The sequence below is a fragment of the Novosphingobium sp. Chol11 genome (assembly GCF_900218065.1).
GTDB lineage: Bacteria > Pseudomonadota > Alphaproteobacteria > Sphingomonadales > Sphingomonadaceae > Sphingobium > Sphingobium agri.
On record NZ_OBMU01000001.1, the window covers coordinates 1615335 to 1837796 of the forward strand.

The 222462-nt window shown below is 62.9% G+C and carries 231 protein-coding genes, 4 tRNA genes and 1 other RNA gene; 113 read left to right on the forward strand and 123 right to left on the reverse strand.

Features of this window, described 5'->3' with window-relative positions:
- Window positions 1-252: 252 nt before the first annotated feature.
- Window positions 253-337: transfer RNA gene (locus NCHOL11_RS08035), tRNA-Leu, on the reverse strand.
- A 198-nt stretch (window positions 338-535) separates the two neighbouring features.
- Between NCHOL11_RS08035 and zwf the strand changes: the two genes are divergently transcribed.
- The 5 genes from zwf (at window position 536) to NCHOL11_RS08060 (ending at window position 6067) form a co-directional block, all read left to right on the forward strand.
- On the forward strand, window positions 536-1990 hold the full coding sequence (zwf, locus tag NCHOL11_RS08040) for a glucose-6-phosphate dehydrogenase (protein WP_097091854.1): 1455 nt from the start codon (window positions 536-538) through the stop codon (window positions 1988-1990).
- On the forward strand, window positions 1983-3809 hold the full coding sequence (edd, locus tag NCHOL11_RS08045) for a phosphogluconate dehydratase (protein ID WP_097091855.1): 1827 nt from the start codon (window positions 1983-1985) through the stop codon (window positions 3807-3809). The genes zwf and edd overlap by 8 nt, the downstream gene beginning before the upstream one ends.
- A 109-nt stretch (window positions 3810-3918) precedes the next feature.
- Window positions 3919-4884: a glucokinase gene (gene glk / locus NCHOL11_RS08050; RefSeq protein WP_097091856.1), complete on the forward strand. Its 966-nt coding sequence runs from the start codon at window positions 3919-3921 to the stop codon at window positions 4882-4884.
- Entirely contained in the window at window positions 4884-5501 is a 618-nt protein-coding gene (eda, locus tag NCHOL11_RS08055; protein ID WP_097091857.1) for a bifunctional 4-hydroxy-2-oxoglutarate aldolase/2-dehydro-3-deoxy-phosphogluconate aldolase, read from the forward strand. The genes glk and eda overlap by 1 nt, the downstream gene beginning before the upstream one ends.
- 53 nt (window positions 5502-5554) lie before the next feature.
- Window positions 5555-6067: a hypothetical protein gene (locus NCHOL11_RS08060; protein ID WP_097091858.1), complete on the forward strand. Its 513-nt coding sequence runs from the start codon at window positions 5555-5557 to the stop codon at window positions 6065-6067.
- A 22-nt stretch (window positions 6068-6089) separates the two neighbouring features.
- Here the strand turns inward: NCHOL11_RS08060 and NCHOL11_RS08065 are convergent, their stop codons facing one another.
- Together NCHOL11_RS08065 and hemB are read right to left on the reverse strand one after the other, a co-directional pair.
- Window positions 6090-6677, reverse strand: a complete 588-nt coding sequence (locus NCHOL11_RS08065) for a gamma carbonic anhydrase family protein (protein ID WP_097092820.1) — start codon at window positions 6675-6677, stop codon at window positions 6090-6092.
- 4 nt (window positions 6678-6681) lie between these two features.
- The gene (hemB, locus tag NCHOL11_RS08070) at window positions 6682-7677 is read right to left on the reverse strand and encodes a porphobilinogen synthase (protein WP_097091859.1); all 996 of its coding nucleotides are present in this window, start codon (window positions 7675-7677) and stop codon (window positions 6682-6684) included.
- A 73-nt stretch (window positions 7678-7750) separates the two neighbouring features.
- Between hemB and gloA2 the strand changes: the two genes are divergently transcribed.
- Window positions 7751-8134 carry an SMU1112c/YaeR family gloxylase I-like metalloprotein gene (gene gloA2 / locus NCHOL11_RS08075; protein WP_097091860.1) on the forward strand — a complete coding sequence of 128 codons (384 nt, stop codon included), beginning with the start codon at window positions 7751-7753 and terminating at the stop codon, window positions 8132-8134.
- Here gloA2 and NCHOL11_RS08080 read toward each other — a convergent pair.
- Window positions 8114-8605 (reverse strand): 2'-5' RNA ligase family protein, encoded by a 492-nt coding sequence (locus NCHOL11_RS08080; protein WP_097091861.1) that lies wholly within the window; start codon window positions 8603-8605, stop codon window positions 8114-8116. The two genes, gloA2 and NCHOL11_RS08080, sit on opposite strands and share 21 nt — an antisense overlap.
- A gap of 37 nt (window positions 8606-8642) precedes the next feature.
- On the reverse strand, window positions 8643-9182 hold the full coding sequence (locus NCHOL11_RS08085; protein WP_097091862.1) for a peroxiredoxin: 540 nt from the start codon (window positions 9180-9182) through the stop codon (window positions 8643-8645).
- 96 nt (window positions 9183-9278) lie between these two features.
- Here NCHOL11_RS08085 and NCHOL11_RS08090 point away from each other — a divergent pair, with 96 nt between their 5' ends.
- A complete protein-coding gene (locus tag NCHOL11_RS08090) occupies window positions 9279-9698 on the forward strand; it encodes a sugar transporter (RefSeq protein ID WP_097091863.1) in 420 nt (139 codons plus the stop codon).
- Window positions 9699-9869: 171 nt separating this feature from the next.
- On the opposite strand, the gene mltG is transcribed toward NCHOL11_RS08090, so the two are convergent.
- The 6 genes from mltG to fabD form a co-directional block, all read right to left on the reverse strand.
- Entirely contained in the window at window positions 9870-10841 is a 972-nt protein-coding gene (mltG, locus tag NCHOL11_RS08095) for an endolytic transglycosylase MltG (protein ID WP_097091864.1), read from the reverse strand.
- Between the two features lie 10 nt (window positions 10842-10851).
- The gene (fabF, locus tag NCHOL11_RS08100; RefSeq protein WP_097091865.1) at window positions 10852-12111 is read right to left on the reverse strand and encodes a beta-ketoacyl-ACP synthase II; all 1260 of its coding nucleotides are present in this window, start codon (window positions 12109-12111) and stop codon (window positions 10852-10854) included.
- A 175-nt stretch (window positions 12112-12286) separates the two neighbouring features.
- On the reverse strand, window positions 12287-12520 hold the full coding sequence (locus tag NCHOL11_RS08105) for an acyl carrier protein (protein ID WP_006950224.1): 234 nt from the start codon (window positions 12518-12520) through the stop codon (window positions 12287-12289).
- Between the two features lie 193 nt (window positions 12521-12713).
- Window positions 12714-13454: a 3-oxoacyl-[acyl-carrier-protein] reductase gene (gene fabG / locus NCHOL11_RS08110; RefSeq protein WP_097092821.1), complete on the reverse strand. Its 741-nt coding sequence runs from the start codon at window positions 13452-13454 to the stop codon at window positions 12714-12716.
- A 1-nt stretch (window position 13455) separates the two neighbouring features.
- Complete coding sequence (locus tag NCHOL11_RS08115) at window positions 13456-13881, reverse strand: GxxExxY protein (RefSeq protein ID WP_097092822.1); 426 nt, start codon at window positions 13879-13881, stop codon at window positions 13456-13458.
- Between the two features lie 32 nt (window positions 13882-13913).
- Window positions 13914-14849 carry an ACP S-malonyltransferase gene (gene fabD, locus NCHOL11_RS08120; RefSeq protein ID WP_097092823.1) on the reverse strand — a complete coding sequence of 312 codons (936 nt, stop codon included), beginning with the start codon at window positions 14847-14849 and terminating at the stop codon, window positions 13914-13916.
- 171 nt (window positions 14850-15020) lie between these two features.
- Between fabD and NCHOL11_RS08125 the strand changes: the two genes are divergently transcribed.
- The 9 genes from NCHOL11_RS08125 to rplI all read left to right on the forward strand — a co-directional run bounded on the left by NCHOL11_RS08125 (window position 15021) and on the right by rplI (window position 22418).
- Window positions 15021-16469: an efflux transporter outer membrane subunit gene (locus NCHOL11_RS08125; protein ID WP_097091866.1), complete on the forward strand. Its 1449-nt coding sequence runs from the start codon at window positions 15021-15023 to the stop codon at window positions 16467-16469.
- Window positions 16462-17892 carry an efflux RND transporter periplasmic adaptor subunit gene (locus NCHOL11_RS08130; RefSeq protein ID WP_097091867.1) on the forward strand — a complete coding sequence of 477 codons (1431 nt, stop codon included), beginning with the start codon at window positions 16462-16464 and terminating at the stop codon, window positions 17890-17892. Before NCHOL11_RS08125 ends, NCHOL11_RS08130 begins: the two co-directional genes overlap by 8 nt.
- Entirely contained in the window at window positions 17882-18595 is a 714-nt protein-coding gene (locus NCHOL11_RS08135; RefSeq protein ID WP_097091868.1) for an ABC transporter ATP-binding protein, read from the forward strand. Before NCHOL11_RS08130 ends, NCHOL11_RS08135 begins: the two co-directional genes overlap by 11 nt.
- A 181-nt stretch (window positions 18596-18776) precedes the next feature.
- Entirely contained in the window at window positions 18777-19982 is a 1206-nt protein-coding gene (locus tag NCHOL11_RS08140) for an ABC transporter permease (protein WP_097091869.1), read from the forward strand.
- Window positions 19983-20099: 117 nt separating this feature from the next.
- Complete coding sequence (locus NCHOL11_RS08145) at window positions 20100-20462, forward strand: RcnB family protein (RefSeq protein ID WP_097091870.1); 363 nt, start codon at window positions 20100-20102, stop codon at window positions 20460-20462.
- 139 nt (window positions 20463-20601) lie between these two features.
- Window positions 20602-21003 carry a BLUF domain-containing protein gene (locus NCHOL11_RS08150; RefSeq protein WP_236574969.1) on the forward strand — a complete coding sequence of 134 codons (402 nt, stop codon included), beginning with the start codon at window positions 20602-20604 and terminating at the stop codon, window positions 21001-21003.
- 162 nt (window positions 21004-21165) lie between these two features.
- Window positions 21166-21570, forward strand: a complete 405-nt coding sequence (gene rpsF, locus NCHOL11_RS08155) for a 30S ribosomal protein S6 (protein ID WP_097091872.1) — start codon at window positions 21166-21168, stop codon at window positions 21568-21570.
- A gap of 13 nt (window positions 21571-21583) precedes the next feature.
- The gene (rpsR, locus tag NCHOL11_RS08160) at window positions 21584-21808 is read left to right on the forward strand and encodes a 30S ribosomal protein S18 (protein ID WP_004212076.1); all 225 of its coding nucleotides are present in this window, start codon (window positions 21584-21586) and stop codon (window positions 21806-21808) included.
- A 13-nt stretch (window positions 21809-21821) separates the two neighbouring features.
- Window positions 21822-22418 (forward strand): 50S ribosomal protein L9, encoded by a 597-nt coding sequence (gene rplI, locus NCHOL11_RS08165; protein ID WP_097091873.1) that lies wholly within the window; start codon window positions 21822-21824, stop codon window positions 22416-22418.
- A 454-nt stretch (window positions 22419-22872) separates the two neighbouring features.
- Here the strand turns inward: rplI and NCHOL11_RS08170 are convergent, their stop codons facing one another.
- Complete coding sequence (locus tag NCHOL11_RS08170) at window positions 22873-23583, reverse strand: PilZ domain-containing protein (RefSeq protein WP_097092824.1); 711 nt, start codon at window positions 23581-23583, stop codon at window positions 22873-22875.
- A gap of 159 nt (window positions 23584-23742) precedes the next feature.
- Between NCHOL11_RS08170 and lgt the strand changes: the two genes are divergently transcribed.
- Both lgt and NCHOL11_RS08180 read left to right on the forward strand, forming a co-directional pair.
- A complete protein-coding gene (lgt, locus tag NCHOL11_RS08175; protein ID WP_176502200.1) occupies window positions 23743-24645 on the forward strand; it encodes a prolipoprotein diacylglyceryl transferase in 903 nt (300 codons plus the stop codon).
- A complete protein-coding gene (locus tag NCHOL11_RS08180; RefSeq protein ID WP_097091874.1) occupies window positions 24635-25705 on the forward strand; it encodes a class I SAM-dependent methyltransferase in 1071 nt (356 codons plus the stop codon). Before lgt ends, NCHOL11_RS08180 begins: the two co-directional genes overlap by 11 nt.
- 48 nt (window positions 25706-25753) lie before the next feature.
- On the opposite strand, the gene gmk is transcribed toward NCHOL11_RS08180, so the two are convergent.
- Entirely contained in the window at window positions 25754-26419 is a 666-nt protein-coding gene (gene gmk / locus NCHOL11_RS08185) for a guanylate kinase (protein WP_097091875.1), read from the reverse strand.
- A gap of 60 nt (window positions 26420-26479) precedes the next feature.
- Here gmk and NCHOL11_RS08190 point away from each other — a divergent pair, with 60 nt between their 5' ends.
- Window positions 26480-27049: a DUF2585 domain-containing protein gene (locus NCHOL11_RS08190; RefSeq protein WP_097091876.1), complete on the forward strand. Its 570-nt coding sequence runs from the start codon at window positions 26480-26482 to the stop codon at window positions 27047-27049.
- On the opposite strand, the gene NCHOL11_RS08195 is transcribed toward NCHOL11_RS08190, so the two are convergent.
- The 3 genes from NCHOL11_RS08195 to NCHOL11_RS08205 all read right to left on the reverse strand — a co-directional run bounded on the left by NCHOL11_RS08195 (window position 27046) and on the right by NCHOL11_RS08205 (window position 29358).
- On the reverse strand, window positions 27046-27393 hold the full coding sequence (locus NCHOL11_RS08195) for a hypothetical protein (protein ID WP_097091877.1): 348 nt from the start codon (window positions 27391-27393) through the stop codon (window positions 27046-27048). The two genes, NCHOL11_RS08190 and NCHOL11_RS08195, sit on opposite strands and share 4 nt — an antisense overlap.
- A 39-nt stretch (window positions 27394-27432) precedes the next feature.
- Entirely contained in the window at window positions 27433-28815 is a 1383-nt protein-coding gene (fumC, locus tag NCHOL11_RS08200) for a class II fumarate hydratase (RefSeq protein ID WP_097091878.1), read from the reverse strand.
- A gap of 66 nt (window positions 28816-28881) precedes the next feature.
- Window positions 28882-29358 (reverse strand): SspB family protein, encoded by a 477-nt coding sequence (locus tag NCHOL11_RS08205; RefSeq protein ID WP_097091879.1) that lies wholly within the window; start codon window positions 29356-29358, stop codon window positions 28882-28884.
- A gap of 98 nt (window positions 29359-29456) precedes the next feature.
- On the opposite strand from NCHOL11_RS08205, the gene hisB reads away from it, so the two are divergent.
- The 6 genes from hisB (at window position 29457) to NCHOL11_RS08235 (ending at window position 33195) form a co-directional block, all read left to right on the forward strand.
- Window positions 29457-30044: an imidazoleglycerol-phosphate dehydratase HisB gene (gene hisB / locus NCHOL11_RS08210; RefSeq protein WP_097091880.1), complete on the forward strand. Its 588-nt coding sequence runs from the start codon at window positions 29457-29459 to the stop codon at window positions 30042-30044.
- Entirely contained in the window at window positions 30041-30658 is a 618-nt protein-coding gene (gene hisH / locus NCHOL11_RS08215) for an imidazole glycerol phosphate synthase subunit HisH (RefSeq protein ID WP_097091881.1), read from the forward strand. Before hisB ends, hisH begins: the two co-directional genes overlap by 4 nt.
- A gap of 27 nt (window positions 30659-30685) precedes the next feature.
- On the forward strand, window positions 30686-31423 hold the full coding sequence (gene hisA / locus NCHOL11_RS08220) for a 1-(5-phosphoribosyl)-5-[(5-phosphoribosylamino)methylideneamino]imidazole-4-carboxamide isomerase (RefSeq protein ID WP_097091882.1): 738 nt from the start codon (window positions 30686-30688) through the stop codon (window positions 31421-31423).
- Window positions 31420-32184 (forward strand): imidazole glycerol phosphate synthase subunit HisF, encoded by a 765-nt coding sequence (gene hisF, locus NCHOL11_RS08225; RefSeq protein ID WP_097091883.1) that lies wholly within the window; start codon window positions 31420-31422, stop codon window positions 32182-32184. The genes hisA and hisF overlap by 4 nt, the downstream gene beginning before the upstream one ends.
- Before the next feature lie 46 nt (window positions 32185-32230).
- Complete coding sequence (locus NCHOL11_RS08230) at window positions 32231-32551, forward strand: phosphoribosyl-ATP diphosphatase (RefSeq protein ID WP_097092826.1); 321 nt, start codon at window positions 32231-32233, stop codon at window positions 32549-32551.
- A 71-nt stretch (window positions 32552-32622) separates the two neighbouring features.
- Window positions 32623-33195, forward strand: coding sequence for a hypothetical protein (locus NCHOL11_RS08235; protein WP_097091884.1), 573 nt, complete (start codon window positions 32623-32625; stop codon window positions 33193-33195).
- Here the strand turns inward: NCHOL11_RS08235 and NCHOL11_RS08240 are convergent.
- Entirely contained in the window at window positions 33179-34096 is a 918-nt protein-coding gene (locus NCHOL11_RS08240) for a histone deacetylase family protein (protein WP_097092827.1), read from the reverse strand. The genes NCHOL11_RS08235 and NCHOL11_RS08240 overlap by 17 nt on opposite strands.
- A gap of 59 nt (window positions 34097-34155) precedes the next feature.
- On the opposite strand from NCHOL11_RS08240, the gene NCHOL11_RS08245 reads away from it, so the two are divergent.
- The 3 genes from NCHOL11_RS08245 to NCHOL11_RS08255 all read left to right on the forward strand — a co-directional run bounded on the left by NCHOL11_RS08245 (window position 34156) and on the right by NCHOL11_RS08255 (window position 36675).
- Window positions 34156-35607, forward strand: a complete 1452-nt coding sequence (locus NCHOL11_RS08245) for a L,D-transpeptidase family protein (protein ID WP_097091885.1) — start codon at window positions 34156-34158, stop codon at window positions 35605-35607.
- Window positions 35608-35613: 6 nt separating this feature from the next.
- Window positions 35614-35904 (forward strand): hypothetical protein, encoded by a 291-nt coding sequence (locus NCHOL11_RS08250; protein ID WP_097091886.1) that lies wholly within the window; start codon window positions 35614-35616, stop codon window positions 35902-35904.
- 90 nt (window positions 35905-35994) lie between these two features.
- Window positions 35995-36675: a murein L,D-transpeptidase catalytic domain-containing protein gene (locus tag NCHOL11_RS08255; protein ID WP_097091887.1), complete on the forward strand. Its 681-nt coding sequence runs from the start codon at window positions 35995-35997 to the stop codon at window positions 36673-36675.
- A 127-nt stretch (window positions 36676-36802) separates the two neighbouring features.
- Here NCHOL11_RS08255 and NCHOL11_RS08260 read toward each other — a convergent pair whose 3' ends face one another.
- From NCHOL11_RS08260 to NCHOL11_RS08285, 6 genes are all read right to left on the reverse strand, one after another.
- Window positions 36803-37498, reverse strand: a complete 696-nt coding sequence (locus NCHOL11_RS08260) for an ATP12 family chaperone protein (protein ID WP_097091888.1) — start codon at window positions 37496-37498, stop codon at window positions 36803-36805.
- Window positions 37495-37749 (reverse strand): hypothetical protein, encoded by a 255-nt coding sequence (locus tag NCHOL11_RS08265; protein WP_097091889.1) that lies wholly within the window; start codon window positions 37747-37749, stop codon window positions 37495-37497. The genes NCHOL11_RS08260 and NCHOL11_RS08265 overlap by 4 nt, the downstream gene beginning before the upstream one ends.
- Window positions 37746-38405 (reverse strand): HAD-IA family hydrolase, encoded by a 660-nt coding sequence (locus NCHOL11_RS08270; protein WP_097091890.1) that lies wholly within the window; start codon window positions 38403-38405, stop codon window positions 37746-37748. Before NCHOL11_RS08270 ends, NCHOL11_RS08265 begins: the two co-directional genes overlap by 4 nt.
- Entirely contained in the window at window positions 38402-39721 is a 1320-nt protein-coding gene (locus tag NCHOL11_RS08275; protein ID WP_097091891.1) for an RluA family pseudouridine synthase, read from the reverse strand. Before NCHOL11_RS08275 ends, NCHOL11_RS08270 begins: the two co-directional genes overlap by 4 nt.
- Window positions 39718-40101 (reverse strand): fluoride efflux transporter CrcB, encoded by a 384-nt coding sequence (crcB, locus tag NCHOL11_RS08280; RefSeq protein WP_097091892.1) that lies wholly within the window; start codon window positions 40099-40101, stop codon window positions 39718-39720. The genes NCHOL11_RS08275 and crcB overlap by 4 nt, the downstream gene beginning before the upstream one ends.
- A gap of 61 nt (window positions 40102-40162) precedes the next feature.
- Window positions 40163-40885 carry a hypothetical protein gene (locus tag NCHOL11_RS08285; protein ID WP_097091893.1) on the reverse strand — a complete coding sequence of 241 codons (723 nt, stop codon included), beginning with the start codon at window positions 40883-40885 and terminating at the stop codon, window positions 40163-40165.
- Window positions 40886-41037: 152 nt separating this feature from the next.
- On the opposite strand from NCHOL11_RS08285, the gene NCHOL11_RS08290 reads away from it, so the two are divergent.
- A complete protein-coding gene (locus NCHOL11_RS08290; protein WP_097091894.1) occupies window positions 41038-41259 on the forward strand; it encodes a hypothetical protein in 222 nt (73 codons plus the stop codon).
- Window positions 41256-42158: an EamA family transporter RarD gene (rarD, locus tag NCHOL11_RS08295; protein ID WP_097092828.1), complete on the forward strand. Its 903-nt coding sequence runs from the start codon at window positions 41256-41258 to the stop codon at window positions 42156-42158. The genes NCHOL11_RS08290 and rarD overlap by 4 nt, the downstream gene beginning before the upstream one ends.
- Before the next feature lie 11 nt (window positions 42159-42169).
- Here the strand turns inward: rarD and NCHOL11_RS08300 are convergent, their stop codons facing one another.
- Window positions 42170-43501 carry a dihydroorotase gene (locus NCHOL11_RS08300; RefSeq protein WP_097091895.1) on the reverse strand — a complete coding sequence of 444 codons (1332 nt, stop codon included), beginning with the start codon at window positions 43499-43501 and terminating at the stop codon, window positions 42170-42172.
- A gap of 48 nt (window positions 43502-43549) precedes the next feature.
- Here NCHOL11_RS08300 and ygfZ point away from each other — a divergent pair, with 48 nt between their 5' ends.
- The gene (gene ygfZ / locus NCHOL11_RS08305; RefSeq protein ID WP_097091896.1) at window positions 43550-44287 is read left to right on the forward strand and encodes a CAF17-like 4Fe-4S cluster assembly/insertion protein YgfZ; all 738 of its coding nucleotides are present in this window, start codon (window positions 43550-43552) and stop codon (window positions 44285-44287) included.
- Window positions 44284-45054, forward strand: coding sequence for a glutaminyl-peptide cyclotransferase (locus NCHOL11_RS08310; RefSeq protein ID WP_097091897.1), 771 nt, complete (start codon window positions 44284-44286; stop codon window positions 45052-45054). The genes ygfZ and NCHOL11_RS08310 overlap by 4 nt, the downstream gene beginning before the upstream one ends.
- 11 nt (window positions 45055-45065) lie before the next feature.
- Here the strand turns inward: NCHOL11_RS08310 and NCHOL11_RS08315 are convergent, their stop codons facing one another.
- Entirely contained in the window at window positions 45066-45371 is a 306-nt protein-coding gene (locus tag NCHOL11_RS08315; RefSeq protein WP_097091898.1) for a plasmid stabilization protein, read from the reverse strand.
- Between the two features lie 113 nt (window positions 45372-45484).
- On the opposite strand from NCHOL11_RS08315, the gene NCHOL11_RS08320 reads away from it, so the two are divergent.
- The 5 genes from NCHOL11_RS08320 to NCHOL11_RS08340 all read left to right on the forward strand — a co-directional run bounded on the left by NCHOL11_RS08320 (window position 45485) and on the right by NCHOL11_RS08340 (window position 49022).
- Window positions 45485-45817 carry a hypothetical protein gene (locus NCHOL11_RS08320; RefSeq protein ID WP_097092829.1) on the forward strand — a complete coding sequence of 111 codons (333 nt, stop codon included), beginning with the start codon at window positions 45485-45487 and terminating at the stop codon, window positions 45815-45817.
- Entirely contained in the window at window positions 45814-46047 is a 234-nt protein-coding gene (locus tag NCHOL11_RS08325) for a hypothetical protein (protein ID WP_097091899.1), read from the forward strand. The genes NCHOL11_RS08320 and NCHOL11_RS08325 overlap by 4 nt, the downstream gene beginning before the upstream one ends.
- A gap of 120 nt (window positions 46048-46167) precedes the next feature.
- Complete coding sequence (locus NCHOL11_RS08330) at window positions 46168-47097, forward strand: DUF808 domain-containing protein (RefSeq protein WP_097091900.1); 930 nt, start codon at window positions 46168-46170, stop codon at window positions 47095-47097.
- 144 nt (window positions 47098-47241) lie between these two features.
- Window positions 47242-48618, forward strand: a complete 1377-nt coding sequence (locus NCHOL11_RS08335) for an MATE family efflux transporter (protein WP_097092830.1) — start codon at window positions 47242-47244, stop codon at window positions 48616-48618.
- Between the two features lie 83 nt (window positions 48619-48701).
- Window positions 48702-49022, forward strand: coding sequence for a hypothetical protein (locus tag NCHOL11_RS08340; protein WP_097092831.1), 321 nt, complete (start codon window positions 48702-48704; stop codon window positions 49020-49022).
- Window positions 49023-49056: 34 nt separating this feature from the next.
- On the opposite strand, the gene NCHOL11_RS08345 is transcribed toward NCHOL11_RS08340, so the two are convergent.
- The 3 genes from NCHOL11_RS08345 to NCHOL11_RS08355 form a co-directional block, all read right to left on the reverse strand.
- Window positions 49057-49827: an ABC transporter permease gene (locus NCHOL11_RS08345; protein WP_097091901.1), complete on the reverse strand. Its 771-nt coding sequence runs from the start codon at window positions 49825-49827 to the stop codon at window positions 49057-49059.
- Entirely contained in the window at window positions 49824-50756 is a 933-nt protein-coding gene (locus tag NCHOL11_RS08350) for an ABC transporter ATP-binding protein (protein WP_097091902.1), read from the reverse strand. The genes NCHOL11_RS08345 and NCHOL11_RS08350 overlap by 4 nt, the downstream gene beginning before the upstream one ends.
- 64 nt (window positions 50757-50820) lie before the next feature.
- A complete protein-coding gene (locus NCHOL11_RS08355) occupies window positions 50821-51450 on the reverse strand; it encodes a class I SAM-dependent methyltransferase (RefSeq protein WP_097091903.1) in 630 nt (209 codons plus the stop codon).
- Window positions 51451-51812: 362 nt separating this feature from the next.
- Here NCHOL11_RS08355 and NCHOL11_RS08360 point away from each other — a divergent pair, with 362 nt between their 5' ends.
- Window positions 51813-52115 carry a glycine zipper 2TM domain-containing protein gene (locus NCHOL11_RS08360; protein ID WP_097091904.1) on the forward strand — a complete coding sequence of 101 codons (303 nt, stop codon included), beginning with the start codon at window positions 51813-51815 and terminating at the stop codon, window positions 52113-52115.
- Between the two features lie 72 nt (window positions 52116-52187).
- On the opposite strand, the gene NCHOL11_RS08365 is transcribed toward NCHOL11_RS08360, so the two are convergent.
- Together NCHOL11_RS08365 and NCHOL11_RS08370 are read right to left on the reverse strand one after the other, a co-directional pair.
- The gene (locus NCHOL11_RS08365; protein ID WP_097091905.1) at window positions 52188-52466 is read right to left on the reverse strand and encodes a hypothetical protein; all 279 of its coding nucleotides are present in this window, start codon (window positions 52464-52466) and stop codon (window positions 52188-52190) included.
- A 142-nt stretch (window positions 52467-52608) separates the two neighbouring features.
- Window positions 52609-53016 carry an EVE domain-containing protein gene (locus NCHOL11_RS08370; RefSeq protein WP_097091906.1) on the reverse strand — a complete coding sequence of 136 codons (408 nt, stop codon included), beginning with the start codon at window positions 53014-53016 and terminating at the stop codon, window positions 52609-52611.
- A 109-nt stretch (window positions 53017-53125) separates the two neighbouring features.
- On the opposite strand from NCHOL11_RS08370, the gene NCHOL11_RS08375 reads away from it, so the two are divergent.
- Window positions 53126-54031 (forward strand): isopenicillin N synthase family dioxygenase, encoded by a 906-nt coding sequence (locus NCHOL11_RS08375; protein WP_441339496.1) that lies wholly within the window; start codon window positions 53126-53128, stop codon window positions 54029-54031.
- 12 nt (window positions 54032-54043) lie between these two features.
- Here the strand turns inward: NCHOL11_RS08375 and NCHOL11_RS08380 are convergent, their stop codons facing one another.
- Window positions 54044-54427 (reverse strand): dihydroneopterin aldolase, encoded by a 384-nt coding sequence (locus tag NCHOL11_RS08380; RefSeq protein WP_097091907.1) that lies wholly within the window; start codon window positions 54425-54427, stop codon window positions 54044-54046.
- Between the two features lie 93 nt (window positions 54428-54520).
- On the opposite strand from NCHOL11_RS08380, the gene NCHOL11_RS08385 reads away from it, so the two are divergent.
- Genes NCHOL11_RS08385 through NCHOL11_RS08400 form a run of 4 tightly spaced genes read left to right on the forward strand, consistent with a single transcriptional unit; the run spans window position 54521 to window position 57467 of the window.
- On the forward strand, window positions 54521-55057 hold the full coding sequence (locus NCHOL11_RS08385; protein ID WP_176502203.1) for a GNAT family N-acetyltransferase: 537 nt from the start codon (window positions 54521-54523) through the stop codon (window positions 55055-55057).
- Window positions 55058-55100: 43 nt separating this feature from the next.
- On the forward strand, window positions 55101-55667 hold the full coding sequence (locus NCHOL11_RS08390; protein WP_097091908.1) for a DUF1285 domain-containing protein: 567 nt from the start codon (window positions 55101-55103) through the stop codon (window positions 55665-55667).
- Entirely contained in the window at window positions 55664-56275 is a 612-nt protein-coding gene (locus NCHOL11_RS08395) for a CoA pyrophosphatase (RefSeq protein ID WP_097091909.1), read from the forward strand. Before NCHOL11_RS08390 ends, NCHOL11_RS08395 begins: the two co-directional genes overlap by 4 nt.
- Window positions 56256-57467 (forward strand): CCA tRNA nucleotidyltransferase, encoded by a 1212-nt coding sequence (locus NCHOL11_RS08400; protein WP_097091910.1) that lies wholly within the window; start codon window positions 56256-56258, stop codon window positions 57465-57467. Before NCHOL11_RS08395 ends, NCHOL11_RS08400 begins: the two co-directional genes overlap by 20 nt.
- Here the strand turns inward: NCHOL11_RS08400 and NCHOL11_RS08405 are convergent.
- Together NCHOL11_RS08405 and parC are read right to left on the reverse strand one after the other, a co-directional pair.
- Complete coding sequence (locus tag NCHOL11_RS08405; RefSeq protein WP_097091911.1) at window positions 57431-59182, reverse strand: putative bifunctional diguanylate cyclase/phosphodiesterase; 1752 nt, start codon at window positions 59180-59182, stop codon at window positions 57431-57433. The genes NCHOL11_RS08400 and NCHOL11_RS08405 overlap by 37 nt on opposite strands.
- Before the next feature lie 84 nt (window positions 59183-59266).
- Window positions 59267-61555 (reverse strand): DNA topoisomerase IV subunit A, encoded by a 2289-nt coding sequence (parC, locus tag NCHOL11_RS08410; RefSeq protein WP_097091912.1) that lies wholly within the window; start codon window positions 61553-61555, stop codon window positions 59267-59269.
- A gap of 195 nt (window positions 61556-61750) precedes the next feature.
- On the opposite strand from parC, the gene otsB reads away from it, so the two are divergent.
- From otsB to purC, 4 genes are all read left to right on the forward strand, one after another.
- Window positions 61751-62461 carry a trehalose-phosphatase gene (gene otsB, locus NCHOL11_RS08415; protein ID WP_441339497.1) on the forward strand — a complete coding sequence of 237 codons (711 nt, stop codon included), beginning with the start codon at window positions 61751-61753 and terminating at the stop codon, window positions 62459-62461.
- Between the two features lie 105 nt (window positions 62462-62566).
- Window positions 62567-64336 (forward strand): glycoside hydrolase family 15 protein, encoded by a 1770-nt coding sequence (locus NCHOL11_RS08420; RefSeq protein ID WP_255254798.1) that lies wholly within the window; start codon window positions 62567-62569, stop codon window positions 64334-64336.
- Entirely contained in the window at window positions 64333-65742 is a 1410-nt protein-coding gene (gene otsA / locus NCHOL11_RS08425; RefSeq protein WP_097091914.1) for an alpha,alpha-trehalose-phosphate synthase (UDP-forming), read from the forward strand. Before NCHOL11_RS08420 ends, otsA begins: the two co-directional genes overlap by 4 nt.
- A 134-nt stretch (window positions 65743-65876) precedes the next feature.
- Window positions 65877-66659 carry a phosphoribosylaminoimidazolesuccinocarboxamide synthase gene (gene purC / locus NCHOL11_RS08430; protein ID WP_097091915.1) on the forward strand — a complete coding sequence of 261 codons (783 nt, stop codon included), beginning with the start codon at window positions 65877-65879 and terminating at the stop codon, window positions 66657-66659.
- A gap of 30 nt (window positions 66660-66689) precedes the next feature.
- On the opposite strand, the gene NCHOL11_RS08435 is transcribed toward purC, so the two are convergent.
- On the reverse strand, window positions 66690-67442 hold the full coding sequence (locus NCHOL11_RS08435; protein WP_097091916.1) for a sulfite exporter TauE/SafE family protein: 753 nt from the start codon (window positions 67440-67442) through the stop codon (window positions 66690-66692).
- Between the two features lie 55 nt (window positions 67443-67497).
- Entirely contained in the window at window positions 67498-67647 is a 150-nt protein-coding gene (locus NCHOL11_RS18170) for a hypothetical protein (RefSeq protein ID WP_176502204.1), read from the reverse strand.
- Between the two features lie 125 nt (window positions 67648-67772).
- Between NCHOL11_RS18170 and purS the strand changes: the two genes are divergently transcribed.
- The 3 genes from purS (at window position 67773) to NCHOL11_RS18040 (ending at window position 69406) form a co-directional block, all read left to right on the forward strand.
- The gene (gene purS, locus NCHOL11_RS08440) at window positions 67773-68006 is read left to right on the forward strand and encodes a phosphoribosylformylglycinamidine synthase subunit PurS (RefSeq protein ID WP_097091917.1); all 234 of its coding nucleotides are present in this window, start codon (window positions 67773-67775) and stop codon (window positions 68004-68006) included.
- A gap of 3 nt (window positions 68007-68009) precedes the next feature.
- Window positions 68010-68684 carry a phosphoribosylformylglycinamidine synthase subunit PurQ gene (gene purQ, locus NCHOL11_RS08445; protein WP_097091918.1) on the forward strand — a complete coding sequence of 225 codons (675 nt, stop codon included), beginning with the start codon at window positions 68010-68012 and terminating at the stop codon, window positions 68682-68684.
- Between the two features lie 233 nt (window positions 68685-68917).
- On the forward strand, window positions 68918-69406 hold the full coding sequence (locus NCHOL11_RS18040) for a hypothetical protein (RefSeq protein ID WP_141397828.1): 489 nt from the start codon (window positions 68918-68920) through the stop codon (window positions 69404-69406).
- 137 nt (window positions 69407-69543) lie between these two features.
- Here the strand turns inward: NCHOL11_RS18040 and NCHOL11_RS08450 are convergent, their stop codons facing one another.
- The 18 genes from NCHOL11_RS08450 to uvrC all read right to left on the reverse strand — a co-directional run bounded on the left by NCHOL11_RS08450 (window position 69544) and on the right by uvrC (window position 87764).
- Window positions 69544-70068 (reverse strand): A24 family peptidase, encoded by a 525-nt coding sequence (locus tag NCHOL11_RS08450; RefSeq protein ID WP_097091919.1) that lies wholly within the window; start codon window positions 70066-70068, stop codon window positions 69544-69546.
- Window positions 70065-70895, reverse strand: coding sequence for a hypothetical protein (locus tag NCHOL11_RS08455; protein WP_097091920.1), 831 nt, complete (start codon window positions 70893-70895; stop codon window positions 70065-70067). Before NCHOL11_RS08455 ends, NCHOL11_RS08450 begins: the two co-directional genes overlap by 4 nt.
- The gene (locus NCHOL11_RS08460; protein WP_097091921.1) at window positions 70892-71695 is read right to left on the reverse strand and encodes a tetratricopeptide repeat protein; all 804 of its coding nucleotides are present in this window, start codon (window positions 71693-71695) and stop codon (window positions 70892-70894) included. The genes NCHOL11_RS08455 and NCHOL11_RS08460 overlap by 4 nt, the downstream gene beginning before the upstream one ends.
- Window positions 71696-71716: 21 nt before the next feature.
- On the reverse strand, window positions 71717-72688 hold the full coding sequence (locus NCHOL11_RS08465) for a type II secretion system F family protein (protein ID WP_097091922.1): 972 nt from the start codon (window positions 72686-72688) through the stop codon (window positions 71717-71719).
- A 4-nt stretch (window positions 72689-72692) separates the two neighbouring features.
- Window positions 72693-73697 (reverse strand): type II secretion system F family protein, encoded by a 1005-nt coding sequence (locus NCHOL11_RS08470; protein ID WP_255254747.1) that lies wholly within the window; start codon window positions 73695-73697, stop codon window positions 72693-72695.
- Window positions 73694-75052, reverse strand: coding sequence for a CpaF family protein (locus tag NCHOL11_RS08475; RefSeq protein WP_097091923.1), 1359 nt, complete (start codon window positions 75050-75052; stop codon window positions 73694-73696). The genes NCHOL11_RS08470 and NCHOL11_RS08475 overlap by 4 nt, the downstream gene beginning before the upstream one ends.
- The gene (locus NCHOL11_RS08480; protein ID WP_097091924.1) at window positions 75052-76284 is read right to left on the reverse strand and encodes an AAA family ATPase; all 1233 of its coding nucleotides are present in this window, start codon (window positions 76282-76284) and stop codon (window positions 75052-75054) included. The genes NCHOL11_RS08475 and NCHOL11_RS08480 overlap by 1 nt, the downstream gene beginning before the upstream one ends.
- Window positions 76281-76910 (reverse strand): TadE/TadG family type IV pilus assembly protein, encoded by a 630-nt coding sequence (locus NCHOL11_RS08485; protein WP_097091925.1) that lies wholly within the window; start codon window positions 76908-76910, stop codon window positions 76281-76283. The genes NCHOL11_RS08480 and NCHOL11_RS08485 overlap by 4 nt, the downstream gene beginning before the upstream one ends.
- Window positions 76907-77473 (reverse strand): TadE/TadG family type IV pilus assembly protein, encoded by a 567-nt coding sequence (locus NCHOL11_RS08490; protein WP_097091926.1) that lies wholly within the window; start codon window positions 77471-77473, stop codon window positions 76907-76909. Before NCHOL11_RS08490 ends, NCHOL11_RS08485 begins: the two co-directional genes overlap by 4 nt.
- Window positions 77470-79005, reverse strand: a complete 1536-nt coding sequence (locus NCHOL11_RS08495; RefSeq protein ID WP_097091927.1) for a pilus assembly protein TadG-related protein — start codon at window positions 79003-79005, stop codon at window positions 77470-77472. The genes NCHOL11_RS08490 and NCHOL11_RS08495 overlap by 4 nt, the downstream gene beginning before the upstream one ends.
- Before the next feature lie 19 nt (window positions 79006-79024).
- On the reverse strand, window positions 79025-79291 hold the full coding sequence (locus tag NCHOL11_RS08500) for a hypothetical protein (RefSeq protein WP_097091928.1): 267 nt from the start codon (window positions 79289-79291) through the stop codon (window positions 79025-79027).
- 14 nt (window positions 79292-79305) lie between these two features.
- Window positions 79306-80796, reverse strand: a complete 1491-nt coding sequence (locus NCHOL11_RS08505; protein WP_097091929.1) for a type II and III secretion system protein family protein — start codon at window positions 80794-80796, stop codon at window positions 79306-79308.
- Window positions 80783-81712, reverse strand: a complete 930-nt coding sequence (gene cpaB, locus NCHOL11_RS08510) for a Flp pilus assembly protein CpaB (RefSeq protein WP_097091930.1) — start codon at window positions 81710-81712, stop codon at window positions 80783-80785. Before cpaB ends, NCHOL11_RS08505 begins: the two co-directional genes overlap by 14 nt.
- 66 nt (window positions 81713-81778) lie before the next feature.
- The gene (locus tag NCHOL11_RS08515) at window positions 81779-81976 is read right to left on the reverse strand and encodes a Flp family type IVb pilin (protein ID WP_097091931.1); all 198 of its coding nucleotides are present in this window, start codon (window positions 81974-81976) and stop codon (window positions 81779-81781) included.
- 35 nt (window positions 81977-82011) lie between these two features.
- Window positions 82012-82209 carry a Flp family type IVb pilin gene (locus NCHOL11_RS08520; protein ID WP_097091932.1) on the reverse strand — a complete coding sequence of 66 codons (198 nt, stop codon included), beginning with the start codon at window positions 82207-82209 and terminating at the stop codon, window positions 82012-82014.
- Between the two features lie 652 nt (window positions 82210-82861).
- Window positions 82862-83644, reverse strand: a complete 783-nt coding sequence (locus NCHOL11_RS08525; protein ID WP_097091933.1) for a DUF2569 domain-containing protein — start codon at window positions 83642-83644, stop codon at window positions 82862-82864.
- Window positions 83645-83817: 173 nt separating this feature from the next.
- The gene (locus NCHOL11_RS08530) at window positions 83818-85476 is read right to left on the reverse strand and encodes a sensor histidine kinase (protein ID WP_097091934.1); all 1659 of its coding nucleotides are present in this window, start codon (window positions 85474-85476) and stop codon (window positions 83818-83820) included.
- Between the two features lie 371 nt (window positions 85477-85847).
- Complete coding sequence (gene uvrC, locus NCHOL11_RS08535; RefSeq protein ID WP_097091935.1) at window positions 85848-87764, reverse strand: excinuclease ABC subunit UvrC; 1917 nt, start codon at window positions 87762-87764, stop codon at window positions 85848-85850.
- Between the two features lie 167 nt (window positions 87765-87931).
- On the opposite strand from uvrC, the gene NCHOL11_RS08540 reads away from it, so the two are divergent.
- Entirely contained in the window at window positions 87932-88984 is a 1053-nt protein-coding gene (locus NCHOL11_RS08540; RefSeq protein WP_097092836.1) for an NAD(P)-dependent alcohol dehydrogenase, read from the forward strand.
- Between the two features lie 117 nt (window positions 88985-89101).
- On the opposite strand, the gene NCHOL11_RS08545 is transcribed toward NCHOL11_RS08540, so the two are convergent.
- From NCHOL11_RS08545 to NCHOL11_RS08580, 8 genes are all read right to left on the reverse strand, one after another.
- On the reverse strand, window positions 89102-89716 hold the full coding sequence (locus tag NCHOL11_RS08545; RefSeq protein WP_097091936.1) for a F0F1 ATP synthase subunit B family protein: 615 nt from the start codon (window positions 89714-89716) through the stop codon (window positions 89102-89104).
- A complete protein-coding gene (locus NCHOL11_RS08550) occupies window positions 89709-90203 on the reverse strand; it encodes a F0F1 ATP synthase subunit B family protein (RefSeq protein WP_097091937.1) in 495 nt (164 codons plus the stop codon). The genes NCHOL11_RS08545 and NCHOL11_RS08550 overlap by 8 nt, the downstream gene beginning before the upstream one ends.
- Window positions 90204-90289: 86 nt before the next feature.
- The gene (locus tag NCHOL11_RS08555; protein ID WP_021240110.1) at window positions 90290-90517 is read right to left on the reverse strand and encodes a F0F1 ATP synthase subunit C; all 228 of its coding nucleotides are present in this window, start codon (window positions 90515-90517) and stop codon (window positions 90290-90292) included.
- A gap of 54 nt (window positions 90518-90571) precedes the next feature.
- Window positions 90572-91357, reverse strand: a complete 786-nt coding sequence (locus tag NCHOL11_RS08560; protein ID WP_097091938.1) for a F0F1 ATP synthase subunit A — start codon at window positions 91355-91357, stop codon at window positions 90572-90574.
- 46 nt (window positions 91358-91403) lie between these two features.
- Window positions 91404-91727 carry an AtpZ/AtpI family protein gene (locus NCHOL11_RS08565; RefSeq protein ID WP_097092837.1) on the reverse strand — a complete coding sequence of 108 codons (324 nt, stop codon included), beginning with the start codon at window positions 91725-91727 and terminating at the stop codon, window positions 91404-91406.
- Window positions 91728-91902: 175 nt separating this feature from the next.
- Entirely contained in the window at window positions 91903-92304 is a 402-nt protein-coding gene (locus tag NCHOL11_RS08570; protein WP_097091939.1) for a DUF1318 domain-containing protein, read from the reverse strand.
- Entirely contained in the window at window positions 92301-92489 is a 189-nt protein-coding gene (locus tag NCHOL11_RS08575) for a YnbE family lipoprotein (protein ID WP_097091940.1), read from the reverse strand. Before NCHOL11_RS08575 ends, NCHOL11_RS08570 begins: the two co-directional genes overlap by 4 nt.
- Window positions 92486-95707: an intermembrane phospholipid transport protein YdbH family protein gene (locus tag NCHOL11_RS08580; protein ID WP_097092838.1), complete on the reverse strand. Its 3222-nt coding sequence runs from the start codon at window positions 95705-95707 to the stop codon at window positions 92486-92488. The genes NCHOL11_RS08575 and NCHOL11_RS08580 overlap by 4 nt, the downstream gene beginning before the upstream one ends.
- A 130-nt stretch (window positions 95708-95837) precedes the next feature.
- Here NCHOL11_RS08580 and radC point away from each other — a divergent pair, with 130 nt between their 5' ends.
- On the forward strand, window positions 95838-96533 hold the full coding sequence (gene radC, locus NCHOL11_RS08585; protein ID WP_097091941.1) for a RadC family protein: 696 nt from the start codon (window positions 95838-95840) through the stop codon (window positions 96531-96533).
- Between the two features lie 9 nt (window positions 96534-96542).
- On the opposite strand, the gene NCHOL11_RS08590 is transcribed toward radC, so the two are convergent.
- Both NCHOL11_RS08590 and NCHOL11_RS08595 read right to left on the reverse strand, forming a co-directional pair.
- Window positions 96543-97883, reverse strand: a complete 1341-nt coding sequence (locus NCHOL11_RS08590; RefSeq protein ID WP_097091942.1) for a DEAD/DEAH box helicase — start codon at window positions 97881-97883, stop codon at window positions 96543-96545.
- A gap of 122 nt (window positions 97884-98005) precedes the next feature.
- Window positions 98006-98440, reverse strand: a complete 435-nt coding sequence (locus tag NCHOL11_RS08595; protein ID WP_097092839.1) for a hypothetical protein — start codon at window positions 98438-98440, stop codon at window positions 98006-98008.
- Window positions 98441-98517: 77 nt separating this feature from the next.
- Between NCHOL11_RS08595 and NCHOL11_RS08600 the strand changes: the two genes are divergently transcribed.
- The 5 genes from NCHOL11_RS08600 (at window position 98518) to NCHOL11_RS18355 (ending at window position 102510) form a co-directional block, all read left to right on the forward strand.
- A complete protein-coding gene (locus NCHOL11_RS08600; RefSeq protein WP_097091943.1) occupies window positions 98518-99957 on the forward strand; it encodes an FAD-binding oxidoreductase in 1440 nt (479 codons plus the stop codon).
- Window positions 99958-100074: 117 nt separating this feature from the next.
- Window positions 100075-100863 (forward strand): SapC family protein, encoded by a 789-nt coding sequence (locus tag NCHOL11_RS08605; protein WP_097092840.1) that lies wholly within the window; start codon window positions 100075-100077, stop codon window positions 100861-100863.
- A gap of 306 nt (window positions 100864-101169) precedes the next feature.
- Window positions 101170-101244: transfer RNA gene (locus NCHOL11_RS08610), tRNA-Glu, on the forward strand.
- Between the two features lie 185 nt (window positions 101245-101429).
- Window positions 101430-101720, forward strand: a complete 291-nt coding sequence (locus NCHOL11_RS08615) for a hypothetical protein (protein ID WP_141397829.1) — start codon at window positions 101430-101432, stop codon at window positions 101718-101720.
- Window positions 101721-102114: 394 nt separating this feature from the next.
- Complete coding sequence (locus NCHOL11_RS18355) at window positions 102115-102510, forward strand: energy transducer TonB (RefSeq protein WP_141397830.1); 396 nt, start codon at window positions 102115-102117, stop codon at window positions 102508-102510.
- Between the two features lie 9 nt (window positions 102511-102519).
- Here the strand turns inward: NCHOL11_RS18355 and NCHOL11_RS08625 are convergent, their stop codons facing one another.
- From NCHOL11_RS08625 to NCHOL11_RS08685, 13 genes are all read right to left on the reverse strand, one after another.
- Window positions 102520-103269 carry a prepilin peptidase gene (locus NCHOL11_RS08625; protein ID WP_097091946.1) on the reverse strand — a complete coding sequence of 250 codons (750 nt, stop codon included), beginning with the start codon at window positions 103267-103269 and terminating at the stop codon, window positions 102520-102522.
- Entirely contained in the window at window positions 103266-103988 is a 723-nt protein-coding gene (gene gspN / locus NCHOL11_RS08630; protein WP_097091947.1) for a type II secretion system protein N, read from the reverse strand. The genes NCHOL11_RS08625 and gspN overlap by 4 nt, the downstream gene beginning before the upstream one ends.
- Window positions 103985-104473 carry a type II secretion system protein GspM gene (gene gspM / locus NCHOL11_RS08635; RefSeq protein ID WP_097091948.1) on the reverse strand — a complete coding sequence of 163 codons (489 nt, stop codon included), beginning with the start codon at window positions 104471-104473 and terminating at the stop codon, window positions 103985-103987. Before gspM ends, gspN begins: the two co-directional genes overlap by 4 nt.
- Window positions 104470-105579 (reverse strand): type II secretion system protein GspL, encoded by a 1110-nt coding sequence (gspL, locus tag NCHOL11_RS08640; RefSeq protein ID WP_097091949.1) that lies wholly within the window; start codon window positions 105577-105579, stop codon window positions 104470-104472. Before gspL ends, gspM begins: the two co-directional genes overlap by 4 nt.
- Window positions 105576-106565, reverse strand: coding sequence for a type II secretion system minor pseudopilin GspK (gene gspK / locus NCHOL11_RS08645; RefSeq protein WP_097091950.1), 990 nt, complete (start codon window positions 106563-106565; stop codon window positions 105576-105578). Before gspK ends, gspL begins: the two co-directional genes overlap by 4 nt.
- Window positions 106558-107238, reverse strand: coding sequence for a type II secretion system minor pseudopilin GspJ (gspJ, locus tag NCHOL11_RS08650; RefSeq protein WP_097091951.1), 681 nt, complete (start codon window positions 107236-107238; stop codon window positions 106558-106560). The genes gspK and gspJ overlap by 8 nt, the downstream gene beginning before the upstream one ends.
- A complete protein-coding gene (gspI, locus tag NCHOL11_RS08655; protein ID WP_097092841.1) occupies window positions 107238-107609 on the reverse strand; it encodes a type II secretion system minor pseudopilin GspI in 372 nt (123 codons plus the stop codon). The genes gspJ and gspI overlap by 1 nt, the downstream gene beginning before the upstream one ends.
- Before the next feature lie 127 nt (window positions 107610-107736).
- Window positions 107737-108222 carry a GspH/FimT family pseudopilin gene (locus NCHOL11_RS08660; protein ID WP_097091952.1) on the reverse strand — a complete coding sequence of 162 codons (486 nt, stop codon included), beginning with the start codon at window positions 108220-108222 and terminating at the stop codon, window positions 107737-107739.
- On the reverse strand, window positions 108194-108709 hold the full coding sequence (gspG, locus tag NCHOL11_RS08665; protein ID WP_441339499.1) for a type II secretion system major pseudopilin GspG: 516 nt from the start codon (window positions 108707-108709) through the stop codon (window positions 108194-108196). Before gspG ends, NCHOL11_RS08660 begins: the two co-directional genes overlap by 29 nt.
- Window positions 108710-108736: 27 nt before the next feature.
- Complete coding sequence (gene gspF / locus NCHOL11_RS08670; protein WP_097091954.1) at window positions 108737-109954, reverse strand: type II secretion system inner membrane protein GspF; 1218 nt, start codon at window positions 109952-109954, stop codon at window positions 108737-108739.
- Complete coding sequence (gene gspE / locus NCHOL11_RS08675) at window positions 109947-111488, reverse strand: type II secretion system ATPase GspE (RefSeq protein ID WP_303621672.1); 1542 nt, start codon at window positions 111486-111488, stop codon at window positions 109947-109949. Before gspE ends, gspF begins: the two co-directional genes overlap by 8 nt.
- Window positions 111485-113689, reverse strand: coding sequence for a type II secretion system secretin GspD (gene gspD, locus NCHOL11_RS08680; protein ID WP_097091955.1), 2205 nt, complete (start codon window positions 113687-113689; stop codon window positions 111485-111487). Before gspD ends, gspE begins: the two co-directional genes overlap by 4 nt.
- On the reverse strand, window positions 113686-114510 hold the full coding sequence (locus tag NCHOL11_RS08685) for a type II secretion system protein N (protein WP_097091956.1): 825 nt from the start codon (window positions 114508-114510) through the stop codon (window positions 113686-113688). The genes gspD and NCHOL11_RS08685 overlap by 4 nt, the downstream gene beginning before the upstream one ends.
- Window positions 114511-114679: 169 nt before the next feature.
- Here NCHOL11_RS08685 and NCHOL11_RS08690 point away from each other — a divergent pair, with 169 nt between their 5' ends.
- Window positions 114680-115333: a prolyl hydroxylase family protein gene (locus NCHOL11_RS08690; RefSeq protein WP_255254748.1), complete on the forward strand. Its 654-nt coding sequence runs from the start codon at window positions 114680-114682 to the stop codon at window positions 115331-115333.
- On the opposite strand, the gene NCHOL11_RS08695 is transcribed toward NCHOL11_RS08690, so the two are convergent.
- From NCHOL11_RS08695 to NCHOL11_RS08725, 7 genes are all read right to left on the reverse strand, one after another.
- Window positions 115330-116766 carry a CYTH and CHAD domain-containing protein gene (locus tag NCHOL11_RS08695; RefSeq protein ID WP_097091958.1) on the reverse strand — a complete coding sequence of 479 codons (1437 nt, stop codon included), beginning with the start codon at window positions 116764-116766 and terminating at the stop codon, window positions 115330-115332. The genes NCHOL11_RS08690 and NCHOL11_RS08695 overlap by 4 nt on opposite strands.
- 123 nt (window positions 116767-116889) lie before the next feature.
- Window positions 116890-119592, reverse strand: coding sequence for a TonB-dependent receptor domain-containing protein (locus tag NCHOL11_RS08700; protein ID WP_097091959.1), 2703 nt, complete (start codon window positions 119590-119592; stop codon window positions 116890-116892).
- A gap of 91 nt (window positions 119593-119683) precedes the next feature.
- Entirely contained in the window at window positions 119684-121270 is a 1587-nt protein-coding gene (locus NCHOL11_RS08705) for a hypothetical protein (RefSeq protein WP_097091960.1), read from the reverse strand.
- Window positions 121271-121528: 258 nt separating this feature from the next.
- Complete coding sequence (locus tag NCHOL11_RS08710) at window positions 121529-121903, reverse strand: tetratricopeptide repeat protein (RefSeq protein ID WP_441339474.1); 375 nt, start codon at window positions 121901-121903, stop codon at window positions 121529-121531.
- A gap of 313 nt (window positions 121904-122216) precedes the next feature.
- Window positions 122217-122560, reverse strand: a transfer-messenger RNA (tmRNA) gene (ssrA, locus tag NCHOL11_RS08715).
- Window positions 122561-122564: 4 nt separating this feature from the next.
- On the reverse strand, window positions 122565-123077 hold the full coding sequence (locus tag NCHOL11_RS08720; protein ID WP_097091962.1) for a hemerythrin domain-containing protein: 513 nt from the start codon (window positions 123075-123077) through the stop codon (window positions 122565-122567).
- 66 nt (window positions 123078-123143) lie between these two features.
- Entirely contained in the window at window positions 123144-123545 is a 402-nt protein-coding gene (locus NCHOL11_RS08725; RefSeq protein WP_097091963.1) for a DUF6766 family protein, read from the reverse strand.
- A gap of 118 nt (window positions 123546-123663) precedes the next feature.
- Between NCHOL11_RS08725 and NCHOL11_RS08730 the strand changes: the two genes are divergently transcribed.
- The 5 genes from NCHOL11_RS08730 to NCHOL11_RS08750 all read left to right on the forward strand — a co-directional run bounded on the left by NCHOL11_RS08730 (window position 123664) and on the right by NCHOL11_RS08750 (window position 127763).
- Complete coding sequence (locus NCHOL11_RS08730; RefSeq protein ID WP_097091964.1) at window positions 123664-124254, forward strand: anthranilate synthase component II; 591 nt, start codon at window positions 123664-123666, stop codon at window positions 124252-124254.
- A gap of 86 nt (window positions 124255-124340) precedes the next feature.
- Window positions 124341-125333 carry an anthranilate phosphoribosyltransferase gene (trpD, locus tag NCHOL11_RS08735; protein WP_097091965.1) on the forward strand — a complete coding sequence of 331 codons (993 nt, stop codon included), beginning with the start codon at window positions 124341-124343 and terminating at the stop codon, window positions 125331-125333.
- Window positions 125330-126121: an indole-3-glycerol phosphate synthase TrpC gene (gene trpC, locus NCHOL11_RS08740; RefSeq protein ID WP_097091966.1), complete on the forward strand. Its 792-nt coding sequence runs from the start codon at window positions 125330-125332 to the stop codon at window positions 126119-126121. Before trpD ends, trpC begins: the two co-directional genes overlap by 4 nt.
- Window positions 126118-126588: a cyclic pyranopterin monophosphate synthase MoaC gene (gene moaC, locus NCHOL11_RS08745; protein WP_097091967.1), complete on the forward strand. Its 471-nt coding sequence runs from the start codon at window positions 126118-126120 to the stop codon at window positions 126586-126588. Before trpC ends, moaC begins: the two co-directional genes overlap by 4 nt.
- A complete protein-coding gene (locus tag NCHOL11_RS08750; protein WP_097091968.1) occupies window positions 126585-127763 on the forward strand; it encodes a molybdopterin molybdotransferase MoeA in 1179 nt (392 codons plus the stop codon). The genes moaC and NCHOL11_RS08750 overlap by 4 nt, the downstream gene beginning before the upstream one ends.
- A gap of 55 nt (window positions 127764-127818) precedes the next feature.
- Here the strand turns inward: NCHOL11_RS08750 and NCHOL11_RS18180 are convergent, their stop codons facing one another.
- Window positions 127819-127974: a hypothetical protein gene (locus NCHOL11_RS18180; protein ID WP_176502205.1), complete on the reverse strand. Its 156-nt coding sequence runs from the start codon at window positions 127972-127974 to the stop codon at window positions 127819-127821.
- Between the two features lie 151 nt (window positions 127975-128125).
- Here NCHOL11_RS18180 and lexA point away from each other — a divergent pair, with 151 nt between their 5' ends.
- A complete protein-coding gene (gene lexA, locus NCHOL11_RS08755; protein ID WP_097091969.1) occupies window positions 128126-128797 on the forward strand; it encodes a transcriptional repressor LexA in 672 nt (223 codons plus the stop codon).
- Here lexA and NCHOL11_RS08760 read toward each other — a convergent pair.
- On the reverse strand, window positions 128758-130893 hold the full coding sequence (locus NCHOL11_RS08760; protein ID WP_255254749.1) for a ComEC/Rec2 family competence protein: 2136 nt from the start codon (window positions 130891-130893) through the stop codon (window positions 128758-128760). The genes lexA and NCHOL11_RS08760 overlap by 40 nt on opposite strands.
- A gap of 75 nt (window positions 130894-130968) precedes the next feature.
- Here NCHOL11_RS08760 and gltX point away from each other — a divergent pair, with 75 nt between their 5' ends.
- Together gltX and NCHOL11_RS08770 are read left to right on the forward strand one after the other, a co-directional pair.
- Window positions 130969-132432: a glutamate--tRNA ligase gene (gltX, locus tag NCHOL11_RS08765; RefSeq protein WP_176502206.1), complete on the forward strand. Its 1464-nt coding sequence runs from the start codon at window positions 130969-130971 to the stop codon at window positions 132430-132432.
- A 10-nt stretch (window positions 132433-132442) separates the two neighbouring features.
- Window positions 132443-133729: a citrate synthase gene (locus NCHOL11_RS08770; protein WP_097092843.1), complete on the forward strand. Its 1287-nt coding sequence runs from the start codon at window positions 132443-132445 to the stop codon at window positions 133727-133729.
- 61 nt (window positions 133730-133790) lie between these two features.
- Here the strand turns inward: NCHOL11_RS08770 and NCHOL11_RS08775 are convergent, their stop codons facing one another.
- The 4 genes from NCHOL11_RS08775 to NCHOL11_RS08790 all read right to left on the reverse strand — a co-directional run bounded on the left by NCHOL11_RS08775 (window position 133791) and on the right by NCHOL11_RS08790 (window position 137858).
- Window positions 133791-135173 (reverse strand): sensor histidine kinase, encoded by a 1383-nt coding sequence (locus NCHOL11_RS08775; protein ID WP_097091972.1) that lies wholly within the window; start codon window positions 135171-135173, stop codon window positions 133791-133793.
- Window positions 135173-136252, reverse strand: a complete 1080-nt coding sequence (locus NCHOL11_RS08780) for a DUF2336 domain-containing protein (RefSeq protein ID WP_097092844.1) — start codon at window positions 136250-136252, stop codon at window positions 135173-135175. The genes NCHOL11_RS08775 and NCHOL11_RS08780 overlap by 1 nt, the downstream gene beginning before the upstream one ends.
- A gap of 58 nt (window positions 136253-136310) precedes the next feature.
- Window positions 136311-137477 (reverse strand): hypothetical protein, encoded by a 1167-nt coding sequence (locus NCHOL11_RS08785; protein ID WP_097091973.1) that lies wholly within the window; start codon window positions 137475-137477, stop codon window positions 136311-136313.
- 78 nt (window positions 137478-137555) lie between these two features.
- Window positions 137556-137858, reverse strand: coding sequence for an Hpt domain-containing protein (locus tag NCHOL11_RS08790; protein WP_097091974.1), 303 nt, complete (start codon window positions 137856-137858; stop codon window positions 137556-137558).
- A 79-nt stretch (window positions 137859-137937) separates the two neighbouring features.
- Here NCHOL11_RS08790 and NCHOL11_RS08795 point away from each other — a divergent pair, with 79 nt between their 5' ends.
- Window positions 137938-140610, forward strand: coding sequence for a hypothetical protein (locus tag NCHOL11_RS08795; protein ID WP_097091975.1), 2673 nt, complete (start codon window positions 137938-137940; stop codon window positions 140608-140610).
- A gap of 141 nt (window positions 140611-140751) precedes the next feature.
- On the opposite strand, the gene NCHOL11_RS08800 is transcribed toward NCHOL11_RS08795, so the two are convergent.
- The 9 genes from NCHOL11_RS08800 to NCHOL11_RS08840 form a co-directional block, all read right to left on the reverse strand.
- The gene (locus NCHOL11_RS08800) at window positions 140752-142863 is read right to left on the reverse strand and encodes a polysaccharide biosynthesis tyrosine autokinase (protein ID WP_097091976.1); all 2112 of its coding nucleotides are present in this window, start codon (window positions 142861-142863) and stop codon (window positions 140752-140754) included.
- Window positions 142863-143573, reverse strand: a complete 711-nt coding sequence (locus NCHOL11_RS08805; protein WP_097091977.1) for a polysaccharide biosynthesis/export family protein — start codon at window positions 143571-143573, stop codon at window positions 142863-142865. The genes NCHOL11_RS08800 and NCHOL11_RS08805 overlap by 1 nt, the downstream gene beginning before the upstream one ends.
- Before the next feature lie 123 nt (window positions 143574-143696).
- Window positions 143697-144992: a UDP-N-acetyl-D-mannosamine dehydrogenase gene (wecC, locus tag NCHOL11_RS08810; RefSeq protein WP_097091978.1), complete on the reverse strand. Its 1296-nt coding sequence runs from the start codon at window positions 144990-144992 to the stop codon at window positions 143697-143699.
- Between the two features lie 90 nt (window positions 144993-145082).
- Window positions 145083-145856, reverse strand: a complete 774-nt coding sequence (xth, locus tag NCHOL11_RS08815) for an exodeoxyribonuclease III (protein WP_097091979.1) — start codon at window positions 145854-145856, stop codon at window positions 145083-145085.
- Between the two features lie 66 nt (window positions 145857-145922).
- Complete coding sequence (gene erpA / locus NCHOL11_RS08820; protein WP_097092845.1) at window positions 145923-146249, reverse strand: iron-sulfur cluster insertion protein ErpA; 327 nt, start codon at window positions 146247-146249, stop codon at window positions 145923-145925.
- 76 nt (window positions 146250-146325) lie between these two features.
- A complete protein-coding gene (locus tag NCHOL11_RS08825) occupies window positions 146326-147051 on the reverse strand; it encodes a M23 family metallopeptidase (RefSeq protein ID WP_176502208.1) in 726 nt (241 codons plus the stop codon).
- 109 nt (window positions 147052-147160) lie between these two features.
- Window positions 147161-147916 carry a ferritin-like domain-containing protein gene (locus NCHOL11_RS08830; RefSeq protein WP_255254750.1) on the reverse strand — a complete coding sequence of 252 codons (756 nt, stop codon included), beginning with the start codon at window positions 147914-147916 and terminating at the stop codon, window positions 147161-147163.
- Window positions 147917-147966: 50 nt separating this feature from the next.
- Window positions 147967-148428, reverse strand: a complete 462-nt coding sequence (gene bcp / locus NCHOL11_RS08835; protein WP_097091981.1) for a thioredoxin-dependent thiol peroxidase — start codon at window positions 148426-148428, stop codon at window positions 147967-147969.
- Window positions 148412-151084 carry a bifunctional [glutamine synthetase] adenylyltransferase/[glutamine synthetase]-adenylyl-L-tyrosine phosphorylase gene (locus tag NCHOL11_RS08840; RefSeq protein ID WP_097091982.1) on the reverse strand — a complete coding sequence of 891 codons (2673 nt, stop codon included), beginning with the start codon at window positions 151082-151084 and terminating at the stop codon, window positions 148412-148414. The genes bcp and NCHOL11_RS08840 overlap by 17 nt, the downstream gene beginning before the upstream one ends.
- Before the next feature lie 121 nt (window positions 151085-151205).
- On the opposite strand from NCHOL11_RS08840, the gene NCHOL11_RS08845 reads away from it, so the two are divergent.
- Window positions 151206-151391, forward strand: coding sequence for a hypothetical protein (locus NCHOL11_RS08845; RefSeq protein ID WP_369680235.1), 186 nt, complete (start codon window positions 151206-151208; stop codon window positions 151389-151391).
- Window positions 151392-151807: 416 nt separating this feature from the next.
- Here the strand turns inward: NCHOL11_RS08845 and ypfJ are convergent, their stop codons facing one another.
- Window positions 151808-152683, reverse strand: coding sequence for a KPN_02809 family neutral zinc metallopeptidase (gene ypfJ, locus NCHOL11_RS08855; protein WP_097091984.1), 876 nt, complete (start codon window positions 152681-152683; stop codon window positions 151808-151810).
- 144 nt (window positions 152684-152827) lie between these two features.
- Between ypfJ and NCHOL11_RS08860 the strand changes: the two genes are divergently transcribed.
- The 5 genes from NCHOL11_RS08860 (at window position 152828) to NCHOL11_RS08880 (ending at window position 157557) form a co-directional block, all read left to right on the forward strand.
- Window positions 152828-154006, forward strand: a complete 1179-nt coding sequence (locus tag NCHOL11_RS08860; RefSeq protein WP_097091985.1) for a DUF3734 domain-containing protein — start codon at window positions 152828-152830, stop codon at window positions 154004-154006.
- Window positions 154003-154794 (forward strand): 3-hydroxybutyrate dehydrogenase, encoded by a 792-nt coding sequence (locus NCHOL11_RS08865; protein WP_097091986.1) that lies wholly within the window; start codon window positions 154003-154005, stop codon window positions 154792-154794. The genes NCHOL11_RS08860 and NCHOL11_RS08865 overlap by 4 nt, the downstream gene beginning before the upstream one ends.
- Window positions 154795-154911: 117 nt before the next feature.
- Window positions 154912-155466 (forward strand): opacity protein, encoded by a 555-nt coding sequence (locus NCHOL11_RS08870; RefSeq protein WP_097091987.1) that lies wholly within the window; start codon window positions 154912-154914, stop codon window positions 155464-155466.
- A gap of 122 nt (window positions 155467-155588) precedes the next feature.
- Window positions 155589-156944: an amidohydrolase gene (locus tag NCHOL11_RS08875; RefSeq protein ID WP_097091988.1), complete on the forward strand. Its 1356-nt coding sequence runs from the start codon at window positions 155589-155591 to the stop codon at window positions 156942-156944.
- Window positions 156945-156969: 25 nt separating this feature from the next.
- On the forward strand, window positions 156970-157557 hold the full coding sequence (locus NCHOL11_RS08880) for an arsinothricin resistance N-acetyltransferase ArsN1 family B (RefSeq protein WP_097091989.1): 588 nt from the start codon (window positions 156970-156972) through the stop codon (window positions 157555-157557).
- Here NCHOL11_RS08880 and NCHOL11_RS08885 read toward each other — a convergent pair.
- Genes NCHOL11_RS08885 through NCHOL11_RS08900 form a run of 4 tightly spaced genes read right to left on the reverse strand, consistent with a single transcriptional unit; the run spans window position 157554 to window position 160146 of the window.
- Entirely contained in the window at window positions 157554-158585 is a 1032-nt protein-coding gene (locus NCHOL11_RS08885) for a nucleotidyltransferase domain-containing protein (protein WP_097091990.1), read from the reverse strand. The two genes, NCHOL11_RS08880 and NCHOL11_RS08885, sit on opposite strands and share 4 nt — an antisense overlap.
- Window positions 158582-159445, reverse strand: a complete 864-nt coding sequence (locus NCHOL11_RS08890) for an HprK-related kinase A (protein ID WP_097092848.1) — start codon at window positions 159443-159445, stop codon at window positions 158582-158584. Before NCHOL11_RS08890 ends, NCHOL11_RS08885 begins: the two co-directional genes overlap by 4 nt.
- Window positions 159442-159723 carry an HPr-rel-A system PqqD family peptide chaperone gene (locus NCHOL11_RS08895; RefSeq protein WP_097091991.1) on the reverse strand — a complete coding sequence of 94 codons (282 nt, stop codon included), beginning with the start codon at window positions 159721-159723 and terminating at the stop codon, window positions 159442-159444. Before NCHOL11_RS08895 ends, NCHOL11_RS08890 begins: the two co-directional genes overlap by 4 nt.
- Window positions 159724-159780: 57 nt before the next feature.
- A complete protein-coding gene (locus NCHOL11_RS08900) occupies window positions 159781-160146 on the reverse strand; it encodes a hypothetical protein (protein WP_255254800.1) in 366 nt (121 codons plus the stop codon).
- 173 nt (window positions 160147-160319) lie between these two features.
- On the opposite strand from NCHOL11_RS08900, the gene NCHOL11_RS08905 reads away from it, so the two are divergent.
- From NCHOL11_RS08905 to phoB, 7 genes are all read left to right on the forward strand, one after another.
- A complete protein-coding gene (locus tag NCHOL11_RS08905; RefSeq protein WP_097091992.1) occupies window positions 160320-161573 on the forward strand; it encodes an ATP-binding protein in 1254 nt (417 codons plus the stop codon).
- Window positions 161574-161718: 145 nt separating this feature from the next.
- On the forward strand, window positions 161719-162768 hold the full coding sequence (locus NCHOL11_RS08910) for a substrate-binding domain-containing protein (protein WP_097091993.1): 1050 nt from the start codon (window positions 161719-161721) through the stop codon (window positions 162766-162768).
- A gap of 9 nt (window positions 162769-162777) precedes the next feature.
- A complete protein-coding gene (gene pstC / locus NCHOL11_RS08915) occupies window positions 162778-164172 on the forward strand; it encodes a phosphate ABC transporter permease subunit PstC (protein ID WP_097091994.1) in 1395 nt (464 codons plus the stop codon).
- Window positions 164173-164278: 106 nt separating this feature from the next.
- Window positions 164279-165523, forward strand: a complete 1245-nt coding sequence (gene pstA, locus NCHOL11_RS08920) for a phosphate ABC transporter permease PstA (RefSeq protein ID WP_097091995.1) — start codon at window positions 164279-164281, stop codon at window positions 165521-165523.
- 5 nt (window positions 165524-165528) lie between these two features.
- On the forward strand, window positions 165529-166317 hold the full coding sequence (gene pstB, locus NCHOL11_RS08925) for a phosphate ABC transporter ATP-binding protein PstB (RefSeq protein WP_028055672.1): 789 nt from the start codon (window positions 165529-165531) through the stop codon (window positions 166315-166317).
- Window positions 166318-166334: 17 nt separating this feature from the next.
- Window positions 166335-167030 carry a phosphate signaling complex protein PhoU gene (gene phoU, locus NCHOL11_RS08930; protein ID WP_097091996.1) on the forward strand — a complete coding sequence of 232 codons (696 nt, stop codon included), beginning with the start codon at window positions 166335-166337 and terminating at the stop codon, window positions 167028-167030.
- Window positions 167031-167032: 2 nt separating this feature from the next.
- Entirely contained in the window at window positions 167033-167734 is a 702-nt protein-coding gene (gene phoB, locus NCHOL11_RS08935) for a phosphate regulon transcriptional regulator PhoB (protein WP_097091997.1), read from the forward strand.
- A gap of 246 nt (window positions 167735-167980) precedes the next feature.
- On the opposite strand, the gene def is transcribed toward phoB, so the two are convergent.
- The gene (gene def, locus NCHOL11_RS08940; protein WP_097091998.1) at window positions 167981-168511 is read right to left on the reverse strand and encodes a peptide deformylase; all 531 of its coding nucleotides are present in this window, start codon (window positions 168509-168511) and stop codon (window positions 167981-167983) included.
- Between the two features lie 48 nt (window positions 168512-168559).
- Window positions 168560-169156: a recombination mediator RecR gene (gene recR / locus NCHOL11_RS08945; RefSeq protein ID WP_097091999.1), complete on the reverse strand. Its 597-nt coding sequence runs from the start codon at window positions 169154-169156 to the stop codon at window positions 168560-168562.
- Window positions 169157-169209: 53 nt separating this feature from the next.
- On the opposite strand from recR, the gene fmt reads away from it, so the two are divergent.
- Both fmt and truA read left to right on the forward strand, forming a co-directional pair.
- Window positions 169210-170118, forward strand: a complete 909-nt coding sequence (gene fmt, locus NCHOL11_RS08950; RefSeq protein ID WP_097092000.1) for a methionyl-tRNA formyltransferase — start codon at window positions 169210-169212, stop codon at window positions 170116-170118.
- Window positions 170119-170247: 129 nt separating this feature from the next.
- Window positions 170248-170985, forward strand: coding sequence for a tRNA pseudouridine(38-40) synthase TruA (gene truA / locus NCHOL11_RS08955; protein ID WP_097092001.1), 738 nt, complete (start codon window positions 170248-170250; stop codon window positions 170983-170985).
- Between the two features lie 39 nt (window positions 170986-171024).
- Here the strand turns inward: truA and NCHOL11_RS08960 are convergent, their stop codons facing one another.
- Window positions 171025-171744, reverse strand: coding sequence for a queuosine precursor transporter (locus tag NCHOL11_RS08960; protein ID WP_097092002.1), 720 nt, complete (start codon window positions 171742-171744; stop codon window positions 171025-171027).
- A gap of 88 nt (window positions 171745-171832) precedes the next feature.
- Between NCHOL11_RS08960 and NCHOL11_RS08965 the strand changes: the two genes are divergently transcribed.
- Window positions 171833-171909: transfer RNA gene (locus tag NCHOL11_RS08965), tRNA-Arg, on the forward strand.
- Between the two features lie 94 nt (window positions 171910-172003).
- Here NCHOL11_RS08965 and NCHOL11_RS08970 read toward each other — a convergent pair.
- Both NCHOL11_RS08970 and fsa read right to left on the reverse strand, forming a co-directional pair.
- A complete protein-coding gene (locus NCHOL11_RS08970) occupies window positions 172004-172354 on the reverse strand; it encodes an antibiotic biosynthesis monooxygenase family protein (RefSeq protein ID WP_097092003.1) in 351 nt (116 codons plus the stop codon).
- A gap of 180 nt (window positions 172355-172534) precedes the next feature.
- A complete protein-coding gene (gene fsa, locus NCHOL11_RS08975; RefSeq protein ID WP_097092004.1) occupies window positions 172535-173188 on the reverse strand; it encodes a fructose-6-phosphate aldolase in 654 nt (217 codons plus the stop codon).
- A 140-nt stretch (window positions 173189-173328) separates the two neighbouring features.
- Between fsa and NCHOL11_RS08980 the strand changes: the two genes are divergently transcribed.
- The 4 genes from NCHOL11_RS08980 (at window position 173329) to NCHOL11_RS08995 (ending at window position 177306) form a co-directional block, all read left to right on the forward strand.
- Complete coding sequence (locus NCHOL11_RS08980) at window positions 173329-173994, forward strand: DUF2490 domain-containing protein (RefSeq protein ID WP_097092005.1); 666 nt, start codon at window positions 173329-173331, stop codon at window positions 173992-173994.
- Window positions 173995-174039: 45 nt separating this feature from the next.
- Complete coding sequence (locus NCHOL11_RS08985; protein WP_097092006.1) at window positions 174040-176211, forward strand: primosomal protein N'; 2172 nt, start codon at window positions 174040-174042, stop codon at window positions 176209-176211.
- Between the two features lie 14 nt (window positions 176212-176225).
- Window positions 176226-176396, forward strand: a complete 171-nt coding sequence (locus tag NCHOL11_RS08990; RefSeq protein ID WP_176502209.1) for a DUF1289 domain-containing protein — start codon at window positions 176226-176228, stop codon at window positions 176394-176396.
- A 118-nt stretch (window positions 176397-176514) separates the two neighbouring features.
- Entirely contained in the window at window positions 176515-177306 is a 792-nt protein-coding gene (locus NCHOL11_RS08995; protein WP_097092007.1) for a hypothetical protein, read from the forward strand.
- 17 nt (window positions 177307-177323) lie between these two features.
- On the opposite strand, the gene ada is transcribed toward NCHOL11_RS08995, so the two are convergent.
- Entirely contained in the window at window positions 177324-178388 is a 1065-nt protein-coding gene (gene ada, locus NCHOL11_RS09000; protein ID WP_097092008.1) for a bifunctional DNA-binding transcriptional regulator/O6-methylguanine-DNA methyltransferase Ada, read from the reverse strand.
- A gap of 105 nt (window positions 178389-178493) precedes the next feature.
- On the opposite strand from ada, the gene NCHOL11_RS09005 reads away from it, so the two are divergent.
- From NCHOL11_RS09005 to NCHOL11_RS09040, 8 genes are all read left to right on the forward strand, one after another.
- The gene (locus NCHOL11_RS09005) at window positions 178494-180041 is read left to right on the forward strand and encodes a S1C family serine protease (RefSeq protein ID WP_097092850.1); all 1548 of its coding nucleotides are present in this window, start codon (window positions 178494-178496) and stop codon (window positions 180039-180041) included.
- Between the two features lie 185 nt (window positions 180042-180226).
- The gene (locus NCHOL11_RS09010; RefSeq protein WP_097092851.1) at window positions 180227-180781 is read left to right on the forward strand and encodes a F0F1 ATP synthase subunit delta; all 555 of its coding nucleotides are present in this window, start codon (window positions 180227-180229) and stop codon (window positions 180779-180781) included.
- A 2-nt stretch (window positions 180782-180783) separates the two neighbouring features.
- The gene (atpA, locus tag NCHOL11_RS09015) at window positions 180784-182313 is read left to right on the forward strand and encodes a F0F1 ATP synthase subunit alpha (protein ID WP_097092009.1); all 1530 of its coding nucleotides are present in this window, start codon (window positions 180784-180786) and stop codon (window positions 182311-182313) included.
- A 106-nt stretch (window positions 182314-182419) separates the two neighbouring features.
- Complete coding sequence (locus tag NCHOL11_RS09020; protein WP_097092010.1) at window positions 182420-183304, forward strand: F0F1 ATP synthase subunit gamma; 885 nt, start codon at window positions 182420-182422, stop codon at window positions 183302-183304.
- A 24-nt stretch (window positions 183305-183328) separates the two neighbouring features.
- Window positions 183329-184774, forward strand: a complete 1446-nt coding sequence (gene atpD, locus NCHOL11_RS09025; RefSeq protein WP_097092011.1) for a F0F1 ATP synthase subunit beta — start codon at window positions 183329-183331, stop codon at window positions 184772-184774.
- A 154-nt stretch (window positions 184775-184928) separates the two neighbouring features.
- Window positions 184929-185183: an ATP synthase F1 subunit epsilon gene (locus NCHOL11_RS09030; protein ID WP_066524624.1), complete on the forward strand. Its 255-nt coding sequence runs from the start codon at window positions 184929-184931 to the stop codon at window positions 185181-185183.
- 202 nt (window positions 185184-185385) lie between these two features.
- Window positions 185386-186915, forward strand: coding sequence for a CpaF family protein (locus NCHOL11_RS09035; RefSeq protein WP_097092012.1), 1530 nt, complete (start codon window positions 185386-185388; stop codon window positions 186913-186915).
- A gap of 206 nt (window positions 186916-187121) precedes the next feature.
- The gene (locus tag NCHOL11_RS09040; RefSeq protein ID WP_097092852.1) at window positions 187122-187958 is read left to right on the forward strand and encodes a DMT family transporter; all 837 of its coding nucleotides are present in this window, start codon (window positions 187122-187124) and stop codon (window positions 187956-187958) included.
- On the opposite strand, the gene NCHOL11_RS09045 is transcribed toward NCHOL11_RS09040, so the two are convergent.
- Complete coding sequence (locus tag NCHOL11_RS09045; RefSeq protein WP_097092013.1) at window positions 187950-188381, reverse strand: OsmC family protein; 432 nt, start codon at window positions 188379-188381, stop codon at window positions 187950-187952. The two genes, NCHOL11_RS09040 and NCHOL11_RS09045, sit on opposite strands and share 9 nt — an antisense overlap.
- An 86-nt stretch (window positions 188382-188467) precedes the next feature.
- Between NCHOL11_RS09045 and NCHOL11_RS09050 the strand changes: the two genes are divergently transcribed.
- From NCHOL11_RS09050 to NCHOL11_RS09100, 11 genes are all read left to right on the forward strand, one after another.
- Window positions 188468-188833 carry a PRC-barrel domain-containing protein gene (locus tag NCHOL11_RS09050; protein WP_097092014.1) on the forward strand — a complete coding sequence of 122 codons (366 nt, stop codon included), beginning with the start codon at window positions 188468-188470 and terminating at the stop codon, window positions 188831-188833.
- 148 nt (window positions 188834-188981) lie between these two features.
- On the forward strand, window positions 188982-189650 hold the full coding sequence (locus tag NCHOL11_RS09055; RefSeq protein WP_097092015.1) for an RBBP9/YdeN family alpha/beta hydrolase: 669 nt from the start codon (window positions 188982-188984) through the stop codon (window positions 189648-189650).
- A 98-nt stretch (window positions 189651-189748) separates the two neighbouring features.
- Window positions 189749-189940: a YezD family protein gene (locus NCHOL11_RS09060; RefSeq protein ID WP_097092016.1), complete on the forward strand. Its 192-nt coding sequence runs from the start codon at window positions 189749-189751 to the stop codon at window positions 189938-189940.
- 174 nt (window positions 189941-190114) lie between these two features.
- Window positions 190115-192583: a TonB-dependent receptor gene (locus NCHOL11_RS09065; RefSeq protein WP_097092017.1), complete on the forward strand. Its 2469-nt coding sequence runs from the start codon at window positions 190115-190117 to the stop codon at window positions 192581-192583.
- 151 nt (window positions 192584-192734) lie between these two features.
- Window positions 192735-193607: a 3-methyl-2-oxobutanoate hydroxymethyltransferase gene (gene panB / locus NCHOL11_RS09070; RefSeq protein WP_097092018.1), complete on the forward strand. Its 873-nt coding sequence runs from the start codon at window positions 192735-192737 to the stop codon at window positions 193605-193607.
- A 74-nt stretch (window positions 193608-193681) separates the two neighbouring features.
- Window positions 193682-194380: a tetratricopeptide repeat protein gene (locus NCHOL11_RS09075; RefSeq protein ID WP_097092019.1), complete on the forward strand. Its 699-nt coding sequence runs from the start codon at window positions 193682-193684 to the stop codon at window positions 194378-194380.
- A gap of 10 nt (window positions 194381-194390) precedes the next feature.
- Window positions 194391-195740, forward strand: coding sequence for a PQQ-like beta-propeller repeat protein (locus tag NCHOL11_RS09080; protein WP_097092020.1), 1350 nt, complete (start codon window positions 194391-194393; stop codon window positions 195738-195740).
- 33 nt (window positions 195741-195773) lie between these two features.
- Window positions 195774-197156 carry a ribosome biogenesis GTPase Der gene (der, locus tag NCHOL11_RS09085; RefSeq protein ID WP_097092021.1) on the forward strand — a complete coding sequence of 461 codons (1383 nt, stop codon included), beginning with the start codon at window positions 195774-195776 and terminating at the stop codon, window positions 197154-197156.
- The gene (locus tag NCHOL11_RS09090) at window positions 197143-197358 is read left to right on the forward strand and encodes a sulfurtransferase TusA family protein (protein ID WP_097092022.1); all 216 of its coding nucleotides are present in this window, start codon (window positions 197143-197145) and stop codon (window positions 197356-197358) included. The genes der and NCHOL11_RS09090 overlap by 14 nt, the downstream gene beginning before the upstream one ends.
- An 82-nt stretch (window positions 197359-197440) precedes the next feature.
- Entirely contained in the window at window positions 197441-197881 is a 441-nt protein-coding gene (locus NCHOL11_RS09095; protein ID WP_097092023.1) for an Hpt domain-containing protein, read from the forward strand.
- Between the two features lie 52 nt (window positions 197882-197933).
- A complete protein-coding gene (locus NCHOL11_RS09100; protein ID WP_097092853.1) occupies window positions 197934-198923 on the forward strand; it encodes an LLM class flavin-dependent oxidoreductase in 990 nt (329 codons plus the stop codon).
- On the opposite strand, the gene NCHOL11_RS09105 is transcribed toward NCHOL11_RS09100, so the two are convergent.
- Window positions 198916-200007, reverse strand: coding sequence for an acyltransferase family protein (locus NCHOL11_RS09105; protein WP_255254751.1), 1092 nt, complete (start codon window positions 200005-200007; stop codon window positions 198916-198918). The two genes, NCHOL11_RS09100 and NCHOL11_RS09105, sit on opposite strands and share 8 nt — an antisense overlap.
- 227 nt (window positions 200008-200234) lie before the next feature.
- On the opposite strand from NCHOL11_RS09105, the gene NCHOL11_RS09110 reads away from it, so the two are divergent.
- The gene (locus NCHOL11_RS09110; RefSeq protein WP_097092025.1) at window positions 200235-201887 is read left to right on the forward strand and encodes an ATP-binding protein; all 1653 of its coding nucleotides are present in this window, start codon (window positions 200235-200237) and stop codon (window positions 201885-201887) included.
- Between the two features lie 3 nt (window positions 201888-201890).
- On the opposite strand, the gene NCHOL11_RS09115 is transcribed toward NCHOL11_RS09110, so the two are convergent.
- The 5 genes from NCHOL11_RS09115 to NCHOL11_RS09135 all read right to left on the reverse strand — a co-directional run bounded on the left by NCHOL11_RS09115 (window position 201891) and on the right by NCHOL11_RS09135 (window position 208802).
- Complete coding sequence (locus tag NCHOL11_RS09115; protein WP_097092026.1) at window positions 201891-203342, reverse strand: MATE family efflux transporter; 1452 nt, start codon at window positions 203340-203342, stop codon at window positions 201891-201893.
- A 39-nt stretch (window positions 203343-203381) separates the two neighbouring features.
- The gene (locus NCHOL11_RS09120; RefSeq protein WP_097092027.1) at window positions 203382-206081 is read right to left on the reverse strand and encodes a valine--tRNA ligase; all 2700 of its coding nucleotides are present in this window, start codon (window positions 206079-206081) and stop codon (window positions 203382-203384) included.
- 108 nt (window positions 206082-206189) lie between these two features.
- Entirely contained in the window at window positions 206190-206666 is a 477-nt protein-coding gene (locus tag NCHOL11_RS09125; protein WP_097092028.1) for a DUF2497 domain-containing protein, read from the reverse strand.
- A gap of 17 nt (window positions 206667-206683) precedes the next feature.
- Entirely contained in the window at window positions 206684-208153 is a 1470-nt protein-coding gene (locus NCHOL11_RS09130) for a TolC family outer membrane protein (protein WP_097092029.1), read from the reverse strand.
- 16 nt (window positions 208154-208169) lie between these two features.
- Window positions 208170-208802: a protein-L-isoaspartate O-methyltransferase family protein gene (locus NCHOL11_RS09135; RefSeq protein ID WP_097092030.1), complete on the reverse strand. Its 633-nt coding sequence runs from the start codon at window positions 208800-208802 to the stop codon at window positions 208170-208172.
- A gap of 189 nt (window positions 208803-208991) precedes the next feature.
- Here NCHOL11_RS09135 and NCHOL11_RS09140 point away from each other — a divergent pair.
- Window positions 208992-209065 (forward strand) — tRNA-Cys (locus tag NCHOL11_RS09140).
- A gap of 17 nt (window positions 209066-209082) precedes the next feature.
- On the opposite strand, the gene NCHOL11_RS09145 is transcribed toward NCHOL11_RS09140, so the two are convergent.
- Complete coding sequence (locus NCHOL11_RS09145; RefSeq protein ID WP_097092031.1) at window positions 209083-209874, reverse strand: sulfite exporter TauE/SafE family protein; 792 nt, start codon at window positions 209872-209874, stop codon at window positions 209083-209085.
- A 164-nt stretch (window positions 209875-210038) separates the two neighbouring features.
- Between NCHOL11_RS09145 and NCHOL11_RS09150 the strand changes: the two genes are divergently transcribed.
- A complete protein-coding gene (locus NCHOL11_RS09150) occupies window positions 210039-210713 on the forward strand; it encodes a glutathione S-transferase family protein (RefSeq protein WP_097092032.1) in 675 nt (224 codons plus the stop codon).
- An 83-nt stretch (window positions 210714-210796) separates the two neighbouring features.
- Here NCHOL11_RS09150 and ndk read toward each other — a convergent pair whose 3' ends face one another.
- The 3 genes from ndk to NCHOL11_RS09165 all read right to left on the reverse strand — a co-directional run bounded on the left by ndk (window position 210797) and on the right by NCHOL11_RS09165 (window position 213193).
- Entirely contained in the window at window positions 210797-211219 is a 423-nt protein-coding gene (gene ndk / locus NCHOL11_RS09155) for a nucleoside-diphosphate kinase (RefSeq protein WP_037461517.1), read from the reverse strand.
- A 91-nt stretch (window positions 211220-211310) separates the two neighbouring features.
- Complete coding sequence (locus tag NCHOL11_RS09160; RefSeq protein ID WP_097092033.1) at window positions 211311-211748, reverse strand: DNA polymerase III subunit chi; 438 nt, start codon at window positions 211746-211748, stop codon at window positions 211311-211313.
- Window positions 211748-213193 carry a leucyl aminopeptidase gene (locus NCHOL11_RS09165; RefSeq protein WP_097092034.1) on the reverse strand — a complete coding sequence of 482 codons (1446 nt, stop codon included), beginning with the start codon at window positions 213191-213193 and terminating at the stop codon, window positions 211748-211750. Before NCHOL11_RS09165 ends, NCHOL11_RS09160 begins: the two co-directional genes overlap by 1 nt.
- A gap of 225 nt (window positions 213194-213418) precedes the next feature.
- Here NCHOL11_RS09165 and NCHOL11_RS09170 point away from each other — a divergent pair, with 225 nt between their 5' ends.
- From NCHOL11_RS09170 to rsmA, 4 genes are all read left to right on the forward strand, one after another.
- Entirely contained in the window at window positions 213419-215653 is a 2235-nt protein-coding gene (locus tag NCHOL11_RS09170; RefSeq protein ID WP_097092035.1) for an LPS-assembly protein LptD, read from the forward strand.
- Between the two features lie 87 nt (window positions 215654-215740).
- On the forward strand, window positions 215741-217129 hold the full coding sequence (locus tag NCHOL11_RS09175) for a peptidylprolyl isomerase (RefSeq protein ID WP_097092036.1): 1389 nt from the start codon (window positions 215741-215743) through the stop codon (window positions 217127-217129).
- Window positions 217107-218144 carry a 4-hydroxythreonine-4-phosphate dehydrogenase PdxA gene (pdxA, locus tag NCHOL11_RS09180; RefSeq protein ID WP_097092854.1) on the forward strand — a complete coding sequence of 346 codons (1038 nt, stop codon included), beginning with the start codon at window positions 217107-217109 and terminating at the stop codon, window positions 218142-218144. The genes NCHOL11_RS09175 and pdxA overlap by 23 nt, the downstream gene beginning before the upstream one ends.
- Entirely contained in the window at window positions 218134-218979 is an 846-nt protein-coding gene (gene rsmA / locus NCHOL11_RS09185) for a 16S rRNA (adenine(1518)-N(6)/adenine(1519)-N(6))-dimethyltransferase RsmA (protein WP_097092037.1), read from the forward strand. Before pdxA ends, rsmA begins: the two co-directional genes overlap by 11 nt.
- A gap of 86 nt (window positions 218980-219065) precedes the next feature.
- On the opposite strand, the gene NCHOL11_RS09190 is transcribed toward rsmA, so the two are convergent.
- From NCHOL11_RS09190 to guaB, 3 genes are all read right to left on the reverse strand, one after another.
- Window positions 219066-219587 carry a tetratricopeptide repeat protein gene (locus tag NCHOL11_RS09190; RefSeq protein ID WP_097092855.1) on the reverse strand — a complete coding sequence of 174 codons (522 nt, stop codon included), beginning with the start codon at window positions 219585-219587 and terminating at the stop codon, window positions 219066-219068.
- A gap of 77 nt (window positions 219588-219664) precedes the next feature.
- Window positions 219665-220840: an RsmB/NOP family class I SAM-dependent RNA methyltransferase gene (locus NCHOL11_RS09195; RefSeq protein WP_097092038.1), complete on the reverse strand. Its 1176-nt coding sequence runs from the start codon at window positions 220838-220840 to the stop codon at window positions 219665-219667.
- A gap of 138 nt (window positions 220841-220978) precedes the next feature.
- Complete coding sequence (gene guaB, locus NCHOL11_RS09200) at window positions 220979-222436, reverse strand: IMP dehydrogenase (RefSeq protein WP_097092039.1); 1458 nt, start codon at window positions 222434-222436, stop codon at window positions 220979-220981.
- Between the last annotated feature and the right edge of the window lie 26 nt (window positions 222437-222462).

The window sequence follows — 222462 nt, forward strand, 5'->3', positions numbered from 1 at the left end:
CTTTCGCTGGCATGACGTGAAGTTGTTCATAACGCGAAGCTGTGGGGGCCTCTGCTCAAAACGGCAACGTGAATGTTGGCCGGCCATCCGACGTTGTTTGATCCATTACGGATCGACCGCCGCCGATTAACTGGAATTGTCATCTTTTTGCGCTAGGGAAGCCGCGCGACCCGAGGCTTTTACCTGGTGAAAGCCCCCCTTGGCCCGGCGGCTTCATGCTGCCGGGTCTTTCTTTTCCCACTATATGGAGGGTGGTGCGGGCGGTCGGAATCGAACCGACACTCCTTTCGGAACCGGATTTTGAGTCCGGCGCGTCTACCAGTTTCACCACGCCCGCATGCATGGCCTGCCCGCGCCAAATGGCAAAATCAGCTGGCAGCGTCCAGACAAAAATCAGACCAGGTGCAGGATAAGTCTGCCGGGCGGTTGCAGGGGCGGCTGTGCGCCGATAGCCTGCTTGCGTAACGAAACCGGACCGCTATAGGACCGTTTCGTGCAGACCTGAACAATTCCTCCAAACGGAAAAGGGCATCCTTTGACCGATCCGTCTGCCACATTCCTGCTTTTTGGTGCCACCGGCGATCTGGCGCACCGCATGATATTTCCCTCGCTCTACAATCTGCTGAGCGACGGCTTGCTGCCCGATGACTTCATGATCGTCGCGTCCGGCCGCACGGAGATGGATGACGAGGCGTTCCGGGCCGACATCGACAAGGCGCTGCAAAAGTTCGTCGGCGCTGATCGCTATGACGCGGAAGTCGCGGCGCGGCTGAAGGCGATGATCGGCTATCAGCCGGTCGAGGCGGGGAAGCCGGAGCAATTCAGGAAGCTGGCGGAGCGGCTCGACGGACGGGCGGAGCGCGGGCTGTCGGTCTATCTGTCGACGCCCCCTTCCCTCTTCGCGCCCACGGCGCAGGGGCTGGCCGAGGCGGGACTGATCACGCCGACGACGCGGATCGCGATGGAAAAGCCGATCGGCAAAGACCTCGCTTCGTCGAAAGAGGTCAATGACGGCATCGGCGCGCTGTTCGACGAGAGCCAGATTTTCCGGGTCGACCATTATCTGGGCAAGGAGACAGTTCAGAATTTGCTCGCCCTGCGATTTGGCAATGTGATGTTCGAGCCGCTGTGGAACGCGACGGCGATCGACCATGTGCAGATCACCGTTGGCGAGACGGTGGGACTGGAAGGCCGTGTGTCCTACTATGACGGCGTGGGCGCGCTGCGTGACATGGTGCAGAACCATGTGCTGCAAATCCTGTCGATCATCGCGATGGAGCCCCCTGCCCGCATGGACCCGACCGCCGTGCGCGACGAGAAGGTGAAGGTGCTGCGCTCGCTGCGCCCGATGACGGCGGAGACGGTGAAGACCAACAGCGTGCGCGGGCAATATTCGCCAGGCGCGGTCGGCGGCGAGATCGTGACCGGATATAGTGACGAATTGGGGCAGCCGTCCGACACCGAAACCTTTGTGGCGCTGAAAGCCCATATAGACAATTGGCGCTGGCAGGGCGTGCCCTTCTACCTCCGCACAGGCAAGCGGATGCCTGCGCGCCAATCGGAAATCCAGATCCAGTTCAAGCCGGTGCGCCATTCGATCTTTGGCCGCGCTGGAGGGCTGGAGCCCAATACGTTGATCATCCGCCTTCAGCCCGAGGAATATATCCGCCTGCTGATCATGAGCAAAAGGCCGGGGCTGGAGCGCGAAGTGCATCTGGAGGAGGTGACGCTGGACGTGTCGCTGACCGCCGCCTTCGCCGGGCAGCGGCGGCGTATCGCCTATGAGCGGCTGATCCTGGACCTGCTGGCGGGAGACCAGACGCTGTTCGTGCGCCGGGACGAGGTCGAAGCGCAGTGGACATGGATCGATTCCATCATCGACGGCTGGAAGGAAGCAGGGGTGAAGCCATCGCCCTATGCTTCGGGGAACTGGGGGCCGTCTTCGGCCATTGCCCTGATTGAACGAGACGGAGCCAGCTGGCATGACTGACCTTCATCCGGTGATCGCGAAGGTCACCGAACGCATCGTGAAGCGGAGCGCGCCGCGCCGCCGCCAATATCTCGACCTGATCGAACGTGGCCGTGACGCCGGGACCAACCGTGCGCAACTGTCATGCGGCAACCTTGCCCATGGCTTTGCGGCGAGCGGCGAGGACAAGCCGGTGATCCGCACGGGCGCGGCGATGAACATCGGCATCGTCACCGCTTACAATGACATGCTGTCCGCGCATCAGCCCTATGGGCGCTATCCCGAAGCGATCAAGATCGCGGCGCGCGAGGTCGGCGCGACGGCTCAAGTGGCGGGCGGCGTCCCAGCCATGTGCGACGGCGTGACGCAGGGTCAGGCAGGCATGGACCTGTCGCTATTTTCCCGCGACACGATCGCGCTGGCGACGGCAGTGTCGCTGAGCCACGCGATGTTCGAGGGCGCGGCGCTGCTGGGCATATGCGACAAGATCGTGCCGGGCCTGCTGATCGGCGCGCTGCGTTTCGGGCATCTGCCGACGATCCTGATCCCCGCCGGGCCCATGCCATCGGGCCTTGCCAACAAGGAAAAGGTGCGCATCCGTCAGCTTTATGCCGAGGGCAAGGTCGGCAAGGAGGAGCTGCTGGAATCCGAAAGCGCCAGCTATCATGGCGCGGGCACCTGCACTTTCTACGGCACGGCCAACAGCAACCAGATGATGATGGAAGTGATGGGGCTGCACATGCCTTGCGCATCCTTCGTCAATCCGGGCACCAAGCTGCGCAGCGAACTGACGCGGGCGGCGGTGCATCGGCTTGCCAGCATCGGATGGGATGGCGACGATTACCGGCCGCTTGGCCATTGCGTCGATGAGAAGGCGATCGTCAATGCCATCATCGGCCTGATGGCGACGGGCGGATCGACCAACCATGCCATCCACCTACCCGCGATCGCGCGCGCGGCGGGGATCAGCATCGACTGGACCGATTTCGCGGAGATTTCCGATGTGGTGCCGCTGCTGGCGCGGGTCTATCCCAATGGCGCGGGCGACGTGAACAATTTCCATACCGCTGGCGGCATGTCTTTCATCATCCGCGAGTTGTTGGATAATGGACTGCTGCACCGGGACATCATGACGGTCGCGCGCGCCGACCTCACCGATTATGGCAAGGAGCCGGTGCTGGAGGACGAGGCGCTGCAATGGCGCGACGTGCCGGTGTCGCGCGATGAATCGATCCTGCGGCCGGTATCCAGTGCGTTCAATCCTGATGGCGGCATGCGCCTGCTGGCGGGCAACCTCGGCCGCTGCGTCATGAAGGTGAGCGCGGTCGACAAGGAACGGTGGACCATCGAGGCTCCGGCGGCCGTCTTCCATGATCAGGATGATGTGCTGCGCGCGTTCAAGGCGGGAGAGCTGGAGCGGGATGTCGTCGTGGTGGTCCGTTTCCAAGGGCCGCGCGCGAACGGCATGCCGGAATTGCACAAGCTTACCCCGGCGCTCGGCGTGTTGCAGGATCGGGGTTTTCGCGTCGCGCTGGTGACCGACGGGCGCATGTCCGGGGCTTCGGGCAAGGTGCCTGCCGCCATCCATCTGTCGCCTGAAGCGCTGGGCGGAGGACCGATCGCCAAGCTGCGCGATGGTGACATGGTGCGGGTGTGCGCCGACAAGGGCGTGATCGAGGCGCTGGTCGATGCGGCGGAGTGGGACGCACGGGACATGCCCGTGCCGCCGCCCCCGCCCTATGACACGGGCCGCGAGCTGTTCGCGCTGTTCCGCCATCATAGCGATCTGGCGGAAAGTGGCGCTTCGCCCATCCTGGCGGCGATGGAAACTGAACTATAATCCCCCACCCGTCATGCCAGCGCAGGCTTGCATCTCAGGCGAGAGGGCACGGCCCGGCCTCACGAGATCCCAGCTTGCGCTGGGATGACGCCATGACTGGAGTGGTCCTATGACCGACATCATCGCTGCCGATATCGGCGGCACAAATGCCCGTTTCGCCCGTGCGAAGCTCGATGCGCGCAACGTGCCTACATTGGGCAAGGTGCGGAAGTACAAGGTCGCCGACTTTCAAAGCCTGCAGGCCTGCTGGGCCGCATTCGTGCGGGACGAGGGCGGCGACCTGCCCAAGGCCGCTTCCATCGCCTTTGCCACCGCGATCGGGCGCGACGTCATCAAGCTGACCAACAGCAGCTGGATGATCAGGCCCGAGACTCTGGACGAGGAACTGGGCCTCAAGCAGATGCGGCTCGTCAATGATTTCGAGGCCGTGGCCCATGCCGTCGCGCGCCTTCCCGACGACAATCTGCCGCTGCTCTTCGGGCAGGACCGACCTTTCCCGCGCGACGGCGGCGTGACGGTGGTGGGTCCGGGCACCGGCTTGGGCGTCGCGATGATCGCGTTCGATGATGGCGAGCCGCATGTGATCGCTACCGAGGGTGGGCATCTCGACTTCGCGCCGCTCGACACGCTCGAGGAAAAGATCCTCGCCTATCTGCGCGACAAGTTCCTGCGGGTGTCGACCGAGCGGGTGGTGTCGGGGCCGGGGCTCAACAATATCTACAAGGCGATGGCGACCATCGGCCATGAGCGCGTGATGCTGATGGAAGATGCGGAATTGTGGCAGGCGGCGATCGACGGGACGGACGAGTTCGCCCGCGCGGCGTTCGACCGCTTCTGCCTTTGCTATGGTTCGGTCGTCGGCGACCTGGCGCTGGCGCAGGGGCCGAACGCGGTCGTGCTGGCCGGGGGACTGACGCAGCGGATGCGCGCATTGCTGCCCCAGAGCGGCTTTCATCGGCGCTTTACCGCCAAGGGGCGGTTCGAAAGCCTGATGGCGACGGTGCCCATTCGTCTCGCCGTGCATGAAGAGATTGGACTTTACGGGGCGGCCGCCGCCTTTCGGGAGAAGAAATGATGTCGCTCAGCGTTGAACAAGTGATGGAGCTGGCGCCGGTCATCCCGGTGCTGGTGGTGGAGCGAGTGGAGGATGCGCTGCCGATCGCGCAGGCTTTGGTGAAGGGCGGGCTGCCAGCGCTGGAAGTGACGCTGCGCACACCCGCCGCGCTGGATGTGATTCGCGAGATGGCGAAGGTCGAGGGTGCGGTCGTCGGTGCTGGAACGGTGCTGAACCCGTCGCAGCTGGACGCGGCGATGGAGGCAGGCGCGCGGTTCATCGTCAGCCCGGGCCTCACCGAGCCGCTGGGCAAGGCAGCGGTCGCGGCGCGCGTGCCTTTCCTTCCGGGAACGGCGACGGCGGGCGACATCATGCGCGGGCTGGAGTTGGGCCTCACGCACTTCAAATTTTTCCCAGCGGAGACTTCGGGCGGGCTGCCTGCGTTGAAGGCGCTGGCGGCGCCGTTGCATGTCGCACGCTTCTGCCCGACCGGGGGGATCACGGCGGAAAATGCGCCGAAATGGCTGGCCGAACCCTTTGTGAAATGCGTTGGCGGCAGCTGGGTCGTGCCCAAGGGGCCGGTCGATGGGGCGAAGATCGAGGCGCTGGCGCGCGAGGCGGCGGCACTGGCCCGCTGACGAGGATGATTGACGCCATTGCGCGGCGGGATTTCCCGTCCTAGATCAACGCCATGATCCTGCGCCGGCTGCTGCCCTCCCTCGCCCTGTTCCTCTCCGGCTGTGCGGAGACGCTGACGGGCTATCCTTCGCTCGCCAAGCGGGCGGTGGAGAATGCGCCGGTTGCGGAGCCCGTGGCTGCTCCCGCGCCGGTCGAGGCCGACCCGGCGTTGCAGGCGCAGGTCGATCGGCTTTCGGCGCAGGCGCAATCGGGAAGCGCGGCCTTCGACAGGGCCTGGCCTGCGGCGGACCGCGCAACAAGGTCGGCTGCGGGCGCGGCGGTATCGAGCGAGGCGTGGGTCGCGGCGCAACTTGCGATCAGTGCGTTGGAGGCGGCGCGGAACGATAGCGTGTCGGCGCTGGCCAGCCTCGACACGCTCTATGTCGAGCGAAGCAATGCGGTGGCCGAGGGCAAGGTTCGGGGCGGCGTGGAGCAGATCGACGTGGCGCGCAAGGCGGCGCTGGGGATCGTGGATTCGCAGAATGACCGGATCGACGCGGTGAAGGCGCGCCTAGCGCAGCCTTGATATCAGCCCCGCCCGGTAAGAGTTAGCCGTCGGCCTTCAGCGCGCCCTTGTGGGCTTTTGCATTGTGGACATAGCGGTCAACGCCCTCCCGCATGCGGATGAGCGCTTCGTCGGTGAGATCGCGGACATATTTGGCGGGGCGGCCGGTCCAGAGCTGGCGGTGAGGCACCGTGCGATTGGGGGATAGCAGCGCCCCGGCGGCCAGCATGGCGTCACTCTCGATAACGCAGCCGTTCATCACCACGGCGCCAAGGCCGACAAAGGCGCGGTCCTTGAGGTCGCAGCCGTGGATCATCGCCATATGGCCGATCAGGACATCATCGCCGATGATGGTGGGCCAGCCTTCCGGCTTTGCGGGATCGGGGCCGTCGCAATGGATGACGCTGCCGTCCTGAATGTTCGTGCGCGCGCCGATTCGGATCGCGTTCACGTCTCCGCGCACGACGCAATTATACCAGATGCTGCTGTCCGGCCCGATCTCCACATCGCCGATAATCCGCGCGCCCGGCGCGATGAAGGCGCTGGGATGGATGACCGGGGTCTTGCCGCCAAAGCTCAGGATGGTGGCACCCGGATGATCGGCATGCGCGGCGTGCGGATGGTCGGGCATGGCGTCAGGCTCCAAGCAGGCGCGCGGCGTGGAGCGCATGATAGGTGAGGACACCCGAGCAACCGGCGCGCTTGAACGCAAGCAGCGTTTCCAGCACCAGCGCGTCGCGATCCCCAACTCCCGCTGCGACGGCGGCTTCGATCATCGCATATTCGCCCGACACCTGATAGGCGAATACGGGGACCTCGAACCGGTCCTTCACCCGGGCGATGATGTCGAGATAGGGGAGACCCGGCTTCACCATGACGCTGTCCGCGCCCTCGGCCAGGTCTAGCGCGACTTCGCGCAGGGCTTCCTCGCTATTGGCGGGGTCCATCTGATAGCTTTTCTTGTCGCCCTTCAGCAGGCCGCTTGAGCCTACCGCGTCGCGGAACGGGCCGTAGAAGGCGCTCGCATATTTGGCGGCATAGGCCATGATCTGGACATTGGCGTGGCCCTCTTCCTCCAGCGCCTCGCGGATCGCGCCGACGCGTCCGTCCATCATGTCGCTGGGCGCGATGATGTCCGCGCCCGCCGCTGCCTGATTGAGGGACTGGCCGATCAGCACGTCGATGGTGGCGTCGTTGATGACATAGCCTTGCTCGTCTAGCAGGCCGTCCTGCCCATGGGCGGTATAGGGATCGAGCGCCACGTCGGTGAGGATGCCGATGTCCGGCACGGCGTCCTTGATCGCGCGGATGGCGCGGCACATGAGATTGTCGGGGTTGAGGGCCTCTTCCCCATCATCGCTGCGGCGGTCGGCCTGCGTATTGGGGAAGAGGGCAAGGCAGGGAATGCCCACATCGCGCGCTTCCCGGGCGCGGGCGACGATGCCGTCTACCGACCAGCGCGAGACGCCGGGAAGCGAGGAGATCGGTTCCTCCTCCCCCTGCCCTTCGGTGACAAACAGCGGCCAGATGAGGTCGCTCGGGTGCAAGCGGTTTTCGGCGTGCAGCGCGCGGGTCCAGGCGGCGGCGCGGGTGCGGCGCAGACGGAGCGCCGGATAGGAAGCATGGGTCATGGACGGGGTTTAGGCCGCGCAGCCGAGGCGATCAAGGTTCCGGCGGCCGGTGCAACATGCTAGTGCACGCGCCATGCGGGGCATCCACCATATCGCCATCATCTGTTCCGACTATCAGCGATCGCGGCGCTTTTACACGGAGATACTAGGCTTTCCTGTCGTCCGTGAAGTGTGGCGCGAAGAACGGCAATCGTGGAAATGCGACCTGGACGCCGGAAATGCGCAGATCGAGCTTTTCTCTTTTCCCGCCCCTCCCCGCCGTCCGACGCGTCCAGAGGCGTGCGGGCTGCGGCACCTGGCTTTTTGCGTGCAGGACCTGGACGATGAAGTCGCGCGGCTCAAAGCGGCAGGGATTGAGTGCGAGCCTGTCAGGATCGATCCCTATACGGAACGGCGCTTTACCTTCTTCGCTGATCCCGATGCGCTGCCGTTGGAACTATATGAGGTAGCGGGCTGACCGGAAGCTGGCCTTTTTGGCAAGGCTCCATTGACCGTCATCGCGATAATGCCACGCCGCAAGACCCGCTATCCGGAGCGGGCGGGGCCGAAACCCGGCCTTCAACTGGTCGGCGAGGGCACGGGCGAGAGGTGGTTCAACCTTGTTCTGGATCGTGATGTGCAGGCGAGGGCGCGCCTGATCCTGTGGGGTGAGCAGCCCTCTAAAAGCATCGGCCAGTTCGTCGCGGATGGCGAGCAGGCCGTCACTGCGCACGTCGAAGGCGACGCCACGGCCGAGCAGCCTGATCCCGGTTATCAGGCCAAGCGGCGGTGGACCGGCGCATGAGGCTTTCAAGCGGTCGCTGAGTTCAGGCAGCAGCGACGGCGGCAGATGGTGGAAGAGCGAAATATGGGCGGGCACCTTGTTGCGTTCCGGCGGGAAATGGGCGCGGCGGAGGCCATCCGCCCAAGCGAAGTCCTCCGCCCCCATGAGCGCCGTCACGACGATCGGCGCGCCGCCTGCGGCATCAGGCAGCCGGATGTTCCTTCAGCCAGTCCAGCACCGGCTCCGGGCTCGATTGGCCGTAGGGATCATCGTCCTCGCCAATGTCATTGATGCCGGGTTCTTCGAACCAGGCGACCACCTGACCATCATCGACGACCATCGCGTAGCGCCAGCTGCGATCGCCAAAGCCGAGATGATCCTTCTTCACCAGCATGCCCATGCGCCGCGTGAAGTCACCCGAACCATCTGGCAGCAGCTTCACATTCTTGACGCCAAGATGCTTGCCCCATTGGTACATGACGAAAGCATCATTGACCGAGATGCAGTAGACATCGTCCACCCCCAGCGCTTTGAAGTCATCATAGAAGCGTTCGAAGGCCGGGCATTGTTCGGTGGAACAGGTGGGCGTGAAAGCGCCGGGCAGCGAGAAGACGACCACGCGCTTCCCCTTGAACAGGTCGCCGGTCTGGATGTCCTGCCAGCGGAAAGGATTGGGGCCGCCGACGCTTTCATCGCGCACACGCGTTTTCAGCGTCACATCAGGTACGGAACGTCCGAGCATCTCTTCGTCTCCCGGTCAGCATGCTTTCCCACGGTCGGGTGCATCTATAAGGTCGCCCTGCCGCGTGGCAAAAGATTTGAGAGAGGGGAAACTCCTATGGGCGCGTCGCGATCCTTCAAAATCATCGCAATCGGCCTGCTGATCTGGAATCTGATCGGCGTGGCCGCCTTTGCAATGCAATATGGAGCCGACCTGGCGGTTCTGGCGAAAAGCGATCCTTATACGGCGCGCATCTTTGCAGAAATGCCGGGATGGGTCTGGGCTGCTTACGCGGTCGCAGTGGGTGCAGGGACGGTCGGCGCGCTGCTGTTGTTGCTGAGGAAGGCGGCGGCGGTGGCGTTGTTCGCGCTGTCGCTGGCCGCCGTCGTGGTGCAGTTCGGCTACAGCTTTCTGGGAGCGGATTTATGGGCGGTGAAGGGCGCGGGGGCGGCGGTGTTTCCGGCGGTGATCGTCGCCATCGCAGTGGGGCAGTTGCTCTATGCCGCGCGCTTGCGTACCAAGGGCGTTTTGCGGTGAAGTGAGTGTAGTAGGCGCTATCTCAGCTCTGAGAGTTTCAATAGCGGTCGTTCGATCGCTTAATTTGCTGTCATGCCCGCGGAGGCTGGCATCCTTCTCGACTGCACTCAGCCTAGCCGACGAGATCCCAGCTTTCGCTGGGATGACGAGAAATCAGGGTCAAAAAGGGCCTTAGAGTTCTCCGCGCGCGCGGCGGATTTCGAACCATTTGCGGACATTCTCATTATGCTGCTGGAGCGTGTCGGCAAAGATATGGCCGCCCTTCCCGTCAGCGACGAAATAGAGCGCCTTCGTTTCGGCGGGATGCAGAACAGCGAGGATCGACAGTCTGCCGGGGTTGGCGATCGGGCCCTTGGGCAGGCCGGTCATGGCATAGGTGTTATAATCATTGACCGCGGCGATCTCCGACTTCTTGATGCGGCGGCCGAGCGGTTTGCCCTTGGTGATGGGGTAGATGATCGTCGGGTCGGCCTGAAGCATCATCCCGGCTTTCAGGCGGTTGCCATAGACCCCCGCGACCGTGGGCCGTTCAGCGGGCACGGCGGTTTCCTTTTCGACGATGCTGGCGAGGATGATGGCCTCCCTGGGCGACTTCGCCACGCTGTTGGGCGCGCGTTCGGCCCATAGCTTGGCGAGAGCGCGGGTCATGGCGTCCTGCATGCGCTTCAGCACAGCGGCGCGGCTTTCGCCTTTGTCGAATGCATAGCTGTCCGGCAGTACGCTGCCCTCGGCAGGGACTGGCACATCGCCAGTCAACTCTTCATTCGCCATCAGCCGTTCGTGGACCATGATGGAAGGCATGCCTTCGGGTATGGTCACCAGTCGGGTCAGCGTCTTTCCGCCCTGAAGGATCGAGAAAATGTCGGCGTTGCTCGCGCCTTTGGGAATCAGGAACTCGCCCGCCTTGATCGACTTTCCACGCCCGAACACCTTGGTGCGGGTGAGGAATGCGTCTGCGGAACGCACCGCGCCCGCCTGTTTCAGGAGGACGGCGGCATCGGCAACGGTGGCGCCATCGGGCACGACGACGCTTATGTCGCGTGGCGCAGGCCCCGCTTCGGTCCAGCCATAGACGAAGCGAAACGCCACAAAGGCGGCGACGGCCAGGCCGATCGCTAGGATAACCAGCCCGAACCGCCGCATGGCCCTGTCCTCAGATCGCCTTCATGATGAGCGAGGCGTTGGTGCCGCCGAAGCCGAAGCTGTTGTTGAGGACGGCACGCACCTTCCGCTCCTTCGCCACATGGGGGACGAGATCGACGCCCGCACAGCTTTCGCTCGGTTCGTCGAGGTTGAGCGTCGGCGGCACGATCTGGTCACGGATGGCGAGGATGCAGAAGATGCTTTCCACAGCGCCCGCGCCGCCCAGCAAGTGGCCGATGGCGGACTTGGTGCTGCTCATCGACATGGTCGAGATATTGTCGCCGAACAGCCGCTTGACCGCGCCCAGCTCCAGCTCGTCGCCGAGCGGGGTCGAGGTGCCGTGCGCGTTCACATAGTCGATGTCGGCAAGGCTGAGACCCGACTTCTTGAGCGCCATTTCCATTGAGCGATAGCCGCCATTGCCCTCCGGATGGGGGGCGGTGACGTGGTAAGCGTCGCCTGAAAGGCCGTAGCCGATGACTTCGGCATAGATATGCGCGCCGCGCTTCTTGGCATGCTCATATTCTTCGAGCACGACGACGCCTGCGCCTTCGCCCATGACGAAGCCGTCACGGTTGACGTCATAGGGGCGGCTCGCCTTTTCCGGCGTGTCGTTGAAGGCGGTCGAAAGAGCGCGCGCCTGGGCGAAACCGGCGATGCCGATGGGGCAGATCGCGCTTTCCGCGCCGCCCGCCAGCATGACGTCGGCGTCATCCATCGCGATCATGCGCGCGGCGTCGCCGATCGAGTGCGCGCCGGTCGAGCAGGCAGTGACGACGGCGTGGTTCGGACCCATGAGGCCGTATTTGATCGAAACCTGCCCCGAAATCAGGTTGATGAGGCGTCCATGGACGAAGTGCGGCGACACGCGGCCGGGGCCTTTGTTCGCCAGCACCAGCGATTCGCTTTCGATGCCCGGCAGGCCGCCGATGCCCGAACCGATGGAGCAACCGGCACGCAGACGCTCTTCCTCGCTCATATTGTCGAGCCCCGCGTCGCGCAGCGCCTGGCTAGCGGCGGAAATGCCGTAGACGATGAAAGGATCGACCTGACGCTGGATCTTGTGATCGACGTCCAGGTTCGGATCATAGCCATATTCATGGTCCGCGGGCTTCACTTCGCAGGCGATGCGGCACTTATATTCGCTGGCGTCGAAGCGCGCGATCGTCGCCGCGCCGGACTTCGACGCGAGGATGTTCTTCCAGGTGGTTTCGACATCCCCGCCAAGCGGGCTCACCATGCCGAGGCCGGTTACGACTACGCGACGCATATATCTGCTCCGAAAATCTTCATAGGTTTGGGCCGCTCCTTAGCTGCTTCGAGAGCGCTTGTGAACGGTAGGCCAGATACGAAAAGGCTCCCCAAGACCGGATTCGCCGGACAGGAGGAGCCATTTCCTTCAAAAACGTCAGGCAGCCAACCCCCCGGTCAGCCGCGCGACATTCTTACTGCTTGCTGTCGATATAATCGATCGCGTCCTTGACGGTGCCGATCTTCTCAGCCGCGTCGTCAGGAATTTCCACGCCGAATTCTTCTTCGAACGCCATCACCAGCTCAACGATGTCGAGGCTGTCTGCGCCCAGATCATCGATGAAGCTTGCATCCTCGGTCACCTTTTCGGCTTCGACGCCCAGATGTTCGACGACGATTTTCTTAACGCGATCCGCGGTCTCACTCATGAGTGGTCCTTTTTACTGGGTATCGTTGAGGTTGTGAATATTTGTTAAGGCATGCCCTAGAGGCAAGGCCCGGCAGAGGCAAGAGGCAAGAAAAGATCGAAACGCATGATTTACGCCCTTCCTTGCGCCTGAATGGTACAAGACCGTCCAATTGCGACGGATGAGCGTCCGCTTCCAGGCCCCCTTGAAAGGTTCAGATCATCGCCATGCCGCCATTGACATGCAGCGTCTGGCCGGTGACGTACCCCGCCTCGCGGCTGGCGAGATAGACGACGGCGGCGCCGATATCTTCGCCGTTGCCGAGGTCGCCTGCGGGGATTTTCTGCAGGATGGCGCCCTTCTGCGCGTCATTGAGCGCGTCGGTCATGGCCGAACGGATAAAGCCGGGCGCCACGCAGTTGACGGTGATGCCCCGGCTCGCCAGTTCCTGGCCAAGCGACTTGGACATGCCGATGATGCCTGCCTTCGACGCGGCATAATTGGCTTGCCCCGGATTGCCGGTGACGCCGACGACCGAGGTGATCGAGATGATGCGGCCGAAGCGTGCCTTCATCATCGGCTTGGCGGCCGCGCGAGCAAGGCGGAACGCGGCTTCCAGATTGACCGAGATGACGTCCGACCATTCATCATCCTTCATCCGCATGATGAGGTTGTCGCGGGTGATGCCCGCATTGTTGACGAGAATGTCGATCTTGCCGCCCAGCGCTTCCACGGCCTGCGCGACCAAGCCATCGACTGCCGCGGGATCGGACAGGTTGCAGACCAGTGTCTTATGATCCCCGCCCAGCTCCGCCGCGAAAGCCTTGAGCTTTTCCTCATTGCTGCCGGAAAGCGCAAGCGTCGCGCCCTGAGCCGCCAGCGACCGGGCGATCGCGGACCCGATGCCACCCGAAGCGCCCGTCACCAGCGCGGTCATGCCTGTCAGATCGAACATGTCATTCTCCATTTTGGTTCACGCGGAGGCGCGGAGACGCGGAGGGGCGATAGTCATTGACTACACGCTTCACTCCCTCCTTTAGCGTGGCGCCGCCAAAATTGATAAGCAGCCCGACAGGCTGCCGCGTCAGACGCAGATAAGTTAGCAACTGCTTGCCATGGGCGGGGCTCAACCGTTCCGTTGATTTAATTTCCACCAGCAAACGCCCACCGACGAGCAGATCGATCCGGAACGCCGCTTCGAATTTCAAACCGTCATATTCAATGTCGATCGGACGCTGCCGTTCGACCTGATACCCAATTGCGGCCAGTTTAGCCGCCATGATCATTTCATAGACACTTTCGAGCAGGCCTGGTCCAAGTTCGCGATGCACCCGCAGCGCGATGTCCAGGACATCGCCACTGATGCTATCGATCTCAATCAAGGCCACTCCGCGTCTCCGCGCCTCCGCGTGATTCAAAAACCAGCGAGCGCGGCTTCGATGTCGTCCATGGTGACGATGCTGCGCACGGTGGCGTCGGGGGCGATGCGCTTGACCATGGGGCCGAGCACCTTGCCGCCCAGTTCGACGAACTCCGTGACGCCTGCGTCCCACATTGCGGCGACGGATTCGCGCCAGCGGACGCGGCCGGTCACCTGTTCGACCAGGCGGCGCTTGATCTCTTCGGGGTCTGCGATGGGAGCAGCGAGGACATTGGCATAGACGGGGAGCAGCGGCGTGTTGATCGCTGCCTTGGCCAGCGCCTCTTCCATCGCTTCGGCGGCGGGCTGCATCAGTGGGCAGTGGAACGGGGCGGAGACGGGCAGCAGCACGCCGCGCTTGATGCCATGGTCCTTTACCAAAGCGACCGCGCGCTCGATCGCGCCGCGATGTCCGGAAATCACCACCTGGGTCGGGTCATTATCGTTCGCGACGGTGCAGACTTCACCTTCCGCGGCTGCATCGGCCAAGGCCTGCGCCTTTTCGATGTCGGCGCCGAGCAGGGCCGCCATCGCACCCTCCCCCACGGGAACCGCAGCCTGCATTGCCTGGCCGCGCAACTTAAGGAGGCGCGCAGTCGTGCCGATGTCGAACGCTTCGACGGCACACAGCGCGCTATATTCGCCAAGGCTGTGGCCAGCGACGAAATCGCCCTTTTCCGCCAGCGAGAAGCCGCCTTCCTTCTGCATCACGCGCAGCGTTGCCAGGGCGTTCGCCATGATTGCGGGCTGCGCGTTTTCCGTGAGGGTGAGGTCGCTTTCCGGACCTTCCACCATAATGCGGAACAAATGTTGCGACAGGGCGTCATCGACCTCCTGAAACAGTTCCTTCGCCGCCGGGCTCGCTCCGGCCAACGCCTTGCCCATGCCAACCGACTGGCTACCCTGCCCCGGAAACAGAAATGCCCTCATCATTCACCTTCTGACGCAAGGACGCCCACAAAAGCGCCGTTTTTCAACATCGTTACACTTTGAGACACAAATGCCGTTGAGACATCCGGTCCCTTTCGGCAGTTTCCCCGACCGGACCGCCTCAACCCCCAAGGTGGCGTCCCTTTAACGACGACGGAGTGCAAGGAAAAGGTGCGATATCGCATTGGCTGGATCAGCGGGACGGCGTTAACGCTCTCGGCTTGCGCGGCGGGGCCTGACTATCGGGCGCCGCAACCGGCTGCATTGGGGGTGCCGGGCAGCTATTATACGGCACCGGCGAGTGGCGCATTGAGCGAGGCGGAGCTTGCGCGTTGGTGGACGCGGTTCAATGATCCGGCGCTTACAGGACTGATCGACCAGGCGGTGGCCAGCAATCTCGACATCGTGCAGGCGCAGGCGCGACTGCGGCAGGCGCGGGAGTCGCTGGTGCAGGCGCGGGCGGCGTTCCTGCCACAGGTCAATGCGTCGGGTTCGGGCGGGCGCAACTATTCCAATCGCGGCGGCGGCACGCGCGTCATCGACGGCAATGTCGTGTCCACCGGATCGGACAGCTGGAGCAGCAGCTATTCGCTGGGCGCCAATGCAAGCTGGCAGATCGACCTTTTCGGCGAATTGTCCCGATCCGCCGAGGCGGCGCGCGCGGACCTGGCCGCGTCCGGCTATGACCTTGCCAATGTGCGCATGACCATCATCGCCGAACTGGTCACCAATTATGTTCAGGCCCGGCAGGCGCAAGAGCAGCTACGCATCGCCCGCGAAACACAGGCGATCCAGCAGGATAATTACAACATCGCCAACTGGCGGCTTCAGGCGGGGCTGGTTTCATCGCTCGACGAGCAGCAGGCGCGTGCCCAGTTGGCCCAGACGAATGCGGCAATCCCGCAGTTGGAGGCGAGCCTGCGCGGCAGCCTGAACCGTATAGCCGTGCTGACCGGGCAAGCGCCGGGCGAAGCCACCCGCGCGCTGGAGGCCCCTGCTCCGATACCGGCCGCGTCGACGACGATCGCTGCAGGGATTCCCGCCGACACCCTGCGCCAGCGGCCTGACCTACGGGCGGCGGAGCGGGCTCTGGCTGCGGCAACGGCGCGGATTGGCGTTGCGCAGGCTCAGCTTTACCCTTCGCTCGGGATCAGCGGGAATATCGGCACCAACGCCACCAGCATCAAAAGCCTGTTCGACATTATTACAGGCGGCGTCTTCGCCAATGTCGCGCAGGTCATCTTCGATGGGGGACGGCTCGCGTCGCAGGTGCGGTCGCAAAGGGCGGCGACGGATGCCGCCTTCGCTGCGTACAAGCAGAGCGTGCTGACCGCGCTGGAAGATGTGGAAAATGCGATGGCGTCCCTGAACAGCGCCCGCCAGCGCAAGGCCGAGTTCGCCACCGCCTTCGATGCGTCTAACAATGCCGCCCTGCTGGCGCGCAGCCAGTATCAGTCGGGGCTCATAGATTTCCAGACGCTTTCCAACACCGAAACCACGCTGCTGAACGCGCGCAACAGCCTTGCCTCCGCGCAAGCCGACGAGGTCCTCGCCATCGCCCAGCTCTACAATGCGCTGGGTGGCGGCTGGCAGAACATGGACAACCGCCCCAATGAGTGAAGATGTGAGCACGGATAAGGACCTGGACGAATTTCTCGGCGCGCGCCCTGAACGCCCGTGGCGCAAATGGGTGGTGCGGAGCGCTATCGGGCTGGCGCTGCTGATCCTGATCCTGCTGCTCGCGCGTTGTTTTTCTGGCGAGGACAAGCCGAACTTCGCCACGCGAGAGGTGCGGCGCGGCGACCTGACGGTAACGGTATCGGCAACCGGCAATCTGAAGCCGATCAATCAGGTGGATGTGGGCTCCGAACAGTCGGGCAAGATCACGCGCGTCTATGTCGATGTGAACGATCGCGTGACGAAAGGGCAGCGGCTGGCGGAACTCGACACGCGGCGCTTGGTGGATTCGGTGACGCAGAACCGGGCGCAAGTAGCGGCCTCTCAGGCCAGCGTCACACAGGCGCAGGCGCAAGTCGCGCTGGCCAAGGCTACGCTCGACCGGCAACTGAACGTCTTCCGTCTGTCGGGCGGCCGCGTGCCTGCCAAGACGGAGCTGGACGCGGCCCGTGCCGATTATCAGTCCGCGCTTGGCAATTTGCGGGCGCAGCAGGCGCAGGTCAGCGTGTCGCGGGCTCAGCTTGCGACGGCGCAGACCAACCTGTCGATTGCTCAGATCGTATCGCCAGTGACCGGCGTCGTCCTTTCGCGCGATATCGAGCCCGGGCAGACGGTGGCGGCTTCCTTCAATGCCCCGGTGCTGTTCACCATCGCCGAAGACCTGACCAAGATGGAGGTGGAGGTCGCGGTGGACGAGGCCGATGTCGGCCAGGTGAAGGAAGGCCAGGTGGCGACTTTCGCCGTCGATGCCTTTCCGGGCCGCAGCTTCCCCGCTCGGGTGACGCGGGTCAATGTCGGCTCCAATGCTTCGACCAGTTCCTCCTCATCCTCCTCTTCGGGCAGCAGCACGGCCGCCAGCACCACCGGAACTGTGGTGGCGTACACGGCGGTGCTTGCCGTCGATAACAAGGGGGAGACGCTGCGCCCCGGCATGACCGCGACCGCCGATATCGTGACGCAGCAACTGAGCAACGTCCTGCTGGTGCCAAACGCGGCGCTCCGGTTCAAGCCGAACACAGGCGCCGGTCAGGGCGGCGGCATCACCAGCCAGATCGTGCCAGGCCCTCGCCGCTTCCGCCGTGGCGGCGCCAACCGGCAGGTCAGCTTCGGCATCGGCAGCAGCCAGACGGTCTATGTCGTGGGCGAAGACGGCAATCCCAAGCCTTTGCAGGTGACCGTCGGCGCCAGCGACGGCGCGCGCACGGCGATCACGGGCGGCGCGTTGAAGCCGGGCATGCGGGTCATCACGGGCCAGTTGGCAGCGGGACAGGAACAGCCTGCGGAGGACACAAACGGCGGCGGCCAGCGGCGCGACCGCTCCGGCGGCGGTGAGCCGCGCGGCACCGGGCGGCAGAATGGAACCTGACGCAGTGGCTGATCCGATCATTTCCCTGCGCGGCGTGACCAAGATCTATGGTTCGGGCGCTACCGCCTTTCAGGCGCTGAAGGGCATCGACCTCGACATCGAGGAGGGGGATTTCGTCGCGGTCATGGGGCCTTCAGGGTCGGGCAAGTCGACGACGATGAACATCCTTGGTTGCCTTGATGTACCGAGCGGCGGCGAGTTCCTGTTCAAGGGGCGCCATGTCGAAAGGCTGGATCGTGATCAGCGGGCCCTGCTTCGCCGCCGCTATCTTGGCTTCGTGTTTCAGGGCTTTAACCTCTTGTCCCGAACAAGCGCGCTGGAGAATGTCGAACTGCCGCTGCTCTACCGGGGCGAGGACAAGAAGAGCCGTTATGATGCGGGGATGGCGGCGCTCGACAAGGTGGGGCTCAAGCAATGGTGGGACCATACGCCTGCTGAATTGTCCGGCGGGCAGCAGCAGCGCGTCGCCATCGCGCGGGCGATCGTGACGCAGCCTGCCGTGCTGCTGGCCGACGAACCGACCGGCAATCTCGATTCGGAACGGTCGGTGGAGATCATGGAGTTGCTGACCGATCTCAACAAAAATAGCGGCATCACCGTGCTGATGGTGACGCATGAGCCCGACATGGCCGCCTATGCGCGGACGGTGGTGCACTTCAAGGATGGGCTGGTGGAACGGATCGACGCGGGGGCGGAGGCGTGAGAGGGGCCTCTTTCAAACCTTCGCCCCTCCGGGGAGAAGGATACGCAGCCTTGGCGACGAAGGCGCCTAGGCGGAGTTGGATGAGGGGGTGTTGCGCATCCCCTCCCCCTCTCCAAGTCCGCCTAGCTGCTGAAGCAGCAAGGCTGCCTATCCTCTCCCCTGAAGGGGCGAGGAGACTGGGATGCTAGGCACCACTGTCATCCTCGCGTTCCGGGCGATCAACCGGCACAAGCTGCGCAGCTTCCTCACCACGCTGGGCATCATCATCGGCGTGGCGGCGGTGGTCACCATGGTGACGCTGGGCAATGGAGCGACGGCGGCCGTGCGCGAGCAGATCAGCTCGTTGGGCGCCAATGTGCTGCAGCTGCGGCCGGGCCAAGGCTTTGGCCGGGGCGGCGGCGGGCCAAGGCCGCCCGACTTCAAGCCAGCGGATGTGACGGCCATCGAGAACCAACTGACGGGCGTGCGCGCCGTCGCGCCGCTGGTCCAGTCGAGCGGGACGGCCATCTATGAGGGCAGTAACTGGTCGACGACCGTCTATGGCACGACCGCTGCCTATTTTGAGGTGCAAAGCTGGAAGGCAGATGCCGGCCGCCTCTTCATGCCGGAGGAGGAAGAGGCCGGAAAAGCCGTCTGCATCATCGGCAATACGGTGCGCACGAACCTCTTCCAGGGAGCTGATCCGACTGGCAAGCGACTGCGCATCAAAGGTGTTTCCTGTCAGGTGATCGGCGCACTCGCGACGCGCGGCCAAGGCGGCTTTGGCGATCAGGATGACGTCGTCGTCATGCCGATCAAGTTCGTGCAACGCCGCTTCACCGGGGATCGCGACATAAGCCAGATCATGGTCGCGGTGGACGATGCCTATGACACCTCGACGGTGCAGGCGAGCCTGGAAGAATTGATGCGCGAGCGGCGCAAGGTAAAGCCGGGGGCGGATGACAATTTCAACGTCTTCGATACGAAGCAGATCAGCGACACGCTGACCGGCACAACCACCATCCTGACGCAGATCGTGGCGGCGGTCGCGGCCATTTCCCTGCTGGTGGGCGGGATCGGCATCATGAACATCATGCTTGTGTCGGTGACCGAACGCACGCGGGAGATCGGCATTCGTCTTGCCATCGGGGCGGTCGCGCGCGAGGTGCTGATGCAATTCCTGGTCGAGGCGATCGTTCTGTCCTGCCTGGGCGGTCTGATCGGGCTGGTCCTCGCGTTGATTGCGTCGGTAGCGATAGCGCCGTTGATGCAGGTGCCCTTCATCTTCGACGTGAAGGTGAACATGATCGCCTTCCTCTTTTCCGCGGCGATCGGGGTGGTGTTCGGCTATTTCCCGGCGCGGCGCGCGGCGGCGCTCAATCCCATCGACGCGCTGCGGCACGAATAGAGGCTGTTACAATTTCGGACAGTTGACCCGTCTCACCGGCACAAGCTTGCGACAAGTCCGCCTTAAATCTGTCTTCAACGCCGAAGCAAAGGCGCGACAGATAAAGGAGCAAGTGAGATGATCAAGAAACTGCTGATGAGCCTGGCCGCAACGACGATGGTCGCAAGCCCGATGGTCGCCGCGCAGGCGCAGGCCGCCCCGCATCGCGAAGTCACCCGCGTCGCGCATCAGGGCCCGCATGGCCGCACCGTGGTCAAGCAGAAGACGGTCGTGCGCAAGAACGACTATCGCCGCTGGGGCAAGGGTCAGCGCTTCGACCGCCGCTATGCCCGCGATTATCGCGTGATCAACAATTATCGCGACTATCGCCTGAACGCCCCGCCGCGCGGCTATCACTGGGTGCGCTCGGGAAATGACGCCGTGCTGGTCGCGATAACAAGCGGGATCATCGGCGCGGTGATCGGCAGCGTGATCCGCTGATATCCCACTTCTTACCAAAACAGAATTGCCCCGGCGGAGCGTCGCTCTTCCGGGGCTTTCCATGATCCATGTCAAATACGATATATAAAGTGTTGGACGTTAAGATGGCTGGTTGGGGGTCAGTCATCCAGGAAGCACCATGTCCTTGTACCAGATCATGTATATCAGCAGCGCGACGGGCGACGTTTCGTACAGCCAGTGCGCAACGATCGCGCAGACCGCAGCGCAGAAGAACAGCAGCGAGGACGTCACTGGCCTGCTGCTCTACAATGGCAAGCGTTTCCTCCAGGTCCTCGAAGGACCCAGGGAAAATGTCGAGCGGGTCTATGAACGGATAGGTCGGGACGGCAGGCACCGCGCGTTGGTCATGCTGCGCAAGCAGGAAATCGACGCCCGCGAGTTCGGGAATTGGGGCATGGCCTATGATGATCCGGCACGGCCATCATCGAACCTGAAGAGCAAGGTGGCAGCCCTGCTCGAACAGGCGGGACCTTCCACGCGGGCGCACTTCATCGGCACGGCCGAGATGCACCGCAACTGAAGAAGTCTTCCTTGCCAAGCTGGCGCATTTCCGCCATAGGCGCCGCTTCGCGTGGGCCGGGGTGACTCGGCGGCCGCGCGGATGAATGCTTGAGACGACAGCCGGAGGGGCGTTCCACATGGGGTGGGCGTCAGCGATCGGCCAACAGATGAGGCAATACCCATGGCTCTTTACGAGCATGTGTTCCTTGCGCGCCAGGACCTGGCACAGGCGCAGGTGGATGCGCTGGCGGAAACCGCCACCAAGATCGTCGAGGATAATGCTGGCAAGGTGACCAAGGTGGAAACCTGGGGCCTGCGCAGCCTCGCCTACAAGATCGCCAAGAACCGCAAGGCTCACTATGTGATGCTGAACATCGACGCCCCTGCTGGTGTCGTCGCGGAACTGGAGCGCCAGACGCAGATCAACGAAGACATCATCCGCTACATGACCGTCAAGGTTGACGAGCTGGAAACCGGCCCGTCGGTGATGATGCGCAAGCAGGAACGCGCCGAGCGTGGTCCGCGCGGTGATCGTGGCGACCGTGGCCCGCGCCGCGAGCGCGAAGAAGCCCCGGCTGGCGAATAAGGAGATCTGAACAATGGCACGCCCGTTTTTCCGCCGCCGCAAGAGCTGCCCCTTCGCCGCCAAGGATGCGCCGAAGATCGATTACAAGGACGTCCGTCTGCTGCAGGGCTTCGTGTCCGAGCGCGGCAAGATCGTCCCCAGCCGCATCACGGCTGTGTCCGCCAAGAAGCAGCGTGAGCTGGCCCAGGCCATCAAGCGCGCCCGTCACCTGGGCCTGCTGCCCTACATCGTGAAGTAAGGGAGAAAGACCCATGGAAATCATTCTCCTTGAGCGCATCGAAAAGCTGGGCGCCATCGGTGACGTCGTCACCGTGAAGGACGGTTACGCCCGTAACTTCCTGCTGCCCAACAAGAAGGCGCTGCGTTCGAACGCCGCCAACAAGAAGGTCTTCGAGGCCAACCGCGCGAAGATCGAGGCCGACAACGCTGCCCGCCGTGGCGACGCTGAAAAGGCTGCCGAAGGTGTCAACGGCAAGCAGATCGTTCTGATCCGCCAGTCGTCCAACGCCGGCCACCTCTATGGTTCGGTCGCGGTCCGTGACGTCGTCGAAGCGCTGCAGGCCGAAGGCATCACCAACGTCACCAAGGCGATGGTCGTGCTGGAACGCCCGATCAAGACGCTCGGCCTGTTCGACGTCAAGGTCGCGCTGCACCCCGAAGTCGCTGTCACCATCCAGGTGAACGTCGCCCGTTCGCCTGAAGAGGCCGAACTGCAGGCGCAGGGCGTGGACGTGATGGCCGACCTGTTCGAAAAGGACGAGAGCGGCTTCACCGAAGATTATGATCCGAACGCTGAACCTGGCGAAATCGCCGCTGAAGCAGAAGAAGCTCCGGCTGAAGAAGCCTGAGTTTTCCGCTCCGGACAAAAAAGAAAGCCGCCCCTCACCGGGCGGCTTTTTTGTTGATCGTGACAGTGGATGAGGCACGTCGGCAGGCGCATCAGCCTGCGAGAACCGCTTGTTTTTGATCCGGACCGAAGGCTGTTCGAGCTGAGCCCTTCGGCTGCTCAAGACAGGATTTGTAAAAGGCGTTCTTCGAGATTTTCGTGCTTTAAATCGGCGTAGCCTCATAACACCGTTCGCCCTGAGCTTGTCGAAGGGCTCTATTTTTAAATAGGAGTAGGCTTCGACAAACTCAGCCCGAACGGGTGAAGTTTTTAAAAAGGCCTTTTTGCTCTGAACGCTAGTGCAGGCGCGCCTCATCGGCTCCTGCCTTCGCAGGGCACGAGATCATGCAATTTAGACAGAGAAACTCATCCGCACCGGAGCAATCAAAACCACACCCCCACCCGCGCGCGATGCTTCAATAATCGATGCGGATCTGCACCTGCGAGACATCGACGCCTGCATGTTTGGCGATTTCACGCTTGGCCGAATCGATCACCTCATGAAGCTGCTGCCCCGGACGGGCCATGCCTGTCTTTGCGGGATCATGTGACGCAACCGGCGGCTCACCAACGAGCAACTGCTGCTCTGTCAGGCCGAAAGCCTGCGCAAGCGCAACCAGGCTCCTGCGCCGGGGCATGGTCTTGCCCACTTCCCACGCCCAGAGCGACGGTTTGCTGAAACCGGTCAGCTGAGACAACGCCTCTCGGCTAAGGCCGCGTTCACGGCGCAACCGGCGGAGGCGCGCTGGGAGCATCTCCGGTCCCTTCGCATCGGCCACATGATCGACCGGCCTGCCATCGCCGCGCATCGTGCTGCGAAGGCGGGTCGCACTGACGGCGGCTTGAGGCAGCGGCTCATCAAAGCGGCATCCAAAGAGCGGCTCATCCTGCCACACCACATGAGCGGAAACGGAGCCAGCTTCAGGCAGGGACAGCAGCAGCGCCTGCCCAAGTTTCAGCTGCGAGCTGGTTTCGATCAGCATCCCCGCCGTGGAGATATCGTGGACCACGACGTCAGTGGCACCTTCGCCAACCGACCCGGGCGCCTCAAGACGGATGGGCCAGCGGACATCGGCGCGCTTGTCGCCACGTTCCGGAGTTTGCTCCAAAATTGGTTCGATAGCCATGGCACCATACTCGCATTGAGGGGTTTCCAGCGCGTTAATAGCATCAGGTGAGATCAGCCAATCCGGCTCATTCCCACCCTGAACCCCATTTTGTTCAGCCATCATCCAAAACCTGCGCCAAAATGATAGCCCCCTTTCCTCCTTACCCTATCCTGCTCTATGGCGAAGGCCATATTTCCGAAGGGGAGCTACAATTTGATCCTTGACCTTGCCGCCGCGGCTGCGGGCGCAATTCGCTTCGATCAGCTGGGGCTCAGCCCGGTCGCGCTCGACCTCGGCTTCTTCACGCTCAAATGGTACAGCCTCGCCTATCTCGCGGGCATTTTAATCGGCTACTGGTATCTGCTGAAGCTGATCGCCCAGCCCGGTTCACCGATGGCGCGGCGGCATGCGGACGACATGATCTTCTACGCGACGCTCGGCATCATCATCGGCGGGCGGCTGGCCTATGTCTTCTTCTACCAGCCGGAAATCCTGCGCAATCCGCTCGACATCTTCAAGCTGTGGAACGGCGGCATGTCCTTCCATGGAGGAGCGATCGGCGTGTCGCTCGGCATCCTCTACATGGCGCGCAAGGAAAAGCTTTCCTGGCTGCGCATCCATGACTTCGTCGCCTGCTGCGTACCCTTTGGCCTGTTCTTCGGCCGCCTCGCCAATTTCGTGAATGGGGAACTGTGGGGCAAGGAAACGGACGTGCCCTGGGGGATCATCTTCCCGACCGGCGGCCCATTCCCACGCCATCCGAGCCAGCTTTACGAAGCCTTTTTCGAAGGCATCATCCTGTTTCTGATCCTGGCCTTCGCCTTCTGGAAGACACGGGCGCGCTACAAGCCCGGCATGCTTGTGGGCCTGTTCCTGTTCTTCTACGGCATCTTCCGTTTCGGCATCGAATATTATCGTGAGGCTGACGCGCAGCTGATGGAATTCGCCGCGCGCACCGGCCTGCACATGGGTCAGTGGCTGTGCATTCCGATGATCCTGGGCGGGCTTTACCTGATCGTGACCGCCAAGGGCCGCAGGGTGCGGGTGGAGCCGATCGCGGGCAGCGCGAGTGTCAGCTGAACCGCTGACCCTCGCCCAGCGCCTCGCGCGGCAGATCGATGCCGGCGGCCCGATTTCGGTCGCCCATTATATGGCCGAGGCGAACCAGCATTATTATGGCACGCGCGATCCGCTGGGCGCGGCAGGCGATTTCACGACAGCGCCCGAGATCAGCCAGATGTTCGGCGAATTGATCGGCCTCTGCCTGGCTGACCTGTGGATGCGATCGGGTAGTCGGCAAAATGCCGTTTATGCAGAGTTGGGGCCGGGGCGCGGCACGCTGGCTTCAGACGCGTTGCGGGCGATGGGGAGCACAGGCTTTGCGCCCCAATCCTATTTCGTGGAAACCAGCCCGACGCTGCAGGAGCGGCAGCGCGCGCTCATCCCCAATGTCTTCCACCGCGACAGTGTCGGCGGGCTGCCGGACAATGCGCCGTTGCTGGTGGTCGCCAACGAGTTTTTCGACGCCCTGCCCGTTCGCCAGATCGTCCGTACTGGCGATGAATGGCGTGAGCGTGTGGTGATCTGCCCCGACGAAGATCAGCCGGACCGGTTCGAAGCCTTGCCCGGATACCGGCGGGTCGAATCGGGCATACCGGCCATCGCCGCCGACGCGCCCGAGGGTGCAATCCTTGAAATACCGCTGGCGGGCACGGCCATCGCGCTTGACCTGGCGCAGCGCATCGCCCGGCAGGGCGGCGCTGCGATCATTATCGACTATGGCTATGAGGGTACCGCGATCGGCGACACGTTGCAGGCCGTGCGCGAGCATCGATTTGCCGACCCTTTTCTGGAACCGGGGGAAAGCGACCTGACCACCCATGTCGATTTCACGATGATCGGCAATATGGCGCGGCAGGCTGGGCTGCGGGTGATGGGCCCGATAGGCCAGGGCGAATTTCTCCGGCAACTGGGCATCGATGCGCGGGCGGATCAGCTGGCCCGCACCACTCCCGCGCGCGCTGCGGAGGTGGAGGCCGCGCGGCTACGGCTGACCGATGGCAATGCCATGGGGACGCTGTTCAAGGCGATGGCCTGGGTGCATCCGGACTGGGCGGAACCGGCAGGATTTGAGAGATAAGCTAAACCTCTCTCGAACAACCCTGAGATTGAGAAGACAGCGGCTTCTTCAATCTTCCTGATAATAGCGGCTCAACCGGCGGATGAAGCCGATGAGGCCAGTCTGGCGGCTGCGCTTCATGCGTTCGGCATGCAGGATCGTCTGGACTCGCTGGAAACAATCCTCGGCATCGACATTGCAGAGCACATAATCATAGCCGTCCCAATGCGCGATTTCATTGGCGGCACGGGACATGCGGCCCTGAATCACTTCCTCGCTGTCGGTCGCCCTGCCACGCAGGCGGCGCTCCAGCTCCTCCATCGAGGGTGGCAGGATGAACACGCGCACGACATCGCCTCCTGCGATCTGGTGCAGCTGCTGCGCGCCTTGCCAGTCGATGTCGAACAGGACATCGCGTCCGCTCTTCAGCATCGCTTCCACAGGCGCGCGCGGCGTGCCGTAGCGTTGGCCGAAGACATGCGCCCATTCGAGGAATTCATGGTCCGCCGTCATCCGGCGAAACTCCTCCAGATCGACGAAATGATAATCCTTGCCCTCTACTTCACCCGGACGCATCGGCCGCGTGGTCGCGGACACCGACATGGCAAGGTCCGGCTCTGCGGCCAGAAGCTTGCGCGCGATGGTGGATTTGCCCGCGCCCGATGGCGAGGAGAGAACGAAGAGCACGCCACGCCGCTTGAAATCGGGCGTCTCAATGGGGATGCTGTCGGCCATGGCCGCTAGTGACGCCGTGGAACGCATTTGGCAAGAGGGGTGACAAGGGGGGGACGATAGTTGAGACGCAAGGCATTACGCAATCGCCGGGGCTTCGTGGCCGCCGGGATCATCGTGCTGCTGACCTGCGCGCTACTGTTCCTGATGGCGCGGCCGCCGATCTGCACATGCGGCCATGTCGATCTGTGGCATGGGGCGCTGGACAGCGGCAATAGCCAGCATATCGCCGACTGGTACAGCCTCAGCCATGTGATCCACGGCTTTATCTTCTATGCAGGCGCTTGGGCGATGATGCGGCGGCAACCGCTTGGGCCACGCTTCGCACTTGCCGTGTTGGTCGAGTCTATCTGGGAAATATTAGAGAATTCGCCGATCATCATAGACCGCTATCGGGCCGCGACCATTGCCTTGGGCTATAGCGGCGACAGCATCCTCAACTCCATGAGCGACATCGGGATGATGGCGCTGGGCTTCCTGATCGCTGCCCGTGCTCCAGTGGCGGTGACGGTGCGCCTTGGCATGGCGCTGGAACTCATCGCGCTCATAGCGATACGCGACAATCTGACGCTGAACGTGCTGATGCTTGCCTGGCCGATCGAGGCGGTAAAAAGCTGGCAGTCGGCCCTTTAAACCTTTTTGGCGCGCGCTTCGCGGGCTTCAGTGATGGGCACAGGTTCGTTGCTGAGGTCGGGGAGCGCCTTTACCGCGCGCTTGCGATCGACCTCGCGCTTGGTCTCATAGGCCTTGCCCGCGAGATAAGCGCCAGTGACGAACAGCGCGCCCAGCGGATAGCGCATGATCAACCGCTTTGCGCCCAAGCCGGCGACGAGGCCGACGGCGCCTTTCTTGCCCGTCGCCGCAGCGACACGAGCGGCCACCACGGCGGCGCCCAGACGCGCCGTCTTTCGCAACAGCCCCGCCTTGCGCGGCGGGCGGATGGTGACGAGCGGCTGATTGGAAGTGATCTTCTTCATGAAGCCTTAATGTATCGCAAGAGCGGCGGTTCCGCCAGTTCACACCATATTTTCAGGCCGAACGAGCCGGTCGAAGCTTTCTTCGTCGACAAGGCCAAGAGCGAGGCCCGCTTGCCTCAGCGTCAGCCCCTCTGCATGCGCATGTTTCGCGATCTTGGCGGCATTGTCATAGCCGATTTCGGGCGCAAGAGCAGTGACCAGCATCAATGACCTGTCGACCAGTTCGGCGATGCGTTTTTCATTCGCTTCCAGCCCCTCAACACAGCGCTCGGCGAAGCTTTGCATGCCGACGCTGAGCAGGTGGATCGAGCGCAGCACGGCCGCACCGATCATCGGTTTGAAGACGTTCAGCTCCAGATGACCCTGAAGACCGCCGACGCTCACCGCCTGATGATTGCCGATCACCTGGGCCGCGACCATGGTCAGCATCTCGCACTGGGTTGGGTTGACCTTGCCCGGCATGATGGAACTGCCCGGTTCGTTGGCGGGAAGGTCCAACTCGCCAAGTCCCGAGCGCGGCCCGCTGCCCAGCAGACGGATATCGTTGGCGATCTTGGTCAGCGCCACCGCCAGTGTGGCGAGGGTCGAAGAAAGATGGACGAGCGGATCGTTGGAGGCGAGCGCTTCGTATTTATTATCGGCGGTCCGGAACGGCAGGCCGGTAATGGCCGCGATCTCCCTTGCCATGGCGATGCCGAAGCCCTCCGGCGCGTTGAGCCCCGTCCCCACCGCCGTTCCACCTTGAGCCAGCGCCATCATGCCGTGCATCACGGCTGGCTCTATCCGATGACGGCAGCGGTAGAGCTGGTGCGCATAGCCGGAAAATTCCTGACCCAACGTCAGCGGCGTTGCGTCCTGTAGATGCGTGCGGCCGATCTTCACGATATCGCCCCAGGCCTGCGCCTTGTCATCCAGCGCCTTGTGCAGGCGATCGAGCGCCGGGAAGAGCTGCTCCATCGCGGCACGCGCGGCGGCGATGTGGAGGGCGGTCGGGAAGCTGTCGTTGGACGACTGGCCCATATTCACATGATCATTGGGATGGACGGGCGACTTGCCGCCCCGCTTGCCAGTCAAAGCTTCGTTGGCGATGCCCGCGATCACCTCATTGACGTTCATGTTGGATTGGGTGCCGCTGCCCGTCTGCCAAATGACGAGGGGGAACTGGTCGTCATGGTCGCCTGCGATCACTTGACCGGCGGCTGCCTCGATCGCTTCGGCGAGTTCCGGCGCCAGTCCCTCCGTACGATTGACCCGAGCCGCAGCCTGTTTGACGATAGCGAGCGCGTGAACGATGCCGATCGGCATACGCTCCATCGCACCGAAGGGGAAATTTTCGATACTGCGCTGGGTCTGCGCGCCCCAATAGGCGTTGGCGGGCACCTCTATGGCGCCGATGCTGTCGGTTTCGGTGCGGCTTTCCATGCGAAGGCTCCCAGGACATGAGGTCCGGGAGCCAATCTGGTAATAGCGGCGGCTATCCGCCAGACATTATTTCTTCTTGCCGAAATCCACGGTGACGACGTTAGAGCCGTCTTCGGTCGTTACCTGAGGCGCGTCATTCTCCGCTTCCTCATGCGGTTCGGGCGGAACGTCCGACTGTACCTGGAACTGGAGCGCGAAATTCACGGCCGGATCGACAAAGGCGGTAATCGCCGCGAAGGGAATCGAAAGATGCGCTGCAACCTGGTTGAAGGTCAGGCTGACGCCGAAGCCATCGCCCCCCACCTTCAGGTCCCAGAATTTATTCTGGAGGACGATGGTCATCTCGTCAGGGAAACGCTCGACAAGCTGCTTGGGGATTTCCACACCCGGCGCCTGCGTCTTGAAGGTGATGTAGAAATGATGCGTGCCCGGCAGGCCGCCTGAATGCTCCACTTCACCCAGCACCCGGCCGACCACCGCGCGCAGGGCCTCCTGCACGATTTCGTCATAGGGAATCAGGCTGTCAGGCAAGTCATCGCTCATCCCCCATTGTCCTAACGGCGCGGCGCGGCTGGTCAAGAGCAGGCCACACATGCAACGCCACATTGCAAGGTGCCCCCACTTCGGTATAGGGCGCAGCCATGCGCACGGGCGAAATTCACCGCAACACTGCGGAAACGCAGATCGACGTGACCGTCAACCTCGACGGCACGGGGGTCTATACCGTCTCCACCGGGATCGGCTTCCTCGATCACATGATCGAGCAGCTGTCGCGGCACTCGCTGATCGACATGGAAGTGAAGACGGTCGGCGACCTGCATGTCGACCAGCATCACACGACCGAAGACACCGCGATCGCCATTGGCGAGGCTGTGGCAAAGGCGCTGGGCGACAAGCGCGGCATCACCCGCTACGGCAGCGTCTATTCGCCGATGGACGAGACGCTCACCCGCGTGTCGCTCGACATTTCCGGCCGCCCCTGGTTGGTGTTCAAGGCGCCCTTCACCGTGCAGCGGCTGGGCGAATGGGATACCGAGATGATCGAGCACTGGTTCCACAGCTTCGCACAGGCTGCCGGGATCACGCTGCATGTGGAAAATCTCTATGGCAGCAACAATCACCATATCGTCGAAAGCTGCTTTAAAGGGCTTGCCCGCGCGCTGCGCCAGGCGGTGGAGATCGACCCGCGCAAGGCGGATGCGATCCCCTCGACCAAGGGGATGCTGTGACCACCCTCGCCCTCATCGATTACGGCGCAGGCAACCTTCATTCCGTCCATAATGCCCTGCGCAAGGCGGGAGCGGAGGATGCCGTCATCACCGCCGATCCTGCGCTGGTGGCGAAGGCCGATCGCATCGTCCTGCCGGGCGTCGGAGCTTTTCGCGCGTGCATGGATGCGCTTTCCGCCATCCCCGGCATGATCGACGCGATGAACGAAGCTGTGGGCGAGCGCGGCACGCCCTTCCTGGGCGTGTGCGTCGGCATGCAGTTACTCGCGGACGCGGGCGAGGAATTCGGCCGGCATGAGGGTCTGGGGTGGGTGCCCGGCACAGTAAGGCGTATCGAGCCGAATGATCCCGCGATCAAAGTGCCGCACATGGGCTGGAACAAGGTGACGCTGAATGGAGCGCCGCCGCTGCTGGAAACGGGCGAGGCCTATTTCCTGCACAGCTATCATTTCGAAGCCGATGATCCTGCTCATGTCGCTGCGGTCACCGATCATGGCGGCCCGCTGGTGGCAGCGGTTGCCCGTGACACGATCATCGGTTGCCAATTCCATCCGGAAAAGAGCCAGACCTATGGTCTTTCCTTCCTCTCCCGTTTCCTGAAGTGGCGTCCGTGACCCCTCTTCGCTCGTTCGGATATTGATATGAGCCTGATCGTTTTCCCTGCAATCGACCTTAAAGGTGGACAGGTCGTCCGCCTGGCCGAAGGCGATATGAACCGCGCCACCGTCTATGGCGACGATCCCGCCGCGCAGGCGCTGATCTTCGCTGAAGCGGGCGCGGAGCATCTGCATGTCGTGGATTTGGACGGCAGCTTTGCGGGCCATGCGGTCAATGCCGAGGCGGTCGAGCGCATTGTCGAGGCCTTCCCCGGCCACGTCCAACTTGGCGGCGGTATCCGCAATCGCGAAGCGGTCGAGCGCTGGTTCGACCTTGGCGTGTCTCGCATCGTCATCGGCACGGCTGCATTGAAGGATCCGGCTTTCGTGAAAGCGGCGGCGCGTGACTTTCCCGGCGGTATCGTCGTTGCCGTCGATGCGCGGGACGGGTTCGTCGCGACTGACGGCTGGGCCGAAAAGTCCGACATGCCGATCGCTGACCTCGCCTGCCGGTTCGAGGATGCGGGCGTCGCAAGCCTGCTCTTCACGGATGTCGGCCGCGACGGCCTGCTCAAGGGTTGCAATATCGACGCAACCGTCGAGTTGGCGCGCGGAACGGACATTCCCGTGATCGCCAGCGGCGGCGTGGCAGGGATCGCGGACATTCGCGTTCTCAGCCTGCATGCCGATGAAGGCATCGAGGGCGTCATCACGGGACGTGCGCTTTACGACGGGCGGCTGGATTTGAAGGCGGCGCTGGCGATTGCAAAGGCGGCGGCGTGACCGTCTGCACCCGCGTCATCCCTTGCCTGGATGTCGCCAATGGCCGCGTGGTCAAGGGCGTGAACTTCGTCGATCTGCGCGACGCGGGCGATCCTGTCGAACAGGCCCGGGTCTATGACGCGGCTGGCGCGGACGAGCTGTGCTTCCTTGACATCACCGCGACCCATGAGGCGCGCGGCACCATATTGGACGTGGTGCGCCGCACGGCCGAGGTCTGCTTCATGCCCGTCACGGTGGGCGGCGGCGTGCGCAGCCCGGAGGATGCGCGGGCGCTGTTGCTCGCGGGGGCCGACAAGGTGGCCGTCAATAGTGCCGCAGTGGCGCGCCCCGAGGTAGTGGCCGATATAGCCGATCGCTTCGGCAGCCAGTGCATCGTCGGGTCGGTCGATGCCCGGCGCGTCGGGGACAAGCGCTGGGAAATCTTCACTCACGGTGGCCGCAAGCCCACCGGCATCGACGCGGTCGAACATGCTGTGAGGCTGGCCGAACTTGGGGCGGGCGAATTGCTGGTCACTTCAATGGATGGCGACGGCACGAAGCAGGGGTACGACCTCGCCCTCACCCGCACCATTGCCGACGCGGTATCCGTGCCCGTCATCGCGAGCGGCGGCGTGGGCACCTTGCAGCATCTGGTGGAAGGCGTGATCGAAGGTCATGCGAGCGCCGTGCTGGCCGCGTCCATCTTCCACTTTGGCCAGCATACTGTCGCCGAGGCGCATCAAGCACTGGCCGCTGCCGGCGTGCCGGTGCGTTCGCGGTGAGCAACTTTTCATTGACGGGCCGCGCGGTGAAGGCTTGATGGAACCCATGCGCTCGACCCTCCACGATCTTGAAAACACCATCCGGCAGCGGCGGACGGCTGATCCCTCGCAATCCTATGTGGCCAAGCTGACGGCTCGGGGCCGGGGAAAGATCGCGCAGAAAGTGGGCGAGGAAGCGGTGGAAACCGTGATCGCCGCCATGGCCTCCGACCGTGAAGGTGTAGTTGGCGAGAGCGCTGACCTGATCTTCCACCTGATGGTCTTACTCGCAGATCTCGATATCCCGCTCGACGCCGTGCTGGATGAGTTGGACCGCCGGGAGGGCGTGTCGGGCATCGCCGAAAAGGCGGCCCGGCCAAAGGACTGACCGGCTGCCGGAAAGAAATCCAGCCATCCGCGTTTCCTGATCTGCTTTAAGCCGAACAGGGAGACCACGGCATGGTAAGAACGATCGCGGGCGGCATATTGGGCGGCTTCGCTCTTTTCATCATCCGCTTCCTATTCTGGCAGACGCCGCTGAGCGCCCTTGCCCTGCATCGCGCGGGTGAAGCGCCCGGCGCCAACCTTCAGGCAGCGCTGGCCCAATCACTGACGCCGACCGGAACGGGCGTCTACATCGTCCCTGACCCGGCCACCGCGCAAGGCACGATCCTGTACGGAAAGGGTCCAATCGCGACCATCTTCTATAACAGTAGCGGCTTTCCAGTGACCGACAGCGCCGCGCTGATCGGTGGCCTGGTCCTCGCCCTCATCGCAGGTGTCGTCATCGCATTGGCGCTGAGGTTCGCGGCGGCGGACTTTGGCAGCCGCGCGCGCATCGCCCTGCTTTCGGCATTGGCCGCGGTGTTATGGCTGGACATCGGGCAGGCCGTGTTCAACCACGCGCATTGGGGCTACATCCTCTACCTCGCCTTCAGCGATTTTATCGCGCTGGCCGCAGCCGGGCTTATCGCCGCCCGGCTGATCGCTACGGCTCCGGTCGCTTCGCCCAGCGCTACAACGATGCACTGAAGCCGCTACCCGCCTCCTCAGCAAGCCGGATCATGCAGGCGGCATGACGCTCCGCCACCGCCATCCTGTCCTCGCCATAACCGCCGCCCATGGTGCTGGCGAGCGGGATGCCGCGGCGGCGGGCTTCCCGCATGACGGCGCGGTCGCGCGCATCCAGCCCCGCATCGCTGAGCGCCAACCTTCCCAGCCGGTCGTCGGCATGGGGGTCGACCCCGGCCTGGTACAGGATCAGGTCCGGACCGAAGCTATCGAGCGCCTGCGGCAACACCTGCATCAGCATCGCGATATAATCCGCGTCACCCACGCCGTCAGGCAATGCGACGTCGAGCGAGGAACGCATCTTGCGTGCGGGGAAGTTCTTCTCCGCATGGATCGAGAGGGTGAAGACATCATCCCGCCCAGCCATCAACTGCGCGGTGCCGTCCCCCTGATGAACGTCAAGATCAAGGATGAACACGCGCTGCGCGTCCCCTTCCCTGATCAAACGATTCGCAGCGATGGCGAGATCGTTGAACACGCAATAGCCCGCACCGCTGTCATAAAGCGCATGATGGCTGCCGCCCGCCGCATTGGCAGCATAGCCATGCACCATCGCCAGCTTCGCCGCCGCCCAGGTTCCGCCAGGCGAAAGCATCGACCGCCGCATGGTCCGTTCATTGACGGCAAAGCCGATCCGCCGCTGCTTGTCGCGCGGCACCGTCAGGGTCGCGACCTCTTCGACATAGTCGGGGTCGTGCACCGCCTCTATCCAAGGACGGGGCATGGGCGCGGGTTCATGGAGCGTAAAGGCAGCGCCGCTTAGCCTAAGTGCTTCCATAACCAGCCCATATTTATCAAAACGAAAGCGGCTGCGTGCTGTTGCAGGAGAAACATAGGCAGGATGGTGAACGACATGGAGCATCATCTTTTTTCCGCGATGATAAGTTTGAACGATGAGGGCTTTGCGCTATCTGGTCCAGCATGAACCGTCCCGATTTGATCCGTTTTTGCCTCAGCCCCCTCATCGGCCTCGCCGCCGCGCCAGCGATTGCGCAGCCGCCTGCGGTTGTGCCGACGCTGCCACCGTCCGCGCCGCCGGTCATCGCACCGCCCGCTGTGGTGACGCCGCCAGTCCCCATCCCGCCGCTGTCGGCCGCGCAACAGGCCTGGCTCAACAACTGGCTGAAGGGCGGCGCCGAGCAGGGCCTGATGGCCCGCAGCAAGGCGACGGCATCGCTTTCCGGCGATGCCCTGGTGTCCGCTGTGCTGGACCGGGCGAAGGCGCTCAGCACGGGAAGGGTGGATACCGCAGACTTTCTCGACATCTGGGCGCTTCGCCCGGCCACTTTTGATCCGCGCCCCGGGCTCGCACGCGCCATTGTCGAAGACCGCCTGCCCCAATGGGCGTCCGGCCTGACGCCGCCTTATTCCGGCTATGATGGCCTGCGTCGTGGGCTTGCCGCCTATGAGCGGATTCGCGATGCGGGCGGCTGGCCTGTCCTGAATGCCAAGTCCGCGCCCGACGCGGTGCGCAAGCGTCTCGCGATCGAGGACAAGAGCGTGCAGCCGGGCGAAGCGCTGACCGACGTGCTGCAACGGGCACAGCGGCGCTATGGGTTGAACCCGACCGGCCTGCTCGATGCGCGCACGCTCAAGGAACTTAATGTTCCGGTCGAGGACCGTATCGCGGCCATCATGGCGAACATGGAACGCTGGCGCTGGATGCCGCGCCAACTGCCGGTCAATCGCGTTCAGGTGAACATCGCCGCTGCCGTGCTCACCGTCTTCGAAGGCGATCAGCCGGTCACCTCCATGCGCGCCGTCACCGGGTCGCCCGACAATGCGACGCCGATGCTGACGTCCAGCATCCATTCCATCGTCGTCAATCCGCCATGGAATGTCCCGTCTTCCATCGCGAAGAAGGAATTGTGGCCAAAGGGGCGCGCGGCGTTGCTGCGGCAGGGCTACAAGATCGTGGGCACTCCGGAAAACGGGGAGCGGATCGTTCAGCCCGCAGGTCCCAGCAGCGCGCTTGGCCGGTTGAAGTTCGACTTCAACAATCCCTTCGCAGTCTACCTGCATGACACGCCCGCCCGCGCGAAATTCTCCAGTTATGACCGGCTCGCCAGCCATGGCTGCATCCGGCTTGAAAAGCCGGTGCCGCTCGCGGAACTGATGGTGCAGAGCGATCCCAAGCTGGCGGGCAAGGTCCAGTCGCTGATCGACACCGGCAAGACGCAGCGCGTGCAGTTGCCCAAGGAAGTGGCGGTCTATCTGCTTTACTGGACCGCCTTTGCCAGCGGTAACGGCACCATGAATTTCCGGTCCGATCCCTATGGCTGGGACAAGCTTCTCGCCCGGAAGATCGAAGCATCCAGCCGCCGCCTTGATCCCACCGCCGCACCTGCGCCAACCATCGCATCGAAGGACTAAGACCCCATGCGCAAGATTGCCCTCGCCGCCCTTGCTGGCGCGCTCGCCCTGTCCGCTTGCGGGAAGAAGGAAGAGCAGGCGCCCGCGACCAACAACATGGTCGAACCCCCGGTTGAAAATGTGATCATCGAGGAACCGGAAGCGCCGCTGCCGCCAGCCAATAATGCCGTGGCCGCGCCGGAACCTGCGCCGCCGCCAAGCATTTCCGAGCAGCAGCAAATCCAGGATGACGCTGAAGCGACCGGCATGACCGCACGGTTGGACCAGTCGTCCGAGGCGAGCAACTCGACCGATTGAGCCGAAGGATGGCCACCTTCGGACGAGTGGCGGCGGCCTGTCTTCGCCCCGCCCTTTAAGCGGGCGCGGAGCTTTGCTATATTGCGATTCATGGATCGCCGCAGTTTTACGAAGGCCGCTTTGAGCGGACTTGCCTTTTCTTTTCTAGCAGATAGCGCGGGTCGCGCGGCTTTGACGGCCAACCTACAGCCCGCCGCGCCTGTGCCGCCACCCGTTACGCCTCACCCGGTAACGCCGTTGACGCGGCAGCCCTATGCGCGGCTGCTCGATCGGGCGAAAGCGGCACTGGACGAGCATGCGCATATGTTCGAACTGCGCGACCGTATCGCGCTGGCCGACTTCAACGCCCCCTCGCGCGAGTTGCGCTTCCACATCGTCGATTTGCTGGGAGGGCACGCCAGTTCCTACCTTGTGTCTCATGGCCGGGGATCTGATCCGGGTCATTCGGGTTGGCTGCAAACATTTTCCAACGAACCGAATTCGCTCGCCAGTTCGGCGGGCGCGTACAAGACTGGCCAGATTTACGAGGGGCAGCATGGCCGGGCCATGCGGCTCGCGGGTCTGGACGCGCAAAACAACAATGCCGAAATGCGGGCGATCGTGATCCACGGCGCAGATTATGTGAGCGAAGACCATATCGCGACATGGGGCAAGATCGGCCGGAGCGAAGGCTGTTTTGCCGTTGCCCGGCATATGCTGCCGCAGTTGCTGGGCCTGCTCGGGCCGGGTCGCATGATCTACGCGAACAAGCTTACCGCCATGGGGGCTTGAGGTCGGGCGTACCCGCCCAGCGCCATTACCGCCCTTCTCAAGCAAAATGTGCTTAATCCTAGCCATGCGACCGCTCGGGCGAACGGGGGTAGAGGTTGTGTCGGTTTAGGGTGATCCAGCTCTAAACCTATTGCGCCACCAACTCGCAGAATCGCTGCGCCATGGCGAACTCTTCTCTCCGCCGTGCCGCCCGGGCGGCAGCTTCGGCGTCCTCGCCCCATTGTTCGACTTCCCAAGCCTCGTCGATTTCCGAAGCGGTCCAGATCGCGTTGGCGTCATGCCCGCCTTCGACAATCGCCAGACCGCAGACCAGCGATCCCGACAGCGTCACCAAAGTCGACAAGCCTGCCAGCGTGAAGGGATCATAGGCTTTCACCGCTGCGTCCAGCCGCTCCAGAGTCTCTGGCGGCTGATCGACGGGAATAATCCCCTGCGTCACCCGGAAAGTGACGTCATAACGCTGCCGCGCCCAGTCCAGCAGCGGGTCCCAGGCCGCCGCTTCCCGCGAAACCAGTTCCGCCGGTCCTTCGGCGCGGTAGCAGAGGAGGTCGCTGGTCCCGTAATTGGCTATACCCGCCGCGAAGCTTTCGCGATGGGGCGCGATCTGATCGATCGCACCGTTGGCGAGCCCGGTAAAAGGCATGGAACGCGGATCGACGGTATCACCCTGCCGCCGCCATTCATCCGCCACAGCCTCCGCCAGCCGCGCCGTCGGCAATGCCAGGGCAGCGCGCGCAGGCGTGCGCACCGGGCGGCGATCAAGCTGGACCTCATGCCCGGCGCCGCCGGAAATCACCGCGACATCCTTATAAAAGCGTTTCATTGCGGCGGTCTCCGGAACAGGCTCAGCAGCAGGCGCGGCACGATGACGAACTGAAACAGGCCGACCAGCACGAAGATCATGCCCATCGCCTTCGCCTTGCCGCCTTGAACCCAGCTGAAACGCTCCATCAGGATCAGGAAGCCGAACATCACGAGCAAGGCGCCCGAGAGGCGGAATATGCCGAGCGCAAAGTGACGCTGGCGCGCGACCTTTTCAGGATCGACTGGAGGCGGAGGAGGAAAGTCGGTCATGCTGCGCGGATATGGGCATTGAGTTCGTCGCTGTCCATCGCCACGCCATGGGCGCCTGCCGCGATCAGGTCAGCGGGCGGATGATAGCCCCAGCCAACGCCCAGTGCCCTTGTGCCAGAATTAAGCGCCATGTCGATGTCATAGCTGGTGTCGCCGATCATCACCGTCGTCTCCGGAATCGCCCCTGCATCCGCCATCGCAGTCAGCAACATGGAAGGATGCGGTTTCGACGGATGCCGATCAGCGGTCTGCAACGTCACGAAATGCGCATGAATGCCATGATGCGACAGGCAGAGGTTCAGCCCGCGATCGGACTTACCCGTCGCCACCCCCAGCAGCCATCCATCCGCATTCAGTTGCCGGATCAACTCCGCGATGCCGGGATAGAGCGGTTCCGACACGGCGTTGTCCCGGCGCATCTGTTGAAAGGCGCGCTTATAGCTTTCCGAAAGATGGTCGTGAAAGTCCGCCTCCGCTTCGGGCAGCAGGCGCGCGATCGCCAGAGGTAGCGACAGCCCGACCACGGACAATATGGTTGTGCGGTCAGGCACCGCCAGCTTCTCGCCCTCGAACGCCAGCGTCATTGCCGTGCAAATGCTGTGCTGGCTGTCGACCAGAGTGCCGTCGCAATCGAAGACGGCCAGGCGATTGCTCATTTCTTGCGCGGCCCGCCCGCCCCTCTGGACCGCCGCTCGCCCCGCCGCCCCTTTCGCAGCTGCTTGGCGTGAGCGCGCGCGGCCTTCTTCTCATCCTCGCGGGTGGGCGCGCGCGCGATTTCCTCGTCCAGCGGCAGGTCGCCTGCGTTGATGTCGAAGCCGAGCGAGACGAGGCTCGTCGCGAAATGCTCGGGTAGTTCGGCGCGCACGTCGACCCGGCCGCCATCGGGATGATCAACCCGAATGCGGCGCGCGTGCAGATGCATCTTCCGGCTGATCGTGCCCGACAGAAAGGCTTCCTTGCCGCCATATTTGCCATCGCCAACGATCGGATGGCCGATTGCCGCCATATGCACACGCAACTGATGCGTGCGGCCGGTATGGGGTTGCAGCTCTACCCAGGCGGCGCGGTTGCCCGCGCGTTCGATGACGCGATAACGCGAGCGGGCGGGCAAGCCCTCCTCCTCATCAACATGCATCTTCTCGCCACCCGTGCCCGGCTGCTTGGCGATCGGCAGTTCGATCATGCCGTCCTCGATCGACGGCACGCCCATGACGATCGCCCAATAGACCTTGCGCGCGGTGCGGCTGGAAAAGGCCTTCGCGAAATAGGCGGCTGACCGGGCCGTGCGGGCGATCAGCAGCGCGCCGGACGTATCCTTGTCCAGCCGGTGTACAAGCTTCGGGCGCTGGTCCAGTTCGAACTCCAGAGCGTCGAGCAAGCCGTCGACATGGTCATCGGTCTTGGTGCCGCCCTGCGTCGCGAGGCCCGGCGGCTTGTTGATGACGATCGCCTGCGCGTCGCGATGGATCACCATATTCTGCGCGAAGCTGATCTGGTCTTCGCTAAGCTCCGGCCTCACCCGGCGGGGCTTGGCCGTCTCGGCAGCTTTAGGCTCGGCGGGGGGAACGCGGATCAGCTGGCCTTCGGTCACGCGGTCGCCCGGCGCAGCGCGTGCGCCATCGACCCGCAACTGGCCGGTGCGTGCCCACCGCGAGACGCTGTTGAAGCCGATGTCGGGCAGGTGGCGCTGGAACCAGCGATCCAGCCGAATGCCGTCGTCATCCGCCCCAACACGGAATTGACGCACGTCCAGCGAAATGCCCTTGGGCGCTCCAGTCTTGGGCGTCGCGGTCTTTGGCGCAGCGGTTTTGGCGGCAGCGGGCTTGGAAGCAGGCTTCGCCGGTGACTTGGGCCCATCCGGCTTGCGGGCGCGCGCCGCCTTTGCACCACCACGGGCGCGACCGGGCGCGCCGCCACCGGGCTTGCCCCCGCGCGACGGACCGGAAGGCTTGCCGGGAGGACGTCCCTTCATGCCACGCTCCGCATCATGCCAAGGCCCAGGACCAGCGCGCCGACGGCCGCGATGACCGACAGGACGGCATAGCTCATGGCCATGACCAACTGCCCGCGCTCGATCATCAGCACGGTTTCGAGGCTGAAGGAAGAAAAGGTGGTGAAGCCGCCAAGCAGACCAACGGCCAGCAACAGGCGCAGGGCCTCGCCCGAAGCGCTGCCGAACCGCGCCAGCCATCCGGCGAGCAGTCCCATGGCAAAGCCACCGAGCACATTCGCGGCGAAGGTTCCCCAGGGCCATTGCGCACCCGGCAGCATGTGACCGGCAAAGCGGCCCAGCTGATAGCGCGCCAGCGCGCCCACCGCGCCGCCGCCCATGACTAGGAGGATATTGTTCATCCCGCCCGCCCTAGAGGCAAATCGCGGTAAAGAAAATGGCAGCGCGTGCCTTTCTGCGCGCTTACTGCCCCTTGTCGGCGATTATATCGACGTTCGTGCGTCCGCCAGGCGCTGCGGTGAAGATCATGAGGTAGGCTGCGCCATCATCCTTGCGCGTGCCGCCCAGCACATGATCACCACCCATGATCCGATATTCTGCGTCGAAGCCGGAACGGCGCGCCTGGGTGTAATAATAGTCCATGACGTTCTGGCGCGGCACTGGCGTGACGAAAGTCGCAGCCCGGAGCGTACAGCCATTCTTGTCCGCGCCCGCAGCTTCCTTCAACTGAGCGCCGGGATAGACGCCGAAAGGATCGGGCATGCGGCTTGCCCATTGCATGCCGTAGGCCAGTTGCTTGCGGCAGAAGATGTTGCCGCCGGGCTTATCCTGATCCTTCGCCATCGCAGCGAGCATGGCGGGGTTTTCCTTCCCGGGACCTTCCACAGCAGCAGGCGTCGCGAGCAGCTTGCCGCCCGCGAGCTTCACCGATTCGGCAAACGCCTTAGCCGCCTCGCCGCTCAGTTTCGGCGCATTCGCGCTGGCGGGCTGCCCGGACTGATCGGCATATTTGGGATCAACCCTGATCTTCCCATCCAATGCCTCCTGAAGGCCCGGATCGATGGCATTGTTGGTCAGCTGAGCGTCAAGCGCGTTCAGATCAGCGTCCTTGTCCCCTTTCCCACAGGCCGCGAGCGGCAGCGCGAGCAATAGGGCAGCGGCATAAACTGAACGGAAAGGCGGCATGACTTCACTCCTTCGTAAACAAGGGGTGAATGTCAGGAGTTAATTTTTCGTTAGGGATTGTGGTAAATCGCTAAATATTCCCATGCCATTCAGACGCGAATGGCATCCGCCGCCATCTTGCGCCAAGCGGCTACAAGGTCCATTTCAAGGCGATGCTGAACGTCCTCTCGGTCCTTATCGGCCTCTTCGCCTTCCTGCTGATGATCCCGGCATTCCTGCCGCTTTTGGGGATCGCCAACTGGCTTTTGGTGCCGATCGCCCTGTTCGGCGCCCTGATCGGCATCTTATCCACGCGCAACAGCGGCCGCAACCTGTGCCTGATCGTTGCGGCGATCGGCGCATTCCGACTGTTCCTGGGCGGAGGCATTTTCTGAATCCGCATGATCAGCAGGTCAGGGCCGGACTGTTCGCCGCGCTCGGCGCCTATGGCGTCTGGGGCCTGCTGCCCATCTTCTTCAAGCTGCTCCACAGCGTCAATGCTGTGGAGGTCGTATCGCAGCGCGTCCTCTGGTCGCTGGCGCTGATCCTTGGCGTACTTGCCGCACGGCGCAGCCTTGGGCAGCTGGCGGCGGCGTTGCGCGAGAGGCGGATCGTCCTGCCTCTCATGGCCTCGGCGGCCTTCATTGCGGTCAACTGGCTGGTCTATGTGTGGGCGGTGAATGATGGCCATGTCATCGCCGCCAGCCTCGGCTACTTCCTCAATCCGCTGGTCAACGTCGCGCTCGGCGTGCTGGTGTTGAAGGAAAGGCTGCGGCGGGGGCAGGCCATCGCTATCGCGATCGCAGCCGTCGGCGTGGCGATCATGGCAGCCGCCGCCTTCACCACCTTGTGGATCAGCGTGGGCCTCGCAGTCAGCTTCGCACTCTATGGCCTCATCCGCAAATTGACGCCGGTAGCACCCATGGTCGGATTGGGCGCGGAAACGCTGCTGCTCGCTCCCCTCGCCCTTGCCTCGCTGCTATGGCTGTGGGGGCATGGCGCCCTGAGCTTTGGACAGGATGGCTATATAATCAGCCTGCTCATCCTCTCGGGCGGGTTGACCACCATTCCGCTGATCCTGTTCGCCATGGCGGCACAGCGCCTGCCGCTAACGGTGCTGGGCCTGATCCAATATATCGCGCCGACGCTGCAATTCCTGTGTGGCGTGCTGCTCTATGGCGAGAAGTTGACGCAGGGCCAGATGATCAGCTTCGCCTTCATCTGGATCGGGCTTGTCCTGTTCGCGACCGACAGCCTCGCCGCCGCGCGCAAGAACAGGCTTGCGGCGGCGTAAGGCTTAAGGCGTCAGGCGAACTCGGTCGCTTCGAAGCGCACCGCCTCACCCACGGCCTCATTGGCAAGTGCATCTTCCCACATGACCCTGTTGCCGCGCACGATGGTGCCCACCGCCTTGCCGGTCAGTTCCATCCCCTCGAACGGTGACCAGTTGCAGCGCGACGCCAGCCAGTCGCTGCCGACCGTCCACCGCTTCTTGAGGTCAACGACAGTGAAGTCCGCATCATAACCGAGCGCGATCCGGCCCTTGCCGACAAGGCCGAACACGCGCTGCGGCCCGGATGATGTCAGTTCGATGAACCGGCGCAGCGACAAACGCCCTCCCGCTACATGGTTGAGCAGCAACGGCACCAGCGTCTGGACGCCGGGCATCCCGCTGGGCGACGCCGGATAGGCCTTGGCCTTCTCCTCCACCGTATGCGGGGCATGGTCGCTGCCCAGCACATCGGGCACGCCCTGATTGAGCCAGTGCCAGAGTCCATCGCGATGCGCCGCCGACCGGATCGGCGGGTTCATCTGCGCATAGGTGCCAAGCCGGGGATAGGCATCCTCGGCGGCCAGCGTCAGATGCTGCGGCGTCACTTCGCAGGTCGCGATATCCTTGTGTCCCGCAATATATTCCAGTTCCGCCGGAGTTGTAACGTGCAGGATATGGATTCGCCGCCGCGCCTGCCGGGCAAGGCCGATGATGCGCTTCGTGGCGATCATCGCGCTTTCATCGTCGCGCCAGATGGGGTGAGAGGATGGATCTCCCTCCACCCGCAAATCCTTGCGAGCGTTCATCCGCGCTTCGTCCTCGGCATGGACGGCAACGCGCCGCGTGCCGCTCGCCAACACGCGGGAGAGCGCCGCGTCATCGTCCACCAGCAGGCTGCCTGTCGATGCGCCCATGAAGATCTTCACGCCCGCCGTGCCGGGAATACGCTCCAGTTCCTTCAGCGCTTCGGCATTGTCCGCCGTCGCGCCGACATAGAAGGCATGGTCGCACCACATGCGGTGATGGGCGCGGGCCAGCTTGTCATGGACGCGCTCGGCACTGTCCGTATTCGGGTTTGTGTTCGGCATCTCGAACACGGCCGTGATACCGCCCAGCACGGCGGCGCGGCTTCCGGATTCAAGATCTTCCTTATGCTCAAGGCCCGGCTCGCGGAAATGCACCTGGCTGTCGATGCAGCCGGGCAGCACGTCCAGCCCCGTACAGTCGATGACCTCGCCCGCATCGCCCAGCGACGATCCGATCGCCACGACCTTGCCGCCGCGGACGCCGACATCGGTCTGTTCAGCGCCTCCAGGCGTGTGGACGGTGCCGTTCTTCAGGATCAGGTCGAAATTCTGGGACATGATTGCTCGCCGCTTGGATATGATCGGCGTCTGTCCTACCTAAAGCCGATGACCGGCACCACCCTAACCGACCGCGCACTCATCAGAATTTCAGGCGAAGAGGCGCGGCCCTTCCTTCAGGGCCTCCTCACCCGCGACGTCCTGACGCTCAGGGCAGGCGAACCGCGCTGGACGGGCCTGCTCACGCCGCAAGGCAAGGCGCTCTACGACTTCATCCTCTGGTCGGATGGCGACGATGTGCTGATCGATTGCGAGGCGGCGCAAGCCGAAGCGCTGGCCAAGCGGCTCACACTCTACCGCCTCCGCCGCAAGGTGGTGATTGAACGGGAGGAGATGCTGGCGGTTCATTGGTCGCTTGAAGCCCCCGGCAAGCCCGCCGATCCCCGCCTCGCCGCCCTCGGCCATCGCTGGCTCGCTCCGCCAGCACCCGGCGACGCCGCTGCCGCCTTCCGCGCGCACCGCCTGTCGCTCGGCATCTTCGAAGGGGCGGGCGAACTCGGCCAGGACCAGACACTATGGCTGGAGACCAATGCGGGCGAGCTAAACGGCGTGGACTTCGACAAGGGTTGCTATGTCGGTCAGGAAAACACGGCCCGCATGCATTATCGCAGCAAGGTGAACCGCCGCCTCGTCGCTGTGCCCTTGACGCAAGCCGACGAGAAGCGCCAGCGCGCCGCCCTTCCCGACCTTGGCCTGTCGATCGAACTGCGCCGGGTCGAAGATATCGATCCAGCAACGCTGCCCCCATGGCTCGCTGCCGCAATCGCGGAGCATGCCGCCGGATGAAGGGCCTACTGCTCGCCCTGCTCGGGGCCCTCAGCATTGCCGCCCCCGCATGGGCCGACACCCCCTGGACGCTGGTCAAGGCCTACCCCCATGACCCGAAAGCCTTCACCGAAGGGCTCTTCTTTCATGACGGCATGCTTTACGAGAGCACCGGCCTTGAGGGCCGGTCCGACATCCGCAAGGTCTCGCTCGAAGACGGCAAGGTGCTCGAAAGCCGCACCCTCGCTCCGCAATATTTCGGCGAGGGGATCGTCAACTGGAAGGATCGGCTGATCAGCCTCACCTGGCGTCATCGCCAAGGTTTCGTCTGGAAGCTCAACGGCTTCAAGCCGCTGTCGCAGTTCCGCTATGAAGGTGAAGGCTGGGGCCTGACCCAGGATGGCCGCAACCTCATCATGAGCGACGGCACATCGCAGCTGCGCTTCCTCGACCCCGACACGCTGCGCGAAGCCCGCCGCATCACCGTGACCTACAACGGCCGCCCGGTCGATCGCCTGAACGAGCTGGAATATGTAAAGGGAGAGCTGTGGGCGAACATCTGGTACGACACACGCATTGCCCGCATTGACCCTGCAACCGGCAAGGTCATCGACTGGATCAATATCGCCCCATTGATGCGCGAAAGCGGCGTCACGGATAGTGAGGGCGTGCCCAACGGCATCGCCTATGACCAGAAACGCGACCGCATTTTCGTCACCGGCAAATATTGGCCCAAGCTGTTCGAGATCCGCCTGAACCCCAAGGGCGGCGCATCGACGGGGAAGTAAGAGCCGGGGGCTCAGCTCGCCGCCCTCTTCCGCCGCGTTTCCCATCCCTTCTTCGCCGCAGCGGACCGATCAGCGGCAGACCGCCGCGTTGACGCCGCACCACCTTTCCGGCCACCCTTGCGCGAAGACTCATGCGTGTCGGGCTTCCCGCGTCCTGACCCCGACTTGTTGCCGCCGCCCGACTCCTTGTTCACCGTCGCCCAGGCGCGCCGTTCGGCCTCCTTGCGCGAGACGCCGCGCTCCTCATAGCCTTCCTCAATATGTTCGGCCTTGCGCTTCTGCTTGTCGGTATAGCTGCTCTTGTCGCCACGCGGCATGATTGACCTCCTGTCAGCATCTTCTCCTGCTACACCAACGATCGCCAGCCGATCCCGTTCACTGCCGCATGAGTTCGGCGGAACGGAAGGCAAGCAGCACGCGTTCCCCGGCCATGGAAGAGCGCACCCTTATCGAACGGCTCGCCCGTCACCTCGCCGTTGACGATCCGGATCAGTGGCACGCACGGGTCGCCGACGCCGCCAGCATCCTTGCCATCATGAAGGATCCTGATCCTGCCATGCGGGAGGCCGGCGATCAGGCGCAATGGCGCGCCATGATCAACGCAGCACTGCGGGAGCGATGGGTCGTCGCGACGCATCCCGGCGGCGACCATGCCGAACCCGGCACCGACGAAGAAGGCGAATTTTCGCTTCACCCGCACGAAGTGACCCGCGACCGTGCCGACTGGTATCATGTGCATGACAGGCAGGAGAAATCATCATGAAGGGGTTGTTGAAGCTCGCATTCATCGGCGGGCTTAGCGCCGTGGCATGGCGCGCCTGGCAGGACCGGCACGCTCCAGCGCCCGCGGATGACCGCGGCCCCGTCGGATCGTCGGGGATCGTCAGGGATGCAGGGCCCGAGGAACAGCATATCGACGCCAGCGACTGGGACATGGTCGATGAGCAGGTCGATGAGTCCTTCCCCGCAAGCGATCCGCCGGGCAACTATTGAGGCGTCAGCTGATCGATCCTGACGTGCGGGTCATTGCCCCTGCCCCGCCCCGTCTCTATGAGCCTGGGCGGTAACGGCTCGCGCTTCTGCCTGGGGCCTGAAACAGGGGAAATCTAGCCAATGCCTTCGGGTCTCATCGCGCTGCTCGACGATGTAGCGGGAATAGCCAAGCTTACAGCCACCTCGCTGGACGATGTTGCCGCCGCCGCGGGCAAGGCCGGGTCAAAGGCGGCGGGTGTCGTGATCGATGACGCGGCAGTGACCCCGCGCTATGTCGTTGGCCTGACGCCCGATCGCGAACTGCCCATCATCTGGAAGATCGCGCGCGGTTCGCTGCGCAACAAGCTGCTTTTCCTGTTGCCCGCCGCGCTGCTGATGAGTGCCTTTGCGCCGTGGCTTCTCCCGCCGCTGCTGATGCTGGGCGGCGCATTCCTCTGCTTCGAAGCGGTCGAAAAGCTGCTGGAAGCGGTGCAAGGCGGCCATGACGTGGCGGAGGAAGCGCTGGCCACGCACAGTTCGCAGGAATTAGAGGATCAGAAGGTGTCCGGCGCCATCCGCACCGACTTCATCTTGTCCGGTGAGATCATGGCGATCGCGCTCGGCACCGTTGCCGCGGAACCGCTCTGGGAACAGGCACTGATTCTGGTCGTAGTCGCGGTCCTCATTACGGCAGGCGTCTATGGGGTCGTCGGCTTCATCGTGAAGATGGACGACATCGGCCTGCACCTGGCCGAACGTTCTTCATCGGTGGCGCGCGCCGTGGGACGCGGGCTGGTCCATGCCATGCCCGTCCTGATGAAGATCCTCTCGGTGGTGGGCACCGCGGCCATGCTGTGGGTCGGCGGCGGCCTGATCGTCCATGGCCTGCATGAATTTCACTGGGACTTGATCCCCGGCGCCATCCACCACGCTGCCGAGAGCGTGGCAGCGACCGCGCCTGCGATCGGCCCCTTCCTCGATTGGACCGTGAACGCAATCGGCGGGGCCATCGTCGGCCTGGTAATCGGGGGAATCATCGTCGCGGTACTGCACTTGTTCAAAAGACATTAAGCACGCGACTGCATTCGAAGCTTGGTTGCCTGCCAGGTAAACCTTACCTCCGTTCGGGCTGAGCCTGTCGAAGCCCTTCTCAAGAATTGGAGCCGTTGGGCGAACGGCGCGAAGCCTGCCGAACAAGGCGAACTGAAGATGGAAATGCTCCAAACTCCGTCCCCTTGGCGCGTCGAAGCAAGCGCCCTGCTCGCGCTTGCCCTACCTATGATCGCGGGTAACGTAGCGTGGGCAGGAATTGCCGCAACCGACCTTCTGCTGATCGGCCGCCTGGGCGCAAAGGGTGTGGCGGCGGGCGCGCTCGCCATCAACCTCTTCCATGCCCTGCTCATCTTCGGCATGGGCCTTGTCACAGCCGCCGCGCCGCTCATCGCCAACGAGCGAGGCCGCCGCCGCCATTCCGTTCGCGATGTTCGCCGCACGGTTCAGCAAACCCTGCGGGCCGCCTTTTTCTTTGTCCTCCCCGCCTGGCTCCTCCTCTGGCAGAGCGAGGCCATCCTGCTCGCCATGGGCCAGCAGCCGGACCTCGCCCATCAGGCAGGCCTGATGATGCGCGGCCTGCAATGGGCCCTGCTCCCGTTCCTGGCCTTCACGACGTTGCGCAATTTCATATCCGCGCTGGAACGGCCGATCTGGGCCGTTGTCATCATGCTGCTCGCCATCCCCTTCAACGTCCTGGCTGGATGGGCGCTCATCTTCGGCAATTTCGGTTTGCCGGCGCTTGGGCTGCTGGGCGCGGGACTAGCCAGCACCCTTTCCTCCTGCTTTCTGTTCCTCAGCCTGCTTGGCGTCATACTGATCGACCGCCGCTTTCGTCGTTATCGGGTGATGGGCCGCTTCTGGACCCGCGACCGCGAGCGGCATCGTGCCGTCTGGGCCTTAGGCCTGCCGATCGCCATCACCGTGGGGTTTGAAACCACCGTGTTCAACGCCTCGGCATTGCTCATGGGCCTCATCGGTCAGGCTTCCCTCGCCGCCCATGCCGTCGCCATCCAGATCGCCGCGCTGCTGTTCATGGTGCCGATGGGCATCGGGCAGGCAGCGACCGTGCGCGTCGGCCTTGCCCACGGGCGCGGCGATTCAGCAGCGATCGGACGCGCGGGGTGGCTCGCGCTTCTTCTCGGCTTCGGCTTTGCACTGGGTGCCGCCATCCTGCTCATCACCGTTCCCCGCCTGCTGATCGGCGCATTTCTCGACCTGACCGATCCTGCCAACAACCAGACCGCAGCGCTTGCAGTGAGCTTCCTCGCGGTCGCTGCGCTGTTCCAGCTGGTCGACGCCACCCAGGCGGTCGCCGCAGGCGTCTTGCGCGGCCTGCACGACACCAAAGTGCCCATGATCTTTGCGCTCGTCGGCTATTGGATCATCGGCGTCGGCGTGGGGACCATCCTTGCCTTCCCGCTCGGCATGAAGGGCCTGGGCATCTGGTTCGGGCTGGCGAGCGGCCTTGGAGTGGTAGCGGTGCTGCTGCTCGCGCGATGGATGATGCGCTACCGGCTGGGCCTCGTCGGCTCACCCTGAAAAGCGCCCGGATGCACTTTAGGAGCATGCTGCGGCGCACAAAGCAATTGAAGACAGCCTGCGAATCGGTAATGACGACATTCATGACTGCCCCGACGACCATTTTCGAAGCCATCGCGCTCCAGAAATGCCTCAAGGCGACCTATAACAAGATGGTCGTCAAGCTGGCGCCCCACATCCTCTACACGCGCCATGATGAGATGTTCATCGACGCTGTCACCGTCGAGCGTGAAGGCGGCCCACCGCGCGAATTGAAGCTCGGAACGTTCAAGCTCGCGGGCCTCAACGACGTATCCATCCTCGATGAGACGTTCGAGGCCATGTACGGCCTCTACAATGAGGATGACGACAAATATAAGGGCGTGACCCTGTTCGCCGTCGCGCCTGAAAGCGCAGCCGCCTGACAATTTAAGGAGCGGCCACGCGGCGCCGCTCCGGTCATTTCTTCAGCCGGTAACCTGTCCGGAAAACCCATCCGATGGCGGTCAGACACACTGCCAGCATCGCAGCGATGAAGAGCAGGCTGAACTCGATCCCAACATCGCCCCGACCGAAAAAGGTCCAGCGGAAGCCTGACACCAGATAGACGATCGGGTTGAACAAGGTGATCGTACGCCAGGGCTCGGCCAGCATATGGACCGAGTAGAAGGCGCCGCCCAGGAACGTCATCGGCATGATCAGCAGCATCGGAATGACCTGCAACTGCTCGAAGCTTTGCGCCCAGATGCCCAGGATAAATCCGAACAGGCAGAAACTGACCGCGATCAGCACCATGAACGCCGCCATGGCGACAGGATGTTCGACATGGACGTCGACAAACAGATGGGCCGTCACGAAGATGATCGTTCCGACGCTCAATGACTTGGTGGCCGCCGCGCCTACATAGGCGATGACGGTCTCGGTGGCCGACACGGGCGCGGAAAGCAACTCATAGATGGTGCCCGCGAATTTCGGCATGTAGATACCGAAGCTCGCATTGAAGATGCTCTCGGTGAACATCGACATCATTATCAGACCAGGCACGATGAACGCGGCATAGTCGATGCCGTCGATCTGCGTCATCCGCGATCCGATCGCCCCGCCGAACACGACGAAATAGAGCGATGTGGTAATCACCGGCACCAGCAAGCCGGTCAGCAGGGTACGGCTGAACCTGTGCAACTCGAACTTGTAGATCGACCAGATGGCCCGATAGTTGAACCCGCTCATGCCGCCTTCTCCTGATGGACCAGGCTGACGAAGATATCTTCCAGGCTGCTCTGCTGCGTGTTGAGATCCTTGTAGCCAATGCCAAGGTCGCCAAGCCTGCGCAGCAGCGACGATACGCCAGTCCGCTCTGCCCGCGTATCGAACACATATTCGATCTCGCTTCCATCGGACTTGAGCGCCAAATCCCATTCGCCAAGTTCCGGCGGGATCTGCGTCAGCGGCTGGGCCAGCGTCACCGTCAGGCTCTTCTTCCCCAGCTTCTTCATCAGCGCTGTCTTCTCTTCGACCAGGATCAGCTCGCCCTTGTTGATCACGCCCACCCGGTCGGCCATTTCCTCGGCTTCCTCGATATAGTGGGTCGTGAGAATGATGGTGACGCCGGTTTGCCGCAATTCACCGATCAGCTTCCACATGTCGCGGCGCAGTTCGACATCGACGCCAGCCGTCGGCTCATCCAGGAACAGCACGCGCGGCTCATGGCTGAGCGCCTTGGCGATCATCACGCGCCGTTTCATGCCACCGGACAATTCAAGCATCTTGTTGTTGCGCTTGTCCCACAAGGACAGGTCGCGCAGCACCTTCTCGATATAGGCGTCGTCGCGCGGCTTGCCGAACAGCCCACGGGAAAAGCGCACGGTGTCGATCACCCGCTCGAACGCATCGGTGTGCAGTTCCTGCGGCACCAACCCGATGGCTGAGCGCGACCCGCGATAGCTGCGCACGATGTCATGCCCGGCGACCGTCACGCTGCCGCCGCTTGGCCGCACATTCCCGCAGATGATGGAGATCATCGTCGTCTTGCCCGCGCCATTGGGGCCCAGCAGGGCGAATATCTCGCCCTCCTCAATTTCCAGATCGATGCCCTTGAGTGCCTGATATCCTGAAGCGTAGCTTTTCTTCAGCCCGGACACGGTAATGATGGACGCCATGCGCGCGAATGCCCCTCTTTATCTGCACGCCTAGATAAGGTCGCACGGCCTGTGCGCAACCGGACTATTCGCCGCGGCGGTGAAAGCGGAAGACGGTGGCGGGCGGAAAGTTGCGCACGGTCTGTCCCACGCGCGCGACTTCAAGGTCCAGCGCGTGCAGCACGTCGCGGCTGACAGGCGGGCGTGTCGAATAGGTGAACTGGATGAAATTGCCGCCCGGGCGCAGCATGCGGAACGCTTCGGACAAAATATCAGCGTGCATGTGCCGGTCCATCGCCAGCAAGGGCAAGCCGCTAACCACCGTCTGATATTGGCCCGGTTCACCGGCCGCCGCCGTCGAGACGATCTGGGCGGGCGTTTCCAGCACCGACACATGAGGAAAGTGCCGCCGCAGGCCGCGCGCAAAGGCCGGATTGATCTCCACCACTTCAAGCTTTTCAGGCGCCAGGCCCGTTTGCAGGATCGCGCGGGTGAACACGCCGGTGCCGCCGCCCAGCTCCATCACCCGGCCATCCGACGGATCGATATGGGCCACCATCAACCGCGCGAGGTAGCGGCTGCTCGGCACCACCGAGGCGGTCTGGCGCGGCTTCTTAACCCAGGCCGCGAGGAAATCGAGATACTCCGTCGCCCGCGCGCGAAATTCGCTTCGGGGCATGGTGATGGCCCGGCCACGTTTGGACTTGTCATGCATGGGCGATAGTTGACCGGGAACATGTCATCGCGACTCCCCTTAGCGAGCCCGGCGCGCGCCGTCGATTGGCTTTAACATGTCTGTAGATGGCAAATTTTTCACATGCGCGGCACCCGTCGCATTTTTCGTGAAAGTCGTCGGGTAAACGCCCTTAATAAGAGCATCGGACCAGACACGCAGGCGCTGAACTCCACTATCCAGCCAATTTATGGCTCCCGATCGCCGCATCGCGCTCAACCAGCCACATTTATCCGAAAAAAATTTCGTATCGTTTTCAACTATTTAGCTTGTTGCCGCAGGTTCATGCAACCTCGTCCACTATCAGCGGGTTCAACAGCAAATCATTGTTTCGGAGGAGAATTATGCGCAAAGCCATTATCGCCCTGTCGGCCCTTTCGATGGCCATCCCCGTGTCCATGGCTATCCCCACGGATGGCGCCAGCGCCCGCGACGGTTATCGCTATCGCGAATGGCGTGGCCGTGACGGACGCATGTATTGCCGCAAGTCGAACGGCACGACTGGCCTGATCGTCGGCGGCGTGGGCGGCGCCCTGCTCGGCCGCGCTATCGATACCCGTGGCGATCGTGCGACCGGCACGATCCTGGGCGCTGCCGGTGGCGCGCTGCTGGGCAAGGAAATCGACAGCAAGCGCCGCTGCCGCTAATCTACTAATGCACAGCAAAAGGCGGTTCCCCGACCGGGAGCCGCCCTTTTCATATATGGTAAGGATGGGCGCTTATTTTGAAGCGGCGCCGCGGGCTTCTTCAACCTTGAAGGCAACCGGCTGGCCGCCGGACACGCCAGACACCTTGCCCTTGCGAACCGCCAGGTTGAACGCCACGGCATCGGGATAGCGGCGGCCGGAAATCTGCTGCCCGGTCTTGGTATCCTTCACCTCATACACATAGGTGTAGCCTTCGTGGGTGAAGCGCTGCTTGGCTTCTTCAGCTTGAGCGGGTGCCAGAGCGGCAGCGATGGTGGCAACTGCACCGGTAAGAATGAATTTCGACAGCATTCGCATAGGTTTTCTCCTTGTGAATGCCGATCAAACACCTCTGCATCTTCTTGTTCTGTTGGCCGCCAGCCTATGCGCAAGCCACAGCCCTGCAATCGCAAAAAACGGATCACCAGTTGCGGTTGACGCAACCGGCGGGACTTCACGCCTCGGACAGGGAAAGGATGTGACGGAACTGAGCTTCGGTGAGGGGAGCAACCGACAGACGCGATTGGCGTAGCATTACCATATCGGCCAGCGCCGGGTCGGCCTTCATCGTCTTCAACGTCACGGGCTTGTTGAGCTTCCGCTCCGGCGCGACATGTACGGCGATCCACTTGCCGCTGTCATCGGTACTGTCGGGAGCCGCTTCCTCGACGATCTTCATGATGCCGACCGCTTCCACGCCGATATTACTGTGGTAAAAGATCGAAAGATCGCCCTTGCGCATCGCCTTCATGTTCAGCTGCGCCGCATGGTTGCGCACGCCATCCCACTCGGCCTTTCCTTTCTCGACCAGGTCGTCATAGGAAAAGACATCGGGTTCAGATTTCATGAGCCAGTAGTTCATGACCGCCTCCTTGCCTCAGCCGAAGGGGACGATCAAGGATCGGACCGTCATTCGAAGGGAAAGTCGAAACTTGCCGCACGCAACCCTGGACCAGGTCCCGCTGCTGTCGATGACAGCCATGACGAAGCAGGATTTTGCGGCGGCGCTCGGCGATTCGTTTCGGGAGTTCGGCTTTGCCATGGTGAAGGACCACGGCATGGACGCCGCCCTGATCGAGGATGGCTGGCGGATCGCCCGCGCCTTCTTCTCTCTGCCAGATGATGTGAAGCGCCGCTATGACGCCAGCGGCAATGGCGGCCAGCGGGGCTACACGGCGTTCGGACGAGAAATCGCCAAGGGCGCGAGCGAAAATGACCTGAAGGAATTCTGGCATGTCGGCCGCGATCTGCCCGGCACACATCGGCTGACCGCCACCATGCCCGCCAACATATGGCCGAAGGAAATTCCATATTTCCAAGAGCTTTTCATCCGTCTCTATGATGAGTTCGATCGTATCGGCGCTGAACTGCTGGCTGCCATCGCCCTTGATCTCGGGCTGCCGGAACGCTGGTTCGATGATGCTATCGAAGACGGCAATTCGATCCTGCGCCTGCTGCACTATCCACCTGTTTCGGCAGAAGCTCCGGGCATTCGTGCTGCCCCGCATGAGGACATCAACCTTATTACCCTGCTGCTCGGCGCAGAAGAAGGCGGGCTTGAAATCCAGGACCGACAAGGCAACTGGCTGCCCGTCATACCCCCGCCCGGCGCGCTGGCGATCAACGTCGGCGACATGCTCCAGCGGCTGACCAACCACCGCCTGCGATCAACCAGCCACCGCGTCGTCAATCCTCCCCCGGAAAGGCGCGGCATGGCTCGCTATTCCATGCCCTTCTTCCTGCACCTGCGCCCGGATTTCCTGATCGATCCGCTGCTGCAATGCGTCGATGCCGACCACCCCCGCCGCGATCCGCCCATCACCGCGCACGACTATCTGGTCGAGCGGCTGCGCGAGATCGGACTGGTGAAAGGCTGAGCGCCTGCCAGCCTATTTGCGCCACCGGCCCAAGGTGATGCCGATTTCTTCGCCCTTCTCGCTCAGCGCTAGTTTTATGATCTTAACTTCGACCTGCAACACCTTGTCATCCTTAAGAAAAATGGTGTCGATAATATGATCGGCTACCGCTTCGATCAGCGTGAAATGCTGCCCCTCCGGCAACGCAGCCGTGGCCGCATGCTTCAGGTCCATGTAATTTTTCGAGCGGGATAGCGGCGTATCCAGCTCATAATGATCGGCGACCTTCAACCGTGCGCGGATGGATATGCGCAGCGGCTGCGGCAAATGCGTTTCTTCCGAATAGATGCCCGTCAGGACATCGACGTCCAGATGATTGACCTCCAGCGTCAGAAAATCGTCAAATCCGCTGTTCATGGCTTTCCTGCTGCTGGCGATGGCCAGAATAGACTTTAATTTTGCGGAGCAGGCGCTAATCCCGCCGCTCCCGGCGCGGTCCATGCGCCATTGATGGCGGATCGGCAAGACGTGTCTCATATTGTGCCCCTCAACATCGTGGCGGAAGAGGCGATCGAGCGGCTGCTCGACGCAGCCTTCGGCCCCGACCGGCACGGCCGCACCGCCTATCTGATCCGGCAAGGCATGCCGTGGGTGCCGGAGCTTTCCTTCGGCATGATGGACGAACATGGGGAACTGGTAGGATCGCTGCAAAGCTGGCCGGTCGCCCTCACCCATGCCGACGGAACGCAGACGCCCCTCATCATGGTGGGTCCCGTCGCCGTGTCACCGGCACTTCAGCGGGCCGGCCATGGCCGTGCATTGATGGACGCGGTCGTCAATGCAGCCCGCGCCCATCATAGCGAGCCGCTGATGATGATCGGCGATCCGGAATATTATGGCCGCTTCTGGGGCTTTTCCGCCGCAGCCACTGGCGGCTGGACATGTCCCGGCCCTTATGAAGCGCGCCGCCTGCTCGCCCTTTCGGCCGATGGCGCGGCGATCGGGGGAGTAGGCATGCTTGGACCGCGAATCACCGCGCCGGTTTGATTTCCCTTTTGCCTTCCCCGCCGCGTGATCCTATCTCGGCGGCATGCCGATGGACCCACTGCCCGATCTCGCAAGCCTGTCTCTCGCCGACATAGTTCGCCTGGCGGAGGAAAAGCGGCTGCCGCCGGTCGACAAGTGGAACCCCGATCATTGCGGCGACAGCGAAATGCGCATCGCCCGTGACGGCACATGGTTCCATCAAGGCTCGCCGATCGGCCGTGAGACGATGGTGCGGCTCTTTTCCACCATCCTGCGGCGTGAGAGCGATGGCTCCTATGTTCTTGTAACACCGGTTGAAAAGCTGTCCATAGAGGTGGAGGATGCACCCTTCCTGGCGGTGGAACTGAAGAGCGAGGGCGAAGGCCGCAGCCGCGCTCTGGCCTTTCGCCTCAACACCGGTGACCTCATCCCCGCAGGGCCCGAACACCCTCTGGTGATCCGGGAAACACCGGACGGCCCGCACCCCTATCTTCATGTGCGCGGCGGACTAGAGGCATTGGTCAACCGCAGCGTCTATTATGAGTTGATGAACCTTGCCCTTGATGAAGCGAACGATCCGGTCGGCCTGTGGAGCAACGGCGCCTTCTATCGGCTGGACGGTTGCGCATGAGCCTGGCCGATCGGCTGCGATCCGCGCTGGCGCAAGGACATGCGCGTGAAGTCGGGCTCACGACATCGGACACGCGCGATCCCCGCATCGATGGGGAGCTTGTGCTCGCGCCTGCCGCCGTGCTCGTCGCCATCACCGACCGGCCGGAGCCCGGCCTCATCCTCACAGAGCGCGCGGCGTCCCTGCGCAAGCATGCCGGGCAGATCGCCTTCCCCGGCGGCCGCGTGGATCAGGAAGACGCCAGCGAAATCGCCGGTGCGCTGAGGGAAGCGCAGGAGGAAATAGCGCTGGCTCCGGACATGGTGGATGTGATCGGCACGACGGACCGCTATCATACCTTCACCGGCTTCGACATTGTCCCCGTGCTGGGTGTGATCCCCCCGGACCTGCCGCTGACGCCTCAGGCGGACGAGGTTGCCGATTGGTTCGAACTGCCCCTCTCTTTCGCTCTGGATCCCGCCAACCGAATCAAACATGCCGTTCAGTTTCAGGGGGTTGAGCGGCATTATTATGAAATCATGTGGAACGGTCGCCGCATCTGGGGCATCACTGCGGCCATCCTTGCCAATCTGTCGCGGAGGCTCGACCTTGACCGCCTTGTTGCCTGACGCCGACTGGCGCCACCGGCCCGGCCTCGATGGCCTGCTCGCCGCGCTTGGGGCCGATCAGGGCCTTGCCCGCTATGTCGGGGGAGCGGTGCGCGACGGGCTGCTGGGGCTTCCCGTCAACGACCTCGACATCGCCACCGCGCTGGAACCGCAGCAAGTGGTGGATCGCCTCAAGGCCGCCGGGATCAAAGCGGTGCCCACCGGCATCGATCATGGCACCGTCACCGCCGTGATCGCGGGATGGCCTGTTGAAATCACCACCTTGCGCCGCGACGTCAGCACGGACGGACGCCGTGCGACTATCGCCTATACCGCGGACTGGCGCGAGGATGCCGCCCGGCGCGACTTCACGATCAACGCCCTTTACGCCGATCCCTACACCCATGAAGTGACCGATTTTTTCGGCGGCGTCGATGATCTGCGCGCAGGCCGTGTCCGCTTCATAGGCAGCGCCGCTGAACGCATCGCGGAGGATCATCTGCGCATCATGCGCTACTTCCGCTTCCTCGCCCGCTTCGGACGCGGCACGCTGGACGAAGATGCCTATGAGGCCTGCCGCGCCGCCGCCAACAGCCTCATGGCTCTGTCGCGCGAGCGGATTGCCGACGAACTGCTGAAGCTGCTTGCCCTTCCCAACCCGCTCGCTTCGCTCCGCCTGATGGTCGAAGGTGGCATTTTTCGTCCCGTACTCCCCGAAATCGGCACGGATGGGCTTGCGCGGGTAGAACAGCTTGTGGTGCGCGAGATCGAGGCGGCTGTTCCGCCCGCCGCCCTGCGGCGCTTGGCCGCCCTGCTGCCTCCCGACGCTCGAACGGCCGATGCGGTAGGCGCACGGCTGAAACTGTCCAACAAAGCCCGCAAGCGTCTCAGCGTGGCTCTTGAAGCGATGGCTCCCGCAGTTCCGGCCAGGGCACTTGCCTTCCATGTCGGTGTGGAAGGCGCGATTGATCGACTCCTGCTCGACCCCTCATCACCGATCGACAGCATTGCCCAACTCGAAGGCTGGACCCCGCCTCAACTGCCGATCGGCGGGGGCGCCCTCATCGCGCGCGGCCTGACGCCCGGTCCTGACGTGGCCAAAGCCTTGGGGGAAGTCCAACGCATCTGGGTAGAGGAAGACTTCCCGGAGGAAGGCCGTGTCGACCAGATCGCGGATCAGATCGTTTCGAAATTCCAGCGCGCCCGCCAATAATCGAACGCCTCATTTTCCGGCATCGGGCGCGCAAAATAAAAGCCCTGTCCATGGCCGCAGCCCATGGATTGCAGCGCGTGGGCCAGTTCCTGCGTCTCGATACCCTCGGCCGTGACATGCAGGTTCAGTGATTCGGCCAGCGAGAGAATCGTACGGACGATCGCCTGCTTGTCCTTGTCTTCCAGCATGGTGGACACGAAGCTGCGGTCGATCTTCAAAATGTCGATCGGCAGGCTGTGCAAGCTGGCAAGGTTGGAATAGCCCGTGCCGAAATCGTCCATCGCGATCGGCATCTGGAGGTCTTTCAGCGCCACCAGCAGCTTTCGCGCCTTGTCCGGGTCGGCGATGATCGCGCTTTCCGTCAGTTCGACGGTCAGGCGCTTGCCCGACACGCCAGAATAGCGCAGCGCTTCCTCGAACATCGACGCCACATCGTCGCGCGCCATCTGGATAGGCGACAGGTTCACATTGATGCCGACCGGCAGAGCCTGCCCGAACTTGGCGTCCCACCGGCTAAGCGCCTGCGCGGCTTCATAGGCCGCCCACCGCCCAAGCGGCGTGATCAGGCCGCTTTCCTCTGCCACCGCTATGAACTCGCAAGGCGACACATTGCCTAGATCAGGATCATTCCAGCGGGCGAGTGCCTCGAACCCCGTGATCTCGCCCGTCTGCAACTGGATCAACGGCTGATAGGCCAGTGTTAGATCGCCCTGCGCCAAGGCCGTCCGGAGACGGCTTTCGATTGAAAAGCGCCGCTGCGCTTCCTTCAGCACCCCGTTACGGTAGATTTCCACCTTGCCGCTGCGCTTGGCGATCTTCACCGCCGCCTGCGCCTTGCGCACCACATCGTCGGGGTCATCATCAAGGCTGGTCGAAAGCGCACAGCCGATCGCGCAATCCACCCGGATCTGCAAATCACTCAGGCGGATCGGCGAGTTCAGCGCATCCTTGACCCTCTGAACGATATGAAGACAGTCCGACAAGCCATTGTTCAGACGCGCGAATATGGCAAAATCGTTGCCGCCGATCCGGGCCAGCACATCGCCCTGCCGCAGGTTGGACTTCAACCGTTTGGCGACCGTGATCAGCAGCTCGTCGCCAGCCATGGGACCCAAGGATTCGTTGACGCGGCTGAACCGGCTGAGGTCGATCGCGATAATCCCGAACTGCGAATTGCCCGCCCAAGGGGTATTGCGCAGCCGGTCGTCAATCTCTTCGCCAAAACCTGTCCGGTTGGGCAACGCTGTCAGCCCGTCCGACAATAATTCGCGCCGCAGGTTTCTTTCGGTGACCCGGTCGCTGGTGCGGTCCATCGCCGTGAACAGGATGAGGTTCACCCCCTCCTCATTCGAAGGCAGCAACCCCGCGGTGCAGGAGAAGTATTCCGGCCCCAACGGCCCATCACGCCGCAGTTCAAATGATGAAGAGACATTGTCGGCGAGCGCAACCTCAAGGATTCGCTCTCGCCAATCCTGGCAATAGGGCATTTCCGCGTCGGGATCGCTGCTTTCCAGGAAGCTGCTATAGAAAGTCTTGTTGACAGAAACGAGCTGCAAGTCATTGCCTTTGAAGCATAACATGGCCGCTGCATGCGGCACGGCCTCCAGCCAATGCTCCATTTCAGCCCGGCACCGCAGATGCGTGCGTTCGAACCTCGCAAGGAGGTTGTCGTCCAGCCTTTGACTTGGCCGAATACGCACAGGGACCGATTTCATACCCCCGGATTACGCACCAGTGGTAAATTTTCAGGAAACGACGGGATGTCATTTCAAGCAGATAAGCGGATTGTTACGCGATCGTCAAAAGCGGTTGTCTCGCGGAAAGCCGACCGGCGGCATCCGGCCTGCCGCACCGCGCGCCACGCGCCACGGCGTCATATCGGCTTCGGTGCGCGTTCGGCCGCTTTCACCACCCATCGTCCAACTCAAACCATCGCTCATGCGGAAAGCGACTGCATCCGATAGCCCGCCATCACGATAGCGCTGCATCTGAACGCCCTGCCCACGCGCCATGCGCGGCATCTCCACCAGCGGAAATACCAGCAGCTTGCGATTTTCGCCCACTACGGCAACGCTGTCCGCTTCGGCCGCTATGACATGCACGACCGTCAGCCGGGCTCCGGCCCGCACATTCACCACCTGCTTGCCCTTGCGCGTTTCCGCGATGACGTCCGCCACCGCCGCGACGAAGCCCCTGCCGTCCGACGCCGCCAGCAGCAACTCGCTTCCCGCGCGGGCAGGGAACAGCGCCACAATGTCCCCCTGATCATCCATGTCGACCAAGGACCGCACCGGATCACCAAAGCCGCGCCCACCCGGCAGCTTGTCCGCACCCAGCGTGAAGACGCGCCCGCTTGCCGTCGCCAGCAGCAGCTTGTCCGTGGTCTGCGCATGGAAGGCGATCTTGGGCCCGTCGCCTTCCTTGAACTTCAGCGTGTCGGCCGAAGCCAGATCGCGATGACCGCTCATCGCCCTGATCCAGCCCCGCTCCGACAGAATGACCGTGATCGGCTCACGCTCGATCATCGCCTCCAGCGGGATTTCGCGCGCAGGCGCCGCTTCCTCGACCAAGGTACGCCGCTTGCCCATTTCCGTCTCCGGCGAGTAGCGCTTGCGCAGTTCCGCCAGATCCTTCTTCAATCGATTGCGCTGGCGCGTTGGGCTTTCGACCAGCTTCGTCAGTTCGTCGCGTTCCTTCAGCAGTTGCGAATGCTCGCGCCGCAGTTCCATCTCCTCCAGCTTGCGCAGCGATCGCAGCCGCATGTTGAGGATGGCTTCGGCCTGCCGGTCGTTGAGCCCGAACTCCTCCATCATCACGGCCTTGGGCTCATCCTCGGTCCGGATGATCTCGATCACGCGGTCGAGGTTCAAATAGGCGATGATATAGCCGTCGAGCAGTTCCAGCCGGGCCGCGATCTTGTCCAGCCGATGGCGCGCACGCCGCACCAGCACGTCGATCTGATGCTTCAGCCACTCGATCAACACCGGCTTCAAGCCCAAAACGCGCGGCGTACGCGTGGCGTCCAGCACGTTGAGGTTCAGCGGAAAGCGGTTCTCAAGATCGGTCAGCCGAAACAGGCTGTCCATCAGCACTTGCGCGTCTACCGTCCGAGCGCGCGGCTCGATGACGATCCGTATCTCCGCGTCGCTTTCATCCCGCACGTCCGCCAATATCGGCAGCTTCTTGTCATTGATCAGCGCGGCGATCTGCTCGATGAGCTTGGATTTCTGCACCTGGAACGGGATCTGCGTGACGATCGCCACCCACGTCCCACGTCCGCCATCCTCCTTGTGCCAGCGCGCCCGCGTGCGAAAGCTGCCCCGGCCGGTGGCATAGGCTTCAGAGATGATCGAGGGACTGTCCACCAGCACACCGCCGGTCGGGAAATCGGGCCCACGCACGATCTGCATCAGGTCCGCATGTTCAGCGTCGGGATTGTCGATCAGCAGGCTTGCCGCATCGATCAACTCGGACACATTATGCGGCGGAATGCTGGTCGCCATGCCGACCGCGATCCCGCTCGCGCCATTGGCCAGCAAGTTGGGGAAAAGCCCCGGAAACACCTCCGGCTCTTCATCCTCGCCATTATAGGTCGGCCGGAACTCGACCGTGCCCTCGTCCAGCCCGGCCATCAGGTCGGCCGCCGCCTGGGTCAGCCGCGCTTCGGTATAGCGCATCGCCGCCGCATAATCGCCGTCGATATTGCCGAAATTGCCCTGCCCGTCGACCAGCGGCGTGCGCAGCGAAAAGTCCTGCGCCAACCGCACCATGGCGTCATAGACGGAAGTGTCGCCATGCGGGTGATATTTGCCGATGACGTCGCCCACCACGCGCGCGCACTTCTTGTAGGAAGTCGTATTGCGCGCAGGATTGGCGACCAGCACGTCCGGCGGAGCGCCACCCGGCTCCATCCGCAGCAGCCGCATGGCCCAGAGCAGGCGCCGATGCACCGGCTTCAACCCGTCGCGCAGGTCCGGCAGCGACCGTGCGGTGATGGTGGAAAGGGCGTAGACGAGGTAGCGCTGCGACAGCGCCTCATCGAACGGGTGATCCTTGATAGCGTCGAACGGGTCGCGAAAATCGGTCATCGCGATCGGAATAGCAGCGCAACGACAAAACGGAAACGGGGATTGCGGGGTTCTCCCCACGTACGCAATCGGCGGTTCAAGGGAAAATTCCTTATGGCTCCCTTGGGGACTTGCACATTTGCTGCGACGCGCCAATTTGCGCCCGTGTCCGATTCCATCCCCTCTCTCACCCACCTTCCCGCGCCGCCAGCTTCCCTGCTGACGGGCGCATCGCTCTTCCTTGATTTCGACGGCACCCTCGCGCCGATCGCGCCGACGCCCGACGGCGTCATCGTCGATGAAGAGTTGCTCGCCATGCTCGGGGATTTACGCGATGCGCTGGAAGGCCGTCTGGCGATTGTCAGCGGCCGGTCGATCGCGACATTGCGCGATCTTGGCTTTGGCGGCTTCCTGCTTGCCGGAACCCACGGGCTGGAGTTCGCCCAGCCCGGCGAACAGGTCGAAGCCCCTCCCCGCCGCCCGGCGGTGGACGATGCCGAAGCCGCTTTTCACGCATTCGCCGATGACAAGCCCGGCGTGCTTGTCGAACGCAAATCGATCAGCGTCGGCCTGCACTTTCGCGGCGCGCCTCAATGGGGGGAGCAGGCAGGCGAACTGGCCACCGACCTGGCCGAACGGCTTGGCCTCGCCGTCCAGCCGGGCAAGATGCTGTTCGAACTGCGCCCCGGCGGCGCGGACAAAGGCAGCGCGGTTCACGCCCTGATGGCCCGTTCTCCCATGGCTGGCGGCCGTCCGCTCTTCATCGGCGATGACGTCACGGATGAAGAAGGCTTCGCCGCCGCCGCCGAATTGGGTGGCGCGGGCATTCTGGTCGGCCCGCCGCGCGCAACGCTTGCCGCATTCTCTTTGGAACAGGTTGCCGCCGTCAGGCATTATCTTGAAAAGGGGGTCGTCAGGCCGGGCTGAGCCGTGGCTGGCGCCCCTTGTTCGAACGAACCAGGGGGCAGAACGATAGTCAGGAATAGTCAAACGCACTTCGCCGGGAACGAACGCAATCTCGATCTCTGGCCGATCGGCAATTGCCAGGCATCCGCGCTGATCGATCGCGCGGGTCGGATGATATGGGCGTGTGTGCCTCGTGTGGACGGAGACCCCGTCTTTTCCGCGCTTCTCGATGACAAGGGTTGGGATCAGCCGGACGCACGCGGCTTCTGGGCGATCGAGCTCGAAAACTGCGTCACCGTCGAGCAACATTATATCCGCAACACGCCGATCCTCGTCACGCGGCAGACCGATGATCATGGCAACGCCATCGAACTTTATGATTTTTGCCCGCGCCACCGGCACCTTGGCCGTATGTACCGCCCTGTCGCCTTTTGCCGGATCGTGCGGCCCGTGGCAGGCAGCCCCCGCGTCCGCGTCCGGCTGCGTCCCACGACGTCATGGCATTCGGAGCAGGTGCCGATCAGCTATGGCTCCAACCATATCCGACTGGTCCTGTCCTACACGGCGATGCGCATGTCGACCAATGCGCCCATCGGCCTCATCAGCCAGGAAAGCTGGTTCCGGTTGGAACATGACATGCACTTCTTCCTCGGGCCGGACGAGAGTTTTTCCGACGCGCTTCGTCCCGCGGTCGAACGCATGCTGGATGACACGATCCTCGAATGGCAGGTCTGGGTGCGCGGCCTCGCCATCCCGGCAGAGTGGCAGGAAGCCGTCATCCGCTCGGCCATCACCCTGAAACTCTGCCAGCATGAGGAAACCGGCGCGATTGTCGCCGCGCTCACCACCAGCATCCCGGAGCATGCCGATTCGGGGCGCAATTGGGACTATCGCTACTGCTGGATACGCGACGCCTATTATACGGTCGAAGCGCTCAACCGCCTCGGCGCGCTCGACGTGCTGGAAAGCTACCTCGTCTATCTCCGCAACATCGTCGACGGCGCGAAGGGCGGCCATATCCAGCCGCTCTACGACGTGCGCGGCAATGCGACGCTGGAGGAACGGGAGGCGGAAAATCTGCCGGGCTATCGCGGCATGGGCCCGGTACGCGTCGGCAACGCCGCCTATTCGCAAATTCAGCATGACGCCTATGGTCAGATCGTCCTGTCATCGGTTCAGGGCTTCATCGACCAGCGCCTGCTGCGCATGGCGGGCATGTCCGACTTCGAAGCACTCGAAGCGGTCGGCGAACGAGCATGGTCTGTCTATGACCAGCCTGACGCCGGCCTCTGGGAACTACGTACCCGCGCCCATGTCCACAGCTACAGCGCCGTCATGTGCTGGGCCGCCTGCGACCGCCTCGCCCATGCCGCCGCCGCGCTCGATCTGTCCGACCGCGAAAGCCATTGGCGCGAGCGGGCCGAAATCATGAAGGCGCGCATCCTTCAGTCATCCTGGCGGACGGACAGCAACGCCATTTCCGCCAATTTCGAAGATGACGCCCGCGACGCTTCGCTGCTCCAACTGTTGGACTTGCGCTTCCTCACCGCCGACAATCCGATGTTCATCGGCACGCTGAAGGCGCTGGAAAAGGATCTGCGGCGCGGCAACAACATGCTCCGCTACAGCGCGCCTGACGATTTCGGTGAGCCGGTCACGGCGTTCAACGTCTGCACCTTCTGGCTGATCGAGGCGCTGCATCGCACCGGCCGCACCGAAGAGGCGCGGCTGCTGTTCGAAGAAATGCTGTCCCGCCGCACCGCTGCGGGGCTCTTGTCGGAGGATATCGATCCGGTAACCGGCGAATTGTGGGGCAATTATCCCCAAACCTACTCATTGGTCGGCATCATCAACTGCGCCGTTCTGCTGAGCAAGCCGTGGAGCGTGATGCGATGAGCCGCCTGATAGTCATTTCCAACAGGGTGAGCAGGCCCAACAAGTCCGGCAATCAGGGCGGGCTGGCCGTCGCGCTGGCCCAGGCCCTGCGGGAAAGCCGGGGCATCTGGGTCGGCTGGTCGGGCGAAGTCACCGAAAATTTCACCGGCCATATCGGCTTTTCCGAGGACGAAGGGGTCAAGACCGCTACGATCGACCTCGAAGAGCAGGACGTCGACGAATATTATAACGGCTATGCCAACAAGACGCTCTGGCCGCTGTTCCACTTCCGCATCGACCTTGCCGAATATGCGCGCGATTTCGAAGGCGGCTACAACCGCGTCAACAAGCGTTTCGCGGACACGACCAGCCCGCTGATCGAGCCCGAAGACATCATCTGGGTGCAGGATTACCATATGATCCCGCTCGGTCAGATGTTGCGGGACAAGGGGCACCAGAACCGGATGGGCTTCTTCCTCCACATCCCCTGGCCGCCCACGCGCCTGCTCGTCTCGCTGCCCCATCATACCAAGCTGGTACAGACCCTGTTCGCCTATGACGTCATCGGCTTCCACACCGAGGAGTGGCTGGAGTCATTCCGCCATTATGTGGAGCGGGAGATGAACGGCACCGTCGATGGCGACTTCGTCACATTGGGCGATCGCACGATTCAGGCGATTGCCTGCCCGATCGGCATCAACGCGCAGGAATTCTCCAACGCGGCCGTCAGCGATCCCGCCAAGGAGATGTTCGAGAAGGTCCGCCGATCCTTGCAGGACCGGTCGATGATCGTGGGTGTGGACCGGCTCGACTACAGCAAAGGCCTGGAGGAGCGGTTCAGCGGCTATTCCCGCTTCCTCAAGGACCATCCGGAACATCATCGCAAGGTGGTCCTGACGCAGATCGCGCCGCCCTCACGCGGGGAGGTGGAAAGCTACCAGCATATCCGCTCCACCCTCGACGCCATCGCCGGGCGCATCAACGGCGAATATAGCGACGTGGACTGGACCCCCATCCGCTACGTGAACCAGGGCTATCCCCGCGACAAGCTGGCCGGGATCTACCGCGCCGCGCGCATCGGCCTCGTCACCCCCTTGCGCGACGGCATGAACCTGGTCGCCAAGGAATATGTCGCCGCGCAGGACCCTGATGATCCCGGCGTCCTCATCCTCTCCCGTTTCGCGGGCGCCGCGACGCAGCTCAAGGACGCGCTCCTCATCAACCCCTACAGCCCGGAGGAAATGTCCGACGCCATCACCCGGGCGCTTGCCATGCCGCTCGACGAACGCCAGCGCCGCTGGCGTTCGATGATGGACTGCGTCGAGGAACAGGATATCAGCTGGTGGCGCCGCTGCTTCACCGAACGCCTGATCGCGGCGCGGCAGGAAGACAGCACGGCCAGGGAGCAAATCGAAACCGCGCATTAGGTGCCGCTCAGCCGGCTAATTGCACCTCCGCCAGCTTTGGTCTATGGGCCGTGCCCAGCAGCCCCGGCACCCGCTTATCCTCCTTGATTCGCGTTGCCGGGGCACATTCTTTTCTCGGGAAGACAGGAACGCGCATGGCCCGTCGCCGCCAGATCTACGAAGGCAAGGCAAAGATCCTTTACGAAGGCCCTGAGCCCGGCACGATCATCCAATATTTCAAGGACGACGCGACCGCCTTCAACGCGCAGAAAAAGGGCACGATTTCCGGGAAGGGCGTGCTCAACAACCGCATTTCCGAGCATATCTTCACCCTGCTCGGCCAGATCGGCGTCCCCACCCATTTCATCCGCCGCCTCAACATGCGCGAACAACTCGTTCGCCAGGTCGAAATCGTGCCGATCGAAGTCGTGGTCCGCAATGTCGCCGCCGGATCGCTCAGCAAGAAGCTGGGGATCGAGGAAGGCACGCAGCTGCCCCGTACCCTGATCGAATATTGCTACAAGGATGACGCGCTGGGCGACCCGCTCGTGTCCGAAGAACATATCGCCTGCTTCGGCTGGGCCAGCCAGGAAGAGATGCACGACATCGCCGACATGGCGATCCGCATCAACGACTTCATGTGCGGTCTCTTCGCCGCCATCGGCATCCGCCTAATCGACTTCAAGCTGGAGTTCGGCCGCCTGTGGGACGGCGACTATAGCCGCATCATCCTGGCGGACGAAATCAGCCCGGACGGCTGCCGACTGTGGGACATGAACACCGGCGAAAAGCTCGACAAGGACCGGTTCCGCCGCGACCTGGGCGGCGAAGTCGAAGCCTATCAGGAAGTCGCCCGCCGCTTGGGCCTGCTGCCCGAAGGCGCGGATACGACCGTCCTCGACCTCGACACCCACCGCAAGAAGCGCAGCAAGGACTGATTGGCCAAGCGCGTGGTGGGGTGAACCTCCTCACCCCACCACCGCATCCACCATCAGCTTGATCCCCAAAAGCACCATCAACACGTAGATCAGCGTGTAGAATCGCGCCGGATCGACCCTGCGCACCAACAAAACGCCCGCATAGGTCGCCCCGATCGCCAGCGGCGCCAGCATTGCCGTCGCCATCAGATTGGCGCGCGTAAATTGCCCCAGCGCCGCATAAGCGGGCACCTTGATCCAGTTCATCACGGCAAAGGCGATCGCGGTGGTGCCGACCAGCACGTCGCGCGCAAGCCGCTTGGGCAGCACCCACATCTGGAATGGCGGCGCGCCCGCGTGCGCGATCTGGCTCGTAAAACCGCTCGCGATCCCCAGCAAGGTCCCGACCCAGTCAGGCGAACTGGACGGCAGCACCACCTTCCCGCCCCGCTCGATCCAAAGCCGCTGCGCCCCGAACAGCGTCGAGATAAAGCCGAGCGCTCCCAGCACAGCCGTTTCCGACACCTGCGCAGCGAACAGATAGCCCAGCCCCACGCCGACAACCATGCCGGGCATCATCACCTTCAATATATGCCGGTCCCAGCTGCGCCGAAACGACCAGACGCTCACCGCATCCTGCAAAATGAGGATAGGCAGCATGATCGCCGCCGCCCGCACCGGATCGATGCCCAGCGCCATGATCGGCATCGCCAGCGCGCCCGCCCCGGCAAAACCGCCCTTGGCAAGGCCCGAAAGAACCACCGCCACGATCGCGCATGTGTAATAGAGATAGTCACCGCTCATGACCCCGCCCTAAAGGAAGGCGGGGCCCTGAGCGAACAGCATTTTTCGCAAAGGTTCAGGCGCTTGCCCGATATCCGATCAGAACGCCGAAAGCGAATGTGGCAAGCAGGGCCAACTGCACGCGGCCATGCGGATCGTCATAGCCGACGATCTGCTGCCCAAAGGCGAAAAGCCCCACAAACATCGCCAGTGCCAGACCAGCCATCTTGAAAACCCTCTATCCCCTGCCCCAACCATAGCGGCCACTCGCTAAGAAAGGGATAATGCCTTGCTTGTCCCGCCCCACGCGACTAGGGGGTGCGCCATAGCAATCCACGGAGTTTTGGCCTCATGAAAGCCCGCATCTTCGTCACCCTCAAGGGCGGGGTTCTCGACCCGCAGGGTAAGGCGATCCACCACGCGCTCGACGGCCTCGGCTTTTCCGGCGTCAATGACGTGCGCGCGGGCAAGCTCATTGAGCTCGACCTTGCCGATGGCACCAGCGATGACGATATCGACGCCATGTGCCGCAAGCTGCTCGCCAATACCGTCATCGAAAACTACCGCATCGAAAAGGTGGCCTGAGCCATGAAGAGCGCCGTCATCGTCTTCCCCGGCAGCAATTGCGACCGCGACCTAGCCGTGGCTTTCGAGGCGGTGAGCGGTGAAAAGCCGGTCATGGTCTGGCACCGCGACATCGAACTGCCCGAAGGCATCGACCTGATCGGCGTACCCGGTGGCTTCTCCTATGGCGACTATCTGCGTTCCGGCGCGATGGCGGCGCGCTCGCCCGTGATGCAGGCGGTGGCCAAGGCGGCCGAGCGCGGCACCTATGTGCTGGGCATCTGCAACGGCTTCCAGGTGCTGACCGAAAGCGGCCTACTCCCCGGCGCCCTGCTGCGCAACGCAGGTGGCCATTTCGTCTGCCGCGATGCATCGCTGACGGTCGAGAACGCCCAGAGCGCCTTCACCAGCCGCTATGCCGCTGGCGAACAGGTGACCTTCCCCGTCGCCCACCATGACGGCAATTATTTCGCTGACAGCGCAACGCTCGACCGCCTCGAAGGCGAAGGCCGCGTCGCCCTGCGCTACGCCGACAGCATCAACGGCTCGGCCCGCAACATCGCCGGCATCCTAAACGAAGCAGGCAATGTCTTGGGCATGATGCCGCACCCCGAACGCGTGATCGAACCAGCCCACGGCAAAACCGACGGCCGCCGCCTGTTCGAAGGTCTGGTTGAGGGACTGTTGGCGAACGCCTGACCCCGGCGCGCGCCACCTTTAGTCTCACCCTTCACGCTCCCGCTCCACCCGCCACATCCGTCATCCCAGCGAAGGCTGGGATCGCAGGAGGCCGCGCCGTGCCGTCGCTGAGATGCCAATTTGCGCTGGCATGATTAAGTGGAGAGTGTCGGCTAACGACCAAGAATCCGACCTTTAAGTGCGGCTTCAAGCATCCCAGTTGCGGACATGAAGTTCGGCCCCCATAAAGCCGCATGGATCGATTTTTCAGCCAAACTCGTGCCATTATGGCGGCATTTGCTATCGGGTCAGCTTCGCTGGCGGGCTGTTCTTCCCAACCAACAGTCGCGACAGAAAATTCAACGGCTAAACTCGTTGTCCTCAGTATCGATGACAATCTGAGCGGCCCAATCGCAGGCCATGCTCAATGCAAAGATGATGAGGGCAGGCCCGTTATGAAGCCGCAGTGCTTCGCGTCGTATGATATTTTGATGAGGGCAGTGTTTAGTTGCGGCCCATCGAAGGTGACGGTCGATCGGTCATGGACACACAGCGAGTATGTGTCATTTCCAACGAACTGGGCACCTGGTAATCCTTCAAGCCTTTCTGTGGTAAAGTGCATACAACGCGAAGTCGGCTTTCCCTTTTCGGCGGTGATTGCGCCAGCAACAGAGCCGGGAGAGTTTCCAGCAGAGGGCGACAGTGCACCATTTGCGGCGCTCTACTTTCGCAAACAGCCCTGAGGCCGGCGGTCAGCTACCCACCCATCCAACACCTCCCCCTCCCGCAGGCGGGAGGGGCTAGGGGTGGGCGCGAGCGAAGCGAGCTTCCGCGGCAGATTACATAACCAGGGCAGGTCCACACAGCCCAACCCCCCGCCCTACCTCAACCCCCGCACAAACTCCGGCAAATGCGCCACGCCGCTAGGATTAGGCCCCACCATATACAGCGCCATCACCGTCCCGGCAGCAATCGCGACGCCATAAGGAATAGGTCCCCCCGCCGCGAATATCGCCAGTGACGACCCTTCCCGCACCGCTTTGGGCACCATCCGCCGCCCCACCATGATCAGCAAGGCGAGCAGGCCGCCGCCCACCGTGACATAGACGAACCAAGGCAGCGCCGCGCCCCAATCGAACCACAGCGCGCACGCCGCCAGCAGCTTGACGTCACCCCCGCCCATCCACCGCATCGCGAACAGCACGCATCCAAGGGCAAAGACGGCCAGGAACAGCGTTCCATTCTGCCAGACGTCATTCTCCCACCCTGTCACGGCGACCCAGGGCACGAACAATCCCAGGATCAGGAGCGGGAAGATGTTGGAAATCCTCAACCGCGCAATATCCTCGATCGCCGCAGCCAGCAGGACCCCGGATACGGCCAGCAGGATGAGGTCCTTCATCATGGCCTCGCCCCCATCGCCGCCAGGGCGGCCGCCGCTTTGGGCTGATAGCTTTCCGCTTCCGTCATCGCGCGGCTCAGATAAGCGCGCGCCTTCACCGCATCCCCCATGCGCATCGCCACCTGACCGGCATCGCCCAGCCGCTTGGCCCAGCTGTCGGCATCATCCTCGGCACGCCTTTCTATGTCACGTCCTGCCATGATCTGCGCCGCATCCCCGTTCGAGATGATCCGCGCATCATCAGGCGCCATCCGGCGCGCCTGGTCGAATATCACGGCCGCCTTATCCGCCTCACCCTGCGCCATCAGGGACAGCCCATAATTGTTGAGCACCTGAACGGGCCTGCCAGTGAGCTGAAAGGCACGCTCATAGGCCGCCGCGCTCAGCGCCCACGACTTGCCTGCATCATAGGCGACGCCCAGTGCATTCCATGTCCGCCAGCTCCGATCGCAATGGTCGGCGGCGCGGCGCAGAAGCTCTGTCGCCTGCTGAGGCCGTCCAAGCCGCAGCCGCGCGATGCCCAGCCCTTCATCGATCCGGCAATCCGTCATGCCGGCCTGAGCCAGCGCGGCAAATCGCGCCTCCGCCTCCGCATCCTGTCCCTTGGCCAGCGCCAGGCGCGCCTCGGCAATCGCGATACCGGCCTTGTCACCCGGCGCGGGGTCGGCCCGCCATTGTGCCAGCATCGTGTCGGCCTGAATGACCCGGTTCCCGTCGATCGCATTGTCGATCAACCGGCCATAATCCACCGGCGCACCGACTGTGGCTCCAGAGGCCTCCGCAACTGGCGCATTCGCCGCCGCCGCCAGCAACAGGAGCAGCAGGCTCATCCCTGCCCTCCGCTCCACTTCCACAGCTTCTCAAACAGCCGGTCCGGCTCATCACCGCCAGCCATCGCCGGACAACTGCCTCCGCTGCAGGAGGGCGCGTCCGCCGACGCTGCAGATTTGACGATCTGAGCCTTCAGCTCGCGCGACAGCGAGATGGCCGGGGATGCTCCCTCCCTATTCGCCACGGTGACGATCGCGGTATTCAGCTGCGCCGTGCGCCGCCCAGGCAGCACTGGCTGGCCGTTGCTCGCGGCTGTTGTGCGCAGCCGCACCTCGCCCATGGAAATGCGCTCCAGTTCCAGCCCGCCGGTCTGCACGGCGGCTGCGGGCTTCCCCGCTCCCGTCGCCGCCAACTGCGCCAACGTGACACGCCGCGCCCCGGCCAAGCCAGCCCCCTGCTCGATCTCCGCCAGCAGAGCATTGGCGTCATCCCGCAATCCTTGCGCCATCAGGCTCCGTGCAAAGTTGCGATGGACCCGCTCATCCAGCGGCGCCCGGGCCAGCGCCAGTTCGAAATATTGTCGCGCCAGGTCATGCCGCCCCATCGCGGCATAGCTGATCGCCACGCCGTTCAGCGCAGTGGCGTTACCCGGATCCTGCCGCACAGCCCGTCTGAAAGCGTCCAGCGCCAGCGCATGCTCGCCACGGGAAAACAGCAATTGTCCGCGCGCCAGTGCCTCCGTCGCCGTTGCCACCGCCGCAGCATCGGCGTTCACCGGCCGGATCGCCACATCCCGGTTCCCCGAACTGCATGCCCCGCTCGCGAAGATGAGCGCGATCGCCACTATCCGTCTCATCATGCCTGTCCCCCCTCGTTCCCTCTACCGTGTCATGACCGGCAATATATCCCGCACCACGCGCACCACTGCGGGCAACATCAGCACGCCGATCATCACCGGCAGCATGCACGCGACCAGCGGCACGGACAGCAGCACCGGCAATCGATGCGCTTTCTCCTCCGCCCGCATCCGCCGCTTCTCCCGCATCTCCGCCGCATAGACGCGCAGCGTCTGCCCGACGCTCGACCCCAGCTGGTCCGACTGTATCAGCAGCGTTGCGAAGGATCGAATCTCGTCCACATCGACATCGTCGGCCATCCGCCGCAGCGCATCCGCCCGGCTGCGCCCCGCGCGCAATTCCAGCACGACCTTGCCCAGCGTCTGCGACACCAGCGGATGCGATATGGCAAGCTCCCGTCCCACCCGGTCCATCGCCGCTTCCAGGCCAAGCCCCGCCTCGACGCACACCAGCATCAGGTCCAGCGCATCGGGAAAGCCATGGACGATCGCCTCCTGCCGCCGCGCCGCCTTGGCGGAGATGAAGAGGTTCGGCAAATACAGCCCCATCACCGCGACGCCCATCGCCATGAAATAAAGCTTCATCGGGCTCGGCGGCTCAGGCTTGTTCAGCGACATCAGCACCAGCACCGCGGGCAGCGCGAGCGTCATCACCAGCCGCACGAATGTGAATATCTTCGGTGCCTCGGGCGAAGGATAGCCCGCTGCGATCAACCGCTTGCGCAAGGCATCATTCTTCGTGTCGGCCAGCGAAATGCCAAGCTTCTCGATCCGGTCGACCAGCTTCTTCCATTCGCTGTTGTTGCGCTCATTGCGCAGCGACTGCCCGCCGCCCTGCACGGCGCTGCCCGCCTCACTCACGATGTCGAGCCGGCTGCGCACCCGCGACGTGCGCGCGATCATCTCCGTCACGCCATAGACGATCGCCACGATCGCGACGAACAGCAAGACGAGCAGCACCGGCCGCAATTGCGAAATCAGGGCGAAATCCAGCATCAGGTCACACTTTCAAATCAACCATGCGGCGTATCGTGACAAAGCCGATGATGTAGAGGATGATGAGCCCGGAAAAGCCGAAGATGAACATCGGGTCCTGCGCGATATCCAGGTAAAAGGCGGGGTTGAGCAGGAACAGCGCGACGAACGCCAGGATCGGCAACGCCGTCAGCATGACCGCCGTCATCCGCCCTTCGGAACTCAGCGCCCGCACCTTCATGAACAGGCTCGCCCGCTCACGGATCACCAGCGACAGATTTTCCAATATCTCGGCCAGGTTGCCGCCCGTCTCCGCCTGCACCGACAGCGACGTCACGAACATGTGCATCTCGTTCATGTCCCACCGTTCCGCCATGCGCTGCAGCGCGTCGCGCAGGTCGGACCCATAGGTCACCTCATCGACGACGATGCCGAACTCGCTGCCGATCGGGTCCTTCATCTCCTTGGTCAGCAGGTCCAGCGCCGCTGCGATCGGGTGCCCGGCGCGCAGGCCACGCACGAACGTATCGAGCGCAACGGGAAACTGCTCCTCCATCTTCTTGCGCCGCCGCTGGCTCAACCGGCTGAGCACCATCACCGGCAGCAGCACGCCGAGCGACACGGCAAAAGCCCCCGCCATCACGATCATGCCCGCCGTCATGCCATATCCCGCCGCCAGCGCGCCGATCACCACGATCAGGAACAGCACGCCCGTGCCCATGCCCATGAACGTCAGCACCGTGCGCGCGGGCACGCTCAGGCCAGCGCCATGCAGCGACCGCACGACGCCCAAAGCCATCCGCCCAAAGACGCTGTCATGGTTGAAGTTCATGCTGTCGTCATTGCGCCGCAGCCGCGACAGCACCGTGCTCCGCTCAAAGCCCTGAGCGATCATCTTCAGCCGCTTGTTGACCACCCGCTCCTTGCCAGCGCGCGCGCGGAACCAGCCATGGACGCCCTCGATCGTCAGGATCACCGCCGCGAACAGCAGGACCAGCACGAATGCGCGGATGTAAAGCGGATTGATCATTGCACCACCGCATCGGGACGGAACAGGTCGGCGGGCAAATGAATGCCCCGGTCGGCCAGTTCGCTCATGAATTTGGGCCGGATGCCCGTTGCCTCGAAATGGCCGCGCACCATGTCATTCTCATCACGGCCGGTCATCTTGAAACGGAAGATTTCCTGCATGGTGATGACCTCGCCCTCCATGCCGGTAATCTCCGAAATGCTCAGCAAGCGCCGCCGCCCGTCCGACAAGCGCCCGACCTGCACGATGACGTTCAGCGCCGAAGCAATCTGCGCCCGCGCCGATCGCGGCGAAATGTCGATGCCGCTCATGCCGATCATCTGTTCGACACGGGACAGCGCATCGCGCGGCGTGTTGGCATGGACCGTCGTCATCGACCCATCATGCCCCGTATTCATCGCCTGCAGCATGTCGAATGCCTCCCCGGCGCGCACTTCGCCCACGATGATGCGATCGGGCCGCATACGCAGCGCGTTCTTCACCAGGTCGCGCTGCGTGACCTCGCCGCGCCCCTCGATATTCGGCGGCCGCGTCTCCAGCCGCACCACATGCCGCTGCTGCAACTGAAGCTCGGCGGAGTCCTCGATCGTCACGATCCGCTCGGCCTCATCGATGCTCGCCGACATGGCGTTCAGCAGCGTCGTCTTGCCCGACCCCGTGCCGCCCGAAATGAGCACATTGCGCCGCGAAGCCACCACCGCCGCCAGCACCTGCGCCATCGGCGCGGGCACGCTGCCCAGTTCCGAAAGCCGCGCCATGCTGATCGGCACCTTGGCGAATTTGCGAATGGACAGCAGCGATCCATCGACCGCCAGCGGCGGCACCACCGCATTGACGCGCGACCCATCCGCCAGACGCGCATCGACAAAGGGCGAAGCTTCGTCCACGCGCCGCCCGACAGCCGCCACGATCTTCTGGATTATGCGCAGCAGATGCTTCTCATCCTTGAAGCGCGCCGCCGTTTCCACCAGCCGCCCGCCGCGCTCGACAAAGACGATCTTGTGCCCGTTCACCAATATGTCGGTGACGCTCTGATCCTTCAGCAGCGGCTCCAACGGCCCCAGGCCCAGCAACTCGTCCAATATGTCGGACACCAGCCGCTTGCGCTCTTCCAGGTTCAGCGCATGCTTCTGCAATGCCAACTGCTCATGGACGATTTCGCCCACTTCCGCTTCCACCTGCGCTCGCGACATATTTTCCAGCGCAGACAGGTTAATGAGGTCGATCAGCTTCTGGTGCAGCGCGACCTTCAACTCGGTATGCCGGTCCTCTTCCCAATGAACCAGCTGGGTATCGGTCGGTCCTACCTCGTCCCGCGCCTCAAACCGGCTGTCGCCCTTTCGGATCTGCCACATCAGCCCTTCTCCGCCGCCCGCCGTGCTTCAGCCGCCTGCACGGTGCAATCGACAATGTCGGCCATGTCCTTGCAGATGCGACTCCGCGCCTTCAATTCCTGGATCAGCACGCCTTGATCCAGCGCAGAGCTGACCAGCGGAAAGTCATTCGCGATGCTCAAGGTCACGGGATGATCCAGCGCTGCTGCCGCATCCTCCAGCCCGATTGCACGGAACAGCTTCTTTTCCACCCGGTTGGCGATCACATGGATACGCGCCGGATCGATATCCTGATCGCGCAGCAATGCGATCTGCCGCCGCGCCTGACGCAGGCTGGCGATGGTCAGTTCGCACACCAGGAATACGACTTCCGACCGCGCCACCAGCGACATCGACCAGTTGGTCCAATTGCCCGGCAAGTCCAGATAAATCGTGTCGAAGTTCCGTTGCGCCAGTTCGACCACACGAAACACCTGATCGGCATTGATCGCTTCCAGCGGCATGATCTCCGTGGGTGCGGTGACGACATGCAGCCCGGTCGGCGTTTCCACCGTGACGGAACCGAGCAACTCGGCATCGACCCGGTTCCCGCCCTGCAACAAATCCGCCAGCGTCAGCGGAGAACTGATGTTCAGGAAAGTCCCGGCATTGCCGAACTGCACATCAAAATCGAACAGGCACACCCGCTCGCCAGCCTGCTTCACCGTCCGCGCATGCAGGCTGGCCGCCTGCGTGGCGATCGTCGTCGCACCGACGCCGCCGACGCTCTTGATGATCGACACCAAAGCACCCGTCTTGACATCGCGCCCGCCCTTGGCGGCGATCTCCGCCCGCAGATGATCGATGGTCGCCGACAATTCGGCAGCCTGTAAAGGCAGCGCGACGACATCGTTGATCCCGCTCCGCAACAGCGCGCGCACCAGAGGGATCTCCGCATTGCGCACAGCCGCCACCACCAGCAAGGCCGGATTGGCCGCCCGCAAGGCCGACAGCCGCCGCATGGACGCCTCGTCATCCGGCTGCACCTCCAGGATGACAGCCTTCGCCTCTGCAACCAGTTGCGACGGCAAAGCCGCTCCGGCCGGCAGCATGGAAAGCGTCAACGACAGCCCCCCCAACCGATCGCCCAGAATATCCGAAGCCGCAACCTCCTGCTCCGAAAGGATCAGATAGATGCCCTCATCCCCCACATTGAGGGTCCAACTCTCGGCCGCTTCCGTTGTGTTCACGATGCCCAAGATCTTGTTCCTCAATTTGACTGCGAGCCCTGGCCGTCTTCCATGGTGAGGGCGGCGCTAATGGGTGCGAGAGTAAAGCTGCTGTTGAATAGTGCCAGGCTGATAGGTTTGAAGGTCACATCGCGCACAGACACCGTGATGATCGGATAGAAGTCTTGACCGCCAGGATCGCCAGCATAGCCCAGGCCGGAATTGGAGTAACTCACATCAAGGCTGGTTCGCGCCAATTCGGGAAGGAAGGCTTTTACCCGGTTATAGATGGCATCAAATGATGTCGTCGTAGCGCTGCCAAGGGCTGTGCAGTTACCAGTACATGTCGGCGCAGTCGTGCCCGCTGTCCCGCTATAGGTGGCCTTCGCCATGACATAGTTGTTCAGTAAATCCCCATTTGTGAGCACATGCCCCGTTGAATCCGTCAGCCCAACAGCGGTTAGCGATCTCAGACCGCTTGGAACAGGGTCGGTGACGATCGCAAAACGAGCGCCCATTTGAGTAGCTTTTTCAATACGATTCACCGTCCAGAGCAGCCGGCCAACGTCGATGATGCCCAGCAAGAAGATGAGCAACAAGGGCAGAACCATAGCAAATTCCGCAGATGAGCTGGCCTGCCGATCGCGAAGAAAGGCCACTAACCGTTTCATATGCCCATCACCGCTGCCTGAGATTCCGACTGCAGCCGGAGATTCGTATCCGATAATCCGATCTGCCCGAGCAACGATGGATATCGGACATTGGCTGAGACAGTGATTACTGGAACATTGCCCTCAATACCTGAGAATACACCAGTGAAGGTGGTTGCTAGCCGGCAAGTCACCGTAAGCGTAATTGGACTGCCGCCCGGCAGCCCCGCCATTTCCTTTGCAGCAGTCCAATAGGATAGACGCGGCGTGCCGGAGCCATCAGTGCTGCCAGTGCGTGTGACATTCTTTATCTGGGCTTGGGCTAGCGTACTCGCGGCGGAAACCACGAAACTACCAGCCGAACCATCGGCTCCAGCAGCAGGGCAATTGTAGGTGGAGGCGGGAAGCCGACTGGCGAAGCGAGCGCCATCTCGCACTGCTTTCGCCACAGCATGCTCACTCATAAAATAATTACCCAGCTCAAAGCTCCCGAACATGAGAGTAATGAGCATCGGCGCGACCAGAGCCATCTCCGCTGCAGCGCTGCCTTCGCGGGCATTGAGCAAGGACCGATTTTTCTTCATTTCAACAGGTACGGCCGGTTGCGGCCGTAATATTGGAAAGCGTTCTCACCACCAGGCTTGGTCGCCTTCCCGATGATCTCGACGTAGATTTGACTTTTGCCAGTTGCGTATGGAGAGGATCGGTCAGCGGACGGCTCGACAAGGAACACGTCGACCCACTGCTTGACCTTCACCGCACCCTTACCATTGAGGCCTGTACAGTCCACCGCAGCGACTGTCAGCACTCGCCGGTCCTTTTGCGTGGTGCTGGCGGCCACGCCGGTGCCATTCTTTGGCTGCGGATAGGCGCAGTAATTGGTGTAGGTGTAATCGGTTTTTGGATTGGACGAGGGACCCGTGGTCTTCGTAGCAGGCAAATCACCAGGATTCAGCAGTTTGGAAGGCAAGCGGGTGCTCTTGGATAACAGCTCCCATTGGTAAACATTATACCGTGTAGCTGCCGATCCGGTCGGCACGGTATCGCTCGGATGATTTGCAGCAAAATATCCAGCAACGTCCCAACTTCCATTTCCAAAGTTGGATGTACAGCTTCCATCTATGTGACAATTGTCGCGAGTAAATCCTTTGGCGCCGGAATACTGTTCAAAATCCGTAACCGTCGCGCCTGCCGCGCCACAACCAGGATTAGCTGGCACTGTCGTACCACTTACATTTTTGAATTCAACGACTTCCTTCTTGGCGAAATCCTTGCCAACATTTTCAGCAGGGCAGTAGTCTCCGCTGGTCGAGTTGCAGGTCCCCGCACTTGGCTCATAGAGGTCGAACCGCGTATTGAGCGCTTTGGTCACGCTCGCTTTGTTGCCGGGCTCAGTTTGCAGCCCACCTGAATTGTCGAAACAGCCATTGGTTTCGTTATTTGCACCCAGATTAGTAGACAGCCCGCTCGCGCCGTTGCCGAAATCGAGATATCCGTAGTCTCCCGGCGCCCACGCGCCGGTCTGGGGCCCCGGCTGCAAGCGCAAGCCGTCGCCCACGTCGCTGGCGCTCGGGAAATCCTCTGCCGGGATGCACAACATGAGTGGCGGCACCTTGCAGACCGACGATCCCACACCCGCTGTCGCAAGACCTCCAATCGCGCCAGAGCGGAACATCTGAACGACAGGTGTCAACGCATAGACCGCTTCGCGCGTCGCCACCGATACCTGGACGAAGCGAGCAGCCGTCGCGCTAGTCGTTACCGTTCCGGTGTCGGTGTCTGAATTATATGCGGAATAGAAGGTCAGGTTTGCGGTGGGCACCGTTACGGTCCGACCCGAAGAAGCGCCGTCATTTGCAAAACGGGTCAAGTTGACTACCAGGCCTTGAGCAGCGCTTGTCGCCCGCGTGATGGCGGTGCTCGTTCCGTCCAGTTGGCTGGCCGCTGCCAACGCAGCTTGGTCGGCCGCGCCTTGGAGTTCAGAATCCAGGCTCGCTACCCGCGCATAATCAAAGGCGATGCCTCCCGCCGCGATCAGGCCAAAGAGTGACAAAGCCACCGTCGGCGCGACCGCGCCGCTAACTGACTGTATCAGGCTGGTCCGACGGGCAAACATTGATGCGCCCTCTCCTCACTCAGTTGCCGCCGCTGGAGCCGCTGCTCCGCTGCGTGCTTCGGATCGACTCAGGCTTCTTCACCTTGTCGGTGCGGTAGCGTTCGATCGCGGCCGCGCTGCGGGCGCCGTCACCGCCTTCGGCCAGCGCGCCTTCATAGCGCGGCTCGGGGTTGATCACCTGCACCGCATAGTTGCTGCGCACCGCCCCGCCAAAGGTCGGGTCGTTGGCGGTACATCCCGCCAAAGCCGGACCAACCAGCATCGCCGCGACGATCAACCGGCCCATGGTCTTCCTCTCCCTCATAGCTCATATCCACTCTGCGCCGCGCCCGCCGGAGCCGGGTCAGCCGGAGCCGGAGCCGCAGGCCGCTTCGAAGACGGCGGCATCGCGTCGGGGTTCAGCGGATTGATCCCCACTGCCTTGTCCGTGCGCCCCATCAGGAACAGGTCCAGCTCATGCGGATTGCCCACGCGATCGGTCGGCAGGCGCACATCCTCCGCCCGCATCGGCTTCACAAGGCGCGGCGTCACGATCATGACCAGTTCGGTCTGCTGCTTCTGGAAGCCGGTCGAGCGGAACAGCGCCCCGATGATCGGGATCGATCCCAGCACCGGCAGCTGCCGCACCGTATCCTGGAAGTCGTTGCGCAGCAGCCCCGCAATCGCGAACGATTGCCCATCGCGCAACTCCACCACCGTCTTCGCCCGCCGTGTCAGTAAGCCCGGCACCACCAGCCCGTTGATCGACACCGAAGCCGAAGGATCGATGGAGCTGACCTCCGGCTCCACCACCAGGTTGATGATGCCGTCGCTCAGCACCGTGGGCGTAAAGCCCAGGCTGACGCCAAACGGCTTGAACTCGACGGTGATGCCATTATTGCCGCTGCCGCCCCCGCCGCCGCCATTCTGCACGACCGGGATCGGGAATTCGCCACCCGCCAGGAATGACGCAGTCTCACCAGAAAGCGCCACCAGCGTCGGTTCGGCCAGCGTCTTCACCAGCCCCTTGCGCTCCAGCGCATCCAGCGCGGAAAAGATGTTGAGGCTGCCGATCTTGTACGCCCATGTCCCCACGCCAAAGGCGTCGGACAGGCCATCCAGCTTGATGGTAGGCGTCCGCCCATTGTTCGTCGGCACGATCGAGTCAGCCGACAGATCACCGATGCTGCCCGCGGTCCTGTTGCCGACAAAGCTGTGATTCAGCCCGATATCCTTCGCCGCCGACCGGTTCACCTCCGAAAAGCGCACCTCCAGCATCACCTGCTGCGAAGCGCCGACCGACAGCATGTTGACGACCTTCTCGTCCCCACCCGCATAGGTCCTGGCGATCTGCACCGCGCGATCCACCGCCGAAGCGCTCGACACCGTCCCCGTCAGCACCACCGCGTCATTGGAAATGCGCGCGCCGATCTGCTCGCCCGGGATCAGCTCGGACAATTGCCGCTTCAACGTCACGACGTCCGGCCCCACCGCCACATCGACCACCGCGATCAGCATGTTGCGGCTGTCATAGAGGGTAAGGCTGGTCGTTCCCACCTTCTTGCCCAGCACATAGAGCGACCGGTTGGTCATCGGCAGGATGTCGGCGACCTCCTGATTGCCCACCAAAGCCTTGGAAAAAGGCCGGTCGACCGTCAGCACCTGGCTCTTGTTGAGCGGCACGTCCAGCTGCCCCGCATGATCCACATTGCTCGCAGTCAGAGAGGCGATCTGCGCCGGAGCGGACGTTGCCACCCCGAAAGCCAGCGCCGTCCCCAGCGCCAGCATGGACAAGGACTTAGCGGGAACCATAGCGCTTCACCTCATAGCTGGTGCCGGTCGTGCCACGGACGATCTCGACCGATGCGGTCGCTGGCAGAGCGGAAACATTCCTGGGGACAGTGCGACGCGGCGCACGCATCACGGGCATCGGAGCAGGCAGATAGGCCGCTTCGGCGATCCGGCCGCGCGGCGCTGAAAAACCGCCGACATAAGCCCCGTCGCGCAGGTCCTCCGTCCCCACCGTCTGTACCGCCGGGTTGGGCTCATCGGTCACGTTGCGCAGCACCAGCGTCAGCTGGCCGACCTGCTGGCCCAGGACCAGCTTCTGCGCATCGACCTGATTGACTTCCAGCGTGGCGGTCTTGCCGATCGCCGGGTCTTTCGAACTGTCATTGGCATTCTGGTCGATCGCGATCACGCGGATATTCTGAAGCAGCACATCGGTGATCTGCTGACCGCCGCCGCCCATGCCGTCCTGCGCGGTCCGTGTGACGAAGACATCGACCGTGTCGCCCGGCAGCACAAAGCCGCCCGCCGCCGCCACATCGCTCACGCGAACCGCGACAGCACGCATTTCAGGCCGCAGCACACCGGACATGGTGGCGCGGCCGCCTTCTGCGGACAGCTTGGATGTCAGGATCGGCTCACCCGGCTCGATCTGCCGCAGCACCACGCGCTGCTTGCCGAGGGACGTGAGCTGGACCGGATCACGAAAAGCCCCGGGCGGCACGGAAGCCGCAGGCCAGTCGACCACCCTGATCTTTTCCGGCGTCACCGCCGTCCCAAAGGCCAGCGGCATCGACGCGACGACCACTTTGGCCATACCGCCTTGCGGCGTTGCCTGCGCCTGCTCCGCCTTGCTCAAATAGCTATTGGCGACGAATACCGCTGCCAGACCCAGCACGATCGCGAAGCCAAGGATGATAAGAGATCTGCGCTGCCCCACGACTTCCCCCCGGAATACAAGACTTATGGAGGCTGACAGCCATCTGGTTGGCAGCCTCCATACTCATTAGCAATTGGCGGTACCTGTACTAGACGTGGGCGGCGTCTTGATACAATTGCTCGCCTCATTCATAGCAGTGGAGATAGATTCACCAAGACCAACGGCGGCCAGCGCAATACCGGTACCGACGATAGCAAGAATAAGGGCATATTCGGCGGCTGAAGCACCGCTTTGATCCCTCATAAGATTTTTGAAGAAGTTCATCCCAATTACTCCTATCCCAGCAATCCGACCTGCCGTTAGCAGTTCGCAGTGCCTGTGCTGGAGGTCGGCGGCGTCTTGATGCAATTACCAGCCTCGTTCATCGCCGTCGAAATGGACTGCCCCAGCCCAACTGCTGCGAGTGCTATGCCGGTGCCCACGATCGCAAGGATCAGCGCATATTCCGCCGCCGAAGCGCCGCTCTGGTCACGCCAGAGTGTCTTGAAAAAAGTCATGTCTCTTCACCCCTATTGCGCCGAAAGCATTTCGGCTGCTCTTGCACAGTTCTGCGGAGGGGCCTTTGCCACCTGGCGACCCTAGCGTTGGTGTTCCCCTTCGCCAGGCAGTTGGGCAGTTCCCGTAGAACTTGCGTTCAAAATGAACCAATGAAGGGGCAAGTCAACATGGTAAAAAATATGTCTATTTTTCAGTCCGTTAAGTCGATTTTTTGTTAACCATCTTCATTTTCCCTACTTGCCGCAGCAAGTAACCCGTAAATATTTTATAATATATCTTTGGTTATATATCGGTCGAAAAACAGAGAAATACTTTTATTTTCTTCCGGATTATAGGTCGAGTTAGACAAATATAACTTACTCACCATATTTAAATGACCAATTTACTGATCCTCTATTGCAGTATTAATTCTAGTATAACCGCATAATTAACGATATATATCTATGGCCGCTCATGCAGGATCACATCCTAATTCAGATCAGATACACCGCCTGAGAGTCCACCCCTTCCCTCTTGTAGGACGCACCGCTTTCCGGCGGCACAATCGGCCAGGGTCACGCTCCGGCGCGAATCAGCAACAGCTCGACGTCTCGAAAAACCGAATCATCTGCATGGATTTGCACACCGCAGAAGGAGCGCCAGCGCACTTCGTCAGGCGCTTACCCTATTACGGAATGTGATGTTCACCCGCTCGGACAACAACAGGTACGGCAACCACAGCGCGACACTGATCAGCACCTTCTTCACATTGCCGCTCAGCAGATCCGCCAGCGCCATTTCCACCGCCGGGGGAACATCTCCGACCCGCGCGACCAATTGCGCGATCCCCACTTGCGCCATCAGGTCCACGCCCCACACCATCGCCAGAAAGCGGGGAAAGAGCGGCACCATCCGCAATGCCATCGCGAATGCGAACATGTACAAGCATGACAGCAGCACGACGTCCGCCAGCATCACCGCATAAAGGCTGATGAACCAGGTGGGTGCATAGCTGCCCAATGCAGGCACCGCGCTTAAGAACTCAAGCGTGCGCACCGGAACATTGAGCGCGATGCCCAGCAGCAACGACGCCATCACGCCATAGAGGCCGAACTGCGACATCTCGCGCGCTTCCAGGCAATCGACCTTGCGCCACCGGCCCACTTGCGCCAGCCGCAAACCAGGCTGCGCGTGCAAACGCCCCGCCGGAAACAACTTGAGGCCCAATAGCAGCGTCGCCACCGGAGCACCGACGACAAGCATATAGGGCAGCAGGCCCAATCCACTTGCCCAAGGCGCATCGGCATAGGGGGTGGCCGGAAATGCCAGCCGGAGGCCGCAGGCAAAGGCGGCGATCAGGATCCACGTGCCGATGATGCGCGGCAAATTCAGCTGTAATGACAGCACCAGCGCCACGCTTTTGCGGTAAAGATGATCCTGAACCAATCGCACCATGGAAACCGGACCTCCGCTCGCCGCATCATCGGAAGGGTCATCTATCAACCATTCTGGTTAACCCGGGGTAAAACGCCCCCACCGCCTTAAAAGTTCTGCGAAGCCCTACGCGAGGACAATCGAACGGCAAGGCACAGCAGCATCCCTTCCTCAACGCCCGCAGTCAGCCCTTCTCACTTCCGGGGCACGGTAATCTGGATCATCGTTCGCCCACCGATATTCCGCAGATATACTTCGCCGCCCAGCGCCTGCACCCGCCGCATCAACGACCGGGATTGCACCGCGCCCGTGGACCCCAGCCTCGCAAGATTGGGCACGCCATCATCGGTCACATGCAATGCAATCCGGTTGCCCGCCGGCTGCAGCGAAAACTCCACCGCATGCGCGCCCGCGTGGCGGACCGCATTGGCGACGATCTCACGCACCGCGAAACTCAGTTCGCGTCCGATCATCGCGCTGGTCGCGCAATTGCCGTCCTCCACCCGCAGCTCGCACCTTATGCCCCATTGCTCCGCCAGCGACCGCACCACCATCGACAGCGTCTCCGGCAGATAGGCGAAATCCTCATCGTCCTCGACCGGGTTGATGATCCATCTGATGGTGCCGATCTGATCCTTGGCGATCCGATCCACATTCGCCAGCACTGGAAAGGGATCGTCGATCGTTCCGTTCAGGACCGGCGCGACCTGATAGCGGATACTGGCCAGCGCCTGCAGCACGCTGTCATGCAGTTCCCGCTGCAACCGCTCGCGCTCACGCGCACCAGCGATGACATGGGCAAGGTCCAGGCTGTTGCGGACCATCATCTCGTCGCAGGCGCTTTCAAATACGCGCTGCGCGATCGCCGCTGCATCTTCATGCGTCGGATCATCCAGCTCGACAGCGCCCACGGCATCGAACGTGCCCAACGACACCCGCAGCGTCATCAGCGTTTCCGCCTCCAGCATGGCTGCCCAGGCCCGCCCTCCGGGGCTCAGAGGGGCCAGATGGCTTATTCCGTCCTGTGACAGGCCGATCGACGCGCCACGGCGGCAGTCATGCCAGCCCGTCTCCACCGCCAGCAATCCATTGCTGCCCTCGGGCCTGGTTTCGCCGAACCGGCTTGACGCAAATCGGTAGGCTTCGGTGCTCGCCGTACGGAACAACACCGCCCCATTCTCGCTCCCCGTGGCGATCTTCAACGCCTGCAGCAGAAAGGGTTCGGAACCGCCCTTCACAAGCGGCAAACTGCCTTCCGTCAACCGCCTCGCCTTTTCCTCCTGCAACAACTTCTCACGGCGCGGGCCAAGCAACATGCCCGTCACCACTATCACCACCGCAAGATAGAGCACGCGCAGCGCCACGCGTTCCGGGTCCGGCTCGGACGGCACCTCGACGATCTTGTCCATCCAGACCGTCAGCAAAGCCGTCATGGCCGCGAAAGCGCCGACCAGAAGGTGGAAGCGGCGACGCACGATCAGCGCGATCTCGATGGCGACGAACAGGCTGCCGACAAAATAGGGGCTGTCCGACGCGTTCGTCACCACCAGCAGCGACAGAAACAGCAGCGCGTCCAGAAAAACCACCGGCTTTCGGACACGCATCTCCGTCACCCACGACCGCGCCGACAGGATCAGTGCGCCCAGCGCGAGCAGCAGCATGGCGAAGATGATGCCGTTCTCCGCAATCTCGGCCCAGGAGCGCGGCGAAGCGAATGCAAAGCTCACCACCGTATAGACGAGGGCGAGTACAAGGCGTGTGACGTCCAGCATGCGCCACGGCCGAAGCGCGGAAAGGCCGGCCCGGGGCCGCCTTCTGAAAGCCCGCAACATGTCCGCATGTCCATTGGTCATGCTGTCACAACTCCGCCTTATTGGCAGTTATATTTTCAGATATATGCCTTTTGATAAGTATTCATTCACTTTACGCAGTGAAGGTAAAGTGAACGCAGATTGCATCTGCTAAAAAGGATGATCATCAAATGACGTTGATGATACATGCCGATGGAATATCTCCACGACATTAAACAAGCTCAAAGGCTTTTCCACGACCCTTCTCCTCCGACCCGCGCCATCATTGTCAGCGTCTGGAAAGATCATTGCAGGAGTGCAACCACAAGGCAAGAGCAGGAGGAAGAATCACGCCGAAATCAGGCACATATCTCCACGCCCACATCATTTCGATGTCGTAACAAAATCATGGAAAACCGCGTTTTCCCGCTATTTCATTCATGAAAATAATCATAAATCTGCCGCGCCACAGCTTTCGAAACGCCCGGCGCCTTCAGCAAATCTTCCAACGCCGCGCTCTTCACCGCCTTCGCCGTTCCGAAATGCATCAGCAGCGCTTTCTTCCGCGAAGGCCCGATGCCCGGCACCTCGTCCAGCGAACTGGTGGAAATGGCCTTGCTCCGCTTCTGCCGATGCGCCCCGATCGCAAAGCGATGCACCTCGTCCCGCAACCGCTGGAGGTAGAACAGCACGGGATGGTTAATCGGAAAGCTGATCTCCCGACCGTCGGGCATATGGAATATCTCCCGCCCCTCCCGTCCATGATGCGGCCCCTTGGCAATGCCGATCATGCAAACATCCTCGATGCCCAAGTCTTCCAGGATCGCTCGCGCCGCCGACAATTGCCCCTTGCCGCCATCGATCAGCACCAGGTCGGGCCACTCACCACTGTCGCGATCGGGATCCTCCCGCGCCGCCCTCCCAAAGCGCCGCTCGAACATCTCCCGCATCATCGCGAAATCGTCGTTCGACGTCTCCGGGTTCTTCATGTTGAACTTGCGATAGGCATTTTTGCGGAACCCCTCCGGCCCCGCGACTACCATGGCGCCCAGGGCGTGGCTGCCCTGGATATGGCTGTTGTCATAAATCTCGATCCGGTCAGGCACTCCGTCCAGTCCGAATGTCTCGACCATCTCCTCAAGAACCTTCGCCTGGGTCGTCGTTTCCGCCAACCGTCGGTCCAGTGCCTCGACAGCATTGCGCTGCGCCTGCCGGATCAGCCGCGTCCGCGTGCCTCGTTGCGGCACCTCGATACGCACTTTCGCGCCAGCCCGTTCGCCGAGCGCCTGTGCGATCAGTTCACATTCCACAGGCGTGCGATCGGACAGGATCAGGCGTGGCGGCGGCACTTCCTCATAAAATTGCGCCATGAAGCTCGCCAGCACCTCATCCTCCGCCACTTCGGCCGTATGGACCGGAAAGAAGCTGCGGTGCCCCCAATTCTGTCCCCCGCGAATGAAGAAGGCCTGGATGCACATTGCCCCGCCCTTGGTCGCCAGCGCGAAAATATCGGCGTCACCCAGCCCTTCCGCATTGATCGCCTGGCTACCCTGGATGAAAGTCAAGGCCTTCAGCCGGTCACGCAAAACCGCGGCCTGCTCGAAATCCATGGCTTCTGAAGCAGCCTGCATCGCCTCGCCCAGCTTCTTCTGCACGGCCGTCGACCTGCCGCCCAGGAAGTCCTGCGCATCCTTGACCAGCTCGGCATAACCAGCCTCGTCGATCCGCTGAACGCAGGGCGCGGAACAGCGCTTGATCTGGAACAGGAGGCAGGGCCGCGACCGGTTCGCGAAAAAGCTGTCGGTGCAACTGCGCAAAAGGAACAGCTTTTGCAGCGCATTGATGGTCCGCGTCACCGACCCGGCGCTGGCGAAGGGACCATAATAGCGCCCCTTATATTTCCGCGCGCCACGATGCTTCTGAACGCGCGGGAAGGAATGATCCTCCCGCAGCAGGATGAACGGAAAGCTTTTATCATCGCGCAGCAGGACATTATAGGGCGGCCGAAACCGCTTGATCAGCTGCGCCTCCAACAGCAGCGCCTCAGCCTCGCTGTTGGTCGTCACGATCGTCATGGACCGAGTTTGCGCCACCATCCGCTGCAACCGCTTCGGCAGCCGATCGACCTGCGTGTAATTGGCCACCCGATTACGCAGCGCGCGAGCCTTGCCCACGTAGAGCACGTCGCCGCGCGCGTCCTGCATGCGGTAAACACCGGGCCGCGTCGGCAGGGTCTTCAATGTGGTGCGAATGGCTTCGACGCCCACCTCAATGTCCGGCGTGCCTGCGCCGCGTACAGTGAAGCTGGCTTTATCCTCGTGAAAACGGTCGGGCGATTGGGGATGCGACATGGTTGCAGAGATAGCGGGGGCAGAGCCAAGCGCAATGGCCGAGCGCCCTCCTGGTGCCTTGGAGGCATTGAAACAGCCGGGCGATTTCCCACCTAGCGCTCGCCACTCCACTCTCCTCGCGGTCAAAGTTGCAGGCAAGCCTCGGGGACCAGCAGAAAGTCATGAATATGGTGACAAAGGCCTATGGCGCTTATGCCGCTGACAAACCCGTGGAACCGATCGACATCGAACGCAGGGCGGTAGGTCCTCATGATGTGCAGATCGCGATAGCCTATTGCGGCATCTGCCATTCAGACCTGCACCAGATCCGTTCGGAGTGGGCGGGCACTCTCTATCCCTGCGTTCCTGGACATGAAATCGTCGGCCAGGTAACCGCCGTGGGTGAACATGTCACCAGCTTCAAGCCGGGCGATACCGTGGGCGTGGGCTGCATGGTGGACAGCTGCCAGCACTGCGCATCGTGCGAGGAAGGGCTGGAGCAATATTGCGAAACCGGCTTCGTCGGCACCTATAATGGCGCGACGCAGGACCCACCCGGCCACACGCTTGGCGGATATTCTCAGGACATCGTGGTGAAGGACAAGTTCGTCCTGAAGATTCGACACCCCGTCGACCAACTCGCTGCGGTTGCGCCGCTGCTATGCGCGGGCATCACGACCTACTCGCCTCTCCGACATTGGCAGGTAGGGCCGGGCAAGAAGGTCGGGATCGTGGGGATCGGTGGCCTCGGTCACATGGGCGTTAAGCTGGCCCACGCGATGGAGGCGCATGTTGTGGCGTTCACCACGTCTGAAGCAAAGCGGCAGGATGCGCTGGACCTGGGCGCTCAGGAAGTCGTCGTGTCGCGCAACGCTGACGAAATGGCCGTTCACGCAGGCAGCTTCGATTTCATCCTGAATACCGTTGCCGCTAGTCATAATCTCGATCAGTTCACCGCTCTTCTGAAGCGGGAGGGGACGATGACGCTGGTCGGGGTGCCGGAACATCCGCACCCTTCGCCCAATATCGGCATGTTGATCTTCGGCCGGAAATCGATCGCCGGGTCTCTAATAGGCGGAATCGCGGAGACCCAAGAGATGCTGGATTTCTGTGCTGACAAGGGCATTGTCGCCGACATCGAGATGGTAGCGGCGCCCGATATCGAGACCGCTTATGAGCGAATGCAAAGAAGCGATGTCAAATACCGTTTCGTTATCGACAATGCGACGCTTGCCGGCTGACACCGACTTGCCGGGCGCGTCTGATCATCAGGCGCACCCAACCGAAGAGTTCCCAACAAGAAAAAAGGCCGGTGCAGCAATCCGCACCGGCCCTTTTTCGAGCAACATGGCTAGGGCTCAGACGGTTGGGCTCAGCCCCTTGATGGCGCTGTCCACCAGCTGACGATCGGCGCCGGCATCATGATTCTGTGCGATCAGCGTCGCGGCCGCGCTGGTGGCGGCGTTGACGGCCTTGGTGCGAATACCCGCAATGGCCGCGCGTTCGGCTGCTCCGATCTTGTCCTCCGCCATCTTCTGGCGGCGAGCGACCAGCGCGACTGCATTTGCCTTGGCATCTTCCAGCAGCGTTGCCGCTTCGCTTTCAGCCGACTTGCGCATCGCTTCAGCTTCACCGGCCGCATTGGCCAGCTTCGCTTCATACTCCGCCTTCAGCGCATCGGCTTCAGCGCGCAGCTTTGCCGCTTCCGCCAGCTGTTCCTTGATCTGGGCAATTCGGCCGTCGAGCACATTGCCGATCAGCGCAGGCACCTTCTTGATCAGGAGGATGAGGATGAAGACTGCCATCGCCAGGCTGACCCAGGCGGTCGCGTCCATGCCGACGGCTTTCGGATCCGTGTGCGGTACGACGCCTTCATGCGCGACGGTGCCGACCGGCTCCATCCCCTCGGCGTGAATCGCCTCTTCGATATGCGGAGGCGAACCTTCGCTATGCTGTGCTGCTGCCTCAGCCATGGGCCAGTGCCGCCTTTACTGCGTTGCGGGCCGCTTCGTCCGACGCGTTCACGCCGGAAATACGGGCCACCATGTCGCGCGCCGCTTCGGCGGCGACGGTTTCAATCTCTGCCATAGCTGCCTGGCTGGCCGCCTGGATGCGGGCTTCGGCAGCGCCGATCCGAGTGGCGATTTCAGCGTCGGCGGCAGCAAGCTGTCCTTCGGAGGCTTTGGCAGCTTCCGCTTTCGCACGGGCAAGCGTCGCCTGGGCCGCAGCCCTGCTTTCCGCGTCACGGGTGCGGTAATCGGCCTCTGCCTCATCGGCGCGGGCGAAGGCAGCCTTGGCGGCGTCCAGATCACCAGTGATCTTCGCGTCGCGCGCGTCGGCCGTCGCCTGAACCTTGGGGACCATGCCCCGGCCGATGACGAAGAAGACAAAGCCGAACGTCAGCAGCATCCAGAAGATTTGCGACGCATAAGTTTCGGCAATTTGCGCGATTTGAGGCATTTTGGGTCCGTCCGATCAGGGCACCGTCAATTCATAGCGAGCGAACGGGACAGCGAAGGCCGCCCTGCCCGCTCGCCAAGCGGTTGTCAGGCCACGAACACCAGGATCATGGCGATAACGAACGCCAGCAGACCCAGAAGTTCGGCTGCGGCGAAACCGATGAAGAGGCGGCCCTGCTGGCCGTCAGCGGCGCCCGGATTGCGCAGCGCGCCTTCCAGGAACGATGCGAACACGTTGCCCACACCGAGCGAAGCGAGACCCGCACCAATGGCGGCCAGGCCAGCACCGAGCAGCTTTGCGGCTTCTGCGTCCATGTCGTAAACTCCCTTTTCTAAACTCGAACAAATGGTTGGAAAAATAGCGGAAACTTAGTGAAGGTTCTCAGCGTCGTTCAGATAGACCGAAGTCAGCAGGGCGAACACATAGGCCTGGATCACCGCGACCAGCACTTCCAAGGCGCTGATGCCGATCATCAGGATGAAGCTCGCCGACCCGACGGTCAGGCCATAGCCGACGCCAGCGTTCGAGCTGTTGATCACGAACCCGGCCAACACCTTGAGCAGAACGTGTCCGGCGGTCATCGCAACGAACAGTCGCAGGCCAAGGCTGAATGGCCGCACCATGAAGGACACCAGCTCGATGGGGAAGATAACCGGGATCATCGGCAGCGGCGTGCCATGCGGCACGAACAGCGAGAAGAAGTGCAGCCCATGCTTCCAGAAGCCGACGATTAACACGATCGAGAAGCTCAGGATCGCGAGTACGCCCGTGGCTGTGAAGTGGCTGGTGAAGGTGAACGGGTGCAGGCCGATCAGGCCGAGCGGCAGCAGGCCAAGCAGGTTCGCCAGCAGGATGAACATGAACAGCGAGAAGACATAAGGAATATACTTCTTGCCGCCCTCGCCCACATTGGCGATCAACAGGCTCTTGATGAAGCCGGTCATATATTCGACCGCCATCTGCCAGCGACCGGGCACCAGCTCGCGCTTCATGCCACCAATCACGAAGATCCACAGCACCACGGCAGCAGCCACCATGTAAAGCGCGCTGTTGGTGAAGGCGATGTTATAGCCGCCGAGCGACAAGTGATCCGTACCGAACAGCGGTTCGATCGCAAACTGGTGCATCGGATCGATTTTGCCGGATTCTGCCACGTTGACCCCTGTAACGTCTGGTATTCGGACTAAGATAAAAGCGCCCCTATTCGCCGGGACGCTTCGTCGTCGTCAATCTGATGATGTTCCTGAAAGCCACCACGATCCCAAGACCGAGGAAAGCCAGCAGGAGCCATGGAGATGTCCGCAGAAAGTAGTCCAACGTCCCACCAACCACGGCACCACCGGCAAGACCACCGATCAGTTCTGCAAGAACCCTGTTGCCCAGGCGCGATCCATCGTCGGCCTGTTGCTTCGTGGTCCCCTGCCTGACCTTTTCGGCTCGTTCGGCCTTTGCGATCCGCTCCTCAAGAGAAGTGATGCGCGCGTCCTCATCCGCCGGGTCTTGCCCGGGTACATCCTCCGCCATGACCATTCCTTTCCGTTCAGGCAGATAAGCCCGCGTCAGGCGGCATGGCGCGTGCGGCTGCACCCGTCAAGGCGCGGCCCGTTTAGAAAGGGCTTTCGGGATAGTCAACCGTAGTTGGACACGAGAATCGTGCTTCGCCCGAACGCAGCAAAGAAACTCCCACGCGCCGCAGGAATTACCCCGCGGTCGCGCAATAGCTGGGCAGCGCAATCGGCCCGGCGCCCTTGGTTTGCCAAGGTCCCGCCCCCACGCGATACACCTGTCCCTGCTTCACCCGGTTGCTCAGCGTTTGACAGCCAGTGGCAGCCGCCACGTCCTGAACCGTCACACCGCGCTTGCTTGCAAGGTCGGTGTAGGCCGCCCGCCGCTTTATGTTGATCGATTCGACTTCCGATCGCACAGCCCCGCTGACCGACCCGGCGATGCCCAGATAGCCATCCGCCTGTTCGCCCACGGCGCCCTCCGCCATCGCCGCCGCAACCGCGCCCGACTGCGCGCGCGCAGGCGCGCTGGCGACAAAGCCGGTCGCCAGCACGACGGCGGCACCTGCGGCGATCATCAAAAGCTTGCGTGTCATTGCGGGAACAACTCCGGGTTATTCTGGATAAGATCCTGTGCATCGCGCTGAAGGCGAACGACCACCTCCTGCTGCACCTTTACGTTCAGGTTGATTTCGATCGGCTTGTCAGGTGCCTTCACCTGAATGCAGCCCGCCAAGGCCAAACCGGCGAAACCCGCCGCAAATATCGCTCGTTTTTTCATCGCTGTTCCCTGTTTCTCACAGTGTCGCTTTCCGCAGGCTTAACTGCAATGCCTTCGCGAATCTTCTCCTGCATCTGATCGCCTATGCTGTTCTGAATGAGCGTGGTGGGATCGATGAAGGATTTGGCGGTGCCCAGCAGGCCGCGGAACGGCGCGGCGATGCGCACATTGAAGATGAAGGGCAAGCCGGTCAGGCTGCGCGCCATGCCGTCTGGCACGTCCCCGAGCTTGCCCCGGTTGACGCCGTTGAACACCACATTCGTCACCATCTCGCCATCCAACGCGCCGTCCATCAGGATGGTGAGACACTTATATTGCAGGTTCTTGAGCGCATCGAAGGCGAGCTTGCCCATCACGCCAAGCTGCTCGTTGGAGACTGGCCCGACATAGGACAAAGTTCCGGATTGGCGCTGGGGATCGCACGGAACCGTCGGCAATACGCCTTCGGGCATGATAAGCGGCGGCATGCCCTGCTGCCGCGCGGCCAGCACGCCACCGGCGACGCGGCCGCCCTGCGAATTGAAGATCAGCGGCATCAGTCCATCGAACGTGCCGGTGGCCGAGATATTGTCCAGCTCCATCGCCTGGATGAAGGCGCCCGCGTCGATGCCGATCACACGGAACGTCAGATAACGGTCCACATCCGCACTGAAATCCATGGTCGTGGGCAAAAGAACGAGCTGCCCTCCGGAGAAGGGCCACCCCCCGCCCTCGATATGCACCTTCTGCCCCGGTTCCAGCCTGTAGCGGACGGTGCCGTCGCGCACCTCGATGCCTGGATTGACCATCCTGATCCGCAGCACCTGTCCCGGCGCGCTCACCAATCCGAGCAGATCGGTAAAGCGCAACTCGCCCGACAATCCTTCGACCGGGCCGAAAGCTGCCGCCAGCTTGGCATTGTCTGTGCGGAACAGCCCATCGCTGGTCACCGCATTGCCATTCCACCGGATATGCCCTTCCCCCGTCACCGTCGCCTCGACATTGGCAACGACCCCCAGCGCCAGGCGCGTGACTTCTTCAGGCTGCAAAGTGGGACCAAATACCAGCCCCGGCACGTTAAGGTCGGCCTTGCCCCGCCCTGAACCCAGATCATGCGCTATGTCCGCATACGCCACCAACGCATCATTGCGCGGCACCCGCAGCGTTCCGGTCCCCGAAATCCTGCCCTCCCGCAATGTGAGGGCGAAGTCCGGCACCTTGAGCGGTTCGAACCGTCCCGGCGTCTGGGCATCGCGCACCATCATTGCAGCGGCGAGCCTCAGTGCGCCTTGCGCGAAGCTCCATTCGCCCGTGCCGTCTTCCACGATCAGCGGCACAGAACCGATCCGCGCATTCGCTCCGGCGAGCCTTCCCTTCAGCCCCTGGGCCGTAGCCTGGCCGGTCAGCGTTTCCGCCACCAGCCGTACCGGGGATGCCTGCGGCCCGATGGCGAACTCCGCGCGGGAAAGCGCAAAGCCGTCCTGCCCCAAAGCAACCCTCGCCCGCTCGGCCGACAGCCGCATCGGGCTTTGGCCGCTGCGGCCGCGCAGGTCGAGATTGCGGATCTCCGCACCCGCGCGCACTCCGCCCGGCCCTGTCGCCAGCAGCGCGCCGCCCCCGATCGGGCATAGCGTCTGCCGGGTCCGGCCGATGGCGAAACTCTCGTAACGCGCCTCCTCCAGCGCCAATGGCACGCAGCGGCGGTTGATCGCGATGGCCCCGTTCGCGCTCAATTCTCCCGTCACCGGCATCGCGAGTCCGCGCAGCCGTCCGCCCGGAAGCGGCCCGTCGAGCTTCACCACCGTAGAGAAGAAGGTATCCCCGCGAGGTCCCGCCGTGAAACGAACCGGCTCCAGCGCAAGCTTCGCATTCCCGGCAGCATAAGGGTCGATGAACAGCTGCCCGCCAAATCCGCCGCCCGGCCGCCGCGCCAGTCTCAGCGCAGCCTTGGGCAGCCCGCCTCCATCAGTCGTGATGGCGCCATCCAGCGCCCAATCAATCGCCGCGCCACCTTTTCCGGGCCAGCTGATCATTATCTCGCCGTCTCCCGGAACGGCGATCCGGGCTCCACTACGCGCGTTAAAGCCGGTGCCCGTCAGTACGACGCTGCCACCCTTGCCGCTTTGAGCGAAGGCAAGGTTGGTCCGCAGCACATTATTTTCACCCGCATGGGCCACGGCATCCGCCAGTCGCGCAGCCAAAGGCGCCAGAGGCGTGCCGGCGGCAGATCGCTTCAACCCGGCCAGCGGGTCACGACCGGCCAGGCTCAGTTGATGTGCCGATAGCCGCCCGCTGGCTTGCGACGTGCCGCGACCGACGCGCCAGGCTCCGATAATCTCCGATTCACCAGCCTTGATGCTTGCCAATCCAAGCGCCGCCACGCCGATCCGCGCCCGGCCAGCGGTCTCCGACGCGTTGCCGTTGAAATCGATCCGCCCTGCCGGTTTGGCCAGCACCATGCCAGAGGACTTCAGCGCCTCTGCCCCCAGGGTGACATGCCCGTTCCATCGGTCGAGCGCCTTGCCCAGCCACACATCGATCTCAGCGCGCGGCGCCGCGGCAGCCGTCCCGCTTCCCCGGCAGCCAAGAGCCGCCGCTTGCACTGGTCCGATCAGATGGGGCCGCTCATTCCTGATCGCCACGTCCAGCAAGGCGGTCATGCGGGTTGCGCTGCATCCGGCGATTGCCGCACGAGGCATGGCGGCGGCGAGACGGCCGTCAAAGCCCGACTTCAACTTACCCTTGCCCTCGATCTGCATGCCGACCGTCCCGGCGTCGGTATCGAGCCGGATGCGCGCATCCCGCAGCGCCAATGCTATGTCGGGCAAGCTGAATGGCGCCTTCGAGGTGGGATCGCGGAACTTGTCGAGCTCTCCCAGTCGGAGCACGCCGCCGCGGTAAGATCCCCGCAACCGCACACCTCCCGCCCTGACCTCCGCCACATGCGGGGAAAGACCGGTAAAGGCGAGGTCCACCTCCACCCAGCGAGCAGTCAGGTCCGGATTTTTCGGATCACCAAGAACGATATTCTCGATGCGCTGGGTACGCAGGCCGATGTCCTTCAGGTCATAACTCGCCTGTACACCCCTGCGGTTCATTTCCCGCCCGATGAAGTTTTCGGCGATGGGCGCCCGCTGGGTCCACAAAGCAACAAGGATCAGCGCCAGGGATCCTGTCCCGACACCCAGCCAGCGTAACCAGCCACGACGAGATTCCTCTTCGCCGTCCTCATCTTCGATGCTTATGGCCAACCCCGGCTCTCAACCCTTATCCGTAACGCCTGCATAACGTCTGAGCTGCCTTAAATATCCTTGCCCCGCATTTACGCAACGCATAGGTCCATTTCCCTGAACAGGGGATTATAAGGCATTGGCGGACAGGGATGTTGCGGTCAGCCATGATGGCGTGGGTCATCGCGCCCGGCTGCGGCAGAAGTTGGCGGAAAGCGGCGGCGATGCGCTGCACGACCATGAACTGATCGAATATCTGCTCGCTCTCGCCATACCGCGGCGCGATACCAAGCCGCTCGCAAAGGCGCTGCTGCGGGAATTTGGCGGCATTGGGGGGCTGATGACGGCCGATTGGCAGGCGATCGCGCGGGTGCCCGGCATGGGCGATACCAGCATCGCAGCCGTCAAGATCGTACACGCCACGCTGCTGCGCATGCTTCGCAGCGAAGTGGCCCAGCGGCCGGTTCTGGCAAGCTGGCAGGCGCTGCTCGATTATCTGCGCGCAGACATGGCCTATCTGCCGGTGGAGCGCGTCCGCGTGCTTCACCTCAACAGCCGCAACATGTTGATCCGTGACGAACATATGGGTGACGGGTCGATCGACCAAGCCGCCATCTACACGCGGGAAGTCATCCGGCGCGCAATCGACCTCGGCTCATCCGCGCTCATCCTCGTCCACAATCATCCGAGCGGCTCGCCCGAACCCAGTCGTCAGGATATCGAGATCACCCGCCAGATTGCGGAGGCGGGCAAGCGCCTCAACATCGCGGTCCACGATCACATCATCATCGGATCGCAGGGCCACAGCAGCTTGCGCGCAATGGGGCTGCTGTAGAGTTTTCCCTTAGGCGTTGAATCCTACCGAAAGGAATTCGGGCACAGGGCCGTTCCAACCCTCGTCGGGACCATCGTCCATGACCTCGGCCCGGCGCGGGGGCGCACCATTGCCCTGACTCCGGGGGGCGCGCGGTTCTTCGCGGCGGTCGTCCCGGCGCTTGCTGGAGCTGCGCTCCGCCTTCCGCTCACGCTCGCGGCGGGGCTCGTCCGCCTTTTCCGCTTTTGCAGCACCGGCAGGCGCATCGATCGTCTCGATCTTCTGCCCGATCAGCTTCTGGATATTGTCGATCGCTTCCGCGTCATCAGCCGTCACGAAAGTGAAGGCTGCCCCCTTCGCACCCGCACGGCCCGTTCGGCCGATGCGGTGGACATAATCGTCGGGATGCCAGGGCGCATCGAAGTTAAAGACGTGACTCACACCCTTGATATCGAGCCCGCGCGCCGCGACGTCGGAAGCCACCAATATATTCACTGTACCGGCACGGAACCGCTCCAGCTCGGCGATGCGCGCCGACTGGTCGATATCGCCATGGATCTCGCCGGACTTGAAGCCATGGCGCTGCAGGCTCTTGTTGAGTTCGCGCACCGTCGTCTTGCGGTTGCAGAAGATCACCGCGCTCTGCACGTCCTCGCCTTCGAGCATCGCGCGCAAGGCCTCGCGCTTCTTGCGCGAATCGACCTTCACCAGCCGCTGGGTGATGTTGGTGGACGCCGTTGCCGGACGCGCCACCTCGATCGACTTGGGGTTGCTCAGGAACCGATCCGCCAGCTTCTTGATCGGCGCGGGCATGGTCGCTGAAAAGAGCAGCGTCTGCCGTTGCGACGGCAGCTTCGTGCAGATTTCCTCGATATCCGGGATGAACCCCATATCGAGCATCCGGTCAGCTTCGTCGATCACCAGCATCGAACAGCCGTTCAGCAATATCTTGCCGCGCTGGAACAGGTCCATCAGCCGGCCTGGCGTGGCGATCAGCACATCGACGCCCTTTTCCAGCGCCTTGAGCTGATCCCCCATCTGAACGCCGCCAATCAGCAGCGCCATGTTGAGCTTGTGATATTTGCCGTATTTCTCGAAATTCTCTGCAACCTGCGCCGCCAGTTCGCGCGTCGGCTCCAGGATCAGCGAGCGCGGCATCAGCGCGCGGGCGCGGCCATGCGCCAATATGTCGATCATCGGCAGCACGAAGCTGGCGGTCTTGCCCGTCCCCGTCTGCGCGATGCCGATGATGTCCTTCATCATCAGGACAGGCGGGATCGCCTGCGCCTGAATAGGCGTGGGCGTGTCATATCCGGCCTCGTTAACGGCCTTCAAAAGTTCATCGGATAGGCCGAGATCGGCAAAAGTCATTCAATTGTCCGGGACAGAGGCTCTCCGCAACGCGCTCCTGCACCACGGAAATCGCGCGCGCCTTGCTGAAATATCGGCGTCTTGTCAAGAAATTCGCGCATTGCGGCCAGCTTAAACTCGGGTCAATCGTCCTGTTCCGCCTCTTCCAATCGCCTGAAACTGTCGATCACACAGCTCAAGCCACTGCGTGCCTGCAATTCGTCCCTACCTGAACAAAGCGACCCGTCATCATCCGGCTCGACATAGAAACCCGAATAGAAGCCGGTAGAGCTGCACCCCCGCTCCAACCTTGCGCGGTAACGGTGGTTATCGGCCAGCAGCAGGTCGACCCCATGCCCCACCACGACGCTTGCCGACCGGATAGACCGCAGCGCGATACAACGCGGCCCTTTCCTTTCCTTCCACTCACGTCCCGCCTGGGGAGCGATGCGCGCAGGCGCACGCCCTTTTTTCGCCATCGGCACGCGGATGATGACCCGTTGCTCAATCGACATCTGAGCCATCTGCACAGGCCCGGCAGTGGGTGCGACAAGGAGCAGCAGGACGGAATGAAGCAAATCGAACCCCTTTTGGGGCGGCACGCTATGGGCCGGTGGTTGAACCGTCGATGAATTCCGGGGCATAGCATCGTGTCATGATAGGACAAGAGATCATCGGCAGGTTCGCAGCGCTGCTGGGGCCCAAGGGCGTCATAACCGATCCGGAGGATATCGCGCCGTGGCTGACGGACTGGCGCGGCCGGTTTCATGGCGCCGCAGCGGCCATCCTCCAGCCCTCCAGCACGCAGGAAGTCGCCGCGATCGTCTCACTTGCTGCCGAACTCCGCGTGCCGTTGGTGCCTCAAGGAGGAAACACGTCGATGGTCGGGGGGGCGACTCCACCACAAGACGGGTCAGCGCTGATTCTCTCGCTGCGCCGGATGAACCGCATCCGATCGCTATCGCCGGACGACAACCTCGCCATATGTGAGGCGGGCGTCATCCTCTCGACCCTGCATGATGCCGCCGAGGAAGCAGGACGCCGCTTCCCTCTCAGCTTAGGCGCGAAAGGTTCAGCAACCATCGGCGGCCTCATCTCGACCAATGCGGGGGGCACCCAAGTTCTGCGCCATGGCACGGTGCGCGCCCTGGTGGAAGGGCTGGAGGCAGTGCTCCCGGACGGAAGCATCTTGAACGGCCTGGAAGCGCTCAAGAAGGACAATCGGGGCTATGACCTCAAGCAATTGCTGGTCGGCGCCGAAGGGACGCTCGGCATCATCACCGCCGCCTCGCTCCGGCTCGTCCCCGCGATCGCTGCCCGCGCGGTTGCATGGGTGGGCGTCGCCTCACCGGCCGACGCCCTCGCCCTCCTCCGCCTCACCGAAGCGCGGCTGGGTGACAGTGTCGAAGGTTTTGAGATCATCGCCGACGATGGTCTTGGCCATGTCCTCTCCCACATTCCCGGCACCCGCTGCCCGATCGAAACCCGCACGCCCTGGCACGTCCTGATCGAAGTCGATCATGCCGACCTGTCGCCACCCTCCCCCGAAGAGCGCATGGAAGCAGCCCTGGCCGAAGCTCTGGCCCAGGGCATCGCGACCGATGCCGCGATCGCCGCCAATGAAGCGCAGGCCGCTACATTCTGGCGCCTGCGCGAATCGCTCTCCGAAGCCGAACGCGCACAGGGCCCGGCGCTGCAATTCGACATCAGCGTTCCCGTCGCGCGCATGCCTGCTTTCATGATCGACACGGCTGCCGCTGCGGAACGAACATTCCCGGGCACCACCGCCTCCTCCTTCGGCCATCTGGGCGACGGGAATGTCCATTTCCATGTCCGTGCTCCAAAGGGCACGACAGACGGTCCAGCCTGGATCGCTGCGGACGGAAAAGCGATCAACGCCTTCGTCCATGATGCGGTCGCCGCCGCAGGCGGCTCCATCTCGGCGGAACATGGCATCGGCCAGATGAAGCGGGCGGAACTCGGCCGCCTCGCCAGCCCCGCGCGGCTGCATGCCTTGCGCGCGATTAAGGCCGCCTTTGACCCGCTCGGCCTCATGAACCCCGACAAGCTGATCCCGCGCCCAGAAGAGGGCTGAACGCCGCGGGCAAGACAAAGCAATTGCCTCCCATCGCCAAGGTCTTTATCGCCCTCTCCCAGTTTTTGGGAAAGGTGGCGCTTCCGCACGCGCTGCTTCGATAGAATGGAACAGATCATGGCTAGCGCGCCCGCCAATAACCTCCCTGTTTTCTACAACGACCTGCTGCCGCTCAGCAGCGTTGATCATGCAAGCTATCGCAGCCGGTCGGTGGAATCCGCTCCCTTCCTGACGAAGCAGCATGCCGTGCCGCTGACCGTCGACGAATTCGTCGCGGCCCAGCGTTACGTGCCGATCATTTTTTCGGCGAGCGACGAAGCGGTGCCGCTGGCGCTGATGGGCCTTAACGAGGGCATCAACACCTTCCTGGACGATGAAGGCAAGCTGCGCGGCCCCGCCTATGTTCCTGCCTATGTCCGCCGCTATCCCTGGATGCTGGCGAAGCTGCGCCCGGACACCGACGAACTGTCGCTCTGCTTCGACCCCACCAGCGAAGCGATCGGCGAGTTCGAAGAGGGCCAGCCGCTGTTCGAAGATGGCAAGCCGAGCGAACTCACACAGGGCGTGCTCAAATTCTGCGAGGATTTCGAACAGGCGGCCGCGCGCACGGGCCAGTTCATGAAGGACCTCAAGGAACTCGACCTGCTGATGGACGGCGAAGTCGCCATCCAGGTGCCCGGTAACGATCAACCCTTCGTCTATCGCGGTTTCCGCATGGTGAATGAGGAAAAGCTGCGCGACATGCGTGGCGATCAGCTGCGCAAGATCAGCCAGAACGGCATGCTTCCCCTCATCTACGCCCATCTCTTTTCACTCCAGCTGATCCGGGAAGTGTTCGAGTCGCAAGTTGCACAGGGCAAAGGACCGATTTCCATCCCGCAAGCGCCTCAGCCCGCCGAAGCCTGAAGAAGAAAAGCAACCTGGATCAAGCATGTTAAGGAAAAGCTTTTCGCTCGCCTCTTGAAAGTGAGCGGGGCCTTCTTTATCTTTCGAACATACGGCGCACCTGCCCCCCCTTTCGGGTGTGTCGTATGGGCGCCTCCCCCTTTTGGAGGCGTCTCCTCCCTGAACCTTGGCCACCCCATGTTTTACATGGGGTGGTTTTTTATGGGTCGAAGGACAATGACGAAAGGTCGGGCGAAAGCGGTTTCGCTTGACGGGAAGCCCCTTCTCCCCCTAAACGCCACCGCCTGCCAGCCGCCATGCGGCCACGGCCCCTTCGTCTAGCGGTCAGGACGCGGCCCTCTCACGGCTGAAACACGGGTTCGATTCCCGTAGGGGTCACCACCTCCTTCCCACCGGAAATTTGCCAGCCTCAGCCGCTCACCTGCAAATGGCCGCCTAGATTTAGCCATCGGCCTGGCGAACGCGCATTTATATGTGTTTTCTGAAGCCTGCGCATCTTTGTCGCGCTTGGATCGAACAAACTGGCGTCTCTGTCGTTTCACACCTGTCGAAACTGGAGACCAACCATGCGTAACACAATTTTATTGATCGCCGGACTGGCAGCCGCAGCCAGCGTGGGCGGCTGCTCGCGTGAAACGACGCGCGATGGCTTGCGCGGCGCGGGCATCGGTGCGGTTGGCGGCGCAGTGGCGGGCGCGATCGTGCCTGGCCTTGGCGTTGCCGAAGGTGCAGCCATCGGCGCAGCAGGTGGTGCTGTCGTAGGCGCAGCGACTTCGGATGGCGATCGCCGGTGGGAACGCGATCGTCGCGGCCGGGAATATTATATCGATCGCAACGGCCGCCGCGTCTACCGCTAAGCTGTGAGGCTGCCGCGCAACATGCGCGGCGACAGGTAACATGGCCACAACTCAGGCGCAGCGATGGCAGGGTCGGGACAGGATCGTCCCTGCTGTCGCGGCGCTGTTGGTCAATGCCCTTATTGGCTATGCCCTGATCATCGGCCTCCGCGGACCGTCATTATGGCGCGCCGCGGTTCATCGTTCGCCACTCGCGCTGTTCGACCTGCAACCTTCCATGCCTGAACGTCCAGAACCTCCGCGCGAGGCTAAGCGCGAGGGCGGAAGCCCCTCCGCTTCCCCGGCAGCTCCCATGCAAAAGCAACCAGCGCCGCCGGAACCCGCTGCCATCACTGCGCCCAAGCCAATCATCGTAACGCCTCAACCCGCTCTATCTGCCGCCCCGTCATCGTCTATGACAAGCGGCGCAGGCAGCGCAGGCGGCGGCAATGGCTTTGGCATGGGCCAGGCAAGCGGAACCGGCGGCACCGGAACCGGTTCGGGCTCCGGCGAGGGAGACGGCGAAGGCGCCTTTTCGAGAGCCCGCCAGACCGGCGGCCGCTTCCGCAATTCGGATTTCCCCGACTCCCTGCGCGGCGTAGGCAGGGTGAAGATCGGCGTCCGCTACGCGATCGGTCCGTCCGGGCAAGTGGACAAGTGCGAGGTGATCGAAGGAAGCGGCTATCCCGAACTCGACGGGATGACCTGCCGCATCATCATGGAACGCTACCGTTTCCGCCCCGCCCGCGACCCTGACGGCTATGCGGTGACGGAGGTGCGGGAGGAAGATTATCGCTGGCGGGTCCGCTGAGCACGTCCATCAGCGGATCGACGCCAACACCCACCAGCCCGGCAGCGCAGCGACCGCAAGAAATGTCCCCAGCGGCACCCGCGTGGCAGCCGTTATCCTGCGCCCCCCGACCATGCCGGAAAGCACCACCAACAACCCAAGGCTCGCCGCCATGAGCAATATGAACGGCAGCGCCTGCCAACCGAACCATCCGCCCAGCGCCCCCATCAGCTTTGCGTCGCCCAAACCCAGCCCGTCACGCCCCCGCGCCGCGCGATAGCTGACCGCCACAAGCAGCAGCACGGCATATCCCCCCGCTGCGCCTATCAGCCGGTCCACCAGCGTCACATCGGTCACCCACAGCCCCAGCGTCAGGCCAAGAAAGGCGAGCGGCAAGGTCAGCGCATCGGGCAGCCAGAAGTGCCGCCAATCCAGCACAGCGAGCGTCAGCAGCAGCCATCCGAACAAAGCCCAACCCGCGCCCGCCAGCCCCGGCGCCGCCCCGCACGCCAGCGCTCCGATAACCGCGCAGCCCGCCTCCATCCACCCATGCAGCGGATCGATCTTCGCGCCACATGTTCGGCATCGTCCCCGCAAAGCCAGGGCGCTGATCACCGGCACCAGGTCGATTGCGCCCAGCACCCGCCCACACCCGTCGCAGGCCGACCGTCCACCTGCGACGCCTCGCCCTTCCGGCCAGCGCAGCACCAGCGTCCCCAAAAAGCTGCCTGCGATCGCGCCCGCGGCCGCGCCCAGCACCGCCCACAGCGGATCGATCACAGCGTCCCTTCGACCGTCAAAACCCGCGCGCCGCCTGTCCCGGCAAAGCCAGCCTTCGCCAGCGCATCGCCAAGCGCCGCGTCTGCCGTCTCCACCCGCATTTCGGCGACATAGCGGCCGGACCGCCATATCCGCAGGTTGATCTTCTCCAGCCCCGATTGGCTCACCAGCGGCAACAGCAACGCCTTACCATCGCAGCTCGCCACGCCTGACAGCCCTTGCGTCAGGTTGAGGCCCGGAAACTGCCCCGCCATCTGCGCCCGCACCCGACCCTCGGCATGACCGCAGCGGTCGCCGGTAAAATAAGCCGTCACATCCTCCATCGCCAAACTCGCGATCGGCAACGGCGCGAAGCTTCGGCCGAGCGGCACCGTCCCCGTCACATCATCGATGCCCACGCGACCGAACCCCACCGTCAGCGCACCGCCCAAGTCATCCGCCGCGCCCTGCCGCCGCCAAATATCGAATCGCGCCCGTCCCATCAGCAACTGCACCGGCGACAAGGCGGCGTTGACCGTTCCGACCGGCATCGTGCCAAGCATAAGCTGGTCCATCCGCCCGCTCCAAAGCGTACCCCGCACCTCCCGTGCGGCGACGCCCAGCCGCTCAAGGCCGGATAGCCCCAGCGCGATCCGCATCGGCATGAACAGGATCAGCCCAAGGACGAACAGCAGCACGATCCCAATCCGCGTCCGCCGCGACCAGCCGAGCCGCGTCATTGCCCCGCCCCCCGCACGAGCACCGCCTGCACCGAAACGCTGCCCGCTGTCGGCGAAGGCCGCGCGCTCATCGTCTCCACCCGCACACCCTGCGCCTCCAGCGCCGCCAGCCAGGAAAACAGCGCCACCGGCCGCACCGACGCCATCGCAATCTCGATGCGCGCGCCGCCCTGCGCGTCAGCCCGTTCCAGCGTCAACCCCGCCTCGCCCGCGCTCTGGCTCACCAGTTGATCGATCGCCACCATGGCAGAAGCACCCGCCACCCCGCGCGGCAGCGTCTTGAGCAGCTTGACCTTCGCCCGCATCGCCGCATTGCGGTCGGTCGCCTCGATCAGCGCCTCACGCGCCGACCGCTGCGCCGCCGCCAGCGGGTACAGCACGCCCAGCCACAGCACCACCACCGCCAGCAGCGCGAACATCACGCCCAGCATCCATTGCTCGCGCGGCGATCGTTCGCCCCACATGGTCTTCACCGCGTCCATCATGATCGCACCGTTATGTCAGCGAGCGCCCGCCCGCCCGGGTCCTGCGAAGGCGTCGCCGTGATGGTGAAGCCCGCGCCTTGCAACGCCAGCAGCACCGCGTTGATCTCCTCCACCTTGGCCGCCGCCAGCGTCGCACGGATCATCCCGTCCGGATCACGCGACAGCGCCGTCATCGACACGCCGGGCGCCTCCTGCAGTGCGTTCAGCAATCCCGCCACCGGCGCGGTAAAGGCATAGGCCCCCGCCCCGCGCGCCGCCAGCTGCCGCTCGATCTCCGCCTCGGCCTGGGCCAGGTCGCCCGCGCCCGGCACCACCTGCCGCGCCAGCGCCAGGCTTTCCGCATCCAGTCCGCGCGCCGCCACATGCTGCCGCACCAGCACCGTCAGCGAAATAAGCAGGCTGACGAGCAGGATCAGCCCGCTCCACAGCACAATTCGCCGAAGCACGGCCTTGTCCGCGACCCGCCGCACCCGCTTGGCAAAGTCGCCCTGCCGCAGGTCGAGCGGCGGCCGCTTCAGCGCGTCGACCGCCCGCGCCTCCACCACATCGACGGGCACATCCTCGATCGGCGCGCCAGCCGCCAATATAGGCGCCAGGTCGCCACCAAATGCGATGCCCCTTCCCCTCAGCATCACCTCGCCGCCAAGCGAACCGCGCGCAAAGCCCTCGTCCGGCTCCGGCAGAAGCAGCGGCGCAGGCACGATGATGTCGGGGTCCAGCCCGTGATGCTGCGCCCAGAGCAGCCAATGCTGCATGTCGCTGCGCGCCGCGACCGCAACGACATGCGGCCGGGCCGGGTCATCATTCTCATCGGCCGCCGCGAAAAGCTGATCGGCAGGCACGATCCCGCCCGCCAGCGCCGCCAGTCGCGCCGCCGCCCGACCCTGCCGGGGTGCGAGCTCGGGATATTCGGCCCAATGCAAAGTCACCATCGCAGCAGGCGGCACCAACATCACCACCGCGTCGGCAGGCAAGGCCGTAAGGCCGCATGCCGCCAACCAATTCGCCCCCTCGCCACGTTGCGTCACCGCACCATCGACGACCCGCATCCACAGCGGCTCGCCGTCTTCAGGCAGCGCGACGATCAATCCCTCCCCCACGCTCATGCGCCGGTTCCCCAGCTGCGGCGGATCAACCTGGCCGGGCTCTCCCGGGCATCGATCAGCGCCCGCTCAACCACTTGCGTACCCCCAACGTCCACCGTCACGTCCACCCCGAAAAATCCTGTGGTCAGCTTGACCTGATTGGCCGCTTCCTCGAGCGGATTGATGCCTTGGGCGGCGAGCGGCGCCCAGAACTGCACTGTGCTGCCATAGCCCTCGGCGGGCCGCTGCACCAAATATTGCCGCGCCTGGGCGACGCTCACCTGTCCTTGGAGCAGCATCGCGAACAGCACCGCCTGTCCCGGCAGCAGCGTATTGACGTTGATCGGCGACAGATCCGATGTCGGCAATGCGCACACCCATGGCCGCGCCAGATCATGAATGGCGGGCGTTACGCCATGCACAGCCCGCAACTCGCTCGCATCCACCATGAAGCGGTTGGCCGTGCGATAGGGCCGCGCCGCCTGCGCATAGACCTCATCTTCCGCACCGCCCGGCTGCGGCACGCTGTCGCTGTCGATCCAGTCCGCCAGCGATGCCGCCGCCACCTGCGCCTGTCGCGCATCGACGCCCAGCGCCTGCAACAATGCCTGGAACTGCGACACGCCGACCGGCCGGACCTTCAGATTGGACTCATTCTCGCCAGCCACCACGCTGTTGAGGTTGAAGCAATTGCCCGCGTCGCTCACTCGTGCACTCGCCGCTCCGCCCGGAACAGCAACCGGCTGCGGCGTCCCCATCCAATTCCCGGCCAGCGTCGTCTTGCCCGGACTGGCGGCGACCAGATCGCCGATCCGCAGCCGCGCCATCTCCACGCCCGCGTCGGCAAAGGCGCGCGCCTGATCCACCGCGCCGCCATTTCCCGTCATCCGCGTCGCAAGCGCCAGCCGCTCCAACGCCGTTGAAGCAACCACCGCCATCACCGCGACCAGCAGCAACACCGTCAGCAGCGCCGCGCCGCGCTCGCCTTTCTTCCCGGGATCAGGCACCGGCCATCTCCCCTGCCAGCTTCTCCGCAGGCCCGGGTCCCACCAGAAAACGCAGGGTAACGGGCGGCTCGCCGGTGCGCGTCACCGTCATTTCGACAGCGCGCGGCATCAGGTCGGGTTGCGTCGGGATCCACTCATTGCGCCACTCGCCCTGCCCATCGCGAAAGCGCAGGGCGACATCATCGACATGATCCAGCAGCGTGGCCGGATCATCCCCGGCCGCACCATCGACCTGCGCATAGGTGCGCCGTTCCAGCCGACCCTGCCGCACCCAATATTCGACCTTTTGCAGCGAAGGGCGCGGCAAATCGCCCAGATTATCCCATCCGCCCCGCACGAACTGCATCACCGGCACGGCCTCGCCCTCGCGATGCGACCAGAATGCAGGGGCGAGGGTCCCTGCCTCCGTCCGGCTGATACGCGGCACCGCCTGCCCAAGATCGGCCGCGAGCGCTCCGCCTGCCCGCTGCACGGCGGCCATGTCATCCAGCCGCGCCTTCACCTGCGCCTGTGCCGACACGCTGTTGCCGAGCAGCAGCACGCCTGCCGCGGCCAGCATCGCGAAGATCATCAGCGCCACCAGCAACTCGATCAAGGTAAAGCCCGCCTGCGCCCGGCCTGAACGGAGAAGGCCGGTATTCGCCCCCGATTCCTGCTGATCCCGGCGCCTCATCACTGCACCGCTCGCACAAAGCTCAACACGACCGGCGACGTCCCCGCCTGCCCACTTACCGTCAAATCGACCTGCAACAGCCGTTTGTCGCTCGTGTCCTTCACCATCCGCGTCCAATGCCAGCGCCGCCCGCCATTCTCGACATCACCCTCTTCGCTCCCAATTGAGGGCGGCGCGGCATCGGTCTGCACCTCCACCATCAGGTTGCGCGCGACGATCTGTCCCAGCGCCTTGCTGTCGAGGTCCGCCGCCGTTCGCAACGTCACCCCCTGCAACCGCACCAGCGCCAGCGCCGCCAGGCTGAACACGGCAAGCGCCACCAGCATCTCCAGCAGCGTGAAGCCTTGTTCCTTTTTAGCTTTGGTCGAGATTTGGCTCAGGTCGAGCCGAAAAGCGTTATTTTTGAGCACCGGAGCGCAGCGTACTCTAAGGTACGTGAGCACCGGAGCGCAGAAAATAGCGCTTTGCAGGCCGACATGAGCCAAATATCGGCCGAAGCTACCCACCGACCATGACCTTTCCAGCCATATCGACGGTGACGGACACCCGCTCCGCCTCCCGCGCCAAGGTCACGGTCATCGGATCGGTCGGCAACCCCGTCCCATCAAAACCAATCTGCTGCCGCCCGTCCTTGCCAAGCAGCGCCCGTGTCCCCGACGTCCAGTTCGCCGTCACGAACGGCTTCTCCTCCACCGGCACCCATTGCCCGCCATCGCGGCGCTGAAATCCATAGCCTGATGCGGACACCCACACCGCCATTGGCCGCGCAGTCACGACCGCTTCGTCGCGCGCGGCGGCAACGCGCGCGGCAAAGCGATCGGCATCCTCGACAACCCGTCCGCGCGGATCAGGCATGGCAAGCACCACAGCAGCCGAAATGAAGCCGATGATCGTCAACACGACCATCAGCTCGATCAAGGTGAAGCCGCACTCGTCGGAAGGCGAGCTCTCGGCCTCAAAGCTCGCTGGAATAAATATCCGCATTCTCGCTCTCGCCGCCCGGCTGGCCGTCCGCGCCCAGCGAACTGATGTCGAACGCGCCCTTCCGCCCTGGCACCGCATAAGTGTAGGCGCGGCCCCACGGGTCCTGCGGCAGCTTCTTGATATAGCCGCCCCGGCGATACCGTTGCGGCTGCGCCAGCGAAGCGGGCGGATTGATCAGCGCCTGCAATCCATCCGTCTGCGAAGGATAGCTCAGATTATCAAGCCGATACTGCTCCAGCGCCTGCTCGATCGTCGCAATATCCGCCTTCGCCTTCTCCACCCGCGCCGTGTCGGTCGCCGGAATGACGTTGATCGCCACGATCGTCGCCAGCAACCCGATGATGACGATCACCACCATGAGTTCGACCAGCGTAAAGCCGTGTTCGGCGGAACGCCTCGAAAAGGTGAAGCCATCCTCGCCTGCGTTCCGGCCTCCGTTCGCACCGGGCTTATCGAAGTGCCCTTCCTCTTTCTGGAAAAAGCGCATGGCTCTGGAAATAGACATAATCACTCCTCAAGCCCCCGTAAGGCTCTGCAATTGCAGGATAGGCAGCAGGATCGACAAGATGATCACCGCCACGATCCCGCCCATCAATATGATGATCACCGGCTCCAGCATGGCGAGCGCGGCGGAGGTGAAGCTGTCAAACTCCCGCTCCAGATAATCGGCTGCCCGCTCCAGCATCGTGTCCAGCCGCCCCGCGCTCTCCCCGCTCGCCGCCAGATAGACCAGCAGCGGCGGAAATACGCCCGCGCGCCGCAATGCCGCCGACAGACTGCCGCCACCGCGAATGGCCTCGACAATCTCTTCCGAAGCCTGCCGCAACACACGATTATGCACCGTCTGCGTGGTAAGCGACAAACCTTCCATCAATGGCAGGCGGCTTGCCACCATGGTCGACAAGGTCCGCGCCATGCGCGCCGCATGCAAGTCGCGGATCAACCGCCCCAGCAGCGGCAGCCGCAACAACGTCGCGTCAAATCGATAGCGGAAGGCTTCGACCTTCAAGGCGCGCCAGAAGGCAAAAGCGCCCACCGCGATCAGGATCGCCAGCAGCCACCAATAGCCCGCCAGAAAAGCCGAAATCCCCATCACCATGCGCGTCAGCAGCGGCAGGTCCTGCCCCACCGTGTCGAATTGCTCCACGACTTTTGGCACAACGAAGATCATCAGCGCCGCGACCACGCACACGGCAAAGGCAGCCAGCACGCTTGGATAGGCAATCGCCGTCAGCACCTTGGACCGGATCACCGCCTGTCGTTCCATCAGGTCGGACAGGCGCTCCATGATCGTCGGCAGGCTGCCGGAGCTTTCACCCGCAGAGATCATCGCCCGATACAGTGCCGGGAAGCTCCTGGGCTCCGCGCCCAGGGCATCCGCCAGCCGCCGCCCTTCCAGTACGCCTGAATGCACCTTGCTGACGATCGCGCGTACATGCTCCTGCTCGCTCTGCCGCCCGATCGTCCGCAGCGATTCCTCCAGCGGGCTCACCTGGATCAACGTCGAAAGCTGCCGCGTGAACAGCGTCAATTCCTTGGCCGACAGCCTCGGTGCGCGCAGGGAAAAGGCCGCGCGCCTGGCCGCCTTCTCCACCACGCCCGGCTCGATCCGCACGATGAACAGCTTGCGCGCGTCCAGCTTCGCGCGCGCATCCTCGACCGTCTCGGCCTTCACCTTGCCGGTGCGTTCCTTGCCCGCCGGATCGATGACCAGATAATCGAACTCAGCCATCGGCGATGGTTTCCACCTCCGCCGCATCGCGCCGCGACACGCGGATGGCTTCTTCCGCCGTGGTCTGCCCGTCGCGCACCAGTGCCCGCGCCGCAGACCCCAGATTGGGTGCGTTCAGGAAAGCGTGCCGCGCGATCAGGGATTCATCGCCGCCATCATTAATCAGGCGGCGGATCGTGTCGTCCACCCGGATCGCTTCGAACACCCCGATCCGGCCCTTGTATCCGGTTCCGTTGCACTGCTCGCAACCCCGCGCCCGATAGATGATCGTTCCGGGATCGAAACCAAGGAGTGCGCTTGCCGACTTGTCCGCCTGCACCGGCTCGCGGCAATGCTGGCACAGCCGCCGCACCAGCCGCTGCGCAATCACCGCGCGCAATGTCGAGGCAAGCAGGAAAGGCTCCACCCGCATGTCCCGCATCCGCGTGATCGCGCCGACCGCATCATTGGTATGCACGGTCGACAGCACCAGGTGCCCCGTGAGGGACGCCTGAACGGCAATCTCCGCCGTCTCCCGGTCGCGAATTTCGCCGACCATCACCACATCGGGGTCCTGCCGCAGGATCGCCCGCAACCCGGCCGCGAAGGTCAGGCCCACCTTCGCATTCACCTGCGTCTGCCCGACCCCCTCGACCGCATATTCGACCGGGTCCTCCACGGTCAGGATATTGCGCGTCCCGTCGTTCAGCTGCCTCAGCCCCGCGTAAAGCGTCGTCGTCTTGCCCGACCCTGTAGGACCCGTGACCAGGATAATCCCGTTCGGTTCATGCAATCCTTCACGAAAAATCCGATCCGCCGCCCCCGCCATGCCCAGCAGGTCAAGGTTCATCCCCGCATTCTCCTTGTCGAGAATACGCAGCACAACCCGTTCTCCCGCCCGGCTCGGCAGCGTCGAAACGCGCACGTCCAGCAACTTGCCGCCCAGCGTCAGCCCGATGCGCCCATCCTGCGGCACCCGCCGCTCGGCGATGTCCAGACGCGCCATCACCTTGATTCGGCTCACCACGACCGGCGCGACATGCGGCGGCATCCGCAAGGTCTCGCGCAACACGCCGTCGATTCGCATCCGCACGATCAAGCCCGTTTCATAGGGCTCGATATGAATGTCCGAAACGCCCTGTCGTGCCGCCTCCGCGATGATGCCGTTGATCAAGCGGATCGCAGGAGCGTCATCCGCGCTGTCGAGCAGATCGTCAGCGGTTGGAATATCGGCGGCCAATATGTCCAGCTCGTCCGCCCCGACTTCCAGCGAACCCGCCATGGCGGCCGCGCTGCCCTCCATCGCATAATGGTCGGACAAATGCCGATCGAACTGCGGCCCATCCACGAAGTGCACGTCGAAGCTGCGCGCCAGATGCCGCCGCACCTCCAGCAGTACGCGCGGGTCGCTCCCCTCGCGCACGGCAATGATCAGCCGCTCGCCGTCCAGCGGCAGCATGACGACGCCATGCTTGCGCGCGAAGACATAGGGAATATCGACGGCACGCGGTGCAAGGTGCAGGGGCTCGCTCCCTTGCGGGCCTGCGTCCGTCACCGTCGTTCTCCACTTGCCGGAACGTCCACTGGCCGCACCACGCCGCTCGATTGCCGCATCGTCGGCTCGATCACCTGTGCCTGAGGCGGAGCCTCGGCTCCCGGCTGCACCACCGCATCGCCAGCCTGCATAGGCGCAGGCGGCGTCGCGCCCATATAGTCGCGCACCAGTTCATCGATGCTGGGTTCGGCATCGGGATTGCGCGCCATCTGCATGTTCCGCACATAGCCATAGCGTTGCTGCGTCAGCCGCTGCGCATCTTCCTTCGACCGCAGGATCGTCGGGCGGATGAAGACCATGAGGTTCGTCTTGCTCCGACTCTTGCTGCGCGATTTGAACAGCTCACCAAGGCCTGGAATATCGGACAGTAGCGGAATACGCTCGATCGTCTTGCGCTCGTTGTCGTCGAGCAGTCCGCCCAGTGCCAATATCTCGCCATCATCGACCGTAACCGTCGTTTCGATCTCGCGCTTGTTGATGATGAGGTCGCTGTTGTTGTTCGACACCGGCCCCGCGACGCTCGACACTTCCTGCTTCAGGAACAGCTTGATTGCACCGCCCGTGTTGATCTGCGGCTTCACCTCAAGCTTGATGCCGACATCCTGCCGCTGCACCGTACGGAACTGATTGTCGAAATTCTGGCTCAGCGCTTCGCCGGTAGTGATCGGCACCTGCTGCCCGACCAGGATCGACGCCTTCTGGTTGTCCAGGGTCATGACAGAGGGCGTCGACAGGATGTTGCTGTCCGTGTCGGATCGAACGGCGTTGATGATTGCGCCGAAGATGCCGTTGCGTCCGATCTGTGTCGCCACCCCGCCAAAGCCGCCGGTCGCGTTCATCAGACTATCGACTGCCGCCTGCTGCAATGTGTTGGCTAGGTCGCCATTCTGGCGGGTCTCAGTTGTCGTTCTGGTTCCATCAGGAGCCACTACCGTTGTCGTGGTCGTCCCAAGATCATTGGCAGCAACAGCCCCCGCCAGAGTCAGCAGATTGGGCGAAGCGTTGGAATAGTTGGTCGCGGCAAAGCCCGTCTTCGTGCTGCCGATCAGGAACTGCACGCCCAGCTTCTTGGCGGCAGCGTCGCTGATCTCGACGATGATCGCCTCCACCAGAACCTGCTCGCGCCGCGTGTCCAGTTGCCGGATGGTTTCGCCCAGCATGCGCTGCACGTCACTGTTTGCCGCGACGATGATCGCATTCGCCCCTTCATAGCGGGTGACGATCGCTGGGCCGCGCGTCGAAATGCCGCTGCCTGATGATCCGCCAGCGTTCATCACCGCAGGCGGGGCCGATGCTGGAGGCACGGCCGATGGAGCCCCCGCCGCCGCTGGGACCGACGATGTCACAGCAGAGCCGGTCGATTGCCCCACCAGTTGCTGCAACACCGGCAGCAGCTTTTCGGCGTCCGCATGTTCCAGCCAGTAAACACGGATTTCCGTGCCGCTCGCCGCTTGCCGGTCAAGGTCGCGCGCCATTTGCGCCAGCCGCGCTACCGTCCCGGCATCGCCACGGATCGCGACCGAATTGCTGCTGTCAATCGGCACGATCGTCGCCGCCCGTTGCGCGCCTTCGCCACTGCTTTGTACAAGCGCCTGAAGCGATGTCGCGATTTCCCGCGCGCCCGCATTACGCAGAGTGACGGTCAGCGTGGCCGCCGTGTCGCGGTCGATCCGAGCCAGCACTTGGCGAATGCGGCCGATATTGTCGGCATAATCCGCCACCACCACGCTGTTGCCCGCGCGATTGGCGGTCACTGACCCATCCTTGCTGACCAGCGGCCGCAGGGTCTCCAACGCGCTTGCCGCGTCGATCGACCGCAGGCGAAAGACCTCCGTCACGAACTGGTTGCGATTTGCCCCTCGACCCACCACGCTGGGCTGGCCCGCCGCGCCATCGGCTGGCTGGATGCGATAAGCCCCACCCGGCGCCGGCACGGCCACAAGGCCGTTGGCGCGCAGGGTCGACAGGAAGATCTCGAAATATTCCGATCGCGACAACGGCCGGTCGGTGACGACCGACACCTTCCCCTGCACCCGATTGTCGATGATGAAGGTACGCCCCGTCACCCGCGCGGCGTCCTGGATGAAGGCACGGATGTCAGCGTCACGGACGTTGAGCGTCTGCTGGGCCAGGACCGGCGCGCCCATGGGCGATGCGAGCGCGAGGGCGGTAGCAGCGGAAAGAAGGAGTTTTCTGGTCATTGGCCTTGCAGGGTCAGGTTGATCGTCGAAAGGCCAGCGCCCCGCTCGACGGCCAGGGAAATGCGCGCGCCGGGCATGATTTTGCCCTGCAGCGCCTGAAGGTCGCTGGGCGAGCCGACCGGCTGTCCATCGACCTGGGTGATGACATCGCCGGGCTGGAAACCGGCGTTCTGGAAAGTGGGTCCCCTGGCCGTCAGGAAGAGGCCCGTGATACGCCCATTCTGCATGCGGGGCGCAAAGCCGATGTCGCGCTTCAGCCCGTCCGCCGTGGGATTGTCGATGCCGCCCGCCGGCGCCGGAACGGCACCGGCTTCGCCCGGCGCAGCGGCGGGCGCGGGCTGGGATTGATCAAGGAATATCTGCTCTTCCGCGCCGCCGCGATCGATGGTGACATGATCGAACGCCACGGCCTTCAACAGGACGCCGGGCAATATCTCGTCACCCACCGCAAAGCTGTTCTGCACGCCGTCAGGTCCAGCGATGATCGCCGACCCAAGGCCAGACCCCTCGTTCAACCGGATGCCATAGACGGTCAGCGCAAGCGAAGTGACCACGCCGCCGTTGGCCGGTTGTTGCGGACCAGCGCGGTAAAAGGGGTCGAAGCTTGAGAAGAGCGCCTGACGCGCAGCGAAATTCGGAAACTGCGCCTGCCGCCCTTCCCAGGGACCAAAGCTGCCGACCGGCGTCAGCAGTGCCCAGATCAGCCTCGCGCACTGCACCGTCAGCAGCCCGAGCAACAGCTTCTCGACCACCCGCAGCCAATCGATGGGTGCTAGGCGGCTGCTAAGGCCCTGAAAGTTACTGCGAAACGGCACGCGCATGGAACTTGGTAATCCCCCTTGACACCCGCGCTGCTAGGCAATTGTTTTTACTGCTGGATGACAAAAATGTGACCTATCCATGACAGGCGCAATCCGCAAGCGACGGCGCTTGCATTTAGAGCGCCAGACGGTAGCAAAAATGTCATATCACTCGCCCACTGCAGCGCTCATGCCGAGCCCATCCATCCCTGTAGCTGCCGATGCCGACCCGAATTGGATCGCTTCACATCCACGCGTGCAGCGGGTGCCTAGCCGCGACCTCACGCTGTTTATTCAGCGCGACTTCCTGACGGCGGAGGAATGCACCGGGCTGATCGAGCGGATAGAAGCGCGCCGTCGGCCCTCCACCATCGCCGATGCCAATGGAGACACGGCCTTCCGCACCAGCGAGACATGCGATCTTGACACAGCGGACCCGTTTGTTGCCGCAATCGACGAAAAGCTCGCGGCCTTTGCAGGCATCGATCCGGCGTTCGGAGAACCAATCCAGGGACAACGCTATGCCGTGGGTCAGGAATTCAAGCCCCATACCGACTATTTCGATCCCGCCGGGCTGGACTTCGTGCGCTACTGCTCCCTTTCCGGCAATCGCACCTGGACGCTGATGGTCTATCTCAATCAACCTTCGGCGGGCGGCGCGACCCGTTTCGTGAAGATCGGCAAAATGGTGCAACCGGAAAGCGGAAAGCTGTTGGCCTGGAACAATCGTCTGGAAACCGGCCGATGTAATGACGCCAGCCTGCACCATGGGATGAAGGTGCGCAGCGGCGTCAAATACATCATCACCAAATGGTATCGGGAAAAGATTTGGGTGGAGTCTTAGCGCCAAAAGCCCTTCATGTCCGCCAGCGCCTCATAAGCGTCCTCAGCCGCAGCCAACAGTTTCTTCTTGCTGCGCGCACTGCCTGACAGTTCAGCATCGATCGGCAGCCCATGCCGCGCCAATATCGTGCCTGTGCTGGCAAGGTCATTGAGCGCGCCCAACTCATCCTGCAAATTTTCCAGCGCTTCGACATAGCGGCCATAACGCCGCTGCTGCTTCTTGCCAGCGAAAAGGCTTGCGAAGAATTCCGCCGCGTAGCGCAGCTTCTTCGCCTTCTTGCGCACTTCATGACGATGTTCATCGTCCAGCTTGGCGAGGCGGGCCGCATGTTTGACCATCCAATGATGAAAATGCTGCAAGCGGCCGGCGGCAAATGCTTCCGCGCCCTCATCGTGATTACTGTCACCCTCGCGAAGTGTCAGCCACTCCACGATATCCAACATCAGCGTACGCGCGCGAGGGGAATGGAGCGCTTCGATCACTCGTCCATGAACGACTGCCCGGGCCTCGCTGATCTGCTCATGCAGACCGCCGAGATCGATCCGCTCGATCAGCACATCCAGGTCGCGCGCTTCGCCCAGCAACCTGGCCAGCCATCGCAAATCTTCCCGGAATCGCGTGACATCCTGGTCCGCCAACTTCGCCTTGAACAGAGTAAGGGCAGAACGGAGCCGCCGAACGGCCACGCGCGCCTGGTGCAAGGCCGTGGGGTCATACTGATCCAGCAGCAAATCTTCGTTCAGCCGATATTGCCGCACACAAGCCCGGACGATCGTTGCGAACGCCTCTTGCGCACTGGCGCCAGCGTTCAGCGTCACCGGTTCAGCCTTGAAGCAGGAAGGCGCCGACGCAAGCAGCCGATACCCCCTCTCGGATTTCGCCACGACCCCCAGCCGCACCGGCACGGTTGCCTCAATATGGCGCGCCAGGGAGAATAAGGCGGCGGGCTCCCCGGTCTTTATCTCCAGCTCGGCCTCACAGATCGGCGCCTGCCGCTCGCCTGCGCGCACCCATCCACGGTCGAGCACAAGCTCGATCTCGGCCGCGCCTTCCTTCACAATCCATGTTCGCCGCTCGACCTCGACTTCGAAGGCAGGCTCGACCATTTCCGCCGCATCGCCTAGGATAGCGGCAAGCGGCGTACGGCTATCGATCACCGGCTCATCAGAGGCGACAGGCATTTCCCATTCGGCGCGCGCAAAAATGCCGCCGCCCTGGCCGCCGTCATCGGCCTTGACCGTCTGGACGCGCTTCTTTCCCGACTTGCGGACCCGCAACGTATATCCCGACTTTTGAAGCTGCCGATCGCGAGTGTCGAAATAGATGGCGCGAAGTTCAGCCCGCTGGACGTCCTCCGGCAGCAGGGGCAGTTGCTGAAACGCATCCGCCGCTTCGCGCGAAAGTTCCAGTTTCAGTTCGACTTCCTGATCCACCGCAGCCTCCGATTGCCTTGATCGGCTATCACAGATCGGGAGAACGCACGAACCCTGTAAACGGCAAAGCGGCCGACCCACGCCATGCGAATCGGCCGCTTTGCTTAGACATTGCCGATGAGATCAGAAGGCTACGGTGAGCGAAGCCGCGATGGTGGTCCCAATCTTGTAGCGGTTGTAGAACACCTTGTTGCCGCCAAGCTGTTGGAACTCCTGGAACTTGCGGCCGGTGATGTTACGGGCTTCAAACTTGAACTCGCTCTTCACCCCACCCGGCAGGGTCACGCCCTGACGCGCGACGAAGTCCAGCGTCAGGCCCGGCTTTTCCTTGATGTCAGGCTGAAGATTGGGCCCACGGCTTGTGACGCGGGGGCTGGCATAGGTGAGCAACAGCGTCTGCTGCGACAGCCTGTCCGTATCCTCTAGCCCGATCTGGAAGTTCACCAGATGGTCCGACTGACCGGTCAGCGGAGCGCCATCTTGGAAATAGTCCGACGCGGCAGGCAAAGGGCCCGTCGTGTAGCTATAAGGGATGGTCGTATCCCCCTCACTCACCTTCAGTTTCGACTGGGTATAGGTGTAATTGCCGATCAGGACGATCCGACGCGTCTGAAAAAACGGCGAGTTCGACCAGCCATCGAGCGGCAGATATTTCTGCGCCTCGAACTCCGCGCCATACAGCTGCGCTTCGGGTGCGTTGGCGAAGCTGGTCGTCACCGCATAGGTGTCGGTGATCGTCGTGAAGGTTTCGATGGGGTTCTTGATCTTCTTGTAGAAGGCAGCGGCTGTCAGCCGTTTTTCACGCCCAATATACCATTCTGCACGGATATCGCCGTTCCACAACTCGCTGTCCTGCAGGAAAGGATTGCCGCGGAAGAAGCGGTTGGACTCGGTGTCCAGATAGGGTTGGGCGATCAATTCGCGGAACTGCGGCCGAGCGATGGTCTTCGATCCACTCACCCGGAATTGCAGGTCCTTCGCCGCTTCAAGGGTGACGGTAACAGCGGGCAACCAATAGTCTTTTCGGATCTGGTTGAACGGCGTCACGCCGGTGCTGTAAACATCGACGCCGGTCACGGACTGCCGCCCCTTTTCATAGCGGACACCAGCGTCGAACGACAGACCCGGCAGCACCGATGCCTTCACCTGGGCATAACCCGCATGGGTACGTAGGGCAGCGTCATAGACGGGATAATTGCCCGAAAATTCCAGCAGGCTGATGTCGAACAGCTGGATCGACGCGTCCGACAGCAGATAGTCGGGGCGCAACTGCTGAACCGGCACCGGCAGGTTGGTGGCGTCGAAATGCAGTTCGTAGCGGGAGGATCGGCGCTTCGTGTCGCTGAACGCATAACCTACCGTCGCCGACACATCGCGCGAGAATTTGTAGCTGAGATCCCAACCAGCCGACCACAGATTTTCATTCAAGTCGCTGAAGGTGATCGACGCGTCGCCGCGCTGGCGATTGAGAGCATTGACGAAGCGGTCGCCAACAGGATCGACTGCCAGATCGCGGTTGGTGCGGACATATTCGAACTCGCGCTCATAGGGCGCTTCCCGTTGCGAGTTGGCATAGCCGCCGCGCACATCCAGGCTCAGCGCGTCGCTCAGCTTGAATTCGCCGACCAGCTGCGTGTCGATCAGCTGCCGCTCATACCAGCCGGTCTGCTGGTTGAGATAATCCGCACCCTGAATCTGGCCGTCATTCTGGCCGATCGCCAGAGCGCTGCGTTTCAGCGTGTCGCGGATATAGACGTTGGTCCAGCGGAGCTTCTGATTGCCGAGTTCAAGGCCAAAGCCCAGCAGGCCGTTGACCGTTACATCATTTTCAGTGCTGATCTGGTTGTAATTGCGGCCCGCGCCTGCGGCGACATCCAGCGACGCCTGCTGCAGGTTTTCACGCGTCCGCCACTTGTTGCTATAGGATGCGGTGGCAAGAACGCCAAAGCGGCCATCACTGCCGACATCGAAAGCGGTGCCGCCGTTGATCGAGGCGGAAAAGTTGAACGGCAAGCTGTTCGTGCGCTGCACGACAGAGGTGTTGCTGTTCTGGAACTGGGTCGCAATTGCCCGCAGGTCCGCGCGTGGAATGTTGGAAAATGGCGTGCCGCTGTTGATGGCGTTGGCAAGGAGCCCCGGCACGTCGCGGGTGCCGTCATCAAAGCCGGTCCAGTCGGACTTGCTGCCATAATGGGTGTAGCCAAGCTGACCCGATGTTTCCGTGTTCGCCGAGCTGCCGACGCCGATTTCCAGGAAGCTTTCGACCGGAATGGCCTTGGTCGTCAGGTTGATGACGCCGCCACCGAACTCGCCGGGGAAGTTCGCGGAAAAGCTCTTCTGAACCAATGTCGAAGCGATCACACTCGTCGGGAAGATGTCGAGCGGGACGACGCGCTTGAGCGGTTCGGGGCTGGGCAGCGGAGAACCGTTCAGCAGCGCCAGCGAATAGCGGTCACCAAGGCCGCGCACATAGACATAGCCGCCCGACACGACCGACAGGCCGGTGACGCGCTGCAAGGAACCCGCAATGTCGCCTTCGCCGGTGCGCTTGATGTCTGCGGCCGACAGGACGTTCACGACCTGCGGCGCTGCCCGCGACACATTGGTTGTCCGGCGGCCGGTCACGACGATATCGGAACCGGGGATCGAAATATCGACATTGCCGGTCTGCGCGTCGGCTTCTTCCGAAGCGCTCGGAACGCCGGACGTCGGAGCGGGATCGCCTGCCGAGGGCGTCGAAACGGTTGAGGTCTGCGCCATCACCGACGGAGCGGACAGCGCGGATGTAATGAGCAGCAGGCGAGCCAGGCTGAGCGGCTTCGACATGGCTTAGGTCCCCCTTGGGATGAAATTCTTTGCAAAGAGGGCGGGGAAGCGCCGTTGCACGCTCCCCCGCCCCTGTTGAGGTCAGGTCAGATCAGGTCGTCGGAATGGCCGTGCAATTGCCGCTGGCGCTGCCGAAGCTCGCCGTCACGGAGTTGCAGGTCCAACCGGCATACCAGGTGTCATTGCTGTCCTTGACCGCGCCGACATAGTTGGTCGTGGTGAAGGCGGCATCGATCGTCTTGGGGTCGGTCGCCGGACGCGCCGTTTCGGTAGCACCGTTGATGAACAGGCTGGTCAGCGACGGGGTGTAGCTGATCGTGCTGTTTGGGCCGGCTTCGAAGATCGACTGGACCACTGCTGCGGTCACGCCGTTGTTACCCTTGTAGGGCGTTGCCGGCAGGCACTGCATCGAAACGGAGATGTAACGCGGCTTGCCTGCATCCTGCAGGGCCGTGTCAGCATCGCGAACCGTCGTGGCGCTGTCGATGCGCAGGCAGGTCTGGGTGGGGCTGACGATCAAGCCGTTGACCAGCGTCAGGTCAGCGCCGCCGCGCAGCAGCATGGCGGAACCGTTCGAGCCAGTGGTCGATCGATTAATGGCCGTGAAGTTTGCGACCTTCAGATACTGGCGCGGCAGCACGTCTTCGCCGTTGTTCGACGCCGAGCCTCCGTTGGAGTCGGTCTCAAGGAAGCTGTCGCCGATGTTATTGCCTTCGCGCTGGACGCTCAGCAGATACTGAACCGTGCCGCGGAAACCGACGTCAGTGTCCAGATTGTCGTCTTCGTTGCCGGTTAGCACCAGGTAGCGAGGATGGACGCTGCCGCCAAAGATTTCGATGCCATCGTCGGAGCTGTTGTGGACCTGGATGTGGTCAAGCTGTGTACCGGTGCCAACGCCCGAAGGGGTCAGGCCCTGAAGCTCGCTGGAACCCGAAAGGACGAACCCGGAATAGCGGATTTGGACATAGCTCATGCGGCCCGAGCTGTCGGCGTCGTTCGCGCCACCATACAGGGCGTTGCTCGCGCCTTCCGTGTCGCGTTCACAGGCCGTGGTGCCCGCAGCAGCAGCGGGAGCCAGACAGTCCGTGATCTTCGCGCGGCCAAGCAGCACGACGCCGCCCCACTGACCCGACGATTGATCAGTGGCGGTGCCCAGAACGTTTTCACGGCTGGTGAAGATGATCGGCTGCGATGCGGTGCCAACGGCATTGATCTTGTTGCCGCGATTGACCGCCAGGAAGGTGTTGCCAGTGCCGGCAAAGATGACCACGCCCGGATCGATGCTGAGCGTCACGGCGGTGTTGGTGCTCGCCGCGCCCTGATCGGTGCCGACATCGACGCGACCCGGCATAGAATAGACGACGCCCGCAACCTTCGCGATCGCGGTTGAGCTGTTGAAGCGCGCCGGGAAGCCGCAATTGCGCCAGGTGCTCGTACCGTTGGAAATCGTGCCCAGATCAGTCAGCTGGTCAGATCCTGCAATGCTCGGACAGTTCGCGGCCGGAGTTACGACGCCCGGCGTGGGCGTAGGCGTACCCGGCGTGGGAGTCGGTGTCGGCGCAGGCAGGACGATGGTTCCTTCGCCCGGCGATGCGATGTCGTCGGCGCCGCAAGCGCTCAGCGCGGCGCAGGCGCAGCCCGCCATCAGAATGCTAGTGATGCGATTAGTCTTGACCATGTCGTCTCCGCTCCGGCGTTGCCGGTTTGTGATTGGATGCGGAGCGAAGGGGATTTTCGAATCGGACAACGCCCCCTGCCGCCCTCAATCGCGGCAGCTAAGGGCGGCACATGACAGGCGCATTTTGCTTCAGTGACGGAAGCGTGACTTTAAAATGACGTTTTGAAGACTATTGTTGCAATTTAACGACGAGGCCCGCGTAAAAGAAAAGCGTCACCCTTGCGGACGACGCTTTCTCCGTCAGCAGAGACCGGAGCCTCAGCGCATCGCGTAGCTCGCTTCCAGGCGATCGAGCGCGCGGCGCGCAACGTCGCGCGACGATGCCGCTTCACCGTTGGCGAGCAGCAGAGTGGACTCGGGGGCAAAGCGCGCCGAACGATATGCCTCGCGCGCATCCTTCATTCTACCGAGCCCTGCATAGGCGTTGCCCAGGTTGATGAGGCGAGCAGGATCATTTGCGCCTTCCGGCCACATAGGCGCCAATCGGCGGGCCGCTTTTTCATAATCTCTAGCTATCAGCGCGGGAGCGGCCAATCGGCCGTCCGGCACGCCGACGACCACGACTTCATCAGACGCTGCCGCAGCAGCGTTGGACATGCTTGCCGCCAGCGCCAGCCCAACTATCGCCGCCATTCTCACCATCCGATTTCTCCCGAAAAAACCTTCTACAATAGCCGGGATTATTTCATCTTGATGACAGGACTACAACTGAATGAAAGAACATGATAAAGGAATTTTATTCGTTCTATTTCAGCACGTTATAAGATTTTCGCACAACTGTCATAAAAGTGTAATCGCAATGTCTCCGTTGCGCCGCCCCGATTCGGACGCATGCGGAGAACAGTCTTTGGCGCGACAATGCGGTCCGCTCATTGGCGAGATGATGAAGGTCAGACAATCAGGGAAAGTCCGGAGGATTCTGTTGCCCGGCTCCTCCGGAAGCCGCTGAATTCCCTTCTGTTGCCCGGTGGGTTCAACCGCGTTCTTTTTGAGTAATATCTGGCCGTGAGGCCATCAATTACGCAGCAAGAGCAAGAGCCTCGTTATCGTTGGCACTTACGTGTTTTGAACATTTTTACGGCTTACTCAGGCCGGGTGAAAACATCGCTTTTCAACACACGTCGATCCTAGTTCGGCCCCGTCAGACATCCCGGAATGCGGGACATGTGGTGGAGCCGCCGGGTACTGCCCCCGGGTCCGCTGCGCCTATTGCACGACACAATTTATCACCATAGCCGGGCGAACCCGGCACCGACGCATATGGGATAATGCGCCGGCTTTTTCAACTGCCGGATCAGGCGGCAACCAAGTGCACGGCCTTGGGCTTGGCTACAGGCAAACCGCTCGCCTTCGCCTGCGCCATCAATTCCTGCTTGCGGGCCATCATCTGGTCACGCAACGCTACCAGATCTACACCCGTCTTGCGGCACTGCGCGAACATGCCGTCGGACTGCCGCTCCTCTTCCTTCACATGATGTTTGATCTCTTCGGACAGCACCGTGACCTTGGCGTCGTAGAAATCGTCTTCGGGCGATCCGGCCTCGATGTCGTTGACCAGCACCTTGGCCCCGTCATGCTCGACATAGGCTTCATCCAGCGTGTCGTCCTCGATCTTCCCGCGGAAAGCAGGGTAGAAAATCTCCTCCTCGATCATCGTGTGGATCTTCAGTTCCGTGCAGATCTGACGCGCGATTTCCTGCTTACGGTTCGCAGCCTTCGCCTTTTCAAACTGCTCGAACAATTCCTCGACCTTGCGGTGATCGGCTTTCAACAGGGCGATCGCGTCGGTAAACTCAGCTTTGGCCATCTCTGTCCTCCTCACGAACGATATTGCGAGAAAGCGGCTGAGGTGCGGCCCGGTTCCCGTTGCAAGTCATTCTCGCCCCACATCATGGCCGTGCGGCTTCGCATGCCCGCCGGCACGCAGATAACGATCATCGATTTCGCGGATCAGCTGCTCGGCATCCTTGCCACCAGCAATCTTCAGCAACTCGTCCACCTTGGCTTCCAGCCGATCGTCATTTTCTTTCGAGGCAGGCGATCCCACATAAAGAAAATAGGCAAGGCCAACGACCTGCCAGATCAACTGCAGAAATTCTGATTGCCAATTCTCGAACGTATCCCGCCCCATCTCGACGGCATAGGACGCCAGTTCAGGCACCTGCCCATGCGATCGAGCCTCATCGACATAGGCCCACCAGCCAAACAGCCAGTGCCCCGCGATCGACACCAGGAAAAACAGGGCCGTGATCCAACCATAGGCATAGCGTTTCATACGACCTTCCCTCATTTTCGTTTCGGAAGGACAACGCAAAAGCCGCACACGGGTTCAACGCGCTGGGGGACTGATTCCGATTGGCCCCGCGCACTTCAATCTTTATAGCCCTCATCCCATGATCCTCGTCATCGACAATTACGACAGCTTCACTTGGAACCTGGTCCATTACCTCATGGAGCTGGGCGCCGAGGTTGATGTCGTTCGCAACGACGCCATCTCCGCAGGTCAGGCGCTGTCCAGCGGCGCCAGCGCCTTCCTGCTTTCGCCCGGCCCTTGCACGCCAAATGAGGCAGGGGTCAGCCTCGACTTGGTAGCTGCTTGCGCTGATGCAGGCTCACCGCTGCTCGGCGTATGCCTTGGCCATCAGGCGATCGGACAGCATTTCGGTGGCCAAGTCGTTCGCGGCGGCCTGATGCATGGCAAGACGTCGCCCGTCACCCATGACGGCAGCGGCCTCTTCACGGGCATTCCATCTCCCTTCACCGCCACCCGCTATCACTCGCTTATCGTGGAAGACATTCCCGATAACCTCGTCGTCAATGCGACTAGCGAGGATGGCTCCGTCATGGGCTTCCGTCACCAGAGCCTCCCCATCCACTCGGTCCAATTCCACCCGGAAAGCATCGCGACGGAATATGGGCATGACATGCTGGCCAACTTCATGCGCATCGCTGGCATTCCAGTCCGGGAGCGCGCTGCCGCCTGAATTTTGCGGCCCACAGCGGCAGGCACGACGACTTTCCCCTACCCCGCCCTCGACTCCTGCCACCCATCGTGATTAAGGCAGGCGCGATGACCCGCCTGCCCGATCCCGCTACGCCGTTGAGCACAACCGAGGCTGCACGCGCCTTTGATCTTCTGTTCGACGGCACCCTGCCCGAAGAGGACATCGCAGCCTTTCTCGTGACCATGGCGAAGCGCGGCGAGAGCGCCACGGAGATCGCCGCCGCTGCGCGCGCCATGCGCGCCCGCATGATCCCGGTCACTGCCCCCCCCGGCGCAATCGACGTCTGCGGCACTGGCGGTGACGGACATCATACGCTCAACGTCTCCACTGCCGTCAGCCTCGTCGTCGCCGCCGCTGGCGTTCCCGTCGCCAAGCATGGCAATCGCGCAGCCTCGTCCAAGGCGGGCGCGGCTGACACGCTCGAAGCGCTTGGCCTCGACCTTGATCGCGCCGCCGACACAGCGGAAGCCACGCTTGGCGATCTCGGCATCTGCTTCCTCTTTGCGCAAAAACATCATCCCGCGCTCAAACGCTTTGGCCCGATCCGCAAGGCGATCGGCCAGCGCACCATCTTCAACCTGATGGGGCCGCTCGCCAATCCGGCAGCGGTCCGCCGACAGCTCGTCGGCATTGCCCGTCCCGCCTATGTGCCCATCTACGCCGAGGCGCTGGCCGAATTGGACGTCGATCGTGCCATGATCGTGTCGGGTGACGAGGGTCTGGACGAACTGTCGCTCGCGGGTGGCAATGACGTCGCGGAAGTCACCGCGCAGGGACTCGTCGCCATGCGCCGGCTGACCGCTGCCGACGCTGGGCTTCCCACGCATCCTGTGGAAGCCATTCGCGGCGGCGACCCGGCACACAATGCCGCTGCCCTCCGCGCCCTTCTTCAGGGCGAGCAAGGCCCCTATCGCGACGCCGTCCTTCTCAACGCCGCCGCAGCGCTGCTTGTCGCGGACGCCGTTGCGGACCTGCGCGAAGGCGTCGAGGAAGCGGCTGAAACCATCGATCGCGGCCTTGCCAATGCGCTGCTCAACTGCTGGATTGCCTATAAATGACGAACAAGCTGATCGAAATCTGCGACACGAAGCGTGAGGAAGTGGCCCGCCGCAAGGCTGTCACCACCGTCTCGGCGCTTCACGCCCGCGCCTCCGAACAAACGCCTCCGCGTGGTTTCCGGCAAGCTCTCGACAGCGCCGCACGTTCAGGCTTCGGCCTCATTGCCGAGATAAAGAAGGCCAGCCCCTCCAAGGGTCTCATCCGCGAAGATTTCGACCCGCCTGCCCATGCCCAGGCCTATGCCGCCGCAGGCGCCGCCTGCCTCTCCGTCCTGACGGACGAGCCCTATTTCCAGGGCCATGACGACTATCTCATGGCCGCCCGCTCCGCCTGCGCCCTGCCGGTCCTGCGCAAGGATTTCATGGTCGACCCCTGGCAAGTGCTGGAAAGCCGCTCGCTTGGCGCCGACGCCATCCTCATCATCGCCGCCGCGCTTGATGACGGCCAAATGGCAGAGATCGAGGACGCGGCACTCGGCCTCGGCATGGACGCGCTGGTGGAGGTGCACGACGCGCATGAACTGGAGCGCGCACTCAAGCTTCGTTCACGGCTGATCGGCGTCAACAACCGTGACCTGCGTGACTTCAGCGTAGACTTCGCTCGTACCTACGAACTGGTCGGCCAAGCGCCGGAAGGTTGCACCTTCGTTGCAGAGAGCGGCTTGGGCAGCCATGCGGATCTCGTCGCCATGTCCGAACATGGCGTCCGCTGCTTCCTGGTGGGTGAGAGCCTGATGCGCCAAGCCGATGTAGAAGCGGCGACCCATGCGCTGCTGACCGGCGCATGAGCAAGCTCACCCATCTTGATGAAGATGGATCGGCCCATATGGTCGATGTCTCGGCAAAGGAAATAACCTCCCGCGAAGCGATTGCTACGGGTCATATCGCCATGAGCGCCGAAGCAGCGGCCGCCATCGCCCAGGGCCTCGTCAAGAAAGGCGACGTGCTCGCTGTGGCTCGCGTCGCAGGCATCATGGCGGCGAAACGGACCGCAGACCTCATTCCCCTGTGTCACCCGATAGCGCTGACATCCGTCTCTATCGATTTCGATCTTGAGCCACAGGGCGTCACGGTGACGGCCACCGCGAGAAGCGCTGGGCAGACAGGCGTCGAGATGGAAGCACTCACCGCCACCTCCGCAACGCTGCTCACCATCTACGACATGGCAAAGGCCCTGGATAAAGCCATGGTTATCGGCAACGTTCGCTTGCTTGCCAAATCGGGCGGTAAGTCGGGCGACTGGCGGGCCCCATGAGCCTGCTCCCTGTCGCGGAGGCCCAAGCTCGCCTGCTCGCGCTGGGCAGCCGGTTGCCAGAGGAGGAGGTAGCGGCATCTGCCTGTGCAGGCCGGTGGCTGGCACGCGACATATTTGCCCTGCGCGACCAACCCTGGGCCGATCTCTCCGCGATGGACGGCTACGCCATCAAGGCAGCAGAATGGCCCGGCCCTTGGCGGATCGCCATCGAAAGCACGGCGGGAGCAGCCCTCCCCCCGCCACTGGCGACCGGGGAGAGCTGCCGCATTTTCACCGGCGCGCCACTTCCACCTGCATCGGACGCCATCCTGATCCAGGAAGATGCCGAGCTTCGCGATGGGCTCCTATATCCGCGCGGCGACGTGCTGAAGGCAGGGCGGCATGTTCGTGCCACCGCGACGGATTTCGCCGTGAACCAGCGGCTCCTGTCAGCCGGAGCAGCGCTCGGCCCCGCCCAGATCGCGCTCGCCGTCCTGGGTGGACATGGAAGCCTTCCGGTCGGCGCGCGTCCCCGCGTCGCCCTGGTCTCCACCGGCAATGAACTTGTCCCCCCTGGAGCGCCCACCCCGCCCGGCTGCCTCCCTTGCTCAAACGCGCCCATGCTTGCTGCGATGCTCGGCGCCATAGGAGCGGAGGTGATCGACATCGGCATCATCCCCGACGACCTCGAAGCATTGACCAAGGCGCTGGAAAACTCCGCCAGGGCCGACATCATCCTTTCGACCGGCGGGGCGTCGGTTGGTGATCATGATCTGGTCCGCCCCGCCTTTGCAGCAGCGGGCGGCAGTCTCGATTTCTGGAAGATCCGCATGCGCCCCGGCAAGCCCCTGATGGCCGGAAAGCTCGGGCACAGCATCTTCCTTGGCCTGCCCGGAAACCCCGTATCCGCTTTCGTGACCGCCACGCTGTTCCTGCTGCCGCTCGTCCGCCACCTGGCCGGTGCGGCGGATCCGCTCCCGCGCTCCGCGATCGCATCACTTGCAGCGCCGCTTCCCGCGACGGGCGAGCGCGATGATTATCTCCGCGCCTTCCACACTGCCGATGGGCTGGTGTCGGTCACCTCGCAGGACAGCGCTGCGACCGCTGCGCTCGCCCAAGCGGAATGCCTTATCGTGCGGCCCGCAGGTTCGCCCCCGGCAACCGCCGGAGAGCAAGTCACCATCCTGCCGCTTTAGCAAAGAGAAAGGGGCCGCGATGCGACCCCTTCCCATGCTTCAACCAATAGGTCGATCAGCGCTGCTGCTTGCCTTGTCCGCCTTTGTCCTTGTGGCTTTCGCCCATCTGACCCTGACGGTTTTCCTGCTGCTGCTGACGGCCGCCCTGGCTGGAACGGTCGCCACCCTGCTGGCGGCGCTGATTGCTGTCCTGGTTGTTCTGGTTCGCCATCATTCTCTCCTATTCACCCTCTTTAGGAAGGCGGCTATTGAACGGCTGTGACGCAGGTCCGTTCCTTTCGTTACGCTTGGCGCAAGCCGCTTGACTCGCCCCCTTCCGTTTCCTATGCGTTCTCCATCCGTTCCATGGAGGACAAGCGGGCATGCTGACGCCTAAGCAACAGGAATTGCTGAGCTTCATTCAAAATCGGCTCGAGGAAGGCGGTGTTTCGCCTTCTTTTGAGGAGATGAAGGAAGCTTTGGACCTGCGATCAAAATCCGGGATACACCGGTTGATCAATGCGCTGGAAGAGCGCGGATTCATCCGCCGCCTGCCAAATCGCGCACGCGCACTCGAAGTGCTGAAGCTGCCCGAAGCGATGAACCGCGCGCCCAAGGCCGTCTCTCCGCCCAAGCCTCAACTGGCTGCAAAGCCTCCGATCGCCGCAAATGACGTGATCGAAATTCCGCTGCACGGCAGGATCGCGGCGGGTGTTCCGATCGAAGCCATGGAAGGACAGAATATGCTGTCCGTTCCAGCGGCACTGCTGGGTGCTGGGGACCATTATGCTCTGGAGGTCTCCGGTGACTCTATGGTCGACGCAGGCATTCTCGATGGCGATTTCGCGCTGATCCAGCGGACCGAAGTGGCTCGCGAAGGCCAGATCGTCGTTGCCTTGATCGAGGAAAGCGAAGCGACGCTCAAATATTTCCATCGGCAAGGGCCGAAGGTCAGGCTTGACCCGGCGAACAGCGCTTATGAAGCGCAGATCTACGATCCCAAGCAGGTGCGCATTCAGGGCAAGCTCGCGGGATTGCTGCGGCGATATAATTGATCGGACTTGTGGCGGGACGGTAAGTAGGACGGCTGCACAACCCACGGATGTGCGTCGCCCGCCTTCTTGGCAGTACGTACCGTCCCTCCATCAAGATCGATTGCCAGCCCGCCCGTTCGCGCCAACATCCGCCGATCCGCTTTCAACCAGCGCGGACGGCACCAGGCGGGCATGCGGCGATCCGCGATAACTATGTCCGCGCGCGCACAGTCCCGTTGCAGGCTTTCCCTCGGAACGACGACGCCTGTCCTCGTTACCAGCAACTGCCACAGGCGCCCTCCTCCCCTGACGGCGACCATGCAGAGGTCAATCGAACAGCGCGCTTCGGGCAATTGCGCGATCGGGTTCAAAGTCCCCTCATAGCCTGCGCTCTCGGCGATCATGTCTCGGACATAATCGCCTGCGCGCGCTCGCAGGATCGCCATGCCGCCATCCTGCTCCCGCACCGCTACATGCCGCCCATCGGCCGTGACCAGAATGTCCGGAGGAGAACTCAACACAATGACAGCGACGCCCGCGGCAACGGGCGCTAAACCACACCAGCGCCAGGCACTCCGCCAGAGCAAGCACCAAAGCCCGCCCAGCACCATCATCCCAAAAACAAAGTTCGGAACGACCGGCGCGGTAACGACCGCCCACGGACCTGCCGCCACGCCATGGGCGATCATCAACAGCAGCTCGAGCGCTCGGCCGGTTAGCCACCAGGCCGGAGCGCCCAGACCCGCGACGTCCAGCAGCAAGGCGATCGCTTCAAGCGGCATCACGACAAAGGTGGTCAGGGGAATAGCGATGAGATTGGCGAAAGCGCCCAGCATCCCCGCCTTGTGGAAATGCGCCAGCGCGATCGGTGCGAGAACCAGTTCCACCGCGAAACCGGAAAGAAGGAGTATGACCAGGTGCCGCATCAGTCGCCGAAACCCTGTCTCCTCCCGGGCCGCCGCAAAGGCGCGGAAGCGAGGATGCTCACTCAAGGCCACGAGCGCGATCACCGCCCCGAAGCTCATCTGAAAGCTGGGGCCTACCAAAGCTTCTGGCCACAGCAGCAGAACGACCAACGCTCCGGCAGCTATCAATCGCAGCGTGATTGCCTCGCGGCCAAGCGCAAGCCCGCCGAGCACGAGCAGCGCGGCAACACAGGACCGAACCGTCGGAACCTCTGCCCCGGTGAGCAGGGTATATCCAATCCCCGCCAACGCGCCACCCGCCGCCGCGACCAGCATCAACGGCCAGTTCAATGCCGCACGCGGGCTGAGCGCCATGATGCGCATCAGCAGGAAAATGACCGCACCGATCAGGGCGGTGACGTGCAAGCCACTGATGGAAAGCAGATGGGCAAGGCCGCTCCGCCGCATCGCTTCAGCGTCCGCCTCGCTGATTGCGCCCTGGTCGCCCGTGGCCAGCGCTGCGGCGATGCCGGTCCCGTCGCCGTCGGCCTTCTCCAATATGTGCGCGAACAGGCGGTTGCGCAGAGGCGGGCCATCGGTAGATGGACGCAGCACTGTTATCGGCCTCAACGCTCTTCCCGTAGCTCCAATCCCCTGGAAATAGGCGCGGCGCGAAAAATCATATGCGCCTGGTAGGCTTGCTTCGGCAGGAGGCATCAACCGGGCGCGGAATCGGATGATGGCACCTCTGCCAAGCCCGTCAGGCACATCCGCCGCGGCCATGTTCACCCGGATCAGCGGGGGCAGTCCGGCCGTGCCCATCGGTCTTATCTTCACACGACTCATCTGCTCGGCAGGAACGGCATCAACCGTCCTGACTTCGCCGGTCACCTCCATAAAGATCGCGCGGGGCAATGGCGCTGATCCGATGGCCACGGCTTTGCACCAAATCAGCACACAGCCAAAGGCGGCGAGCAAGCCCCCCAATATCATCGATTGGCGCAAGCGACCGCCCGCCGGCAGCATCATCCCGCCACAGGCGATAGCTAGTGCGCAGCAGCAGAAGCCCAACCATTCCAATGGATTAGGGAGAGAGAACCAAGCGCCGATGCCTAGCCCCAGGCCGACCGGTATCCATAGCGGAAGCTGTTCGCGCTCCGACTCCAGCCAGCCTTCGACAGCCATGAAAAATCGATGTCCGCCGCCTGTCATAATCCGGGCAACGGACGTTTGTCGTGGCTCAAAAGCCATGCTAGGGGGCGTCGCGTTCATGATTGAGCAAGGCGGATGTCGAGGAATAAAGCGGTGAGTGCAACGGGTTTGAACAAGCAGGTGGTAACCCGTTTCGCGCCATCGCCCACGGGATTTCTGCATATTGGCGGCGCGCGTACAGCGTTGTTCAACTGGTTATTCGCCCGGCATCATGGCGGCAAGTTCCTGTTGCGGATTGAAGATACGGATCGCGCCCGCTCCACCGAAGAAGCGGTCGCCGCGATTTTCGACGGCCTGGAATGGCTTGGCCTTACCGGTGACGAGCCCGCTGTTTTCCAGTTCCAACGCTCGCAGCGTCATGCGGAGGTTGCCAACCAATTGCTGGCCGCCGGCCACGCCTATCGCTGCTACGCGACTCCGGAAGAGTTGGCGGAACTGCGCGAGCAGCAGCGCGCCGCGAAGCAACCGATGCGCTATGACGGCCGCTGGCGCGATCGGGATTCTTCCGAAGCTCCAGCGGGCGCGCCCTTCGTCATCCGTTTGAAAGCGCCGCGTGAGGGCGAGACGGTCATCGACGATGCCGTGCAGGGTCGCGTGGTGGTACAGAATGCGGAATTGGATGATATGATCCTGCTGCGTTCGGACGGCACGCCCACCTACATGCTCGCGGTAGTCGTGGATGATAACGACATGGGCGTCACGCACGTGATCCGGGGCGATGATCATCTGAACAACGCCTTCCGCCAGCTTGGAATTATCAAGGCGATGGGCTGGGAAGAGCCTGTCTACGCTCACATCCCCCTCATCCACGGTTCGGACGGCGCGAAGCTTTCGAAGCGGCACGGCGCTCTTGGTGTCGACGCCTATCGCGATGAGATGGGGATGCTGCCTGAGGCGGTGCTCAACTATCTCCTGCGTCTGGGCTGGGGCTATGGCGACGAAGAAACCATCTCGCGGGAACGCGCGATCGAGTTGTTCGACATTGACGGCGTAGGCCGGTCTCCGTCCCGTTTCGACATCAAGAAGCTGGAAAATCTTAACGCATTCTACCTGCGCGAAGCGGACGATCAGCGCCTCGCGGAACTGGTCTTGCCCCGCGTCGCTCAACGGCTTGGTACAACCCTGGGGGAAGAAGCCCAGACGTTGCTTGCGCAGGCCATGCCTTCGCTCAAGCCGCGCGCCAAGACCCTGAACGAAATCGCCGAGGGCGCCGAGTTTCTGTTCAAGAGCCGCCCTCTGGATTTTGACGACAAGGCAATGGCTCTGCTAGACGACTCGGCGCGCGAGCTGCTTGGGAAGACAGCCGACGCTCTTGATTCCGTCCAGTCCTGGACGATCGAAGCGATCGAGGAAGCGATCCGCCGCGTGGCAGAGGAAGCCGGATTGGGGTTGGGCAAAGTGGCCCAGCCGCTACGCGCGGCGCTGACCGGTCGCACGGTTTCGCCGGGGATATTTGATGTTCTTTTCCTTCTTGGAAAAGACGGGAGCTTGGAGCGGCTCGCGGATGCCAGGCAGGCATCGCCGGCTGTTGGCAATTAAGGAGAACGAGATGTCGGACAATAATGCCACTTTGACGGTCGGCGGCGATGCCAAGGAATATGGCATCCTGAGCGGCTCTGTCGGCCCGAAGGTCATCGACGTTCGCAAGCTCTACGCCAATACCGGCATGTTCACCTATGATCCGGGCTTCACGTCCACGGCCAGCTGCGATTCGGGGCTGACCTATATCGATGGCGACGCTGGCATTCTGTTGCATCGCGGATACCCGATCGATCAGCTCGCTGAACAGTCGAGCTTCATGGAAGTCAGCTATCTGCTGCTGAACGGCGAACTGCCTTCGAAGAAGGATCTGGAAGACTTCACACGCACCATCACCCGCCACACCATGGTGCATGAACAGCTGACCACCTTCTATCGCGGTTTCCGCCGCGATGCGCACCCGATGGCGATCATGTGCGGCGTCGTCGGCGCCCTCTCCGCTTTCTATCATGATTCGACGGACATCAACGATCCGGAACAGCGCAAGATCGCGAGCCACCGCCTGATCGCGAAGATGCCGACGATCGCAGCGATGGCCTATAAATATTCGGTGGGTCAGCCCTTCGTCTATCCGCGCAATGACCTCAGCTACACCGCCAATTTCCTGCGTATGACCTTCTCGGTCCCGGCCGAGGAATATGAGCCCGATCCGGTCATCGTCGATGCGATGGACAAGATCTTCATCCTTCATGCCGATCATGAGCAGAACGCATCGACCTCTACGGTCCGCCTCGCTGGTTCGTCGGGCGCCAACCCCTTCGCATGCATCGCGGCCGGCATCGCTTGCCTTTGGGGTCCCGCGCATGGCGGCGCGAACGAAGCCGCGCTCAACATGCTGCGTGAGATCGGCACCGTCGACCGCATCCCTGAATATATCGCCCGCGCGAAGAACAAGGATGACCCGTTCCGTCTGATGGGCTTTGGCCATCGTGTGTACAAGAATTACGATCCACGCGCGACCGTCATGCAGAAGACGGCGAAGGATGTTCTGGAAAAGCTTGGCGTCAATGATCCGGTTTTCGACGTCGCCAAGGAACTGGAGCAGATCGCGCTCAATGATCCCTATTTCATCGAAAAGAAGCTCTACCCCAATGTGGACTTCTATTCGGGCGTGATCCTGTCCGCGATCGGCTTCCCGACCGAGATGTTCACGGTTCTTTTCGCCCTCGCTCGCACCGTTGGCTGGGTGGCGCAGTGGAACGAAATGATCTCCGACCCCGCGCAGAAGATCGGCCGCCCGCGCCAGCTGTACACGGGTCCCGCACAGCGCGACTATGTGCCGGTCAGCCAGCGCTGATCATCGCAGCTTTGGTGAAAATGGAAACGGCGCCCAACAAGGCGCCGTTTTTGTTTGCGGCTTATTCGCTGGCCGGCAGGGTCAGCATGAAGCGCGCCCCTCCATCAGGGGCATCACCGATGTGAATATCCCCGCCCATAGCAAGCGCCAGCCGCCGAGAAATATAGAGGCCGAGGCCACTACCTCCAGGATCGCTGCGGCCAAGCCGCTCGAATTTGTGGAAAATCCGCTCCCGCATATCCTCGGGAACACCGGCGCCCTGGTCCATCACGGCAATCCAGGCCCGCCCTTCATCGACGCCGGTCTCGATCCTGACTTCACTATCCTCTGGCCCATAGCGCACCGCATTGCCGACGAGGTTCATGAGGATCTGTAAAGCCCGGCGGAACTCGCCTGTCGCGATGGCTTTCTGATCGGGCTCTGGCGAGATGATCCGGATCTTGCGGCTCATAGCCTTGACGAGAAACAGGCCCGCCGCCCGCCGCCCGATGTCGGCAAGGTCCACATCCTCGGTAGCAACGGTAAAATCCAGCCTGTCGATCGCCTGCAAGTCAGCCAAATCGTCGATCAAAGCCATCAGATGGCGCCCGGCCGCTGCGATGTCGGACGCATATCCCGCATAATCCGGCCGCAAGGGACCGTCGAACTGGGCGTTGATGGAATCCGCATTGGCGATGATCCGGCCCAGCGGCTGGCGCAAGGACCTGTCAAGGCGACGTCCGAATTCCGCCGGATATATGACGACGGCCGGTGCAGGCGGCACATGCGGCGCAAGGATGGCCCGATCCAAAGGAAAGGCCTTGCCCCGATAACCCAACAGCTGCCCCGCCAGATCGAACATTGGAAAACCGGACAGACGGAAACATTGTTCGGGCTCTGCGATCAACGTGGCGATCTGGTCGCGAAAGGCTCGCCGCTGCGCAAAGCCGCGCAAAATGGCAAGGTCGCCTTCCTCGTCAGGACGCAATTCAAAATAGCTGGTCAGACGGCTGCCGGGCAAAGGCGGTGTCTGTGGCAGAGCGCTTTCCGGCCCAGCACCCTCCAGCACCATCTGAAACCGCAACTGCGTATCGACTTGCCAGGTCCACCCCTCCGAGACCGCCGCAATATCTGCTTCCCGGCGTATGATGTCCGTGGGGGCCGCTGCCGCGGCCCGCTCGTTCCACTCAATGACGGAAAGCTGCACTCCGTCAGCTTCCGGTTTGGCGCGCACCCACATGTCCACGTCACCCCGCTCGGTGGCGGCGGTGACAGTACGGGACACGGCGATCGAGAGCCGCGACGCCAGCCGCGCCAAGGCCGCGAGTTGAGGAATGGCAAGGACCGCCCCGACATCCGACCCCGCCTCCCGCTGCAAAGCCAGCAACGGTGCATCGGCGCTCAGCAGCAATCCGTTCGCCGCCACGGTAGCGCGGATGATGGCAGGATGCGCCGACATGTTCATCAGGTGGTGATCCGCCGCAGATGATCGATTTTCGCGCGGAGCGAACGAGGCGCGCGCAATGCATTTACCAAAGCGTCCGCCTGCCCCTCTGTCAACGACTGATACCGTTCTGCCTCGACGATGATGGCAGCGTCGGTCAGTGAAGGCCGTACGGGACGCAGCGCCAGCAACAAATGCCGGTAGTCCGCATCCGAACCGCCGAGCGACCGGCAGAGCGCCGCCAGTTCACTGATAGGGCCCATCACCAATATGTCCGCCACATGCGCGCCATCCATGCGGAGCCGCCGGGCTGCCAGTGACGCGAACAGCAGGAAGCGCCTCTGGCTAAGGGCTGCCCCCAGCAACTCAGGCATGTCGGCCCGTGAGCCCAGGCGCCGCACAAGCCTGTCCGCCGCAGCGATGGGACCCCGGGTTTCGTCATGTTCGGCCAGCAGCGCCCAGCCTGCCTTTTCGAAAGCAGGCAATATCTCTCCGGCGTCTACAAGCGAGGTGCGCTGAACGACTGCCATCAAACATGCCGCCGCTGTCCACATGAGCTCGGCATAATGTTCCGCCGGGAGGTCCGGCTGCATCGCGTCATCCTCTCCGCCCAGCGCCAGCCAGCGCCCTTCTGCCATGGCAAGCGCAACCAGCGATTCCGTCACCGCAGGATCATCGGCCGGGAAGAAGATTTCCGCCTCTGTTTCGTCCAGCCGGTCGTCCGGCTGGCCAAATTGCCTTAGCAGGAGCGTTACGCCGGCGCGCATCTGCATATGGGACAGCAATGCCGGTCCCAACAACGTCGGTTGGGCGCAGATGGTGGGCCAACAGACAGGTTCAGGATGTTGCGCCAGGATGCTCGTCAGGTCAGGCCGTTCCAGCGCGAATCGCAGCGAATGCTCGATGCCAGCGACACAGCCACCCAGATGGCGGCGTGTTTCCGCCATCAGTGCGTCATGCCGCTCCCGTCCCTCATTGGGAAAGAAAAAGGCAAGATCAATGGCATGACCTACAGGAACGGCGGACATGCCGGCCAGGACGGGAGCCGCAGGCCAACTGTCCGCCGCAGTCGGTCCGGTAAGGAACGAAAAGGCGCTCATGACGGGCAACATAGCTGCACGTCCTTAAAATGCACTAAACCCTATCGCTGAAATAAAATCAGGCCGCTTTGCGTAAGATGATCGCGCCTGCAGAGGCGATCGCGGCCAGCATCGCGACTTCATAGCCCATCATCGTCGCCCCTAGCAGCGTCGTCAGCAACAACAGAACGACCGCGCTGGCAGGCGTGAAGATCATCCACGCCCTGGCGCCCCCGGTCCGTTGCCAGCGATCGGCCAACTGGATGATTGCTAGCAGCAGCGCGAGGCAGGTCGCCAACACACTGCCACCGGCCAGCGATATTCCTCCCACGGCGAAGAAGGGAACGACAAAGGCTACCCACCCGGCCGGGGGAGCGCGAAGAGCGAGCTCGTCCAGCCGATCCGCGATTTCGGCGAGCGCCAGTGCCACAAGCAACAACAGAAACCCTGTCGCGGGCCAGAGCAATTCGATCGGCACCAGGGCGATAGCCCCCAGCGCCATGGCGGCGATACGCACCTGCGTCGCGGGAACCTGCGTGCGCATCAAAGCCGGGCTGAACAACCGGGCAGCGGGGCACAGGAGATAATGTTCGGCCAGGCCGCGCACCCTCTTCGCCAGGGATCCGGCGGACATCACCGCCTGGGCGACAAGGTCCGCCTGCGCCTGCCCGTCGACCAGCGCGACACGGCCGGTCAACAGGTCATCCTGCGGCACCGTGATCCGGCGCGCGCCATTCTGCACCGCCGCACGCACAAGCGTCAGCGACAGGTCCCAATCGCCGATCATGTCGAGCGTACCGAAAAGCAGGTCAGGACTTATCCGGGCAAGGCCTGCCCAGCGCTGCCCCGCGTCGATCCGCTCGAACGGAGCGCTGGCGCGGCTGTCGTCGGTGACCAGAAGGGCATTGCCATCCCGCTCCGCGATCGCATCGAAATGCCCCTGCGCGATGACGACCCCGTCAGCGACAAGGACGACATCCGCGTCGCGCGGCGCGTCCCGCACCATGGAGACCATATCGCGGATCAAGGCGACAGCGATGCCATCGGCGCTCAACCGATCGACGGCCTGCGACAGGGCGGGCGTGATGACGCTCACCAGGATCATTATCCGGTCTGCCCCGGCCCTAGCGGCCTGCCGCGCTTGATATTCCACCAGCGTCTGGCCCGCAAAGTGCAGGCTGGCGCGAAGTGCGCCCGAAGAATCGCTGGACGCCCGGCTGGCGCTGAGAATGGCGGCAAAAGTCATGCTGAGATGGAACTGACCCGTTCTTGTGTGATCCCGCCTTTTCGCAAGGCTGTTGCCATCACGCAAGCTTGCTGCGGTTCAGCTCTGCTGAAGCCGGTCTATCGCCATCCGCAATTGACGCAAAATGCGCGGATCTCCGGGCGTACAATCCGCCGCCTCATCAGCCAGCGCCATCAGATGGGTGAGGCCAAAACTCGCCGCCAAACCCTTCAGCCGCCATGATGCGACTTCCCAGCCAGCATCATTCTGCGCGTTCCGCAAAAGGTCCAGCTGCCTTTCGGCACTCTCCATGAAGGCCACACGCAGATCGGCGATCAGCGCGAAATCTTCGCCAACAGCGGCAGCAAGAGCAGCATTCAGGGCGCCAGGATCATAGGACATGGGCCGAACGCTATCGGGCTTGCGTTAAGTTTTGGTAACAGGGCATTTTGTTGCGCTGAAAAGATGATAGGATGGGGTCATGAACGGGGGCAGCACCATCGTCGAATTCTGGCGAGACAAGAGCATTGCGACTACTGGCGAGTCGCAAAAGGACGAAGCACTGCTGTTGGAGCAGGTCGTCGAGGACGCAGACACCGATGACGAAGCCGTGGAGCGGCGGGATCCCTTTGATCGACGAACGCAGGCTATCTTCGGGCTGGCCGCGCTGCTGTGGCTGGGCTTTGCCGGTTGGGCCACCATATCCACGCATCAATGGCAGGCGGGACCTGCTGCCTGGCCCGGCCTTGTAACGACCATGCTCCTGCCGGTGGTGGGCCTCGGGGTCTGCTATCTGTTGCTCGCCCGCACCAGCAGGGCCGAATCGCGCCGCTATCTGGACGCCGCGCGTGTGCTGCATACGGAAGCAGAGCAGCTCGAAGCCCGGCTGAACCGCATCAACCGCCAACTCGCTACCGCCCGCAATGCGATGCAGGATCAGGCGGAATTGCTCGATAGCTACGGCGCAGCGGCGAGCAGCAATATGGAAGCATCGGCCGAGCTGATCGCCAGCCGCGCGCACAGCACGACGGAAAAGGCCGAAGCAGCCGAGCGTGCAGGCACTGCCTTGGTCGGCCGCATGGACGCATTGATAGCAGCCATGCCGGAACTGGAAGAGCGCGCCACCCGCATGGCCGCCCAGATCATCGACAATGGCCATGCCTTGGCCGAGCGGATCGATACTTTGGAAGCCCGGCTCCATGCTTTGGGCGAACTGTCCGACGATGCGCGGGCGCGCACCCTCACCGCCACGAAGAGCCTGTCGAGTCAGCTCACCCAGCTGCAGGAAGCCACCCGCTCCGCGACGGAAGAAGTGAACGGAATGGCGGACATCGCCGCCGGGCGGATAGACGCCACGGCGCAGAGTGCCCGTCTCACGATGCAGGAGGGCGCCGCCGAAATCGATCGGCAGGCAAGCACCCTTGCCAGCCTTCTGGAAAGAGCGCGCGCGGGCATCACCAACAGTGCCGAAGCCACGATCGAATTGCTGACGCAAAATCTCGACCGGGTTGAAGGCGATGTGCGGCAGCGCTTGGAAAATGCCGTTGATCACGCACAACAAAGCATGTCGGCGGCCGATCGCGATCTCACCGCGCAGGCGGAGTCACTCCGCGCCCTTGTCGAGACCGCGCAAGCAGGAATCGCCGCGACCAGCCAGAATGCCCTTGCCGCTCTGTCTCGCGACGCCGAAGAGATCGAGCTTCAGCTTCGCGCACGCGCAGAAGCTGCCTTCGCTCGCGCTCACGAAGGCGTGACGATCACTGAGGAAGGTCTCGCTCGGCAGGCTGAGGCACTTGACGCATTGGTCGCCCGCTCGCGCGGCAATATCGCCAGCATCGGCGATGAGACCGTCTCCGCCATTTCCGACCATATGACGGAAGTGGAAAGCCGCCTGCATCAGATCAATGATCTGGTCGAGGGACAGCGCACACTGGTGGCTGGGCTGCACACGACGCTTGGCGATGCCATCGACAACGCGCAGTCGCGCTTCGCCGCGCTGGAAGAAAGCGCCCTGTCGCGCAATGACCGCCTCACTGACGCACTTTCGCGCCTCACGGTCGAGACACAGCGCATCGATGAAGCGCTCGCAGCCGGCGGGGTCACGGCAGAAAAGCTCATCAGCTGCGCCGAAACCCTGCTTGTGGCACTCGATTCGAGCGTTCGCGAACTGGACGAAACTTTCCCGGCCGCGCTTCAGCGTTTCGATGCCCGCATTTCCACCAGCCGCGAGCTGCTCGACAGCGCGGCCCCCGAAATGGAGCGTTTGGAGGCAATTTCCGAAGCACTGGTCGGCCGCACGCAGGAAGCCGAAGAGCTGCTGCGCGGCCAAGGCCGTCGGCTCACCGAATGGCTGGAAAGCACGCAAAGCGGGGTCGAGGCCAATCGCGAGCTGGTTGAAAAGCTGCGCACGGCACTCGACCATGCCCATGAAGATGCAACGCGGATCACCGAGGGCGCTGGCCCGTTGCTGGTGACCGCCTTGCTGCGCGTCAAGGACACGGCTGATCAGGCCGCCGAACGCGCGCGCCAGGCATTGGGCCGCGCAATTCCAGATGCGGCGCAGTCGCTCGCCGAAGCAAGCGAAGTCGCGCTGCAGCAGGCTGTCAATGACAAGGTCACAGCGCAGATCGAAAAGCTCGCTCAAGTCGCGGAGGAAGCCGTTCGGGCGGCGCACCAAGCGTCCGATCGCCTTACGCGGCAGCTACTCACCATCGCCGATACGAGCGCCAGCGTTCAATCGCGGATCGAGGAAGCAGAACGAGCCGCGGAAGACCGCGACCGGGATCATTTCGCCCGCCGCTCTGCCCTGCTCATAGAATCGCTCAACAGCACCTCGATCGATGTCGCCAAGATCCTGTCGAACGATGTGACGGATTCCGCCTGGGCTTCTTATCTAAAGGGAGATCGCGGCGTCTTCACCCGCCGCGCCGTCAAGCTGCTGGATGCAGGCGAATCGCGCGAGATCGCCTTGCATTATGACAATGACGCCGAGTTCCAGGAGCATGTGAACCGGTACATTCATGATTTCGAATCCCTGCTGCGGATCATCCTGTCGGCACGGGACGGCAACGCGCTCGGGGTTGCCGTGCTTTCGTCGGACATGGGCAAGCTCTATGTCGCCCTCGCCCAGGCTATCGAGCGGCTTCGCCAATAGACGCATGGCCGTGGGTTCATCCCGGCTACGCGTTTCCATTCCATGGTACAGCCATTCTTCAGCGGCTAGCGCAACCCGCTGCCAGGCAGATACACCCGTGAGTCATGGTGACGAAGCATTGAGTAACACCGTCACGCGGCTCTAACCGTTTCTGTGATACTCATATTCGAAGGCGCGCCCCTGCTGCTTTGTCAGCACCGCACCGATGATCGCACCGCCCGCTCGGCGCAGACGATCCACTGCTACCCGCAATCCGCCATGATGATTGCGGCCCCATTCCACGATCAGCACCGCCGCCTCTGCCTTTGCTGCCAGCAGCGACGTATCGGGAACCCCCAGGATAGGGGGCGCGTCGATCAGAACCGTATCATATCCGCCCTGGACGTTCGCCAGCAGCACATCCAGCGCGGAGGTGGACAGTAGCTCTGCCGGATTAGGCGGTATGGCGCCGCTGGGCAGCAGCGATACGCCGGGAATTCCACTCGGCACGGTTACGTCCTCCGGCTTCGCCTGCCCCGTCATGACCTCGCTGAGGCCCCGGTCAGGCGTGATGCCGAACAGGCCATGCTGGCGCGGTCTGCGCATATCGGCGTCGATCACCAGCACCTTGCGGTCGAGCTTGGCCAGCGCCAAGGCCAAGGCGTGGACGGTCGAAGACTTCCCCTCTCCTTCCTGAGCGCTGCTGACCAGGATCGACTTCGGCAATCCTGCGGAGGAGGCAAGCAACAGCGAAGATGCAATGGGGACGTAGGTTTCCGCAGCCGGCTTGTCGGTCACGGGGACCGTACCCAGCAATGGCATGTTAGCGCGCTCCGCCAATGTGTCGGCAGACGTCACGGCGTCATCGAACACATGCCGTCCCGCAACCATCAGCAAACCCAAAAGCAGACCTCCCAGCGAGGCCATCAGCATGGTGGTGCCGATGTTGGGAGAAGATGGTCGTGAAGGAACGGCGGCACGGTCCAGCGGCTGGATGCGCCCTGCTTGAAACCCCGCCTGCGACGCCATGTCGCGATAGCGCTGGAGCAGGCTGTCATGCAGCAATCGATACGTATCGACCGACCGCTCCAAGATGCTCATCTGCACGCCGCGCCCACGTTCCGCCTGCGCCTGGCGCTCCACACCCGCGATCTCGGCTTCGATCTGCTTTTCGCCATGGACGGCAACGTCAAACTGCTCCCGAAGGGACGCGCGGATGCTGTTTGCCATTGCCGCAGCCTGATCGTCGAGCGCCGCCAACCGGGCGCGCGCCTCCCTCATTTCCGGATGGGCATCCTTGCGGAACTGCCGTTCCTCCACGACTGATGCCCGGGCTTGCGCCCGCTGCGCCATCAACTGTTGCATGGCGCCATTGTTCAGCACTTCAGGCAGCGTCTCGACGCTCGACAGACGCGCGCTTTCCCAGCGCTTCTGCGCCGCGATCCGGTCTGCCATGGCTTGGGCGCGAAAGGCATTGAGTTGCGCGAGCCGGGTCGCGGTCGTGCCCGCGGAGCTGTCAGGCGGACCATCCCTGGTGCCAGCGGTTTGGGAAGGCGACCCATTCCTCGCGGCATAGGTTGCAAGGTCTCGCTCGGCGCGCTCCAGATCGCGGCGAGCGGCATCCAGTTCACCCAACAGGAAGCGCCGCGCCTGAACCCCGGACTCGAAGCCTCGCTTCAGGTCCGCCCGGATCAGACTGTCGACATAGCTGTTCGCCACCCGCGCCGATAGCGTCGGGTCGGAACTCGTGAAACTGATGCGGATGACACGGCTTTTGCCGGGCAGCTGCACGTCCAGATTCTCGCGGAGAAGGTTGATCACCGCCTCCGTTTCCACCTGCCGCTGGCTGAGCGATCCTGATCCCCGCTCGGGGCGCCGTTCATCCATGCCGTCGAAGAAGGTGCGGCTGCCCACCAGCGCCAGCTCGCGCGCGACATCTTCCGCAAGCGCGCGGCTGCGCAGCACTTCCTGCTCGGTTTGCATCAGCGCTTCATTGTCGGCAGGTGCAACTGGCCGCTGGGTCGCCCCTGCCCCCGCCGCTCCTGCGGGCACATCCTCGACCTCCACCGACGCAGTCGCGCGATAATCGGGGGTGGAGAGAAGGATGAAGATGATGCCCGCCAATACGCAAAGCGCCATGGTGACCAACAGGATGATGCGGTGCCGCCATATCGCTGTCCAGGCGGAACGAGCGATCGTCACCATGCGAGCGCTACGCCCTTCCGGCATCGCGGAGGCGTGGTCATTGTCGATGCGGATGATACGTCCCGCCATCAACGATCTCCGTCCAGCGCTATGAAGGCCGCTCCCAGCGCCGGGAGAGCCAGCAACTTGCCGCCCAGGATCGCTTTAGCCCGTGACAGGCCGACAATGATTGTATCACCGGGCAGGACCTCAGGATCAGCCGCCTCACCCTTGCGGATCGCGTCCAGGTCGAACTTGGCTGCTTGCCGCTGGCCCTGCACCTGACGGACAATGACGATCTGCTTCAGGCTCGCAAGGCGGCTGGGACCCTTCGCCAGGGCGACGGCTTGCAGCAGCCCGGTGCGCCCTTCGATGGGATAGAGCCCAGGCTCCCTCACCTCTCCATCCACCGTGATGCGGCGGCCTACGGCCTTTTTGACGAAGACGGTGACTTGCGGCGAGACCAGATAACGCTCGCCAAGCCTGCCCGCGATCACGTCGGACGCCTCGCCCGCCGACAGCCCGGCGACCGGCACGTCTCCGATCAACGGCATTCGGACCATGCCTGCCGCCGTCACCTCGGCATCTTCCAGCGAAAATTCGGGCTCATGATATATTTGCACGCGCAGCACATCATCGGGCGCAATGCGGTAATCCATGCCCACCGCCGGAGCGGCAGGCATCAACGCATAGGCCGCAGCCTCACGCGGGGCATCTTCGGCCGTCGCACATCCGCCAAGCAGGGCGCAGCCGAAGAGGATGCCCAAAGTCTGATGCGTCCTGTCGGTCGGCCTGCCCATCGATGACAAATTCCCCACATATTTCAGGCATTCCGCCAGACGGCGGATGCCTGCGGTGGGGTTAGCGAGGCGAAATGGTCATGGCAACCACGGCCACGCGCTCGCGCAACGGTCCGCAGTCGGTCAGACCGCGATACGCCCCGGCTGATCGTGCGGCAGGCGGCGAGGCTGGTCAGGCCATACCCCGCGAGTGTCATAAACCGCCTTGCCAAGACGCTCGTCCACCGGAACTGATTTGAACATGTCATGATCAACCAGAATGACGAATACGCCACATTGTTCCAGTGCCGTATCGAGATCGATCAGCTGCGCCCCAGTGCCTGCAAATTCCATGGGCAAGGCGTCGGCATAGGGCTCGACCAGTTTGATCCTGCGGCCATAGCGGCGGGCGAGACGGCTCGCCACTTTCACCGCCGGACTTTCCCGGAAGTCATCGATGTTCGCCTTGAACGCAAGGCCAAGGCAAGCGACGTCCTCGCCCGCAAAGTCGTCGATCAGGTCCGATACCTTTGCAACGACATGGTCCGTCTTGGCATCATTCACTTCCCGTGCCGCCCGGATAAGGCGGCTGTTTTCGGGATCCCCATGAACGATGAACCAGGGATCGACAGCGATACAATGTCCCCCAACGCCCGGTCCGGGCTGAAGGATGTTCACGCGTGGATGGCGATTGGCGAGCCGGATCACTTCCCACACATCGATGTCCATGCCCTCGGCAATGACGGACAATTCGTTGGCGAAAGCGATGTTGACGTCACGGAAGCTGTTTTCGACCAGCTTCACCATTTCGGCAGCACGCGCGCTGGTGGTGATGCATGCGCCGCGCACGAACTGGCGGTAAAAGGCCAGCGCTTTGCGGGCGCATCGCGGCGTGATGCCGCCAATGCAACGGTCATTGTCGATAAGTTCGACAAGGATGCGGCCCGGCAGAACGCGCTCTGGGCAGTAGGCAATCGCCACGTCTCCTGCAGTGCCGGGGCCCGGCATCTTCAGGTCAGGGCGAAGTTGCGCGAACAGGTCCCGCATCGCTTCGGTCGTGCCAACGGGCGAGGTTGACTCCAGGATCACCGTGTCGCCCGTCTTCAACACCTCGGCAACGGTCCGTGCGGCGTTCAGCACATAGGAAATATCGGGAGCGCGATCCTCCGCCACCGGAGTGGGCACTGCGATGATGAAGACGTCGCTTGGTTCGACGATCAGGCTGGCCCGCAAATTTCCGCGCGCAACAACGCCTTGGACAAGGCCGTCGAGATCAACTTCCTCGATATGGACACGGCCCGAATTGACCGTCTCCACAACATGGGCGCTGACATCCACGCCCACGACCTGAGCTCCGCCGCGCGCAATCAGGGCCGCAGTCGGCAACCCGATATAGCCAAGGCCAATGACGGAAACCTTCTGCTGCTTGTCGATGGGCATGCTTCAATCCTGGAAATCGATCAGTTGCCGCTGTTTTTGAAGGCAAAAGCTGAAGATTCCGGTAATGACGAAAGATCGAGCAGGCCCTGATTACTCGCGTAGCTCGACCCAGGTCGGCGCGTGGTCGCTTGCCTTTTCCCGCCCGCGAAAATCCTTGTCCACTTGTGCGTCCACCAGGCGATCCGCCGCCGCAGGGCTCAGCAGCAGATGGTCGATGCGGAAACCGGCGTCGCGTGGCCAGGCGTTCATCTGATAATCCCAATAGGTCCACACCCCGCCTGCCGGGTGGCGGCTCGCAATCGCGTCGGTCCACCCGTCGCCCAGCAATCGGCGGTAAGCGGCGCGGCTTTCCGGCTGCATCAGCGCGTCGTCGGCCATCGCCTTGACCGAATAGACGTCCCGGTCGCGTGGGATGACATTATAGTCGCCAGCAAGGATGGCGGGCACTTCCTCCGTCCAGATTTCCGTTGCACGGTCGCGCAGGCGCTTGATCCAGCGCAGCTTGTAATCGAACTTCGGCCCCGGCTGCGGATTGCCATTGGGCAGGTAGATGCTGGCGACCCGCACGCCCTTCACATCGGCTTCGATATAGCGGCTATGCTCATCCTCGGGCTCGCCCTCCAGGCCCCGGCGTATCTCGGCCGGCGTCTCGCCACGCGCCAATATGGCAACGCCGTTGAAGCCCTTCTGCCCGTGCCAGATCGCGCCATAGCCGACATCCTCGATGTCCTTCAGCGGGAAGGTCTCGTCCGAAGTCTTGATTTCCTGAAGGCAGGCGACATCGGGCTGCGTTTCGTTCAGCCATTCCAGCAGGCGCGGCAAGCGTGCCTTGATGCCGTTGATGTTGAATGTCGCGATGCGCATGGGGCTTTTCTCCTCCCGCGCATCCCTAAAGAGGTGAGCAGCCCTTAGACAAGGGAGCCCCCAAGATTAAATGGAAAAGCTCGATCCGCAGCCGCAGCCAGCGGTAGCATTGGGGTTCGTCACCTTGAACGCCGATCCGCCAAGGTCAGACACAAAGTCCACCGCCGCGCCGCGCACCAGGTCTAGGCTGACATCATCGACGACCAGCGTCACGCCATCCCGCTCCACGGCCAAGTCGTCCGCCTCCACCGCATCGGCCAAACCGAACCGGTACTGAAAGCCCGAACATCCGCCACCCTCGACGGCGAGCCGCAGGATCGCTGGCTTGCCCTGCTTGGCGGCGATCGCGGCCACACGGGCAGCGGCGGAAGGGGTAAGGTCGATGTCAGACATGCGCATTAGATAAGGTCAAGCAAAAGGCCCGGCAACCCATCGGCGCCGAGCCTTGCACGCAAAAGCGGCTTGGCCGTTAATCGGCTTCCTTTTCCTGCGCCTTGGTCGGGCCACCCATCGCGATCGGCGGCTTCGTGTTCATCGCCACCAGGACGTCGGGGCCGGTGACGAAAGGCATGGGGTTGATCGCCTGACCATCCACGCGGACTTCATAGTGAAGATGGCTGCCGGTCGAGCGGCCCGTCGATCCCATCAGGCCGATCAGCTGGCCACGACGGACAAAGCTGTTGGGGGCTGCGATCAGCTTGGACATGTGGCCGTAACGGGTCTCAAGACCGCCACCATGGGTGATCTGGACCAGATTGCCATAGCCGCTCGCCCAACCGGCGCGGCTCACAATGCCATCTGCGGTAGCGTAGATCGGGGTGCCGACGGGACCGGGAATATCGATGCCCTTGTGCATCCGGGCGCCGCCATTGAAAGGATCGGAGCGAACGCCGAAGTTCGACGTCAGCGACAGCTTCAGCACCGGGCGTCCGGTCGGGATATTGTTGTTGGCGGCCTTCACGCCACCATCAAGCCGCTGCATGCTGGAAAAGAGATTAGAAAAACCGATGTCGGCCGGGCCGAGCGCGCTGTTGTTGATTTCCGACGCCTCACCATAAGGATCGTCACCGACCGCCTTCGCCTGGGCTGGGACGGCGGCGCACAACACACCCGCCACACTCATCACACCAACAGACTTGCACGCAGACAGGAACCATCGCGCGCCACGCGCATTCATAGAACGAAGAAACAACATGCCGACCCCGACTTATCCTCCGGAGGCTCTTTAAGCCTCTCGGCGCTCCCCGTGTTGACCAAATGCGACCTAGATCGCCACCCGCATCATCAAAAGGACATTTCCCGTCTCATTGTGCAAGCGCGCCGTAAAAATCCAGCGTTAAACCGGCTTGTCGACGCGCCGAGTCGTTGAACGGAGGTTTGAGCGAGCCGCTAAAATGGCGTTTTACAAGGATTTGGTAATGATTTGCGGGGGTCAGCCCCTCTCGCTTCGCCGCATGTTCGAACCACCTTGTCCCCGCCGCCACATGGCGAATCTCATCTGTCATAATGCGGCGCAACATGCGTGCCGATATAATGTCCCCGACGCTTTCGAACCGCGCGATCGTGGACGGCGTGATATCCAGCGCACGCGCTTCCAGCACCATCGGAACGATCGCCAGCCGTGCCATTGCATCCTGCGCGGTTTCGGACGCCGCCTGCCACAATCCGTCATGCGCGGGCAATTGACCGTAAAAGCTCCCCAACTGCCGCAAGCGTCGGTCCAGCAAGGCGAAATGCATCGCTTCCTCCGCGCCCACCTGCATCCAGTCATCGACAAAACCTTGCGGAAACGCGCTTCCAAACCGTCCGATCAGGTCAAACGCGAGGTCGATTGCCACGAACTCGATATGGGCAAGCGCATGCAGTATCGCGATCCGCGACCGATCGGAACCGATCTTGCCGCGCTTGGGCATCTGGTTGGCGGGCAACAGCAACGGAGCATCCGGCCGCGCAGGCGTATCCGGCATCGCGGCATCAAAGCGATGCGCCAACCGGCCCTGCCGCCAGCACCGGGAGGCGGCGCGCGCCGCCATCAGCTTGGCTCGCGGCTCCGGCGTCATCAGTACATGCGCGCAGGCCTGGCCTACGCCTTCAACCTCGCGCGGCAAAATCAAAGCGCTTTCGCGGCCTCCAGCACCTCGGCTGCATGGCCCTTCACCTTCACCTTGGGCCACACGCGCAGGATCTTGCCCGATGCGTCCGCCAGGAACGTGGCCCGCTCGATCCCCATATATTTGCGGCCGTAGAGGGATTTTTCGACCCAGGTGCCGAACGCTTCGCACGCGTCACCAGGCTCGTCGGAAGCAAGCGTGACGTTCAGGCCGTATTTGTCAGCGAACTTCTTGAGCTTGGCGGGCTTGTCCTTGGAAATGCCCACCACCGGCACGCCCAGCGCGGCGAACTCGCTCGATAGATCCGTAAAGTCCTTCGCCTCGTTCGTGCAGCCCGGCGTATCCGCCTTGGGATAGAAATAGACCACGACCGGCTTGCCCCTGAACCGTTCCAAGCTGAAGTCGGCGCCGCCCGCATCCTTCAACGTCACGTTCGGCAGGCTATCACCGGCTTCCAGCATCTTCTTCCTCCGAATAGGGCGCCGACAGCGCGGCCCAGGCATCGCCCACCCTTTGCCGGGCCTGCGCATAGCTTTCAAGCAGCGCGTCCCAGCTTTCGACGCCGCATGCCCGCGCGACGAGCGGACGGGTGGCTTCCGGCGGCTCGGTGGATTTGGGCGACACCAGCCGCGACACGATCAGGAATCGCGTGATCAGGTCGTGCGCATCGATCAGCTCGGCTGGCAAATGGCCCGCCCCGACCAGTTCATCCAACGCCGCGCGAAGATCGGGATTGAACGCCATCTCATGCTTGAACTGCGACACATGGATCAGGAATTCCAGGTCGACCAGCCCTCCCGGCACCAGCTTCACGTCCAGTTCGCTGGCAGGCGGCTTGTGTTTGGCGATGTCGCTCCGCATCTTGACCGCCTGCCGCGCCAGTTCCGGAAAATCGCGCGGCCGCTCCAATGTCTCGGCAAGTATGGCGCTCAACGCAGCCCGGCCGCGTGCGGACCCGAACACTGGCCGCGCCCGCGTCAGCGCCAGATGCTCCCAGGTCCAGGCTTCCTCCCGCTGATATTTGGCGAAACTGTCGAGACTGACGGCGAGCAGCCCCTGCGCGCCCGATGGCCTCAGCCGCGTATCCACCTCATAAAGCGGCCCGGCGGCAGTCTGAACCGATAACGCATTGGTTATGCGTTGCCCCAAGCGGTTGAAATATTGCGTCGCCCCCAACGGCTTTTTTCCATCGGATTCCTTCATGAAATCGCCGGAAAAAAGATAGACCAGATCCAGATCAGAAGCATGCGTCAACACGCCCCCGCCCAATCGGCCCAGCGCCAGGATCAGCATCTCGCCCCCCGGCACCCGCCCATGCACCGCTTCAAATTCCTGGATGGTCGCCCGCGTCAGCGCCTCGATCGCGGCTTCCGCCACCCGCGAATATCCGCGCCCTGCCTCCAGCGGATCGCTTCCACGAATGATCTGGGCCCCCAGCGCGAACCGCCGGTCATTGACGCGCTGCCGCACCCGATCCAGCAGCGCCTGATAATCCTCGCCCTGCTCCAATTGCGCGAACTGTTCCGCAAGCTGATCCACCGCAGGCGGCGGATCGAAGGCCGATGTATCGATAAGACCATCGAGCAATTCGGCCCGCCGCCCCAACGCATCCGCCAAAGTCGGCGCGTGACTCAGCAGCTCCGCCATCAACTCCGCCAGACCCGGCCGCGCAGCCAGCAGCTTGAAAAAGTTGATCGCGCTCGGCAACCGCCCGATCAGGTCGTCCAAGCGGTTAAGCGCCCGCACTGGGTCCGGAGCGGCGGCGAGCGTCCGCATCAGGTTCGGCAACAAATCTTCCAGCGCTTCCCTGGAGGCCGTGCTACGCAACGCCCTGACTGTCCCCGTGCGCCAACGCCCGATCCGCGCGACCGGCGCTTCCGGATCAGCAAAGCCCATCTCGGCCAGCTGGTCTGCGAGCCGCCCTTCATCATGCGACAGCGACTCCGCTTTCTGGGCTGGTGTCAGCTGGTCATAATTGGCTCCGACCCACTCCACCTTGGGCCGCAGCAGCTCGATCAGAGCGCCGCCGGTCTCGAGCCCATGCAGCCGCGCCACATTGTCCATCGCTTCAGCGGTCTTGGGCAGTTCGTGCGTCTGACGGTCCTCCACCATCTGCAGCCTGTGCTCGATAGTGCGGAACAGAACATAGGCCTCGTCGAGCTTCCGGGACACTTCGGCATCGAACACCCCCGCCGCCGCCAGGGCTTGCAGCGCCTCCCGCGTATTTCCCGACCGCAGCGCCGGATCGCGCCCGCCATGGATCAGCTGGTGAGTCTGGGCGAAAAACTCGACCTCACGGATGCCCCCGCGTCCCCGTTTCAGGTCATAGCCCGGCCCGAAAGCCTGACCCTGCGCATAATGGTCGCGTATCCGCCGCGAAATATCCGTGATGGCATCGATCGCGCCGAAATCCAGGCTCCGCCGCCATACGAATGGGCGGATCTGCTGCATGAAATAGTCACCGAGCGCCATGTCCCCGGCTGCCGGGCGAGCGCGGATGAAGGCCGACTGCTCCCATCCCATCGCCATCGACTCATAATAGCCGATCGCCGCCTCCACCGGCAGCGCAATGGGGGTAGCTTCAGGCGATGGCCGCAACCGCAAGTCCACGCGGAACACATAGCCATCGCCATCGCGCGCGTTCAGGAGTTCGCTGACCCGCCTGCCGATCCGCACCGCCGCGTCCGCCGGGTCCTCCCGCTCGCCATGTGGCAAGGTAACCGGATCGTAGAGCAGGATCGGATCGATGTCGGACGAGTAGTTGAGTTCGCGGCTGCCATGTTTGCCCAATGCGAGAACGACGAACCCTTTAGGTTCCGCGTCCGGATAGCGTTCGGCAAAGGTCGCGAGCAGCGCTTCTTCCAAGGCTTGGTCGGCAAAGTCGGACAGGGTACGCGTAACGCGGTTCAGGTCCCACACACCTGACAGATCAGCAGCAGCCGTCACCAGCGACAATGCGCCCTTGCGCCGTCTCAACGACCTGGCGATGCCGTCATCGGGACCAGACACGTCGCGCACCGCCTTGAGTGCGGCGTCGACATCACCCGCAGCCAGCAGGCCCGTCAAATCCGGAAACCGGTCCATCTGCCTGGCAAGAAAAGGCGAATGCGCACGCATCCGCTCCAATGCAGCCGCCCAATCCGTCACGCAACTTCTCCAATCATGGCGGAGCTATCGCCCGAGGCTGCACTGAAAGCCAGAAACTTTTCCCGCCTATGCCCGTTGTATGAACATGGAAATGCAGCGCAAATCAGCAGGCCGGTCGGGCATTGGGCGAGCGAGCGCTGACCGCAGCTTTATGACCGTGGGCGTGCCTCAGCCATATGAAGGCGTTGGCAATGCGCTTCGTTCCACCTTTCGCGCAGGGCGCGAGAGCTTGCCTTCGGACATGCTGGATTTGCTGGACAAGCTCGACCGGCACTAAGGCTGGCGGCAGGACTTTATTTACCGCAAACCGTTAAGACGAGCGCCTCTTTGATCCAGGATGCGCTTGCATGCTCTACAAGGCTTTTGCTGTCATTACGCTGGTGGCGGCACCCCTGATCGTCCTGATGGTTCAGGGGCTCGCGCCTCACGTGCCTGCGCAGAACATGTCCGCTCCCATGCGGCCCGTCGTTGAGCAAGCCGTCCCGTCGCCGCAACCTATCGCAACGCCTGCCGCGGAGCAGCCCGCATCCCCGCCCATGTCGTTCGGCCAACCGATGCCGGAGGCTGGAAAACCCTTTCTCTCACCCGGAAACGGGCTTCCTGGCACATCATCTGCTCCGGAAAGCGGAGCGGCAGACAATGATGCGGATGCAAGTTCGGACGCTCCTCAATTCTGATCCCTGAAAAGAGCACTCATCGCGCCGCCGACGCGAAAGTATCGCATTGAGCAGGATCGCCGCTGTCCAGTCCCTTCCGCAGCCAGGTCATCCGCTGCTCGCTGGACCCATGGGTAAAGCTTTCCGGTACGGGGCGACGTCCGGCTGCCTTCTGCAATGTGTCATCGCCGATCGATTGCGCGGCTGTCATCCCTTCCTCCAAGTCGCCCGCTTCCATCAGCCCCGTGCGCTTCGCCCAGACGCCCGCATAGCAGTCCGCCTGCAATTCGACGCGCACTTGCAAGGCATTGCCTTCTTCCTCGCCGACGCTCCGCTGGCGCTGCTGCACCTGACCCAAAGTGCCTTCGAGGTCCTGCACATGATGCCCGACCTCATGCGCGATCACATAGGCCTGGGCAAAGTCCCCGGGCGCGCCAAAGCGTTGGCGAAGCTCTGTGAAGAAATCGGTGTCCAGATAAACCTTCTTGTCGTTCGGGCAGTAGAAAGGTCCCATCGCGCTTTGCGCCGCGCCGCAGCCCGACGCTCCAGCCTGCGAGTAAAAGGACAGGACGGTCGGTTGATATTGCTGGCCGGACTGCTGGAAAATCTGGCCCCAGACCCGTTCCGTCGATCCCAGCACCTTGAGCGACCAATGCTGGATTTCCGACAATTTCTGGGGATCGCGGCTGACCGAGACATTCTGCTGAACGCCACCCCCGCCCCCTATCAGGCTGAGCGGATTGACCCCCATGACCGCCAGGATGATGAACACGACCACGATCCCGCCGCAGCCGAACCGGCTGCCAATGAAGGGCAACAGCATGCCAAGGCCGCCACCTAGCCCGCCTCCGAAGCCGCCACGGCCGCTCTGAACCTCGAAATTGGAGCTTTCCCGTTCATCGTCCAGCCGCATGACGCCCTCTCTTTCCTCACCTGCCTAGCTGATTGCTGCGAAGGGTGGAACGGCTGCGATATGGAGTTGGTTGCTTCAGCTTATCGGATTGTTACAGCACATTAAGTTGGAACCTCCGCGCTTGTCGTTATATTGCACTGCGACATGGCCGACATAGACCCCCAAATCCCGCGCCGGGCAGGCACGCCGCTCCCTCTGCCGCAAGAAGTCGCGCTGCTGCTGCAAGGTGGCGGAGCGCTCGGCTCCTTTCAGGCCGGGGTTTACCAACGCCTGGACGAACTGGGCATCGACGTGAGTTGGGTTGCAGGCATCTCGATCGGCGCAGTGAACGCAGCGATCATCGCGGGCAATCCACCGCACCGCCGCATCAGCCGCATGAAGAAGTTCTGGCTGACGGTGTCCGGCGGACTTCCCAATATCGTCCTCCCCGAAATAGATCATATTCGCGAGGCGGCTCATCTGATGGCGGCTGGCGCGGTCGCGACCTTTGGCGTGCCCGGCATGTTCCGCCCGCGCCTATGGCCTTCCGTGCTGATGCCGGAAGGCACGCCAGGGGCGATCAGCTTCTACGACAGCGCGCCTCTTAAAGAAACGCTGGACGCCTGCGTTGATTGGGATCTGCTGAACGATGGGCCGGTTCGCCTTTCGGTCGGCGCGGTGGACGTGGAAAGCGGAAACTTCGCCTATTGGGACACGCGCGGACCCCATGGACGCACGCGGATCGACGCGCGGCATATCATGGCTTCAGGCGCCCTTCCTCCGGGCTTGCCGCCGGTCGAAATAGACGGGCGGCATTATTGGGACGGCGGCATCGTGTCCAACACGCCACTCGCCCATGTGCTGGAACATCAAAATGACGACATGCTCGTCTTTCAGGTCGACCTCTTCCCTGCCGAAGGTCCGATGCCGCGCCAGATGACGGACGTCTATTCCCGCGCCAAGGACATTCAATATTCCAGCCGCACCCGTCAGGTGACCGATCAATATCTGCGCCTGCGCCGCGAGCACAAGGCGATCAAGGCATTGCTGGACAAGTTGCCGCCGGACCTGAGGGACGATGCCGACGCCCTGCGCCTCAGGCAATATCTCGACCGTGGATCGGTCAACATCGTCCACCTCATCTATCGCAGCCGCGCCTGGGAAAGCGGCGCACGCGACTTTGAATTTTCCCGGTCCACCATGCTGGACCATTGGAGCCAGGGCCGCGATGCCGTGGAAGAGGTGATGCACAAGGGCGACCTGATCGCGCGCAACATCATCAACGGCAAAAGCGCCACCTTCGATCTTCAGGCCCCCGACACTCTCAAGGAGAAGAACGCATGACCAAGTCCCTCGCCGGAAAGACAGCGCTTATCACAGGCTCCACCTCCGGCATCGGCCTTGCTTATGCCAAGACCCTCGCGGCTGAGGGTGCGAACATCATCATCAACGGTTTCGGCGACAGCGCCGCGATCGAGCAGGAGCGGCAGGCGCTGGAACAGGCCAGCGGAGCAAAGGCGCTCTACAGCGGGCATGACCTCACCAAGGCCTCCGAGATCGAAGCCATGATGCAGGAAGCGGCAAGTGCCTTCGGCGGCGTCGACATCCTGATCAACAATGCGGGCATGCAGCATGTCGCTCCGGTCGAAGAATTCCCGGTCGATAAATGGGACCTCATCATCGCGCTTAACCTGACCAGCGCCTTCCACACCTCACGGCTCGCCATCCCCCATATGAAGTCCAAAAAATGGGGCCGCATTATCCAGACGGCCAGCGCCCATTCATTGAGGGCATCGCCCTTCAAAAGCGCCTATGTGACCGCCAAGCATGGCCTTGCGGGGTTCACCAAGACGCTGGCGCTGGAACTCGCCACCTTCGGCGTCACCGCCAATTGCATATCACCGGGTTACGTCTGGACTCCCTTGGTTGAGAACCAGATTCCCGACACGATGAAGGCACGTAACATGACGCGCGAGCAGGTGATGAACGATGTCCTTCTGGCAGGACAACCCACCAAGCAATTCGTGACGGTGGACCAGGTCGCCGCCATGGCCCTGTTCCTGTGCAGCGACGCGGCAGCCAACATCACAGGCGCGAATATGACCATAGATGGCGGCTGGACGGCACAGTGACAGCCGTGGCATTTTTGCCACGCTGTTGAAGCAATTGTTTTTGGCGGGGAAACCATAAGGGGCTGCTCCCGTTACCCTCGGGCATCTGATGATCAAGGCTCAAGGGAGTAGCCACATATGAAGAAGTATCTTTTCGCAGCCGCCATGCTGGCGGCGCTGCCTTCGCTTGCTCATGCGCAGGAAGAAGCTGCACCTGACGGAACCGAAGCCTTCGGCATCGAACCCTATGTCGGTATTCTGGGCGGCTATCACACCTTCGATCGCCGTTCCGAATTCGGCAGCGTACCCGGTGAAACGATCATGAACGGCGCGATCATCAGCGGCGTTGCAGGCGTCAACGTTCCCCTCGGCCCTGTCTTTGTCGGCGTCGAAGGTAACGCGACCAAGGGCTTTTCGGACATCGACTGGGAATATGGCGTGAAGGGCCGCTTCGGCGCCCGTGCTGGTGAAAGCGGGATGATCTTCGCTTCGGCCGGTTACCAGTGGGTCAACGGCAAGCAGGGCTGGCCGAACCGCAAGGACTGGATGTACGGCGTCGGCGTTGAAGTCGGCCCGAAGGATATCGGCCTTGGCGGCATCACCGGCAACAGCGGCATTCGCCTGCGCTTCCAGACCGAAACCTATGATTTCGACAGCTTCCGTCCGACCGCAGGTGTGATCTTCCACTTCTGATCCCGTCGCGGCAGAATAGGATCAGGCGCTCGTCCTCCCGAGGACGGGCGTCTTTTCATGTCAGCCACTTTCCTTGTGCCGCGAAATCTTCCTATGCTCCCATCCCACAGGGAGAATAGCCGATGCGTCACGCGTTCAATCTCATCATGGCCGCCGCCACCTTTTCGTCTGCCGCGACTGCACAGACCGGTGCCGCGCCTGTTGACACATCTCCCGTTCCGCAACTGAACGAGATAAATGCTGAGATCAGCCGCGACATGAGCGGCCTCATGACGCTTTACCGCGACCTTCATGCCCATCCTGAACTGTCGGAACAGGAAACAGCGACCGCTGCAAAGCTTGCGCGCCGCCTTAGGGCGATGAAGTTCGATGTGACTGAGAAGGTAGGCGGCACCGGCGTTGTCGCCGTGATGAAAAATGGCGAGGGACCCGTTCTCCTCATCCGCGCGGACATGGACGGCTTGCCGGTCACGGAACAGACCGGCCTTCCTTTCGCATCGAAAGTGCGCACCAAGACTCCGGATGGGATCGAAACCGGCGTTATGCATGCCTGCGGCCATGACACGCATATGACCGCCTTCATCGAAACCGCGCATCTGCTCTCGTCAAGGAAGGATCGCTGGCGGGGGACACTGGTCATGATCCTTCAACCAGCAGAAGAGGTCGGACGCGGCGCACGCGCGATGTTGGACGACGGCCTTTACACCCGCTTTCCCCATCCGACCCATGCCATCGCCTTTCACGACGCGGCCAACCTGCCGGCGGGCGTCATCGGCTACACGCCAGGCTATACGCTCGCCAATGTCGACAGCGTGGACATAGTGGTGCGCGGCACCGGCGGCCACGGCGCCTATCCCCAAACTGCCAAGGACCCCATCGTGCTCGGCGCACGGATCGTGGGAGCGCTGCAAACCCTGGTCAGCCGCGAGCAGGATCCTCTCGACCCCGCTGTCGTCACGGTCGGCAGCTTCGTGGGCGGCGCCAAGCATAATATCATCCCTGACGAGGCGAAGCTGCTCCTCACCGTCCGCAGCTATTCCGACGGAACGCGCGAACGCCTCATCCAAGGCATCAAGCGCATCGCGCGCGGCGAAGCCATTGCGGCAGGCGTTCCCGATGATCGAATGCCGATCGTGTCCGTGAAAGATGAATTTACGCCAGCCGCCTATAATCCGCCCGCCTTCGCCAATGAAATGGCGGGGCTGCTCAAGGCGCACTTCCCCGAAGGCCGGGTGATCGCGACAAAGCCATCAATGGGGGGCGAAGATTTCGGCCGCTATTACCGGGCTGACAAGAACCTCAACAGCTTCATCTTCTGGGTCGGCGGCGTTCCCGCGGACCAGATGGCAAAGGCAGCAGCCGGTCAACTCGCCCTACCCTCCCTCCACAGCCCCTTCTGGGCGCCAGAGGCCGACAAGGTCATCGCCACCGCAAGCGAGGCCATGACCGTGCTCGCCCTCAACATCCTCAAGCGATAAGTCGCGGCATCGGGGGGCCGAGAACATGACGGCAAGGATAAGGATCGCGGTAGAGGATGACGCGCCTTGCGTGGCAGCAATCTACGCTCCCTATGTGCTGAACAGCGTGATCTCCTTTGAAAGCGTGCCGCCGGACGCAGAAGAGTTCAGGGCCAGGATAGCCGCCTGCCTGCCCGACTATCCCTGGTTGATCGCAGAGGTGGAAGGCCAAGTCGTCGGCTATGCTTATGCCGGACCCCATAGCGCGCGAGCCGCTTATGACTGGTCCGCCAACATCTCCGTCTATCTAGCTGCGGATCATCACAGGTGCGGCATCGGCAGGCGCCTTTACGACATGTTGGTCACTCTGCTGCGCCATCAGGGTTATCACAGTCTATTTGCAGGCATCACCCTGCCTAACCCGGCCAGCGTAGCTATCCACAGCGCTCTGGGCATGAAAGAGGTCGGCATCTACAAGGAAGTCGGTTTCAAATTCGGTGCGTGGCATGATGTCATGTGGATGGGCATGGCAATCTCGCCTGCCACAGCCCCGCCAGCACGGCCGACGCCTTTCGCGGCGCTTCGAAATCTTGCGCAGATCGTCCCGGGTCTTGGCGCGGGGCCCGATCTCTAGACGGGCCGGTGCCCCTTGCGCCACTTGGTCAGCAAATGCCGCGCCAGCATGAGCGGCGGCATGCGCAGCCAGTGGGAACGGACGTAAAATGCGAAGCGGAGCAGCTTGCGCGTTTCGCGACCCCAGCCATCGCGCGCGAGCAAGCGAGCAATGAAAAGGCGGTCACTCCATCTGAGGCAATAATCGGCCTGAATGGGCGCGCCAAGCTGGCGAACAGGAGAGCCGAACAAGCCATGCGCCAGCCTGAGCGCCCGCAACACCACTGCATATAACTGATGCTCCGCAGCCCTTTCGAGCAGAGCAAGATCAAAATCCGGTCTTCGCTCCCGAAACTCGCAGTACAGGCAATGAATATCCCAGAGGTTGCGGAGCCCACCCGCCAGGTCGCCGTCTGCGAAGAGATGTGCAGCCGAATGACAGATCATATCCTCGGGCGCCAGCACCGACAGACGATCAGTCACCGGCACTGCATCCGCCAGCATCACCTCCACATCGGGTGTCGGACGCGCCGTCAGCGGCAGGATCGTATGATGCACATCAATCATCCTGTCGCGCTCACGGTGGATCATAGGCGGCAATTCATGCATCCATTGCCTGTAATAGGCGTCGTCATAGGCGTCTTCCTTGACCCACTCCCAACCGGCCGCGATCAGCCGGTCTTCGGCTTGGCTCAACTCTTTTTGAGGAAGCAGGATGTCGAGATCGCCAATGAACCGCCCTTCCCCGGCTTTCAGCCCAGCGGCGGCATAGGCAGTGCCCTTGAGCAGCAACACCGGCTCCCCAAGCGCCTCCGCCGCCCTGTCCGCCTCCCACAGGGCCTGCCGCGCCTCCCGCGCAGCGTCCAGCCGGGCATCGGCAAGGATCGGCCGGACGCTCTCGGGCACGCACCGCTCATCGAGCGCCAGCGCCAATGTTCCGATCAGCCGCTCCGCCCTCGCGGCCGCGATCAGCGCGTTCCATCCAGCCTCATCCAGAGCGCTGACCACATCCGGATCCCTCAGGACCGAAACCAGCAGCGCCGCGCTCATGCGAGTTCTTCCCACAGACGCTCGACCATGGCGATCGCGTCTTCTCCCGAAGGAAAGTCGATGGCCCGCGCAGGGACATGCTTCACAAATCGGGTCAGGGCGCCAAAGCCCGCTTCTCCCAAGGCGACATAGTTGGTGGAAGCCTGGGTCAGGCGCATGAAAACCTCGCCCTGCCCGACCGGCCGGACATCGACGGCATGTCCGAAGCGCGGGAAAAGCAACAGCGCGGGCCGTGCCCCTACCCTCATCCGCGCAACTGCGTCATCCCGGGGTACGAGGTGCCGGATGTCCCCCTTCGCCGTATTCCCCAACAAAGGCCCCATGCGATCGGCGGAGACTTCAGCGGCGATCACGTCGATGGCGCCGTTCTTGAGCGAAACGAGCCGGGGAAACGGCAGCAACTCCCCTGTAACCAGGTCCAGCAACGCAAATTCATCACCCATGAGACGCCAGCCGCGTTCGCCAAGCTGGGCTGCAAGCGTCGATTTGCCGGACCCGGACTCGCCGGTCATGACAAGGGCACGCCCGTCCTTCTCCACGCTCGACGCATGGAGCAACAGATGCCGCCGCCAACCCAGCGCCATCTGAAGGTTCATACCCATTTCGGCGGCGAGCAGCCCGTGGTTCAGGCTCATCGGCGCCGCATCCGCCAGCCCATGGTCGCCCGTTATGAAGATAGACGGGCGGAACCACTTACGCAGCAGAGCTGTCGGCTCCAGCCTCACGGTGAAGTCGGCTGTCTCTCCGCTCGGCCGGGGATAGCCCTCATAGAGCTCCGCCAGTTGTTGCAGCGGCTGACGCCAGGCGGAACCGATGCGGAAGGACGCAGGGCCGATCGTCAGGGAAAGCTGGTGCCTCACGACCGGCACACCAGGCCGAGCGCAGTCAACGATTCCAGATGCGCTTCTATCTCAGCGATGGCCTGTTCCGGCTCGCCCAGATCATAATGACGTTCCAGAAGGGCATGTAGTTGCGCCGCCGTCGAATCAGCTTCCTCGTCCAGGGCGTCCAATATCTCCGGAACAGGGCTGATCATCATATGCGTCTGGCCCGACGCGCGATGATAAAGGAGCGTGATGTCCTCCAGCACGCATGCAACAGCGTCCTTGTCTCGATGATAACGACGCTCTGCGGTCACGATCTGCTTTAACTCCCTGGCGGCGCTCCTCTGTAGCGGACAGGAGTAAGCAGTTGCCTAACGCGGCATTTGCAATGATGCGTAGCAGGTAAAGCCACTGGTCCCGGACTGAAGGCGGCGGATATAGTTCAGATAGGCCTGATTCTGCTCATAGCTGGTGCCGGGCAGCCGTCCGCCGCGCAGGGCCCGCCGGACCTCCTCACCGCTATAGCTGCGTCCCTGCGTGGGCACGGCCCCCGCCGTCCCAGCCGGAACGACCTGACCATTGGGAGCGATATATTTGCCAGCCCGCGCCTGATCGGGAACCGGGATCGTGCAGTTCAGCACCGATGCAGCCGTGTTGGCCAGCGCCGGACGAATGGACACGATCGCAGACGCCGCCACCGCGCCAGCCATCAAGATCTGGCGGCGCGAAGGCACCATGGAATCGACGTCCCGCTCCGTACCTTCTGCAGGTGCGGAATCGGAAAGATGCTGTCCGGACGATGGCTCTGTCATATCATCCTGATCCGCTATCGCGCTTGCCAAAGCGTAAAGAATCCACGCTATTGCGCCAGCCATTGCAGCAAAGCAGCCAATAATCCAGCACGGTAACCATGAATCGACTGAGCATTTCCCAGATCATCGCCTCGCTGGCCATGCTGTTCCTGGCTACCGGATCGACATTGCTGATGGGCGCCCCCCTGTGGGCCATAGCTCTCCCGGTACTTGCGGGTATCGCCGTCCTCCTTATCACGGCGCAGGGAACGCCGCTCGAACCGGTCCCGCCTTCTCCGGCCGAACAAGCGGCCAATATCGCCGATCATCCGGACTTTGCCGACCTCATGGAGGCGATCACCGACCCGCTGATGCTGATCGAGCGCGGCCGGATCGTACGCGCCAATCGCGCCGCCCAACGCTTGCTGGGCGCACATATCGAAGGTGAGGACGCCCGCATAGCCATCCGGCATCCCGCGGCAGCCGAACGGCTTGCGAGCCTCGCTCCCATGTCGGAGGCCATGATGCTCGACCTCGTCGGCCTTGGGACACGCGATCAGCGCTGGCAGATGCGCATCGCGCCGCTCGGCGCTGAAGGTGATATCCGCCGGCTCGTCCATCTCGCCGACCATAGTGGCGCCTATGCGGCGGAAAAGATGCGCGTCGATTTCGTGGCCAATGCCAGCCACGAACTGCGCACCCCGCTCGCGGGCATATTGGGCTTTATCGAGACGCTCGGCGACCCCGACCTTGGCCGCGACAATGATACCCGGCAGCGCTTCCTGAAGATCATGGATGGCGAAGCGCGCCGGATGCAGCGGCTGATCGACGATCTCATTTCCCTCTCCCGGATCGAAGCGGAAAAATATCGGGCGCCTGACAGCCCGGTCGATCTGGGGTCGTTGGCGGCTGAAGTAGTGGGAGTCTTCCGAACAAGCCATGGCGAGCGGGGCCGGGAGGTGGAACTGGACGTCACCCCCGGCCTGCCGGAAGTCGCCGGAGACCGGCCGCAGTTGTCGCAGCTTTTGCACAACCTGATCGGCAACTCGGTCAAATATGGCAAGGCGGGCACGCCGATCCGCGTGAGCCTGGCCGCAGGACCAAGCGGCATGACCCGCCTGATGGTCGCGGACGAAGGCGAAGGCATCGGCCTCGATCACCTCCCCCGGCTCACCGAACGCTTCTACCGCGTGGACTCGGGCCGCAGCCGCGCCGTGGGCGGCACGGGCCTGGGCCTCGCCATCGTCAAACATATTGTGGAACGGCACCGTGGCAGGCTCGATATCACGAGCACGCCCGGCAAAGGGACGACGATCACCGTGCTGCTGCCTCCAATGCCCCTTGAAGAGAAGATGTCGGCGTCCAGGCTTTGAAAGAAAATCTGCGATCCGGTGGGCAGACCGGTGGCTATGTCATAAAAGTGCAATTGGATTGTCACAAAGGCGCGACTTACCGCGGCTAAGGCGCCCGCAGGGGGGCGGCGATTGCGAATCGCGGCCTTGATCAAGGAGACTATCCGTGAAGCATTTCGCTCTGATGGCTGCTACCGCAGCAGCCGCTCTCACCCTCGCCGGTTGCGGCGAATCTGGCGGCGGCAGCGCAACGCGCGACCAGATCCGCGCGGTTGGCTCATCCACCGTCTACCCCTTCGCAACCGCCGTCGCCGAGATGTTCGTGCAGGGCAATTCCGGCATGAAGTCGCCGATCATCGAATCGACCGGCACCGGTGGCGGCGTGAAGCTGTTCTGCGCTGGCGTCGGTGCACAATATCCTGACATCGCCAACGCCTCGCGCCGCATGAAGAAGGCCGAGTTCGAGGATTGCCAGAAGAATGGCGTCAAGGACATCATCGAAATCCAGGTCGGCGTCGACGGCCTCGCCTTCGCTGAATCGAAGGCCGGACCCGGCTTCAAGCTGACGCCCAAGATCGTCTATGAAGCGCTTGCCGCGAACCCCTATGGCAAGGGTCCGAACAAGGCCGAAACCTGGAAGGACGTCGATCCGAGCCTTCCCGCGACCGCCATCAGCGTCTTCGGCCCGCCATCAACCAGCGGCACGCGCGACTCGCTCGCCGAACTGGTGCTGACCAAGGGCTGCGAAACGGATCCTGCCATGAAGACGCTCAAGGAAAAGAGCGAGGACGAGTTCAAGGCGACCTGCACCCGCGTCCGTGAAGATGGCAAATATGTGGATTCGGGCGAAAACGACAATCTGATCGTCCAGAAGCTCGCCGCCAATCCCAATGCGCTTGGCGTGTTCGGCTTCAGTTATCTTGAGGAAAACAAGGACAAGCTGAAGGACGTTTCGCTCAACGGTGTCGAAGCCACCTATGAAACCGTATCCACCGGCAAATATCCCGGCGCGCGTCCTCTCTACATCTATGTGAAGAAAGCGCACATGACCGCTATCCCAGGTCTTCAGGCTTTCCTCAACAGCTTCGCCGCCAACTGGGGTCCAGGTGGCGCGCTGACGAAGCGTGGCATGGTCGCCGCGCCTGATGATGTGCGCAAGGCGAGCGCGGAAGCGGTCAAGTCGCTGACTGTTCTCGACGGTTCGCAGCTCAAGTAAGCGGAAGACATGACAGGTCCTGCAATCCTCCTGCTGCTGGCGGGCCTTGGCGCGATCGCCTGGGTCAGCGCCCGGGCGCGCGCACTGCGGCTGCAAACCGCCGCGCGCGCCTCGGGCCGCCGCGATGCCGTGCATAGCCTGCCGGGTTATCATGGCTGGTATGTCGCGCTGTGGACGCTTGTCCCGGCGGCGATATTCCTCGCCATCTGGGCGAACATCGCGCCTGGGCTCGTTACCCAGGATGTGCTGCACAGCCCGGCCGCGCAGGGCCTGCCAGCCGATGATTTCTCGCGCTCCGCGATATTGGGCGAAGCGCGGGCAATCGCGGTGGGATCGCAGGCGGGAGCATTCAACCCGCTCTCGCAGGGCCTCGTCCAACCCTATAGTGACGCGCTCGCCAAATATGGCATGGCCGGCGCAGCGCTGGCGCTGGTGCTGGCCTTTGCCGGGGGCGCCTACGCCTTCACCCGCGTGCGGCCTGATTTCCGGGCACGCACGCGGGTTGAAAGGCTCGTGATGGCCGTATTGCTCATCGCCTCCCTTCTGGCGATCGTCACCACCCTTGGCATCGTCGTATCGCTGCTGTGGCAGAGCCTCCGCTTCTTCTCGATGGTAAACCCCGTCGATTTCCTCTTCGGCACCAAATGGAGTCCGCAGTCTGCGGCGATGGGCTATGGCAATGATGATGCCTTCGGCGCCGTCCCGCTATTCTGGGGCACCATCTTCATCGGCGCGATCATCGCCATGGTCGTTGCTATCCCGCTCGGCCTGATGAGCGCGGTCTATCTCACCCAATATGCCAGCCCCACCGTCCGCAAATGGATGAAGCCCATCCTTGAAGTGCTCGCGGGCGTTCCGACTGTCGTCTACGGCTATTTCGCGGCGCTGACAGTTGCCCCCGCATTGCGCGACCTCGCCGTGGCGATCGGCATTCAGGGTGCCTCGTCGGAAAGCGCGCTTGCCGCTGGCCTCGTCATGGGCGTGATGATCATCCCGTTCGTATCCTCCATGGCGGACGACAGCATCGCCGCCGTACCCCAATCCATGCGCGACGGCAGCCTTGCCATGGGCGCGACCACCAGCGAGACGATCCGCCGCGTGCTGATCCCCGCCGCCCTTCCCGGGGTCGTCGGCGGCGTGCTGCTCGCCGTCAGCCGCGCGATCGGCGAGACGATGATCGTTGTCATGGCTGCGGGCCTGGCGGCAAACCTCACCTTGAACCCCTTCGCGAGCGTGACCACCGTCACGACCCAGATCGTGCAGCTGCTGACCGGGGACCAGGAATTCGACAGCGCAAAGACGCTGGCGGCCTTCGCCCTTGGCCTTGTCCTCTTCGTCGTGACCCTGCTGCTCAACATCGTGGCCCTGCGGGTCGTGAAGAAATATCGCGAGGCTTACGAATGAGCCTTCATATCCGTCATCCGTTCGGGCTGAGCTTGTCGAAGCCCTTCACTTCTCGTCCAGAACTGAAGAGCCCTTCGACAGGCTCAGGGCGAACGGGGTCAATATTGTGAACAGCGAACGCCTCCCCACCGACTGGAAGTCGGACGCAATGCGCAAGCGGATCGCCCGCCGCTATGCGTCGGAACGCCGCTTCAAGGCTGCCGGCCTTCTCGCCGTGGCGCTGTCAGCCGCCTTCCTCGCCTTCCTGCTCTTCAGCATGCTCGGCAATGGATTGCGCGGCTTCAGCCAGACGGAAATCGCCGTGAAGATCGACTTCCCGGCCTCTCCCATCCTGCTTGATCCCTCCGCGATCACGGACGAAGCGCTTGCCAACGCCAATCTGCCGATGGTGACGGGGGAGGCTGTGAAGAAGGCGCTTGGCCCGGATGCCGAAGAATGGGTGTCGCCTGCCGCATGGACCGTGGTTCGCGATGCGATCAAGGCCGACCCCGATATTCTCGGCCGCACGGAGACCCTGCGCCTGCCCGCTTCGACCGGAATCGATCTGGCCGCCAAGAGTGACGGCACGGCGGAAGCGGAAGCCGCAGTGGACCGCCTCGAAAAGGCGGGGCTGCTGTCGACCAGCTTCAACAGCGGCTTCCTGACCGGCAGCGACGGTACGGATCCGACGCGCGTCGGCATCTGGGGCGCGTTCAAGGGATCGCTGCTCACCATGCTGGTGACGCTGGTGCTGAGCTTCCCGATCGGCGTCGCGACCGCCGTCTATCTGGAGGAATATGCGCGCAAGAACTGGCTGACCGACATTATCGAAGTGTCGATCAACAATCTCGCGGCCGTTCCCTCGATCATCTTCGGCCTGTTGGGGCTGTCGATCTTCCTGAACTTTCTCCATCTGCCGCGCTCGGCCGCACTGGTCGGCGGCATGACGCTGGCGCTCATGACCATGCCGGTCATCGTCATCGCGGGCCGTAACGCCATCAAGTCGGTGCCGCCCAGCATCCGCGACGCGGCGCTCGGCATCGGCGCAAGCCCGGTCCAGGTGGTCTTCCACCACGTCCTGCCGCTCGCCCTGCCCGGCATCCTCACCGGCACGATCATCGGCATGGCCCGTGCGCTTGGCGAAACCGCGCCGCTGCTCATGATCGGCATGCGCGCCTTCATCGCGACGCCGCCGGGCGGGATCACCGACCCTGCAACGGTTCTCCCGGTGCAGATCTTCCTCTGGTCGGACGAAGTCTCGAAGGGCTTTGTCGAAAAGACCTCCGCCGCCATCATCGTTCTGCTGGTCTTCCTGCTCGCGATGAACGGCCTCGCCATCTACCTGCGCAACAAGTTCGAAAAACGGTGGTAACAATGATGCACGAACCGCAAACACTGGTGCCCGCCACCGAAACCAAGATGACCGCGCGCGACGTGAAGGTCTTCTACGGCGAAAAGCAGGCGATCAAGGGCGTCTCGATCGACGTCGACATGGACAATGTGACCGCGTTCATCGGCCCGTCGGGCTGCGGCAAGTCGACCTTCCTGCGGACACTCAACCGCATGAACGACACCGTCGCTTCGGCGCGGGTCGAAGGCACGATCACGCTCGATGGCGAGGATATCTACGCCCCGTCGATGGACGTGGTGCAGCTGCGCGCCCGGGTCGGCATGGTCTTTCAGAAGCCCAATCCCTTCCCCAAGTCGATCTACGAGAATATCGCCTACGGCCCCCGCATCCACGGCCTCGCCCATGGCAAGGCGGACCTCGACGTAATCGTCGAAAAGTCGCTGCGCCGCGCGGGCCTGTGGGACGAGGTGAAGGATCGACTGCACGATAGCGGCACCGCGCTTTCGGGCGGGCAGCAGCAGCGTCTCTGCATCGGCCGCGCCATCGCCGTCGAACCCGAAGTCATCCTGATGGACGAGCCCTGTTCGGCGCTCGACCCGATCGCCACTGCAAAGATCGAGGAACTGATCCACGAACTGCGCGGCCGTTACGCGATCGTCATCGTCACCCATAACATGCAACAGGCCGCCCGCGTGTCGCAGCGCACCGCCTTTTTCCACCTGGGCGAACTGGTCGAATATGGCGTGACATCGGACATCTTCACCAATCCGCGTCAGGAGCGGACCAAGGACTATATCACCGGACGCTACGGCTGAACCGGGGGAGACGAGACATGGCTGAACATACGATCAAGGCTTTCGACGAGGAAATCGACAAGCTGCGCGGCCTCATCGCGGAAATGGGGGGGCGCGCGGAAGCCGCTATCGAGAACGCGATGCTGGCGCTCCAGCGTCAGGACAAGTCGCTCGCGGCCCAGGTCGTCGCCGACGACAAGCGCATCGACGCGATCGAGGCCGAAGTCGAAAAGCTGGTGATCCAGGTCATCGCCCTGCGCGCGCCCATGGCAAACGACCTGCGCGACGTGATCGCCGCGCTGAAAATCGTCGGCGTGGTGGAGCGCATCGGCGACTATGCCAAGAATATCGCCAAGCGCGTGCCGCTGATTGCCGCCAACCAGCGCACGCTGGAGCCGGTCTCGCTGCTTCCATCCATGGGTCAAGTCGCGGCTGAAATGGTGCATGACGCCCTCAATGCCTTCGCCGCGCGTGACGCAGATCTCGCGCTCGCTGTCATCGAGCGCGACACGGTCGTGGACGACTTCTACAATAGCGTCTTCCGCACGCTCGTCACCTTCATGGTCGAAAATCCCAAGACGATCAGCGAGTGCGCGCACCTGCTGTTCGTCGCCAAGAATATCGAACGGATCGGTGACCACGCGACCAATGTCGCCGAGATGGTCTACTACGCCGCGACCGGCCAGACCCTGCCGGAGCGCGAGCGCGGCGGCACCCAGCCCCTGGAGGACTGAATATGGCGAGAGCCAAGATGCTTCTGGTTGAAGATGACGCGGCCCTCGCAGAACTTCTGATCTGGCATTTCAAGCGCGAGGATTTCGACGTCGCGCACACCGTCGATGGCGAGGAAGCGCTGCTGCTCGCGCAGGAGAATGTGCCCGACATCGTCCTGCTCGACTGGATGGTCGAAAGCCTGTCAGGCATCGAAGTCTGCCGCCGCCTGCGCCGCATGAACGGGACCGCCAATGTCCCCATCATCATGCTCACCGCGCGCGGCGAGGAAGAAGACCGTGTGCGCGGCCTCGAAACCGGCGCGGACGACTATGTCACTAAGCCTTTCTCTCCCCGCGAACTGGTCGCCCGCGTCGGCGCCGTCCTTCGCCGCGTCCGCCCGGCGCTTGCGGGCGAGACGCTGACTTTCGCGGACGTGGAAATGGACACGGTCGGTCACAAGGTCCGGCGCGGTGGCCAGGTGATCCCGCTCGGCCCCACCGAATTCCGCCTGCTCAAGCATTTCCTGGAGCATCCCGGCTGGGTCTTCTCCCGCGAACGCCTGCTAGATAGCGTATGGGGTCAGGACAGCGATATCGAACTGCGCACCGTCGACGTCCACATCCGCCGCCTGCGCAAGGCAATCAACGCTGATGGCAAATATCGCGACATCATCCGCACGGTCCGATCGGCGGGCTATGCGCTGGATACGGATGGCGTAGGGTAGAGGATCGGTTGGCTTGAGTGCCCCGCATTCATCCCCCCTCCCGCAGGCGGGAGGGGTCAGGGGGTGGGCTGGCGCAACGTCCGAGTTAGTTGTCAACGGCTGGCCGGGGAGCTCGCTGCGCTCGCGCCCACCCCTAGCCCCTCCCGCTTGCGGGAGGGGAAAGTGAGCTGAAGGTCATCAATATATCAACAGAAAAAGCGCTCCAGCCTTCCGACCAGAGCGCTTCCGCAACCTTTCAAGGGCGTATCAAGCCGCCTTGCGGGCCTTCGTCAGCTTCTTCAGCAGCATGTCGCGCTTCAGCCGCGACAGATGATCTATGAACAGCACGCCCTGCAAATGATCCATCTCATGTTGCAGGCAGGTTGCCAGCAGACCCTCAAGCTGTTCCTCATGGATGCGCCCGTCCCGGTCCATCCAGCTCGCCCGGATCGTCGCGGGGCGCTCGACCTCGGCATATTGGTCAGGCACCGACAGGCAACCCTCATTGTAAACCGACAGGTCCGCCGAGCCTTCCAGAATCTCGGGATTGATGAACACCATCGGCTTTTTCACCGAAGGCGCCCCCTCCTCGTCCGATTCGGGCTCCTGCAAATCGATCACCAGCACGCGCTTGGGTACGCCGACCTGGATCGCAGCCAGGCCGATGCCGGGGGCGTCGTACATGGTCTCGAACATGTCGTCGATCAGGCGCTGCAGATCGTCGTCGATCGCCTCCACCGGAGACGAAATGGTACGCAGGCGCGGATCGGGCGCCTCAAGGATCGGAAGAATGGCCATGTGGTTAAAATAGCCGCAATGGCGGGCTTTTTCAAGCGACCGCCAAGCTCACGAAACGGGACGCCGTGCCCGCAGCGCCTGTGCCAAAGTCCCCTCGTCCAGATAATCAAGCTCGCCGCCCACCGGCACCCCATGGGCCAGCTGCGTCAGCCGCACTGGAAAGCGCTCCAGCCGCTCTGCCAGATAATGCGCCGTCGTCTGCCCCTCCAGCGTCGCGTTCATGGCCAGCACCACCTCGTCGATGCCGCCCGCCTCCACCCGCGCGATCAGCGCGTCGATGGAAAGGTCCTCCGGCCGCACTCCCTCCAGCGCCGACAATCGACCGCCCAGCACATGGAATCGGCCCGGAAACAGCCGCGACTTGTCCAGCGCCCACAGGTCGGCGACATCCTCCACCACACACATCGCCCGCGCGTCGCGGCGCGGGTCCGCGCAAATGCCGCAAGGGTCGACCGTGTCGACATTGCCGCAAATGCCGCAGGTCACAAGCCGATCGTTCACCGCATCGAGCGCGCGCAGCAGCGGTTCGAGCGCGCTTTCCCGCTTCTTCAGCAAATGCAGCACAGCGCGCCGCGCCGAACGCGGGCCAAGGCCTGGCAGGCGGGATAGCGCCTGCGTCAGCGCATCGATCTCTGAAGAAGCCATGGAACCGAGATAGGGGCTTGCAAGTCCGGGGTCAAAAGAGTTGAGAGGCCACTATGCGCATCATCTACATGGGAACCCCGGATTTCGCCGTCCCCGCCCTCGTCGCGCTGGCCAAGGCTGGGCACGAGGTCGTTGCGGTCTACAGCCAGCCGCCCCGTCCCGCCGGGCGCGGAAAGGCGCTGCGCCCCTCCCCGGTTCAGGCCCAGGCAGAGCAGATGGGCATAGAGGTGCGCACGCCCGTCTCGCTCAAGGACCCGGAGGTGCAATCCGCCTTCGCCGCGTTGAACGCCGATGTCGCTGTGGTGGCCGCCTATGGGCTTATCCTGCCGCGCGCCGTGCTGAATGCGCCCCGCTTTGGCTGCCTCAACATCCACGCGTCGCTCTTGCCCCGCTGGCGCGGCGCAGCTCCCATCCAGCGGGCAATCCTCTCAGGCGACAATGTAACCGGCGTCACGATCATGGACATGGAGGCTGGCCTCGACACCGGCCCGATGCGCGCAAAACATGTGACCCCGATCGAAGACAAGACGGCGGGCACCCTCACTGCCGAACTGGCGCAGGCAGGCGCGGAACTGATGGTGGAGGTACTGGACGACCTCCCCGCACACCCCCCTGTCCCGCAACCGGATGATGGCGTCACCTATGCGGCGAAGATCGACAAGAGCGAAGCCCGCATCGACTTCACTCGTGATGCACATCAGGTCGAACGGCAAATACGCGCATTCAATCCGGCGCCAGGCGCGTTCATGGAATATCGCGGCGAACGTTTCCGCATCCTCGCGGCCCATATCGAGGATCATAACGGCCAGCCCGGTGAGCTGCTCGACAATAGTCTGCTCATCGGCTGCGGTCACGGCGCGATCCGTCCCGCCCTCATCCAGCGCGCAGGCAAGGGCGCCATGTCTCCGGGCGAACTGCTCCGTGGATATGACATGCCCGCTGGGTCGCGCGTCGATGGCTAACGTCATCTCGCCTCCACCCCGTCATCCCAGCGGAAGCTGGGATCTCCGGCCATGTGGCACTCCCTCTCGCGAGATCCCAGCTTCCGCTGGGATGACGCATGAGAGGATTGAGATCGCGCCACCCTGCCCATGACCCGCTTCGCTTTCACCGTGGAATTTGACGGCCGCCCCTTCATGGGTTGGCAACGGCAATCGCATGGCCCCAGCGTCCAGCAGGCGTTGGAGGATGCCATCCAAGCCATCACCGGCGAGCGCGCAGTCATCCACGCCGCCGGGCGCACTGATGCAGGCGTCCATGCTCTTGCCATGCGCGCCCATGCCGACATCGACAAGCCGATCGCCCCCTTCCGCCTGATGGAAGCGATGAACGCACGCCTGCGGCCGAATCCGGTCGCGATCCTCGCCTGCGAAGTGGTGCCCGATGATTGGCACGCCCGCTTTTCCTGCGTCGGCCGCGCCTATGTCTATCGCATAGCCAACCGCCGCGCGCCGCTGACCTTCGAGGATGGCCTGTGCTGGCGCGTCATCCAGCCGCTCGACGCGGACGCCATGCAGGAAGCCGCCCAGCTCCTCGTCGGCCGCCACGACTTCACCACCTTCCGCTCCGCTCATTGCCAGGCCGAAAGCCCGCTCAAATCGCTCGATCGCCTCGACGTGGCACGGACAGGCGACCGGATCGCCGTCCATGCCGAAGCGCGCTCCTTCCTCCACCATCAGGTCCGCTCGATGGTCGGCTGTCTCGCGCTGGTCGGCATGGGCCGTTGGTCGGTCGACGACATGCGCGCCGCCCGCGATGCGAAGGACCGCGCGGCTCTAGGCCTCAACGCGCCCCCCGATGGCCTGTATTTCGTGAGAGCGGCCTACTAAAATCTCGTCATCCCAGCGAAAGCTGGGATCTCCAGCCCCCTAAAGCTTCGTCCGAAATGGCGTGAAATCCGTCCCCTCATCATAGACGTCCAGCCCCTCGGCGCGCTTCAGGCTGTTCACCACAACATAGGTCAAAGGCGTCAGCACCGCTTCCCATGTCACCTTCATCAGCCAGTTGGTGACCATCACGGTCAGCACCTGCGCATTGCTCCATTCCCCGAAAAAGGCCAGCGGATAGAAGAGCAAACTATCCACCCCCTGCCCGACGATCGTCGATCCGATCGTCCGCATCCACAAATGCCTGCCCTGTGTCAGCAGCTTCATCTTGGCCAGCACGAAGCTGTTGGCCAACTCCCCTGCCCAGAATGCCGCAAGCGACGCAAAGACGATGCGCCAGGTATTGCCGAACACCGCCTCATAAGCTGCCTGGTCCGGCCAGCCTTCCGCAGGCGGCAGCTTCACCACCACCCAGCTCATCAGCGCCATGAACAGCATCGCGCCAAAGCCCGCCCACACGCATCGGCGGGCACGGGCATAGCCATAGACTTCCGTAAGCACGTCGCCCAGCACATAGCCGAGCGGAAAGAAAAGGATGCCAGCACCGAATGTAAAGCCGCCCACGGTGGACAGCTTGGCCGCTCCGATCAGGTTCGACAGCAACAATATGGCGACGAACGCCGCGATGAAGAAATCGAAATAGCGCATCGGCCGCTCGCGAAGCGCCTGCGCATCGATTTTCTGAACCCCCAAATCGGTCATGGGGCCCCTGCATATCGGCCTGCCGCGCAATTGCAATGGCAGGCATGATTGCGCGCAGGCACAAGCCCGGCTATCGAAGCGCCAATGCGGCCCCGTAGCTCAGCTGGATAGAGCATTCGCCTTCTAAGCGAATGGTCACAGGTTCGAATCCTGTCGGGGTCGCCATACTCCCTACAAGCGCCAGCCCAGCAGCAGCATCAGCAACCCGGCGATCAGGATCGCGGCGGCCAGGAAGCCCCAGCCGAAATCAAGGTCGTTCCTATTCGCCATCGAGCGGACTGTCGTCCGGCCGCGCCCGCATCAGCAGGTCGTCGGTCACCGTCATGGTGAAGATCGGGTCGGCGTCCGCTGGCACTTCAGCGATCGCATCGACAAAGGCGGCGCGGGTTTCCGGCTCGTCATAGACCATCTTCCGGTCGAACGCCGCGCGCCAGGTCTCTTCGTCCGGCCATTCCGCATAGCCGACGAAGCGCCCATCCGCGTCGCGATGGAGCCGCGATCCGTAGCTGCCATATTTCTCCCGGATCAGGTCAGTTCCCCGCCGCCATGCCGCGCGGAACTGATCTTCCTTTCCGGGATGCACCCGCCACCAGTAAACCGCGACGAACATCGCACCTCTCCTTCAGGGAGAGAATGACGCAGCGGGTCAGAGGTTGCGCCCCCTTGGCGCGCCTCCCCTCCGTTCGGGCTGAGCTTGTCGAAGCCTCTTACTTTTCCAACAAGGAAGAGCCCTTCGACAGGCTCAGGGCGAACGGGTTTTTTGCCTAGCTTCCAGAGATTGATACCAGGATCAGAGAACCGACTGCCCGGTCTTCTCCCAGTCCGCCAGGAACCCCGCGATGCCCTTGTCGGTCAGCACATGGTTGAACAGCGCCTTGATGACCGAAGGCGGCGCCGTCATTACGTCCGCGCCGATCTTCGCGCTTTCCAGCACATGGATCGGGTGGCGCACGCTTGCCACCAAAATTTCCGTGTCGAACGCATAATTGTCGTAGATGAGGCGAATGTCCTCGATCAGCTTCATGCCGTCGAAGCCATTGTCATCATGCCGCCCGACAAAGGGGGAAATGAAGGTCGCGCCCGCCTTCGCCGCCAGCAGCGCCTGGTTGGCGGAGAAACACAGCGTCACGTTCACTTGTACGCCCTCGCTGGTCAGCGCCTTGCAGGTCTTGAGGCCGTCGATCGTCAGCGGCACCTTGATGCAGACATTGTCCGCGATCTTCCGCAGCACGGCGGCTTCCTTCATCATCGTCTCATGGTCGAGAGCGACGACTTCGGCGGAGACGGGGCCGTCGACGATGGCGCAGATTTCCTCGACCACTTCCACGAACTTGCGGCCCGACTTGTGGATCAGCGACGGGTTGGTGGTGACACCGTCCAGCAGGCCAGTGGCGGCCAGGTCGCGGATTTCGTTGGTGTCGGCGGTATCGACGAAGAACTTCATGGGGTCTGCTCCGGGCGGGATGTGCGAATCGGCTCCCCTTTAGCGGCTGATCCCGCCTTTAGCCATTATTGCCAGCGGCAGGCTTTACGGAAACAGCTCCGTAACATTATGACGGCGGCACCTTTCCAAAGGACCGATCAATGCACCGCCATATGCGCCCGCACCACATCAAGGGCGCGCTTCTCCCGTTGGCTGCGGCCTGCGCCACGCCCACCGCTGCTGCCACCGAAGAGTCGCAAGCCTGGATCACCGAATCCCTGGTCGTTACAGCCACCCCAGCCGACACGATCACGCTCGACCTCAGTCAGCGTTTCCGCCGCGAAAGCTCCAATGGAGAGCAGCAGACGGCCCGCATCCTCATCGACCATCGCATAGCCAGGGGCGTCCAGATCGGCGGCGGCATCGCCTTCTTCCACTCCGAACCGGAACAGGAGCTGCGCCTGTTCCAGCAGGCCACCTTCACGCGCGGCATCTTCCTCGCCCGCACCCGGATGGAGCAACGCTTCTTCGACACGGCCGACCGGCCAAGCTGGCGGCTCCGTCAGAGGGTTCAGGCGTCCATTCCCCTCGGCTCATCAAAGGCCCCTACGCTCATCGCCGCGACGGAGTTCTTCTTCCACTTGAACCGCGCGAAGCCCAGCGACAAGACCGGCCTTGCCGTCATGCGCCAGCAGGTCGGCCTGCGCCAGCCACTCGGCAGATCGCTGGACGCGCAGCTGCTCTACATGCGGCAACAGACCTTCCGCGACAACGCACCCGACGCCGTCGCCCATATCCCCTGGCTCACCCTCAGCTGGAAAATCTGAACGCGCCGCCTTGCCTCCCGCCCTTGAGGCGATAGGGAGAGGCGGATGAGTTCGCGCGCCCGTGTCATCCTGCTGAACGCTGCCCTTGGGCCGCTCGACTATCGCGTGCCGCACGGCATGACCGTGCAGCCCGGCAGCATCATCGTCGCCCCGCTCGGCCCCCGTCAGCTTATCGGCGTGGTGTGGGAAGAGGATAGCTTCCCCGATGTCGAAAGCGTCGGCGACAACCGCCTGCGCAACATCGTGGGACCAGTCGACGCGCCTCCGATCCCCGAAACCCTCCGCCGCCTGATCGAGTGGACGGCGGACTATTATCTCGCGCCCATCGCATCGGTGCTGCGCATGACGCTGGCGTCCATGTCGGCGCTGGAGGGCGCACGCACCGTCATCGAATATCGCGCCACCGGCGACCTGCCCGATCGCATGACCGAACAGCGCGCCCAGGCGATGGAGCGCATCGGCGAGCGGCAGGGCCTGATCCGCGAACTGGCGCTGATCGGCGGAGTCAGCGATGCCGTCATCCGTGGCCTCGTGAAGGCAGGCGCGTTCGAAGCGGTGGAAGTCAGCATCGATACCCCCTTCCCCCGCCCCGACCCGGATCATGCGCCGCCGCAGCTATCCGACGGTCAGGCCAGCGCCGCAACCGAGTTCGTGAATGCCGTCCGACAACGCGACTTCGCCCCCTTCCTGCTCGACGGCGTCACCGGCTCGGGCAAGACGGAAGTCTATTTCGAAGCCATCGCCGCCGCCATTCGCGAAGGCCGCCAGGTCCTCGTCCTCCTGCCCGAGATCGCGCTGACCGAGCCTTTCCTCGAACGGTTCGAAAAGCGCTTCGGCACGGTGCCCATCAGCTGGCACAGCGGCCTGCGCCAATCCGAACGCCGCCGCGCATGGCGCGCCATCGCTTCGGGTGAGGCAGCAGTCGTCGTCGGTGCCCGCTCCGCCCTGTTTCTGCCCTATCCCAATCTCGGCCTCATCGTCGTCGATGAAGCGCATGAGGCCAGTTTCAAGCAGGAGGACGGCGTCCATTACCACGCCCGGGACGTCGCCGTGATGCGCGGGCTCATGGAAAAATTCCCCGTCATCCTCGCGTCAGCCACGCCCGCCATCGAAACGCGGCATCAGGTCGAACTTGGCCGCTATCGCGAGATCAAGCTGCCCGCCCGCTTCGGCGGCGCGGAAATGCCTGGCATAGAGGGAATCAACCTCCTCACCGACCCGCCGGAACGCGGCCGCTGGATCGCCCCGCCCCTTATCAAGGCGATCGACGAGACGATGGAGAAGGGCGAACAGAGCCTCCTCTTCCTCAATCGCCGGGGCTATGCGCCGCTGACGCTGTGCCGCCATTGCGGCTATCGTTTCCAATGCCCCAATTGCACCGCCTGGATGGTCGAACATCGCCTGACCAAGCGCCTCGCCTGCCATCATTGCGGTCACGTCATCCCCTCGCCCCGCTTCTGCCCGGAATGCAAGGAAGAGGACAGCCTGGTCGCCTGCGGCCCCGGCGTCGAACGCATCGCGGACGAGGTGAAGGCGCTCTGGCCACAGGCGCGCACCGCCATTGTGACCTCGGACACGCTCTGGTCGCCAGCCAAGGCCGCCGAGTTCGTGAAGTCTGTGGAGGCAGGCGCGGTCGACATCATCATCGGCACGCAACTGGTGACGAAGGGCTATCACTTCCCCAACCTCACGCTGGTGGGCGTTATCGATGCCGACCTTGGCCTTGAAGGCGGCGACCTGCGCGCATCCGAGCGCACTTTTCAACAGATCGTCCAGGTCGCTGGCCGCGCGGGCCGTGGGCAAAAGCCCGGCCGCGTCTTCATCCAGACCCGCATGCCCGAAGCCGAAGTCATCAAGGCGCTGATCGCGGGCGATTCGGAACGCTTCTACGAAGTGGAGACGGAGAACCGCCGCCGCGCCAACGCCCCGCCCTTCGGCCGCTTCGCCGCCATCATCATCTCCAGCGAGGATGCCGATGAAGCCGCCCAGGTTGCCCGCCTGATCGGCAAGTCCGCCCCGCCGATCGACGGCATGCGCGTCTACGGCCCCGCGCCCGCGCCCCTCTCCGTCCTGCGAGGCCGCCATCGCCACCGCCTGCTGATCCACGCCAGCCGCCAGATCGATGTGCAGTCGGCAATCCGGGAGTGGCTGGACAACATCACCTGGAAGTCAGGGACGCGCGTCGCCGTGGATGTCGACCCCTACAGCTTCATGTGATGGCCTAAGCGCTTATGGAAAGTCCCTGCGTCAACATCTGCAAGCTGGACAAAGCAGGCCGCACCTGCACCGGCTGCGGCCGCACAACCGAAGAAATCGCGCGCTGGCGCGGCATGAGCAAGGCGCAGCGGCAAGCGATCATGGAGCGGCTGAAGCGATCGCGTGACGAACGCAATGGGCGATGACTTTTCACGACCAGTTTTTGCCGTTTGCGCTGGATCGGTGCATCCGCAACAATGAACATTGTTTATGATCAGAATGAAGTATGGCCTGTCGCCACCATGGGGCAATTAGGGGTGGTTTGTGGACGACGTGAAAATCGAGGAAATCGACCGTATAGCAGCGCGTAATTTCATACGCGAAGATACGGCCCGCCGTTATGGGATTGCGCGAAAGCTTTCCGATTTCGAGAAGCGGGTGGTCAATGAGGCTGAAGCCCTTGGCGAATATGCCCGAGATTGTGACACTCGCACATTTTGCATCCTCGTTGGCTCTTTTTTGGAGGACACGTTCAAGGCTAATTTCGTTGAGCAGTGGAACATTGAGAAAAAGCAAGTAGCCGACTTCTTTGGCTCGAATGGCCCGCTTAGCACATTCTCACAGCGCCTAATAATTGCGGCGGGTCTTGATTGGTTGCCTCCTGTTTTGCAGAATGAAGCCAAGCTTCTGAAAAACATACGTAATGAATTGGCGCACAATCACCGGGTACACACCCTCACTCAAGAACCGCTCCTAAGCTGGGCCAACAGCCTGAGGGAGATTGAGAAGACATGGCTGACCTCGCCGGATGGTCGATATGCTGCTGCCTATAATTCGGCGGACACTGAGAGGCGATTGCGGGTGCGCGTGTTTTCACAATCACTGATGATCCTGTCTGCCGCGATGAAAAATCCGAGGCTCATCGCGAACTCTCTGCCTCCTGGCTATCGGGAAGAAGGCTGGGAAGGTTTGATGGACATCGAGAAGGCATTGATAGATGTGATGATCCGGCAGGCATACTTTTGCATTTGGTATTCCGCCGAGTGTATCGAACAGCGATACTGCCTGATCGTTAGCTATTCTCATAGCACCGCTCCGAAGCGGCATGTCCGCTAACCACCCAAAAGCGCCCCTCAATCGACTCCTCTTTCCCGCTCCAGCAGCACCTTCTTCCGCTCCACGCCATAGGCATAGCCACCCAAGCTCCCATCGCCGCGCAACACGCGATGGCAGGGGATCAACACCGCCAGCCCATTATCCCCGCAAGCAGTCCCAGCCGCACGTACTGCACCCGGCCTCCCGATGGCAGCGGCAATCTCCCCATAACTGCGCGTCTCACCCGCCGGTATCGCCCGCAGCGCGCTCCACACCGCCTGCTGAAAGGCGGTGCCGCGCACGTCCATGGGCACATCGACCGGCCGCCCCGGCTCCTCAATCAATTGCACCACCTGCCCCGCCAGCGCGCTCAACGTTCCCTCGCCCGGCAGAATCTCCGCCTTGGGAAAGCGTCGCCGCAAATCGTCCTCGCCCTCATCGAAACTGACCCGACAAAGCCCTTTGGCCGTGGCCGCGACCAACACAGGCCCCAAACTGGATCCCATCACCACATAACGGATCGTGACGCCCCGCCCGCCATCCTTCCAGGCGCTTGGGCTCATACCCAGATGCCGCTCCGCATCGGCATAGGCGCGGCTGGGCGCATTATATCCCGCCTCATAAATCGCACTGGTGACGCTGCCCTCTTCCTCCAGAGCCGCCTTCAGCCGTTCCGCACGCAGAGATCGAGCGTAGGCGGCCGGTGTCAGCCCCGTCTCCCGCTTGAACAGCCGGTGGAAATGATGCGGCGCATAGCCCGCATGCGCGGCGACCTGTTCCAGCGAGGGCGCTATCTCTGAAGCCGCGATGAAGGCTTTCGCCGCCTCCACGGCGACCCTGTCCCGCCCGACCTCATCCGGCAGACAGCGCAGGCATGCCCGAAATCCAGCCTGCCGCGCCGCAGCCGGATCGGCAAGAAAGATCATATTCTCTCGCCTTGGATGCCGCGCCGCGCAACTTGGCTTGCAGTAGATGCCGGTCGTCAGCACCGCGCCCACGAAGCGCCCATCCATGGCCCGGTCCCGCCGCAGGAACGCGTCCCAGCAGGCATCATCATTCAGCGCCAACGGCGTCGAGGCGGAAAGGTCGGTCATCTGGTTCATCCATATGGGATAGCAGGCGCGATCGGGCCAGCCTTCCCGCGCCTTGCGCTCAAAGCAATTCTGCCATTGCCTCCGCCGGGCTTTACCATATGAATGCGCCGCATCATGGTCGCATTTCTTCGCCGTCTCTGCCTCCTCCTGGCCCTTGCCTTGCCTGCCGCCGCGCGGGCGGAACAGCAGGATATCGCCGCCGCCGCGCGCGGCGTCGTCCGCATCGCCATCGTGGCGACCGATGGCAGCGATGCCTATTTCGTCGGCCATGGCAGCGGCTTTGCCGTCGCGCCGGACAAGGTGCTGACCAACGCCCATGTCGTTGAACTGACGCGCGAGGAAAAGAACCTCGTCATCGGCGTCATCCCTTCGGAAGGGCGCAAAAGCTATGGCGGCCGCGTCATCGCCTATTCGCCCGGCAACGACCTCGCGCTCATCCAGCTGGAGGAAGGCCGCCTGCCGGTGAGCACCTTCTACGGCGGCGCCGTCAGCGACGGGCAGCATGTGACGGCGATCGGCTATCCCGGCAATGTCGACCGCGCGCAGGGCCTTGGTCTCAAGCAGATGATCGAACCGCTCGGCACCGTAAAGACCAGCGGCAATGTGTCCTCCGGCCGCTCCAGCCAGAGCTTCGACACGATCCTCCATACCGCACCCCTTGCTGCCGGGAACAGCGGCGGGCCTTTGGTGGATGATTGCGGCCGGGTGCTCGGCGTCAACAGCTTCGGATCGATCTCGGACGGCAATGACGCGGAGTTCGGATTTGCCGTGTCCTGGCGCGAAGTGGCATCCTTCCTGCGTCAGGCGGGCGTGTCCTCGCTCCATACCGTCGTCCCCTGCCGCTCCATGGCGGAGGCGGACGCTGCCGAAGCCATGCTGACGCAGCGGGAGGCGCAGCGCAGCGAACAATCCGAGCGCGCCAAGGCCGATGCCCGCGAAGCTGAACTGGACAAGGCCCGCGACGCCGCCGAGCGCGACGTCATCTCCGGCCGTGAAAATGCGATGGCGGGCGCGGCTGTCCTGCTGGCGCTGGCAGTGCTTGGCCTTGGCGCAGGCGGGCTTTTCTACAGCCAGGGCCGCGAACGCCGCGCCACATGGTTCCTCGCGGGCGGAGGCGTGCTGCTGTTCGGCGCGCTCGCGCTGTTTTTCCTGAAGCCCAGCTTTTCCAGCATCGATGACCGGGTAAAGCTCGCCGCCAGCGACCAGGTCACGGGCAACAGCGCCTATGCGTGGGAAGGCGAAAATATCTGCGCGATCGATCTCGATCGCAGCCGCGTCACCATATCGCAGGCGAACGACATCCCCTTCAACTGGACCGCGTCCGGCTGCGCCAATGGCAACAGCCAATATGTGACCGCCGGCAATGATTGGGAACGCGCCACCATCCCCGAAAGCGGCAACTTCATCGCGCTGAGCCGCTTCGACCCCGCAACCGGCACATTGCGCGTCCAGCGCTGGCTGCCCGATGGCGACACGATGGACAAGGCACGCGCGCTGCTGAAGGATGGGCCGATCAAGGAGTGCGGCAACAATCCCGATCTCCTCGCCCGCATAGCCTCGCTGCGCAGCGACCTTGGCGCACTCCTGCCCGCCCAGCCCAACGAGCGCCTCGTCTACCGCTGCCGCAAGGGACGGCTCGCCCCGGCCGACCCGGCGAACTGAAGCGATCCGCGCGGTAAAGCGCGCCGCTTATTCGCTTCGATTCCATCCTTGTGACGGAATCGCGTTCCATGGCTTGCATAGTCATAATCCCGCTGCTAACCGGCCCGGCAACAGGGGATCGGGACGGATAGACCGCGCCCCTCTTTTTTGCATGACCGGCAAATCAATTGGAGGACGGTAAGCGCGTGGAGACTACCGGCGGCATTCAGGCCAGCCTCAGCGGACGCTACGCGGTTGCGCTGTTCGATCTGGCTCGCGACGGCAACGCCCTCGACACCGTGGCGGCCAGCCTCGGCGCGATCAAGGCGGCGATTGCCGAATCGGCTGATTTCAAGAGCCTGATCAATAATCCCGTGCTCAGCCGCGACGCAGCGGGCAAAACGATCGCGGCGGTCGCATCCTCCATGGGGATCGACGCGCTGACGACCAAGTTCCTGGGCGTTCTGGCGGCTAACCGCCGCCTCTCGCAGCTGCCCGCGGTTATCCGCGCCTATGAAACGCTTCTTTCGAATCACAAGGGCGAAGTCCGCGCGGAAGTCACCAGCGCACATCCGCTCGATTCGAACCAAGTCACCGCCCTGCAGCAGAATCTGCGGGCGCGCGTCGGCCGCGAAGTCGCGCTCGATGCAAAGGTCGATCCCGCGATCCTGGGCGGGCTGGTCGTCAAGATCGGCAGCCAGATGATCGATTCCTCCATCCGCACCCGTTTGAATAGTCTCGCCCAGGCGATGAAAGGCTGAACATGGATATCAACGCCGCAGAAATTTCGAAGGTCATCAAGGACCAGATCGCCAATTTCGGCACCGAAGCGCAGGTGAGCGAAGTCGGTTCCGTGCTGACCGTGGGTGACGGCATTGCCCGCGTCCACGGCCTCGACAACGTCCAGGCGGGCGAAATGGTCGAGTTCGCCAATGGCGTGCAGGGCATGGCGCTCAACCTCGAAGCCGACAATGTCGGCGTCGTGATCTTCGGCTCCGACGCCGAGATCAAGGAGGGCGACACCGTCAAGCGTACCGGCACCATCGTGGACGTTCCCGTAGGCAAGGGCCTGCTCGGCCGCGTGGTCGACGGCCTCGGCAACCCGATCGATGGCAAGGGCCCGATCCAGTACACCGAGCGCAAGCGCGTTGAAGTCAAGGCTCCGGGCATCATCCCCCGCAAGTCGGTGCACGAGCCCGTGCAGACCGGCCTGAAGGCGATCGACGCCCTCGTCCCCGTTGGCCGTGGCCAGCGCGAGCTGATCATCGGTGACCGCCAGACCGGCAAGACCGCTGTCGCGATCGACACCTTCATCAACCAGAAGGGCGTCAACGCTTCCGGCGACGAAAGCAAGAAGCTCTACTGCATCTACGTCGCCGTCGGCCAGAAGCGCTCGACCGTCGCGCAGATCGTCAAGCAGCTCGAAGAAAATGGCGCGATGGAATATTCGATCGTCGTCGCCGCGACCGCTTCGGAGCCCGCTCCGCTTCAGTATCTGGCGCCCTACACCGGCGTCACCATGGGCGAATTCTTCCGCGACAACGGCATGCATGCCGTGATCGTCTATGACGACCTCTCCAAACAGGCCGTCGCCTATCGTCAGATGTCGCTGCTGCTGCGTCGTCCTCCGGGCCGCGAAGCTTATCCCGGCGACGTTTTCTATCTGCACAGCCGCCTGCTGGAACGCGCTGCCAAGATGAACGACGCCAATGGCGCCGGCTCGCTGACCGCGCTGCCGATCATCGAAACCCAGGCAGGCGACGTGTCGGCCTATATTCCGACCAACGTGATTTCGATCACCGACGGCCAGATCTTCCTCGAAACCAACCTCTTCTACCAGGGCATCCGTCCGGCCATTAACGTCGGCCTGTCGGTGTCGCGCGTCGGTTCCGCCGCGCAGACCAAGGCGATGAAGAAGGTTTCGGGCTCGATCAAGCTGGAGCTGGCGCAGTACCGCGAAATGGCGGCGTTCGCCCAGTTCGGTTCGGACCTCGACGCTTCGACCCAGAAGCTGCTGAACCGTGGCGCGCGCCTCACTGAACTGCTGAAGCAGGCTCAGTTCTCGCCGCTGCCCTTCGAAGAGCAGACCGCGTCGATCTTCGCCGGCACCAACGGCTATCTCGACAACGTCGCCGTCAAGGACGTGACCCGCTACGAAGAGCTGATGCTCGCCTATCTGCGTCACGACCATGCCGACGTTCTCGCCGCGATCCGCGACAGCAAGGATCTGGGCGACGACGCCAAGAGCAAGCTGAAGGCCGCGCTCGACAGCTTCGGCAAGACGTTTGCGTAAAGGATAATCCGTCATCCCAGCGAAGGCTGGGATCTCAGGCCTCGAAGGTTCAACCTGGAGGCACGAGATCCTGACCTTCGTCAGGATGACGAACAGAAGGTTCGTCATGGCCAGCCTCAAGGAACTGAAGATCCGCATCGGGTCGGTGAAATCGACCCAGAAGATCACCAAGGCGAAGCAGATGGTCGCCGCGGCCAAGCTGCGCAAGGCGCAGGCTGCCGCCGAAGCAGCGCGTCCCTATTCCAGCCGTCTAGAAGCCGTGGTCGCCAGCCTCGCCTCGAAGATCGCGGGCGGTTCGGGCGAAGGCGCGTCGCCGCTGCTCGCCGGCACCGGCAAGGATGACGTTCATCTGCTGGTCGTCGCCAACTCCGACCGTGGCCTTGCTGGCGCGTTCAACGCCAACATCGTCAAGGCTGCGCGCGCCAAGGCGGACGAACTGATCGCGCAGGGCAAGACCGTTCGTTTCTACCTGATCGGCCGCAAGGGTCGTCCGGTGATCAACCGCACCTTCCCCGGCATGATCGTCGCGCAGTTCGACACCACCGGTGTCAAGGAACCCGGCTTCAACCAGGCGTCCGAAATCGCGCATGAACTGACCGACATGTATCTGAACGGCAAGTTCGACGTCGCGCACCTCTTCTACTCGCAGTTCAAGTCGGCGCTCGCGCAGATTCCGACCGAACAGCAGATCATCCCGGTGAAGATCCCTGCCGATGCCGACCGCAACGCCATCGGCGCGACGGTGGAATATGAACCGAGCGAGGAAGCGATCCTCGACGACCTGTTGCCGCGCAACGTCACGGTACAGATCTTCAAGGCGCTGCTGGAAAACAACGCGTCCGAACAGGGCGCATCGATGACCGCCATGGACAATGCGACCCGCAACGCCGGCGACCTCATCAACAAGCTGACCATCCAGTATAACCGCAGCCGTCAGGCGGCGATCACCACCGAACTGGTCGAAATCATCTCGGGCGCGGAAGCCCTCTAAGATCACGCACGCAAGGAAGCAGTCATGGCAACCACCAACAATGTAGGCCGCATTTCGCAGGTCATCGGCGCCGTCGTCGACGTGACCTTCCCCGATGCGCTCCCCGCTATTCTCTCGGCGCTGGAAACCAGCAACAACGGCAACCGCCTTGTTCTGGAAGTCGCCCAGCATCTGGGTGAAAACACCGTCCGCACCATCGCGATGGACTCGACCGACGGTCTGACCCGCGGTCAGGAAGTCACCGACACCGGCGCGCAGATCAGCGTTCCCGTCGGCCCGGCGACGCTCGGCCGCATCCTGAACGTCGTCGGTGAGCCGATCGACGAGCGTGGCCCTGTCGCCACCACCGTCACCGCCCCGATCCACGCCAAGGCTCCTGAGTTCGTCGACCAGTCGACCGACGCGTCGATCCTCGTCACCGGCATCAAGGTCATCGACCTTCTCGCCCCTTACGCAAAGGGCGGCAAGATCGGCCTGTTCGGCGGCGCGGGCGTCGGCAAGACCGTGCTCATCCAGGAACTGATCAACAACATCGCGAAGGGCCATGGCGGCACCTCCGTGTTCGCGGGCGTCGGTGAGCGTACCCGCGAAGGTAACGACCTCTATCACGAATTCCTCGACGCAGGCGTTATCGCCAAGGACGCCGACGGCAACGCGATCAGCGAAGGTTCGAAGGTGGCGCTGGTTTATGGCCAGATGAACGAGCCCCCGGGCGCCCGCGCTCGCGTCGCTCTGTCGGGCCTCACCATCGCGGAATATTTCCGCGACCAGGAAGGCCAGGACGTGCTCTTCTTCGTCGACAACATCTTCCGCTTCACCCAGGCGGGCGCGGAAGTGTCGGCTCTGCTCGGCCGTATTCCTTCGGCCGTGGGTTACCAGCCGACCCTGTCGACCGACATGGGCGCGCTGCAGGAGCGCATCACCTCGACCAACAAGGGTTCGATCACCTCGGTTCAGGCCGTGTACGTCCCCGCAGACGACTTGACCGACCCGGCGCCTGCGACCTCGTTCGCGCACTTGGACGCCACCACCGTTCTCAACCGCGCCATTTCGGAACTCGGCATCTATCCGGCGGTCGATCCGCTGGACTCGACCAGCCGCGTTCTGGAACCCCGCGTCGTTGGCCAGGAGCACTATGAAACCGCCCGTGCGGTTCAGGCGATCCTGCAGAAGTACAAGTCGCTTCAGGACATCATCGCGATCCTGGGCATGGACGAGCTGTCGGAAGAAGATAAGCTGACCGTCGCCCGCGCGCGCAAGATCCAGAAGTTCCTGTCGCAGCCCTTCCACGTCGCCGAAGTCTTCACCGGCATCTCGGGCAAGTTCGTCCAGATCGAAGACACGGTGAAGTCGTTCAAGGCCGTGGTCGAAGGCGAATATGACCATCTGCCCGAGAACGCCTTCTACATGGTCGGCGGCATCGACGAAGCCATCGAAAAGGCAAAGAAGCTGGCCGCCGAAGCGGCGTAAGCTCCACAATGTCCCCCTCCCGCAAGCGGGAGGGGATTAAAGGGTGGGCCGCGAGCGGCGCGAGCTTCGACCTATCCCGAAAAGTTGCAACGATTGCTTCGCAATCGACCCACCCCAACCCCTCCCTTGAAAGGGAGGGGCTAAGGAAGCGAAAATGGCACTGCATTTCGAACTCGTGACCCCGGAAAAGCTCGTCCGCTCGGAAGAGGTCTATCAGGTCGTCGTCCCCGGCACCGATGGCGACTTCGGCGTGTTGGAGGGCCACGCGCCCTTCATGTCCACCGTCCGCGACGGCGCGATCCAGATTTTCGCCTCGGCCGGTTCGGCTCCCGAAGTCATCCCCGTCCAGGGCGGCTTTGCTGAGGTCAATGAAAAGGGCCTGACCGTCCTTGCGGAGCATGCTGGCTAAGCCAAAGCGCACCTCCTGATCCGTTTGCCCAAGAAGGCCGCGTTCGCCAAGGAACGCGGCCTTCTTGCATTGCGGCACGGAGCGCGCTCGCCTCGGCCATTAGCCATTTGTCAAAGTTTCCGGCCTATTCACCATCTCCAGCCATATTTGATCGGTCTCTTTGTGGTTGGCTCGATCGATCGGAACATGCCGGCGGAGAATTATGAGCGCGTTTGGACGGAAAAATGGACCTGCGGGTATCAAGCCGGGTTTCGGCGTCGCCCGGCCCATGCAGGGCGGCGCACCGCGTGATGAAGCGCGCGGCGGCGACCAGTTCCCTCCGCTCGACATGGCTCCCTTGCCAGCCAGCGAAAGCCCGGTCGATCCGCTGTCCGCTCCCACGACCCAGATGCAGCGCAACGCCGACGCCTTGCAACGCCTGTCGGACCGCGCCAACGCCGAACATGTAGCCGATGCGGGGCCGCAAGGCTTCGAGGCCTCCGTCCACAAGATCAAGGAACAGGTCCTCCCCCGCCTGCTGGAACGCGTCGATCCGGAAGCCGCCGCCACCCTCAGCAAGGATGAACTGGCCGAGGAATTCCGCCCCATCATCATGGAGGTGCTGGCCGAGCTCAAGCTCACCCTCAACCGCCGCGAACAATTCGCGCTGGAAAAGGTTCTGGTCGACGAACTGCTCGGCCTCGGCCCGCTAGAGGAACTGCTCGCCGATCCCGACGTCAGCGACATCATGGTCAACGGCCCGGAGCAGACCTACATCGAAAAGAAGGGCAAGCTCCAGATCGCGCCGATCAAGTTCCGCGATGAGGAGCATCTGTTCCAGATCGCGCAGCGCATCGTGAACAAGGTCGGCCGCCGCGTTGATCAGACCACGCCGCTCGCCGATGCCCGCCTGCCCGACGGCAGCCGCGTCAACGTGATCGTGCCGCCGCTCTCGCTGCGCGGCACCGCCATCTCGATCCGTAAATTTTCCGCCAAGCCGATCACCATCGACATGCTCGCCCAGTGGGGCGCGATGAGCCCGAAGATGGCCACCGCGCTCAAGATCGCGGGCGCGTCGCGCATGAATATCGTGATCTCGGGGGGCACCGGCTCGGGCAAGACCACCATGCTCAACGCCCTGTCGAAGATGATCGACCCGGGCGAGCGCGTCCTCACCATCGAGGACGCGGCCGAACTCCGCCTGCAACAGCCGCATTGGCTACCCCTCGAAACCCGCCCGCCGAACCTGGAGGGCCAGGGCGCCATCACCATCGGCGATCTCGTCAAGAACGCCCTGCGTATGCGCCCCGACCGCATCATCCTGGGCGAAATTCGTGGCGCGGAATGCTTCGACCTGCTCGCCGCGATGAACACCGGCCATGACGGCTCCATGTGCACGCTCCACTCCAACTCGCCCCGCGAGTGCCTAGGCCGTATGGAGAATATGATCCTGATGGGCGACATCAAAATCCCCAAGGAAGCCATCTCGAAACAGATCGCCGACTCCGTCGACCTCATCGTGCAGGTGAAGCGCCTGCGCGACGGTTCGCGCCGCGTCACCAACATCACCGAAGTCATCGGCATGGAAGGCGACGTCATCGTCACCCAGGAACTGTTCAAGTTCGAATATCATGACGAGGACGACAGCGGTAAGATCGTCGGCGAATATCGGTCGATGGGCCTGCGCCCTTACACGCTGGACAAGGCCCGGCAGTTCGGTTTCGACCAGCCCTTCCTGGAAGCCTGCCTCTGATCGTGCACGCGCGATAGCGGCAACCCAGCCGCTATCCACCGCATAAATCGTAATTTATCCGCCCGGTGGTTGCGTGACCGTGTCCGCCGGTTAAAGCGAACCGCGTGCAACCGCCCGCCCCTATCAGCCCGCCCGAGGAGCTTCCTCCACCGCCGCCGGTCCGCGAAGAGCATCCGCTCAAGGGCATAGGCCTGCGCTTGCTGGCCATGATGTTCATGGCCGTCATGTTCGCGCTGGGCAAAGTCGTCGGCACGCGCGGCGTCAGCCTGATCGAACTCATCTTCTACCGCCAGGCGCTGGCTCTGCCGCTGATCGTCGCCTGGGTCGCAATGACGGACGGTCTCGTCTCGGTCCGCACGAACCGCCTCGGCGCGCATGTCAGCCGCACCGTGCTCGGCCTCACGGGTATGGTCCTCAACTTCGGCTCCTACCTGCTGCTGCCCCTGACCGAGGCGACGGCGATCGGTTTCACCATGCCGATCTTCGCCACCCTGCTCTCTGCGCTCCTGCTGCGGGAGGCAACGGGCCCGCACCGCTGGGCCGCCATCCTGCTGGGCTTCATCGGGATCATCATCATGGTCCGCCCGGACGGCATGCACTTCCCGCCGCTGGGCCTCGCCGTCGCGCTTTCCGCCGCCGTCATCACCGCCTGCATCGGCCTGTTGCTCCGCGACCTTGGCCGGACGGAAAGGACGGGCGCCATCGTCTTCTGGTTCACGATCCTCTCGATCCCGCCCCTCGGCATCCTGATGCTTTTCGTCGGGAAAGCACATGATCCCATCACTTGGGCCATGCTGATGGGCGTCGGCATCACCGGGGGCGTGGCGCAACTGTGCATGACCGGGGCGCTGCGCCATGCGCCCGTATCGGTCGTGCTGCCGATGGATTACAGCACGATCATCTGGTCGACCATGCTCGGCCTGCTGATCTGGGGCGAATGGCCGATGTATACGACCTGGATCGGCGCAGCGCTCATCATCCTGAGCGGCCTCTACATCGCGTGGCGGGAACATATACGCTCCCGCCGACCCGCCTCAGCCTAGCAGTTCCGCGTCCAGGCTAATCTCAGCCTTCAGCAGCTTCGACACGGGACAATTTTCCTTCGCCTTCGCCGCCAGTTCCTGAAACTGGGCGTCATCGGCGCCCGGGATCGTGGCCTTCAGCGTCAGCTTGCTGGCCGTGATCGCAAAGCCACCCTCCTGCTGCTCCAGCGTGACGACGGCATTGGTTTCCATCTTCTCCGCCGTCAGCCCGGCTTCGCCAAGGATCATCGACAGCGCCATGGTGAAGCAGGACGCATGCGCCGCCGCGATCAACTCTTCCGGGTTGGAACCCGGCACGCCCTCGAACCGCATTGCAAAGCCATAGGGGTGCGCATCCAAAGCGCCGCTCTGCGTCGACATCGCGCCCTTGCCGTCCTTCAGGCCGCCGCTCCATACCGCCGATCCGCTGCGATTGATCTTCATCTCATCCTCCTGTTTCGAAGAGTGGGAACCCCGCTGATCCTCCCCGGTTTCATGGGTCTAGCGCATTATGATGCAGGAGGGTGACGATGACTGATCCCGCAACCCAAAATTCCAGTGACCTGATCGCCTCCGACCGTGTGGAAGGAACCGCCGTCTACAACCGGCAAGGAGAAAGGCTCGGCCATATCTCCAACTTCATGGTGGAAAAGCGCAGCGGGCAGGTCCGCTATGCCCTGCTTTCCTTCGGCGGCTTCCTCGGCCTTGGCAACGATCATTACCCGATCCCCTGGTCGATGCTGAACTATGACACCGATAAGGGCGGCTATGTCGTGGATCTCAGCAAGGATATGCTGGAAAGCGCACCCCGTCACACGCCCGACACTCCGCCGGATTATGACGACACATATGGCCGCACCGTCTTCTCCTATTATGGCCTCATATATCCTTGGTAATGGGCTCCCGGCTCAAGCCCAAGCCGTTCGCCCGACCTGAACGCCAGATGAATCCGGTCGCCCAAATTTGGACACAATTGGTCGCTCAAGCATTGTCTACTTAAAGAATAGAATTATGTTCAACCTGTAATTGGACGAGGATCAGACAATGGACCGATTCGGACATCTGGGCGACACGCGCAATCCAGTCGTGCTGACCATTCCCGGTCTGAACAACAGCGGCCCCGGCCACTGGCAGACGCTTTGGGAAGAGGTCAGAGGAGATTGCCAGCGCGTCGACCTGGGCAGTTGGGCCAGTCCCAATCGCAATGCATGGGTCACGCGCCTGGACGCCGCGATCCGGGAAGCTGAGGGGCCGATCATCCTGGCCGCACACAGCCTTGGCTGCCTTGCGGTCGCTTGGTGGGGTGCCCTGCAGAGCCAGGCCTATGGCTGGCCAGTGACCGGCGCTTTGCTGGTCGCCCCTCCCGATTGCGACAGAATGGAAACGCCGGAGACGATCGGCGGCTTTGGCCCCACTCCCCGCGCTCAATTGCCCTTCCCTTCGCTGGTCGTCGCCAGCCGCAATGATCCTTATATATTCTTCGAACGGGCACACAGCATCGCAAAGAACTGGGGCAGCACCTTCGTCGATGCGGGCTTCAGCGGCCACATCAACGCTGACTCCGACCTTGGCAGTTGGGAATTTGGCCAATCCCTGTTGGAACAGCTGATCGACAATGCGCATGAACAGGCCTCTGTGATGCGCCAGATGCGGCCCGCCATCCCCATGGCTCATAAGGAAAGGAAGCTGGCAGCAATGCGGATGATCGGCTGAAAAAAGGACGGGCGCTACAAGTCAAACTTGGGCGCCCTATATATTTGCTTTTTTGTCTATTGAATTAGTTGAGATAAAAGCGGGGCCAAGAGGTGCTTATGAGTGACAGCCGAACAGTTGAATTTGCCCGCAATGGCCGCGCAGACGGCCAAAGGGCAGACATAGCCGTCAGCATCGACAAGGTTCGTGGCGTGCTGGAAGCATTACGCTTCGGATCGATCACCTTGACCGTGCATGACGCGCGCGTCGTCCAGATCGATGTGACGGAAAAAACTCGCCTTACCGCTTGACTAAGATCGGGGGGCAATAGGGTCGCAAGGCCAAGCCGCCGGACAGGCGGTTAATAACAGGCGGCAGGGGGTGGGCCGCTGACTGTCCAATACCATTCCCAGACCATCGGCGTTGACCGGCCCACCGGAAATGCCGCGATCAACATTCACCGGACCTCCGGAAGGGGAATTACTATGATTGCGCGTTCTCTGTTGCTCGCCGGCGTGGCGAGCGCATCCATCTTTGCGTCCAGCGTCCATGCTGAGGAAGCGCCTGCACCAGCCGCCGATCCGGCTGCACAGGTCGATCAGGCAGCCAATCCGCGCGGCGACGTGATCATCGTCACCGCCCGCCGCCGTGCTGAAACGGCGCAGGAAGTGCCGCTGGCGATCTCCGTCATTCGCGGCGACAGCATCGAAGCGACCGGCAACTTCAACGTCGTGAAGCTTCAGCAGCTTGCGCCGACATTGCAGGTCTACACCACCAATCCCCGCAACACCTCGGTCAATATCCGTGGCCTTGGCGTGCCGTTCGGCCTCACCAGCGACGGGTTCGAACAGGGCGTCGGCATCTATGTCGATGACGTCTACAATTCGCGCGTCGCTGCCGCCACCTTCGACTTCCTGGACGTGAACCAGGTCGAGGTGCTTCGCGGCCCCCAGGGCACGCTCTACGGCAAGAACACGACGGCGGGAGCGATCAACATCACGACCAACCAGCCGACCTTCGACTTCGAAGGCCGCGCGGAACTGAGCGTCGGCAACCTGAACTATCGCCAGGCAAAGGCCGCGATCTCCGGCCCGCTGTCCGACACCGTCGCCGCGCGCCTTGCCGTGGCGGCGACCAGCCGCCGGGGCACGCTTTACAACGTCACGTCGCAGCGCTGGATCAATGAACAGGACAATCTCGGCATTCGCGGCCAGTTGCTGTTCCGGCCCAATGACGATCTCGATATCACGCTGTCGGGTGACTACAGCAGGCAGGACCCGGAATGCTGCGGCACCACCTTCGTCCGCGTCGGCCGCACGCAGCGGCCGCTCAACCGTCAATATGACGCGCTTGCAGCGGCGCAGGGCTATGTCGTGCCAAGCCGCAATCCCTATGACCGGTTGACTGATCTCGACAGCAACCTGAACGCGGGCAACAAGATCGGCGGCGTGTCGGCGCGCATCAAGTGGGACATCGGCCCAGGCACGCTGACATCCGTCACCGCTTGGCGTTTCTGGGACTGGAAACCAGAAAATGATCGCGATTTCACTGGCCTGTCGATCGTCTCCCGCTCGCAAAATCCTTCGCAGCAGGACCAGTATAGCCAGGAATTCCGCTATAATTACGAAAGCCAGAAGATCGACTTCGTGGTCGGCCTGTTCGGCTTCAAGCAGCGGATCGACACCCAGGGCACCGAACAGCAGGGCGTCAACGCTGCCCAATGGAGCCTTGCGCCCTCGACCAATCCGCTGAACCCCGCCAACATCCCCGCGACACTCGCAGGCCTGACCGCCAGCAATACCCAGTATCTGAAGGCTGAGAGCGCCGCCCTGTTCGGTCAGCTCAGCTGGAAAGTCACCGATGCGCTGACGCTGCAGCCTGGCCTTCGCCTCAACTATGACAAGAAGTCCGGCTTCTATCAGCGTGTCGTGACCAACGCACAGGGCCAGGCGATCAGCTGCACGCCCACTCCTGCGCCCGGCACGATCGCGGGCACGTCGCAGCAATGCGGCGTCTACCAGCCGCAGGTCAGCGCGCCGTCCGACAGCGCGTGGAACTTCACCTATGACTTCAACGTCAACTATAAGGTTGCGCGCGACATTCTGGCCTATGCGACCTACGCCAAGAGCTTCAAGACGCTCGGCATCAACCAGAATGGTCTGCCGCTCAACATCGACAATACGGTCAATTACGATGCCGCGACCGTGAAGCCGGAAGCGGTCCATCATTTCGAAGTCGGCCTGAAGACTCAGCTTTGGGACCGCCGCGCGACCTTCAATATTTCGGCCTTCCGTACCACCATCAAGGACTTCCAGGCGACGGTGAACGGCGGCCAGTTCGGCACTGTACGCGGCTATCTTGCCAACGCTGAAAAGGTCCGGTCGCAGGGCATCGAAGCGGACTTCAAGGTGGTCGCAAGCGACCGCTTCACCGCTTATGCGAACGCGGCCTATACCGACGCCAAGTACAAGAAGTTCACCAACGCGCCCTGCCCGCCTGAACTGTCCGGAGGCCCCTCGCAGCCTTCCGGCGTCCCGGCCGACTATTCGCAGCCGGGTGTTCCGGGCGCTCCCAGCCCCCGCCAGTGCGACATCTCCGGCCAGGACCTGCCCGGCGTGTCCAAATGGGCTTTCTCCTACGGCGCGGAATATAACATCCCGGTCACGCTGCTGGCGAAGGAAGGCCAGGCCTATCTGGGCGTCGACGGCAACTACCGTTCGCACTGGAACTCGAACGCGTCGCCTTCACGCTACACGGACGTGAAGGGCTATGCCCTCACCAACTTCCGCGCCGGTTTCCGTGGCGAAGGGTTCGACATCTTCGGCTGGGTCCGCAACGCCTTCGACGTGAACTACATCGAAAATCTCCAGGTTGCGCCCGGCAACACCGGCCTGATCGCGGGCCAGGTCGGCGACCCGCGCACCTGGGGCGGAACACTCAAATTCTCGTTCTGATACCGTAACGAGTTTCACCCCCTGCGGGAGCGGCACAGGCCTGCCGCTCCCGTTCTTTTTTATTTCGCTATTTCCTTATTGAATTCCAATCCGGCCAAACCGGACCGCCGCCCGATTTGCGCCCCCGGCCCCGCTGGAGTAGAGCGGCCTCATGTCCACCACCTTCACGCTCGACACATCCACCAGCCGCGCCAATCCCACGCCCGCGCCGATGAAGCGCCTGACCGTTCCCGCGATCCAGCGCCGGAAAGTGGAGGGCAAGACGGACGAGCCGCTGGTCATGCTGACCGCCTACACCGCCCGGCAGGCGCAACTGCTCGATCCCCATTGCGACATGCTGCTGGTTGGCGACTCACTGGGCCAGGTGATTTATGGCCTGCCCTCCACCCTTCCCGTCACCCTCGACATGATGATCGCCCATGGCGCCGCTGTGGTGCGGGGCAGCTATCACAGCCTCGTCCTCGTCGACATGCCCTTCGGCAGCTACGAAGCCTCCCATGCCCAGGCCTTCGCCAGCGCCAGCCGCGTCATGGCCGAAACCGGCTGTGCCGCCGTCAAGCTGGAAGGCGGCCGGGCCATGGCCGACACCATCGCCTTCCTCACCCAGCGCGGCATCCCCGTCATGGCGCATGTCGGCCTCACGCCTCAGGCCGTCAACGCGCTCGGCGGCTATGGCGCGCGCGGCAAGAGCCAGGAAGAACATGCCAAGATCATGGACGACGCCCGCGCCGTCGCGAGCGCCGGAGCATTCGCTGTGGTTCTCGAAGGCGTCTTGGAGGACCTGGCTGTCGCCATCACCGACAGCCTAGACATACCCGTCATCGGCATCGGCGCATCGGCGCATTGCGATGGTCAGGTGCTGGTTGCCGAGGATATGCTCGGCATGTTCGAACGCGTGCCCCGCTTCGTGAAACGATACGAAAACATAGCCGAAACCATCAGCAATGCAGCCGAACGCTATGCCGCCGAAGTGCGCGATCGCAGCTTCCCCACGGCAGATCAGGTGTACCGGCCCAAAAAGTGATTTGCGCTAAGCGCCGCCGCCGCTATTGATCGCGCCTTCCGCCAGCTTTTTCTGACGCATATCTGGAGACCCAAGTGGCCCTGACGCCGCAAAACAGCGAAGCCTTCATGCGCGAGGTCGATGAGGCCGTTCGCCAGGACCAGCTGCTGACCTTCTGGCAGCGTTTCGGCCGCTGGATTCTCGCGGCTGTCGTGATCGGCCTCCTGGCCTTTGCGGGCTGGCTCTACTGGCAGCACCACAGCACTACCCAGTCCCAGGCCGTGTCGGAGGAAATGGACAAGGTGCTCGCGGCGGCCGCAGGTGGTGGAACGCCTGACGCCAAGCAGCTCGACGCGCTGACCAATGCCAGCCAGCCCGGCTTCCGCGCATCGGCCCTGCTGGTGAAAGCTGGCGTTGCCGCGCGCAAGGGCGACGACAAGGGCGCGATCGCAGCCTACAAGGCGATGGCAGCGGACAGCTCGCTTGATCAGCCCTATCGTGACCTGGCGCTCATCCGCCAGACCGTATTGGAATTCGAAGCGCTTCAGCCGCAACAAATTGTCGATCGGCTCAAGCCGCTGGCCGTGGAGGGCGCTCCCTGGTTCGGCAGCGCCGGTGAACTGGTCGCGATCGCCTATATGAAGATGGGCAAACGTGAACTCGCCGGACCCTTGTTCGCCGCGATGGCAAAGGATGCCACTGTGCCGCAGTCGATCCGTTCACGTGCGCGACAGATGGCAGGTTTATTGGGCATAGACGCGGTCGAAACGCCAGCCGCACCGGGACAGGGATGAAGATAAGCGCATGGGGATGCACAGCATGACGAAATTCGCAGTCACCCGCCGGGCCGTGACCGCTGCCGCGATGGTCGCGCTGTTGGCGGGCTGTGGCATCGTGGGGGGCAAGAAGGGCGGCCCCAAGACTCCCGTGGTCGGCAACCGCGTATCGATCCTGACCAATGAGCAAGGGGTGGAAGTCGATCCGACCCTGGCCGATGTGCCCGTCACGCTCCCGGACGCCTATGCCAATGATCAATGGTCCCAGCCGGGCGGCGGCCCTTCCAAGGCGATGGGCCATCTTGCTCTGAGCGCCTCCCCGGCTACCGCCTGGACCAGCTCGATAGAAGGAAGCACGCCGCGCGCGCGCCTCGCCTCCTCGCCCGTCATCGCCAACGGCAAGCTCTACGTCATCGACGCGGGTGCGCGTGTCATAGCGTTCGATGCCACAAGTGGCGCCAAACTCTGGCAGACCGCCCTTCCCGCCGAAGGCAGCGGCCGGGCCTTGTTCGGTGGCGGCGTCAGCATCGTCGATGACAAGATTTACGCAAGCACGGGCGTCGGCGACGTGGCCGCACTTAGTGCGGCGAACGGCTCCATCTTGTGGAAGAAGCGCCCCGGTGGCCCGCTGCGGGGGGCGCCCACGCTCGCCAATGGCCATGTCTATGTCATGGGCCAGGACAACCAGATCTTCGCACTGAACCAGAGCGATGGTGAAGTGCAGTGGACCGACAGCGGCACATTGCAGGTCACGGGCGTGTTCGGTGTGGCGGCGCCCGCCGCCGCGCAGGGGACGGTGATCGCAGGCTATAGCTCGGGCGAACTCACTGCCTATCGCTATGAAAATGGCCGCACCCTCTGGGGCGACGCCCTGTCGCGCACCAGCATTTCGACCGCGGTTGCGTCGCTCACCGACATCGACGCCAATCCTGTTGTCGACCGCGGCCGCGTCTTCGCCATCGGACAGGGCGGCCGCATGGCCTCCTACGAACTGGTGAGCGGCCAGCGCCTGTGGGAAATCAACATTGCCGGCATCTCGACCCCCTGGGTGGCAGGCGAATGGGTGTTCGTCGTGACCAGCGACGCCAAGCTGCTCTGCGTCGCCCGCGCGACCGGCAAAATCCGCTGGATCAGCCAGCTTCGCCGGTGGGAAAAGGAAAAGAAGAAGGCGAACGCCATCCGCTGGACCGGGCCGGTACTTGCTGGAGGACGCCTGATCCTTGTATCCACGCATGGCGATCTCAACTATGTCGATCCGGCGACCGGAGCGATCCAGTCTGAGGTGGACATGGACAGGTCCATGTCGCTTTCCCCCGTTGTCGCCAACAACATGCTCTATATTCTTGCTGACGACGGCAAGCTGACGGCGCTGCGCTAAGGCGGCGCCATAGAAAGGAAACGGGCCCTCATCATGCTGCCCACAGTTGCCATTGTCGGGCGGCCCAATGTGGGCAAGTCCACCCTTTTCAACCGGCTCGTCGGCAAGAAGCTGGCGCTGGTCGATGACCAGCCCGGCGTCACGCGCGACCGGCGTGAAGGGCAGGCAAATCTGCTCGGTGTCGATTTCACCATCATCGACACGGCAGGCTATGAGGATGAAGATCCCCAGACCTTGCCCGGCCGCATGCGCATGCAAACGCAGGCTGCCGTTGAAAGCGCCGACGTCGCGCTGTTCCTCATGGACGCCCGCGCAGGCGTGACCCCGCTCGATGAGGAAATCGCCCGCTGGCTGCGCGAAGGTGACGCGCCTGTCGTGCTGGTCGCCAACAAGGCGGAAGGCAGAACGGGAGCCGACGGCGTCATGGAAGCCTTCAGCCTGGGCCTTGGCGAGCCTGTCCCGCTGTCGGCCGAACATGGCCAGGGCATGGCCGACCTCTTCCAGGCGCTCCTCCCCTATATCGACCGCGAGGAAGAGGAAGAAGACGAGGAGGCCGAACCGAGCGAGGCAGACCTTGAGGCCGCCCCGCTCAAGCTCGCCATCGTGGGCCGCCCCAACGCGGGAAAATCGACCCTCATCAACCGCTTGCTGGGTGAAAATCGTCTGCTGACCGGCCCTGAAGCAGGCATCACCCGAGACAGCATCGCGGTCGACTGGGCCTGGACCGATCCTCGCGATGAGGATGCCGACCCGCGCCCTGTCCGCCTGATTGACACCGCAGGTATGCGCAAGCGCGCCAAGGTGCAGGACAAGCTTGAAAAGCTCGCTGTTTCGGACGGTCTGAACGCTGTGAACTTCGCCGAAGTCGTCGTGCTTCTGCTCGATTCCACGCGTGGTCTTGAGGCGCAGGACCTGCGCATCGCCGACAAGGTGCTGGAAGAAGGCCGCGCCCTCGTCGTCGCGCTCAATAAGTGGGACACGGTGGAAAATGGCTCGGCCCTCTATCAGGGCATCAAGCAGGCGCTTTCTGACGGACTCGCGCAAATTCGCGGCGTTCCTATCATGACAGTCTCCGGCGCGACCGGAAAAGGCCTGGATGATCTCATCCGCGTCGCCTTCGAAACGCGCACCGCCTGGTCGCAACGTGTGTCCACCGGCATTCTCAACCGCTGGTTCGAACGCGCGCTGGAAGCCAATCCTCCTCCGGCCCCTGGCGGCAAGCGGATCAAGCTGCGCTACATCACGCAGAACAAGACTCGCCCTCCTACGTTCGTGCTGTTCGGCACGCGTCTGGACGAACTGCCGGAAAGCTACCGGCGCTATCTCGTCAACGGCATCCGGAAGGAGCTGGGCTTCGGCGCCGTTCCGGTGCGCCTGACGTTGCGTAGCGCGCGCAATCCTTATGCCAACAAATGATCCGGTGCATGTGAATGCCAGGGGAATGAAATGCCCCTGGCCTGCCCTGCGTGCCGCCCGGGCCATGCGGTCAGCCGATTTGGTGACGGTAGAAGCGGACGATCCCAACGCCGCCCGCGAACTGGAGGCGTTGACCCGGCAGCATGGCTGGGGCTTTGCCGAAACCGCTCCGGACCGGTTCCAATTGTCGCGCAATTCCTGAAGCTTGCCCGGTTCTGACGCTACGGCTTAACCTGCTGTTTACGCACCCCTTCTATCGTGAAGGTGAAACAGGGAGTGACACCGTGTCATATCAAGAGGCAGAACTGGTCAACCAGCCCGATCTGGCCAAGTCCAGAGCGGAACTGGGCAGCGCATTTGTCCGTATCCTGAGCTATTTTCGCGAAGATGGCGAAAAAGCCATCAGCGCCATCGAGCAGGCCATACGCGAACGCAACGCCATCGCTCTTGTCACTCCGGCTCACACGCTGAAGGGCGAATCAGCTCAGTTCGGCGCCCATCGGCTGAGCGGTATGGCCGAACGGATCGAAATGGTCGCGCGGCGCTGCGTCGAGAGCCACGAAGGACCTGACGAATTGATCGAAGTCGTCGTCGCTCTGCGGCCTTGCTTTACCGAAACCATGTCCATCCTCGATCGTGACTCCAATCCGCTGGTAGCCCGTCGCCCCGCCACTTTCGGCCGTCGCGCCGATAGCCCACCGGCAGGTTTTGGCCGCATGGCCTGATCGGCTGCATCACGTATTGAAATAAAACGGATCAGCGCCCCATATGCAGGCGATGATCCGTTTTTCCGTTCTGGACCTTGTCCCCGTCATTGAAGGAAGCAGCGTTGGCGAGGCTCTCTCCAACGCAGCCGCCTTCGCCGCACACGCCGAAAACCTTGGCTTTCATCGCTATTGGGTGGCCGAACATCATGGCATGCCTGGCATCGCCTCTGCTGCAACCTCGGTTGTGCTGGCCCATATCGGACAGGCGACATCCACGATCCGCATAGGCTCCGGCGGCATCATGCTGCCCAACCATGCGCCTTTGCTGATAGCCGAGCAGTTCGGCACGCTTGCGGCCCTTTTCCCCGGCCGCGTCGATCTTGGACTGGGCCGCGCGCCGGGGTCCGACCAGCGGGTGGCTCAAGCCATGCGGCGCACACTTACCGGCGGGCCGGATGAGTTCCCCCGCGATGTGATGGAATTGCAGGCCTATTTTGGGGGCGACGCACGGCTTGGTTTTCAAGCGACGCCGGGCGCTGGCGAAAATGTGCCGATCTGGATCCTGGGCTCCAGCCTGTATGGCGCTCAACTCGCTGCCGCGCTGGGCCTGCCATACGCGTTCGCTTCTCATTTCGCTCCGGGAGCACTTGATGAAGCGATCGCTGTTTACCGGCGGCACTTCAGGCCCTCGGCCCAACTTGACCGTCCCTATGTGATGGCAGGCTATAATGTCTTCGCAGCCGACAGCATGGAAGAGGCGCGGCTGCTCGCCACGTCCATGCAGCAGGCGTTCGTGCGTTTGCGCACCGGCCAACCTGGCAAGCTGCAACCGCCTGTGCCCGGCTATTTTGAAAGCCTGCCGCCCGGTGCGCAGGCCATGTTGTCGGACGTCCTCAGAGCGACGACGATCGGGACGCAGGAGAAGGTGGAGCAGGATCTCGCCGCCTTCATCGATCGTACCGGCGTGGACGAGTTGATCCTTGGCGGCCAAATCCATGATTTTGAAGCACGCAAACGCAGCCTGGAGATCGCGATGGCCGCCGCCCAGGCAATCAACTGAGTGCTGGCGCCCCTTGCAACCGCCCGCCGCTCAACAGCTTGGCAAGACCCGGCCAGGCCCGGCTGAGCAGCGAGCCCAGCAACAGCACGGCCACCAGCACCAAGAGCGGCTGGATCAACAGGTAAGCCGGATAGAAGGGCGATCCAAGCTTTCCGAACAATGCGCCCAGCACGGGGCCGCCTAGCCAGATCAGGATGAGATGTGAGCAGAAGATGAGGAAGGCGAACGGCTCAACCCTCAACAATATGCCACGTAGAGGGCTCGCAGCCAGCGCCCAGGACAGCCGCCAGAAGCAGGTAGCGGCCGCGACACGCACCGCCAGGTCGAGCATCGCAACGCCGATGGCGGCTCCCTGCATGGGTTTCAGGGAGAAATGAAGCTGCACCGTCATGAGGAGAAGAAAGGGCGTCGCCGCCGCGATCCAACCTAGTGCAGCAACCCGTTCGGCAAGGCCCGCACGACGCGCGATCATACCGATGACGAAGAAGAACAGGATTGCCGGGCGCATCAGGATCGGCGGCCCCCAGCCCGCAATCTGAGCAACCGCAGCCAACATGGCCACGCCCATCAGCAAGCGGCTAGGAAGGCGGATCAGCAGCGGCGCGAAGACCATGCACAGGAATAGGTCCCGCAGGAAAGGCATCTGCACATTGATGTCGGGATTGCGGCTGACGATGAACAGTTCCTGGAACAGCCAGTCGAACGAAACCGGCACGGGAGCCGACAGCCCGAGAGACCAAGCCGCGCCGGACACCAGCAGGATGCCCAGGCCATTCCACAAGATCATCGGTAGCAGGATCGTTCGCGACTTTTGCAGGACATGGCGAAACCAGTTCTGCGTTCGGGATGATCCGCTCACCAACCAGCCCGAAATGACGCCCAGCAACGGCACGGCGCTGCGGCCAAATATCTCCATCAGCAGCCACCGGAGATTTTCCTGTGGCGTACCCCGGGCAATCTCCAGATCATGCCCGTTCAGGCCCGTCCAGGCATGAACGTAGACCACACCCAAGATGCAAATCACGCGCGCTATGGCAATCGCATCGGATCGGCGCGCCGCATCGGCCGTCATCAACTGGGTCAAAGGCAAATCCTGAACTTACGGCAATTGCGAACCCGATACGCATGGCCAACGATTCGGACCAGAGCGGAAGGCATCCGCTCACGGCAGAAGGTGGCGATAGCGGGGCCGAAGGGTAGCAAAGACCGCTGTTCAAGCCTTTCGGATAAGCCATTTCTTTACCTCTCCATGGCTAAAACGGCGCACCAAATTCCGGCCGCTTGCGCCGGGCACAGATTTCAGGGGGGCGTATGAGCCACATGCCAGGTGCTGCCGAATTCACGCATGGCCATACGCAGCCTACGTCTGCTGCTGCTATCGGAGCGGTGTTCCAGATCGCCGGTTCCAGTTCCAAGGTGCTGATCGATGCAGCTTCCATGGCAGCGCTGGCGCATGACCAAGATCCTTGCACGGCGATGGCGGGGCAGGTCGGCAGTCAGGTCAAGATGCGCGTAGGCAATGCATGGTTGATCGCCAGCGTACGCTCGATGACGCTCGACCGGCAGGACAATGGTCTCATCATCGCCGATATCGACTTCCTTGGAGAAGGGGATGAGGACGATGTCACCGGGCAGATCCACCATTTCCGCCGTGGCGTAACCCGCTATCCGGCGCCAGGCACGGAAATATTCGCCGTGTCGAGCGCCGACATGCAGCAGATCTACGCCGCTGATGACCGGCCACATGTGCAGATCGGCACGGTCTATCCCACCACCGACACGCGCGCCGCGCTGTATGTAGACTCCATGCTGGGCAAGCATTTCGCGCTGCTGGGATCGACCGGCACCGGCAAATCGACGAGCGCCGCCCTCATCCTCCACAGGATTTGCGACCTGTCGCCCGAAGGCCATATCGTGATGGTCGATCCGCACGGCGAATATGGCGCAGCCTTTGCCCAGAATGGCGCGGTATTCGACGTTGGCAATCTTGCGCTGCCCTATTGGCTGATGAACTTCGAGGAGCATTGCGAGGTGTTCGTCACCTCGCAGGGGTCTGACCGCACGGTCGATTGCGACATCCTGGCCAAATGCCTGCTCGCCGCGCGGCAGAAGAACCGGTTGGCGGAAAGCCTTGGCCGCCTGACGGTAGACTCGCCCATTCCCTATCTTCTGTCCGATCTCACCAACATTCTGCAGAACGAGATGGGGAAGCTCGACAAGGGCACGGGCGCCCTCCCCTATATGCGGCTCAAAACCAAGGTCGACGAGATCAAGGCCGACCCGCGATACAGCTTCATGTTCTCCGGAATGCTCGTCGCGGACACGATGCAGGAATTTCTGGCGAAGATCTTTCGTCTGCCATCCGGCGGGAAACCCATCTCGATCATCGACGTATCCGCCATGCCTTCCGACATCACATCCGTGGTCGTGTCGGTGCTGTCGCGGCTGGTGTTCGACTATGCGATCTGGGCGCGTGACGAGGCCCAGAGGCCTATCCTTCTCGTGTGTGAAGAGGCGCACCGCTACATTCCCAGCACCACGACGGGTAACGGCCAGGCGGTCCGCCGCATCCTGGAACGCATCGCAAAGGAAGGCCGCAAATACGGCGTGTCGCTAGGCCTTATCACGCAGCGTCCCTCCGACCTTGCCGAAGGCGTGCTGTCGCAATGCGGCACGATCATCTCCATGCGCCTCAACAATGATCGAGATCAGGCATTTGTGAGGGCCGCAATGCCCGAAGGCGCGCGCGGCTTCCTTGATTCCATCCCGGCCTTGCGCAATCGGGAAGCAATCATATGCGGCGAAGGCGTCGCCGTGCCGATCCGCGTTGCGCTCGACAATCTGGAAGAAGAACGGCGCCCTGCGTCGGGCGACCCGAGCTTCACAAACCTGTGGCGCCAGTCTGGCGGGGAAGCCGACATCCTCGACCGCACCATCACCCGCTGGCGCAGCCAGGGCCGCTGATCGTCAACCGGCAGGTGCGAACCGGCCTGCAGGCTCACTCTCGGCATTGACGCTTTCCCGGCATTCTTCCTCATGCACCGGGACGAGCAGCTTCGCCTTGCGCCAGCCGCCAAGCAGATAAGTGATCCCGGCGATCAGGAAAGACGATCCCGAACTCACCGGGAAGCTCAACCATAATGCATCAGCGCCCAGATAGGGGTAGGCGAAGTAATAGAAGCCAAGCCTCACGCCAAAAAGCGTGATGACGAGGATGATCAGCGGCCTCACGACCACGCCATTGGCCCGCATGACGCCGAACAGGATCATGGTCGAACCGAATAGCAGGAAGCTCCACGTCGCCAGCAACTGCATGTTCCAGGCGGCATCGATGGCTGCCCTGTTGTCACCAAGGAAAAGCGACAGCAAAGGCGCATGGAACAGGAGGATGATGCCGATCATCGCGCCGGTGATCAGCAGCAGATAGCCAAGGCCATAAGCTGTGATCCGGCCAATCCTGTCCCAGCGGTTCGCACCGATGTTCTGAGCCGCCATTGCGCTGACCGCTGCGCCCATCGCCATCGCTGGCATCTGCAAATAGGTCCATATCTGCTGCGCAGCGCCATAGGCGGCCGTCACGATAAAACCTTCGCGATTGACGAGGCCGATGATCATCAGGCCGACCGCCGACATGACGATCATCTGCAAACCCATGGGCAGTCCCTTGCCCAGCAGGATGCGCAACTGGTCCGGAGCGGGCACCAGATAACCAAGCTCCCGTCCCCGCAGCCGGAGCGGCAAATCCTTGACATAGACATAGACGACCAGGCCCAGCAGGCTGACGATCCCCGCCACCGCGGTCGCCGCAGCCGATCCGCCGATCCCCATCGCCGGAATTGGTCCCAATCCCAGAATGAACAGCGGATTGAGCACCAGATCGATGATCACGCTCACGAACATGAAGATGAGAGGCGTGCGCGCGTCGCCAGCCCCCCTTAACCCCATCATCATCATGACGCTGATCAGCGTTGCCGGCATGGCGATGAAAATCACGCGCAGATAGACCAGCGCCATGTCGAACGCTTCTACCGGCGTTCCCAACAGGCGCAGCATCGCGGGCGAGAAAGCCCACCCAGCCGCAGCCACGACAATGCCCAATATGGTGCAGAAACCAGTAGCCGAGCCGAACGACCGGCGTGCGGCATCCATGTCACCGCGCCCCGCCGCTTGCGCAATCACCACCGTGGACGCCATGCCGAAGCCAAACACGATGGAAAACATCAGGAACATCGTGATGTTTGCATTGGCAGTGGCGGCAAGAGCCTGCGCCCCCAGAAATCGGCCAACCCAGATGGCGTTGATCGATCCATTCAGCGACTGGAGCACATTGGACGCCAGGGTAGGTATGGCGAACAACAGCAAAGACGACGCGATAGGTCCGTTTACCAGGTCTCTCGCTTCGCGCTTTCCTGCCGCCATTCTCCGCCCCTCCCATGATGTCGCCACATCAGTAACAGATCAGGCGAGGCGATCCAGCGCAGCTGCCAGCCTTTCCGCCTCTGCGGCTTTTTCCGCATGATCCTCCCGCGCTTTCGCCACGGCTTCGGGCTTCGCCTTTTCCACGAAGCTCGGATTGGCAAGACGCCCCGAGAGCGAATCCCGTTCCTTTTCTGCTGCGGCCAATGCCTTGGCGAGGCGTGACTTTTCCGCTGCGATGTCGATCACGCCTTCCAGCGGCAGGATGAACGTCGCTTCGTCCACGACGATCTGCGCCGCGCCGCCGGTGACGGCATCGTCGAAGGAAAGGCTTTCGACGCGCCCCAGCCGGGCCAGCGCAGCGCCCTGCCTGTCGATGCGGCGGCGCGTCTCATCCGATGCACCGTGAACAACCACAGCCAGCTTGGCGCCCGGTGGTACGTTCAATTCGGTGCGCGCGGTGCGCATCGCGCTGATCAGGCGGATGAGCCAGTCGATCTCCGCCTGCGCCTCGCTATCGACGGCATAGAGCGCCTGCGGCCAACGGGCGACGATCAGTTCGGTCTCGCGCGTGCCTGTTAGGTTCCACAGCTCTTCCGTGATGAAAGGCATGAAGGGATGCAGCATGACCAGGATCTGGTCGAATGCCCAGCCTGCGACCGCCTTCGTCTCCGCATCCATCGATCCCTTGGTGAGTTCGATATACCAGTCGCAAAACTGGTCCCACACGAAGTGATAGATGGCGTTCGCCGCCGCATCGAAGCGCAGCTCATTCATCGCGGTATCGATCGCTTGGACCGTCGCCACGGTTTCGGCGATGATCCAGCGATTGACAGGCGCTTGCGGCTGGGGCGCTTCATGCGACGCCGATGCCGTGACGCCATTGGACTGAAGGAAGCGCGCTGCGTTCCACAGCTTCGTCGCAAAGTTACGATAGCCCTCGACCCGCTTCTCGTCCATCTTCACGTCGCGGCCCTGGCTTTCCATGGCTGCCATGAAGAAGCGAAGCGCGTCCGCGCCGAACTTGTCGATCAAGCCGAGCGGATCGACGACATTGCCCTTGGACTTGGACATTTTCTGCCCGTCCGCCGCGCGCACCAGTCCGTGAAGGTAGAGCTTGCGCCACGGCACATCGCCCATGAACTCCATTCCCTGCATTGCCATGCGCGCATCCCAGAAGAACAGGATGTCAAACCCGGAAATGAGCAGGTCGTTTGGATAATGACGGGCCAGCGTCTCGCTCTGCTCAGGCCAGCCCAGGGTGCCGAACGGCCAAAGCGCCGAGGAGAACCATGTATCCAGCACATCGGGATCGCGGGTCAGCGCCTTGTTGCCGGCGAGGGCCTGCGCCTCCTCCTCGCTCTCGGCGACATAGGGATTGCCATCCTCATCATACCAAGCCGGGATTTGATGCCCCCACCAAAGCTGGCGCGAGACGCACCAGGGCTGGATATTCTCCATCCAGTTGAAGAAGGTTTTTTCCCAGGTCTTCGGCACGATCTCGATCCGCCCGTCGCGCACGGCCTGCATCGGCGCTTGCGCCAGCTTTTCGGCATCGACATACCATTGGTCGGTCAGCCAAGGTTCGATCACTACGCCCGACCGGTCGCCGAACGGCGTCTGGATGGTGCGTGGCTCGGCATCGGAAAGGACTTCCTCGCCTTCCTTGTTCTTGGAAACATGCGGGACCAGCAGGCCCAGCGCCTTCATTTCAGCGACGACTAAGTCGCGCGCGCCATCCACCCCATCGCGGCGGAAGCGATGCAGGCCAAGGAACCGCTCAGGGATCAGGCCATCCGCCGTCTGCACGACATTGGCGTCGGCATCGAACATGTTGAGCATCTCGGCCGCACGGAAGCCCGCCCGCTTGCCGACTTCGAAGTCATTGAAATCATGCCCCGGCGTGATCTTGACCGCGCCTGATCCCAGTTCAGGATCGGCGTGCTCGTCACCCACGATCTTGAAGCGGCGTCCGGTGATCGGTTGGAGGATATCCTTGCCGATCACGTCCTTGTAGCGCGGGTCCTCGGGATGCACCGCGACCGCCATATCCGCCAGCATCGTCTCAGGTCGCGTTGTCGCGACGACAATATGATCCGCGCCATCGGCGAGCTTCACGCCGTCGGCCAGCGGATAGCGGAAATGCCAGAAGCCGCCCTTCACTTCCTGCGCCTCGACCTCAAGGTCGGAGATTGCCGAACGAAAGCGCGGGTCCCAGTTTACCAGCCGCTTGTCGCGGTACAGCAGCCCGCGCTTGTGCAGTTCCACGAACACCTTGACGACAGCCTTCGAAAAGCCCTCATCCATGGTGAAGCGCTCATTGGCCCAGTCCATCGAGCAGCCCAGGCGTCGAAGCTGGCGGGTGATCGCCCCGCCGCTCTCGGCCTTCCACTCCCAGACCTTGTCGATGAACTGCTCGCGCGTGTAATTGGTACGCTTGTCCTGCCGCGCCTCCATCTGCCGCTCGACGACCATCTGGGTTGCGATGCCCGCATGATCGGTGCCCACGACCCACAGTGCATCCTTGCCCCGCAACCGCTCGTAGCGGATGACGATGTCCTGCAACGTATTGTCGAGCGCATGGCCGATGTGCAGACTGCCCGTCACGTTCGGCGGCGGGTTGACGATGGTAAAGGGCTCGGCGGTAGGCCGCTCGGGGCGGAACAGCCCCTTATTTTCCCAATGGGCGTACCAACGGGATTCGATTTCAGCGGGGTCGAAGGTCTTGGGCAGTTCGGTCATGGGATGGCGCCTTAATGCCCCTTCCCCGACCATTCCAGCGCTTTTACCAGATCGCCCCAGCCAGCGCCGGAGCGAACGCGGCGATGAGAAGACAGCGGTACTTCCGGTTTAGCGGCCCGTGATCCGCGCGATTTCCTTCGCCACCATTTCCTCAACCAGCGCCGGAAGGCGGGCGTCCAGCCATTCCTTCAGCATCGGCTTCAGCATCGACCGCACCAGGCCATCCAGCGTATTGTCTTCTCCGTCCTTCGGCGTCATCAACATGGACGACAGGGTCGAGAGGGAATGGCGCGCCGCCACCTCGCTTTCAACGGACAGGATGGAATTGTCATCCCCAGCCAGTTCGACTCGCGGGGCGTCAGCAGTCTTGTGGGCAGGCATCGGCTCCTCCGCTCCAAGCTCGTCAGTCAATTCCAGCACTTCTTCGACAGCCGGGTCGGCGGTTTGGGCGGCCTGCTTGGATGACGTGTCGGACTTGCCACGGCGCGACACCGCCTGCGCGGCCTCCTCGCCTTCCTCCGCAATGATGCGCTTGATGGACGAGAGGATGTCCTCCATCGAGGGTTCCTTGCTCATGTCACCCATCAAAAGCCCCTGTTAACCTAAGGTTGCTGCGCCAACCCAGCAGGCACATTGGCATTTTGTGCAGGCGTGTCAACGGTTCTAGTCGCTTGGGAACGGGGCGCGGGGTCGAAATCCCAATCGAACCACTTGCCCTTGACGCGCTCATAATTAACCATGGGGTTGTAGAGCGCGCCGGTTTCCAGGTTCAGGTCATCCGCTTCCGCATGCCCCATTGCTGCCAGCAAACTGAAGCCCGCGACATAGGCGTTTCGGCGCGCCGACACGAGCTGGACCCGGGCATTGAGCGCTTCCTGTTCGGCATTCAATATGTCCAGGATGGTCCGGCTGCCCACCGAATTTTCTGCCCGCACACCTTCCAGCGACAGGTTGGCTGCTTCCACCGCCTTCTGGTTGGACTCGATGCTCTGCACTGAAGCCTGCCAGCTTGCATAAGCGGACCGGGTCTGCGCGATGACGTTCCGCTCCACCTCGATCTCTTGCTCGATCGACTGAGATTGCAGCGCCTGGCTTTGTCGCACCTGCGCTCCGGGCCGACCGCCCTGATAGAGAGGAAGACGCAAGGTCGCGCCCGCTACTGCCTGTTTGTTGACCTGCGAGACATCAGGCTGCCCTTGGACACTGCTCAACGATCCCAGATAATGCGTGTAGCTGCCCTGCGCAAAGCCTGAGAGGGTCGGAAGCACAGCCGCCTTCGCCACCCGCACGTCATAGCCGGCCGCTTCCCGTGCCTTACGCGCGGCGGCGAGATCAGGATTGTCGGCCAGCGCTACCTGCACCGCTGTCTCGGGCGCATTGGGAAGACCGGGGAGCGGCGGCGGCGGCTCCAGATTGTCCGGAACAGCACCCACCAGCGCTATGTAATTTTCGCGGCTGTTGATCAGGTTAGCTTGCGCCGTCTGCAAATCGGCCCTCGCCAACGCCAGCCGCGATTCCGATTGGGCGACGTCCGTCCGCGTAAGGTCGCCCACCTCGAACCGATCGCTCGTCGCCTGCAGATTGACGCCGAGCGCGCTTACATTGGCAAGGTTGAGCGAAACGATGGCGCTGTCGCGGATGACATTCATATAAGCACTGACGACCTGCGAAAAGATCGATGCTTCCGTTCCGCGCAGATTGGCTTGTCCAGCCTGCACGCGAACCTTGGCCGCCTTCACCCCGTTCCGAACCGCCCCACCCTGATAGATTGGCACGTTGATGGTCGCTGTGCCCGCGAGCGATCGGTCCGGCGCAAGAAAAGCCTGGGCAGGCTTGACCAGCAGTTCCTGGAATTCGGCGGTCGTGGCGAGATCAGGCCGTCCATCCGCTTTTCGGATCGGCACATTCTCATCGGTCGCGCGCTGCTGGGCCCGCGCCCCGGTGAGCGTCGGATTATATTGGTATGCCTTCGCCAACGCGCCCTGCAGCGTCTCGGCCTGTGCACTGCCAGCATTCAGGAGCAGCAGACCCGTGGCAGCGGAGCACCGAAGAATCACCTGCTTTGCGGTCATGACGCCCCCAGGTCGGTTAAAAGACAAATCGCTCCGGCGCAGCAAAACCGGGCAGAACTACCATCTCCAGGTCGGTCAGGCTGACAAGACCGAGGACGCCGGATACCACGCGGCCGCTGCACAGGCGCGTGACACCGCGCTCAACCAGACCCGTCACGACGCGCGCGCCATCGGCTAGTTGCGCGATCAGCGCAGCGGGCACTTCCTGCACCGCCCCGTCGATGAACAGGATGTCGTACGGCGCACCGTCGGGCGCTCCCGCTGCCAGCGGACCACGGACGATGGTAGCGCCCTCCGCCGCCAATTGCGGACCATCTTCAGCCTCTACCGCTGTCACCTTCGCACCCAGGGCGGCAAGCAGCGCTGCGCTATATCCCGTCGCAGCGCCGATCAGAAGGACGCGGTCGCCCTGCTCCACCTGTGCTTCCTTCAGCAAGCGGCCGGTAGCGAGCGGCGGATTGAGGGCGCGCCCGTTAGCCAGGGGAATCGAACGATCAACATAAGCCATCGCGCGTCGTTCCGAAGGCACGAAGTCTTCCCGTGGCACACGGGCCATTGCGGCAATCACGCGCTGATCATCGACATCGCTGGTGCGAAGCTGGCTTTCGACCATTGCGGCCCGCATCGATGAAAAATTCTGCTCGGTCACGATACTACCTCGATTGGCACAACTGTATTGGCATGACAATACAGCGCTGACATTATCGGGACCTCTAGATCACGGGACAAGCCACGCCAAGCGGCTTTCAGTGCGCGGAGATGATAATCTTGGTCTCGGCGGTCACCCGCCCGCTTGACTTTGGATCAAAAGCCGCACATTTGCGGCCACCCACGCCGAGGCCCGATGGCGGAGTGGTTACGCAGAGGACTGCAAATCCTTGCACGCCGGTTCGATTCCGGCTCGGGCCTCCAAAGCGCTCAGCTTTTGCTCAGGCGATGAGTCGCCAGCCCACCAGGACCAGGATGATTGCCAACAGCGGCTGAAGCACGCGATCCGACGCGCGCGTGGCAAGCAATGACCCGATGATGATGCCGGGGACCGATCCGATCAGCAGGTTGAAGAGCAGCGTGCCGTTCACATTGCCGATCCACAAATGGCCCAGCCCCGCTGCCAGGGTAAGCGGCACGGCATGGACGATGTCCGTCGCCACCAATCGCTGCAGCCGCATGCGAAGGGGATAAAGCGCGAGAAGCAACGTCGCGCCGATCGCTCCGGCACCGACCGATGTCAGTGTCACCATTGCACCCAGCAGCGCGCCCGCGGCGACGGTCAGCGCGGGCTGCCAGCGCATGAAGCGGTCCGCCGTACCGACGCGACGGGCCAGCGCCCAGCGGTGAAAACGCCCACGCAGCAGGGTCGCTATCGCCGTCGCGATCAGCACCCCGCCCAAGGCGTTCGTGACGATACCGCTCTTGATCTGCTGAACATGGGTCTGGGAAAGGATGAGCAGCGTTATGAGCGCGGCGGGAAGGCTGCCGAAACAAAGGCGCTTCACCACTTCATAATCGGGCCCGCCATCCGGTCCGCCATGACGGTGATGGATCGCGCCGCCCACCGATTTGGTTATCGCCGCAAACCAGAGGTCGGTGCCCACCGCCGTGGCAGGAGCGACGCCGAACAGCAGGATGAGGATCGGCGCCATCAGCGATCCTCCGCCGACGCCAGTCATGCCGACCATGATTCCCACGAACAGGCCCGCTACACCATGCAGCCAGTCCATAATCCCCCTACTCCGGCATTCAACTCGCCTCGCGCCATACGACGAGCCCCATGATGCAGCCAAGCCCCGCACGTGGGATTTTCTACCAATAATATAGAAAGTGAGTCAGATGCGCCGCCCGGTAGCTCTCGACTTCCCTTCCTTCGGCCGTCTAAAGAAGGGCGATGATGAAGCTATTCATAGGCAATAAGGCATATTCCAGTTGGTCCCTGCGCGGCTGGCTCGCCTGTAAGCTCAGCGGATTGCCGTTCGAGGAAGTCGTGGTTCCGCTTTACGACGAAGCTTGGGAAAAACGGCGCGAGGGCGACGAATTCGCCCCCTCCTCGGGCAAGGTCCCCATTTTGTGGGACGGTGACGACACGGTCGTCTGGGATAGCATGGCAATCATCGAATATCTGAACGAGAAAACGGGCGGAGACAAATTCTGGCCGACGGATACCGCCGCTCGCGCGATGGCCCGGTCGATGGCGGCGGAGATGCATTCCAGCTTTGCCGCGCTGCGCCGCGAGCACAGCATGAACATCCGGCAGATCTATGACGCCGTTCAGCCCTCTGAAGCAGTCGCGCAGGATATTGCGCGCATCATGCAGCTGTGGGCGCAAGCGCGCGCCCGCTATGGCGGCACGGGCGATTTCCTCTTCGGCGAATTCAGCGCCGCAGACGTGATGTTCGCGCCGGTCGTCACGCGCTTTATCACGTACCAACTCCCGGTCGCGCGCTTCGCCGAAGCCTATATGCAGGCGGTTATCGCACATCCCTGGATGCAGGAATGGATCGGTGGCGCGCAGGCTGAGGAATGGGTGATCGACCGATTCGAAGCGCCGCCGCTCTCAAACTGACCGCCCGTCGCCAAGCTCAGTCCAAAAAGAAAAGGGCCGGCAAGCACGCGCTACCGGCCCTTTTTCATAAATGATCTGGCAGATCAGCCGACGATTTCTTCCGGCTTGAAGAAATAGGCGATCTCGATCGCGGCATTTTCCTCGCTGTCCGAACCATGGACAGAGTTCGCTTCGATCGACTCGGCATATTCCTTGCGGATCGTGCCTTCGTCGGCGTTAGCCGGATTGGTGGCGCCCATGATATCGCGGTTGCGCTTCACGGCGTCTTCGCCTTCCAGAACCTGGACGACGACCGGGCCGGAAATCATGAAGGCGACCAGATCGGCGAAGAAAGGGCGTTCCTTGTGAACGGCATAGAAGCCTTCAGCCTGTTCGCGGCTCATGCGGATGCGCTTGGATGCGACGACGCGCAGGCCCGCTTCTTCCAGCTTCTTGGTCACGGCCCCGGTCAGGTTGCGGCGCGTGGCGTCAGGCTTGATGATCGAAAAGGTGCGGGTTACGGCCATGAGGCTCAAAAGCTCCGGATGGTTGGAATTGGCGCGCCCTTTAGACCGCGCCGCCCCGCACCGCAAGGGGGCGTCGACGAGCCCTTCCTGCCTAGGGTCCTTGCACCCATTTCCCCTGCTCCTGCCGCCAGAAGCGAGGCGTCACCCCTTCCCGCTTCGACAAGGCACGCCAGCTTTGCCGCGCGCCTTCAACAGTCAGCGAATCGAAGAAGTAGAAGGCGCGCTCGAACTCCAACGCTTCTTCACGCCATAGCCCGTCGGCAATCGCGATATGCCGGGCCCCATTGGCGGCGCTGCAATCCTGACCTAAGAGAACGGGCTGAACGGCGTCCGCCCCCTCTCCTGCCCGGCCGTGGGCCAGAAAGCTTTCAGGCGGACCGTTCCACAGGCCCGCCGAGATTCGGTCCAGCGCCGCTTCATCCTGCGCAACTACCAGCAGCCGTTCACCCAGGCCGAGCACGCGTGCCGCTATGGCAGGCAGCACCCGGTCCACCGGATCGCGGCTGAGCTGGTAGAAATCGACCTGCATCAGCCTTCGTACTTGTCCGCCACCAGTTGGTCGATCAGGCGCACGCCATAGCCGGTCGCGCCCTTGTCCCAGGTGGCACCCGGCTTGTCGGCCCAGACCATGCCAGCAATGTCCAGATGCGCCCACTTCACCCCATCATCGACGAAACGCTTGATGAATTGAGCCGCCGTGATCGAACCGGCATAGCGCGCGCCCATATTTTTCATGTCGGCGATCGGGCTGTCGATCAGCTTGTTGTAGGCGTCGCCAAGCGGGAAGCGCCACAACTGGTCGCCCGCCACCTTGCCCGCAGCGATCAGATCTTCAGCCAGCCCTTCATCATTAGCGAACAGCCCCGCATATTGATCGCCAAGCGCGACGATCATTGCGCCGGTCAGCGTCGCCAGATCAATGATGACCTCAGGCGCATAGGTCTTCTGTGCCCAGGTGATAACGTCGCACAGCACTAGGCGGCCTTCCGCATCGGTGTTGATCACCTCGATCGTCTGTCCCGACATGGAGGTGACGATGTCGCCCGGCCGCTGGGCATTGCCGTCAGGCATATTTTCCACAAGGCCGCAGATGCCGACGACGCGCGCCTTCGCCTTGCGCCCCGCCAGCGCCTTCATCGCGCCCGCGACTGCGCCAGCGCCGCCCATATCCCATTTCATGTCTTCCATACCCGCGCCGGGCTTCAATGAAATGCCGCCAGTGTCGAACGTAACGCCCTTGCCCACGAACACGACAGGCTTGCCGCCCGCGCCATTCGTGCCATCCCACTCCATCGCGAGCAGACGCGGTTCACGCACCGACCCCTGCGCCACGCCGAGCAGCGCACCCATGCCGAGTTCCGCCATAGCCGCCTTGTCGAGCACGCTGATCTTGACGCCCAGTTGTTCCAGATGGCGGCAGCGTTCGACGAAGCTTTCCGGATACAGGATATTGGCGGGCTCGGACACGAGTTCGCGGGCGAAGGCCACGCCGTCGGCAATCGCCGAAAGCCGCTGCCACTCCGCATCCGCGCCGTCCGCGACGATCGACAATTTCGTCAATGTCGGCTTCGCCTTTTCCGGCTGCCGTGTGCGGTAGGTGTCAATCCGCCAGCCCCGCAGCAGGGCGCCCAATGCGAAATGAGCGGCCTTGTCGCCACTTGCGCCGCCGAAGAACTCCACCGCCGCATGGCTCGCGCCGCTTGTGAGCAGGCGCGCTGTCAACGCGGCTCCTGCCCGCTCGAAGTCGGTCTCGCTTCCGCCGCCAGTGCCCACCAGAACGATACGCAGCACCTTGCCGCCTTCTTCGGCAAAACTTTCAAAGCTGCCGCCTGCCTCACCAGTGAAGCGCGCCGCCGCCGCGCCCGCCGCCAAAGTCGCTGCCGCAGAGATCGGCAACGCATCGAAGCCGCCCTTGGGAACGGCAAAGACCAGGGTGTCGGCGTCCGGACGCACCGGGGCGAATGCGATTTCCATCAAGGGTCCTTCTATGTGCTTTGTGATCGTGGGGCGCTACTAAGCGCTCCATGCCAGATAATGTCGCTTCCTCCATCTGGCAAAGCCGTTCGACCGATTTCCCGTAAAAGAAGCGTGACGAAGATTGCGGTGCGCGCAAAGCAGTGCGATAGGCCGGCAACGAAGCGCCCCTGAAGAGGCACGATCCCCTTGCAGAATTTCTCCCATACCTCGCGTCTGAAACATATGCTGGCGGCAAGCGCGGCCACGGCCTGCCTGGCTGTGACCCCCCATGCTCTCGCGCAGGACCTGCAAACTCCGCAGGCGACCATCGGCGCGCCGGATGCCCCCGTGCCAACCAGCGACGAACAGATCGGCTTTTCCGCCGACGCGCTTGAATATGACAGCAATACGGAGATTGTGACGGCCAGCGGCAATGTGCAATTGCTGCGGCAGGGCAACCGGCTGCGCGCGGACACCGTGGTGTGGAACCGCACGACCGGCCAGGTGGAAGCGCGCGGCAATGTCTCGGCGACCGATCCCGAAGGCAACATCGCTTACGGCGATCGCTTTCAGGTCACCGACACGCTGAAGGACGGAACCGTCGAGAATATGCTGCTCGTCCTCCAGTCGGGCGGCAGGCTTGCGGCGGTGCAAGGCGTTCGGGTGAACGGCGTCTACACGCTGCACAAAGCCGCTTATACCGGTTGCAGCGTGGAGGACAGCGATGGCTGTCCCAAGGAACCAACCTGGCAGATCAAGGCGGTGAAGGTCGTCTATGACCCGGTCGCCGCGCGGGTGCGATATCGTAATGCCAGCGTGGAAATATTTGGCCTGCCGCTCATTCCCCTGCCAGGCTTTTCGCACCCCGTCGGCGGCACGGGAGGCACGGGGCTGCTGGTGCCGAACCTCCGCTATGACCGGAACAATGGCATCGAAGTCGCCCTGCCCTATTATATAAAGCTGGCGCCGAACCGCGATCTGACGATCACGCCGCATATCTATTCCAAGACGCTGCCGATGCTGGAGGCGAATTTCCGCCACCGCTGGGACCGGGGCGCTTATCAGATCACCGGCTACGCGACCCACGCGCGGCGCATCGACGCCAGTAGTTCCCTTCCCACGGCGACCGGCCCTGTCGGATCCGAAAGGGACTTCCGCGGCTATCTGGATGCCAGCGGCGCCATGCAGCTGACGCCGGAATGGAGCGTAAACGGATCGCTTCGCGTGGCAAGCGACCGCACCTTCCTCCGCCGCTATGACATCAGCCGCGACGACCGGCTGCGTTCGACTCTCGGCGCACAACGCATCGGCGAAAACAGCTATTTCTCGATTGCCGGCTGGGCCGTCCAGACCTTGCGCCTTGGCGATTCTCAAGGGCAGACGCCGATCGCCCTGCCCGTCATCGACTACCGCCTGCGCCTTCTCGATCCGCTGCTTGGCGGCCGCATTCAGCTTCAGGCGAACAGCCTTGCCATTACCCGCACGCATGGCGAGGATACCCAGCGCGCCTTTGCCGCCTTCGAATGGAACCTGCGCAAGCTGACGGGCATGGGGCAGGAGGTGAATTTCACCACCTATCTGCGCGGCGACGTCTACCACAGCAGCGACAATGACCTGAACAGCATTGCGCGCTATGCCGGCGATCCAGGCTGGCAGGCACGCGGCATCGCAGCCGCTGCGATCGATGTCCGCTGGCCCTTCATGGGCGAAGCCTTTGGCGGCGTGCAGCGTATCGCTCCCCGCGTGCAGATCGTCGCCGCGCCGAAGCTGGCGAACCTGTCCGTCCCCAACGAAGATGCGCGCGCCATCGACCTGGAAGACAGCAACCTGTTCGCGCTCAACCGCTTCGCCGGATATGACCGGTTCGAAGATTCGACCCGCATCACCTATGGGCTGGAATACAGCCTTTCGCTCCCCGGCTTTTCATTGGAAAGCGTGGTCGGCCAAAGCTATCGACTCAACAATCGCGAAAGCATCCTGCCCGACGGCACCGGACTTTCCGACCGCATGTCCGATATCGTCGGCCGCACCACCGTCCGCTTCCGCGATTTCGTCAGCCTCATCCATCGCTTTCGCCTGGATAAGGACGGGTTGGCCGTCCGCCGCAACGAAATCGATGCCACGGTGGGGAGCCGCAAGACCTACGCGATGGTCGGCTATCTCCGGCTCAACCGCAACGCCGCGCCGGGCCTTGAGGATCTTCAGGACCGTGAGGAGTTGCGCTTTGGCGGGCGCGTGCAGTTCGCGCGCTTCTGGTCCGTGTTCGGCTCCACGGTCGTCAACCTGACCGACAGAAAGGAAGATCCGCTGAGCGCGTCCGACGGCTACGAACCCGTCCGCCATCGCCTCGGCGTCGCCTATGAGGACGACTGTCTGACGCTCGGGCTGACCTGGCGGCGGGATTATCTGGCCGCTGGCGACGCGCGAAAGGGCAACAGCTTCCAACTACGGCTGGCTTTTCGGAATATCGGCATATAAGGATCAGCCTCCGCCCCTGCCGCTCAGGACCGGTTAAGGCGGACCGTCGCATCAGGCGACGGACCGTAATGGAGAGTTTTCCCGACGATGCAGCCTGTCGTTCCCATGCCTTCCCGCCTTGGACAATCCCTTCGGGCCAGCGCGCGCGCCCTGCTCCTGTCCTCGATCCTCATGGGGTCGTTCGCCAACACACTCACTGCGCAGACTGTCAACGACGATGATAGCGGCGTCGCGGCACAACAGTTGAACCTGCCGAAGGACGTGACCGTCTTTGGCAAGAATGACCCCAACGTCCGCAAGGCGACGGCCATCGTCAATGGCCGCATCATCACCGGCACGGACGTGGACCAGCGCCTGGCGCTCATCATCGCCGCCAATGGTGGCAAGGTTTCGCCCGAGGAGCGGGAGCGTCTGCGGGTACAGGTGCTGCGCAACCTGATCGACGAAACGCTTCAGATTCAGGAAGCAGCCGCCCACGACATCAGGATCGACAAGGCGGAGGTCGACCAGAGCTATGAAAGGGTCGCGGCCAATTTCCGCCAGTCACCCGCCCAGTTCGACCAATATCTGCGGGCTCAGGGCAGCGCGCCCGCCAGCATCAGGCGCCAGATCGAAGGCGAACTGGCATGGAGCCGCCTGCTCCGCCGCAACATCCAGCCTTTCGTCAATGTCTCGGCCGATGAGGTGAAATCCGTCGTCGATCGCATGAACGCGGCCAAGGGCAGCGATGAATATCGGATCGGTGAGATCTACCTGTCCGCGACACCGGAAAATCAGGCCCAGATCATCTCCAACGCCCGCAACATCATCGAACAGATCAAGCAGGGCGGCAGCTTCGCCGCCTATGCGCGGCAATTTTCGGAGGCATCGACCGCAGCGGTCGGTGGCGACCTCGGCTGGGTCCGCCCCGCGCAGCTGCCCGATGAACTCGCCAAGGCTGCCAATGAAATGCAGGTGGGGCAGCTTGCCGGGCCGATCCCCGTTCCGGGCGGCGTCTCCGTTATCTATGTCATGGACAAGCGCAAGGTGCTAACCGCCGATCCGCGCGATTCCCTGCTCAGCCTCAAGCAGCTGTCGATCAGTTTCCCCGCAGGCACCACCAAGGAGCAGGCGAGCGCCCGGGCCGCGAGCTTCGCCGCGCAGACCAAGGCGCTCAAAGGATGTGGCCAGGCCAATGAACTGGGCGGCAAGATCGGTGCCGATGTCGTCGACAATGACAATGTGAAGGTCCGTGACCTTCCCCCGCAGTTGCAGGACATCCTTCTTGGCCTGCAGGTCGGTGAAGCCACGCCGCCCTTCGGTTCGGTCAACGATGGCGTGCGCGTGCTGGTCGTCTGCGGCCGCGACGAAGCAAGCGGCGCCGCAGCGCCGAATGCGGAACAGATCATGGCACAGTTGGAGGAAGAACGGGTCAACAAGCGCGCCCGCATCTATCTGCGTGACCTTCGCCGCGATGCCGTCATCGACTATAACTGATCCAGCCCCGGCTCGTCCGGAGCTTGCGCCCTTTGCCGTACCGCTGGGCGACCCGGCGGGCATAGGTCCTGAAATCGTCGCAAAAAGCTGGGTGATGCGCAAAGCACGCGGATTGCCCAGCTTCTTTGCGGTGGGCGATGCCGCTTCCTTGCGCCGGGTCTGGGCTGGCCCTGTCGCCCCCATCGCTACGCCTCAGGAAGCCGTGGCACTGTTTGACTCCGCTCTGCCGTGCCTCCAGGTCGCTGACGCTGGCGACATCGTGCCAGGCTCCCCCAGCGTCGATGGCGCGCGCACCGCATTCCAGGCGCTGGAGGCGGCCGTGGGTCTCGCCCGCACCGGATCCGCCGCCGGGATCGTCACCGCTCCGGTCGGCAAGGAACAGCTTTACGGCGTCGGCTTCACCCATCCCGGCCAGACCGAATTTGTTGCGGAACGCTGTGGCGTGGCGCCCCACAATGCCGTGATGATGCTCGCCGGGCCGTCGCTGAAGGTCGTGCCCGTCACCATCCACATTCCGCTTGCCGACGTGCCTTCCGTCCTCACGATCGACCTGATCCGCGCCCGCGCGACCACCACGGTCAAGGGGCTGCAACGCAACTTCGGCATTCCCCGCCCCCGCATTGTCGTCGCTGGCCTTAACCCCCATGCTGGCGAAGGTGGGGCGCTAGGCCGGGAAGAAATAGAGATCATTAGCCCCGCAATCGACTCCCTTCGTGAGGAAGGCATGGATATAGTCGGCCCCCTCTCCGCCGACGGCCTTTTCCATGCGCGTGCCCGTGAGACCTACGATGCGGTGCTGTGCATGTATCATGACCAGGCGCTGATCCCGCTCAAGACGCTGCATTTCGACGAGGGCGTCAACATCACGCTGGGTCTCCCGATCGTGCGCACCTCCCCCGATCATGGAACGGCCTTCGGCATCGCAGGGAAGGACAACGCAAACCCCGGCGCAATGATGGCTGCGCTGAAGATGGCGGCGGAAGCGGCCCGGTCGCGACTTTCCCATGGCCTCTGACCCACGGCCGGTCCTGCCGCCGCTGCGCGAAGTCATCGCCGCGCACGGCCTGCAAGCGAGCAAGGCGCTCGGGCAGAATTTCCTGCTCGACGAACAGCTGCTCGACCGCATTGCTGCCATTCCAGGCCCGTTAAAGGATCAACCGGCGTTCGAAGTCGGTCCAGGCCCCGGCGGCCTCACCCGCGCGATTCTGCGGGCAGGCGCGCGGCTGGTGGCGGTGGAGCGCGACGATCGATGCCTCCCTGCGCTCGCCGAACTGTCGGACAGCTTTCCTGGGCAATTACGGATCATTTCCGGCGATGCCATGCAGGTGGATGCACAGGCCGAAGCTGGCGCTGGCGCGCACATCATCGCGAACCTTCCCTATAATGTCGGCACGGCACTGCTGGTCGGCTGGCTTTCGGCGACTTGGGAGCCCCTCCCCTGGTGGTCATCACTTACGCTCATGTTCCAGATGGAGGTGGCCGAACGCATCGTCGCGAAGCCGGGTGGCGACCATTATGGCCGCTTGGCCGTTCTGTCGCAGTGGCGTAGCGAGGCCCGCATCGCCATGAAGGTCCACCGCAGCGCCTTCACGCCGCCGCCCAAGGTCATGTCCGCCGTCGTTCACATCACCCCCAAGCCCTCGCCGGAGGGCGTGGAGTTGAAGCAACTCGAGCGCCTCACCGCCGCCGCATTCGGCCAACGCCGCAAGATGCTCCGCCAAAGCCTGAAGAGCGTGCCCGGCGCGCTGGATGCGCTTGGACAGATCGGCATAGACTCACAAAGACGCGCCGAAACTGTGAGCGTCGAGGAGTTCGTGGCTCTAGCCCGTCTGATGAGCGAGCGATCCTAGAGCTTCGTTTTTCTCGAACTCAACGAACATGGAGGCCAAATGAGGTGAGCGGCTTACCTAAAGACGCTCAAACCGGCCTAAAAACCTCAAGGTGTCTCCGTCTCGGGAGCCTTCGGCACTACCGTCACGCCTTCCTTCGCGCTTAGCACGGTCGCGGGCGGCCCCTTCTGGATCGCCGCAGCAAGCTTGCCAACGGCCGCACAATCGCTCTTGCATGCACTTTGCGCCTGGGCGAGATTTTCCCTGGCCTTGGCGATGGCACCCTTTTCGACCATTGCCTCGCCCTGACCGACCAAGGCATTAACATCATTTGGATCGAGCAGCAGCGCTTCGCGATAAAGCCGGATCGCCTTGCCCTGAAGGCCCTGCGCACGCGCCACTTCGGCCATTTCGATATAGGCAGAGCGATTGCGCGGATCGACGGCCAGCGCCGTTTCCAGCGCATCATTCGCCGCCGCGTAATTCCCCGCCTGGCGCGCCGCGACGCCCGCCTGCTGCCATTCGACCGACAAGGGCGATATCTGCGCGTCCGGCCGCTGTGTCAGCCCCGCGCTCGACACGGTGGTCAACAGAACGGCCAAGGCGATCGAAGCAGGGGTAAAACGCATGCACAACTCCAGCCATGTTTCAGGCGATGATTCCACCCGAGTGTCGTCATTTTGCCCAGGCTTGTCCATCGCCTCTTTCATGCAACAGCGCGCAGCCGGGCGAAATAGAAACCATCCGTCGCATCATGTCCGGGCGTCAACAGCCGCCCCTGCCCATGGGCTCGCCCCGCACCCGTCGACACATCTTCGGCCGCCCACCCGTCGTGACGATCAAGGAACGCCTGAACTTGCCCGGCGCCTTCCCGATCGGTGAGCGCGCATGTAGCATAGACAAGCACCCCGCCTGGAGCGACGAGCGGCGCGGCGAAGTCCAATATTCGCGCCTGCTCTCCAACCAGCCGGTCCAGTCGCGCAGGCGTTAGCCGCCAGCGCGCCTCAGGATTGCGCCGCCACGTTCCCGTGCCGGAACATGGCGCGTCGACAAGCACCACGTCGGCGCGCCCGCCCAGGCTCTCCAGCGCACGCTCCTCATGACCCTGATCGAGCAGCAGCGTTTCGATGAAGGTCGCCCCCGCCCGTTCCGCCCGTGGGTTTAGCCGGGCAAGGCGGGAACGGATCGTATCCGCCGCGATCAGCCTTCCTTGCCCCTGCATCGCTGCAGCAAGGGCCAGCGTCTTACCCCCCGCCCCGGCACACAGATCGACGACAGTCATGCCCGGTGCGACCCCGCACGCTGCCGAGATCAGCTGGCTTCCAGCATCTTGCACCTCGACAAGACCCTGCTTCCACGCCTCACTCTGCTCGACCGGCCAGCCCTCGGGCAGCCGCAGCGCATCGGGAAGTCCCTCGACCGGCTCCGCCTCAGGAAAAAACGGCGCAACCTCTGCCGCCGCGGCTTTCAGGCGATTGGCCCGCAAGTCGACAGGCGCGCGGCCGAGCAATTTTTCCTGCTCGACCGGAGCTGCGAACAATGGCTTGAGCCAGCCCGGCACAACGCCAGCCTCGGCCCCCTGCTCATCGCTGCTGATCGGCGCAGGCGCATGTGCCGATCCGTCGAACAGAGCCGCAAGCTCCGGCCGCTCCCGCGCCAGCCCAACCATCGCCGCCCGCCCGTTGTCCGGCCGCTCGGCCACCCGCCTTACCGCGTCATACACATGATCGCGCACGGCCCGCCGATCGCGCGACCCGGCATAGCGCCGTTCCTTGAAATAGCGCGCGATCAACGTGTCCGCCGCCGGTCCGCCATCGCGCGCAGACGCGATAATAGCGTCCAGCAATTCGATCGCAGCCTGAACACGCGCAGCAGGTGTCATATCATACTCCCCCCTCCCGCAAGCGGGAGGGCCTCGGGGGTGGGCCTGCCGCACCAGCGGCACTTTCAAGGACTCGACCGAAGCTGGCTACGCTTTCACCACCCCACCTCTCCATTGAGTGGAGGGATATAGGCGATCTTACCGCGTCGGATAATTGGGCGCTTCCCGGGTGATGGTCACGTCATGAACATGGCTTTCGGACAGACCCGCATTGGTGATCTGGACGAAACGGGCGCGCTCCTGAAGGTCCTTGATCGTGCGGCTGCCGGTATAGCCCATCGCCGCCTTCACCCCGCCGACCAGCTGATGAATGACGTCCTTGGCCGGGCCCTTGAAGGGCACCTGCCCCTCGATGCCTTCGGGCACCAGCTTCATCTGGTCCTTGATATCCGCCTGGAAATAGCGGTCGGCAGATCCCCGCGCCATCGCGCCGACGCTGCCCATGCCCCGATAGCTCTTATAGGCACGGCCCTGGTAAAGGAAGGTTTCGCCCGGCGCTTCGGCCGTGCCAGCCAGCAGCGACCCGACCATGACGCAGCCCGCACCAGCCGCCAACGCCTTGGCGACGTCGCCCGAGGTGCGAAGGCCGCCGTCCGCGATCACCGGAATGCCTTGCTTGGCCGCTTCATTTGCCGAGTCCATGACGGCGGTAAGCTGCGGCACGCCCACGCCCGCAACGACGCGCGTCGTGCAGATCGAGCCAGGCCCGATGCCGACCTTCACGCAATCCGCGCCCGCGTCGATCAGCGCCTTCGTCGCTTCTGCCGTTGCCACATTGCCCGCCACGACCTGAACATGGTTGGACAGGCGCTTCACCGCCTCGACCGCAACCGCGACCTGCTTGCTGTGGCCATGCGCCGTGTCGATGACGATCAGGTCGCATTCCGCGTCGATCAACGCTTCGCTACGCTCCAGCCCCTTGTCCCCGACCGTGGTCGCCGCAGCCACACGCAAGCGGCCAGACCCATCCTTCGTCGCTTGCGGATAGGTGACCGCCTTTTCGATGTCCTTGACCGTAATCAGGCCGACGCAATGATAGTCGTCGTCGACCACCAGCAGCTTTTCGATCCGCCGCTGGTGGAGCAGGCGCTGAGCCTCTTCCTGACCAACGCCCACCTTCACGGTGGCGAGATTATCCTTGGTCATCAATTCGCTGACCGGCTGCTGCGGATTTTCAGCGAAGCGTACGTCGCGATGGGTCAGGATGCCGACCAGCTTGCCCGAATCCTCGACCACGGGGATGCCGCTGATCTTATGCCGCTCCATCAGCATTTGCGCGTCGGCCAGCGTCGCGCGCGGGGTGATGGTGATAGGGTTCACCACCATGCCGCTTTCGAAGCGCTTGACCGCACGCACCGCGTCTGCCTGCTCTTCGATCGACAAGTTGCGATGCAGGACGCCGATGCCGCCCAATTGCGCCATGACGATCGCCATGTCGGCCTCCGTCACGGTATCCATGGCGGACGAGAGGATCGGGATGTTGAGTTTGATCTGCTTCGTTACATAGGTGCCGGTGTCAGCCTGGCTCGGCAGCACATCAGATTCGCCGGGCTGCAGCAGCACGTCGTCAAAGGTGAGGCCGAGGCGGATATCCATGTAAAAGCCACTTTCTATTGCGCGAT

Coding starts and splice junctions, on each gene's coding strand:
- NCHOL11_RS08565 (WP_097092837.1), bottom strand. CDS start 91,727: ATGGCGGAGGATGTACCCGGGCAAGACCCGGCGGATGAGGACGCGCGC.
- NCHOL11_RS08195 (WP_097091877.1), bottom strand. CDS start 27,393: ATGAAGAAGATCACTTCCAATCAGCCGCTCGTCACCATCCGCCCGCCG.
- gspN (WP_097091947.1), bottom strand. CDS start 103,988: ATGACGCGGCTCGGCTGGTCGCGGCGGACGCGGATTGGGATCGTGCTG.
- NCHOL11_RS08685 (WP_097091956.1), bottom strand. CDS start 114,510: ATGCGCGTGCCGTTTCGCAGTAACTTTCAGGGCCTTAGCAGCCGCCTA.
- NCHOL11_RS08520 (WP_097091932.1), bottom strand. CDS start 82,209: ATGACTTTTTTCAAGACACTCTGGCGTGACCAGAGCGGCGCTTCGGCG.
- uvrC (WP_097091935.1), bottom strand. CDS start 87,764: ATGTCGCATCCCCAATCGCCCGACCGTTTTCACGAGGATAAAGCCAGC.
- NCHOL11_RS09115 (WP_097092026.1), bottom strand. CDS start 203,342: ATGGCGGCAGGAAAGCGCGAAGCGAGAGACCTGGTAAACGGACCTATC.
- NCHOL11_RS08605 (WP_097092840.1), top strand. CDS start 100,075: ATGGCTAGCGCGCCCGCCAATAACCTCCCTGTTTTCTACAACGACCTG.
- phoU (WP_097091996.1), top strand. CDS start 166,335: ATGGCTGAACATACGATCAAGGCTTTCGACGAGGAAATCGACAAGCTG.
- gloA2 (WP_097091860.1), top strand. CDS start 7,751: ATGCGGGGCATCCACCATATCGCCATCATCTGTTCCGACTATCAGCGA.
- NCHOL11_RS08330 (WP_097091900.1), top strand. CDS start 46,168: ATGCCTTCGGGTCTCATCGCGCTGCTCGACGATGTAGCGGGAATAGCC.
- NCHOL11_RS08435 (WP_097091916.1), bottom strand. CDS start 67,442: ATGAGCGGTGACTATCTCTATTACACATGCGCGATCGTGGCGGTGGTT.
- NCHOL11_RS08285 (WP_097091893.1), bottom strand. CDS start 40,885: ATGCCGCCTTTCCGTTCAGTTTATGCCGCTGCCCTATTGCTCGCGCTG.
- NCHOL11_RS08760 (WP_255254749.1), bottom strand. CDS start 130,893: ATGACAGGCGGCGGACATCGATTTTTCATGGCTGTCGAAGGCTGGCTG.
- NCHOL11_RS09130 (WP_097092029.1), bottom strand. CDS start 208,153: ATGACCGCAAAGCAGGTGATTCTTCGGTGCTCCGCTGCCACGGGTCTG.
- NCHOL11_RS08355 (WP_097091903.1), bottom strand. CDS start 51,450: ATGCATGACAAGTCCAAACGTGGCCGGGCCATCACCATGCCCCGAAGC.
- ygfZ (WP_097091896.1), top strand. CDS start 43,550: ATGACCGGCACCACCCTAACCGACCGCGCACTCATCAGAATTTCAGGC.
- NCHOL11_RS08325 (WP_097091899.1), top strand. CDS start 45,814: ATGAAGGGGTTGTTGAAGCTCGCATTCATCGGCGGGCTTAGCGCCGTG.
- NCHOL11_RS18180 (WP_176502205.1), bottom strand. CDS start 127,974: ATGGCGAACCAGAACAACCAGGACAGCAATCAGCGCCGCCAGCAGGGT.
- NCHOL11_RS08245 (WP_097091885.1), top strand. CDS start 34,156: ATGAACCGTCCCGATTTGATCCGTTTTTGCCTCAGCCCCCTCATCGGC.
- NCHOL11_RS09035 (WP_097092012.1), top strand. CDS start 185,386: ATGAGCGCGTTTGGACGGAAAAATGGACCTGCGGGTATCAAGCCGGGT.
- der (WP_097092021.1), top strand. CDS start 195,774: ATGCTGCCCACAGTTGCCATTGTCGGGCGGCCCAATGTGGGCAAGTCC.
- NCHOL11_RS08140 (WP_097091869.1), top strand. CDS start 18,777: ATGCTAGGCACCACTGTCATCCTCGCGTTCCGGGCGATCAACCGGCAC.
- atpA (WP_097092009.1), top strand. CDS start 180,784: ATGGATATCAACGCCGCAGAAATTTCGAAGGTCATCAAGGACCAGATC.
- NCHOL11_RS18170 (WP_176502204.1), bottom strand. CDS start 67,647: ATGGCTGGTCTGGCACTGGCGATGTTTGTGGGGCTTTTCGCCTTTGGG.
- NCHOL11_RS09065 (WP_097092017.1), top strand. CDS start 190,115: ATGATTGCGCGTTCTCTGTTGCTCGCCGGCGTGGCGAGCGCATCCATC.
- bcp (WP_097091981.1), bottom strand. CDS start 148,428: ATGCTGGAAGCCGGTGATAGCCTGCCGAACGTGACGTTGAAGGATGCG.
- NCHOL11_RS08730 (WP_097091964.1), top strand. CDS start 123,664: ATGATCCTCGTCATCGACAATTACGACAGCTTCACTTGGAACCTGGTC.
- NCHOL11_RS08255 (WP_097091887.1), top strand. CDS start 35,995: ATGGATCGCCGCAGTTTTACGAAGGCCGCTTTGAGCGGACTTGCCTTT.
- fabD (WP_097092823.1), bottom strand. CDS start 14,849: ATGAGGGCATTTCTGTTTCCGGGGCAGGGTAGCCAGTCGGTTGGCATG.
- NCHOL11_RS08135 (WP_097091868.1), top strand. CDS start 17,882: ATGGAACCTGACGCAGTGGCTGATCCGATCATTTCCCTGCGCGGCGTG.
- NCHOL11_RS08490 (WP_097091926.1), bottom strand. CDS start 77,473: ATGAAGAAAAATCGGTCCTTGCTCAATGCCCGCGAAGGCAGCGCTGCA.
- NCHOL11_RS09055 (WP_097092015.1), top strand. CDS start 188,982: ATGGACCGATTCGGACATCTGGGCGACACGCGCAATCCAGTCGTGCTG.
- NCHOL11_RS08615 (WP_141397829.1), top strand. CDS start 101,430: ATGCGTAACACAATTTTATTGATCGCCGGACTGGCAGCCGCAGCCAGC.
- NCHOL11_RS18355 (WP_141397830.1), top strand. CDS start 102,115: ATGACAAGCGGCGCAGGCAGCGCAGGCGGCGGCAATGGCTTTGGCATG.
- NCHOL11_RS08335 (WP_097092830.1), top strand. CDS start 47,242: ATGCTCCAAACTCCGTCCCCTTGGCGCGTCGAAGCAAGCGCCCTGCTC.
- NCHOL11_RS08380 (WP_097091907.1), bottom strand. CDS start 54,427: ATGAACAGCGGATTTGACGATTTTCTGACGCTGGAGGTCAATCATCTG.
- NCHOL11_RS08505 (WP_097091929.1), bottom strand. CDS start 80,796: ATGGTTCCCGCTAAGTCCTTGTCCATGCTGGCGCTGGGGACGGCGCTG.
- ndk (WP_037461517.1), bottom strand. CDS start 211,219: ATGGCCGTAACCCGCACCTTTTCGATCATCAAGCCTGACGCCACGCGC.
- NCHOL11_RS08800 (WP_097091976.1), bottom strand. CDS start 142,863: ATGGCGGGACGTATCATCCGCATCGACAATGACCACGCCTCCGCGATG.
- NCHOL11_RS08830 (WP_255254750.1), bottom strand. CDS start 147,916: ATGACGCCGGAGCCGCGAGCCAAGCTGATGGCGGCGCGCGCCGCCTCC.
- NCHOL11_RS08345 (WP_097091901.1), bottom strand. CDS start 49,827: ATGAGCGGGTTCAACTATCGGGCCATCTGGTCGATCTACAAGTTCGAG.
- NCHOL11_RS08205 (WP_097091879.1), bottom strand. CDS start 29,358: ATGAGCGATGACTTGCCTGACAGCCTGATTCCCTATGACGAAATCGTG.
- wecC (WP_097091978.1), bottom strand. CDS start 144,992: ATGCCCATCGACAAGCAGCAGAAGGTTTCCGTCATTGGCCTTGGCTAT.
- rpsF (WP_097091872.1), top strand. CDS start 21,166: ATGGCTCTTTACGAGCATGTGTTCCTTGCGCGCCAGGACCTGGCACAG.
- NCHOL11_RS09175 (WP_097092036.1), top strand. CDS start 215,741: ATGCAGCCTGTCGTTCCCATGCCTTCCCGCCTTGGACAATCCCTTCGG.
- trpC (WP_097091966.1), top strand. CDS start 125,330: ATGACGAACAAGCTGATCGAAATCTGCGACACGAAGCGTGAGGAAGTG.
- NCHOL11_RS08365 (WP_097091905.1), bottom strand. CDS start 52,466: ATGCTGTCGAAATTCATTCTTACCGGTGCAGTTGCCACCATCGCTGCC.
- NCHOL11_RS08700 (WP_097091959.1), bottom strand. CDS start 119,592: ATGTCGAAGCCGCTCAGCCTGGCTCGCCTGCTGCTCATTACATCCGCG.
- NCHOL11_RS08985 (WP_097092006.1), top strand. CDS start 174,040: ATGAGTTCGCGCGCCCGTGTCATCCTGCTGAACGCTGCCCTTGGGCCG.
- gspL (WP_097091949.1), bottom strand. CDS start 105,579: ATGAGCGTGGGGGAGGGATTGATCGTCGCGCTGCCTGAAGACGGCGAG.
- NCHOL11_RS09160 (WP_097092033.1), bottom strand. CDS start 211,748: ATGCAGGTCGATTTCTACCAGCTCAGCCGCGATCCGGTGGACCGGGTG.
- NCHOL11_RS08590 (WP_097091942.1), bottom strand. CDS start 97,883: ATGACTTTTGCCGATCTCGGCCTATCCGATGAACTTTTGAAGGCCGTT.
- NCHOL11_RS08395 (WP_097091909.1), top strand. CDS start 55,664: ATGAGCCTGGCCGATCGGCTGCGATCCGCGCTGGCGCAAGGACATGCG.
- NCHOL11_RS09165 (WP_097092034.1), bottom strand. CDS start 213,193: ATGGAAATCGCATTCGCCCCGGTGCGTCCGGACGCCGACACCCTGGTC.
- NCHOL11_RS08770 (WP_097092843.1), top strand. CDS start 132,443: ATGTCGGACAATAATGCCACTTTGACGGTCGGCGGCGATGCCAAGGAA.
- NCHOL11_RS08310 (WP_097091897.1), top strand. CDS start 44,284: ATGAAGGGCCTACTGCTCGCCCTGCTCGGGGCCCTCAGCATTGCCGCC.
- NCHOL11_RS08485 (WP_097091925.1), bottom strand. CDS start 76,910: ATGAAACGGTTAGTGGCCTTTCTTCGCGATCGGCAGGCCAGCTCATCT.
- hisA (WP_097091882.1), top strand. CDS start 30,686: ATGAGCCTGATCGTTTTCCCTGCAATCGACCTTAAAGGTGGACAGGTC.
- NCHOL11_RS09100 (WP_097092853.1), top strand. CDS start 197,934: ATGATCCGTTTTTCCGTTCTGGACCTTGTCCCCGTCATTGAAGGAAGC.
- NCHOL11_RS08990 (WP_176502209.1), top strand. CDS start 176,226: ATGGAAAGTCCCTGCGTCAACATCTGCAAGCTGGACAAAGCAGGCCGC.
- NCHOL11_RS08260 (WP_097091888.1), bottom strand. CDS start 37,498: ATGAAACGCTTTTATAAGGATGTCGCGGTGATTTCCGGCGGCGCCGGG.
- NCHOL11_RS08360 (WP_097091904.1), top strand. CDS start 51,813: ATGCGCAAAGCCATTATCGCCCTGTCGGCCCTTTCGATGGCCATCCCC.
- phoB (WP_097091997.1), top strand. CDS start 167,033: ATGGCGAGAGCCAAGATGCTTCTGGTTGAAGATGACGCGGCCCTCGCA.
- purQ (WP_097091918.1), top strand. CDS start 68,010: ATGAAGAGCGCCGTCATCGTCTTCCCCGGCAGCAATTGCGACCGCGAC.
- NCHOL11_RS08270 (WP_097091890.1), bottom strand. CDS start 38,405: ATGAGCAATCGCCTGGCCGTCTTCGATTGCGACGGCACTCTGGTCGAC.
- NCHOL11_RS08690 (WP_255254748.1), top strand. CDS start 114,680: ATGCCGAGCCCATCCATCCCTGTAGCTGCCGATGCCGACCCGAATTGG.
- NCHOL11_RS08870 (WP_097091987.1), top strand. CDS start 154,912: ATGAAGAAGTATCTTTTCGCAGCCGCCATGCTGGCGGCGCTGCCTTCG.
- NCHOL11_RS08390 (WP_097091908.1), top strand. CDS start 55,101: ATGCCGATGGACCCACTGCCCGATCTCGCAAGCCTGTCTCTCGCCGAC.
- NCHOL11_RS08775 (WP_097091972.1), bottom strand. CDS start 135,173: ATGAACATGTCGGCGCATCCTGCCATCATCCGCGCTACCGTGGCGGCG.
- guaB (WP_097092039.1), bottom strand. CDS start 222,436: ATGGATATCCGCCTCGGCCTCACCTTTGACGACGTGCTGCTGCAGCCC.
- NCHOL11_RS08825 (WP_176502208.1), bottom strand. CDS start 147,051: ATGTTGTTTCTTCGTTCTATGAATGCGCGTGGCGCGCGATGGTTCCTG.
- truA (WP_097092001.1), top strand. CDS start 170,248: ATGACCCGCTTCGCTTTCACCGTGGAATTTGACGGCCGCCCCTTCATG.
- NCHOL11_RS08060 (WP_097091858.1), top strand. CDS start 5,555: ATGATCCTGCGCCGGCTGCTGCCCTCCCTCGCCCTGTTCCTCTCCGGC.
- NCHOL11_RS09150 (WP_097092032.1), top strand. CDS start 210,039: ATGATGAAGCTATTCATAGGCAATAAGGCATATTCCAGTTGGTCCCTG.
- NCHOL11_RS08250 (WP_097091886.1), top strand. CDS start 35,614: ATGCGCAAGATTGCCCTCGCCGCCCTTGCTGGCGCGCTCGCCCTGTCC.
- NCHOL11_RS08790 (WP_097091974.1), bottom strand. CDS start 137,858: ATGTCCTATGATCCTGGCGCCCTGAATGCTGCTCTTGCTGCCGCTGTT.
- NCHOL11_RS18040 (WP_141397828.1), top strand. CDS start 68,918: ATGGATCGATTTTTCAGCCAAACTCGTGCCATTATGGCGGCATTTGCT.
- NCHOL11_RS08475 (WP_097091923.1), bottom strand. CDS start 75,052: ATGTGGCAGATCCGAAAGGGCGACAGCCGGTTTGAGGCGCGGGACGAG.
- NCHOL11_RS08845 (WP_369680235.1), top strand. CDS start 151,206: ATGCAGCGCAAATCAGCAGGCCGGTCGGGCATTGGGCGAGCGAGCGCT.
- NCHOL11_RS08105 (WP_006950224.1), bottom strand. CDS start 12,520: ATGAGTGAGACCGCGGATCGCGTTAAGAAAATCGTCGTCGAACATCTG.
- NCHOL11_RS08860 (WP_097091985.1), top strand. CDS start 152,828: ATGGCCGACATAGACCCCCAAATCCCGCGCCGGGCAGGCACGCCGCTC.
- gmk (WP_097091875.1), bottom strand. CDS start 26,419: ATGGCCGACAGCATCCCCATTGAGACGCCCGATTTCAAGCGGCGTGGC.
- NCHOL11_RS08905 (WP_097091992.1), top strand. CDS start 160,320: ATGAATCGACTGAGCATTTCCCAGATCATCGCCTCGCTGGCCATGCTG.
- rsmA (WP_097092037.1), top strand. CDS start 218,134: ATGGCCTCTGACCCACGGCCGGTCCTGCCGCCGCTGCGCGAAGTCATC.
- NCHOL11_RS08875 (WP_097091988.1), top strand. CDS start 155,589: ATGCGTCACGCGTTCAATCTCATCATGGCCGCCGCCACCTTTTCGTCT.
- NCHOL11_RS08900 (WP_255254800.1), bottom strand. CDS start 160,146: ATGGTGCCTTCGCGCCGCCAGATCTTGATGGCTGGCGCGGTGGCGGCG.
- NCHOL11_RS09145 (WP_097092031.1), bottom strand. CDS start 209,874: ATGGACTGGCTGCATGGTGTAGCGGGCCTGTTCGTGGGAATCATGGTC.
- NCHOL11_RS09040 (WP_097092852.1), top strand. CDS start 187,122: ATGATGTTCATGGCCGTCATGTTCGCGCTGGGCAAAGTCGTCGGCACG.
- NCHOL11_RS08530 (WP_097091934.1), bottom strand. CDS start 85,476: ATGACCAATGGACATGCGGACATGTTGCGGGCTTTCAGAAGGCGGCCC.
- NCHOL11_RS08555 (WP_021240110.1), bottom strand. CDS start 90,517: ATGGACGCAGAAGCCGCAAAGCTGCTCGGTGCTGGCCTGGCCGCCATT.
- NCHOL11_RS08455 (WP_097091920.1), bottom strand. CDS start 70,895: ATGAGCCTGCTGCTCCTGTTGCTGGCGGCGGCGGCGAATGCGCCAGTT.
- NCHOL11_RS08450 (WP_097091919.1), bottom strand. CDS start 70,068: ATGATGAAGGACCTCATCCTGCTGGCCGTATCCGGGGTCCTGCTGGCT.
- mltG (WP_097091864.1), bottom strand. CDS start 10,841: ATGCGGCGGTTCGGGCTGGTTATCCTAGCGATCGGCCTGGCCGTCGCC.
- parC (WP_097091912.1), bottom strand. CDS start 61,555: ATGACCGATTTTCGCGACCCGTTCGACGCTATCAAGGATCACCCGTTC.
- NCHOL11_RS08090 (WP_097091863.1), top strand. CDS start 9,279: ATGGGCGCGTCGCGATCCTTCAAAATCATCGCAATCGGCCTGCTGATC.
- NCHOL11_RS08980 (WP_097092005.1), top strand. CDS start 173,329: ATGCACCGCCATATGCGCCCGCACCACATCAAGGGCGCGCTTCTCCCG.
- NCHOL11_RS09170 (WP_097092035.1), top strand. CDS start 213,419: ATGCTGGCGGCAAGCGCGGCCACGGCCTGCCTGGCTGTGACCCCCCAT.
- trpD (WP_097091965.1), top strand. CDS start 124,341: ATGACCCGCCTGCCCGATCCCGCTACGCCGTTGAGCACAACCGAGGCT.
- xth (WP_097091979.1), bottom strand. CDS start 145,856: ATGCGCATCGCGACATTCAACATCAACGGCATCAAGGCACGCTTGCCG.
- NCHOL11_RS08085 (WP_097091862.1), bottom strand. CDS start 9,182: ATGCTCGGACGTTCCGTACCTGATGTGACGCTGAAAACGCGTGTGCGC.
- crcB (WP_097091892.1), bottom strand. CDS start 40,101: ATGAACAATATCCTCCTAGTCATGGGCGGCGGCGCGGTGGGCGCGCTG.
- gspG (WP_441339499.1), bottom strand. CDS start 108,709: ATGCGCTTTTTCCAGAAAGAGGAAGGGCACTTCGATAAGCCCGGTGCG.
- erpA (WP_097092845.1), bottom strand. CDS start 146,249: ATGTCTGACATCGACCTTACCCCTTCCGCCGCTGCCCGTGTGGCCGCG.
- NCHOL11_RS08885 (WP_097091990.1), bottom strand. CDS start 158,585: ATGAGCGCGGCGCTGCTGGTTTCGGTCCTGAGGGATCCGGATGTGGTC.
- NCHOL11_RS09190 (WP_097092855.1), bottom strand. CDS start 219,587: ATGCGTTTTACCCCTGCTTCGATCGCCTTGGCCGTTCTGTTGACCACC.
- NCHOL11_RS08970 (WP_097092003.1), bottom strand. CDS start 172,354: ATGTTCGTCGCGGTTTACTGGTGGCGGGTGCATCCCGGAAAGGAAGAT.
- fumC (WP_097091878.1), bottom strand. CDS start 28,815: ATGGAAAGCCGCACCGAAACCGACAGCATCGGCGCCATAGAGGTGCCC.
- NCHOL11_RS08840 (WP_097091982.1), bottom strand. CDS start 151,084: ATGCGTGCGCATTCGCCTTTTCTTGCCAGGCAGATGGACCGGTTTCCG.
- gspM (WP_097091948.1), bottom strand. CDS start 104,473: ATGATGGACGCGGTGAAGACCATGTGGGGCGAACGATCGCCGCGCGAG.
- NCHOL11_RS08300 (WP_097091895.1), bottom strand. CDS start 43,501: ATGTCCCAGAATTTCGACCTGATCCTGAAGAACGGCACCGTCCACACG.
- NCHOL11_RS08570 (WP_097091939.1), bottom strand. CDS start 92,304: ATGACACGCAAGCTTTTGATGATCGCCGCAGGTGCCGCCGTCGTGCTG.
- pdxA (WP_097092854.1), top strand. CDS start 217,107: ATGCCGTCATCGACTATAACTGATCCAGCCCCGGCTCGTCCGGAGCTT.
- NCHOL11_RS08660 (WP_097091952.1), bottom strand. CDS start 108,222: ATGCGGATATTTATTCCAGCGAGCTTTGAGGCCGAGAGCTCGCCTTCC.
- NCHOL11_RS08500 (WP_097091928.1), bottom strand. CDS start 79,291: ATGGGCCGGTTGATCGTCGCGGCGATGCTGGTTGGTCCGGCTTTGGCG.
- panB (WP_097092018.1), top strand. CDS start 192,735: ATGTCCACCACCTTCACGCTCGACACATCCACCAGCCGCGCCAATCCC.
- recR (WP_097091999.1), bottom strand. CDS start 169,156: ATGGCTTCTTCAGAGATCGATGCGCTGACGCAGGCGCTATCCCGCCTG.
- NCHOL11_RS08515 (WP_097091931.1), bottom strand. CDS start 81,976: ATGAACTTCTTCAAAAATCTTATGAGGGATCAAAGCGGTGCTTCAGCC.
- NCHOL11_RS09050 (WP_097092014.1), top strand. CDS start 188,468: ATGACTGATCCCGCAACCCAAAATTCCAGTGACCTGATCGCCTCCGAC.
- NCHOL11_RS08170 (WP_097092824.1), bottom strand. CDS start 23,583: ATGGCTATCGAACCAATTTTGGAGCAAACTCCGGAACGTGGCGACAAG.
- NCHOL11_RS09005 (WP_097092850.1), top strand. CDS start 178,494: ATGGTCGCATTTCTTCGCCGTCTCTGCCTCCTCCTGGCCCTTGCCTTG.
- NCHOL11_RS08145 (WP_097091870.1), top strand. CDS start 20,100: ATGATCAAGAAACTGCTGATGAGCCTGGCCGCAACGACGATGGTCGCA.
- NCHOL11_RS08725 (WP_097091963.1), bottom strand. CDS start 123,545: ATGAAACGCTATGCCTATGGTTGGATCACGGCCCTGTTTTTCCTGGTG.
- NCHOL11_RS08375 (WP_441339496.1), top strand. CDS start 53,126: ATGACAGCCATGACGAAGCAGGATTTTGCGGCGGCGCTCGGCGATTCG.
- NCHOL11_RS08720 (WP_097091962.1), bottom strand. CDS start 123,077: ATGGCCAAAGCTGAGTTTACCGACGCGATCGCCCTGTTGAAAGCCGAT.
- ypfJ (WP_097091984.1), bottom strand. CDS start 152,683: ATGCGGCTGGACGATGAACGGGAAAGCTCCAATTTCGAGGTTCAGAGC.
- NCHOL11_RS08065 (WP_097092820.1), bottom strand. CDS start 6,677: ATGCCCGACCATCCGCACGCCGCGCATGCCGATCATCCGGGTGCCACC.
- NCHOL11_RS09195 (WP_097092038.1), bottom strand. CDS start 220,840: ATGACACCTGCTGCGCGTGTTCAGGCTGCGATCGAATTGCTGGACGCT.
- pstC (WP_097091994.1), top strand. CDS start 162,778: ATGACAGGTCCTGCAATCCTCCTGCTGCTGGCGGGCCTTGGCGCGATC.
- NCHOL11_RS08265 (WP_097091889.1), bottom strand. CDS start 37,749: ATGACCGACTTTCCTCCTCCGCCTCCAGTCGATCCTGAAAAGGTCGCG.
- hisB (WP_097091880.1), top strand. CDS start 29,457: ATGCGCACGGGCGAAATTCACCGCAACACTGCGGAAACGCAGATCGAC.
- NCHOL11_RS09020 (WP_097092010.1), top strand. CDS start 182,420: ATGGCCAGCCTCAAGGAACTGAAGATCCGCATCGGGTCGGTGAAATCG.
- gltX (WP_176502206.1), top strand. CDS start 130,969: ATGTCGAGGAATAAAGCGGTGAGTGCAACGGGTTTGAACAAGCAGGTG.
- rplI (WP_097091873.1), top strand. CDS start 21,822: ATGGAAATCATTCTCCTTGAGCGCATCGAAAAGCTGGGCGCCATCGGT.
- NCHOL11_RS09090 (WP_097092022.1), top strand. CDS start 197,143: ATGCCAACAAATGATCCGGTGCATGTGAATGCCAGGGGAATGAAATGC.
- NCHOL11_RS08340 (WP_097092831.1), top strand. CDS start 48,702: ATGACTGCCCCGACGACCATTTTCGAAGCCATCGCGCTCCAGAAATGC.
- NCHOL11_RS08275 (WP_097091891.1), bottom strand. CDS start 39,721: ATGAAGGGACGTCCTCCCGGCAAGCCTTCCGGTCCGTCGCGCGGGGGC.
- def (WP_097091998.1), bottom strand. CDS start 168,511: ATGGCCATTCTTCCGATCCTTGAGGCGCCCGATCCGCGCCTGCGTACC.
- NCHOL11_RS08780 (WP_097092844.1), bottom strand. CDS start 136,252: ATGAGCGCCTTTTCGTTCCTTACCGGACCGACTGCGGCGGACAGTTGG.
- NCHOL11_RS08880 (WP_097091989.1), top strand. CDS start 156,970: ATGACGGCAAGGATAAGGATCGCGGTAGAGGATGACGCGCCTTGCGTG.
- NCHOL11_RS09080 (WP_097092020.1), top strand. CDS start 194,391: ATGGGGATGCACAGCATGACGAAATTCGCAGTCACCCGCCGGGCCGTG.
- NCHOL11_RS08710 (WP_441339474.1), bottom strand. CDS start 121,903: ATGGCGGCGATAGTTGGGCTGGCGCTGGCGGCAAGCATGTCCAACGCT.
- NCHOL11_RS09110 (WP_097092025.1), top strand. CDS start 200,235: ATGAGCCACATGCCAGGTGCTGCCGAATTCACGCATGGCCATACGCAG.
- NCHOL11_RS08385 (WP_176502203.1), top strand. CDS start 54,521: ATGGCGGATCGGCAAGACGTGTCTCATATTGTGCCCCTCAACATCGTG.
- NCHOL11_RS08545 (WP_097091936.1), bottom strand. CDS start 89,716: ATGGCTGAGGCAGCAGCACAGCATAGCGAAGGTTCGCCTCCGCATATC.
- moaC (WP_097091967.1), top strand. CDS start 126,118: ATGAGCAAGCTCACCCATCTTGATGAAGATGGATCGGCCCATATGGTC.
- NCHOL11_RS08550 (WP_097091937.1), bottom strand. CDS start 90,203: ATGCCTCAAATCGCGCAAATTGCCGAAACTTATGCGTCGCAAATCTTC.
- NCHOL11_RS08405 (WP_097091911.1), bottom strand. CDS start 59,182: ATGAAATCGGTCCCTGTGCGTATTCGGCCAAGTCAAAGGCTGGACGAC.
- NCHOL11_RS08150 (WP_236574969.1), top strand. CDS start 20,602: ATGTCCTTGTACCAGATCATGTATATCAGCAGCGCGACGGGCGACGTT.
- rpsR (WP_004212076.1), top strand. CDS start 21,584: ATGGCACGCCCGTTTTTCCGCCGCCGCAAGAGCTGCCCCTTCGCCGCC.
- purS (WP_097091917.1), top strand. CDS start 67,773: ATGAAAGCCCGCATCTTCGTCACCCTCAAGGGCGGGGTTCTCGACCCG.
- pstB (WP_028055672.1), top strand. CDS start 165,529: ATGCACGAACCGCAAACACTGGTGCCCGCCACCGAAACCAAGATGACC.
- NCHOL11_RS08540 (WP_097092836.1), top strand. CDS start 87,932: ATGGTGACAAAGGCCTATGGCGCTTATGCCGCTGACAAACCCGTGGAA.
- gspJ (WP_097091951.1), bottom strand. CDS start 107,238: ATGAGGCGCCGGGATCAGCAGGAATCGGGGGCGAATACCGGCCTTCTC.
- glk (WP_097091856.1), top strand. CDS start 3,919: ATGACCGACATCATCGCTGCCGATATCGGCGGCACAAATGCCCGTTTC.
- NCHOL11_RS08805 (WP_097091977.1), bottom strand. CDS start 143,573: ATGGGCAGGCCGACCGACAGGACGCATCAGACTTTGGGCATCCTCTTC.
- NCHOL11_RS08600 (WP_097091943.1), top strand. CDS start 98,518: ATGATAGGACAAGAGATCATCGGCAGGTTCGCAGCGCTGCTGGGGCCC.
- fsa (WP_097092004.1), bottom strand. CDS start 173,188: ATGAAGTTCTTCGTCGATACCGCCGACACCAACGAAATCCGCGACCTG.
- fmt (WP_097092000.1), top strand. CDS start 169,210: ATGCGCATCATCTACATGGGAACCCCGGATTTCGCCGTCCCCGCCCTC.
- gspD (WP_097091955.1), bottom strand. CDS start 113,689: ATGACCAGAAAACTCCTTCTTTCCGCTGCTACCGCCCTCGCGCTCGCA.
- otsA (WP_097091914.1), top strand. CDS start 64,333: ATGAGCCGCCTGATAGTCATTTCCAACAGGGTGAGCAGGCCCAACAAG.
- NCHOL11_RS08230 (WP_097092826.1), top strand. CDS start 32,231: ATGCGCTCGACCCTCCACGATCTTGAAAACACCATCCGGCAGCGGCGG.
- NCHOL11_RS08290 (WP_097091894.1), top strand. CDS start 41,038: ATGCTGAACGTCCTCTCGGTCCTTATCGGCCTCTTCGCCTTCCTGCTG.
- NCHOL11_RS08465 (WP_097091922.1), bottom strand. CDS start 72,688: ATGCTGGATTTCGCCCTGATTTCGCAATTGCGGCCGGTGCTGCTCGTC.
- NCHOL11_RS08350 (WP_097091902.1), bottom strand. CDS start 50,756: ATGGCGTCCATCATTACCGTGTCCGGGCTGAAGAAAAGCTACGCTTCA.
- NCHOL11_RS09125 (WP_097092028.1), bottom strand. CDS start 206,666: ATGGGTGACATGAGCAAGGAACCCTCGATGGAGGACATCCTCTCGTCC.
- fabG (WP_097092821.1), bottom strand. CDS start 13,454: ATGTTCGATCTGACAGGCATGACCGCGCTGGTGACGGGCGCTTCGGGT.
- NCHOL11_RS08370 (WP_097091906.1), bottom strand. CDS start 53,016: ATGAACTACTGGCTCATGAAATCTGAACCCGATGTCTTTTCCTATGAC.
- ada (WP_097092008.1), bottom strand. CDS start 178,388: ATGAACCAGATGACCGACCTTTCCGCCTCGACGCCGTTGGCGCTGAAT.
- NCHOL11_RS08315 (WP_097091898.1), bottom strand. CDS start 45,371: ATGCCGCGTGGCGACAAGAGCAGCTATACCGACAAGCAGAAGCGCAAG.
- NCHOL11_RS08460 (WP_097091921.1), bottom strand. CDS start 71,695: ATGATGAGACGGATAGTGGCGATCGCGCTCATCTTCGCGAGCGGGGCA.
- NCHOL11_RS08495 (WP_097091927.1), bottom strand. CDS start 79,005: ATGTTTGCCCGTCGGACCAGCCTGATACAGTCAGTTAGCGGCGCGGTC.
- NCHOL11_RS09030 (WP_066524624.1), top strand. CDS start 184,929: ATGGCACTGCATTTCGAACTCGTGACCCCGGAAAAGCTCGTCCGCTCG.
- NCHOL11_RS08960 (WP_097092002.1), bottom strand. CDS start 171,744: ATGACCGATTTGGGGGTTCAGAAAATCGATGCGCAGGCGCTTCGCGAG.
- edd (WP_097091855.1), top strand. CDS start 1,983: ATGACTGACCTTCATCCGGTGATCGCGAAGGTCACCGAACGCATCGTG.
- lgt (WP_176502200.1), top strand. CDS start 23,743: ATGGCGAAGGCCATATTTCCGAAGGGGAGCTACAATTTGATCCTTGAC.
- NCHOL11_RS08470 (WP_255254747.1), bottom strand. CDS start 73,697: ATGATCAATCCGCTTTACATCCGCGCATTCGTGCTGGTCCTGCTGTTC.
- lexA (WP_097091969.1), top strand. CDS start 128,126: ATGCTGACGCCTAAGCAACAGGAATTGCTGAGCTTCATTCAAAATCGG.
- NCHOL11_RS08525 (WP_097091933.1), bottom strand. CDS start 83,644: ATGGTGCGATTGGTTCAGGATCATCTTTACCGCAAAAGCGTGGCGCTG.
- NCHOL11_RS09120 (WP_097092027.1), bottom strand. CDS start 206,081: ATGACCGAACTGCCCAAGACCTTCGACCCCGCTGAAATCGAATCCCGT.
- NCHOL11_RS08750 (WP_097091968.1), top strand. CDS start 126,585: ATGAGCCTGCTCCCTGTCGCGGAGGCCCAAGCTCGCCTGCTCGCGCTG.
- NCHOL11_RS09060 (WP_097092016.1), top strand. CDS start 189,749: ATGAGTGACAGCCGAACAGTTGAATTTGCCCGCAATGGCCGCGCAGAC.
- NCHOL11_RS08320 (WP_097092829.1), top strand. CDS start 45,485: ATGGAAGAGCGCACCCTTATCGAACGGCTCGCCCGTCACCTCGCCGTT.
- NCHOL11_RS08865 (WP_097091986.1), top strand. CDS start 154,003: ATGACCAAGTCCCTCGCCGGAAAGACAGCGCTTATCACAGGCTCCACC.
- NCHOL11_RS08785 (WP_097091973.1), bottom strand. CDS start 137,477: ATGACTTTTGCCGCCATTCTCAGCGCCAGCCGGGCGTCCAGCGATTCT.
- fabF (WP_097091865.1), bottom strand. CDS start 12,111: ATGCGTCGCGTAGTCGTAACCGGCCTCGGCATGGTGAGCCCGCTTGGC.
- purC (WP_097091915.1), top strand. CDS start 65,877: ATGGCCCGTCGCCGCCAGATCTACGAAGGCAAGGCAAAGATCCTTTAC.
- NCHOL11_RS08080 (WP_097091861.1), bottom strand. CDS start 8,605: ATGGGGGCGGAGGACTTCGCTTGGGCGGATGGCCTCCGCCGCGCCCAT.
- NCHOL11_RS09045 (WP_097092013.1), bottom strand. CDS start 188,381: ATGAAGATCAATCGCAGCGGATCGGCGGTATGGAGCGGCGGCCTGAAG.
- hemB (WP_097091859.1), bottom strand. CDS start 7,677: ATGACCCATGCTTCCTATCCGGCGCTCCGTCTGCGCCGCACCCGCGCC.
- eda (WP_097091857.1), top strand. CDS start 4,884: ATGTCGCTCAGCGTTGAACAAGTGATGGAGCTGGCGCCGGTCATCCCG.
- NCHOL11_RS08240 (WP_097092827.1), bottom strand. CDS start 34,096: ATGCTCCATGTCGTTCACCATCCTGCCTATGTTTCTCCTGCAACAGCA.
- atpD (WP_097092011.1), top strand. CDS start 183,329: ATGGCAACCACCAACAATGTAGGCCGCATTTCGCAGGTCATCGGCGCC.
- NCHOL11_RS08575 (WP_097091940.1), bottom strand. CDS start 92,489: ATGAAAAAACGAGCGATATTTGCGGCGGGTTTCGCCGGTTTGGCCTTG.
- NCHOL11_RS08705 (WP_097091960.1), bottom strand. CDS start 121,270: ATGGTCAAGACTAATCGCATCACTAGCATTCTGATGGCGGGCTGCGCC.
- NCHOL11_RS08795 (WP_097091975.1), top strand. CDS start 137,938: ATGAACGGGGGCAGCACCATCGTCGAATTCTGGCGAGACAAGAGCATT.
- NCHOL11_RS08235 (WP_097091884.1), top strand. CDS start 32,623: ATGGTAAGAACGATCGCGGGCGGCATATTGGGCGGCTTCGCTCTTTTC.
- gspF (WP_097091954.1), bottom strand. CDS start 109,954: ATGGCTGAGTTCGATTATCTGGTCATCGATCCGGCGGGCAAGGAACGC.
- NCHOL11_RS08130 (WP_097091867.1), top strand. CDS start 16,462: ATGAGTGAAGATGTGAGCACGGATAAGGACCTGGACGAATTTCTCGGC.